This is a genomic window from Streptomyces sp. NPDC050508, from assembly GCF_040655155.1.
Taxonomy (GTDB): Bacteria; Actinomycetota; Actinomycetes; order Streptomycetales; family Streptomycetaceae; genus Streptomyces.
In genome coordinates, this window is sequence record NZ_JBFAJJ010000006.1 from 1 (window position 1) to 230686 (window position 230686).

The 230686-nt window shown below is 69.8% G+C and carries 196 protein-coding genes, 1 pseudogene and 1 riboswitch (1 of these 198 cut by a window edge); of the genes and pseudogenes, 65 read left to right on the top strand and 132 right to left on the bottom strand.

The window, feature by feature from the left end; genetic code table 11:
- Positions 1-316: 316 nt before the first annotated feature.
- From AB0I69_RS18315 to thyX, 3 genes are all read right to left on the bottom strand, one after another.
- Entirely contained in the window at positions 317-2002 is a 1686-nt protein-coding gene (locus AB0I69_RS18315; protein ID WP_363096665.1) for a ribonuclease J, read from the bottom strand.
- Between the two features lie 128 nt (positions 2003-2130).
- Complete coding sequence (gene dapA, locus AB0I69_RS18320; protein ID WP_363096666.1) at positions 2131-3030, bottom strand: 4-hydroxy-tetrahydrodipicolinate synthase; 900 nt, start codon at positions 3028-3030, stop codon at positions 2131-2133.
- A gap of 211 nt (positions 3031-3241) precedes the next feature.
- On the bottom strand, positions 3242-3982 hold the full coding sequence (thyX, locus tag AB0I69_RS18325) for an FAD-dependent thymidylate synthase (protein WP_363096667.1): 741 nt from the start codon (positions 3980-3982) through the stop codon (positions 3242-3244).
- 213 nt (positions 3983-4195) lie between these two features.
- Here thyX and AB0I69_RS18330 point away from each other — a divergent pair, with 213 nt between their 5' ends.
- Both AB0I69_RS18330 and AB0I69_RS18335 read left to right on the top strand, forming a co-directional pair.
- Positions 4196-4435 (top strand): hypothetical protein, encoded by a 240-nt coding sequence (locus AB0I69_RS18330; protein WP_363096668.1) that lies wholly within the window; start codon positions 4196-4198, stop codon positions 4433-4435.
- Between the two features lie 114 nt (positions 4436-4549).
- A complete protein-coding gene (locus AB0I69_RS18335) occupies positions 4550-5104 on the top strand; it encodes a hypothetical protein (RefSeq protein WP_363096669.1) in 555 nt (184 codons plus the stop codon).
- A 72-nt stretch (positions 5105-5176) separates the two neighbouring features.
- On the opposite strand, the gene AB0I69_RS18340 is transcribed toward AB0I69_RS18335, so the two are convergent.
- The 5 genes from AB0I69_RS18340 to rpsO form a co-directional block, all read right to left on the bottom strand.
- Entirely contained in the window at positions 5177-5629 is a 453-nt protein-coding gene (locus AB0I69_RS18340; protein WP_363096670.1) for a hypothetical protein, read from the bottom strand.
- A 1-nt stretch (position 5630) separates the two neighbouring features.
- Positions 5631-6383, bottom strand: a complete 753-nt coding sequence (gene dapB / locus AB0I69_RS18345) for a 4-hydroxy-tetrahydrodipicolinate reductase (protein ID WP_363096671.1) — start codon at positions 6381-6383, stop codon at positions 5631-5633.
- Between the two features lie 25 nt (positions 6384-6408).
- Complete coding sequence (locus AB0I69_RS18350) at positions 6409-7788, bottom strand: pitrilysin family protein (RefSeq protein WP_363096672.1); 1380 nt, start codon at positions 7786-7788, stop codon at positions 6409-6411.
- The gene (locus AB0I69_RS18355; protein WP_363096673.1) at positions 7785-10007 is read right to left on the bottom strand and encodes a polyribonucleotide nucleotidyltransferase; all 2223 of its coding nucleotides are present in this window, start codon (positions 10005-10007) and stop codon (positions 7785-7787) included. The genes AB0I69_RS18350 and AB0I69_RS18355 overlap by 4 nt, the downstream gene beginning before the upstream one ends.
- A 299-nt stretch (positions 10008-10306) precedes the next feature.
- On the bottom strand, positions 10307-10594 hold the full coding sequence (rpsO, locus tag AB0I69_RS18360) for a 30S ribosomal protein S15 (protein ID WP_019075416.1): 288 nt from the start codon (positions 10592-10594) through the stop codon (positions 10307-10309).
- A gap of 284 nt (positions 10595-10878) precedes the next feature.
- On the opposite strand from rpsO, the gene AB0I69_RS18365 reads away from it, so the two are divergent.
- Positions 10879-11175 (top strand): DUF397 domain-containing protein, encoded by a 297-nt coding sequence (locus AB0I69_RS18365; protein WP_363096674.1) that lies wholly within the window; start codon positions 10879-10881, stop codon positions 11173-11175.
- An 83-nt stretch (positions 11176-11258) separates the two neighbouring features.
- Here AB0I69_RS18365 and AB0I69_RS18370 read toward each other — a convergent pair whose 3' ends face one another.
- The gene (locus tag AB0I69_RS18370) at positions 11259-12782 is read right to left on the bottom strand and encodes a PQQ-binding-like beta-propeller repeat protein (RefSeq protein WP_363096675.1); all 1524 of its coding nucleotides are present in this window, start codon (positions 12780-12782) and stop codon (positions 11259-11261) included.
- Positions 12783-12898: 116 nt separating this feature from the next.
- Positions 12899-14401 (bottom strand): type VII secretion integral membrane protein EccD, encoded by a 1503-nt coding sequence (eccD, locus tag AB0I69_RS18375; protein ID WP_363096676.1) that lies wholly within the window; start codon positions 14399-14401, stop codon positions 12899-12901.
- A gap of 250 nt (positions 14402-14651) precedes the next feature.
- Here eccD and eccCa point away from each other — a divergent pair, with 250 nt between their 5' ends.
- The 8 genes from eccCa (at position 14652) to AB0I69_RS18415 (ending at position 27079) form a co-directional block, all read left to right on the top strand.
- A complete protein-coding gene (gene eccCa / locus AB0I69_RS18380; protein WP_363096677.1) occupies positions 14652-18617 on the top strand; it encodes a type VII secretion protein EccCa in 3966 nt (1321 codons plus the stop codon).
- An 80-nt stretch (positions 18618-18697) separates the two neighbouring features.
- Entirely contained in the window at positions 18698-19144 is a 447-nt protein-coding gene (locus AB0I69_RS18385) for a hypothetical protein (protein ID WP_363096678.1), read from the top strand.
- Positions 19144-21213, top strand: a complete 2070-nt coding sequence (locus tag AB0I69_RS18390; protein ID WP_363096679.1) for a DUF6571 family protein — start codon at positions 19144-19146, stop codon at positions 21211-21213. The genes AB0I69_RS18385 and AB0I69_RS18390 overlap by 1 nt, the downstream gene beginning before the upstream one ends.
- 47 nt (positions 21214-21260) lie before the next feature.
- A complete protein-coding gene (locus AB0I69_RS18395) occupies positions 21261-21776 on the top strand; it encodes a hypothetical protein (RefSeq protein ID WP_363096680.1) in 516 nt (171 codons plus the stop codon).
- A 341-nt stretch (positions 21777-22117) separates the two neighbouring features.
- Positions 22118-22576, top strand: a complete 459-nt coding sequence (locus AB0I69_RS18400) for a hypothetical protein (protein WP_363096681.1) — start codon at positions 22118-22120, stop codon at positions 22574-22576.
- Positions 22576-24753, top strand: a complete 2178-nt coding sequence (locus tag AB0I69_RS18405) for a hypothetical protein (protein ID WP_363096682.1) — start codon at positions 22576-22578, stop codon at positions 24751-24753. The genes AB0I69_RS18400 and AB0I69_RS18405 overlap by 1 nt, the downstream gene beginning before the upstream one ends.
- On the top strand, positions 24746-25405 hold the full coding sequence (locus AB0I69_RS18410) for a hypothetical protein (protein ID WP_363096683.1): 660 nt from the start codon (positions 24746-24748) through the stop codon (positions 25403-25405). The genes AB0I69_RS18405 and AB0I69_RS18410 overlap by 8 nt, the downstream gene beginning before the upstream one ends.
- Positions 25406-26566: 1161 nt before the next feature.
- Complete coding sequence (locus AB0I69_RS18415; protein WP_363096684.1) at positions 26567-27079, top strand: hypothetical protein; 513 nt, start codon at positions 26567-26569, stop codon at positions 27077-27079.
- 424 nt (positions 27080-27503) lie between these two features.
- Here the strand turns inward: AB0I69_RS18415 and AB0I69_RS18420 are convergent, their stop codons facing one another.
- The 7 genes from AB0I69_RS18420 to eccB all read right to left on the bottom strand — a co-directional run bounded on the left by AB0I69_RS18420 (position 27504) and on the right by eccB (position 35001).
- Positions 27504-27809, bottom strand: coding sequence for a WXG100 family type VII secretion target (locus tag AB0I69_RS18420; protein WP_019064779.1), 306 nt, complete (start codon positions 27807-27809; stop codon positions 27504-27506).
- 64 nt (positions 27810-27873) lie between these two features.
- The gene (locus tag AB0I69_RS18425; protein ID WP_019064778.1) at positions 27874-28212 is read right to left on the bottom strand and encodes a hypothetical protein; all 339 of its coding nucleotides are present in this window, start codon (positions 28210-28212) and stop codon (positions 27874-27876) included.
- Between the two features lie 96 nt (positions 28213-28308).
- Positions 28309-29499 carry a S8 family serine peptidase gene (locus tag AB0I69_RS18430; protein ID WP_363096685.1) on the bottom strand — a complete coding sequence of 397 codons (1191 nt, stop codon included), beginning with the start codon at positions 29497-29499 and terminating at the stop codon, positions 28309-28311.
- A 96-nt stretch (positions 29500-29595) separates the two neighbouring features.
- On the bottom strand, positions 29596-31296 hold the full coding sequence (locus AB0I69_RS18435) for a hypothetical protein (protein ID WP_363096686.1): 1701 nt from the start codon (positions 31294-31296) through the stop codon (positions 29596-29598).
- On the bottom strand, positions 31296-31757 hold the full coding sequence (locus AB0I69_RS18440; protein WP_363096687.1) for a hypothetical protein: 462 nt from the start codon (positions 31755-31757) through the stop codon (positions 31296-31298). Before AB0I69_RS18440 ends, AB0I69_RS18435 begins: the two co-directional genes overlap by 1 nt.
- Positions 31758-32202: 445 nt before the next feature.
- Entirely contained in the window at positions 32203-33468 is a 1266-nt protein-coding gene (gene mycP / locus AB0I69_RS18445) for a type VII secretion-associated serine protease mycosin (RefSeq protein WP_363096688.1), read from the bottom strand.
- Between the two features lie 12 nt (positions 33469-33480).
- Positions 33481-35001 carry a type VII secretion protein EccB gene (eccB, locus tag AB0I69_RS18450; RefSeq protein ID WP_363096689.1) on the bottom strand — a complete coding sequence of 507 codons (1521 nt, stop codon included), beginning with the start codon at positions 34999-35001 and terminating at the stop codon, positions 33481-33483.
- Between the two features lie 198 nt (positions 35002-35199).
- Here eccB and eccE point away from each other — a divergent pair, with 198 nt between their 5' ends.
- The 3 genes from eccE to AB0I69_RS18465 all read left to right on the top strand — a co-directional run bounded on the left by eccE (position 35200) and on the right by AB0I69_RS18465 (position 40406).
- Positions 35200-36534 carry a type VII secretion protein EccE gene (gene eccE / locus AB0I69_RS18455; protein WP_363096690.1) on the top strand — a complete coding sequence of 445 codons (1335 nt, stop codon included), beginning with the start codon at positions 35200-35202 and terminating at the stop codon, positions 36532-36534.
- Positions 36531-37247, top strand: a complete 717-nt coding sequence (locus tag AB0I69_RS18460; protein ID WP_363096691.1) for a hypothetical protein — start codon at positions 36531-36533, stop codon at positions 37245-37247. Before eccE ends, AB0I69_RS18460 begins: the two co-directional genes overlap by 4 nt.
- A gap of 324 nt (positions 37248-37571) precedes the next feature.
- Complete coding sequence (locus AB0I69_RS18465; RefSeq protein ID WP_363096692.1) at positions 37572-40406, top strand: SCO5717 family growth-regulating ATPase; 2835 nt, start codon at positions 37572-37574, stop codon at positions 40404-40406.
- Positions 40407-40494: 88 nt separating this feature from the next.
- Here AB0I69_RS18465 and AB0I69_RS18470 read toward each other — a convergent pair whose 3' ends face one another.
- The 9 genes from AB0I69_RS18470 to rimP all read right to left on the bottom strand — a co-directional run bounded on the left by AB0I69_RS18470 (position 40495) and on the right by rimP (position 52427).
- Positions 40495-41463: a bifunctional riboflavin kinase/FAD synthetase gene (locus AB0I69_RS18470; RefSeq protein WP_363096693.1), complete on the bottom strand. Its 969-nt coding sequence runs from the start codon at positions 41461-41463 to the stop codon at positions 40495-40497.
- Between the two features lie 139 nt (positions 41464-41602).
- Positions 41603-45121, bottom strand: a complete 3519-nt coding sequence (locus tag AB0I69_RS18475; protein ID WP_363096694.1) for a trypsin-like peptidase domain-containing protein — start codon at positions 45119-45121, stop codon at positions 41603-41605.
- 268 nt (positions 45122-45389) lie between these two features.
- A complete protein-coding gene (gene truB, locus AB0I69_RS18480) occupies positions 45390-46295 on the bottom strand; it encodes a tRNA pseudouridine(55) synthase TruB (protein ID WP_363096695.1) in 906 nt (301 codons plus the stop codon).
- Positions 46292-46741 (bottom strand): 30S ribosome-binding factor RbfA, encoded by a 450-nt coding sequence (rbfA, locus tag AB0I69_RS18485; RefSeq protein ID WP_363096696.1) that lies wholly within the window; start codon positions 46739-46741, stop codon positions 46292-46294. Before rbfA ends, truB begins: the two co-directional genes overlap by 4 nt.
- Before the next feature lie 38 nt (positions 46742-46779).
- Complete coding sequence (locus AB0I69_RS18490; RefSeq protein WP_019064765.1) at positions 46780-47073, bottom strand: DUF503 domain-containing protein; 294 nt, start codon at positions 47071-47073, stop codon at positions 46780-46782.
- A gap of 136 nt (positions 47074-47209) precedes the next feature.
- Positions 47210-50374 (bottom strand): translation initiation factor IF-2, encoded by a 3165-nt coding sequence (infB, locus tag AB0I69_RS18495; protein WP_363096697.1) that lies wholly within the window; start codon positions 50372-50374, stop codon positions 47210-47212.
- A gap of 146 nt (positions 50375-50520) precedes the next feature.
- The gene (locus AB0I69_RS18500; RefSeq protein WP_363096698.1) at positions 50521-50799 is read right to left on the bottom strand and encodes a YlxR family protein; all 279 of its coding nucleotides are present in this window, start codon (positions 50797-50799) and stop codon (positions 50521-50523) included.
- 90 nt (positions 50800-50889) lie between these two features.
- Positions 50890-51900 carry a transcription termination factor NusA gene (nusA, locus tag AB0I69_RS18505; RefSeq protein WP_363096699.1) on the bottom strand — a complete coding sequence of 337 codons (1011 nt, stop codon included), beginning with the start codon at positions 51898-51900 and terminating at the stop codon, positions 50890-50892.
- Between the two features lie 2 nt (positions 51901-51902).
- Positions 51903-52427: a ribosome maturation factor RimP gene (gene rimP, locus AB0I69_RS18510; protein WP_363096700.1), complete on the bottom strand. Its 525-nt coding sequence runs from the start codon at positions 52425-52427 to the stop codon at positions 51903-51905.
- A gap of 308 nt (positions 52428-52735) precedes the next feature.
- On the opposite strand from rimP, the gene AB0I69_RS18515 reads away from it, so the two are divergent.
- From AB0I69_RS18515 to AB0I69_RS18525, 3 genes are read left to right on the top strand one after another with little or no spacing between them, the layout of a single operon-like run.
- The gene (locus AB0I69_RS18515; RefSeq protein ID WP_363096701.1) at positions 52736-53266 is read left to right on the top strand and encodes a hypothetical protein; all 531 of its coding nucleotides are present in this window, start codon (positions 52736-52738) and stop codon (positions 53264-53266) included.
- The gene (locus tag AB0I69_RS18520) at positions 53263-53727 is read left to right on the top strand and encodes a ferritin-like domain-containing protein (RefSeq protein ID WP_363096702.1); all 465 of its coding nucleotides are present in this window, start codon (positions 53263-53265) and stop codon (positions 53725-53727) included. Before AB0I69_RS18515 ends, AB0I69_RS18520 begins: the two co-directional genes overlap by 4 nt.
- Positions 53728-53778: 51 nt before the next feature.
- On the top strand, positions 53779-54669 hold the full coding sequence (locus tag AB0I69_RS18525) for an aminoglycoside phosphotransferase family protein (protein WP_363096703.1): 891 nt from the start codon (positions 53779-53781) through the stop codon (positions 54667-54669).
- A 103-nt stretch (positions 54670-54772) separates the two neighbouring features.
- Here the strand turns inward: AB0I69_RS18525 and AB0I69_RS18530 are convergent, their stop codons facing one another.
- The 4 genes from AB0I69_RS18530 to AB0I69_RS18545 are packed head-to-tail and all read right to left on the bottom strand — an operon-like array spanning position 54773 to position 58876.
- Positions 54773-55987 carry an amidohydrolase family protein gene (locus tag AB0I69_RS18530; RefSeq protein ID WP_363096704.1) on the bottom strand — a complete coding sequence of 405 codons (1215 nt, stop codon included), beginning with the start codon at positions 55985-55987 and terminating at the stop codon, positions 54773-54775.
- Positions 55984-57432: a sodium:solute symporter family protein gene (locus AB0I69_RS18535; RefSeq protein WP_363096705.1), complete on the bottom strand. Its 1449-nt coding sequence runs from the start codon at positions 57430-57432 to the stop codon at positions 55984-55986. The genes AB0I69_RS18530 and AB0I69_RS18535 overlap by 4 nt, the downstream gene beginning before the upstream one ends.
- Positions 57429-57662 (bottom strand): hypothetical protein, encoded by a 234-nt coding sequence (locus tag AB0I69_RS18540; protein ID WP_363096706.1) that lies wholly within the window; start codon positions 57660-57662, stop codon positions 57429-57431. The genes AB0I69_RS18535 and AB0I69_RS18540 overlap by 4 nt, the downstream gene beginning before the upstream one ends.
- Positions 57662-58876, bottom strand: a complete 1215-nt coding sequence (locus AB0I69_RS18545; RefSeq protein ID WP_363096707.1) for a M20 family metallopeptidase — start codon at positions 58874-58876, stop codon at positions 57662-57664. The genes AB0I69_RS18540 and AB0I69_RS18545 overlap by 1 nt, the downstream gene beginning before the upstream one ends.
- A 180-nt stretch (positions 58877-59056) precedes the next feature.
- Here AB0I69_RS18545 and AB0I69_RS18550 point away from each other — a divergent pair, with 180 nt between their 5' ends.
- Positions 59057-60061 carry an Lrp/AsnC family transcriptional regulator gene (locus AB0I69_RS18550; protein WP_363096708.1) on the top strand — a complete coding sequence of 335 codons (1005 nt, stop codon included), beginning with the start codon at positions 59057-59059 and terminating at the stop codon, positions 60059-60061.
- Positions 60062-60151: 90 nt separating this feature from the next.
- Here AB0I69_RS18550 and AB0I69_RS18555 read toward each other — a convergent pair whose 3' ends face one another.
- From AB0I69_RS18555 to AB0I69_RS18570, 4 genes are read right to left on the bottom strand one after another with little or no spacing between them, the layout of a single operon-like run.
- The gene (locus AB0I69_RS18555) at positions 60152-60358 is read right to left on the bottom strand and encodes a ferredoxin (RefSeq protein ID WP_363096709.1); all 207 of its coding nucleotides are present in this window, start codon (positions 60356-60358) and stop codon (positions 60152-60154) included.
- Between the two features lie 2 nt (positions 60359-60360).
- The gene (locus AB0I69_RS18560) at positions 60361-61581 is read right to left on the bottom strand and encodes an NADH-ubiquinone oxidoreductase-F iron-sulfur binding region domain-containing protein (RefSeq protein ID WP_363096710.1); all 1221 of its coding nucleotides are present in this window, start codon (positions 61579-61581) and stop codon (positions 60361-60363) included.
- Positions 61578-62159: a ferric reductase-like transmembrane domain-containing protein gene (locus AB0I69_RS18565; RefSeq protein ID WP_363096711.1), complete on the bottom strand. Its 582-nt coding sequence runs from the start codon at positions 62157-62159 to the stop codon at positions 61578-61580. The genes AB0I69_RS18560 and AB0I69_RS18565 overlap by 4 nt, the downstream gene beginning before the upstream one ends.
- Positions 62156-63136: an FAD:protein FMN transferase gene (locus tag AB0I69_RS18570; protein WP_363096712.1), complete on the bottom strand. Its 981-nt coding sequence runs from the start codon at positions 63134-63136 to the stop codon at positions 62156-62158. Before AB0I69_RS18570 ends, AB0I69_RS18565 begins: the two co-directional genes overlap by 4 nt.
- 15 nt (positions 63137-63151) lie before the next feature.
- Between AB0I69_RS18570 and AB0I69_RS18575 the strand changes: the two genes are divergently transcribed.
- On the top strand, positions 63152-63562 hold the full coding sequence (locus tag AB0I69_RS18575; protein ID WP_363096713.1) for a hypothetical protein: 411 nt from the start codon (positions 63152-63154) through the stop codon (positions 63560-63562).
- An 82-nt stretch (positions 63563-63644) separates the two neighbouring features.
- On the opposite strand, the gene AB0I69_RS18580 is transcribed toward AB0I69_RS18575, so the two are convergent.
- From AB0I69_RS18580 to dxr, 6 genes are all read right to left on the bottom strand, one after another.
- The gene (locus AB0I69_RS18580; RefSeq protein ID WP_363096714.1) at positions 63645-65348 is read right to left on the bottom strand and encodes a proline--tRNA ligase; all 1704 of its coding nucleotides are present in this window, start codon (positions 65346-65348) and stop codon (positions 63645-63647) included.
- 73 nt (positions 65349-65421) lie between these two features.
- The gene (locus AB0I69_RS18585; protein WP_363096715.1) at positions 65422-65985 is read right to left on the bottom strand and encodes a GNAT family N-acetyltransferase; all 564 of its coding nucleotides are present in this window, start codon (positions 65983-65985) and stop codon (positions 65422-65424) included.
- 162 nt (positions 65986-66147) lie between these two features.
- Positions 66148-66996: a GNAT family N-acetyltransferase gene (locus tag AB0I69_RS18590; RefSeq protein ID WP_363096716.1), complete on the bottom strand. Its 849-nt coding sequence runs from the start codon at positions 66994-66996 to the stop codon at positions 66148-66150.
- Positions 66997-68153: 1157 nt separating this feature from the next.
- Complete coding sequence (gene ispG / locus AB0I69_RS18595; protein ID WP_363096717.1) at positions 68154-69311, bottom strand: flavodoxin-dependent (E)-4-hydroxy-3-methylbut-2-enyl-diphosphate synthase; 1158 nt, start codon at positions 69309-69311, stop codon at positions 68154-68156.
- Between the two features lie 168 nt (positions 69312-69479).
- A complete protein-coding gene (locus tag AB0I69_RS18600) occupies positions 69480-70772 on the bottom strand; it encodes a site-2 protease family protein (RefSeq protein ID WP_363097113.1) in 1293 nt (430 codons plus the stop codon).
- Positions 70773-70780: 8 nt separating this feature from the next.
- The gene (dxr, locus tag AB0I69_RS18605; RefSeq protein ID WP_363096718.1) at positions 70781-72049 is read right to left on the bottom strand and encodes a 1-deoxy-D-xylulose-5-phosphate reductoisomerase; all 1269 of its coding nucleotides are present in this window, start codon (positions 72047-72049) and stop codon (positions 70781-70783) included.
- Positions 72050-72237: 188 nt separating this feature from the next.
- On the opposite strand from dxr, the gene AB0I69_RS18610 reads away from it, so the two are divergent.
- Entirely contained in the window at positions 72238-72687 is a 450-nt protein-coding gene (locus AB0I69_RS18610; RefSeq protein ID WP_363096719.1) for a lamin tail domain-containing protein, read from the top strand.
- A gap of 7 nt (positions 72688-72694) precedes the next feature.
- On the opposite strand, the gene AB0I69_RS18615 is transcribed toward AB0I69_RS18610, so the two are convergent.
- Positions 72695-74626, bottom strand: a complete 1932-nt coding sequence (locus AB0I69_RS18615) for an acyl-CoA dehydrogenase family protein (RefSeq protein ID WP_363096720.1) — start codon at positions 74624-74626, stop codon at positions 72695-72697.
- A 111-nt stretch (positions 74627-74737) separates the two neighbouring features.
- Positions 74738-75547: an endo-1,4-beta-glucanase gene (locus tag AB0I69_RS18620; protein ID WP_363096721.1), complete on the bottom strand. Its 810-nt coding sequence runs from the start codon at positions 75545-75547 to the stop codon at positions 74738-74740.
- Positions 75548-75781: 234 nt separating this feature from the next.
- Between AB0I69_RS18620 and AB0I69_RS18625 the strand changes: the two genes are divergently transcribed.
- The 3 genes from AB0I69_RS18625 (at position 75782) to AB0I69_RS18635 (ending at position 80377) form a co-directional block, all read left to right on the top strand.
- Entirely contained in the window at positions 75782-76795 is a 1014-nt protein-coding gene (locus AB0I69_RS18625; RefSeq protein ID WP_363096722.1) for a LacI family DNA-binding transcriptional regulator, read from the top strand.
- 63 nt (positions 76796-76858) lie between these two features.
- Entirely contained in the window at positions 76859-78907 is a 2049-nt protein-coding gene (locus tag AB0I69_RS18630; protein ID WP_363096723.1) for a TIM-barrel domain-containing protein, read from the top strand.
- A 309-nt stretch (positions 78908-79216) separates the two neighbouring features.
- Positions 79217-80377: a sulfotransferase gene (locus tag AB0I69_RS18635; protein ID WP_363097114.1), complete on the top strand. Its 1161-nt coding sequence runs from the start codon at positions 79217-79219 to the stop codon at positions 80375-80377.
- A gap of 49 nt (positions 80378-80426) precedes the next feature.
- Here AB0I69_RS18635 and AB0I69_RS18640 read toward each other — a convergent pair whose 3' ends face one another.
- The 7 genes from AB0I69_RS18640 to AB0I69_RS18670 all read right to left on the bottom strand — a co-directional run bounded on the left by AB0I69_RS18640 (position 80427) and on the right by AB0I69_RS18670 (position 91342).
- Positions 80427-81140: a hypothetical protein gene (locus AB0I69_RS18640; protein WP_363096724.1), complete on the bottom strand. Its 714-nt coding sequence runs from the start codon at positions 81138-81140 to the stop codon at positions 80427-80429.
- A 36-nt stretch (positions 81141-81176) separates the two neighbouring features.
- The gene (locus AB0I69_RS18645) at positions 81177-83381 is read right to left on the bottom strand and encodes a glycoside hydrolase N-terminal domain-containing protein (protein ID WP_363096725.1); all 2205 of its coding nucleotides are present in this window, start codon (positions 83379-83381) and stop codon (positions 81177-81179) included.
- Positions 83378-85348 (bottom strand): beta-galactosidase, encoded by a 1971-nt coding sequence (locus tag AB0I69_RS18650; protein ID WP_363096726.1) that lies wholly within the window; start codon positions 85346-85348, stop codon positions 83378-83380. Before AB0I69_RS18650 ends, AB0I69_RS18645 begins: the two co-directional genes overlap by 4 nt.
- Complete coding sequence (locus AB0I69_RS18655) at positions 85348-87558, bottom strand: 1,4-beta-glucanase (protein ID WP_363096727.1); 2211 nt, start codon at positions 87556-87558, stop codon at positions 85348-85350. The genes AB0I69_RS18650 and AB0I69_RS18655 overlap by 1 nt, the downstream gene beginning before the upstream one ends.
- 98 nt (positions 87559-87656) lie before the next feature.
- A complete protein-coding gene (locus AB0I69_RS18660; RefSeq protein WP_363096728.1) occupies positions 87657-88592 on the bottom strand; it encodes a carbohydrate ABC transporter permease in 936 nt (311 codons plus the stop codon).
- Positions 88589-89623, bottom strand: coding sequence for an ABC transporter permease subunit (locus tag AB0I69_RS18665; protein WP_363096729.1), 1035 nt, complete (start codon positions 89621-89623; stop codon positions 88589-88591). Before AB0I69_RS18665 ends, AB0I69_RS18660 begins: the two co-directional genes overlap by 4 nt.
- 27 nt (positions 89624-89650) lie before the next feature.
- Positions 89651-91342, bottom strand: a complete 1692-nt coding sequence (locus AB0I69_RS18670; RefSeq protein WP_363096730.1) for an extracellular solute-binding protein — start codon at positions 91340-91342, stop codon at positions 89651-89653.
- Between the two features lie 292 nt (positions 91343-91634).
- Between AB0I69_RS18670 and AB0I69_RS18675 the strand changes: the two genes are divergently transcribed.
- Complete coding sequence (locus AB0I69_RS18675) at positions 91635-94472, top strand: glycoside hydrolase family 3 C-terminal domain-containing protein (protein ID WP_363096731.1); 2838 nt, start codon at positions 91635-91637, stop codon at positions 94470-94472.
- Positions 94473-94592: 120 nt separating this feature from the next.
- On the opposite strand, the gene AB0I69_RS18680 is transcribed toward AB0I69_RS18675, so the two are convergent.
- From AB0I69_RS18680 to AB0I69_RS18690, 3 genes are all read right to left on the bottom strand, one after another.
- Entirely contained in the window at positions 94593-96038 is a 1446-nt protein-coding gene (locus AB0I69_RS18680) for an aldehyde dehydrogenase family protein (protein ID WP_363097115.1), read from the bottom strand.
- A gap of 173 nt (positions 96039-96211) precedes the next feature.
- Positions 96212-97804, bottom strand: a complete 1593-nt coding sequence (locus AB0I69_RS18685) for a PucR family transcriptional regulator (protein WP_363096732.1) — start codon at positions 97802-97804, stop codon at positions 96212-96214.
- 146 nt (positions 97805-97950) lie between these two features.
- Positions 97951-100356, bottom strand: a complete 2406-nt coding sequence (locus tag AB0I69_RS18690; protein ID WP_363096733.1) for an ATP/GTP-binding protein — start codon at positions 100354-100356, stop codon at positions 97951-97953.
- 251 nt (positions 100357-100607) lie between these two features.
- On the opposite strand from AB0I69_RS18690, the gene gabT reads away from it, so the two are divergent.
- Positions 100608-101942, top strand: coding sequence for a 4-aminobutyrate--2-oxoglutarate transaminase (gene gabT, locus AB0I69_RS18695; RefSeq protein ID WP_363096734.1), 1335 nt, complete (start codon positions 100608-100610; stop codon positions 101940-101942).
- A 254-nt stretch (positions 101943-102196) separates the two neighbouring features.
- Positions 102197-103006 (top strand): phosphatase PAP2 family protein, encoded by an 810-nt coding sequence (locus tag AB0I69_RS18700; RefSeq protein ID WP_363096735.1) that lies wholly within the window; start codon positions 102197-102199, stop codon positions 103004-103006.
- On the opposite strand, the gene AB0I69_RS18705 is transcribed toward AB0I69_RS18700, so the two are convergent.
- From AB0I69_RS18705 to AB0I69_RS18740, 8 genes are all read right to left on the bottom strand, one after another.
- Positions 102994-104793: a glycoside hydrolase family 18 protein gene (locus tag AB0I69_RS18705; protein ID WP_363096736.1), complete on the bottom strand. Its 1800-nt coding sequence runs from the start codon at positions 104791-104793 to the stop codon at positions 102994-102996. The two genes, AB0I69_RS18700 and AB0I69_RS18705, sit on opposite strands and share 13 nt — an antisense overlap.
- A gap of 116 nt (positions 104794-104909) precedes the next feature.
- On the bottom strand, positions 104910-105365 hold the full coding sequence (locus AB0I69_RS18710) for a hypothetical protein (protein WP_363096737.1): 456 nt from the start codon (positions 105363-105365) through the stop codon (positions 104910-104912).
- Positions 105366-105495: 130 nt separating this feature from the next.
- Positions 105496-106896, bottom strand: coding sequence for an FAD-dependent oxidoreductase (locus AB0I69_RS18715; protein WP_363096738.1), 1401 nt, complete (start codon positions 106894-106896; stop codon positions 105496-105498).
- Between the two features lie 38 nt (positions 106897-106934).
- A complete protein-coding gene (locus AB0I69_RS18720; protein WP_363096739.1) occupies positions 106935-107741 on the bottom strand; it encodes an ABC transporter permease in 807 nt (268 codons plus the stop codon).
- Entirely contained in the window at positions 107741-108673 is a 933-nt protein-coding gene (locus AB0I69_RS18725) for an ABC transporter permease (protein ID WP_363096740.1), read from the bottom strand. Before AB0I69_RS18725 ends, AB0I69_RS18720 begins: the two co-directional genes overlap by 1 nt.
- On the bottom strand, positions 108670-109824 hold the full coding sequence (locus AB0I69_RS18730) for an ABC transporter ATP-binding protein (protein WP_363096741.1): 1155 nt from the start codon (positions 109822-109824) through the stop codon (positions 108670-108672). The genes AB0I69_RS18725 and AB0I69_RS18730 overlap by 4 nt, the downstream gene beginning before the upstream one ends.
- Positions 109825-109903: 79 nt before the next feature.
- On the bottom strand, positions 109904-111148 hold the full coding sequence (locus AB0I69_RS18735) for an extracellular solute-binding protein (protein ID WP_363096742.1): 1245 nt from the start codon (positions 111146-111148) through the stop codon (positions 109904-109906).
- Positions 111149-111263: 115 nt separating this feature from the next.
- Entirely contained in the window at positions 111264-112802 is a 1539-nt protein-coding gene (locus AB0I69_RS18740) for a gamma-aminobutyraldehyde dehydrogenase (protein ID WP_363096743.1), read from the bottom strand.
- A gap of 211 nt (positions 112803-113013) precedes the next feature.
- Here AB0I69_RS18740 and AB0I69_RS18745 point away from each other — a divergent pair, with 211 nt between their 5' ends.
- Positions 113014-113619: an NADAR family protein gene (locus AB0I69_RS18745; RefSeq protein ID WP_363096744.1), complete on the top strand. Its 606-nt coding sequence runs from the start codon at positions 113014-113016 to the stop codon at positions 113617-113619.
- Between the two features lie 161 nt (positions 113620-113780).
- Here the strand turns inward: AB0I69_RS18745 and AB0I69_RS18750 are convergent, their stop codons facing one another.
- Entirely contained in the window at positions 113781-114563 is a 783-nt protein-coding gene (locus AB0I69_RS18750; RefSeq protein WP_363096745.1) for a DUF4190 domain-containing protein, read from the bottom strand.
- Between the two features lie 374 nt (positions 114564-114937).
- On the opposite strand from AB0I69_RS18750, the pseudogene AB0I69_RS18755 reads away from it, so the two are divergent.
- The 4 genes and pseudogenes from AB0I69_RS18755 to AB0I69_RS18770 all read left to right on the top strand — a co-directional run bounded on the left by AB0I69_RS18755 (position 114938) and on the right by AB0I69_RS18770 (position 121581).
- Positions 114938-116064: pseudogene (locus AB0I69_RS18755) on the top strand (adenosine deaminase).
- A gap of 36 nt (positions 116065-116100) precedes the next feature.
- Positions 116101-116805, top strand: coding sequence for a glycerophosphodiester phosphodiesterase (locus AB0I69_RS18760; protein WP_363096746.1), 705 nt, complete (start codon positions 116101-116103; stop codon positions 116803-116805).
- Positions 116806-116917: 112 nt separating this feature from the next.
- On the top strand, positions 116918-120151 hold the full coding sequence (fxsT, locus tag AB0I69_RS18765; RefSeq protein ID WP_363096747.1) for an FxSxx-COOH system tetratricopeptide repeat protein: 3234 nt from the start codon (positions 116918-116920) through the stop codon (positions 120149-120151).
- A complete protein-coding gene (locus AB0I69_RS18770) occupies positions 120148-121581 on the top strand; it encodes a TIR domain-containing protein (protein ID WP_363096748.1) in 1434 nt (477 codons plus the stop codon). Before fxsT ends, AB0I69_RS18770 begins: the two co-directional genes overlap by 4 nt.
- Here AB0I69_RS18770 and AB0I69_RS18775 read toward each other — a convergent pair.
- Positions 121578-122228, bottom strand: a complete 651-nt coding sequence (locus AB0I69_RS18775; protein ID WP_363097116.1) for an NAD(P)-binding domain-containing protein — start codon at positions 122226-122228, stop codon at positions 121578-121580. The two genes, AB0I69_RS18770 and AB0I69_RS18775, sit on opposite strands and share 4 nt — an antisense overlap.
- A gap of 36 nt (positions 122229-122264) precedes the next feature.
- Between AB0I69_RS18775 and AB0I69_RS18780 the strand changes: the two genes are divergently transcribed.
- Complete coding sequence (locus AB0I69_RS18780; protein ID WP_363096749.1) at positions 122265-122657, top strand: helix-turn-helix domain-containing protein; 393 nt, start codon at positions 122265-122267, stop codon at positions 122655-122657.
- Here the strand turns inward: AB0I69_RS18780 and AB0I69_RS18785 are convergent.
- Both AB0I69_RS18785 and AB0I69_RS18790 read right to left on the bottom strand, forming a co-directional pair.
- Entirely contained in the window at positions 122654-124441 is a 1788-nt protein-coding gene (locus tag AB0I69_RS18785; protein WP_363096750.1) for a sigma-70 family RNA polymerase sigma factor, read from the bottom strand. The genes AB0I69_RS18780 and AB0I69_RS18785 overlap by 4 nt on opposite strands.
- A 19-nt stretch (positions 124442-124460) precedes the next feature.
- The gene (locus tag AB0I69_RS18790; RefSeq protein ID WP_363096751.1) at positions 124461-125750 is read right to left on the bottom strand and encodes an alginate lyase family protein; all 1290 of its coding nucleotides are present in this window, start codon (positions 125748-125750) and stop codon (positions 124461-124463) included.
- A 247-nt stretch (positions 125751-125997) separates the two neighbouring features.
- Between AB0I69_RS18790 and AB0I69_RS18795 the strand changes: the two genes are divergently transcribed.
- Positions 125998-127155 carry a serine hydrolase domain-containing protein gene (locus AB0I69_RS18795; protein WP_363096752.1) on the top strand — a complete coding sequence of 386 codons (1158 nt, stop codon included), beginning with the start codon at positions 125998-126000 and terminating at the stop codon, positions 127153-127155.
- Here AB0I69_RS18795 and AB0I69_RS18800 read toward each other — a convergent pair.
- The 7 genes from AB0I69_RS18800 to AB0I69_RS18830 form a co-directional block, all read right to left on the bottom strand.
- Positions 127148-127675, bottom strand: a complete 528-nt coding sequence (locus AB0I69_RS18800; protein WP_363096753.1) for a hypothetical protein — start codon at positions 127673-127675, stop codon at positions 127148-127150. The genes AB0I69_RS18795 and AB0I69_RS18800 overlap by 8 nt on opposite strands.
- A gap of 69 nt (positions 127676-127744) precedes the next feature.
- Positions 127745-129430, bottom strand: coding sequence for a carboxylesterase family protein (locus AB0I69_RS18805; protein ID WP_363096754.1), 1686 nt, complete (start codon positions 129428-129430; stop codon positions 127745-127747).
- Between the two features lie 83 nt (positions 129431-129513).
- Complete coding sequence (locus AB0I69_RS18810) at positions 129514-130044, bottom strand: hypothetical protein (RefSeq protein ID WP_363096755.1); 531 nt, start codon at positions 130042-130044, stop codon at positions 129514-129516.
- A complete protein-coding gene (locus tag AB0I69_RS18815; RefSeq protein ID WP_363096756.1) occupies positions 130028-130519 on the bottom strand; it encodes an RNA polymerase sigma factor in 492 nt (163 codons plus the stop codon). Before AB0I69_RS18815 ends, AB0I69_RS18810 begins: the two co-directional genes overlap by 17 nt.
- A 126-nt stretch (positions 130520-130645) precedes the next feature.
- Entirely contained in the window at positions 130646-131293 is a 648-nt protein-coding gene (locus tag AB0I69_RS18820; RefSeq protein WP_363096757.1) for a class F sortase, read from the bottom strand.
- Entirely contained in the window at positions 131290-131691 is a 402-nt protein-coding gene (locus AB0I69_RS18825; protein ID WP_363096758.1) for a sortase-dependent protein, read from the bottom strand. The genes AB0I69_RS18820 and AB0I69_RS18825 overlap by 4 nt, the downstream gene beginning before the upstream one ends.
- 351 nt (positions 131692-132042) lie before the next feature.
- Positions 132043-133110: an ABC transporter permease gene (locus AB0I69_RS18830; RefSeq protein ID WP_363096759.1), complete on the bottom strand. Its 1068-nt coding sequence runs from the start codon at positions 133108-133110 to the stop codon at positions 132043-132045.
- A gap of 78 nt (positions 133111-133188) precedes the next feature.
- Here AB0I69_RS18830 and AB0I69_RS18835 point away from each other — a divergent pair, with 78 nt between their 5' ends.
- Entirely contained in the window at positions 133189-133638 is a 450-nt protein-coding gene (locus AB0I69_RS18835; RefSeq protein WP_363096760.1) for a MarR family transcriptional regulator, read from the top strand.
- A 15-nt stretch (positions 133639-133653) separates the two neighbouring features.
- Here AB0I69_RS18835 and AB0I69_RS18840 read toward each other — a convergent pair whose 3' ends face one another.
- Positions 133654-134367 (bottom strand): GntR family transcriptional regulator, encoded by a 714-nt coding sequence (locus AB0I69_RS18840; protein WP_363096761.1) that lies wholly within the window; start codon positions 134365-134367, stop codon positions 133654-133656.
- Positions 134368-134468: 101 nt separating this feature from the next.
- Here AB0I69_RS18840 and manD point away from each other — a divergent pair, with 101 nt between their 5' ends.
- The 7 genes from manD to AB0I69_RS18875 all read left to right on the top strand — a co-directional run bounded on the left by manD (position 134469) and on the right by AB0I69_RS18875 (position 142050).
- The gene (manD, locus tag AB0I69_RS18845) at positions 134469-135677 is read left to right on the top strand and encodes a D-mannonate dehydratase ManD (RefSeq protein WP_363096762.1); all 1209 of its coding nucleotides are present in this window, start codon (positions 134469-134471) and stop codon (positions 135675-135677) included.
- Entirely contained in the window at positions 135674-137050 is a 1377-nt protein-coding gene (locus AB0I69_RS18850; RefSeq protein ID WP_363096763.1) for a mannitol dehydrogenase family protein, read from the top strand. The genes manD and AB0I69_RS18850 overlap by 4 nt, the downstream gene beginning before the upstream one ends.
- A 58-nt stretch (positions 137051-137108) precedes the next feature.
- Positions 137109-138455: an MFS transporter gene (locus AB0I69_RS18855; protein ID WP_363096764.1), complete on the top strand. Its 1347-nt coding sequence runs from the start codon at positions 137109-137111 to the stop codon at positions 138453-138455.
- A complete protein-coding gene (locus AB0I69_RS18860) occupies positions 138452-139513 on the top strand; it encodes an L-idonate 5-dehydrogenase (RefSeq protein ID WP_363096765.1) in 1062 nt (353 codons plus the stop codon). Before AB0I69_RS18855 ends, AB0I69_RS18860 begins: the two co-directional genes overlap by 4 nt.
- A 37-nt stretch (positions 139514-139550) precedes the next feature.
- Positions 139551-140588, top strand: coding sequence for a sugar kinase (locus AB0I69_RS18865; RefSeq protein ID WP_363096766.1), 1038 nt, complete (start codon positions 139551-139553; stop codon positions 140586-140588).
- 61 nt (positions 140589-140649) lie between these two features.
- A complete protein-coding gene (eda, locus tag AB0I69_RS18870; protein WP_363096767.1) occupies positions 140650-141285 on the top strand; it encodes a bifunctional 4-hydroxy-2-oxoglutarate aldolase/2-dehydro-3-deoxy-phosphogluconate aldolase in 636 nt (211 codons plus the stop codon).
- 171 nt (positions 141286-141456) lie between these two features.
- Complete coding sequence (locus tag AB0I69_RS18875) at positions 141457-142050, top strand: carboxymuconolactone decarboxylase family protein (RefSeq protein ID WP_363096768.1); 594 nt, start codon at positions 141457-141459, stop codon at positions 142048-142050.
- A 19-nt stretch (positions 142051-142069) separates the two neighbouring features.
- On the opposite strand, the gene AB0I69_RS18880 is transcribed toward AB0I69_RS18875, so the two are convergent.
- From AB0I69_RS18880 to AB0I69_RS18890, 3 genes are all read right to left on the bottom strand, one after another.
- Complete coding sequence (locus tag AB0I69_RS18880; RefSeq protein ID WP_363096769.1) at positions 142070-143572, bottom strand: carboxylesterase family protein; 1503 nt, start codon at positions 143570-143572, stop codon at positions 142070-142072.
- Between the two features lie 68 nt (positions 143573-143640).
- Positions 143641-145263 carry an amidohydrolase gene (locus AB0I69_RS18885; RefSeq protein WP_363096770.1) on the bottom strand — a complete coding sequence of 541 codons (1623 nt, stop codon included), beginning with the start codon at positions 145261-145263 and terminating at the stop codon, positions 143641-143643.
- 175 nt (positions 145264-145438) lie between these two features.
- A complete protein-coding gene (locus AB0I69_RS18890) occupies positions 145439-146419 on the bottom strand; it encodes an Lrp/AsnC family transcriptional regulator (protein WP_363096771.1) in 981 nt (326 codons plus the stop codon).
- Positions 146420-146580: 161 nt separating this feature from the next.
- Here AB0I69_RS18890 and AB0I69_RS18895 point away from each other — a divergent pair, with 161 nt between their 5' ends.
- Both AB0I69_RS18895 and AB0I69_RS18900 read left to right on the top strand, forming a co-directional pair.
- Positions 146581-147285: an alpha/beta hydrolase gene (locus tag AB0I69_RS18895; RefSeq protein WP_363096772.1), complete on the top strand. Its 705-nt coding sequence runs from the start codon at positions 146581-146583 to the stop codon at positions 147283-147285.
- 101 nt (positions 147286-147386) lie between these two features.
- Positions 147387-148232, top strand: coding sequence for an alpha/beta hydrolase (locus tag AB0I69_RS18900; RefSeq protein WP_363096773.1), 846 nt, complete (start codon positions 147387-147389; stop codon positions 148230-148232).
- Positions 148233-148235: 3 nt separating this feature from the next.
- On the opposite strand, the gene AB0I69_RS18905 is transcribed toward AB0I69_RS18900, so the two are convergent.
- Entirely contained in the window at positions 148236-149507 is a 1272-nt protein-coding gene (locus AB0I69_RS18905) for an ATP-binding protein (protein ID WP_363096774.1), read from the bottom strand.
- The gene (locus AB0I69_RS18910; protein WP_363096775.1) at positions 149504-150160 is read right to left on the bottom strand and encodes a response regulator transcription factor; all 657 of its coding nucleotides are present in this window, start codon (positions 150158-150160) and stop codon (positions 149504-149506) included. Before AB0I69_RS18910 ends, AB0I69_RS18905 begins: the two co-directional genes overlap by 4 nt.
- 125 nt (positions 150161-150285) lie before the next feature.
- Here AB0I69_RS18910 and AB0I69_RS18915 point away from each other — a divergent pair, with 125 nt between their 5' ends.
- Positions 150286-150840 carry a hypothetical protein gene (locus AB0I69_RS18915; RefSeq protein ID WP_363096776.1) on the top strand — a complete coding sequence of 185 codons (555 nt, stop codon included), beginning with the start codon at positions 150286-150288 and terminating at the stop codon, positions 150838-150840.
- Between the two features lie 74 nt (positions 150841-150914).
- Here AB0I69_RS18915 and AB0I69_RS18920 read toward each other — a convergent pair whose 3' ends face one another.
- Entirely contained in the window at positions 150915-152354 is a 1440-nt protein-coding gene (locus AB0I69_RS18920) for a gamma-aminobutyraldehyde dehydrogenase (RefSeq protein WP_363096777.1), read from the bottom strand.
- 165 nt (positions 152355-152519) lie between these two features.
- On the opposite strand from AB0I69_RS18920, the gene AB0I69_RS18925 reads away from it, so the two are divergent.
- The 7 genes from AB0I69_RS18925 (at position 152520) to AB0I69_RS18955 (ending at position 159130) form a co-directional block, all read left to right on the top strand.
- Positions 152520-153035 (top strand): Lrp/AsnC family transcriptional regulator, encoded by a 516-nt coding sequence (locus AB0I69_RS18925; RefSeq protein ID WP_363096778.1) that lies wholly within the window; start codon positions 152520-152522, stop codon positions 153033-153035.
- Entirely contained in the window at positions 153020-154399 is a 1380-nt protein-coding gene (locus tag AB0I69_RS18930) for an aspartate aminotransferase family protein (RefSeq protein ID WP_363096779.1), read from the top strand. Before AB0I69_RS18925 ends, AB0I69_RS18930 begins: the two co-directional genes overlap by 16 nt.
- Positions 154400-154605: 206 nt before the next feature.
- Positions 154606-155346: an ATP-binding cassette domain-containing protein gene (locus tag AB0I69_RS18935; protein ID WP_363096780.1), complete on the top strand. Its 741-nt coding sequence runs from the start codon at positions 154606-154608 to the stop codon at positions 155344-155346.
- The gene (locus tag AB0I69_RS18940; protein WP_363096781.1) at positions 155328-156668 is read left to right on the top strand and encodes a hypothetical protein; all 1341 of its coding nucleotides are present in this window, start codon (positions 155328-155330) and stop codon (positions 156666-156668) included. The genes AB0I69_RS18935 and AB0I69_RS18940 overlap by 19 nt, the downstream gene beginning before the upstream one ends.
- Before the next feature lie 63 nt (positions 156669-156731).
- Positions 156732-157139 (top strand): VOC family protein, encoded by a 408-nt coding sequence (locus AB0I69_RS18945; protein WP_363096782.1) that lies wholly within the window; start codon positions 156732-156734, stop codon positions 157137-157139.
- Between the two features lie 25 nt (positions 157140-157164).
- The gene (locus tag AB0I69_RS18950) at positions 157165-158286 is read left to right on the top strand and encodes an LOG family protein (RefSeq protein ID WP_363096783.1); all 1122 of its coding nucleotides are present in this window, start codon (positions 157165-157167) and stop codon (positions 158284-158286) included.
- Between the two features lie 160 nt (positions 158287-158446).
- Positions 158447-159130 (top strand): LAETG motif-containing sortase-dependent surface protein, encoded by a 684-nt coding sequence (locus AB0I69_RS18955; protein ID WP_363096784.1) that lies wholly within the window; start codon positions 158447-158449, stop codon positions 159128-159130.
- Between the two features lie 62 nt (positions 159131-159192).
- Here the strand turns inward: AB0I69_RS18955 and AB0I69_RS18960 are convergent, their stop codons facing one another.
- The 10 genes from AB0I69_RS18960 to rpsB form a co-directional block, all read right to left on the bottom strand.
- Positions 159193-159993, bottom strand: coding sequence for a maleylpyruvate isomerase family mycothiol-dependent enzyme (locus AB0I69_RS18960; RefSeq protein ID WP_363096785.1), 801 nt, complete (start codon positions 159991-159993; stop codon positions 159193-159195).
- Positions 159994-160017: 24 nt separating this feature from the next.
- Positions 160018-161049 (bottom strand): ABC transporter ATP-binding protein, encoded by a 1032-nt coding sequence (locus AB0I69_RS18965; protein ID WP_363096786.1) that lies wholly within the window; start codon positions 161047-161049, stop codon positions 160018-160020.
- Complete coding sequence (locus AB0I69_RS18970) at positions 161050-162651, bottom strand: iron ABC transporter permease (protein ID WP_363096787.1); 1602 nt, start codon at positions 162649-162651, stop codon at positions 161050-161052.
- Positions 162652-162698: 47 nt separating this feature from the next.
- Positions 162699-163778: a thiamine ABC transporter substrate-binding protein gene (locus AB0I69_RS18975; protein WP_363096788.1), complete on the bottom strand. Its 1080-nt coding sequence runs from the start codon at positions 163776-163778 to the stop codon at positions 162699-162701.
- Positions 163775-163881, bottom strand: a riboswitch (TPP riboswitch). It overlaps the preceding gene by 4 nt.
- 22 nt (positions 163882-163903) lie before the next feature.
- The gene (gene rlmN, locus AB0I69_RS18980; protein ID WP_266862729.1) at positions 163904-165010 is read right to left on the bottom strand and encodes a 23S rRNA (adenine(2503)-C(2))-methyltransferase RlmN; all 1107 of its coding nucleotides are present in this window, start codon (positions 165008-165010) and stop codon (positions 163904-163906) included.
- 92 nt (positions 165011-165102) lie between these two features.
- A complete protein-coding gene (locus AB0I69_RS18985) occupies positions 165103-166293 on the bottom strand; it encodes a phosphatidate cytidylyltransferase (RefSeq protein WP_363096789.1) in 1191 nt (396 codons plus the stop codon).
- On the bottom strand, positions 166293-166850 hold the full coding sequence (gene frr / locus AB0I69_RS18990) for a ribosome recycling factor (protein WP_019058716.1): 558 nt from the start codon (positions 166848-166850) through the stop codon (positions 166293-166295). The genes AB0I69_RS18985 and frr overlap by 1 nt, the downstream gene beginning before the upstream one ends.
- A 130-nt stretch (positions 166851-166980) precedes the next feature.
- Positions 166981-167739, bottom strand: a complete 759-nt coding sequence (gene pyrH, locus AB0I69_RS18995; RefSeq protein ID WP_317884252.1) for a UMP kinase — start codon at positions 167737-167739, stop codon at positions 166981-166983.
- A 204-nt stretch (positions 167740-167943) separates the two neighbouring features.
- A complete protein-coding gene (gene tsf / locus AB0I69_RS19000; protein WP_363096790.1) occupies positions 167944-168780 on the bottom strand; it encodes a translation elongation factor Ts in 837 nt (278 codons plus the stop codon).
- Positions 168781-168973: 193 nt separating this feature from the next.
- The gene (gene rpsB / locus AB0I69_RS19005; RefSeq protein ID WP_363096791.1) at positions 168974-169939 is read right to left on the bottom strand and encodes a 30S ribosomal protein S2; all 966 of its coding nucleotides are present in this window, start codon (positions 169937-169939) and stop codon (positions 168974-168976) included.
- Positions 169940-170222: 283 nt separating this feature from the next.
- Here rpsB and AB0I69_RS19010 point away from each other — a divergent pair, with 283 nt between their 5' ends.
- The gene (locus AB0I69_RS19010) at positions 170223-170804 is read left to right on the top strand and encodes a M23 family metallopeptidase (protein ID WP_363096792.1); all 582 of its coding nucleotides are present in this window, start codon (positions 170223-170225) and stop codon (positions 170802-170804) included.
- Positions 170805-170876: 72 nt separating this feature from the next.
- Here AB0I69_RS19010 and AB0I69_RS19015 read toward each other — a convergent pair whose 3' ends face one another.
- From AB0I69_RS19015 to proS, 18 genes are all read right to left on the bottom strand, one after another.
- A complete protein-coding gene (locus AB0I69_RS19015) occupies positions 170877-171434 on the bottom strand; it encodes a helix-turn-helix domain-containing protein (protein ID WP_363097117.1) in 558 nt (185 codons plus the stop codon).
- A 118-nt stretch (positions 171435-171552) separates the two neighbouring features.
- Positions 171553-172398, bottom strand: coding sequence for an RNA polymerase sigma factor WhiG (gene whiG, locus AB0I69_RS19020; protein ID WP_317884257.1), 846 nt, complete (start codon positions 172396-172398; stop codon positions 171553-171555).
- Positions 172399-172681: 283 nt separating this feature from the next.
- Positions 172682-173842 (bottom strand): DNA-processing protein DprA, encoded by a 1161-nt coding sequence (gene dprA, locus AB0I69_RS19025; protein ID WP_363096793.1) that lies wholly within the window; start codon positions 173840-173842, stop codon positions 172682-172684.
- A complete protein-coding gene (locus AB0I69_RS19030; RefSeq protein ID WP_363096794.1) occupies positions 173839-175464 on the bottom strand; it encodes a YifB family Mg chelatase-like AAA ATPase in 1626 nt (541 codons plus the stop codon). The genes dprA and AB0I69_RS19030 overlap by 4 nt, the downstream gene beginning before the upstream one ends.
- A gap of 1 nt (position 175465) precedes the next feature.
- Positions 175466-175828: a YraN family protein gene (locus AB0I69_RS19035; protein ID WP_363096795.1), complete on the bottom strand. Its 363-nt coding sequence runs from the start codon at positions 175826-175828 to the stop codon at positions 175466-175468.
- A 128-nt stretch (positions 175829-175956) separates the two neighbouring features.
- Positions 175957-176265, bottom strand: a complete 309-nt coding sequence (locus tag AB0I69_RS19040; protein WP_003965949.1) for a DUF2469 domain-containing protein — start codon at positions 176263-176265, stop codon at positions 175957-175959.
- Between the two features lie 56 nt (positions 176266-176321).
- Complete coding sequence (locus AB0I69_RS19045; RefSeq protein WP_363096796.1) at positions 176322-176855, bottom strand: NUDIX hydrolase; 534 nt, start codon at positions 176853-176855, stop codon at positions 176322-176324.
- Positions 176845-177624, bottom strand: a complete 780-nt coding sequence (gene lepB / locus AB0I69_RS19050; RefSeq protein ID WP_363096797.1) for a signal peptidase I — start codon at positions 177622-177624, stop codon at positions 176845-176847. The genes AB0I69_RS19045 and lepB (AB0I69_RS19050) overlap by 11 nt, the downstream gene beginning before the upstream one ends.
- A gap of 78 nt (positions 177625-177702) precedes the next feature.
- Positions 177703-178677, bottom strand: coding sequence for a signal peptidase I (lepB, locus tag AB0I69_RS19055; protein WP_363096798.1), 975 nt, complete (start codon positions 178675-178677; stop codon positions 177703-177705).
- Positions 178565-179677 (bottom strand): signal peptidase I, encoded by a 1113-nt coding sequence (lepB, locus tag AB0I69_RS19060; protein ID WP_363096799.1) that lies wholly within the window; start codon positions 179675-179677, stop codon positions 178565-178567. The genes lepB (AB0I69_RS19055) and lepB (AB0I69_RS19060) overlap by 113 nt, the downstream gene beginning before the upstream one ends.
- Complete coding sequence (gene lepB / locus AB0I69_RS19065; protein WP_363096800.1) at positions 179670-180386, bottom strand: signal peptidase I; 717 nt, start codon at positions 180384-180386, stop codon at positions 179670-179672. Before lepB (AB0I69_RS19065) ends, lepB (AB0I69_RS19060) begins: the two co-directional genes overlap by 8 nt.
- A 46-nt stretch (positions 180387-180432) precedes the next feature.
- The gene (rplS, locus tag AB0I69_RS19070; protein ID WP_148010680.1) at positions 180433-180783 is read right to left on the bottom strand and encodes a 50S ribosomal protein L19; all 351 of its coding nucleotides are present in this window, start codon (positions 180781-180783) and stop codon (positions 180433-180435) included.
- Between the two features lie 133 nt (positions 180784-180916).
- Positions 180917-181750, bottom strand: a complete 834-nt coding sequence (gene trmD, locus AB0I69_RS19075) for a tRNA (guanosine(37)-N1)-methyltransferase TrmD (protein ID WP_355922656.1) — start codon at positions 181748-181750, stop codon at positions 180917-180919.
- Positions 181750-182295, bottom strand: a complete 546-nt coding sequence (rimM, locus tag AB0I69_RS19080; RefSeq protein WP_363096801.1) for a ribosome maturation factor RimM — start codon at positions 182293-182295, stop codon at positions 181750-181752. The genes trmD and rimM overlap by 1 nt, the downstream gene beginning before the upstream one ends.
- A 105-nt stretch (positions 182296-182400) precedes the next feature.
- Positions 182401-182640, bottom strand: coding sequence for an RNA-binding protein (locus AB0I69_RS19085; protein ID WP_005479813.1), 240 nt, complete (start codon positions 182638-182640; stop codon positions 182401-182403).
- A 2-nt stretch (positions 182641-182642) separates the two neighbouring features.
- Positions 182643-183062: a 30S ribosomal protein S16 gene (gene rpsP / locus AB0I69_RS19090; protein WP_363096802.1), complete on the bottom strand. Its 420-nt coding sequence runs from the start codon at positions 183060-183062 to the stop codon at positions 182643-182645.
- Between the two features lie 277 nt (positions 183063-183339).
- Complete coding sequence (locus AB0I69_RS19095; RefSeq protein WP_019058697.1) at positions 183340-183936, bottom strand: hypothetical protein; 597 nt, start codon at positions 183934-183936, stop codon at positions 183340-183342.
- A gap of 261 nt (positions 183937-184197) precedes the next feature.
- Entirely contained in the window at positions 184198-185613 is a 1416-nt protein-coding gene (proS, locus tag AB0I69_RS19100; RefSeq protein ID WP_363096803.1) for a proline--tRNA ligase, read from the bottom strand.
- Positions 185614-185811: 198 nt separating this feature from the next.
- Here proS and AB0I69_RS19105 point away from each other — a divergent pair, with 198 nt between their 5' ends.
- Positions 185812-186669: an SAM-dependent methyltransferase gene (locus tag AB0I69_RS19105; RefSeq protein ID WP_363096804.1), complete on the top strand. Its 858-nt coding sequence runs from the start codon at positions 185812-185814 to the stop codon at positions 186667-186669.
- A 6-nt stretch (positions 186670-186675) separates the two neighbouring features.
- Here AB0I69_RS19105 and ftsH read toward each other — a convergent pair whose 3' ends face one another.
- From ftsH to AB0I69_RS19135, 6 genes are all read right to left on the bottom strand, one after another.
- A complete protein-coding gene (gene ftsH / locus AB0I69_RS19110) occupies positions 186676-188613 on the bottom strand; it encodes an ATP-dependent zinc metalloprotease FtsH (protein ID WP_363096805.1) in 1938 nt (645 codons plus the stop codon).
- Positions 188614-188736: 123 nt separating this feature from the next.
- Complete coding sequence (gene ffh / locus AB0I69_RS19115) at positions 188737-190293, bottom strand: signal recognition particle protein (RefSeq protein WP_363096806.1); 1557 nt, start codon at positions 190291-190293, stop codon at positions 188737-188739.
- A gap of 105 nt (positions 190294-190398) precedes the next feature.
- Positions 190399-192849 carry a [protein-PII] uridylyltransferase gene (locus tag AB0I69_RS19120; protein WP_363096807.1) on the bottom strand — a complete coding sequence of 817 codons (2451 nt, stop codon included), beginning with the start codon at positions 192847-192849 and terminating at the stop codon, positions 190399-190401.
- Between the two features lie 23 nt (positions 192850-192872).
- Positions 192873-193211 carry a P-II family nitrogen regulator gene (locus AB0I69_RS19125; RefSeq protein WP_006379495.1) on the bottom strand — a complete coding sequence of 113 codons (339 nt, stop codon included), beginning with the start codon at positions 193209-193211 and terminating at the stop codon, positions 192873-192875.
- On the bottom strand, positions 193208-194539 hold the full coding sequence (locus AB0I69_RS19130; RefSeq protein WP_363096808.1) for an ammonium transporter: 1332 nt from the start codon (positions 194537-194539) through the stop codon (positions 193208-193210). The genes AB0I69_RS19125 and AB0I69_RS19130 overlap by 4 nt, the downstream gene beginning before the upstream one ends.
- Before the next feature lie 531 nt (positions 194540-195070).
- Positions 195071-196555 carry a hypothetical protein gene (locus AB0I69_RS19135; protein ID WP_363096809.1) on the bottom strand — a complete coding sequence of 495 codons (1485 nt, stop codon included), beginning with the start codon at positions 196553-196555 and terminating at the stop codon, positions 195071-195073.
- 446 nt (positions 196556-197001) lie between these two features.
- Here AB0I69_RS19135 and AB0I69_RS19140 point away from each other — a divergent pair, with 446 nt between their 5' ends.
- Entirely contained in the window at positions 197002-197667 is a 666-nt protein-coding gene (locus AB0I69_RS19140) for a bifunctional DNA primase/polymerase (protein ID WP_363096810.1), read from the top strand.
- A gap of 155 nt (positions 197668-197822) precedes the next feature.
- On the opposite strand, the gene ftsY is transcribed toward AB0I69_RS19140, so the two are convergent.
- The gene (gene ftsY / locus AB0I69_RS19145; RefSeq protein ID WP_363096811.1) at positions 197823-199025 is read right to left on the bottom strand and encodes a signal recognition particle-docking protein FtsY; all 1203 of its coding nucleotides are present in this window, start codon (positions 199023-199025) and stop codon (positions 197823-197825) included.
- A gap of 199 nt (positions 199026-199224) precedes the next feature.
- On the opposite strand from ftsY, the gene AB0I69_RS19150 reads away from it, so the two are divergent.
- Both AB0I69_RS19150 and AB0I69_RS19155 read left to right on the top strand, forming a co-directional pair.
- A complete protein-coding gene (locus AB0I69_RS19150; RefSeq protein ID WP_363096812.1) occupies positions 199225-200196 on the top strand; it encodes an LLM class flavin-dependent oxidoreductase in 972 nt (323 codons plus the stop codon).
- A 70-nt stretch (positions 200197-200266) separates the two neighbouring features.
- Positions 200267-200626 (top strand): hypothetical protein, encoded by a 360-nt coding sequence (locus tag AB0I69_RS19155; protein WP_363096813.1) that lies wholly within the window; start codon positions 200267-200269, stop codon positions 200624-200626.
- Between the two features lie 73 nt (positions 200627-200699).
- Here AB0I69_RS19155 and AB0I69_RS19160 read toward each other — a convergent pair whose 3' ends face one another.
- The 4 genes from AB0I69_RS19160 to AB0I69_RS19175 form a co-directional block, all read right to left on the bottom strand.
- Positions 200700-202121: a sugar porter family MFS transporter gene (locus AB0I69_RS19160; RefSeq protein WP_363096814.1), complete on the bottom strand. Its 1422-nt coding sequence runs from the start codon at positions 202119-202121 to the stop codon at positions 200700-200702.
- A gap of 248 nt (positions 202122-202369) precedes the next feature.
- Positions 202370-205975 carry a chromosome segregation protein SMC gene (smc, locus tag AB0I69_RS19165; protein ID WP_363096815.1) on the bottom strand — a complete coding sequence of 1202 codons (3606 nt, stop codon included), beginning with the start codon at positions 205973-205975 and terminating at the stop codon, positions 202370-202372.
- 216 nt (positions 205976-206191) lie between these two features.
- Positions 206192-206392: a hypothetical protein gene (locus AB0I69_RS19170; RefSeq protein WP_033282668.1), complete on the bottom strand. Its 201-nt coding sequence runs from the start codon at positions 206390-206392 to the stop codon at positions 206192-206194.
- A 393-nt stretch (positions 206393-206785) separates the two neighbouring features.
- Positions 206786-207067 carry an acylphosphatase gene (locus AB0I69_RS19175; RefSeq protein WP_363096816.1) on the bottom strand — a complete coding sequence of 94 codons (282 nt, stop codon included), beginning with the start codon at positions 207065-207067 and terminating at the stop codon, positions 206786-206788.
- Between the two features lie 155 nt (positions 207068-207222).
- Here AB0I69_RS19175 and AB0I69_RS19180 point away from each other — a divergent pair, with 155 nt between their 5' ends.
- Both AB0I69_RS19180 and AB0I69_RS19185 read left to right on the top strand, forming a co-directional pair.
- Positions 207223-208476, top strand: coding sequence for a CAP domain-containing protein (locus AB0I69_RS19180; RefSeq protein ID WP_363096817.1), 1254 nt, complete (start codon positions 207223-207225; stop codon positions 208474-208476).
- Positions 208477-208565: 89 nt separating this feature from the next.
- The gene (locus tag AB0I69_RS19185) at positions 208566-208967 is read left to right on the top strand and encodes a helix-turn-helix domain-containing protein (RefSeq protein WP_363096818.1); all 402 of its coding nucleotides are present in this window, start codon (positions 208566-208568) and stop codon (positions 208965-208967) included.
- Here AB0I69_RS19185 and mutM read toward each other — a convergent pair.
- The 8 genes from mutM to recG all read right to left on the bottom strand — a co-directional run bounded on the left by mutM (position 208940) and on the right by recG (position 216271).
- A complete protein-coding gene (mutM, locus tag AB0I69_RS19190) occupies positions 208940-209800 on the bottom strand; it encodes a bifunctional DNA-formamidopyrimidine glycosylase/DNA-(apurinic or apyrimidinic site) lyase (protein WP_363096819.1) in 861 nt (286 codons plus the stop codon). The two genes, AB0I69_RS19185 and mutM, sit on opposite strands and share 28 nt — an antisense overlap.
- A gap of 78 nt (positions 209801-209878) precedes the next feature.
- The gene (rnc, locus tag AB0I69_RS19195; RefSeq protein WP_363096820.1) at positions 209879-210736 is read right to left on the bottom strand and encodes a ribonuclease III; all 858 of its coding nucleotides are present in this window, start codon (positions 210734-210736) and stop codon (positions 209879-209881) included.
- Positions 210737-210743: 7 nt separating this feature from the next.
- Positions 210744-210917, bottom strand: a complete 174-nt coding sequence (gene rpmF / locus AB0I69_RS19200) for a 50S ribosomal protein L32 (protein WP_015657589.1) — start codon at positions 210915-210917, stop codon at positions 210744-210746.
- A 2-nt stretch (positions 210918-210919) separates the two neighbouring features.
- Positions 210920-211573 carry a DUF177 domain-containing protein gene (locus AB0I69_RS19205; protein ID WP_363096821.1) on the bottom strand — a complete coding sequence of 218 codons (654 nt, stop codon included), beginning with the start codon at positions 211571-211573 and terminating at the stop codon, positions 210920-210922.
- A 134-nt stretch (positions 211574-211707) separates the two neighbouring features.
- Positions 211708-212790, bottom strand: coding sequence for an ATP synthase F0 subunit B (locus AB0I69_RS19210; protein WP_363096822.1), 1083 nt, complete (start codon positions 212788-212790; stop codon positions 211708-211710).
- 99 nt (positions 212791-212889) lie between these two features.
- Positions 212890-213369 (bottom strand): pantetheine-phosphate adenylyltransferase, encoded by a 480-nt coding sequence (coaD, locus tag AB0I69_RS19215; RefSeq protein ID WP_363097118.1) that lies wholly within the window; start codon positions 213367-213369, stop codon positions 212890-212892.
- Positions 213370-213395: 26 nt separating this feature from the next.
- Complete coding sequence (gene rsmD / locus AB0I69_RS19220; protein ID WP_363096823.1) at positions 213396-214019, bottom strand: 16S rRNA (guanine(966)-N(2))-methyltransferase RsmD; 624 nt, start codon at positions 214017-214019, stop codon at positions 213396-213398.
- Between the two features lie 44 nt (positions 214020-214063).
- The gene (gene recG / locus AB0I69_RS19225; protein ID WP_363096824.1) at positions 214064-216271 is read right to left on the bottom strand and encodes an ATP-dependent DNA helicase RecG; all 2208 of its coding nucleotides are present in this window, start codon (positions 216269-216271) and stop codon (positions 214064-214066) included.
- Between the two features lie 168 nt (positions 216272-216439).
- Between recG and AB0I69_RS19230 the strand changes: the two genes are divergently transcribed.
- Both AB0I69_RS19230 and AB0I69_RS19235 read left to right on the top strand, forming a co-directional pair.
- Entirely contained in the window at positions 216440-218266 is a 1827-nt protein-coding gene (locus AB0I69_RS19230; RefSeq protein WP_363096825.1) for an HSP90 family protein, read from the top strand.
- Positions 218266-221208, top strand: a complete 2943-nt coding sequence (locus AB0I69_RS19235; protein WP_363096826.1) for a tetratricopeptide repeat protein — start codon at positions 218266-218268, stop codon at positions 221206-221208. Before AB0I69_RS19230 ends, AB0I69_RS19235 begins: the two co-directional genes overlap by 1 nt.
- Positions 221209-221221: 13 nt before the next feature.
- Here AB0I69_RS19235 and AB0I69_RS19240 read toward each other — a convergent pair whose 3' ends face one another.
- Entirely contained in the window at positions 221222-222928 is a 1707-nt protein-coding gene (locus AB0I69_RS19240; protein WP_363097119.1) for a DAK2 domain-containing protein, read from the bottom strand.
- A 257-nt stretch (positions 222929-223185) separates the two neighbouring features.
- Here AB0I69_RS19240 and rpmB point away from each other — a divergent pair, with 257 nt between their 5' ends.
- On the top strand, positions 223186-223371 hold the full coding sequence (gene rpmB, locus AB0I69_RS19245; protein ID WP_004924906.1) for a 50S ribosomal protein L28: 186 nt from the start codon (positions 223186-223188) through the stop codon (positions 223369-223371).
- 82 nt (positions 223372-223453) lie between these two features.
- Here the strand turns inward: rpmB and thiD are convergent, their stop codons facing one another.
- Together thiD and AB0I69_RS19255 are read right to left on the bottom strand one after the other, a co-directional pair.
- Positions 223454-224248, bottom strand: a complete 795-nt coding sequence (gene thiD / locus AB0I69_RS19250) for a bifunctional hydroxymethylpyrimidine kinase/phosphomethylpyrimidine kinase (protein WP_363096827.1) — start codon at positions 224246-224248, stop codon at positions 223454-223456.
- Positions 224245-225210 (bottom strand): thiamine-phosphate kinase, encoded by a 966-nt coding sequence (locus AB0I69_RS19255; protein ID WP_363096828.1) that lies wholly within the window; start codon positions 225208-225210, stop codon positions 224245-224247. The genes thiD and AB0I69_RS19255 overlap by 4 nt, the downstream gene beginning before the upstream one ends.
- A gap of 203 nt (positions 225211-225413) precedes the next feature.
- Between AB0I69_RS19255 and AB0I69_RS19260 the strand changes: the two genes are divergently transcribed.
- Both AB0I69_RS19260 and AB0I69_RS19265 read left to right on the top strand, forming a co-directional pair.
- Positions 225414-225647, top strand: a complete 234-nt coding sequence (locus AB0I69_RS19260) for an Lrp/AsnC ligand binding domain-containing protein (RefSeq protein ID WP_003997603.1) — start codon at positions 225414-225416, stop codon at positions 225645-225647.
- A gap of 20 nt (positions 225648-225667) precedes the next feature.
- Positions 225668-226159, top strand: coding sequence for a DUF3515 domain-containing protein (locus AB0I69_RS19265; protein WP_363096829.1), 492 nt, complete (start codon positions 225668-225670; stop codon positions 226157-226159).
- Position 226160: 1 nt separating this feature from the next.
- On the opposite strand, the gene AB0I69_RS19270 is transcribed toward AB0I69_RS19265, so the two are convergent.
- The 3 genes from AB0I69_RS19270 to AB0I69_RS19280 form a co-directional block, all read right to left on the bottom strand.
- A complete protein-coding gene (locus AB0I69_RS19270; protein ID WP_363096830.1) occupies positions 226161-227318 on the bottom strand; it encodes a D-alanine--D-alanine ligase family protein in 1158 nt (385 codons plus the stop codon).
- 160 nt (positions 227319-227478) lie between these two features.
- Positions 227479-228489, bottom strand: a complete 1011-nt coding sequence (locus AB0I69_RS19275) for an NAD(P)H-dependent glycerol-3-phosphate dehydrogenase (protein WP_363096831.1) — start codon at positions 228487-228489, stop codon at positions 227479-227481.
- A complete protein-coding gene (locus tag AB0I69_RS19280; RefSeq protein WP_363096832.1) occupies positions 228486-229271 on the bottom strand; it encodes a lysophospholipid acyltransferase family protein in 786 nt (261 codons plus the stop codon). Before AB0I69_RS19280 ends, AB0I69_RS19275 begins: the two co-directional genes overlap by 4 nt.
- A gap of 144 nt (positions 229272-229415) precedes the next feature.
- On the opposite strand from AB0I69_RS19280, the gene cofC reads away from it, so the two are divergent.
- A complete protein-coding gene (gene cofC, locus AB0I69_RS19285; RefSeq protein ID WP_363096833.1) occupies positions 229416-230057 on the top strand; it encodes a 2-phospho-L-lactate guanylyltransferase in 642 nt (213 codons plus the stop codon).
- Positions 230058-230085: 28 nt separating this feature from the next.
- The gene (locus tag AB0I69_RS19290) at positions 230086-230289 is read left to right on the top strand and encodes a hypothetical protein (RefSeq protein WP_363096834.1); all 204 of its coding nucleotides are present in this window, start codon (positions 230086-230088) and stop codon (positions 230287-230289) included.
- Positions 230290-230375: 86 nt separating this feature from the next.
- Here AB0I69_RS19290 and AB0I69_RS19295 read toward each other — a convergent pair whose 3' ends face one another.
- On the bottom strand, positions 230376-230686 hold the final stretch of the coding sequence (locus AB0I69_RS19295) for an HU family DNA-binding protein (RefSeq protein ID WP_363096835.1). Its footprint extends 340 nt past the window's final position; only the last 311 of its 651 coding nucleotides appear in the window; the start codon falls outside the window, past its right edge — the gene reads right to left on this strand; the stop codon is at positions 230376-230378.

Sequence of the window (230686 nt, forward strand, 5' to 3'; positions counted from 1 at the left end):
TCCTTTGTACTCACCCTCTCGGGCTTTCCTCCGGGCTTTTCCCTTCGGTCTTGCGTTTCCGACTCTATCAGACCGTTTCCGGTCCCGATTTCCTCCGCGCTTTCCAGGTTTCCGCTTTCGCGTTTCCCTTTCCGGCGGTTCCGACTTTATCAGAAGTTCTGAGTCGGATTTTCCAGCCCTTCGGGAGTGGCTCCCGTACACGCGAAGTGTCCGGGTTCCCCCTCAGGCGGAGCCGTAAACGTACTGGAGCGGGCCGCCTCGATGCAAATCGAGGCGGCCCGCTCCAGGTTCACGCGTACGAGGGATCGTACGAGGGTCAGACCTCCACGACGACCGGGAGGATCATCGGCCTGCGCCGATAGTTGTCGGAGACCCACTTGCCGAGCGTGCGGCGGATCAGTTGCTGCAGCTGGTGGGGTTCCACCACGCCGTCCTGGGCCGAGCGTTCCAGGACCTCCGCGATCCTCGGGACCACGTCCACGAAGGCGGAGTCCTCGATGCCGGAGCCGCGGGCCTGGATGTGCGGGCCACCTGTGATCTTGCCGGTGGACGAGTCCACGACGACGAAGACCGAGATGATGCCCTCGTCGCCCAGGATCCTGCGGTCCTTCAGCGCGGGCTCGCCGACATCGCCGACCGAGAGGCCGTCGACGTACACGTAACCCGCCTGGACCTTGCCCGCGATCTTGGCCTTGCCCTCGATGAGGTCGACGACCACGCCGTCCTCGGCGATGACGATGCGGTCGTGCGGGACGCCGGTCATGGCGCCCAGCTCGGCGTTGGCCCGTAGGTGGCGCCATTCGCCGTGGACCGGCATCAGGTTCTTCGGCTTGCAGATGTTGTAGAAGTACAGCAGCTCGCCGGCCGAGGCGTGTCCGGAGACGTGGACCTTGGCGTTGCCCTTGTGGACGACGTTTGCGCCCCAGCGGGTGAGGCCGTTGATCACCCGGTAGACGGCGTTCTCGTTGCCCGGGATGAGCGACGACGCCAGGATCACCGTGTCGCCGGCGACGATGCGGATCTGGTGGTCGCGGTTGGCCATGCGGGACAGGGCGGCCATCGGCTCGCCCTGCGATCCCGTGCAGACCAGGACCACTTCGCTGTCCGGGAGATCGTCGAGCGTCTTGACGTCGACGACCAGGCCCGGCGGGACCTTGAGATAGCCGAGGTCCCGTGCGATGCCCATGTTCCGGACCATCGAGCGACCGACGAAGGCGACCCGGCGGCCGTACTCGTGCGCCGTGTCCAGGATCTGCTGGATGCGGTGGATGTGGCTGGCGAAGCTCGCCACGATGATCCGCTTGCGGGCGCTCCCGAAGACCTGACGCAGGACGTTCGAGATGTCGCGCTCGGGCGGGACGAAGCCCGGCACCTCGGCGTTCGTCGAGTCGGCGAGGAGCAGGTCGATGCCCTCCTCGCTCAGCCGTGCGAACGCGTGTAGATCTGTGAGACGACCATCCAGCGGGAGCTGGTCCATCTTGAAGTCGCCGGTGTGGACGACCATGCCCGCAGGGGTGCGGATGGCGACCGCGAGGGCGTCCGGGATCGAGTGGTTGACCGCGACGAACTCGCAGTCGAACGGGCCGATGCGCTCTCGGTGTCCTTCGGCCACTTCGAGCGTGTACGGGCGGATGCGGTGTTCCTGGAGCTTCGCCTCGATGAACGCGAGGGTCAGCTTGGAGCCGATCAGCGGGATGTCCGGCTTCTCTCGGAGGAGAAACGGGACTCCGCCGATGTGGTCCTCGTGGCCGTGCGTGAGGACGATGCCGTCGATGTCGTCGAGGCGATCCCTGATGGACGTGAAGTCCGGCAGGATCAGGTCGATTCCGGGCTGCTCCTCTTCGGGGAAGAGCACGCCGCAGTCGACGATGAGCAGACGGCCGCCGTATTCGAAGACCGTCATGTTTCGGCCGATTTCCCCGAGGCCGCCGAGTGGGGTGACCCTCAGGCCGCCTTCGGGGAGCTTGGGCGGCGGGGCGAGTTCAGGATGCGGATGACTCAAAAGACTCTCCTACCCATGCGCGCCACGTACCGGTGGGCACGTGGCGCGCATGACGTTCGTGCAAATGCAGTTATTGGGTGTGGGGTGCAGGCGCCGAAGCCCTGCGTATTGAGTTGTGAAGTCTGTTGTCAGAGCTGTACCCCGCCGGCGGCAAGATCGATCTTGAGCTGGGCGATCTCCTCGGGCGAGCACTCGACCATCGGTGAGCGCAGCGGTCCGGCGGGCAGTCCCTGGAGGGTGAGCGCGGCCTTGGTGGTCATGACGCCCTGGGTGCGGAACATGCCGGTGTAGACGGGGAGCAGCTTCTGGTGGATCTCGGTGGCCTTCTGGACGTCACCGGAGACGTACGCCTCCACCAGGGTGCGCAGCTCGGGTGTGACCACATGGCCGACGACCGAGACGAAGCCGACCGCGCCCACGGAGAGCAGCGGCAGGTTCAGCATGTCGTCGCCGGAGTACCAGGCCAGGCCGGTCCGGGCGATGGCCCAGCTGGCGCGGCCGAGGTCGCCCTTGGCGTCCTTGTTGGCGACGATCCTGGGGTGCTCGGCGAGCCTGACCAGGGTCTCGGTGCCGATCGGGACGCCGCTGCGGCCGGGGATGTCGTAGAGCATGACCGGCAGTTCGGCGGCGTCGGCGACGGCCTTGAAGTGCCGGTAGAGGCCCTCTTGCGGGGGCTTGTTGTAGTACGGGGTGACGACCAGCAGGCCGTGTGCGCCGGTGCGTTCGGCCGTGCGGGCGAGTTCGACGCTGTGGTGGGTGTCGTTCGTGCCGACGCCGGCGATGACGTGGGCGCGGTCGCCGACCGCTTCCAGTACGGCTCGTACGAGATCCGTTTTCTCCGCGTCGCTGGTGGTCGGGGACTCACCGGTGGTGCCGTTGATGATCAGGCCGTCGTTGCCTGCGTCCACCAGGTGGGTAGCGAGCCGCTGAGCGCCGTCGAGGTCGAGTGCGCCGTCCGCCGTGAAGGGCGTGACCATGGCGGTGAGGACCCGCCCGAAGGGGGTCTGCGGAGTGGAGGTCGGAGCCATGGGTAACACGCTACTCGCTGCTCAATGCGGGGTCTGCCCTAGGGGCAGGCGACAAGTCGTGACAAATATGGAGCCCGGCACTGCCTGCTCGGGGGTTCAAGCAGTGCCGGGTCCGTTTGATCAGGCTAGATGAACTTCTCTAAATGCCGCAATACGGACACTTCGCGCGGCCCATCCGTACATGTGTGCCCGATCGGCAAACAGAGGTGCGCTACGGGGCGACCCGGCCGTTGGCGTTGAAGGCGGAGTACGTGAGCGGCATGAGCTTGGCCCACTGCTCCTCCATCTTCTCGCCGACCATTTCGATCTCCCGCTGCGGGAAGGACGGGACCTTCGCCAGCTCGTGCTGGGTGCGCAGGCCGAGGAAGTGCATCAGCGAGCGCGCGTTGCACGTGGCGTACATCGAGGAGAAGAGGCCGACGGGGAGGACCGCGCGGGCGACCTCGCGGGCGACACCGGCGGCGAGCATCTCCTGGTACGCCTCGTACGACTGGCGGTACGAGTCCTCCATGGTGCGGCCGACCAGCTCCTGCTGGGCCTGGGTGCCCTCCACGAAGACGTACTTGCCCGGGCGGCCCTGCTGGACCAGCTTGCGGGACTCGCCGGGGACGTAGAAGACCGGCTGGAGCTCCCGGTACCTTCCCGATTCCTCGTTGTACGACCAGCCCACCCGGTGCCGCATGAACTCGCGGAAGACGAAGATCGGGGCGCTGATGAAGAAGGTCATCGAGTTGTGCTCGAAGGGGCTGCCGTGCCGGTCCCGCATCAGGTAGTTGATCAGGCCCTTGGAGCGCTCGGGGTCCTTGCCCATCTCGTCCAGGGACTGCTCGCCGATCGTCGAGACGCGGGCGGCGAAGAGCACGTCCGCGTCGGACGCGGTGTGCTTCACCAGCTCGACGGTGACGTCACTGCGGAAACTGGGCTTGAGGTCGTCGGCGGGAGTGTCGGTCACGGCTCGGAGGGTCCTTCCATCACGTCTCACGGGCGGCGCCCACTCTACGGCCCGGCACTGACATCGGGGCGTTCGGTGCCGTGCCGCGACATTCGTTGGCGAACTTCTGCGAATTCGGTGAAACGGGGCACCAATTGGGGCGTTCGCTCGTCTGTCTTGGTGAGAGCCACCCGTTCGATCCCGATTCGACCCCCGAGGGGAGAAGCACCACCGATGTTCAGTCGGCGCGAACCCGTCCCGTTCGCCTTCATCGCCGAGACCGACCGCTTCCGCAGCAATGTCACACCGCCGCCCCACGAGCGTGCGTCCGCCGGTCAGATAGCCGGGCGATGGCTCCTGGGTCTCACCATCGTCGCCGGAATCGTGGGCGCCCTGGTCCTCGGGATGCCGGCGCTGTCCCAGGACAACCTCTCGACACAGAACCAACAGTCCCAGGCCGCCGACAATCGCTGACCTGCCGCGCGAGTGACCTTGACTCATCCGGACCCCCAACGGTGGTGAGCCGGAACAGGGCCGGATAGCCTCACCGGGCACAGCCCACGCATGGATTCAGTGAGGACACCAGCCGTGCCCCTGCCCTTCCTTACGGCCGACCGCGCATTCGAGGCCGCGGACGAGCTCGCGCTGCCGTACGACGATCGCGACCGCTGGCGGCGCCCCTACCGGCCCGGGCCGTGGCGCGTGGCGGCGGCGGCGCTCGTGCTGCTGCTCGCGTCGTACGTGCTGTTCGCGGCGGTCATCATCGCGTTGACCGGCTCACCGTCCGAGGCCGGGGTGATCCTCGGCATCGCGGCGGTCGTCATCCTCTGTGCCCTGCGGCTGCTGCGCATGGGCGTGTGGGTGAGTGCGCGCGGGCTGCGCCGGGTGCGGTTCTTCTTCACCCTCACGGTGCGGTGGGACCGGGTCGTCGCCGTGCGCACGGTGCAGCAGCCGGTGCGCTGGCTCGGACTGCCGCGCACGGTGCAGGGGCAGGCGCTGGTCCTCGTACGGAAGGACCGTGCTCCGGACGACGTGGCCGCGCTGTTGACCACGCACGACATCGATTTCGTGGCGCGTTCCTCCGCCTTCGACCGTGCCGCCGATTCGGTCGAGGTGTGGTCCGACGAGTACCGGCGGAGCTGACCGGCCGACAGCCGTACGCCGAAGGGGCCGGTCCGCGGTGAGTGCGGGTCGGCCCCTTCGGCGTACGGGTGTTCAGGCCTGGACGGGTCTGCCGTCGTGCAGGGCGATCGCTCGCTGCATCGCCTTGCGGGCACGGGGGGTGTCGCGGGCGTCGTGGTAGGCGACGGCCAGGCGGAACCAACTGCGCCAGTCGTCCGGGGCGTCTTCCGTCTCCGCCTTGCGCTTGGCGAAGACCTCGTCGGCGGAGTCGCGGTCGATACGGCCGCCCGGGGTTCGCCTCAACTCGTCGACGGGCAGGCCGCCTTCGGCGTCGAGTTCGGCGGCGAGCTTGTTGGCGTTGCGGACGAACTGGGTGTTCTTCCAGAGGAACCAGATGCCGATCACCGGCAGGATCAGGACCGCGATCCCGAAGGTGACCGTGATGACCGTGCCCGACTGTATGAGCATGACGCCGCGGCTGCCGACCAGGACGAAGTAGAAGACCAGGACGGCGGCCGTGACGGCGTAGGTGAGTTTGGCGCGCATGTCAGCCCAGGTCCAGGAAGTGCTCCAGGCCGAAGGTGAGGCCCGGGGTCGTCACCACGCGCCGCGCGCCGAGCAGGATGCCCGGCATGAAGCTGCTGTGGTGGAGCGAATCGTGGCGGACGGTCAACGTCTCGCCCTCGCCGCCCAGGAGGACCTCCTGGTGGGCGAGCAGGCCGCGCAGGCGGACCGCGTGCACCGGGATGCCGTCGACGTTCGCACCGCGTGCCCCGTCCAGGGCCGTGGTCGTGGCGTCCGGCGCGGGGGCCGAGCCCGCCTTGGCCCGCGCCTCGGCGATGAGTTGAGCCGTGCGGGTGGCGGTGCCGCTGGGGGCGTCCACCTTGTTCGGGTGGTGCAGTTCGATGACCTCGACCGACTCGAAGTAGGGCGCGGCGATCTGCGCGAACTTCATGGTCAGTACGGCCCCGATGGAGAAGTTGGGCGCGATGAGGACGCCCGTCTGCGGGGAGGCGTCCAGCCAGCCGGTGAGCTGCGCGAGGCGTTCGTCGGTCCAGCCCGTCGTGCCGACGACCGCGTGGATGCCGTGCCGTACGCAGTAGTCGAGGTTGTCCATCACCGAGGCGGGGGTGGTCAGTTCGACCGCGACCTCGGCGCCGGACTCCGTGAGCGTCTCCAGTGAGTCGCCCCGGCCCAGGGCCGCCACCAGTTCCATGTCCTCGGCGGCCTCGACGGCTCGTACCGCCTCGGCGCCGATACGGCCCTTGGCGCCGAGGACCGCCACGCGCAGCTTGCTCATCGTTCTTGCTTCCTTACGACAGGTGTTAGGCGACGGCTTCGTGCAGACGGGCCGCCTGTTTGTCCTTGAGCGGGCCGATGACCGAGAGCGAGGGCCGCTGTCCCAGGATCTCGCGGGCGACCTCGCGGACCTCGTCCGGGGTGACCGACGCGATCCTGGCCAGCAGGTCGTCGACGGACATCTGCTCGCCCCAGCACAGCTCGCTCTTGCCGATGCGGTTCATCAGCGCGCCCGTGTCTTCGAGGCCCAGGACGGTGGAGCCCTGGAGCTGGCCGACGGCGCGGCCGATCTCGTCGTCGGACAGGCCGTGTTCGGCGACCTGGTCGAGTTCGTCGCGGCAGATCTTCAGCACGTCGTGGACCTGCGAGGGCCGGCAGCCGGCGTAGACGCCGAAGAGGCCGCAGTCGGCGAAGCCGGACGTGTACGAGTACACGCTGTAGGCCAGGCCGCGCTTCTCCCGGACCTCCTGGAAGAGGCGGGACGACATGCCGCCGCCGAGGGCCGTGTTGAGGACCCCCAGGGCCCAGCGGCGCTCGTCGGTGCGGGCCAGGCCCGGCATGCCGAGGACGACGTGCGCCTGCTCGGTCTTGCGGCCGATCAGCTCGACCTTGCCGGTGGAGCGGAGGGTGCGGCGGCCGTCGCGCGGGGCGATGGGTGCCGCTTCGGGGGTGCGGAAGGCGCCCGCCTTCTCGAAGGCCGCGCGGACCTGTCGTACGACCTTGTCGTGGTCGATGTTGCCCGCTGCCGCGACCACGAGGTGGGTCGGGTCGTAGTGCTTCTTGTAGAAGCGGCGGATGCGGTCCGCGGTGAGGGCGTTGACGGTGTCGACCGTGCCGAGGACCGGGCGGCCGAGGGGGTTGTCGCCGAACATCGTGCGCGCGAACAGGTCGTGCACACAGTCGCCCGGGTCGTCCTCCGTCATGGCGATCTCTTCGAGGATGGCGCCGCGCTCGACGTTGACGTCCTCCTCACGGATGAGGGAGCCGGTCAGCATGTCGCAGACGACGTCGATGGCGAGCGGCAGGTCGGTGTCGAGCACGCGCGCGTAGTAGCACGTGTACTCCTTCGCCGTGAACGCGTTCATCTCGCCGCCGACCGCGTCGATCGCGGAAGAGATGTCCAGCGCGCTGCGCTTGTGCGTGCCCTTGAAGAGGAGGTGCTCCAGGTAGTGCGTGGCGCCGTTCAGGGACGGTGTCTCGTCGCGGGAGCCCACGTGTGCCCAGATGCCGAAGGTCGCGGAGCGGACCGAGGGCAGCGTCTCGGTGACGATGCGCAAGCCGCCCGGGAGGGTGGTCTTACGGACCGTGCCGATGCCGTTGGTGCCCTGGATGAGGGTTTGGGTACGGGCGACGGCCCGCGCCTCCGAGGAGGTGCGGGCCGTCGTCGTGGAGCTGGTCGACGTCACTTGTCGTCGTCGTCCTTCTTGTCGTCCTCGGCGTTGTCTTCACCCTCGATGACGGGGATCAGGGAGAGCTTGCCGCGGGAGTCGATCTCGGCGATCTCGACCTGGACCTTCTGGCCCACGCCGACGACGTCCTCGACGTTCTCCACGCGCTTGCCGCCGGCGAGCTTGCGGATCTGCGAGATGTGCAGCAGACCGTCCTTGCCCGGGAGCAGCGACACGAACGCACCGAAGGTGGTGGTCTTGACGACCGTACCCAGGTAGCGCTCGCCGACCTCCGGCATGGTCGGGTTGGCGATGCCGTTGATCGTGGCGCGGGCGGCCTCGGCCTGCGAGCCGACCTGGGCACCGATGTAGATGGTGCCGTCGTCCTCGATCGTGATCTCGGCGCCGGTGTCCTCCTGGATCTGGTTGATCATCTTGCCCTTCGGGCCGATGACCTCGCCGATCTTGTCCACGGGGATCTTGACGGTGATGATCCGCGGGGCGTTCGGGGACATCTCGTCCGGCGTGTCGATCGCTTCCATCATCACGTCGAGGATGTGGAGGCGGGCGTCACGGGCCTGCTTGAGGGCGGCGGCCAGGACGGAGGCGGGGATGCCGTCCAGCTTGGTGTCGAGCTGGAGGGCGGTGACGAACTCCTTGGTGCCGGCGACCTTGAAGTCCATGTCGCCGAAGGCGTCCTCCGCACCGAGGATGTCGGTGAGGGCGACGTAGTGCGTCTCGCCGTTGATCTCCTGGGAGATCAGGCCCATGGCGATACCGGCGACGGGGGCCTTGAGGGGCACACCGGCGTTCAGCAGCGACATGGTGGAGGCGCAGACCGAGCCCATGGACGTCGAGCCGTTGGAGCCGAGGGCCTCGGACACCTGACGGATCGCGTAGGGGAACTCCTCGCGCGTCGGGAGGACCGGCACGATCGCGCGCTCGGCGAGCGCGCCGTGACCGATCTCGCGGCGCTTCGGGGAGCCGACGCGGCCGGTCTCGCCGACGGAGTACGGCGGGAAGTTGTAGTTGTGCATGTAGCGCTTGCGGGTCACCGGGGAGAGGGTGTCCAGCTGCTGCTCCATGCGGAGCATGTTGAGGGTGGTGACGCCCAGGATCTGGGTCTCGCCACGCTCGAACAGCGCGGAACCGTGCACGCGCGGGATGGCCTCGACCTCGGCGGCGAGGGTGCGGATGTCGGTGACACCGCGGCCGTCGATGCGGACCTTGTCCTTGATGACGCGCTCGCGCACCAGGGACTTGGTCAGCGAGCGGTAAGCACCGGAGATCTCCTTCTCGCGACCCTCGAACTGCGGGAGCAGCTTCTCGGCGGCGATCTCCTTGATGCGGTCCAGCTCGGCCTCGCGCTCCTGCTTGCCGGCGATGGTGAGCGCCTGGGAGAGCTCGCTCTTGACCGCAGCGGTCAGGGCCTCCAGGACATCGTCCTGGTAGTCGAGGAAGACCGGGAACTCGCCGGTCGGCTTGGCGGCCTTCGCGGCGAGGTCGGCCTGGGCCTTGCAGAGCACCTTGATGAAGGGCTTCGCGGCGTCCAGACCGGAGGCGACGACCTCCTCGGTCGGCGCCTCGGCGCCGCCCGCGACCAGCTGGATGGTCTTCTCGGTGGCCTCGGCCTCGACCATCATGATCGCGACGTCGCCGTCCTCCAGGACGCGACCGGCGACGACCATGTCGAAGACGGCGTCCTCAAGCTCGGTGTGCGTCGGGAACGCGACCCACTGGCCGTTGATCAGCGCGACGCGGACGCCGCCGATCGGGCCGGAGAAGGGCAGACCGGCCAGCTGCGTGGACGCGGAGGCGGCGTTGATCGCCACGACGTCGTACAGGTGGTCGGGGTTGAGGGCCATGATCGTGGCAACGACCTGGATCTCGTTGCGCAGGCCCTTCTTGAAGGACGGGCGCAGCGGGCGGTCGATCAGCCGACAGGTGAGGATGGCGTCCTCGGAGGGACGGCCCTCGCGGCGGAAGAAGCTGCCGGGGATCTTGCCGGCGGCGTACATCCGCTCCTCGACGTCCACCGTGAGGGGGAAGAAGTCGAGATTGTCCTTGGGCTTCTTGGACGCGGTGGTGGCCGACAGCACCATGGTGTCGTCGTCCAGGTACGCCACGGCGGAGCCGGCGGCCTGCCTGGCCAGCCTGCCCGTCTCGAAGCGGATGGTGCGGGTGCCGAAAGTACCGTTGTCAATGACGGCCTCGGCGTAGTGGGTCTCGTTCTCCACTAGCGTTTTCTCCGTTACTTGTCGTCTTTCGTCCCTCCCCGCCCGTGTGGCGGGGGGACGGTGGCGGAGAAGCGCTGTCTGGTGCGGGCCGGTCTTCGATCGAAGCACCCGGGGCTTTCCTGCCCGGGGGCCACTACCGAGGACCGGCGGCTGCGAGGCGCGCTTCTCCTCGTTCGTTGTCGTGCGTATTGCGTTGTGCTACCACACTACAAAGCGGCAGTGACACTCCGCACGTTTCCGCACGTACGGCAAAGGGAGCGGCTCCCGATCGTTTCGGGACCCGCTCCCCTCACGGCGTCTTACTTGGCGCCCGCCGCACCGCGGCGGATGCCCAGGCGGTCCACCAGCGCGCGGAAGCGCTGGATGTCCTTCTTGGCCAGGTACTGCAGCAGCCGGCGGCGCTGACCGACCAGGATCAGCAGACCACGACGGGAGTGGTGGTCGTGCTTGTGGGTCTTGAGGTGCTCGGTCAGGTCCGAGATACGGCGCGAGAGCATGGCGACCTGGACCTCGGGGGAGCCGGTGTCGCCCTCCTTCTGACCGAACTCGGTGATGAGCTGCTTCTTCGTAGCGGCGTCGAGCGACACGCGTACTCCTCGTAGTCTGAGATGTGCCACCGAGTGCCCCTGGTCCACTTCTCAGGGGAGCTTCCGTAACTCGGGAGGCGGGGATCCGCTGGGCGCTGCCTCCGGAGCGGTGAGCTCCAGGGGTGCGTACACAAACGGCCGCTACACAGCGTACCAGCCTGGGGGGATGCGTCGGTCCAGGTCCGCGAAGGCCTCCGACCGGCCGGGATACGGCCACTAGGGTGATCCGTATCTACGTGCAGACCGTAGATCACGTCGGTTCGTCGGGAAGGGGTCGCTTCGCCATGGCGGAGACGGAGCAGGAGATCAAGGCGCGCAAGGAGCGGGAGCGGGACGAGCTGTACGCCCTCGACATCTCGGGCGTCGAGTGGCGCAGCGCGCCGGGCACGGAGGAGCACGAGGAGCGCGTCGAGATCGCCGACCTGCCCGACGGGGCGGTGGCGATGCGCTCGTCGCTCGACCCGGAGACCGTGCTGCGGTACACGGAGGCGGAGTGGACGGCCTTCGTGCTGGGCGCTCGGGACGGCGAGTTCGATCTGGAGCCGGCTCCGGACAACGGGGGGCCGGGGGCGGACGCGTAGCGCCTTCGCGCGAGGGGGGTGGGGGTCGGCCGAGGGTTCGGCCGGCCCCCACCTCCGTCGCGTGCGTACGTGCGGGGCTGCGGCTACTTCACCGCCATGCTCTCGATGCCCAGGACGAGATAGACCCACTTGGGCTGACCGGCGGCGGGGCCCTCGGCCTTCTTGACGCCGAAGAAGATGCGCCCGTCCTGGACGACGATGTCGTTGTAGTCGGTCATCGTCATCAGGTCGGCCTCCTCCGGCAGGTCGAAGTAGAGGTACGGGGTCTCCTTGCCCGTCTCCGGATCCAGGCTGACGAGCCCCGAGGGCATGATGTGCTGGTCGGTCACGCGCACGGCCAGGAGCTTGTCGCCGCTCATCCGTACCGGATACAGGAGCGAGCCGGGGCCGGAGTCGAACTTCATGGTGGTTTTCCCTGTCGCCAGGTCGAAGCCGATGAGCCAGTTGGAGTTGACCAGCTCACCCGACTCCTTGCTGCGCAGGAAGACCTGGCCGTCGCCGACGGCGATGGTCGGGCAGTCGTCGATGGTGAGGTAGTCGTCGTACGAGCACTCGCCGACGTAGGTGCCGTTCTGGAGGCGGACCACGGCGCGGATCTTGCCCTTGGCGTCGAGGGAGAGCATCTCGGAGATGCCGATCTCGCCGGCCTGGACGGCCAGGACAGGCGGCTCGGCGGACGGGATGTCGAGGTCCCGGATCCCCTTCGCGGCGGAGTACGTCCACAGGACCTTGCCCGTCTCCGGGTCCACCTTGCGGGCCTTGTAAGTGGTGGCTTCCAGCGAGCCGAGAGGGGCGTCGTCGTGGTAGCACTCCTGGCGGATGAGCAGCGCACCTCCGCCGGCGGCGCCCATGTCCTGGCAGGAGCCGGTCGACGTCGTCTCCCACAGTCGCTCCCCCTTGTTCATGCTGTACGCGTCGGTGCCACCTCCCCAGGTCACCACGACCGTGCCGTGCGTCAGGGTCACGCTCGGAGTGTCCTCGTCGTCACCGCCCGTCGCGAGGCCCGTATCGTCCCCGAGCTTGGAATAGGGGAAGTCGGTCTCCCAGACCTCGCTGCCGTCGTCGAGGTCGAAGAAGGCCACGTGGTTGCAGTAGGCCCCGCCCCGGTCGTTGGCCCGGAACAGGACAGCCGTGCGGTTCTCGCCGTTCACATGGCGCGTGTAGCCGCAGATCGGGCCGTCGAGGGGGAGCTTCCACTTCTCGTCGCCCGGGACGGCGTCGGTGCCGATGCCCAGGCCGATGACGGTTTTGTTGATGCCCTTGGCGAGGATCTTGTCCGTGGCCCACATGCCGGGCATCTGGTACTCCTCGCCCGGGCTCAGGTCGTCCACCGAGAAGCGGAGGGCCATCTTTCCGGTGGTACTCGCGGGCTGTTTCTCGACGGTCTCGCGGACGTCGAGGCGGCGCTGGCTCGCCGCTGGGGCGTTGTCGGTCGTCGTCTCCGTCTTGTCGTCGCCTCCGGCCACCAGCAGGCCGGCAGTGCCCACGGCCGCGACGAGAACGATCGCCAGCAGTCCGAGCAGCCTGTTCCGGCGGCGCTTCTTGCGCTCGTCCTCCTCGGCGAGGGTGGACTGGGTGTACATGGAGGGAGGTGGGCCGAAGCTCACGCGGACGAATCCTTTCGTCGCCTGTTCGCGGGCATACGTCTGTTCACGGGCATACGTCTGCTTCTCGTCGGCTGTCCCCTACAAGAAGCTGTCCTCTACGAGAAGCAGACGCCGGGTCAGCTCGTCAGCGAGCGGACCGTCGCGTACACGTCGAAGACGGCGAGTGCCAGCGGCACCAGCGTCAGCAGGACGAAGCCCTCGGCGATCTCCAGGAAACGCCCCCAGAACGGGGTGAGACCACTGCGCGGGACGATCAGGCCGAGCGCGGTCACGAGCGCGGTGGCCGCCGCGATCGCCGCGACGAGCCAGACCGTACGGATGTCGAGGCCGCCGCGGTCGCCGCGGAGCGCCTCGTGGATCAGGGAGTTCGGCGGGTTGAGCGCGAGGCCCAGGCCGAGCAGCACGAGGGAGCCGAGTCCGGCGGCCAGGACGGGGGCGACCTGGGCGGTGTAGCGGAAGAGGTGGGCGCGCATCAGCAGCGCGACACCGGTCGCGAGGGCGAGCAGCTGGGCCCAGACGTCGTCGGAGAAACCGAGGACGGCCGTGGCGCCGACGGCGGTGACCGCGCAGCCGCCGACGAGACCGACGAGGAGTTCGTGGCCGCGGCGGGCCTGGGCGGCGACGCGCTTGGTGTCGACCGCCTCCTGGACTGCGGGCTCCGCGCCGTATGCGCTGCGCGGGGCGGTGTTCGGGGGGTCGAAACCGATCGGCAGGCGGGCGAAGCGCATCGAGAGGCCCGGTAGGAAGGCCAGCGCGCCGACCGCGACCGGGGCGCACAGGGCGGAGATCTCGGACGGCGTCCAGTGGGCCCGGATCGCGATGAACGCGACGATCAGGCCGACCGCGGACGCGAAGACGAGGGCGACGAACGGCGCGTCCCCGCCGGGCGAGCACAGGGTGAGGACGACGGCGGCCACCAGCACGGCCGCGCAGGCGAGGAGGAACTGCAGTTTGCCGATCCCCTGGCCGTCGGTGAGCGGCAGCAGGCCCGAGCCGGCCACCCCGATGTTGGGCAGAGCGCCGAGACCCAGCGCGATGGCGGAGGCCCGGTCGTCGTAGACCCGGGCGCGGACGCAGGCCAGGACGACCAGCAGGACGCCGACGACCGCGGCGAGGATGCCGGGCAGGCTGTTCATGTCGTGGCGCGGGTCGGCGGTCCAAGCGACGAAGGCGAGCAGGGTCGGCAGGACACCGCCGCCGACGAGGCCGGCGGCGCGGGTCAACTCGCCGCTCCACAGCGTGTGTTCGCGGGTCACCGCGGCCGAGACCGCCTCGGACACGTCGTCGAACACGGCCGGCGGCAGTGACTCGGAGAAGGGGCGCAGGGTGAGGAGTTCGCCGTCGAGAATGCGCTGGGCGGCGAACGTGCGGGAGCTGTCGAGGACGGTGCCGTCCCGGCGCACCAGGTGATAGCCGACCGGGGCGCCCTCGGCGGGGCTCTGCCGGGAGAGCCTGAGGATCTCCGGATAGATGTCGGCGACCGGGATGTCGTCGGGCAGTGCCACGTCGATCCGACTGTCGGGCGCGACGATCGTGACCCGGCAGAAACCAAGTCCCGGGCCGGTGCCGACAGGGGCTCCGGTACCGGGCCCGCCCGCCGCGGAGGCCGTGATGCTCACCTGCTGCTCCCCCTTGATGATGATTGCGCGTCTGCGTCGTGAAGGTGTCGCGCAGCACGTCCCGCAGACCTTCACATCGCGCGGAATGCCCTGTTTTTCCAGCCTGGTTGGCGTGTGCTCACGCGAACATCCGGCACCCTACCGCTCACCCGTCCCGCGCGAAGTCAGTAGGATCGCGCGGCGGCCTGCGTCCGCCTGACACGGGGTGGCGGACGGTAGTCCCGGGGCCGCGCAAGGGAATTGGTGAGCAGTGAGCCACATCGTCGTCAAGCGCCCGCCGCGCGCGCTGCCGTCCGAGGTGCCCACGGACGAGATCGTCCTGCAACCTCCGCCGGAGTTGCCCCGGGGGCATCAGGAGAGCGTCCTGATGCAGTTGCTGCCGACGCTCGGCATGGGCGGCTCGGTGGTGTTCTTCTTCACGAACGGACAGCCGTTCATGAAGATCATGGGCATGGTGATGATCGTCTCGACGGTGGCCATGTCCATCGCGATGGTGGTCCGCTTCCGCCGCGGCAACCAGGGTCAGCTGGCGGATCTGCGCACCGACTATCTGCGCTACCTGGCGCGGACCCGGCGGACCGCCCTGGACACCGCGCGGGCGCAGCGCGACGCGCAGTACTACCTCCACCCCTCCCCCGAGCAGCTCTGGGCGCTGGTCGCCGAGGGCAGCCGGGTGTGGGAACGGCGGCCGGGCGACGAGGACTTCGGCCAGGTGCGCATCGGCCTCGGCCGGCAGTCGCTCGCCACCGCACTCATCGCCCCGGAGACCGGCGGGGTCGACCAGCTGGAGCCGCTGACGGCGGGCGCCATGCAGCGCTTCCTCTCCGTCCACGGCACCCTCGACGACCTGCCGATGGCGGTGTCCCTGCGCGCCTTCTCCTACCTCACCATCAGCGGCGAAGCACAGTCCGTACGGTCCTCCGCCCGGGCCCTGGCCGGTTCGCTGGCCGCGCTGCACTCGCCCGAGGACCTGGTGATCGTGGTCGCGGCGGCCAGGGAGTCCCTGCCGCACTGGGAGTGGGCCAAGTGGCTGCCGCACGCGCAGGCGCCCGGTGCCACGGACGGCGCGGGCACCCGCCGGCTGATCGACAGCGACATCCGTGAGCTGGAGAACCTGATCTCCGCCCGGCTGACCGGCCGTCCGCGCTTCCACCCCGACGCGACACCGCTGCCGGACGAGCCGCACATCGTCGTCGTCCTCGACGGGGTCTCCCTACCCCCCGACTCGGTCCTGGCCAACCCCGAGGGCCTGCAGGGCGTGACGCTCGTCGACGTCGTCCCCGGCGAACCGGCCGCGGTCCGCGGCGAGCTCTCCATCGTCGTACAGCCGACGTCGCTGCATCTGGAGTCCGATCACGGAGAGGTCTACGAGGGGATGCCCGACGCCCTCTCGTACGAGTCCGCCGAGGCGCTCGCGCGGCAGTTGGCGCCGCTGCGGATGGCGTCCGGTGGGGACGACGACCAACCGCTGCTCGCCAACCTGGAGTTCACCGATCTGCTGAACCTCGGTGACGCGGCCTCCGTGGACACCAAGCGCACCTGGCGGACGCGTTCGCTGGCCGAGCGGCTGCGGGTGCCGATCGGGCTCGGCGAGGACGGCCGGCCCGTGATGCTCGACCTCAAGGAGGCCGCGCAGGAGGGCATGGGCCCGCACGGGCTGTGCGTGGGCGCCACCGGCTCCGGCAAGTCCGAGCTGCTGCGCACCCTGGTCCTCGGCCTCGCGGTCACCCACTCCTCGGAGACCCTGAACTTCGTCCTCGCGGACTTCAAGGGCGGCGCCACCTTCGCCGGCATGGCGCAGATGCCGCACGTGGCGGCCGTGATCACCAACCTCGCGGACGATCTGACGCTGGTCGACCGCATGGGCGACTCCATCCGCGGCGAGCTCAACCGCCGCCAGCAACTGCTGCGCGACGCGGGCAACTACGCCAACATCCACGACTACGAGAAGGCGCGCGCCGCGGGCGCCCCGCTGCAACCGATCCCCTCCCTGGTGCTGGTGATCGACGAGTTCAGCGAACTCCTCACCGCCAAGCCGGACTTCATCGAGATGTTCGTCCAGATCGGCCGGATCGGCCGCTCGCTCGGCGTGCATCTGCTGCTGGCCTCGCAGCGCCTGGAGGAGGGCCGGCTGCGCGGTCTGGAGACGTATCTGTCGTACCGCGTCGGTCTGCGCACCTTCTCGGCGGCCGAGTCGCGGGCCGCGCTGGGTGTGCCGGACGCCTATGAACTCCCGAACGTCCCCGGATCCGGCTTCCTGAAGTACGGCACGGACGAGATGGTGCGGTTCAAGGCCGCCTATGTGTCCGGGACTTACCGCTCGGACGCCCCGCAGGCGTCGTTCGGTGCCGGTCAACTGCCGGTCGACCGGCGGCCGGTGCTGTTCACGGCGGCCGAAGTGCCGGTGCAGTACACGGCGTTGCCGCAGCAGCGCACCGAGTCCCCGGACGTCGACGACGCACTCGCCGACACGGTGCTCGACGTCATCGTGCGCCGACTGGAGGCGCAGGGGCCCGCGGCCCACCAGGTGTGGCTGCCGCCGCTCGACAGCCCGCCCTCGCTGGACGGACTCCTGCCCGGCCTCACGGCGGTGCCGGGCCGCGGACTCACCCAGCCCGGCTACGAGGGCGCGGGCCGGCTGGTGGCCCCGGTCGGCCTGGTCGACAAGCCGTACGAGCAGCGTCGCGACCACCTGTGGCTCGACTTCTCGGGCGCGGCCGGCCATATGCAGATCGTCGGCGGCCCACAGTCCGGCAAGTCCACCCTCCTGCGCTCCCTGATCTGCGCCTTCGCCCTGACCCACACCCCGCACGAAGTCCAGTTCTACGGCCTCGACTTCGGCGGCGGCGGTCTGTCCTCGGTGGCCGGCCTGCCGCACGTGGGCGGCATCGGCTCCCGCCTCGACCCCGAGAAGGTCCGGCGCACGGTCTCCGAGGTGTACGGCGTGATGACGCGCCGCGAGGAGTACTTCCGCTCGGCGGGCATCCCGTCGATCGCGGAGTTCCGGTCCCGCCGGGCGCGCGGCCAGATCTCGGTCACGGACCAGCCCTGGGGCGATGTCTTCCTCGTCATCGACGGGTGGGGCAACTTCCGTGCGGACTATGAGGGGTTGGAGGCGGCGGTGCTGGACATCGCCGCGCGCGGCCTCGGCTTCGGCATCCACCTGGTGCTCACCGCGTCCCGGTCGATGGAGGTCCGCGCGAACCTCAAGGACCACCTGATGAACCGCCTCGAACTGCGGCTCGGCGACACGATGGACTCCGAGATCGACCGCAAGGTGGCGGTGAACGTCCCGACCGGCGTCCCCGGACGCGGTGTGTCGCCGCAGCGGCTGCACTTCATGGCGGCGGTGCCGCGCATCGACGGCCTGGTCTCGGACACGGACCTGGCCGACGCCACCCAGGCGTTGGCGACCGAGGTGTCCCGGCACTGGGAGGCGCCGGGCGCGCCCGAAGTACGGCTGCTGCCTCGCGAGTTGGCCGCCGCGCAGCTGCCGACGGGCGACCGTTTCCCGCAGCGCGGGGTCGCGTTCGCCATCGACGAGAACAATCTGGAGCCGGTCTTCGTCGACTTCGAGCAGGACCCGTTCTTCCTCGTGTTCGGCGAGAGCGAGTCGGGCAAGTCGAACCTGCTGCGGCTGCTGGTCAAGCAGTTGACGGAGCGGTACACCGGCGACGAGGCGAAGCTCTTCGTCATCGACAACCGGCGCTCCCTGCTGGACGCGACGCCCGCTTCACACCTCGCCGAGTACATCCCCATGTCGAACGCCATGGACCATCACATGGTCGCCCTGGCGGACCTGATGCAGCGCCGGACCCCGACGGCCGACGTGACGGCCCGGCAACTCCGCGAGCGGAGCTGGTGGCAGGGCCCGACGGTGTACGTCGTCGTGGACGACTACGACCTCGTCTCCACGTCCAGCGGCAACCCGCTGGGCAACCTCACGGAGATGCTGCCGTTCGCCCGTGACGTCGGCGTCCGCTTCATCATCGCCCGCTCCACGGCGGGCGCCGGACGCGCCGCGTACGAGCCGTTCATGCAGCGCATGCAGGAACTGGGCGCCCAGGGCGTCGTCCTGGCGGGCGACCCCGGCGAGGGCGATGTCCTGGGCGGGGTACGGCCTCGGCCGATGCCTGCGGGGCGGGGGGTGTTCGTGTCGCGGAAGCGGGGGAAGCCGTTGGTGCAGACGGGGTTGGTGCCGGAAGGGGAGTACTGAGGGTCGGCAGTACAAGGGCCGACAGGACTGGTCCCGTCCAACGGGCGGGGCCCACGGGGGCACGGGGAGGGGATCCACACGTGGCATGGGACGAGTGGGAACAGCTGAAGAGTCAGGCAGCGCAGAAGCAGTCCGCGCACATGCGGATCGATCAGCTTCCGCCGGACGGCGGCGGCAGCACACCGCAGGGTGATCTGACCGTCGACCACAAGGATCTGGCGGCGATCGGCGACCGGGCGTTCAAGCTCTGGGAGGACCTGGGCCAGTACGGCCGTGACGCCTCGCCGAGCAGCCAGACCGCGGCCTCGGATCTCACGACCCAGGGGTTCAGGCTCGGCGCGGCGGTGAACCACGTACAGCAGCGGTGGGAAGAGCAGCTCACGAGTCTGCTCGACGCGTGCGCCCATATCTCGAACCACATGGACTACACCAAGAAGGCGCACCAGGGCGACGAGTTCTACATATCCGGTCAGATCAGCAGTATCTCGACACTGGACAAGGGTTTCAGTGAAGGGACGGGGCACTGATGGACCTCGACACGCTCCGATTCGGGAACTTCGCTTCGCTCGGCACCGCCATAGACGACTGGTCCCGGGTGGTGAAACGCCTGGAAACCCTTGAGAAGGACGCGCGCGAAGGCCTCAAGGGGCTGGCCGACAAAGCCAATTGGTCCGGTGTCAACGCGACCGTCTCCCGCGAGTTCATCACCAAGACGGCCGGCGAGTTCACCGACGCCCACACCCAGGCGACGACGATCTACAACATTCTCAAGGACACCCACGACGAACTCGTCGGCTACCACGACCAATTGGTCGAGACGATCGCACGGGGCCTCAAGAAGAACCTCACCGTGATGGACACCGGCAAGGGCTCCTTCACCGTCACCATGAACATCCACCCCGACCGCGCCGCGAAGGGGACCACGGTTCCCGAGCACAGCCAACAGGACGTGGACGAACTGTGCGAGGACGTCAAACGCCTGCTCAGCAGGGCGACCCACAGCGACGACACCGCCTCCGACGCCCTGCTCGCCCTGGCGGACGAGGCCGAGTACGGCTTCTCCGGCGCGGCGTACAAGGACAGGGACTCCGCCGCGCAGGCGCTTGAGGACGCGGAGAAATACGCGAAGCTCATCAAGGAAAAAGGGGACTCCATGTCCCCTGAGGAATTCGACGATCTCAACCGGCAGCTCGCGGGATACAAGAACGATCCGCTCTTCCAGGAGAAGTTCGCCACCACACTGGGCCCGAAAGGCGTGCTGGACTTCTGGGCAGACCTCTCCGATCCCTCCGACGGAGGCGATCTCCAACGGGCCCGCCTGGACCAACTCGGCGATCTCCAGAAGAATCTCGGCCTCACCCTCGCCGGCGCGACGCGGTCGGACTCACCGGCCATGCGGCAGTGGGAGGACGGCATGGTCAACCTGGCGGACGACCGCATTCAGACCCGTGGGACGCAGGTCTACGGCTTCCAGCTCATGAGCAATCTCATGCGCGTGGGTGACTATGACGACACGTTTCTGGACAGGTACGGGAACGCTCTCGTCGCGACCGAGAAGAAGATGCAGCTTCCCGACCATTACTGGAACGGCAGCGGCGGCCCGCTCATGCCCAAGATGAATTTCATCGGCGAGGATTTCGGCCGGGACCCGATGACCGGTTTCATGACGGCCCTGTCGAACAGTCCCGATGCCGCGACCGCGTTCTTCAACGAGACCCAGCCCCAGGACAACGCGGAATGGGTTCTCAAAGACCGCCCCGCATTCGACGACACACCGCTGAACAGCCACGACGGAAACCAGTCACGCGAGGCCACCGGGAACGCACTCGTCGCCGCGGCCACCGGAGTCAACCCCAACGACCCTCATGCCGTTCCGGTGCAACACAGCGCCGAGAACCGGAGCGTCCTGGACCGGTCGTTGAAAATCATCTCCGGCACGGGCGACGACTTCGCCCCCGAGATGCGTGACGACATGGCGAAAGTGCTGGTGAACTACGGCGACGAGGTGCACAACACGGCGAGTTCGCTCGCGGACGATCCCAGCGACCCCCGCCAGCTCGACCGGCACCAGCTGCTGGAAGTGACGAAACAGGTGTCACGGGACCAGCACGCCTACGGAATCCTCAACGACGGCCTGAACAAGGAAATGGTCCGCGACATTTACACGGACCACCCCAGCGACCCCAAGGAGACCCTGCTCAGAGCCGGCCACACGGTGGGTTTTCTGGAGGAGGCCCGCTATCAGGCGTTGGCGACCGACAAGGACGATCCTTCGTGGCACGCCAAATGGCTCTACCACGGCTTCGGTGGCGCCGTGAATTTCATTCCGGTCGTCGGCGACGCGGCCCAGCGCGGTGTCGATGCCCTCGCGTATCAATGGCAGTTGGACGAGCAGGCCCGTATCGACGACGACAACGCACGCCAGAACGGCGAGGTGTTCACCGCACGGGAGAACCAGTTGCAGAAACTCAGCGACCTGTGGATCGACGCCAATCCGAACCACGGAAACAGCAACAGGTACACACTGACGTCCGAGATCAACGGTGCCGCTTTCGACGGCAACGCACGGGCTCAGGGACTGGCGGGCAATCAGTGATCACGGGTGCATCAGGACCTTCGGCGCGGCGGCACGCGGCCACTGCGGTGACGCTGCTTGTCCTTGTCCTGGCCACGGCCGGCTGCACGGACTCGGACGCACGTGCCTACGCCGTTCCGGACAAGGTCTGTGGGGTGGCCGTCAACTCGGATCTACTGTCGCCGTTCCTGCCGGACGGACAGAGGCTCACCCAGCGCGCGTACAACTCCGGGCAGGAGAGCCCGCGTTGCCGCCTGTCGGTGGACGGCAAGCTGGTCGTCTACCTGTCGGGCGACGTCGTCCCCGCGGAGACCGACCCCATCAAGGTCCAGGACCGGGCCCTGGTACGTCTCGGCAACCCCGCGTCCGTCGACATCGGTGACAGCGCAAGGGTGGCGGACAACGGAGCCATGGCGGTTGCCGCGTGCACGTACGAAGGCAGCCAGCGCAAGTTCGTCACGTTGGTGCAACTCCAGGAGAAGGTTCCCGCGAAGACCTCGCAGCGGCGGGATGCGTTGCGCTCGTTCCTGGGGTCCTATTTCCCGAAGGCGATGGCCAAGCAGGGGTGTGAGAAGGCGAGTTGAGCTGCGCTTGCGGATGAACGCGCGGTTGCCGTCGGCCGCGATTCCGTAGCCAGGCGATCCTGCGCGGTGTCAGGGACTTGGGGTGCTGTCACGCGTGGGACCGTGGCTCACGGGGTGAGGGACAGCTCGTAGGCCCAGGCTTCCTGGTCACGTCCGCCGCAGTGACTCGAATGGCCTGTGGAGGGGATGCGGAGGTTGGTCGTTCCCGTTTGGAATCGGTCAAGTGAAGCTGATCCATTGGTAAATTAAGAGATCGGTTCCGCCATGTCGAAGCACGCGAGGTAGCTCGCCGGCCTTCGTCAGGACGAGGGCAGAGCAGACCAACGGGGAGGGGGCCGCGCATGGCGTGGGACGAGTGGGAACAGCTGAAGTCCGAGGCGGCTCAGAAGCAGTCGGCGCGCATGCAACTCAACCAGCTCGCGCCCTCGGGAGGCGGCGGGGGCGGAGGGAAGAGCGCGTGGGGCGACCTCACTGTCAGCCAGAAGGACCTTGCCGCGGTCGGCTCGGCGGCACAGGACTTGTTCGACGACTTCGGGCAGTACAGCGACTACGCCCGTGTCGCCTCCATGGCTGCCGCCGGCGGACTCAAGGACGAAGGCTTCGCACTCGGTAGGGCTCTCGATCATGTCGCAGAGCGCTGGGTCGACCAGGTGCAGTCCCTGCTGGACGCCTGCGCGCACATCTCGAACCACCTGCGGTTCACCAAGAACCAGCACGCGGCCGACGAAAGCTACATCGCGGGCACTCTCAGCAGCATCTCCCTACTGGACAAGGGCTTCGACCACAGGACGGACCGCTGATGGACCTCGACGCTCTCCGCTTCGGTAATTTCTCGAAGCTCGGCGAGGCGATCACCGACTGGGAACAGATGACGACAAAGCTCGCGACCCTCAAGGAGGACGCGGAGCGCAACCTCAAGGGCAGGGCGGACAAAGCCAACTGGTCCGGCGTCAACGCCACTGTCACCCGCGAGTTCGTCGACAAGACTGCCACCGAGTTCGCCGACGCCCATACCCAGGCCGACTCCATCACGAAGATCCTCGCCGATACCCGTGGCGAACTCATCGGTTTCCGTACCCAGTTGAACGACGCGATCACGCGGGCCTCGCAGCAGAACCTCAGCGTGATCGACACCGGCGACGGCACGTTCACCGTCGTGGGGAACACCCGGGCCGACTGGGCGTCCGACCCCAGCGGAAAGTCCGGCGTGACAGATCAGGGAACGGTGGACGACTTCCGCAAGGAGATCCAAGGCATCCTGACCCAGGCGACGCAGAGCGACCAGAGCGCCGCGAAGGTTCTGAGGCTTCTTGTCGACGAGGCCAAGTACGGCTTCGCCGACGCCTCCTACGCGGACCGGGACGAGGCGGCAAAGGCCGTCGCGGCTGCGGAGAAACTGGCGAAGATGGCCAAGGACCCGGCCGACATGAGCCTCGACGACATCGCAGCCTTCAACCGCACGATGGAGAAATACCACGACGACTCCCTCTTCGCTGAACAGTTCGCGACCCGTCTGGGAGCCAAGGGGACGCTCCAGTTCTGGACCGAGATGGCCTCCTCTCACGCCGGCGCCAGGGGCTCCGAACTCAAGACGATGAAGGACCTGCAGACAAACCTGAGCCTCACCCTGGCCAGCGCGTCCTTCTCGGATTCGGATGCCATTCAGGATTGGAAGAAGGACCTCATCGCCGAGCGCAACACGAACTTCCGCGCCGCCGACTCGCCCAACCCTGTCGGCGCCCTGGGCTCTCAGGTCATCAGCAGCCTCATGGGCAAGGGCGAGTACGACACCGAGTTCCTCGACGACTACCGGGAGAAGCTGTTCAAGGCGGACAAGGCAGCAGGGGACGCCGGCACCCATGACCTGTGGGTCAAGGGGTACGACGCCGTGGATCTCGTCTTCGGCGACGGGAACGGCAGAGACCCACTGGAGGGGCTGTTTGACGGCCTCTCCCACAATCCCGAGGCGGCGGAGCACGCCTTCGAGTCCAAGTCGGATCTGGAGCACATGCTCGGCACCACCGGCTACACGGACCGAGGTGAGTCCCTCGGTCGTGCCCTGGAAGCCGCCGTCACGGGAGTTGCCGACGGTGACACCACCACCAAGGCACCGGGACACAGCGTGGCTCAAGTACAGATCATGGCGAACATCGTGGAGGCGGTGGCGCAGCCCGGCGGGGGCGCTGATCTCGTGAGCAAGGGCTTGGGGGACAGCTTCGGCGATATGGCGGCCTCTTATATGCCGGAGATCAGCCAGACGCTGGCCGGCCATGGCGCGGAATCCATCTTTCTTACTAACAGTGATGATCCTGACGGCCTAGGAAAGGTTCGAGATGTGGTGAGATTTATTTCCGCCGTATCCGCGGACCCATCGGGAAGAGCAGGTGTCATCCTCGGAGAGAGCATTTACACGAGCGGCCTCATCGAATCACACCTTGCGAACCCTCACTTGTTCGACGGCTCCCACACACAAGTCCTTCAAGATATCGGCAAGAATGCTGGAATCATCGAAGGTGTTGTTGCTCATTCTGTGGCTGACGGCGAAGTTCAAGCCGCTGTCGACGGCGAGAAGACGTACAACGACGCCTTGAAGGCAAAGGGCGACTTTGCCAAAACCTGGATTTCGGTCGGCATGACCTTCGTTCAGGTCCCCGAAGCATATGGAGGAGCGGCAATGGGGGCAGTGGTCGGAGGAGGTGTCGGAGCCATTGCCGGAGCGGCCGTTGATCGGTTGCTCCAAGGCCAGGAACTGAACGGCTCTCGCGACGAAGCCCTGTACCGCAGTGCCGGGGATTTGTATGACTCCCGAGATTCAGTCAGCCAACAGACCCAATGGGCGGCTGGAGAAACTATCGATCGGCACCGTCTCCAGCTTCCGAAGGACGGCACCAACAATCTGCTCCGCGACGCCGTGAATGAGGGCTGGGACGCCAGCAGCGAGTTCCTGAGCGGAACGAAGGATCGTCCGAATGGTTGAGAACAGGGCACCGAAGGAAACTAAGCATGGCGCGAAATGGTTTCTTTTCAGCCTGACAGCCCTCTGCCTTGCGAGTGTTTCCATCTGGTTCGGATACGTGCAGTTCTTCACTAAAGGACTCGAGCATCTTCCCTCCAAGTTGTGCGAGGGTGCCGTTGAACGAGACCTGGTCGTCCAAGTACTGCCGTCGGCGCGATCGGCGGCGGAGGGGGCCAAGCGTCAGAACTCGGGTGCCGATTTCACATTTTACTGCCACGTTGACACCAGCGGTGATTCTTCCATCTGGAGCGAGGCGCGGGTCCGCCCCGTTTCCGAGGTGGAGTGGATTGCAAGTTATCAGGGAAGCGGTGGCGACAACGGGATCATCCGCTCTTCGGCCGATGGCATACAGGCTGTGGCGCAGCTCGACACCGAACAGGCTGAGGTATACGTCCCCTGCACACCTCCCGCCGTACCTTCCTACAACTCCTCTGAGGATTACGCGGTTATCACCAGGGTGGAGGCCGCCGGAGAAGTCAAAGCAACTGGAACAGCGCTCCGACAGACCCTGACCGACATCGCCTACCAACTGGCCAAGCACGCCTACAAACTGGCCGAATGCCAAGGCACCCACGATTTTCCCCAGGAACTGCCACGCTACGGAGACCGTTGATGGATGGCGACGAGATACGGTCCCGCTTCGACGGCCGGGGCCGCGTCGAGCTCCGGCTCGATGCGTCAGCACTGCCTCGGGCCAAGGACATCGCCCACGCACTCGGGTACCGGCTGCTTTCGAGCGGGAGAATCTCCCGATGGGTTCACGTGCTCGTTTTCCAGCGCGACGACGACCCGCGGGCACGCCGCCGAGCCGAGCAGACCATCGAGCGGCTGCGTGCGGGCGGCCCGGTCCTGCCAGACGGGGAACTGCCTGCACCCCCGCCTCCACCTCCGGCACCGGCACCGCCTCTCACGCCCCGACAGCCGGAGCCCCGCCCCCGCCGGTCGCTGGAACCTCAGCCCCCTCCACCTGTAGGCCCGCCTGCTGTAGGCCTGCTTGGCCCCCGGATCCCTTCCCGGCCGCCGTACCCGCCGCCGCCTCCACCACCACCGTCCGCCACACCGGAATCCTCGGAAGATTCCAGTCCTGAGAGGCGGTCGTGACGCTATGAGGTCTGTGGCACGGTTCGCGGCGTTTGGCCGGGTCGTTGATCCAGACGGTCTGGCGTAACCCGGGTGGCCGGGGGCGCCGACCTACGCGTTCGGGATGGTGGGCGCATGCCTCGGCGAGAGTGGTGGCCCGCATGTACTTGGTGGTCTTGAACTGGGCCTCGCTGCAGGAGTTGTCGATGGAGACCTTCGACATCGAGCGTGATCGGGTCACCCCGAGATCGATCAGCAGCGTGTTCTGAACTGATACTCCCCGGGCCACTGCCATGTGCCCGGCCGTGAGAAGGAAGCCCGGCAAAGCCGACGACAGTACCGATCCCGATCGAGTTCGATTTGCCGGAAGACTGGCGAGCTGCGCCTCCGAATGAAGTCGGCGCGCTTGGCGGACCGTTCGTCGCAGTCCGCCTACCGTCGTCGGACGCTGACTTCGCAGCGAACATCACGATCGACGGGGAATGCTGGCCCGACATGGCGACGCTCCCCGAGATCACCGACGAGTCCGTGGCACCTATGGGTCGGGCGGTGACGTCCGTCATGGTGACCGCCCGCCGCGAAACCGGCTCCGTGGATGCTCCGCTCTTCACACGGGTTTTGGAGTTCTCAGCTGCAGTTTCTGAGACATTGGCGAGCTTTGCGACGACGACTGGATCGTTCATAGGTTGATCCCATGGGACTCTTCGACAAACTCACCGTTACACAGCACCCGCCCGACGGAGTTTCGCCAGTCCCGGGCGAGGAGTTGCGGGCGGCTCTGCTCGGCCTCAATCAGTCCGACGTTCCGTACGTCATCCGTTACGGTGGCGGGGAGCAATGCGACCTGGTGGCGGAGTGGCGGCTCACGGAGCCCGCCTGGCAGCAGGTTTTCGTCCAGTCCCAAATCACTCACGCCGTGCGGATCCGGATGCGACTCGTCAACGAGGACCACGAATTGCGCGCACTTGAGGAACAGTGGGAGGTCAGCCGGGTGGGGAGTCCGACCAGGCTCCAGGTGCCGCCGGAGTACACGCGCGGGCCGAGTCGAACAGTCAGCCGCGAGTGGACCCTCGGTCGTGGGCAGAACGGTGGCCTCGAAGCGACGGAGACCTTCCGTTTCGACAGTGCGGAACTGCGTTCTCCCCTACAGGACACCGTCCTGAAGTCGGGCTGGACCTGGCGGGGAGTGGTCTTCGGCAAGCTGTGAGTGCGGCGCTCACCCTTCTTCCGTCACCCCACGGCAGCCGGTGGTCATCGAAGTATGCAGGTCCCGGCGGTGTGACGATCGGCAAGAGGGCACTGCGTACCCGAAGCGGCTCCGGTTGACGGGCCGGCCTCGCCAAATCGCCCGGTCTGTCCAGAACTTCGATGTGCCTTCGGCCTACCACCGTCTGCACCACCGAGCCGCTCACCACCCAGCACGCCGCGCGCCACACGCCATTGCGATGTGCCCGAGCCTCAACCACGACAAGGCCCCTGACAGTAGGACAGGTCATCCGTGCGCCGCCCCCGCTTTGTGGGACTTCGAAGCCGTCTTCGGTTCACCGTGTGGAAAAGCTGCCCGGAACACGAACACCGGAGTGGGCACCTCCCGTGCGTGCCCACCCCGGTGTTGCTGTTGTCAGCCTGTCCTACTCGAAGAAGCTGGCGGCCTTCTTGTCGCCGCCGCGGTAGTCGCCGCCGGCCTGGTGCACCTTCTGCGTGATGGACAGCAGCGCCTGGTGAATGGCGGTGGTGTGGCCGTCCCACTCCCTCGACTTCCGGTTGAAGGACTCGTAGGCGTCACCGGCCCAGCCCTCGGCCGCGTCGTGGACGCCCTTCTTCAGCGCCGTGAGGTCGCTCTCCAACTGCTTGGCCAGATTGCCGAGTTCAGTGGCGAGCGCGTCCAGGGTGCCGTACTTGACGGCGAGATCCTGCATGTGCGGCGTGCCGGTCATGTTTCCTCATCTCCTTGACGATGTGAGAGGGACCTCGCGGTCCGGGGTGCGACGCTCGGGGCGGTCAGTAGAGGTTGAGCGCCGAGGTCTTCGCACCGGCGTCCACTTCGATGCTGGAGATCGTGGAGTGGAGTTCGTCCTCCAACTTGTCCTTGTCCTGCTTGGTGAGGTGAATTCCGTTCAGGAAGTCGTCGAGCATGCGGCCGATGCCGACCATGTGGTCGTTGATCTCGTGCTGCTTGGTCTTGAAGGCGTTGGCACCGTGGCCCGTCCAGTTCGCCTCGATCATGTCGATGCAGCCCTGGAGCTTCTGCAGGTGCTTCTTGACGTTGTCGTACCTGTCGATGACGTTCGTCTGGAGCTTTTGTACATGTGCGTCATCAAGCTTGCGGCCGTCAGCCATCTCGGCACTCCCTTTCGCGAGAGAGGTTGGTGTTTCTGGGACGCAACACCGAGTGGTGAAGCGCTGGTTGGTCGAGTGAGCCCGGTGTACGAGCCCTCATGCGCCTCGCCGCGAACGGGCCACCGCGAAGGCTCCACCGCCGAGCACGACTACGGCCGCTGCGGCGCCGAGTGCGATCCACAGTGTGGTGTTGCCGGACGAGTCGGAGGTCGATGCTGCGGCTGAAGTCTGGCCGCCTGAGGTGGGGTTGGGGGCTTTGGACGAGGTCGACGCGGAGGCGGAGGGCGAAGCGCCGGTGACGCCGGTTCCGTTCTCGAAGCTGAGCGGGTCGGTGCCGGGGGCACCCGGGTTGATGCTGCTGTTCTCCAACACCTTGCGGGGGCGGATCAGGCCGTAGCCGAGGTAGTTGCTCGGCTTGTTCTTCGGCCAGTCGCGGCCTGCGGTGTCGATGAGGGTGGCCAGGACCTGGTTGGCCGTCCAGGTGGGGTGGGCGGACCAGATCAGGGCGGCGGAGGCAGAGGCCAGGGCGGTCGCTGCGCTGGTACCACCGCTGACGCAGTACGACTTGAATGTCGCGTCGCACCACACCGGAACGTTGCGACCCGGGGCCGCCAGATCGACGTAGTTGCCGTGCTCCGAGAAGTCGGCTACCTTGCCGTCCTTGTCGGCTGCGGCTACGCCGACGACGTACGGATCTGCGGCCGGGTAGCCGATGAAGTTCTTGGTCTCAGCGTCGTTTCCCGTAGCGGCGAACATCAACTTGCCCTTGGATTGGGCGTACTTAACGGCCTTGGCCTCGTCCGGGTCAAGGATGTCGCCGCCGAACGACATGCTGATGATCTGGGCATCGCTGTCCGCGGCAGCCTTGATCGCATCGGCGGTCGAAGGCGTCTTCTTTACGTCGGTCTTGTTCTTCACGCCCTTGGTCAGCACCCGGTAGGGCACGACCTTCGCACCGGGCGCCAGGCCCTGCAGCCCGCCTCCGGCGCCAGTGCCGGCAATCATCTCCGCCATGGTGGTCCCGTGGCCCAGATAGTCGTTGGTGGCGTTGTACGAGACGACCTGATGCACCCCGTCCACGAGCACTTGACCCTTGAGGGATGGAGTGTCCGGGTTTACACCAGTGTCCAGCACAGCAACCTTGACGCCTTTGCCGGTGCTTACCTTCCACATCCCCTTCGCATCCATTAGGTCCAAGTACCACTGCTTCGACTGGACATCGGCGGCAACCGCGCTCGGAGCCAGCCCCGAAGACACAATGGCGAAAGCACCGAGTGCGGCACACACGGCCGACACTCGTCTTCCGGCACGTCCTTGGAGGAACGCGGTCGATCTGCCACGCGGGCTGGTCCCTGTCATGCTTCTGTTGATCCTCGCTCGTGGTCAGTCGGTCACAGGCGGCGTGCTGCGCCGCTGCACATCTTGCTCGCGCTCGCCCTCGCGGTCTTCTCGGTTCGTACTGCGTCGACTTCCTGCCGACCCTCTCGGAACCCCTGGTGCGCCTCCGGTGCCACCGGCGCCCCTGACAACGGAAGGTCGGCTCTTGGGAGTGCCGACCACCCCGTCTGAGTTGCCCACGGCGGGCCGACCTGACTGTCCCGAGCGCGCGCCCGGCGCGGATTTCGGCGCCCCGATGACCCCGCGCTGACCGATCTTGCCCGCAGGTGTACGGGAGTTGGAGTTGCCCTCGGCACCGACGACCGTGCCGCGAGGCACCTTGGGTCCGTTCGCTCCCGAGGCAGCACCTGTGGTGGGCTTTCCTCCGACAACGCCGTTGCCACGTGCTGCCCCTGTGGCAGTCGGCCCACCGGCCCGGCCGCCCGCCGGCCCGCCGACGGGGCGAGGTGTTCCGCCGGAGATGGCCCGACCGAGGGGTGATCTGCCTCCTGCCGCTGATTCACCACTCCGGATGCCCGACTGCCCTGTTGCGGCGGCACGCCCCATCGGGCCTGTGTTGCCACGCCCGCCGGTCGCACCACCGGGGTTGACCGCACGTCCCTGCGCCGAAATCGGGGATCTGCTCCCGGTCGCTCCGCCGAATCCCGAGGTGCGTCCCGTCGAGATGCCGAAAGCAGGAGGAACCGCGCCCGAGACCAAAGGCGGAATCGTCCCGCCATTGCCTCCGCCCGAAGCGGGCATCGACGGAGGCAGGTTGGTCGCCGGCTTCGTGATCTCCTGGGACGGCAGGGTGCCCACACCGTCGATCTTCGTACCGACATTCACGTCCGGGTGGGTACGTGAGTCATCCACGTGCCTGACCGTCGGAGTGGTGTCGACCGAAGTCGGATGGTCGGTCACCACGCTCGAAGCGTGATGGCGAGTCGTCAGATCCTGAGTACCGCCAAGGCTCTGGCTTTCTTGCGTTTTGCCGGGGTCAAGCCACGGATCCTTGGACGTCGGCTGCGGCCTGGGCACCCCCACATCCGGCATAGCCTGCAAAAACGTAGGCGGTTCCTGTGCCGCCAGCGTCTCCTCCGACACCGAGTAGAAGGACGACAACCGATTCATCTGGTTGATCGCCTCCTGTCGGTCCTTCTCGACCTTGATCGCCTCGGTGTACTCCCCGTTGCCCGAGACGCGCGCGGGCAGCGGAATGTCGCTGGGCGTCTGGCTGGTGTTGAAGCGGGTGTCGCGTGGCGGCATGGCGATGCGGACGGAGGCGAGGCCCGTGGCCGCGGCCGAGATCTGGGTACCGGCTACTTCCGCGAAGGACGCGAGGTTGACGGCGTAAGTGACGAGGTTGCTGCCCCAGTCGCGGAAGGCCTGACCGGAGTCGCCCTCCCAGTCGACGTTGTCGATGTGGCCGCTGAGTTCCTCGGCCGCGTCGTTGATGGCGTCGCGGGCGTCCCAGAGCGCCTTGCCCGCGTTCTCCAGGTGCTCCGGACTCGCGGTCTCGACCATGTCGATCATATCGTTGAGGCGGTGGTTCTCGAAGTCGGTCTTGCCGAAGAAACGGACATGGCCACCGAATATGCCGTTCATCGCATTCGACGCGATGTTGGCGGCATCGATGACACCGACCTGCTGGGCCACCTGCGTCAGTTCCGCCTCGTGCGGATTCGGCTGCTTCTGCTCGTCACCCATCAGTACCCGGCCTTGGCCTGCTTGTCGTCGGAACGCCCCTGCTCGGGCTTGCCGCTCTTCGCCGCCTCCGCGGCCTGCTGCTCCTGCAGCGCCTGGGCGTGCTCACGACTGAGCTGTGTCTGGATCTCCCAGAACCGGCGCCGCTGGTCCTCGTCGACGTTGTGGAAGTTGTTGTGCGCGGCGCTCACGGCGATCTGGAGCGCTTCGATCTGGAGGCCCAGGTTCTTGGACAGCGCGGTGAGACGCTCGTGGACCCGCTCGTACTGTGCGTGCAGGCCCTTGGCCTCGCCGAAACTTCCGGCACCGCCGAAGGAAGCCTGGGTGAGCTCGTGCGCTCCGACCTTGTGCGCGCTGCCCGGTGAGCTCTCGAAGTTCGAAAGCACCCCGTCCACACGCTTCTTGAACGTGCCGAGCGCTTCCAGGCTCGCCCTGAAGCCCCCTCCACCGTCAGCAGGAAGCATGACGCCTTCCCCTCCCCGTTTTTCGTCGCCCGCCCCCGGGCGACCGCACCCCGTGAGCGTTCCTCTCCGCAACGCAATCACTCTAGTCGCTTCCTGTGACAGTCCCAACTGCCTTATGCGACAGCTGTGCTACCACTCGACCAAGCTTCACCGCTCCTTCACGGCACGCTCTCGCGTCCACCTGGGCGGCTGCCGCCCCTTGACGCTACGTGACCTGCGGACCGGCGGCCTGAGTACGGCTACTCAGTCGTCGTACCTGCACACATGTGAGTGAGCATCATGGCGGGCGGAGGGGTGACGCGGAGCCGTCGTTGCTGCGTGGCCATTGCGAATGGCGTCGTCCGTTTCCGTCAACTTCCGCCGTCGGTCCGCTCCTTCGCAGGTCGCGGCCTCTTGACAGGCGGGCGGAGGGCGCGGCGGCGCCAGCCAGGGGGCTGGCCGGGCGTCAGTCCAGCCCCGCGACCCTCCGCGCCCGCTTGCGCGCGTCCCGGGTCGCCACCGCCGTACCGCCGAGTCCCGCCACCAGCACGGCCGCGCCCAGGGCGACGTAGGTCGCGAGGCGGGCGTCGTGTTCGTCGGGGGTTTCGCCGAGTTGGAGTTTCGCGGGGGACGGGGCCTGGGCCTTGGTGAGGCCGTCCTGGGGGTTGGGGGACTCGATCGGGTGATCGTCCTCGGTGAGCGCGCGGACCGGGTCGACGACGCCCCAGCCGACGAGGCGGTCGTGACCGGCGATGGTGCGCTCGGCGGTCTGCTCGATCTGGGCGACGACCTCGCGGGCGGTCCAGTCCGGGTGCTTCGCCTTGATCAACGCCGCGACGCCGGCAACGTACGGTGACGAGAAACTCGTACCGTTGTCGGAGCAGTGACCACCCTTGGGGACGGTGGAGATCATGTCGACGCCGGGTGCCGCCACACCGACGAAGTCGCCGGACTGGGAGAAGGACGCACGTTCGTTGTTGCGGTCGGAGGCCGCGACGGCGAGGACGCCAGAGAAGGACGCCGGGTACGTCTTCTTGACGTTGCCGCCCTGGCCGCCGTTGCCCGCCGACGCCACGACCACGATCTTCTTCGACAGGGCCGTGTCGATCGCCGACTCCAGGGAGGGGTCGGGCTTCACCGCGTTCGACGTGTCCTGCGAGATGTTGATGACGTCGGCCTTGGCCTGGATCGCGTAGTTCACCGCGTCCGTGAGCGTCTGCACCGTGCCGTGGCCGTCCGCGTCGTTCTGCTCGATCGGGATGATGGTCGCCTCGGGGGCCAGGCCTACGAAACCGGTGCCGCTGACCGGGCGGGCGGCGATGATGCCGGCGACCTTGGTGCCGTGTCCCACGGTGTCGGTCGTGCCGTTCTCGCTGCCCCGCGCGATCTTGTCGCCGTTGCTGTCCTTGAGGTTCTTCGGCAGGAAGTTACGGCCGCTCTTCACGTCCACCGCATGGGTGAGCTGGGGATTCTTCACGTCCACGCCGGTGTCGATGACCGCCACCCGTACGCCCTTGCCCTTGGACTGGCTCCACAGTTCGTCCAGGAGGACGCGTTGCAGGGCCCAAGGGCGGCCCGGGTACACCTTGTTGGGGAACGTGCACTGGTCCGAGAAGCCGTCGTCCGCCGCCGCAGGAGGCGCGAGCACGACCGTCGACACGGCCAGGGTCGCGGCTACGGCGGCCATCGCCGCCGTAGCGCGGAGGGGGCGGCGGGAAGTCGTGTACGGCATGCCCAACTCCCCCTACGAACCCTGCGGTTGACGTGCCGCCGCCGTCGACAGGCGGGGGCCCGTGGGCAGGAACTCCGACCAGGAGGCGGGGATCGGCGCCGGGTCGACATCGGCGTAGCCGAGGCGGACCTGGGCCTGCTCGGCCTCCTGCTGCTCCTGCTGGCGTTCCTTGGCCGTCGTACCGATGCCCGCGTCGTTCGTGGCGCTGTCGGCGTTGGACTGCAGGACGTAGCGCAGCCCCGTGTCGGTGACCAGGAAGACGGGGCCAGCCTTGGTCTCCTCGCCCTGGAACTGGCGGAAGAGCTGACCGGAGCCGGGCGTGACGTAGGCGCTGGTGGAGTCGGTGGGAAGCGGGGCGGGGAAGTCGGTGCCCGCCCAGGTCGTCAGGGTGGTGACGCCCTTGCCGTCCACCTTCTGCAGGACGTTGCAGATCGTGCTGCGGCTGCCGGACGTGTCCGAGGCCTCGTTGACGGCCGTGGGTTCCTTGGTGGGCCAGCGGTGCTCGGCGCCGAAGGTCCCCTCCGGGGTGATCGCGCCCGGGCTCACCGCGGTGGCGTGACCGGCCTGGCCGAGCAGGGCCAGATCCTTGCTGGACAGCAGGAGTTGGGCGACGAAGGCGGAGACCTGCGCGACCCTGCCAGGAAGCACTACGTAGTAGTGCTCCCCGCTGGCGTCGGACGCCTTGAGCACCATGCCCGCCCTGTTGGCCGACGAGTCCAGCTCGCCCGGGGCGCCGGCGGCCGTACCGGGTGTGGATCCGATGGACGGGAAGGCGATCGGGTCGCCCTGGTGCAGGGTGGCCAGCCACTCCTGGGAGACGCGCTCGGGGTCGCGGCCGGTGCCGACGACGGCGCGCAGCAGCAGCTCGTCGCTCTTGTCCACGCGGTACGCCGTGCCGCTCGCGTCCACCACGTAGCGGTTCTTGTCCGGGTCCACGACGTAGAGCAGCTCTCCGCCCCGCAACCGCTGCTTGCCCTCGGTCTTCTTCATGTCGCGCTCGGCGAGGACCAGCGCCGCCTTCTGGATGGAACCGCCGCCCGCGCTCGGGCGCTCGCAGACCGCCCAGCGCTTGTCGGCGCCCGCCTCGCTCGCCGAGGGAAGCCGGTCGGGGGCGTACGGGATGCCGACGGTGACACCGTGCGGGATCTTGCCGCCGTCGAGGACCGACTCGTCGACGGTGACGACCTCGCCCTGGCCGGGGTTGAGGAGCAGCTTCGCGGACGCCATGTTGAGGACGGGGTGCAGCTGGACCGAGTCACCGGTCTTCAGGACGACGTAGCGGGTGGTCGACTTGCTGGCGATGATCACCTTCGACTTGGGGGTGTCCCAGCCCTGGGGCGCGGTCGGTTTGAACATGCCCCAGGCGCCGAAGACCGCCATGACGACCACGCCCACGATGACTCCCGGCACCACTCCGCGCAGCGGTCGCGGTGCCCCCTCCTCCGAACCGTCCGGGGAGGACTGCACGAAGGACGCCAGCATGCGGCGCTTCGCGAAGGTGTAGGCGTTGAGCTGGTCCCGCCGAGATGCCATCTGTGTCTGTCTCTCCCCGTGTTCCGCCTGGGCAGCGCTCGGGAGTTCGACGTCCCCCGCCCATCGATGTCAGACCGGGCACCTACTATGCCTGGTATCTGCGGGGGCGTGTGGAGCGGGTAGGGTACCTGGACCTTCAGGGGCCCTATGTGGTGCTGAAACAGCAGTGAGTTGTGAGTAAAACGGGGGGATGGAGTGATGGCTTCCGGAACGCGGACACGGTCTCGTGACCGGTCGCGGACGAGGGGCTCCGAGGCGCCCGGGCCGGGGTCCGCGCAGCCGCCGTCCGGGGTGGGCGCATCGCCCCAGGGTCCGGGCGGACTTCATATCAGGACGCGCCGCGGACAGGGCGGGGCATTCCGGTTGCAACGGCTCGTTCTGCTGGAGCTCGCGGCGGCCGTCCTTCTCGTCGGCTGGGCGATCGCCCCGATGGCGATGGTGCCGGCGGGCGTCGTCGCCGTGGCGCTCGTGCTGCTCGCCTTCGTCCGGCGGCGTGGCCGCTCCCTGCCCGAATGGATGGGCACCGCGCGGGCGTTGCGGGCGCGGCAGAAGAGCGCCGCGAGCACGGAGACACCGCCGGGCACGGAGCCCGGTCTCGCACCGACTGTCGAGTGCGACCCGACCCTGCGGACCTACTCGTACGGCGGCCGGGACCGGCGTCCGATCGGGCTGATCGGGGACGGCACCTTCGTGACCGCCGTCGTGCAGGTCGAGGCCGATGTCACCGCGCTGCGGGCCGACCGGAGCCGGCATCCGCTGCCGCTCTCGCTGGTGCGGGACGCGCTCGAAGTGGACGGCATCCGGCTGGAGTCGGCGCAGCTCGTGCTGCACACCCAGCCCGCGCCCGCGCTGCACCTGCCCCAGCACTCGGTGGCCGTCACCAACTACGCGCCGCTGCAGGAGCAGACCGGCGCCCCGTCGGTGCGCATCACCTGGATCGCGCTGAAGCTCGACCCCGAGCAGTGCCTGGAGGCCGTGGCCGCCCGGGGAGGAGGGCTCACCGGAGCGCAGAAGTGCGTCGTGCGCGTCGCCGACCATCTCGCGAGCCGCCTCACAGGTGCCGGTTTCCGCACGACGATCCTGAACGAGGAGGAGCTGACCGCCGCCCTCGCCACCTCCGCCTGCGCGAACCCCCTGGTGACGGCCGAGGCCGGACGGACCGACACACGGGAGCGCCGGACCGAGGAGTCCAGCAGGAGCTGGCGCTGCGACAACCGCAGACACACGACGTACTGGATCCGCCGCTGGCCCCAACTGGGCGGTCACGGCCCGTCGTTGCCCCAGCTGATCGCCCTGCTCACGGCCACCCCGGCGCTCGCCACGACGTTCAGCCTCACGCTCGCGCGCGGGGAGCGCCAGGAGGTGTCGATGTGCGGGCACCTGCGGGTGACGGGCCGCAGCGACGACGAACTGGTCGCGGCGCGGCACGCGTTGGAGGGCGCGGCACGGCACACGGGCCTGGCCCTGGCCCGCCTCGACCGCGAGCAGCTCCCGGGTGTGCTCGCCACGCTGCCCCTCGGAGGTGCCCGATGACCGCGCTGACGATGCTGCGCAGCGGCCTCGGCCTGATCGGCCCCCGCCACGGACGGCATGTGCTCTCCCCCGAGCAGGTGGACGCGCTCGCGCTGCCCATCGGGGACGACGGCGTCGTGATCGGCGTCGACACCGAGGGACAGCCCGCGGTGCTGGGCCTCAACCGTCCCACTCCGTACGACGTCGTCCTCATCGGCGGTCTGTGGACCGCACAGGTCATCGCCCTCAGAGCGGCGGCGACCGGTGCGCGCGTCGCCGTGGAGACCGGCCGCCCGCAGGCCTGGATGCAGATGGTCCACGCCATGGGCGGCGGACAGAACGGCCTGGCGGTGTACGACGTGGGCCGTGTCCAACCACAGGGTGCCTCGGCGGGCACACCCGTGCTCGTGGTGCGGGACTGCGGTATGCGGCCACCGCGCGGGCGGGTGGTGTCCGGGCCCTGGCAGTCGGTGCTGACCCTGCTGCCGTATCTCAGTCCTGTCGCCCCTCGGCTCATACGGCAGGCGCGGCTCGTCGGGGTGCAGCGGATCTCGCCGGACGAGGCGACGGAGCTGGGCCGCGCCATGGCGCTCCCCCGGGCCGACGTCAACTCCCTGCCTACGCTCCCCGACGGCGTCACGCTCTGGTGCGGCGACCGCGACCGGCAGTACGTGATGACCCAGCCCACGGACGCCGAGGTCGGCCTGCTGGGCGTGGCCCGCCGGATGGACTGACGGTACGGCCATGGACCGACCGGACGATCGACGGCACCGACCGGGCGGATTGAACTGCCCCAGCTGTCCCATTTGGTCGATTTCCAGGGTGATTTGATCCACTATCGCCGGTCTCGGTCACGCGCGCGTGCACGAAGGGGTGGGCGGGCCTGCCGAGTCCACGGTTTTGGTGATTAGGCTGGGACTGGGCACGTCACGAGTATCCGCGAGCGGGTGGTGCGTCGCCCAGGGCCAGGGGCTCCAGGGGGACAACCCTGCGCATCGGATGTCACGCACGGTCGCCCCGGCACGGTATGAGGGTGCTCGACCACATCAGGAGGAATTGTGAGCAGCGATCGGGACGGGATCCGCGGGGGCTGGGCCACGCCCGGCGATGACCAGCCCGATGACGAGTCCGCCATCGAGATGACGGGCGAGTTCACGATCGACTACGCCCCGCCGGCCTGGTACACGCAGAACTCGCCGGGCGCGCCCGGGCAGGCCGCACAGCCGCCGACTCCGGTGAGCGGTACGGCCACCCCGCCTCCGCCGCCCCCGGTCGGACCTCCGACGCCGGTTCCGGGGCCGCCGGCCAACGCCGGTTTCCAGCCCGGCTGGGCACCCACGGCCGCCGTTCCCGACGAGGAGGACGCCGAGACGGGCGACCTCGTGAGCGGCGCGACGATGCGGATCTCCTCCGCCGCGCTGAAGCGGGAGATCGCGGAGCGACAGCCCACCGAGCCCGCCGCAGCTCCGGCCGAAGGTTCCGCGGAGAGTGCGGATGCCGGCGACGCGGAATCCGACGCCGGGGAGCGGGAGTTCGAGGCTGAGGTACCCGACGAGGTGCTTCCGGCCGACGGCGAAGCACCGGAGGACGGTGACACGGACGGCACCGACGACGCCGAGGTGACTGCTCAGGACGGGGCCGACACGGACTCCGCCGACGACGAGAGCACCGACGACGCCTCCGCGTCCGCGGCAACCCCTGACACAGCCCCCGACGCAGACCCCGCCTCCGACTCGGTCTCCGACGCGGAAGACGAGTCGAGCAGCGTCGACGGTACGACGCCCACGTCCGAGGGCGACGCTCCGCAGGAACTGGAGGACCTGGACGCCGACCCGGCCACGGGTTCCACGGGTGCCGCCGGTGACGGACAGGACGCTCCTCCGCCCGCGTGGACTCCCCCGCCGGCTCCGCAGAGCGGGGTCCCACCCCTGCCGCCCTCCTACCAGCCCGCCGCCCCGGCCCCGGCCGACCAGTGGCCCGCACAGCCCCAGCCCCAGCCCCAACCGCAGGCTCAGGCCCAGCAGACCCCGGCAGCGGATCCCGTGCCGCAGCAGCCCGTCGCGGCCCCGGCCCAGCCGCCGTTGCCGCCCCAGCAGCAGCCCCCGTTCCAGCAGCCACAGGCACCGCAGCCCGCACCGGCCGCCTGGGACGCCCCGCCCACACCGGCCGCCCCGACCCCGCAGGGCCCGCCGCCCGCGCCCTGGGCTAGCCAATCCGGTTACGCCTTCCCGCCGCCCGCACCTCCGGCCTCGGCCCCCGCGCCGAACCAACAGGGCGGCTACGGCTTCCCCCCGGCACCCGCACAGCAAGGCCAGCCGGCCACACCGCAGGCCCAGCCGTACCCGCCACAAGGCCAACAGGGCGGCTACGGCTTCCCACCGCACCCCGCACCACAGGGCCAGCCGGGCACCCCGCAAGGCGGGCCCACCACCGCGCCCCCCGCCCAGCCAGGCGGTTACGGCTTCCCGCCCGCACCCCCGCAGCAAGCCCGCCCGGATCTGCCCCCGCAGGCCCAGCCCGACGGGACGCAGCCGCCGCAATCGCCCCAGTCACAGGCTCAGCCCCAGCCCACGCACCCCCCGGTCGACCCCCGCACCGGTGCCGCCTGGCCGCAGCCCATACAGCACGACCAGCGGCAGCCGACCAACCCCGGTGCCGCGCCGCTGGGTTACACCGCGGCCGTGGAGCTGTCGTCCGACCGGCTGCTCAGCAACAAGAAGCAGAAGGCGAAGAGCGGTCGTCCCGGTGTCGCGCCCTCGCGCTTCAAGCTCGGCGGCAAGAAGGAAGAGGCCGAGCGGCAGCGGAAGTTGGAGCTGATCCGGACGCCGGTGCTGTCGTGCTACCGGATCGCGGTCATCAGTCTCAAGGGCGGTGTCGGCAAGACCACGACCACCACCGCGCTCGGCTCCACCCTCGCCACGGAGCGCCAGGACAAGATCCTCGCGATCGACGCCAACCCGGACGCCGGCACCCTCGGCCGCCGGGTCCGCCGCGAGACCGGCGCCACCATCCGCGACCTGGTCCAGGCGATCCCGTACCTCAACTCGTACATGGACATCCGCCGGTTCACGTCCCAGGCGGCCTCCGGTCTGGAGATCATCGCCAACGACGTCGACCCGGCCGTCTCGACCACCTTCAACGACGAGGACTACCGGCGCGCGCTCGACGTCCTCGGCAAGCAGTACCCGATCATCCTCACCGACTCCGGTACCGGTCTGCTCTACAGCGCCATGCGCGGTGTGCTCGACCTCGCCGACCAGCTCATCATCATCTCGACGCCGTCCGTGGACGGTGCGAGCAGTGCGAGTACGACACTGGACTGGCTGTCGGCACACGGGTACGCCGACCTCGTCTCGCGCTCGCTCACCGTCATCTCCGGTGTCCGCGAGACCGGCAAGACGATCAAGGTGGAGGACATCGTCAGCCACTTCGAGACGCGCTGCCGGGGTGTCGTGGTCGTGCCGTTCGACGAGCATCTCGCCGCCGGCGCCGAGGTCGACCTCGACATGATGCGCCCGAAGGTGCGGGAGTCGTACTTCAACCTGGCGGCACTGGTCGCCGAGGACTTCGTCCGCCACCAGCAGATGCACGGCCTGTGGACGAGCGACGGCAACCCGCCCCCCGTACTGGCCCCGCCGATGCCCGGCCAGCAGGGCTACCCGGCACCGCAGCCGTACCCAGGGCAGCCCGGCCAGTACCCGCAGCAACCCCATCCCGGGCAGCCGTACGGCCAGCAGCCCTACCCCCAGCAGGGTCAGCCCCCGGCGCAGCAGCCCGCGCCGCCCTACCCCCAGCACCCGGGGCAGCAGGCCCCGTCGTACCCGCAGCACCCCGGCCACGCCCAGCCCGGCCAGACTCCGCCCCCGCCGCCGCCCGCACCCCCGCAGCAGTAGGAGTAGTCAGCCGCAGGCAGACAAACACGAAGGGCGGCCGGTGCCCACAGGCACCGGCCGCCCTTCGGCGTCGTAGAAACGAGAATCGCTATCCGGCGTTGCCGGTGTCCCCGGCGTCTGCCGAGATCAGCTCGCGGCACCGCTTCACGTCCTCCGCGATCTGCTCCAGCAGCGCCTCCAGCGACTCGAACTTCGCCTGGCCGCGCACGAAGGCGAGGAAGTCGACGGCGACGTGCAGGCCGTACAGGTCGAGGCCGACGCGGTCGATGGCGTAGGCCTCCACCGTGCGCTCGGTGCCGTCGAACTGCGGGTTCGTGCCGACGGAGATCGCGGCCGGCATGGCCTCTCCCTCGACGTGGAGGTAACCGGCGTAGACGCCGTCCGCGGGGATCGCCGTGTGGGGCAGGGTCTCGACGTTCGCCGTCGGGAAGCCCATTTCGCGACCGCGCTGGGCGCCGCGCACCACGATCCCCTCCACCCGGTGCGGGCGGCCGAGGATCTCGCGGGCGCCCTCGACGTCGCCCTCGGCGACCAGGCGCCTGGTCAGTGTGGAGGAGAAGGGCTCGCCGCCGCCCGCCGCACCGCTCACGTAAAGATCCACCACCTCTACCTCGAAGTCGTATGTCCTGCCCTGCTCGATCAGGAAGGCCACATTGCCCGCGGCCTTGTGGCCGAAGCGGAAGTTGGGGCCCTCGACGACCGCTTTCGCGTGCAGCTTGTCCACCAGGACCTTGACCACGAAGTCGGCCGGGGACAGCTTCGAGAACTCCTTCGTGAACGGAAGGATCAGCGCCGCGTCCACACCCAGCTCGGCCATCAACTCGGCACGGCGGTGGTGCGGGGCCAGCAGCGGGGGGTGGCTGCCCGGGCGCACGACCTCGCTGGGGTGCGGGTCGAAGGTGACGACGACGGAGGGAACGCCCAGCTCACGGGCGCGTTCCACGGCATGCCGGATGATCAGCTGGTGCCCGCGGTGGACCCCGTCGTAGGAACCGATGGTGACGACGCTGCGCCCCCAGTCCTCGGGGATGTCCTCCAAGCCACGCCAGCGCTGCACTGTGACCGCTCCTCGTCGAACCCGTGTCCGTGTGTAGACCTGTGTTGTTGACCTCTTGCGCAGGTCTAAGGGTGCCATGCCGGGCGCGTCGGGCCCGCATCGGCATGGATGCTGTGACCGGGCGCACGTACCGAAGCCGCTACGCGGGAACCCCCACCCCGGCCAGGTTCTCGATCATGCGGCGTGTGCTGGGTCCGACGACCGCGGCCCAGTCCTGCGGGGTGTCGGCCAGCCAGCGGGCCATCAGGGCGGCGAAGCCGGGCACATGGCGGCCGAGGTCGACGAGCCCGCGGTCGAAACGGGTCGCGCCGGCGGGGGTGCGGACGAGCAGCAGGCCGGTGCGGTGGACGAGGCCGCGGATCTCGTCGTCGTCGCGCCGGGCCGCCGCGTGCAGCAGTGCGTCCAGTACGGCGGGGGCGTGCTCGTGCGCGAGCAGGAACTCCAGGAGTTCGCGGCGCAGGGGGCGGGAGGCGGGGGTGCCCGGGGCGGCCAGTACGGCCGCGAGGACCGTCCGCACCGGTTCCGGGCCGCCGTCCAGGAGACCGGTGACCAGCGGGAGGAGGACGGCACGGGCGGTGGGGCCGTGGTCGAGGCACCGGTCGACATAGACCCCGAGGTGCGCGGCCGTCTCCGGCCACCGTACGACGGTCTCGCGGACCAGGGCGGTGGCCCGGCGCACGAGGGCCGGGTCCGTGACGTCGGCGAGAGTCCGCACCGCCTCGCTCGCGTGCGGTCCGTGCAGGCGGGCGCGGAAGGCCTCCAGGACCGGTTCGGGGTCGGTGGTCAGGGCGGCGGCCAGCGCGCTCGGCGGGAACTGCGGGTCTCCGGACGCGAAGTACCGCAGCGCCTGCGGGAGATGGCGAGCGCGGGTATGCGGATCGCGGACGAGGAGGGCGAGCGCGCCGCCGTGCAGGGAGCGGTCGGCAGGGCGGGCGAGGAGGAACTGGGCGGCGTAGCGCAGGAGTTCACGGTCGGCCTCGGAGCGTAGGTGCGGTGCGGCCCGCAGTCCGTACGCCACCGCCGCCACCCGTCGGGCCGGCCGCTCGTCGTGCGCCCACCGGTCCACGGCCCGGCACACGGCCGACGGCTCCTCCTCGGCCAGTACGGCGAGGAGTTCGTCGGCCCGCCCGTGCGCACAGCCGACGAGCACCTCCGTCAGATCGTCCAGCGCCCGCCGCCGATGCGTGTGCAACAGCGCCTGCGCGGCCGTCGCCACGGTCGCGTGCGGGGTCGCGGGCAAGGGCCGCTCGTCGTCGAACCAGCGGGTGAGCAGCGGCTGTACGGCGGCGGGGTCGGCGGTGAGCAACTCGGCGGCGGTGTCCAGGAATCGGGGCCCGCTGTCCTGCGGGGCACCGTCGGCGAGCACGAGCCGGCGCAACAGCTCGAACCGCTCGGCCTCCGGCACGGCCAGCGCGGTCCAGAAGTCCGGTGCGAACTCCCTTGGTACGACCTCCTGTTGCTGCCGTCGGGCCACCAGCAGGTCGGCCAACTGCCGCAGCGCCCCGCGGTACGGCGTCGCGTCCGGCACCCGCAGCAGCACCTCGGCGAGCAGCCGCGCGGCCCACCAGGACTGCGGGTCGGCCTCCAGCGCGCCGACCAACTCCTCCAGCCGCCCGGCCAGTTGGCGGGAGCTGTGCTCGCGGGCGAGGAGCAGCAGGGCCTGTACGACGGGGCCGATGCGGTGACGTGGAACGGGCAGCGGGTGTCCGGCCCGTGGGGCGCGGGGGCGGTGGACCAGGGCGTGCAGGGCCCCGTCGAGGTCGAGGTGCATGCCCTGGATCCAGTCGGCCAACTCCTCGTGGGCGAAGCGGTATCCGGTGCCGGCCGGCACGAGGAGCCCCTCGGTGAGGACGGCGGACGCCCAGCCGGTACCGCCGCCGAGCCGCGCCGGTGCGGGGCCCCACGGGAACACGGCCTCGAACGCCTCCCGGTCCAACTCCCCCTGCCCCGGCCCGAGACTGCGCCTCGCGGCCTCGTGCACCTGCCCGGACACCTTGGCGGCGAGCCGCCGTACGGCAGTTCCGCGCAGGCCGTTCTCGGCGGCGAGACGGACGGCGACGCGCAGGCACATGAGGTCGAGGTAGGCCGAGAACACGTCGTTCCGGTCGAGCCGGGTGCCGGGTGCCGCGGGCAGCGCGGCAAGTACCTCGGAGAGGAGCCTGAGGGCGAGGGGGTGACGGGCGTCGGCTGCCGCGAGGGCGTCCTCCGGGACGCCGTAGGCTGCGCGGGCTCGGCGGGCTTCGTCCGGCCGCAGGTCGCCGAGGTGGACGCAGACCGGGAGTGCCGGACGGGTTGAAGAATGCGGACCGGCGTCATCAGGTCCGGGCGCCCCGGAAGTCGATCCGCCGTACAGCAACTCCCTTGGAAACCCCGCCCCTTCCCAGTACTCCGCCCGACACCCCACCACCAACCGCGCCCCGCTCTCCCGCAGCCACTCCCCCGTCCCCGCGGTCCACTCGGCCAGCCGGTGCGCGAGTACCGGCGGCATCTCCTCGGGCCCGTCGAGAAGCAGCAGCAAGGGCCGTCCGGCGTCGCGGGCGACGCGTGCCAGTCGCTCGGGGCCGACGTCGCCGAGGCCGCCGGGCCGGGCGACGGACGCGGCCAGGATGCGTGCCGCCCGCTCCACCGTCCTGCGCACCGCGTCCGCCACCGATGCGTCGCCGTCCCGCAGATCGGCGCCGCGCAGCCACAGCGTGGGAGCCGGCTGCGCACCTCCGTTGCGCCGGGCGGCGAGCGCCGCGAGTTCTGTCGTACGGCCGCTGCCCGGGGTGCCCACGAGGCCGAGTACGGCGGCCGGGCCCTCGACGAACGCGGCGAACTCCCGTGCCACCGAGGGCCGTTCGACGGGTTCCAGCACGCGGGAGCCGTCGGGGCCACGACCGGGACCGACGAATCCCGCGAGCGCGCCCGGCGGGCCGTCCGACCCCACCGAGGTGGCCGTCAGCTCCAGCACTCCGCCCAGATTGAGGTCGGCGCCGTACGCGGGCACGGTCACCGTGTTGCGTGCGAGGAGTTCACCCAACGGCCCCTCCCCGTGCGGCCGGAGGGGAACCGCGAACCCCGTGTCCCGTTGTCCGGACTGCAGCGCGGTGCCGAGGACGCCGACCACCGCGCCGGTCGCCGCGTCGAGGACCGGTCCCCCGGCCGCCCCGCCGCCGAGCCGCAGCGCGTCCCGCCCGGCCGTGCCGATCGCCAACTCCAGTGCGTCGTCGAGGAGATGGAAGCGGTCGGTGGCCGTGTACGTCACGGAGGTCGCGCCCAGGACCCGGGCCTCCCGCCAGCAGCCCGCGGCGATCCGCACGTACGTGCCGGTCCCGATCCGGTCCCGGACGGTGACGGGGAGCGGGTCGACGCCGAGGCCCTCGGTGCGGACGAGGGCCAGGTCCAGGGCGGGCAGTGGGGTCACCGCGTCGGCGGTCACGAGGCAGGTGCGGTCGCCGGCGGCGTGCAGCACGAGCCGGGGCAGTCCGTCGACGGCCTCGTGGCTGGTGATCACCGTGCCGTGGTGGTCGGCGACGAATCCGGTGCCGCGCGGGCGCCCGGCCAGGTCGCGGATGCGCACCAGCGCCTCGTCGCCCGGCGCGGGCGCGGCGGCCTCGGTGGCGCGCTCTTCCTGCGTGTGACGGCCGCCGTCCGTCCGCGGGCCCCGTCCCACCATGGTCGAACCTCCCCGCCGTACACATGTCCTGTGTTCGACGGTAGGCGGGGCGTGATCAGCGGGACAGATCGCGTGATGAACGCGCCCCCTTCCGCTCCCTCGGTTCACTCCGAGCGCCTGCCCGGACGGGTGAATAGACGCCGAGGGTTGGATACACCCTAGGGGTGGGGGAACCGAGGGGGGACCGTGGAGCGGCGGGAATGTGGACCCCGTGACCGCCGCTCCACGGGCGGGACTTGATCCCCCCGGGTCGTCTCCCGGAACTCGGTCAGGCGAAGACCGCGAGGCTCTTGGCCTTGCCCTTCTGTTCCTCCACGAGTGCCAGGAAGCGGCCCTCGGGGTCGAAGACGCCGACCGCGCCGACTCCCGTGTACTCCTCGGGAATCTCCAGCCGGACACCGTTGAGCAGCAGCTTCGCCCGCCTGCTGTCCACGGACCAGCGCGGGAACGCGGCCTCGGCGGCCTCGGCGATCGGCATCACGGTCAGCTCCTCCTGGAGCTGGTCCAGGGTCTTCGCCGCGTCCAGCTTGTACGGGCCGACGCGGGTGCGGCGCAGCGCGGTCAGGTGACCTCCTACGCCGAGGTCGGCGCCCAGGTCGCGGGCCAGGGCCCGGATGTAGGTGCCGGACGAGCAGACCACCGAGACCACCAGGTCCAGGACGGGGGTGCCGTCCTCGGCGACGGCGTCCCGGACGTCGTAGACCGCGAAGGAGGAGATGGTGACGGGGCGGGCGGGGATCTCGAAGTCCTCGCCGTCGCGGGCCCGTTTGTAGGAGCGCACGCCGTTGATCTTGATGGCGCTGACCTTGGACGGTACCTGCATGATCGCGCCGCTGAGCTTGGCGATCCCGGCGTCGACGGCTTCCCGGGTGACCTTCGAGGCGTCGGCCGACCCCGTGATCTCGCCCTCGGCGTCGTCGGTCAGGGTGCTCTGGCCCAGGCGGATCGTGCCCAGGTACTCCTTCTCGGTGAGGGCGAGATGCCCCAGGAGCTTTGTCGCTTTCTCAACACCGAGGACGAGTACGCCCGTCGCCATGGGGTCGAGGGTGCCTGCGTGCCCGACGCGGCGGGTGCGGGCGATGCCGCGCATCTTGGCGACCACGTCGTGCGAGGTGAAGCCCGACGGCTTGTCGACGATGACAAGGCCGTCGGGCGTCTGGGTTTTCTCGGTCATTCGGAGGCGTCGTCCTCGTCGTCCTCGCCGGGCTTCTTGTACGGGTCCGCGTCGCCCGCGTAGGCGGCGCCGGCCGAGACCTCGCGCACCTTCTCGTCGGACTGCCGGGCCTTGTCGAGGAGGTCCTCGATGGTCTTGGCGTTGTCCGGGAGGGCGTCCGCGACGAAGGTCAGGGTCGGCGTGAACTTCACACCGGCCGCGGCGCCCACGGCGGAGCGGAGGACGCCCCTGGCGCTCTCCAGACCGGCCGCCGCCTCGGCTCGCGCCTCGTCGTCGCCGTAGACCGTGTAGAAGACGGTCGCCTCCCGGAGGTCACCCGTGACGCGGGTGTCCGTGATGGTGACGTGGGTGCCGAGCCGCGGGTCCTTGATGCCGCGCTGCAGCTTCTGGGCCACCACCTCTCGGATGAGGTCCGCCAGCCTCTTGGCACGCGCGTTGTCGGCCACTGGTCCGTCTCCTTAGTAACTACTTCTTGCTGCTTGCTTCAGTCTTCGTCGCTGTGGAGCCTGCGTCGAACGGAGAGCAGTTCCACCTCGGGCCGCGCGGCGACGAGTCGCTCGCAGCGGTCCAGTACGTCGGTGAGGTGTCCCGTGTCCCCGGAGACCACCGCGAGCCCGATCTCGGCCCTGCGATGGAGGTCCTGACTGCCCGTCTCGGCCGCGCTCACCGCGTACTTGCGCTGGAGTTCGGCCACGATCGGACGGACGAGTGAGCGTTTCTCCTTCAGCGAGTGGACGTCGCCGAGGAGCAGGTCGAAGGACAGAGTCCCCACATACATGTGTGTCCGGATGTCCCGCCGGTTCGGGGTATGGGCGCCGGTCTTGGACGCCGATACAGGAACCGTACACGCAACGGCCGGGGCCGATCGACGGAAATTCTCTCCGCCGACCGGCCCCGATCGCGTGCTGTGTCGATCAGCCGCGAGGCTTCTCGCGCATCTCGTACGTCGCGATGACGTCGTCGACCTTGATGTCGTTGAAGTTGCCGAGGTTGATACCGCCCTCGAACCCTTCGCGGATCTCGGTGACGTCGTCCTTGAAGCGACGCAGACCGGAGATGTTGAGGCTCTCCGCGATGACCTTGCCGTCGCGGACGAGGCGCGCCTTGGTGTTGCGCTTGACCTCTCCGGAGCGGACCAGGACACCGGCGATGTTGCCCAGCTTGGACGACTTGAAGACCTCGCGGATCTCCGCCGTGCCGAGCTCGACCTCCTCGTACTCCGGCTTGAGCATGCCCTTCAGGGCCGCCTCGATCTCCTCGATGGCCTGGTAGATCACCGAGTAGTACCGGACGTCGACGCCCTCGCGCTCCGCCATCTGCGCCGCGCGGCCCGCAGCGCGGACGTTGAAGCCGATGACGATCGCGTCGGAGCCGGTCGCCAGGTCGATGTCCGACTCGGTGACCGCACCCACGCCGCGGTGCAGGACGCGGATGTCGACCTCTTCGCCGACGTCGAGCTGGAGCAGCGAGGACTCAAGGGCCTCCACCGAACCGGACGCGTCGCCCTTGATGATGAGGTTGAGTTCCTGCACCAGACCGGCCTTGAGGGCCTCGTCCAGGTTCTCCAGGGAGAACCGGACTCCACGCCGGGCGAAGTTGGCGTTGCGCTCGCGCGCCGCGCGCTTCTCGGCGATCTGACGTGCCGTGCGGTCCTCGTCGACAACCAGGAAGTTGTCGCCGGCGCCCGGGACGTTGGTCAGACCGAGGACGAGGACCGGGGTCGAGGGACCCGCCTCTTCCACGTTGTCGCCCTTGTCGTCGAGCATCGCGCGGACACGGCCGTAGGCGTCGCCGACCACCATGGTGTCGCCGACCCGCAGGGTGCCGCGCTGGACCAGGACGGTCGCGACGGCGCCGCGGCCACGGTCCAGGTGGGACTCGATCGCGATGCCCTGCGCGTCCTGCTCCGGGTTGGCCCGCAGGTCGAGCGAGGCGTCCGCGGTGAGGACCACGGCCTCCAGCAGGCTCTCGATGTTGAGGCCCTGCTTGGCGGAGATGTCGACGAACATCGTGTCGCCGCCGTACTCCTCGGCCACCAGACCGAACTCGGTGAGCTGACCGCGCACCTTGGTCGGGTCGGCGCCCTCGACGTCGATCTTGTTGACCGCGACCACGATCGGCACGTCGGCCGCCTTGGCGTGGTTCAACGCCTCGATCGTCTGGGGCATCACACCGTCGTTGGCCGCCACCACGAGGATCGCGATGTCGGTCGACTTGGCACCACGGGCACGCATGGCGGTGAACGCCTCGTGACCCGGGGTGTCGATGAAGGTGATGCGACGCTCTTCGCCGTTGACCTCGGTCGCGACCTGGTACGCACCGATGTGCTGCGTGATACCGCCGGCCTCGCCCGCGACGACGTTCGTCTTGCGGATGGTGTCCAGCAGTCGGGTCTTACCGTGGTCGACGTGACCCATGACGGTCACGACCGGCGGACGCGCGACGAGGAACTCCTCGCCACCCTCGTCCTCGCCGAACTCGATGTCGAAGGACTCCAGGAGCTCGCGGTCCTCCTCCTCCGGGCTGACGATCTCCAGGACGAAGTTCATCTCGTCCGCGAGGAGCTTCAGCGTCTCGTCGGAGACGGACTGCGTGGCAGTGACCATCTCGCCGAGGTTCATCATCACGCCGACGAGCGACGCCGGGTTGGCGTTGATCTTCTCGGCGAAGTCGGTGAGGGACGCACCGCGCGACAGACGGACGGACTGTCCGTTGCCACGAGGCAGCATCACACCGCCGACCGACGGGGCCTGCATGGCCTCGTACTCCTGGCGCCTCTGCCGCTTCGACTTGCGACCACGACGCGCGGGACCACCGGGACGACCGAAGGCGCCCTGTGTGCCACCACGGCCACCCGGACCACCGGGACGACCACCGAAGCCGGGACGGCCACCGCCACCACCGGCGGGAGCACCCGGACGGCCGGCGAAACCGCCGCCACCGCCACCGGGACCCGCGGGACGACCGGCGAAGCCGCCACCGCCGCCACCGGGACGACCGGCGAAGCCGCCGCCACCACCGGGACGACCAGCGCCGCCACCCGGACCACCGGGACGACCGCCGCCACCACCGGGACCACGGCCACCAGGACCGCCACCGGGACGGGGGCTACCCGCAGCGGGACGCTGCGGCATCATGCCGGGGTTCGGACGGTTGCCACCGGGGCCGCCGCCGGGACGCGGAGCGCCGCCCTGCGGGCGGGGCATGCCGCCCGGGGTCGGACGCGCGCCACCGGGAGCACCCGGACGGGCACCACCCGCAGCGCCCTGGGGACGGGGACCGCCCTGACCGGCACCCTGCGGACGCGGAGCGCCACCGGGAGCACCCGGACGGTCGGAGCCGCCGGGACGCGGGGCACCACCGGGACGGGGCGCCGAAGGGCGCGCCATGCCGGTGGAGCCACCGGAGGTGAACGGGTTGTTGCCCGGACGGGGACCGGCCGGACGAGCACCGGGACGCGCGCCCTGGCCGCTCGGACGCGGAGCGCCGGGACGGTCACTGCGCTCGGGACGGTCGCCACGACCCTGACCACCCTGGCCGGGACCGGCCGGACGGGCACCGCCCGGACGGGGAGCCTGGCTCGCCGGACGCGGGGCGCCCGGACGGGCGGCGGAACCGGCGCCGCCGGTGGAGGCAGGGGCGGCCGGAGCCGCCGGAGGCGCGGTGAACTCGGGAGTGGTCGGCGCCGGCGAGGCCGGACGCGGCGCGGGCCGCGGGCCCGGACGGGGACCACCGGCGGAGGCCGGTGCGGCGGGCGCGGCCGGGGCTGCGGGAGCCGCGGCGGCGCTCTCGGCGACGGCCGGCTTCGGGGCCGGCGGGCGCGGGGCGGCAGGACCCGGACGGGCACCCTGCGCCGGAGAGGGGGCACCCGGACGAGCCGGGGCAGCCTTGCGTGCGGGGGCGGGCTTACCGCCTCCGCTGCCCTGCTGGAGGGCGTCTGTCAGCTTGCGTACAACGGGCGCCTCGATCGTCGAGGACGCCGAACGGACGAATTCACCGAGTTCTTGGAGCTTGGCCATGACGACCTTGCTCTCCACCCCGAACTCCTTGGCGAGTTCGTATACCCGGACCTTAGCCACTTCGCTCCTTTTAGGTCCGGGTGCGTCCGGACCGTCGCTACTTCATGGGCGTACTCATCGCGTGCTCATCGAGTGCTCATCGCAATCTCGACCTACTTCCAACTCGCGGAATACCGGGCCGCACGGAGGTTCCGTACGACTCGCTCTTACGGTGTTGCCTGCTCGACGTAGAGGCGCAACGCCTTTGTGTCGAGCGCTCCCTGGGCACGCAGCGCCCGTGGGAACGCCCGGCGGCGTACCGCCAGGTCCAGACAGACCAGGGCGGGATGCAGATACGCACCCCGGCCGGGCAGCGTACCGCGATGATCGGGGACGCATTCGCCCTCGACCGCCACGATCCGCAGCAGTTCGCTCTTGGCCGCTCGCTCCCGGCACCCCACACAGGTGCGCTCAGGGCATGCGCGGGCTCGCGTCCGGCCAGACACTGCTAAGTCTACCTCCCCGCACCGACCTCACCCCTGTGGGGGAAAAATCGAACGGTTGTTGTCGTGATCTGAGCCACCTGCGGCTCAGAACTATTCCCCACTCCCGGAGGAGCCCTGCTCGGACGGCTGTTCGGTGTCCGGACGGATGTCGATCCGCCAGCCCGTCAGGCGGGCCGCAAGCCGGGCATTCTGCCCTTCCTTGCCGATCGCCAGGGACAGCTGGTAGTCCGGCACCGTCACGCGCGCGGAACGGGCCGCGAGGTCCACCACCTCGACCTTGGAGACCCGCGCCGGGGACAGCGCGTTGGCCACCATGTCGGCCGGGTCGTCCGACCAGTCGACGATGTCGATCTTCTCACCGTTCAGCTCGCCCATCACCGCGCGCACCCGGCCGCCCATGGGGCCGATGCAGGCGCCCTTGGCGTTCAGACCGCTGCGGGTGGAGCGGACGGCGATCTTCGTACGGTGGCCGGCCTCACGCGCGATGGCGGCGATCTCCACCGACCCGTCGGCGATCTCCGGGACCTCCATGGCGAACAGTTTCTTCACCAGATTGGGATGCGTACGGGAGAGCGTCACGGACGGGCCGCGCACACCCTTCGCCACCCGGACGACGTACGACCGAAGGCGCAGGCCGTGCGGGTACGTCTCGCCGGGGACCTGCTCCTGCACCGGCAGGATGGCCTCCAGCTTGCCGATGTCGACGAGCACGTTCTTCGGGTCGCGGCCCTGCTGGACCACTCCGGTGACGATGTCGCCCTCGCGGCCCGCGTACTCGCCGAGCGTCGCGTCGTCCTCCGCGTCGCGCAGCCGCTGCAGGATGACCTGCTTGGCGGTGGTGGCGGCGATACGGCCGAAGTCGGACGGGGTGTCGTCGAACTCGCGCGCCTCCTGCCCCTCCTCCAGGTCCTCGGGGTCCTCCTTCGCCCACACCGTCACGTGGCCGGTCTCCCGGTTGAGCTCCACGCGCGCGTGGTGGCGGCTCCCGTCGGTACGGCGGTAGGCGATGAGGAGGGCCGACTCGATCGCCTCGACCAACAGGCTGAAGGAGATCTCCTTCTCCCGTACCAAGCCCCGCAGGGCACTCATGTCGATGTCCACGGCTACGCCTCCTCTGCGTTCTCTTCGTTGTCTTCGATGTCGTCGTTCTTGCTCTTGCGGTTGAACTCGACCTGCACGCGGGCCTTGACGACATCCGCGAAGGCGAGCCGCTTGGCGGTGGGCTTGCGCCCCTTCACGCCGGGCACCTCCACGTCGATGCCGTCGTCGTCCACCTCGATGATCCGGGCGACCAGCTCACCGCTCTCGGCCAGCTGGAACTTCACCAGGCGGTCGGTGGCGCGTACGTAGTGACGGTGCTCCGTGAGCTCGCGCTCCGCGCCGGGGGTCCCGACTTCCAGGGTGTACTCGCCCGTGCCCATCGCGTCGGTCTCGTCGAGCTTCGCCGAGAGCGCGCGGCTCACATCGGCGATCTGGTCCAGATCCGCACCCGAGTCGGAATCGACGACCACGCGCAGCACCCGCTTGCGTCCGACCGAGTCCACTTCGACCTCTTCGAGATCGAGTCCCTGGGCACCGACGAGCGGTTCCAGCAGTTCTCGCAGCCTCTCGCTCTGGGTCGTGCTCATCCGGGTGACTCCTCGGCCGCGTGTGCTGTTGTGGGTAGGGCGCGTGTCTGCACAAAGGGTATCCGGTCCTGGGGTGTGTTGCCGTCCACGTGTGCCTCCGGCGGCGGACCGGGGCGCCTTCGAGCTCGGGTGGTTGCGGTGGTCAGGCGGGTGCGGGTCGGTGGGGGCTGATCGCGCCGTTCCCCGCGCCCCTTGGGTGGGTCCACGAGCCGGTGACATGAGTTGGGGGGATGCGCGGGTACCGTGATCACGGGCCGCGCCGCCCTTCTCGCCTTTTCGTTCGTACGAGCCCCTGAGGACGATCTGCCGTGCCGTTCCCCCCGCCCTCGCGCACCCTTCTGGGACCGCGCAGAAGGAGCCTGCTCGCCTCGGCCGCCGGAGCCGCCCTGCTGGTGGGCTGCTCCACCGACGGCGACGACTCCGAGAGCACGGGCGGCAGCCAGTCGGCCGCCGAACGCGCACGCGCGCGTGCGGCCACCGACAGCGAGGACCTGCTCCGGCGCTACGACGCGACACTCGCCGCCCACCCGACACTGGCGGAGCGCCTGAGCCCGCTGCGCGCGGACGTCGTACGGCATGTGACGGCCTTCGGGGGCAACGGTTCCACCCCTTCGGCCACCCCGTCCGCCACGGCCACCGCCTCGCCGTCGGCTTCGGCTTCGGCCGTACCCGCGAACGCGAACGACGCCCTGTCCGACCTGGCCGCGGCCGAGCGGAGCCTCGCCGACCGGCGGGCCAAGGCGCTGCTCGATCTGCCCGGTGAACTGGCCCGACTGCTGGCCTCGGTGGCCGCCGCGGGGGCCGCGCACGCTTATCTGCTGACGGAGGGTGCCAAGTGAGCGAGGAGAAGGCCGCGGAACTGACCGCGCTGCAGGCGGCGCTGGCCGCCGAGCACGCGGCGGTGTACGGCTACGGCGTGGTCGGCGGGCGCATCCGGGAGGGCCGGCGGACAGAGGCCAAAGCGGCCTACGACGCCCACCGCGCCCGGCGCGACGCGCTGGTGCACGAGGTACGGGACCTGGGTGGCAAGCCGGTGGCCGCGTCCGCCGCGTACGCGCTGCCGTTCCCGGTGCCGGACTCGGCTACGGCCGTACGGCTCGCCGCGGAGCTGGAGGAGCGGGTGGCCGGGGTCTACTCGGATCTGGTGCGGGCGTCGACGGGCGGGCTGCGTGGTACGGCCACGGAGGCGCTGCGGGAAGCGGCGGTCCGGGCGGTGCGCTGGCGCGGCGGGAGCGTACCCTTCCCTGGTCTCGCCGAGCGGGCCGCGACACCCACGGCCTCGGTGACACCCACGGCGTGATCCGCACGGGGACGCAGGACGGCAGGACCGTAGGAAGGGAACAACTCGCGCATGGCTTTCGAACCGCCGCAGCGTCTGGTGAGGGCGCTCGGTGAGACGGCACCGAGCGGTGACGACTGGTTGGAAAAGCTGCCCGAGGTGGCCCAACAGGCCGTTGATCTACGCGAGTTGACTGTGGAGCGGGTGCAGGTGCCGGGCGGGCGCAGCAGCCTGGTCGTGCTGGTGCGGCGGCCCGACGGGACCCCGGCGGTACTGAAGCTGGCCCCGCACCGGGCCCGCCCGGAGAGCGAGCGGGCCGCGCTCGCCCACTGGGGCGGGCGGGGCGCCGTAACGCTGATCGAGGCGTCGGCCGGTGAGGGTGTGCTGGTGCTGGAGCGGTTGCATCCGGACGTGTCGGTGCGGTCGCTGCCGGAGGCGAAGGCGTTGCTGGAGGCGGCGGGCACCTTGCGGCGGCTGTGGGTCGAGCCGCCCGGTGACCATGCGTTTGAGACCGTGGCCGAGCGGACGGGGCGGCAGGCGCGGGTGATGCGCGGCAGTGGACCGGAGGTCGCCTCGCTGGTCTCGGCCGCGTTGGAGGCTCGGGAGTCGTTGTTGGCTGCGCCGCCTGAGGTTCGGTTGCTGCACGGGACGTTTCGGCAGAGCAAGGTGTTGGCCGGGGATCGGGTGCCGTGGCTTGCCGTAGGGCCGGATCCGGTTGTTGGTGAGTGTGCGTTTGATCTGGCTCGGTTGGTTCGGGATCGGGTTGAGGATCTGATTGCCACGCCGTCGGGGGCTTCTACAACTCGGCGGCGAATTAAGCGACTTGCTGAGTCCTTGGATGTGGATCAGGAGCGGTTGCGGGGGTGGACGTTGTTCCGGGCGGTGGAGTCCGGAGTGCGGGCACTGCGCGTGGGGCGGCCTCGGGATGCTGAGTTGTTGCTGGAATTTGCCGGGTGGCTTTAGGTCGGTTCTTTGGCTGCGGGTGCGTTGTGGCTGGGCGCGCCCACGCGGCGGAGCCGCAAATCGATACAGCCCCGCGCCCCTAAAGGCACTTGGCACCGTTGCTTTATAGGGTCGCTCGGACTCCGTCCTTCCATACCTCCGCTATGTTGCCGGGCAGCGCCTTCAGGTCGTAGGCGTCGCCCTCCACCAGGACCAGGTCTGCTCTGTGGCCCGGTTCTACGGTGCCCAGGTCGTCGTAACCCAGTAGGCGCGCGGACGACGATGTGGTGGCCGCCAGCACCTCGGCCGGGGTCATGCCGCACGCCTCCATCAGGGGGAGTTCGTCGAGGTTGGTGCCGTGGGGGCCGATGCCGCTGTCTGTGCCCATGGCTATGCGGACGCCTGCTTCTGCGGCTCGGCGTACCGAGTCGGCGTGGGCCTCGGTTACCTCCTTGGCCTTGCGGACCATGGCGTCGGGGATCTGGACCCCGGCCTCGGCCGCTCGGATCACGGCCACGGGGGCGATCAGGGTGGGGACCAGCCAGGTGTCGTGTCGCAGCATGAGGTCGATTGCCTCGTCGTCCAGGTGGATGCCGTGTTCTATGGAGCGGACGCCTGCGCGGACCGCGTTCTTGATGCCCTCGGCGCCCTGGGCGTGAGCCATGACGTAGCGGCCCTGGGCTGTCGCCTCGGCCACGAGGATGTCGAGTTCCGCCGGGGTGAACTGGCTGTGCCGGGGGTCGTCTCGTGGGGAGAGGACGCCGCCGGTGGTGCACACCTTGAGGACCTCGGCTCCGGCGCGCAGCAGGGTGCGGGCGGTGCGACGCATTTCGTCCGGGCCGTCGGCTATCGCGGGTGGGCGGCCCGGGTGCGGTACGGCCAGGCCGGCGCACTGGCCCGAAGGCATCCAGTTGTCGCCGTGGCCGCCGGTCTGGCTGATCAGGCCGATGGAGATCTGGACGCGGGGGCCCGTCAACAGGCCGTCGTCGACTGCTTGTTTGACGCCCAGGTCGGCGCCCGCCGCGTCGCGGACCGTGGTGATGCCCGCTGCGAGGGTGCGGCGCAGGTTCACCGCCGCCTCGTAGAACTGGTACGAGAACGGCTTCTGCAACGCCCCCAGCAGGCCTATGCCGTTGAGTGTGAGGTGGACGTGGCAGTCGAACAGGCCCGGCAGCAACGTGCGTCCTGTGCAGTCGACTTGGGTGTCGCCGTCCAGGCCCGTTCCGACGTCGACTATGCGGCCTTCGGACACGACCACATCTGCGGGGGCCGGGTCCGCGCCGGTGCCGTCGAAGACCAGGCCGCCCGTGAAGACCGTACGGAGTGCGGAGTTGTTCATGCCGTCATCGCAACCTGCTTGTCGGGTTCGGGAGTTGTCCTGCGGGCCAGGAGGCGTTCCGCGGGCGCCGCGAGGGTCAGGACGATCAGGTTGGCGGCCAGGCCGATCAGGCCCACGTTGACGTGGCCCGCCAGGTCCTTGTTCCAGAACGTCAGCCAGATGACGGCCAGTTCGCCCACGAACAGGCCCGCCAGGACCGGGACCTTGCCCACCGGGCGGCGGGCCAGGAAGCCCAGGGCGATGGCGGGGGCGAGTTGGACGGTGCCGCTGTAGGTGAGCAGGAGCAGGTTGGCCAGCAGATCCGGGCGGAAGATCGCCAACAACAGTGACAGACCACAAGCCGCCACCACCGTGCCGTGGTTGATCCAGAACTGGGTGCGTTCGCCCTGTACGCGGGCGATGTTGCGGGCCACCAGTGAGGAGATGCCGATCAGGATGCCTGCCGCCGGGACCATCGCCGTCGCTATCGCCGCGATCACCACCAGGCCCGTCGCCCACGCGGGCAGGACCTGCTTGCTCAGGGTCAGCAGGATGCCGTTCGCCGAACTGCCCGGCTTGAGCACGAGGATGGCGGCGAAGCCGACGGTGATCGGCATCAGGAGGCAGAGTTCGTAGAGGGGCATCCAGGTGTAGTTGCGGCGCAGGACCTTGGGGTCGCGGGCGGACATCACGGCGGGCCAGGCGTGCGGGAGGCACATCAGGCCTACGCCGATCGCGCTGACCAACATGCTTGTGGTGAACCAGACTTGGTCGGCGGGGCCCGCGTGGATCGTCAGCATCTCGGGGTGCAGCTTGTCGATGCGGTGGAACATCGCGCTCACTCCGCCCGCGAAGTGGGAGGGGATGGCGACGAGAAGCACGCCCAGGACGATCAGCATGACGACGTCCTTGAAGTACGACGTCATCGCGACGCCGTGCAGCCCCGCCCACAGGACGAAGGCCACGACCAGCGCGCTGCCGATGATCATGCTGAGCGTGCCGGAGGACGAGTTGCCGGTGACCAGCTGGACGATCAGCCCCAGCCCGGTGATCTGGAGTTGGAGGTACGGGAGTACGAAGACGACGCCGAGGACGGCCGCGACCGTGCCGAGGAGTTTGCTGTCGTAGCGGTCCTCCAGGTAGTCGCCCTGGGTGAGGTAGCCGCGCTCCTTGCCGAGGGACCAGAGGCGCTTGGCGAGGAAGAACAGCACCATGTAGCCGATGGGGACGTACGGGAGGGCGTAGAGGGCCGCTACTCCGCCGCTGAACGCGAGGCCTGCCATGCCGAGGAAGGTGAAGGTGGTGAACACCTCGCCGGCCTGCAGGAACCACATGCTCACCGCGCCGAAGTTGCGTCCGCCGACGGCCCATTCGGACAGGTCGGCGGCGGGCTTGCGGCGGCCGGCGAAGCCGAGGACGCCGATCAGCACGATGCCGGTGAACGTCATGATGAGGATGGTCGTCACTGGTCGACTCCCTCGGCGATCGCGATGGTCTCCGTCAACTCGGTGGTCTCGCGCGCCATCAGACGCTCCGTCAGCAGCAGTGCGGGCGTGCACATCACGCACCAGGCCGCGCCCCACACGAGCATCCGGGGCAGGCCGAACCACAGCCCGTCGGTGTTGACGAACGGCAGGAACGGCATGAGGGCCAGTGCGAGCGCGGGCACGGCGGGGATCAGGTGGTAGGGGCGCACTACGCGGCCTCCTTGGAGAGACGGTCCAGTCGGCGGACGGCGAGTTCGGCGAGCAGGGCGGAGCCGTCGGAGACAACGCTGTCGTCGAAGGCGGCGAGCGGGGAGTGGTTGCCGGGCGCGGTCTCCGGGTGGCCGGTGGTGTCGGCGCCGAGGAAGACGAAGGCGCCCGGCACCCGGTCCAGGACCCGGGAGAAGTCCTCCGAGCCGGTGATCGGGTCGGCCAGCGGCGCGAAGCGCTCCTCGCCGAAGGCCTCGCGGACGGTGCCAGCGAGGAAGTCGTGCTCGGCGACGTGGTTGACCGTGACCGGGTACTCGGGGACGAAGTCGACCTCGGCGGTGAGGCCGTGGGCCGCCGCGATGTCCTCGCAGAGGCGTACGGCGATCTCGGCGGCGCGTTCGGCGGCGGCCGGGGTGAAGGTGCGTACGGTCGCCTCGAAGACGGCGTCGTCCGGGATGATGTTGCGCCGCGTGCCGGCGTGGAAGGTGCCGACAGTGACCACGACCGGGTCGAAGACGTCGAAGCGCCTGGTCACCATCGTCTGCAGCGCGGTGACCATCTCGCAGGCCACCGCTATCGGGTCCAGCGCGGCGTGCGGCCGCGAGCCGTGCCCGCCGGCTCCTACGACCCGTACGTGCAGGCCCGCCGAGGCCGCCATGAGCGTGCCGGGGCGGGAGCTGAAGACGCCGGTGGGGTACGACGACGAGCTGACGTGGAGCCCGTAGGCGGCGTCGACCGGGCGGCCCGCCGCCGCCAGGACGCCCTCTTCGACCATGTGCCCGGCGCCGTCCCAGCCCTCCTCCCCCGGCTGGAACATGAACACCACGTCCCCGGCGAGGAGTTCGCGCCGGTCGGCGAGCAGCCGGGCCGCGCCGACGAGGCCGGCGGTGTGCAGGTCGTGGCCGCAGGCGTGCATGGCGCCGTCGATGCGGGAGGTGAACTCCGCGCCGGTGCGCTCGGTGACCGGCAGACCGTCCATGTCTCCGCGCAGCAGTACGACGGGGCCGCCGGGCTCGGTTCCTCCGCCGCGCAGGACTGCCGTCACGGAGGACAGTGACGTGCCCGTGCTGATCTCCAGCGGCAGTCCGTCCAGCGCGGCCAGCACCTTCTCCTGCGTACGCGGCAGGTGCAGGCCGATCTCCGGTTCCTGGTGCAACGCCCGGCGCAGGACGGCCAGTTCGCCCTGGAGCTCGTGTGCGTCGTCTCTCAGAGTCATCCCGTTCCCCTCGTAGGTCACTCCCGCAACTCCAGGACGCTGCCCAGCCGGACGGGCGCTCGTGCGTCGGGCGCCGTACGGACCGCGCTTCTGGTCGGCAATGATGAGAGGGCGGTGCATTACTGCAGCGAATTTTGGAGAGATCCGCCGTACAACGGCCGCCAATCCGAGGAATCCGCCATGCTGTCCGAATCCGACCTCGCCCTGGTCAACGCGTTGCAGCTCCGGCCGCGCGCCCCCTGGTCACTGATCGGCAGAGCGCTGGGGGTCGGGCCGGTGACGGTCGCCCGGCACTGGGAGCGGCTGGTCGAGCGGCGGGAGGCGTGGCTGACTGCCTATCCGGGCGCGGCAGTCGGTGAACGGCTGGCGTTCGCGTTCGTGCAGGTGGACTGTGCGCCGGGCGAGGCGATGCGGGTGGCGCGGACGGTGGCCGGCGATGCGCAGTTGACTGCCGTCGACTATGTGGCGGGGCCCTGCGATCTGGTGCTGCATCTGGTGGCGGCGAGCCTGGAGGGGGTGTCTCGGTATGTCGTCGAACGGGTCTCGGGGCTGCGGGGGGTGGTGGGGACGCGGACGTTGGTGGCGCCGCGGATGTATGCGGAGGGGAGTCGGTGGCAGGTGCGGGCCATCTCGCGTGAGCAGCGGGGGTTGTTGATGGCCGCGGAGCCGTCGGCGTCACCGGGGATGTCGCCTCGGTTCGGGGAGTTGGATCGGGATCTGCTGCTGGCCCTTGGGGAGAACGCCCGTGCCTCGCATGCGGAGTTGGCTTCGCGGCTGGGGGTTGGGGCGAGTACCGTTCGGCGGCATTTGGGGGCGGCTCTTGCGGGTGGGGTGATTCGGTTGCGGTGTGAGATCGCGCGGTCTCTGTCGCCTGCGCCGGTGACGATGTTGTTGTGGTTGCGGGTGCCGCCGGATCAGTTGGAGCGGGCGGCTCGGACGCTCGGGCGGTTTCCTGAGGTGCGGATGTGTGCGGCGGTCAGCGGAGCGGCGAATTTGCTGGTCGGGGTGTGGTTGCGGTCTCCGGGGGATGCGGTGGGGTTGGAGAGCGAGATGGTGGCGAAGTTGTCCCGGTTGGAGATTGTTGATCGGGCGGTGACTTTGCGGCCGGTGAAGTTGGGTGGGTGTTTGTTGGATGAGCGGGGGCGGATTGAGGGGCGGGTGGCTATGGATTTTTGGGGCGGTTGAGCTCGGGGCCGTCCGTTGTGTTCGGAGTGCGGGTGCGTGGGGGCTGGTCGCGCAGTTCCCCGCGCCCCTTAAGGGGCGCTCCAGTTGGCGTTAGTTTCTAGTCGCCGTTAGTTTCAGGGCCAGGACCGGGCAGTCCGATGCTGCTCTGCGCGCCCGTTTCGCCGTGCGGGGCGGTATAGGCGCTCCGTCCACCAGGGGGTAGCCCCATTCGTCCAGGGTGATGTGGTCCGGGAGCAACTCGGCGCACAGGCCATGGCCCTGGCACGCCGTCCAGTCGATGTCGATTTTCTGGTCCATGGTCAGTGGGCCTCATTCGGGATGGGCAACAAAGGTGTCGAGTCGCTCGCGGTGCACAAACCCCTTGCGTGGGCGTCCAGTTCGGCCGCGAAGGTCGTGAGCGCGCTGCGGACCAGGCGGACCGTGCCGTCGGGGTGGTGGCAGGCGCCTCGGCCCTCTACCAGGCCGGACCAACGGGACACGTCCTGGCGGGTGTTGGCCTGGGGGCCGGGGGTTGCCAGGGTCTGGAAGGCGGAGGCCATGCGCGGGAGGCCGTTGAGGCAGGGGCCGCACTGGCCGGCCGACTGGAGGGCCAAGTAGCGCAGTACGCGGGCGGTTTCGGCCACTCCGCAGCGGTCGGCGGGGAGTGCTGCCAGGACGCCTGCTCCCAAGTCGCCTGCGTCGAGCGGGCGTTGGGCGGCTTCGGTGGCCGGGATCCAGGTGCCGTGATAGCCGCCGACCAGTACCGCGGACACTCCTTGCAGGGGGAGCAGTCGGCTCAGTGGCAGGCCGAACGGAGCTTCCACGACCCGGACTTCGCGGCCCGGCACATGCAGGGTGCACAGGGTGCTGCCCGGTTGGGCGGGCGTGCCGGCCGTGCGGAACCAGTCGGCGCCGTAGCGGGCGACCAGGGCGAGGTGGGCCAGGGTTTCCACGTTCTGGATGAGGGTGGGGGCTTTGCGCACTCCGCGTTCGCGGACCGGGGGGTGCTGGTGGCGGGGCAGCGGGGCGTTGCCCGAGACGTACTGCGCCAGCGCCGACGCCTGGCCCGACAGGAAGCGTTTGGGCAGGCGGACGACCTGTACGGGGAGCGGGTCGTTGCGTTGGGCCAGGGCCGACTCCAGGTAGGACGCGCCGTCCTCCACGGCCAGGTGCGCCTCCCCCGCGCCGACCGCCCGGGCCGCCAACTGCAGCCCGTCCAGGACCAGATGGGGTGAAAGGCGGAGCAGCGTCTTGTCCTTGCGGCTGGCCGGTTCGCCCTCTGCTCCGTTTGCTACGACTACCGGCGCGCGGCCCGCGCGGCGGCTCGCGTCGACCACCGCGACCAGCTTGCGGTACATCGGGAACGCGGCGCCTCCGCGCCCGGTGAGGCCGGATTCGGCGACGGTTCTCAGGAGAGCGTCGGGATCACCGTACGACAGTGGGCCGTAGCGCTGTTCGTGGGTGGAGAGGTCGGCCGCGGTACCGCCGGGGGCGAGGAGGCGGGGGGACATGTAGACGTCGGTGAAGGTCGTGGTGGTCATGAGCGGGCTCCTTCGGCTGTGCGGAGCAGGGCCGCGGGGGTGCGGTGGGACTCGCGGGCGGAGTGGGCCATGCGGATGCCGAAGGCGGCTACCACGGCGGCCACGCAGGACACGGTCAGCCAGGTCATCCAGTCGGTACCGGTGTCCGTGCCGATGCCGATGCCGTGGATCAGGGCGACCGGCCAGGAGGCGTACGCGAGCCAGTGGAGCGCCCGCCAGGTGCGGTGGCCGATGCGTTCCCTGAGGAGGCTGGTGATCAGGACCGCGAGCATCAGGTCCAGGGCGACCGTGCCGAGGCCGAGCCAGAGCGGCTGGTAGTCGGAGACGAAGGGGACGACCGCGTCGAGGACGGTGATGTTCACGTATCCGTCGATCACCGCCATCACTATGTGCAGGGCCAGGAAGGCGGTCGCGGAGAGGGAGAGGGTGCGGTGCAGGGTGACCGTGCCGAAGCGGGGCAGGCCGGGGAGCCGGGTGCGCAGGCGGACCGCGATGCCGAGCAGGACCACGACCGTGAACAGGACGAGGCAGACGGCGCCGGTGGCGCGGTTGGCGTACCAGAGGATCTCGGAGCTCATGCGGCGGTCCCCCGGGTCGCCGCCGGGGAGGTGGGCCAGCCGGGAGTCGTGACGACCGTGCCGTCCTGCGCCACCAGGCGTGCGGGGAGGCCCAGGCGCGTCAACCAGCGTTCCGCGCCCGCTCCCTTGACCAGGGACGCCGTGCTCGCCGCGTTGGCGTCGGCGCTCGTCGCCGCGGCGACCGAGACCGTGCGCCAGGGGCTGCGGACCGGGAGGCCGGTGCGCGGGTCGACGATGTGGTGCAGCTCGTGACCGCCCCGACGCCAGCGGCGGGCGGCCGTGCCCGAGGTGGCCAGGCCGCCGGAGCGCAGGCCGATCGTGGCGTACGTGCCGTGCGTGGGCATCTCGTCGACAGCGCCGGTGACGTCCTGGACGCGGATGTTCCAGCCGCCGGCCGGGGGCTCCCCCGCGACGGCCGTGTCGCCGCCGAGGCTCACCAGGACTCCGCAGCCTGCCACTTCGGCGAGCATCGCGGCGGCCTTGTCGGCGGCCCATGCCTTCGCCGTGGCGCCGAGGTCCAGCTGGATGCCGGTCGGGACGGTGACCGTGCCCGTCGTGCGGTCCAGGTCGATCATGCGCCAGCCCGGGGCGCGCTTCACCGTGAGCCGGATCGGGCGGTCGTCCTCTTGGACGAGGGTGAAGTCCCGGTCGTAGCCGATGGCGTTCATCGCCGAGCCGACCGTCGGGTCGACCGCGCCGTCCGTCGCCTCGGCAGCACGCAGCGCTACCGCCAACGCCTCGGCGAGCAGCGGGCTGACGGTGACCGGGCGGCCCAACGAGGCATCCAGCGCGGTCAGTTCGGAGTCGGCACGGAACCTGCTGCAGGCCGCGTCGACCTCGGCGAGGTGCCGGGCGAGGAGCAGGTTGCAGGAGTCCAGCAGGGCCGGGTCGGTGACGACCAGCCGGACGCTGGTCCCGAGGGCACGCCAGTCGGCGGCGGCCGTCGTGCGCGCGGGCACTGAAGTCGTTGTGCTCATCACGACGCTCCCGACGTGGAGTCGGTGGAGCTGCCGGACGAGGACGACACCCCGCTGGAGGACGCCTGGAGGTCCGAGGACGAAGAAGAAGAGGACGACGAGGACGACGAGGACGACGAGTTGTCCGAGGAGGAGCTGCTCGTCGAGTCGTCCGAGGAAGTTGAGGACGAGGACGTGGAGGACGAGGAAGACGACGACGAACCGGTGTCCGTGCTCGCCGTCGTGTCCGACTGCATCGTGCCGACCAGGGCGAACACCCCGGCAGCCGCCGCCAGCGTGACCGCTGCCGTGGCCGCCGCGATGCGCCGCTTGCCTCTGCGGACCGCCGTAGCGGCCCCACGCTCCTTGACTGTCATGACCGTTCCCCTCCGCAGTGACGCTCTGTCACTCACTACGGTCGGGGACCAGCCTGAGAGAAGTCTGTGAGGCGTCCATACGCCTCCCGAGAACTCTCTGAGAGGAATCTTAAATTGCTTGAGGCTTCAACAAGCCCACCGTTGACTGCCGCTTACGCGGTGAGGCGCGCGATCGCCTCGTCGACGGTCAGTTCCTCGCGCTCGCCGGTCCTGCGGTCCTTCAACTCCAGGACGCCCTCGGCGGAGCGGCGGCCCGCGACCAGGATCTTCGGTACGCCGATCAGCTCCGAGTCGGTGAACTTCACGCCCGGGGAGACGCCGGCGCGGTCGTCGACCAGGACGCGCAGGCCGGCCGCGCGCAGCTTCTCCGATACGTCCAGGGCGAGTTCGGTCTGGAGGGCCTTGCCCGCGGCTACGACATGAACGTCGGCCGGAGCGACCTCCGCGGGCCAGCACAGGCCCTTGTCGTCGGCGGTCTGCTCGGCGAGGGCGGCGACCGCGCGGGAGACACCGATGCCGTAGGAGCCCATGGTCACGCGGACCGGCTTGCCGTGCTGGCCGAGGACGTCGAGCTTGAGGGCGTCGGCGTACTTGCGGCCCAGCTGGAAGATGTGGCCGATCTCGATGGCACGGTCCAGCTTGAGGCCGGTGCCGCACTTGGGGCAGGGGTCGCCCTCCTGCACGACGACGACATCGACGTACTCGCCGACCTCGAAGTCACGGCCCGCCACGACGTTCTTGGCGTGCACGCCGTCCTTGTTGGCGCCGGTGATCCAGGAGGTGCCGGGGGCCACACGCGGGTCGGCGATGTACGTGACCTTCTCGCCCAGGCCCTGCGGACCGACGTAGCCACGCACCAGGTCGGGGCGGCCGGTGAAGTCCTCCGCCGTCACCAACTCGACTGCGGCGGGGGCGAAATGGGCCTCGACCTTGCCCAGGTCGACCTCGCGGTCGCCGGGCACTCCTACGGCCACGATCTCGCCGTCGACCTTCACGAGGAGGTTCTTCAGAGTGGCGGAGGCCTCGACGCCGAGGTGGGCGGCGAGGGTCTCGATGGTGGGGGTGTCGGGGGTCGGGATCTCTTCGAGCGCGGGCACGCCGGTGGCGTCCACGGGCTTCAACTCGTACGTGATCGCTTCGGTGTTGGCGGCGAAGTCGCAGTTCGGGCAGTCCGCGAAGGTGTCCTCGCCGGCCTCGGCGGGGGCCAGGAACTCCTCCGACTTCGAGCCGCCCATCGCGCCCGCGGTCGCGGCGCAGATGCGGTAGTCGAGGCCCAGGCGCGCGAACACCTTCTGGTAGGCCTCGCGATGCAGGGCGTACGACTTGGCGAGGCCCTCGTCCTCCGTGTCGAAGGAGTACGAGTCCTTCATCAGGAACTCGCGGCCACGGAGGATGCCGGCGCGGGGGCGGGCCTCGTCGCGGTACTTGTTCTGGATCTGGTAGAGGATGACCGGCAGGTCCTTGTAGGAGGACGCCTGGTCCTTCACGATCAACGTGAAGATCTCCTCGTGGGTCGGGCCGAGGAGGTAGTCGCCGCCCTTGCGGTCCTGGAGGCGGAACAGCTCGGGGCCGTACTCCTCCCAGCGGCCGGTCGCCTCGTACGGCTCGCGGGGCAGGATCGCGGGGAGCAGCACCTCCTGGGCGCCGATCGCGTCCATCTCCTCACGCACGATCCGCTCGACGTTCGAGAGGACCTTCTTGCCCAGGGGCAGCCAGCTCCAGATGCCGGCCGCGGTGCGGCGGACGTAGCCGGCGCGCACGAGCAGCTTGTGACTGAGGACCTCGGCGTCCGCCGGGTCGTCGCGCAGCGTCTTCGCCATCAACTGGGACATGCGCTGGACCGGTGCGTTCGCCATGGTTCCTGTACTCCTGCCGGGAAAGGGTGATGGCTAGGAGGTTAGCCGGGCGTGCTGTGCCGGTGGAAATCGGTTAGCGGCGGCGCAGCGGCAAGGGGGCACCCATCACGGCGTACGGCTTGGGGGCGCTCGGGAACAGGACCTGGCGGGCGAGGTCCTCGTAGCCGAGGGAGTGGTAGAGGCCCCGGGCCGGGCTGTCGGTGTCGATCGCGGAGAGGATCGAGCGGGGTTCGGCGGCGGCGTCCGTGATAGTGGTGATCAGGGAACGGCCGAGGCCGCGGTTCTGGTAGTGCGGGTGGACGTGCAGCTCGGTGATCACGAAGGAGTTGTCGAGCCAGGCGTCGTGGTCGCGGGCGCGGAGGTACGGCTCGACGACCGTGGACCACCAGTGGGTGCGGTTGTTGGGCATGCCGTAGACGAATCCGACCAGTCGGCCCTCGGTGGTGGCGCCCAGTGCTCGGGCGCCGGGGTAGGTCATGTGGCGCAGGACGATCTGTCTGCGTACGGCTACCTCGTCCGCGCCCAGTCCGAAGGCGATGGCCTGGACCGCGAGGGCCTCGTCCACGTGGATGAAGAGGTCCAGGGGGCCGATCACGACGTCTTCGGGGTGGCGGTGACCGTGACCGGGAAATCGCATGTGGGGAGAGTACAGGGGGGTGACGGTTGTCGTTCGAGTGCGGGCTGTATGTGGCTGGTCGCGGCTACGCGGCGGAGCTGCACATGTCACAGCCGCGCGCCCCTGAGAGCTTCTGCGGGCTTCTGCGGGCTTCTGCGGGCTTCTGCGGGCTTCTGCGGGCTTCTAGAACAGGACGCTCATGAACGCGCCGACCTCTTGGAAGCCGACCCTCAGGTACGCCCGTCGTGCCGGTGTATTGAAGTCGTTCACGTAGAGGCTGACCACGGGGGCCACGTCCGCCAGGGCGTAGCGCAGGACCGCTGCCATGCCGGGGGCCGCCACGCCCATCCCCCGGTACTCGGGGGCGACCCAGACGCCCTGGATCTGGCATGCCTTGGGCGTCGCGGCGCCGATCTCGGCCTTGAAGACGACCTTGCCGTAGTCGTCGAGGCGGGCGAACGAGCGGCCGGAGCCGACGAGTTCGGCCACCCGGGCCTGGTAGAGGAGGCCGCCGTCGCCGGCCAGCGGGGAGACGCCGACCTCCTCGGTGAACATGGCGACGCACGCCGGCATGATCGCCTCCATCTCGTCCTTGCGGATGCGACGGACGTAGGGATCGGGAGCGACGTCGGCGGACATGTGGTCGGTGACCATGAGGGGCTGGCGGGAACGGACCTCGCGGGCCGGGCCCCAGCTCGGTTCGAGGAGGCGCCACAGCAGGGCGGTGGCCTCGGCGGGGCCCACGATGGAGGAGCAGCGCCGGCCGGCCCGGCGGGCGCGGTCGGCGAAGGCGCGGACGGCTCTGGGGGTCGCGCAGATCGGGACGAGGTTGGCGCCCGCGTAGCAGAGGGACGTCAGCATGCCGTCCTCGTACCAGCCCCACATCTCGCCGCCGAGCCGCCACGGGTCCAGGCCCGCGACCTGCACCCGCGAGGTCACGAAGGCGTTCGTGACCGGCTCGCGGTCGAGCACGGCGAGCGCGGCGTCCAGGTCGCTCGGTTCGAGCACCCGAGAGGTGGTCTGGGTCAACACGTACGGGGCCTCACCCTGAGGGTCTGCTGATCTCCGCACTGTACCTGCGGAAGCTGAGCGGTGCTTTGTGTTGCCGCTTGCTTCTCAGTGGGGGTGGGGTAGGTCGCCGCCGTCTCTGGGGGCTGCCGCCCCCGGGCCCCCGCTTTCGGCCTGGACGGCCTCGTCCTCAAGCGCCGGACGGGCTGATTGTGTCGGCCTGTGCTGACAGGTGACGCCCAAGTCCCTGACCGGTGAAGCCCAAGACCCTGCCGGGTGAAGCCCAGGCGCCCGCCCTGGCCAGGGAAGCCCTGCCGCCTCAACAAACGGAACCCAAGACCACCTCATCAAGCAAAACCCCCAGACCTCGGCTGGCGAAGCGCTAAGGCCTCGACAAGCGAAGCGCTGAGTTCTCGGCAAGGGCAGCCCTGAGACCTCAGCAGGAGCAGCCCCACGGTCTGGACATGTGCAACCCCGACACCTCGGCATGTGAAGCCCCCCGACCCGACAAGTGCGGCCCCAAGACCTCGACAACCGAAGCCTCAGGGCCTCGACAGGTGCGGCCCCAAGACCCTAGCCCTAGCCCTAAGCGGACCCGGTGAAGTCGACTGCGGTTCGGTAGCGCCCCGAAGGGGCGCGGGGAACTGCGCGACCAGCCACGACGGTGCCGCAGTCGTTCGACGGCCTTCGCAGCACTTCCAGCGGAGCGCTTAGCAAGGGAAGCCCCAAAACCTCGACGAGCAAGACCCCAAGGCCTCGACTCATCGGCATGGCCAGCCTCAAGACCTTTCAGCGCGCCACAGACCTTTTCAGCCCGCCGTAGTCTTCGGCCCACGCCAGACCTCTTGACCCGCCACGGACCTTCAGCTGCCGCCAGACCTTGCAGCCCGCCACAAGTCCTCAGCTGACGCCAAGCCTCTTAGCCCGCCGCCGACCTTCAGCCCACGCCCGGGCCTCTCGACCCGCCACAGACCTTCAGCCCACGCCCAGACCTGCCGACCCGCCACAGACCTTCAGCCCACGCCCAGACCTTCAGCCCACGCCCAGACCTTCAGCCCACACCCGGGCCCTCAGCCCGACACAAACCTTCAACCCGCGTCAGACCCCTCGGTCCGCCACAGACCTCAGCCCGCGCCCAGCCCCTCAGCCCGCGCCAGACCTCTCAGCCCAGCCCAGACCCCTCAACCCGCGACCGACACCGAAGGCTCGCCGGAAGCGATGCCGTCCGCCTCCATCTGTTCGGCGATCTTCATCGCCTCCTCGATCAGGGTCTCTACGATCTTCGACTCGGGGACGGTCTTGATGACCTCGCCCTTGACGAAGATCTGGCCCTTGCCGTTGCCGGAGGCGACTCCGAGGTCGGCCTCGCGGGCCTCGCCGGGGCCGTTCACCACGCAGCCCATGACGGCCACGCGCAGCGGGACCTCCATGCCCTCCAGGCCCGCCGTGACCTCCTCGGCCAGCTTGTAGACGTCGACCTGGGCGCGGCCGCAGGAGGGGCAGGAGACGATCTCCAGGCGGCGGGGCTTGAGGTTCAGGGACTCCAGGATCTGGTTGCCTACCTTGACCTCCTCCACCGGCGGGGCCGAGAGCGAGACGCGGATCGTGTCGCCGATGCCCTGCGAGAGCAGCGCGCCGAAAGCCACCGCCGACTTGATCGTGCCCTGGAAGGCCGGGCCCGCCTCGGTGACGCCGAGGTGGAGCGGGTAGTCGCACTGGGCGGCGAGCTGGCGGTACGCCTCGACCATGACCACCGGGTCGTTGTGCTTGACCGAGATCTTGATGTCCCGGAAGCCGTGCTCCTCGAAGAGGGACGCCTCCCAGAGGGCGGACTCTGCGAGGGCCTCGGGGGTGGCCTTGCCGTACTTCTTCAGGAGTCGACTGTCCAGCGAGCCCGCGTTCACACCGATGCGGATCGGGGTGCCGTGGTCGTTCGCGGCCCGCGCGATCTCCTTGACCTTGTCGTCGAACTGCTTGATGTTGCCGGGGTTGACGCGAACCGCCGCGCAGCCCGCCTCGATCGCGGCGAAGACGTACTTCGGCTGGAAGTGGATGTCCGCGATCACCGGGATCTGGGACTTGCGGGCGATCGTCGCGAGGGCGTCCGCGTCGTCCTGCGTGGGACACGCCACGCGGACGATCTGGCAGCCGGACGCGGTCAGCTCGGCGATCTGCTGGAGCGTGGCGCCGATGTCCGACGTACGGGTGGTCGTCATGGACTGCACCGACACCGGCGCGTCGCCGCCGACCGCCACGGTGCCGACCTGGATCTGCCGGCTCTTGCGGCGCTCGGCGAGCCGGGTCGGAACGGACGGAATGCCGAGAGAAATCGCAGTCATCTGCTGTGCAACCCCAAGTCGTGGATCAAGGCCCCGGTCCCGGAACAGCGGGCTCCAGGCTTCGAGATTACGTCAACCGCACGGGCCCGAGCACATCCCGGCCCTAAACCCACTCAATGGAGAGCGGCCCGGCACAAGAGATGCCGGGCCGCCGCGAACCAGGGGTGACTAGGAGATTTTCACCGGGTTAACCACGTCCGCCACCAACACCAACAAGGTGAAGCAGACGAAGATCCCCGCCACCACATAAGCCACCGGCATCAGCTTCGCCACGTCGAACGGGCCCGGGTCCGGGCGCTTGAGCACCTTCGCCAGGTTCCGCCGCAGCGCCTCCCACAGTGCGCCCGCGACATGCCCGCCGTCGAGCGGGAGCAGCGGGAGCATGTTGAAGAGGAAGAGGGAGAGGTTGAAGCCTGCCACCAGCATCAGGGCCATGGCCAACTGCTGGGTGGGCGGGATGTCGAGCGTGAAGATCTCGCCGCCCACGCGGGCCGCGCCGACCACGCCCATCGGGGAGTCGGCCTGGCGGGGGGCGCCGTCGAAGGCCGCGTTCCACAGGGCCGGGATCTTGCCGGGGAGGGCCGCGATGGAGTCGACGGCCTCGCCCATGCGGTCTCCCATCCAGGTGACCGACTCGCCGAAGTTCTGGCGGACGATGCCGGTGGCCGCGCTGAAGCCGAGGAAGCCGGCGGTGACGTACTGGCCCTGGACGATCTGGCCGCTGGAGTCCTTCTTGGCGACCTGGTTCGAGGCGATCTTCGCGTGGAGGGTGAGGGCCTGGCCCTTGCGCTCCACGACGATCGGGACCGTCTTGCCGGGGGTGGCGCGGATCAGGTCGGAGAGCTTGTTCCAGTCCGTGGTCTTGACGCCGTTGAAGCTGACGATCTTGTCGCCGGCCTTCAGGCCCGCTGCCGCCGCCGGGGAGGCCGGGTCGGACTTCTTGCAGGTGTCGCGGTTCTGGCTCTGCGCGATGACGCACTCGGAGACCGAGCTGACCGTGTTGGTCTGCTGCGAGATGCCGAAGCCCATCAGGACGGTGAGGAAGAGCGCCACCGCCAGGATCAGGTTCATGAAGGGGCCCGCGAACATCACGATGACCCGTTTCCAGGGCTTGCGTGTGTAGAACAGGCGGGACTCGTCGCCGGGCTCCAGCTCCTCGAAGGCCGCCGAGCGGGCGTCCTCGATCATGCTGCGCCAGGGCGAGGTGGAGCGGGACTCGATCCTGCCGTCGGGGCCGGGCGGGAACATGCCGATCATGCGGATGTAGCCGCCGAACGGGATGGCCTTGAAGCCGTACTCGGTGTCGCCCTTCCGCTTGGACCAGATGGTCGGGCCGAAGCCGACCATGTACTGGGGCACCCGGATGCCGAAGAGCTTCGCCGTGGACAGATGCCCCAGCTCGTGCCAGGCGATCGAGACCAGCAGGCCGACCGCGAAGACGACTATGCCGAGGATCATCATCAGGGCTGTCATGCACGGGCCTCCGCGTTCGCCGTGGTCGTCTGCGCTGTCAGTTCGCGGGCCCGGGCGCGTGCCCAGGTCTCCGCTTCGAGGACGTCGGACACGGTAAGCGAGGTTCCCGTGGCCGGTGTCCCGTGTTCCTCGACCACTCGTGTCACCGTCTCCATGATTCCGTTGAACGGCAGCGCGCCCGCGCGGAACGCCTCCACGCACTCCTCGTTGGCCGCATTGAACACCGCCGGAGCCGTGCCCGCGAGCTGTCCCACATGCCGGGCGAGGCCGACCGACGGAAACGCGTCGGTGTCCAGCGGGAAGAACTCCCACGTCGACGCCTTGCTCCAGTCGAACGCGGGCGCCGCGTCGGGGACCCGCTCGGGCCAGCCGAGCCCGATGGCGATCGGCCCGCGCATGTCGGGGGGCGTCGCCTGGGCGAGTGTCGAACCGTCCGTGAATTCCACCATCGAGTGGACATACGACTGCGGGTGCACGACCACCTCAATGCGATCGAAGGGAATGTCGTACAGCAGGTGCGCCTCGATCACCTCCAGACCCTTGTTCACCAGGGTCGCGGAGTTGATCGTGATCACCGGGCCCATCGCCCAGGTGGGGTGCGCGAGTGCCTCTTCTACGGTCACTCGCGCGAGGTCCGCCTTCGTACGGCCGCGGAACGGGCCGCCGGACGCGGTGACGACGAGCTTGCGGACATCGGCGCGGGTACCGGCCGCGAGGGCCTGGAAGAGCGCCGCGTGCTCGGAGTCCACGGGGATGATCTGGCCCGGCTTGGCGAGCGCCTTCACCAGCGGGCCGCCGACGATGAGCGACTCCTTGTTGGCGAGCGCGAGGACGCGGCCCGCCTCCAGGGCGGCGAGGGTGGGCGCGAGGCCGATGGATCCGGTGATGCCGTTCAGCACGGTGTGGCACTCGGAGGCGGCCAACCGCGTGGCCGCGTCCGGTCCGGCGAGGATCTCGGGGAGCGGCTCGCCCGCGCCGTACTGCGCCGCGAGCGCTTCGCGCAGTGCCGGTACGACGTCCTCGCGGGCGACCGCCACGGTGTGCACCCCGAGCCGGTGGGCCTGTTCGGCGAGGAGGGCGACCCGGCCGCCGTTGGCGGAGAGCGCGGTGACCCGGAAGCGGTCCGGGTTGCGCAGCACGAGGTCGATGGCCTGGGTGCCGATGGACCCGGTGGACCCGAGGATCACCAGGGCCCTGGGACCGTCGCCCACGACGGGGTCGTAGACGAGATGTGGGTCGGCGAGGGGTGCTGGGCTGTCGCTCATCCCTCCATTGTTGCCGCAACGGGTGGCCAGGTGGACAGCGGTTCCCTCGGGCGGGTGGCTTATCAGCTCTCGTCGGTGATTGAAGGGAAATCCCCCTTTGTGAATACGGCGTGAAGGTCTTGTGATAACACTTCAGTCCTGCGCCGGTGGACGACCGGCCAGTGGACGACATCCTGGGGGGATTCTCCATGCGGATACGCGCTGCCCTGCCCGCGCTCGCGGGCGCCGCGATACTCACCGGCACCCTGCTCAGCACCCCGGCCGAGGCCGCCGGCGGGGTCACGATCTACCACGTCTGGTTCGACAGCCCGGGCTCGGACAACCGGTCCAACACGAGCCTGAACGGCGAGTGGGTACAGATCAAGAACACCAGCCGGTCGGCGATCTCGCTCAAGGGCTGGATCCTGAAGGACGTCTCGAACCACCGGTACACCTTCAAGAACATCAAGATCGGCGCCGGCAAGTACATCAAGGTGCACACCGGCAAGGGCACGGACACCGCGTCGAACACGTACCAGGGCCGCGCCGCCTATGTCTGGAACAACACCAGCGACACGGCGACGCTGACGAGAGCGACCGGCAGCAAGGTGGACACCTGCTCCTGGACGACGCGGGATCCGAGCGACAAGTACTGCTGATACAGGGTCAGTTGACGGGGCGGTGCAGGTTCTCCGCCTTGGACGGGCCCGGGGTGGTGTCAGCGATCCAGGGTCCGTCGCCCGACGGGTCGACGATGCCCTCCTCCAGCCATGTGTAGGCGCCGCCCATGACGCCCTTGACCACCTTGCGGTCGAGGTCGTCGGTGTTGGTCCACAGGCGGCCGAAGAGTTCCTCGACGCGGATGCGGGACTGTTCGCAGAAGGCGTCGGCGAGTTGGTAGGCCTCGCGGCCGTGATCGCCCTGGGTGCGCAGGAGTTCGGCCCGTACGCAGACCGCGCTCATCGCGAAGAGTTCCGCGCCGATGTCGACGATCCGGCCGAGGAAGCCCTGCTTGGTCTCCATGCGGCCCTGCCAGCGGGACATGGCGTAGAAGGTGGAGCGGGCGAGTTTGCGGGCGCCGCGTTCGACGTAGCGAAGGTGCCGGGAGAGGTCGACGTCGTGGCGGAACTCGCCGTAGGTGCGCGGGAGTTGGCCGGTGCCCGCGACCAGCTTCGGGAGCCACTTGGCGTAGAAGACGCCCGCGTTGGCGCCCGCTTTCGCCTTGTCCTGGAGGGACTTGTCGGGGTCGATGAGGTCGCCGGCGACCTTGAGGTGGGCGTCGACGGCCTCGCGGGCGATGAGGAGGTGCATGATCTCCGTCGAGCCCTCGAAGATGCGGTTGATGCGGAGGTCGCGCAGGACCTGTTCGGCGGGGACCGCTCGCTCGCCGCGGGCCGCGAGGGACTCGGCCGTCTCGAAGCCTCGGCCGCCGCGGATCTGGACCAGTTCGTCGGCCATGAGCCAGCCCATCTCGGAGGAGAAGAGCTTGGCGAGCGCGCCCTCGATGCGGATGTCGTTGCGGTCCTCGTCGGCCATCTGCGAGGACAGGTCGAGTACGGCCTCCAGGGCGAAGGTCGTCGCCGCGATGAAGGAGATCTTCGCGCCCACCGCCTCGTGCTCGGCGATCGGCCTGCCCCACTGCTCACGCGCCGCCGACCACTCGCGGGCGATCTTCAGGCACCACTTGCCGGCCGCGACGCAGGACGCGGGGAGGGAGAGGCGGCCGGTGTTGAGGGTGGTGAGGGCGATCTTCAGGCCCGCGCCCTCGGGGCCGATGCGGTTGGCCGCCGGGACCCGGACCTGGTGGAAGCGGGTGACTCCGTTCTCGATGCCGCGCAGGCCCATGAAGGCGTTGCGGTTCTCGACGGTGATGCCGGGCGAGTCGGTCTCCACGACGAACGCGGTGATGCCGCCCTTGTGGCCCTCGCTCTTCGGCACCCGGGCCATCACGACCAGGAGGTCGGCGACCACGCCGTTGGTGGTCCAGAGCTTTACCCCGTCGAGGACGTACGCGTCCCCGTCCGGTACCGCGCTGGTCGCGAGGCGTGCGGGGTCGGAGCCGACGTCCGGTTCGGTGAGCAGGAAGGCGCTGATGTCGGTGCGGGCGCAGCGGGGCAGGAACTCCGCCTTCTGCTCGTCCGTGCCGAACAGCTTCAGCGGCTGCGGTACGCCGATCGACTGGTGGGCGGAGAGGAGGACGCCGACCGCGGGGCAGGCGGAGCCCGCCAGCGCCAGCGCCTTGTTGTAGTACACCTGGGTGAGGCCGAGGCCGCCGTACTTGGTGTCGATCTTCATGCCGAGGGCGCCGATCTCCTTGAGGCCGCTGATGACCTCGTCGGGGATGCGGGCCTCGCGTTCGATGAGGGCGGCGTCGATCCGGGTCTCGCAGAAGTCGCGCAGCTTGGCGAGGAACTCCTCGCCGCGCTGGACGTCGTCGTCCGGCGGGAGCGGGTGGGGGTGGATCAGGTCGAGGCGGAAGCGGCCGAGGAACAGTTCCTTGGCGAAGCTGGGCTTGCGCCAGTCCTGTTCCCGGGCCGCTTCCGCCACCTGCCGGGCTTCTCGCTCGGTGACGGTGGGTTTGCTGGATGGAGCGGACATGAGGCTCACCTCGCCGCGAATCGGGCCCTCGGACCATGGCGGTTACCGACGGGTGCTACCCGTTCGTATGTACCCGATCCACCGCGAAGCGGCCACCCTTCGCGCGTCCGTTCAGCCGATGTCGACGGAGTACGCCTTTGTGTCAAGTCGCCCCGAGCCCTTGAAGACCTCGGTGCCGGACTCGATGCCGGAGACGTACTTGTCGTTGCTGAGCAGCTTGCGCCGGACCAGGGCCTGGGTGAAGTCGTCGATGTTCAGGCTCGCCTTGGCGGTGTTGGCGGCGCGGACGAAGGAGTACACGTTCCAGCCGATGTCGCCCTGGTAGATGTCCCACATGGCGCCGTCGAGGCTGACGCTGCCGTACTTGGTGCCGAGCGGGCCGGCGCCGCCCTGCCGGTTGAGCCAGATCATGATCTCGTCGGTGGGCTGGTCGGCCCAGTCGGCGGTGTTCTTGGAGTGCAGCCACAGGTCGTACGCGACGTCGAGCGTGCCGGGGCTGGAGCTGAGCGCGAAGTCCCAGGTTGTCTTCACCGGCTTGCGGTCACCGACCCGGATCGGCAGTCCGGTGGTCGCCTTGTCGACCTTCCAGCCCCAGTGCCAGCCGAGAACGGTGCTCGCGTACGTCTTCACATCGGCGTCGGTGCCCTTGGCGTTGTTGGCCCAGCTGAAGGACGTACCCCACGAAATGGTGGACCCCGACCGGGAGTTGTCCCACACGCACTGGCTGCCGGTGGCCTTGTCGCGTCCCCACTGGTTGTTGTTCACGTAGTACTTGCCGAGCGTGACGGTGTCGTCGGCCGTGCACTTCCTGCTCGACTCACCCGCCTGGGCGACGGTGACACCGGCGACGGCCGTGAGGGCGACCGAGACGGCGGCCAGCACCTTCGCCTTCTTCGAGAGGCGGGGTCTGCGGTGTTGCATCAGGGGTCCTTCCGGGGGACGGTTCGTCTACGACCTCTCAGTGGCCGCCGACCCGCCCGGAGGTTGCCTCACCGGCGCGGACAATCTCACCGAGTCCCGTCTGTCGAGAAAGTGTCGAAGCGCTTCGACAACCTATGGACACCCACACCGCCTGAAGCTAATGTCGAACCACCCTCACTCGCCCTTGTCAGCAACGCGCACTGTCGAAGCGCTTCACAAAGCTTGGAGAGCTGGATGGTCACCCTCGCCGAGGTCGCCCAGCACGCCGGAGTCTCGGCGAGCACGGTGAGCTATGTCCTCAGCGGCAAGCGGTCCATCTCCGGAGCCACCCGGCAGCGGGTCGAGCAGAGCATCCGCGAGCTGGGCTACCACCCGAACGCGGGCGCCCGCGCCCTGGCCAGCAGTCGGTCGAACATCATCGCGCTGATGGTGCCGCTGCGCACGGACATGTACGTGCCGGTGATGATGGAGATCGCCATCGCCGTGGCGACCACCGCCCGCCTGCACGGCTACGACGTGCTGCTGCTCACCGGCGAGGAGGGTCCCGACGCGGTGCGCCGGGTCACCGGCAGCGGGCTCGCCGACGCGATGATCCTGATGGACGTCGAACTCGACGACGAGCGGCTGCCGTTGCTGCGCGGCACCGACCAACCCTCCGTACTGATCGGCCTCCCCGCCGACACCACCGGACTGACCTGCGTCGACCTCGACTTCGGGGCGACCGGCGCGCTGTGCGTCGAGCACCTCGCCAAGCTCGGCCACCACGACATCGCTGTCATCGGCGAGGCCCCCGGGGTCTACGAGCGGCACACCGGTTTCGCCGAACGCACCCTCGACGGACTCCGGTCCCGGGCCCGGGAGTTGGGCCTGCGGGTGCTGCACCGGCCGTGCGAGGGCGGGTACGACGCGATGACGACGACCCTGGCCCGGATCTTCGACGAGCGCCCCGGCACCACGGGCTTCGTCGTGCAGAACGAGTCGGCGGTCGAGCCGCTGCTCGCGCTGCTGCGCCAGCAGGGCCGGGCCGTGCCGGAGGACGTGTCGGTGGTCGCGGTCTGCCCCGACCAGGTCGCCACCCAGGCCTCGGTGCGGCTGACGTCCGTCGCCATCCCCGCGCAGGAGATGGGCCGTTACGCCGTGGAGCACCTGGTGGCCAAGCTCGACGGCCGCGGCAGCGACGAAGTCGTGCTGATCGCACCGGAGTTGACGATGCGGGCGAGTACGGGACCGGCGCCGTCGGCTTCTTGACCAGCCACGCTCCACGTGTTTGTGCGGTTACCCCCTGTCTGCTTTCCTCCAGGAGCACTCCTCGTGAATCAGCCTGCCGAAATCCAGTCCGAGGTCAGCCTCGCGCAGTCCTCCCCCACCATCGGAACGTTCCGTGAGAGGGACGGCGCGCTGGAGTGGAGCGGACGCCAGGAGACCGTACGGATCGAGCCCTGGGGTCCGGACGCGGTCCGGGTACGGACCCGGCTCGGCGGACCGGTCCTCGACGGGCTCCCCGGTGCTCTTCTCGACGAACCCCCCGCCGCGGACGGCTCGATCAAGATCGGCGACGGTGAAGCACAGCTGACCGTGGGCGAGTTGACCGTCCACGTCGACGCCGAGGGCCTGATCCGCTTCCTGCGCACCGAGGACTCCAGCGAGCTCCTCGCCGAGGCCCGCGCCCACTTCTGGTGGCCCGGCTCGCGCCTGTACACGGCGGTCGGCAACGGCCACCACCGTCTGGAGCAGCGCTTCGCCGCGTACGAGGACGAGAAGCTGTACGGCCTCGGCCAGCACCAGCACGGGCGGTTGGACCAGAAGGGGCTGGTCCTCGACCTGGTGCAGCGCAACGCCGAGGTCGGGATCCCGGTGCTGGTCTCCAGCCGCGGCTACACCCTGCTGTGGAACAACCCGGCGATCGGCCGCGTGGAGCTGGCCGGCAACGGCACGCGCTGGGTGGCCGACTCGGCCCGGCAGATCGACTACTGGATCACCGCGGGCGCCCCGGCCGACGGCCAGCGCCGCTACAGCGCGGTGACGGGCCGTACGCCGATGCTCCCCAAGTGGGCGGCGGGCTTCTGGCAGTGCAAGCTGCGCTATCGCACCCAGGCCGAACTCCTCGCCGTGGCAAGGGAGTACAAGCGCCGCGAACTCCCGCTCTCGGCGATCGTCTGCGACTTCTTCCACTGGACGCACCTGGGCGACTGGAAGTTCGACCCGGCCGAGTGGCCCGACCCGGCGGCGATGGTCCGCGAACTGGACGAGCTGGGCGTGAAGTTGGTGGTGAGTGTCTGGCCCTCCGTCTCCCCGCTCAGCGAGAACCACTCGGTGCTGGAACAGCGCGGCTATCTGATCGGCACCCAGTACGGCCCCATGGCGCACGCCGACTGGCCGGACAAGGGGGTCGCGTCGACGGTCCAGGTGGCCTTCTACGACGCGACGAACCCCGAGGCGCGCGAGTTCCTGTGGTCGAAGATCCGCGACAACTACCTTGTGCCGTACGGCATTACGGCGTTCTGGCTGGACGCCTGCGAGCCCGAGCTGAAGCCGGGCTTCCAGGAGAACCTGCGCTACTGGGCGGGTCCGGGCCTGGAGGTCGGCAACATCTACCCGGCGGAGAACTCCCGCACTTTCTCCGAGGGGTTGCGCGCCGAAGGCATCGGTGACGACGAGATCATCACCCTCAACCGCTCGGCGTGGGCGGGCAGTCAGCGGCACGGCGCCGCGCTCTGGTCGGGTGACATCGGCACCGACTTCCCGACCCTGCGCCGCCAGATCGCCGCGGGCCTCAACACCGCGCTGTCCGGCATCCCTTGGTGGAACACGGACATCGGCGGCTTCCACGGCGGCGACCCGGACGACCCGGCGTACCAGGAGGTCATGGTCCGCTGGTTCCAGTTCGGCGCGCTGTCCCCGCTGATGCGCCTGCACGGCTTCCGCGACCCGGGCATGCCGCTGAGCCCCGACATGACGGGCGGCCCCAACGAGGTCTGGTCGTACGGCGATCGGGCCCTGCCGATCCTGGAGAAGTACCTGCGGCTGCGCGAGCGCCTGAAGCCGTACGTCCTGGACGTGATGCGCGCCGCGCACGAGGAGGGGCTGCCGGTGATGCGGCCGCTGTTCCTGGAGTTCCCCGGGGACCCGGCAACCTGGTCGGTCGACGACGCGTACCTCTTCGGCCCGGACCTGCTGGTCGCGCCGGTACTGACGGCGGGGGCCACGGCACGTACGGCGTATCTCCCGGCCGGCGCGTGGTGGACGGACGCGTGGACGGGTGAGACGTACGAGGGCGGCACGGCGGTCACGGTCGACGCCCCGCTGGACCGGATTCCGCTGTTCCTGCGGGACGGGGCGACGTTGCCGGTGGCGGAGTAGCGGTGGGGGCCCGGCCCGACCGGGGTTCGTATGCGAGATGAAGGGCGGCGGAAGCCGCGTCACCGACACGGTTCCCGACTGCTTGAACCCCGCGGCGGGGGTCCTCGCGCTGGTCGCCGCGGGCCGTGCGGGCACCGCGCTCCACAGAGCGGAGCGGCCCGGCGCCCGCTCGACAGGACCGGAGTTACTTACCGGTTAACCTCTCAACTCACAGGCATCGCAGGGCAGTTGGACAGGGTAGGTCGTACCCCTCCCCATCCCCTGCGAAAGGAACACACTGCCGTGTTCTCCGGTCCTCCGGCCCGTACCATGGCCAATCTGCTGCTCCGGCCGGGCTTCCGCTCCCGCCGTACGCCCGACGTCGTCTTCGACCGTCTGCTCGCGGACGCCGGGCAGGCGGAGGACGATCAGCGGTTCAACGACGAATTCCGGTTCCTGCTGCGATGTTGGGCGGGAGCCGAGAACCTCACCCCGGTCGGCTGGCTGTCGGCACGCGGGCACATCGGCCGGCATCTCACCAACCGGGCCCGCGTCCGGCGGCTGCTCGCCGAGCACCCCGACATCGCCGAAGAGCCCATCGACAGACCGGTGTTCGTGGTGGGCCTGCCGCGCACCGCCACCACGCTCACCCACGGTGTGCTGTCCCTGTCGGACGAGCACCGGTGCCCGCTGCTCTGGGAGTTACTCACACCCGAGCTCGAACTCGGCCCCGAGCAGCGGGAGAAGGCGATCACTTCCGCACGCCGACTGGTCGGTGGCATCGATCTGTTCACCCCGCGCTTCCGCGACATCCACGGCCTGCGCCCCGAGGGCCCGGAGGAATGCACGTTCGCGCTCCCGCACACCGTGATGCCCCTGTCCCAGGCCAGTATCCCGGAATACCTGGCCTGGCACGACGCCCGGGACTTCGTCCCCGACTACCGTCACCTCAAACAGGTCTACCAGGTCCTCCAGTACGGCCGCCCGCGCCGCCGTTGGGTGCTGAAGTCCCCGTTGCACCTGGAGAATCTGGAGGCTCTGCACGCCGTCTTCCCCGACGCCACGATCGTGTGGACGCACCGCGACCCGGCCACCGTCGTGGCCTCGTTCTGCAGTCTGGTCGAACACGGCATGACCGTCAGCACCAGCCCCCTCGACCTGCACGCCATCGGCGCCACCTGGCTGGAACTGCTGAGCCGCTCCGCGTCCCGTGGCCTCGCGGCCCGTGCCGCCGTCCCCCGTGACGCCCTGGTGGACGTGCCCTACTCCTGGCTCGGCACCGACCCGGCCGCGGGCGCCCCCAAGCTCTACTCGGCCGTCGGCGCCCGCTGGACCGACGCCGACGCGGCCCGTCTCCCCCGGATCGCCGCCCGCCCCAAGGGCACCCGACCCCACCAGTACGACCTGGCCCGCTACGGCCTCACGCGCGCCGACGTCGAGTCGGCCTTCGCGGACTACAACGCCCTGCGCGCCGAGGTCGACCGGGCGTGACCGAACGGGCCGGCCCCCGCGGAAGGCGAGGACCGGCCCGTTCGACCGATCAACTACTCGTGACGCTCTCGCTGTTGGTGGTGAAGTTCAGGCCGCCGGACGAGGACGTGATCTCGAAGCCGAACTGCAGGTCTCCGATGGTCACGTTGCCGAACCAGCCCTTGGTGTCCTTGATCCACTTGAGGATCGGCAGGATGTCGACCGTGCCGGAGGTCGAGTTGGAGGTGCGCAGGAACGAGAACACGTCGTTGCTGCCGTTGTTGCCCTTGTAGACGGTCCAGGTCGAACCGCCCAGCGTGAGGGTGCCCTGCGAGGTGCCGAGGGCGCCGACGGCTCCGGTCTTGTTGACCCAGAGCATGATCTCGTAGTCGTAGTTGGTGTCCCAGATGTCGTACGACGTGTTGTACGCGCCGGACGACGGCACCGTGACGTTGTAGCTGCTGGTGAGCGAACCCAGCGAGGTGATCGACTTGTTGATCACCTTCTTGGCGTTGGGGTAGGACTTGATGCCGCTGGTGTTGGGGTGGTTGGCGTTGACGCCCCAGTTGGTACCGGAGTTGGCCCAGATGCACTGGCTGCCGGCGCCGGAGCCCCAGATGTTGTTGTAGAGCGTGTAGCCGTTCAGGGTAGTGGTGCCCCACTGGTCGCAGGAGCTCCAGACGGCGGCGGAGGCCGGGGCCGAGGCAAGTGCGACGGTGGCGCCGAGCGCGAGTGCGGGGGCGAGAACGGCCGTAAGTGCGCGGCCCAGCTTGCGTGTTGCCATGGTGTCCCTTCCATGGGTGGGGGGAGGTGCGAGTGGTTACCGCGCCCCCAGGGTGAGGACGCGGTCTTCTCCGGCGACGAGGTCGAGCGGCTCCGTGTCGGAGGAAGTCCGGAGTTCGACGCGGTGAGTGCGGGAGGGGCGGACGACCGCTGTGGCGGAGTGGGGTGTCCAGCTCAGGTCGACCTCCGCCCCGAACCTCGTGCGTACGCCGGTGAGTTGACCGTGCGGATACGCCGCCGACAGCGCGGGCAGCAGCACCAGCCGGTCCGGGGTCGACTGCACGAGCGACTCGACGAGCACGCCGGGCAGGGTGTGCGCGGCGTCCGCGTTGTAGACGTCCCGGCTCGGGTAGTGCGCGCTCATCAGCGAGGTGTGGAAGAAGTCGCCGTCGAGGACCTGGCCGAGGGCGTGTGCGACGCGTTCGCCGTCGCGGAGGCGGGCGGCGACGAGCGCGTGGTGGAGGTGTCCGTGCGCGGAGTCGTTCTCGGCGCCCCGGAGTTGGAGCGCGCGGTGCGCGGCTGCGGCCAGCTGCGGGGTGTCGTACGGGTTGATCTCGTCGAGGGGCCAGACACCGTAGAGGTGACTGAGGTGGCGGTGGTCGTAGGTGTCGTCGAGGCCCGGCCACGCCCATTCGGCGAGGGCACCGTCGGCGTTGACGCGGTGCGGGGGGAGCCGGTCGGCGAGGGCGCGCCAGCGGCGGGCGTCCGGGGTGCCCGGGTGGTACGCGGCGGCTGTGTGGAGGGCGTGCCGGGCGGCGGAGAGGTCCATCGCCGCGTTGATGGCACCCCAACTGGCGTTCGCGGGACGGTTCTCGGGCGAGTAGGAGGGGACGACGACCAGGTTCCCTTCCGGGTCGCTGCGGCTGAGGAAGTCCTCGTAGAACAGGGCGACTTCGGCCAGTGCGGCGGCGGTGCGCGGGTCGCGTACGCCGCGTGTCTCGTCGTGATCGACGAGCGGCTTCAGCAGCCAGTCCGCTCCCGCGGTCCACAGGTGCAGCGGGTACTCACGGCTGAAGTGGTACGACAGTCCGGACTCGCCGTCGGTGTGCGCGGGGGCGACGACACCCCGGGCGCCGAAGACGGCACGGGCGTTCTCCCGCCAGTCACCGAGCTGACGCTGAATCAGGGAGGCGAGGGCGCCCGTGACTTCGGGCAGGGCGACGCTCGCGGCGGAGGCGGTCTGGAGATTGAGGTTCGCGTCATTGGTGAACGCCCCGGACCAGGCCGTGTTCCAGTCACCGGTCCACAGTCCCGTGAGGCGGGGTGGGAGCAGGCCGCTGGAGGAAAGGAGGTGATAGCGGCCGGCGGCGAAGAGCCGTTCGAGGAGGGCGGGGCTGTGCGGCCGCTTCAGCAACTCGGTGCCCGGGAGGGCACGTTCGGCTTCATCGGCATGGAGATCGAGGGTGACGCGAGCGTAGGCCGCGCGGTGGAGGGCGAGATGGCGGTCGCGGAGGGCGTCGTAGGGCTGCTGCCCGTCGGCGAGCAGCTCCCTCAGCGCGCGGGTCTCTTCTACGACGTCCAGCTCGCCGGCGTGGCGCCGGACTCGGGTGAGGAGGAGGACGCCGGTGGCCCCGACGACACGAACTCCCGGTGAGGTGAGCCGTGTTGCGCCACAGGTGACCACCGCCAGGGTGACTCCGGTGTACGCGCGGTCGCTGTCGGGGTAGCGGACCCGAAGGGTGAGGACGGCGCCGTCGGGGGTGAGGAGGGTGCCGTGATCGATACCCAACCCGGCGGGGGCGCCCGGGAGTTGGTGATCCTGGGCGAGATCGAGGGTGAGTTCGGGGGCCGTGACGTACTGGACGATCACGTCGTCCGCTCGGGAGACGAAGACACGGCTGCGCCAGTCGTCACAGCGGGCGTCGACCTCACCGGTGGTGAAGTCGACGGAGCGGCGGTAGTCGCGTGACTCGCCGGACGGCCTTCGTAGCCGTAGCTGGAAGGCCGGGTGGAAGGGCTGGACCCACTGGAGCGGGCGGTCGTCCGTGAACTCCTCGGCAGCGGTGAGGTCACCGGCGAGCAACCTGGCCTGGAGGGCGGGGAGTTCGGCGGCGAGGTGTGGAGGCCGGGCGTGTTCGGCGCCGTTCGGGCGGACGAGGGTGTGGTGGCTGACGATGACGCGATCGTCGTTCGGATCGCCGAACACGAGGGTGCCGTGGTGACCGTTGCCGCTGAGGTAGGCGTCCTCCCAGCGGGTGGCGGGGAGGGGTTCCCAGGTGGTGTGCGCCGGACGGCCGGTCATGGTCGCAGCACCGCCGCACCGTAACGACCGAGGGTGACCTCGCCCTCGACGGTCTCGCCGGTGAGCAAGTCACGGTGAGTGCCGGGGACTTCGAAGGTGACCGGTTCACGGCCGTGATGGAGCAGGAACAGCAACTCCCCGCGGCGTACGGCCTCGACACCCAACGGAAGCCCGGCGAGCACCGGCCGGACCCCCGCGTCGGTGGCGACACGGGCGAGCAGCGCGCGCAGCGCGTGGGGTTCCGGGAGCGTCGAGACGTACCAGGACCTGCCCCTGCGCAGGACGGCGGGGAGGCCGTCCAACTCCCCGCCCTTGTATGGAATTACCTCGTCGACGATGTCGTCACCGGGTTCGATCTCCTCCGACCAGAGCGTGCCGCGGAAGCCCTCGCACTCGACGGTCTCGCCCGCGTCCAGCGGCCACCACTCGTGCAGCGTGCGGATGCCGAAGAGTTCGCGGAGGCGAGAGTCCATGCCGCCGGGCCGTACCCGGTCGTCCGCGTCCGCTGTGCCGGTCAGGAAGCCGGAGACGAGGGTGCCGCCGCCGCGTACGTACGCGAGGAGGTTGTCGATCGCGGCGTCCGTGAGGAGGTAGAGCTGCGGGAGGACCACCAACTTGTACGCGGACAGGTCGTGTTCGGGGTGGGCGAAGTCGGTGGTGAGGTGGGACTCCCAGAGGGCGCGGTGCCAGGCGCGGACCACCTCGGGGTGGTCGACCTGGGTGGAGAGGCGGCCGTCCTGTGCGCCCGCCCACCAGGCGTGCCAGTCGTGCAGGATCGCGATGTCGGCGGTGATGTGAGTGTCCGTCACCTCACCTCCGATGCGCGCCAGTTCGGCGCCCAGCTGCTTGACCTCCTGGAACGTGCGGCCCCGCTCCCCCGCGTGGCTGAGCATCCCGGAGTGGAACTTCTCCGCGCCCTGCCGGGATTGACGCCACTGGAAGTAGCAGACGGCGTCGGCGCCGCGCGCCACGGCCTGGAGGGACCAGAGGCGGTTGAGGCCGCGCGGCTTCGGGTGGTTCACGCCGCGCCAGTTGACCGCTCCGGCCGCCTGCTCCATGAGCATCCAGGGGCCGCGCGCCTGCGAACGGGTCAAGTCCTGTACGAGGGCGGCGCTTTGGGCGCCGAGAGGATCGCGCGGATCGGGATACAGGTCGACCGAGACGACATCCTCCTCCTCGGACCAGCGCCACCCGTCCTGCCCCACCCACAACGGCATGAAGTTGGTGGTGACCGGGATGTGCGGGGTGTGCCGGCGGACGATGTCCCGCTCGGCGGTGTAGCACTCCAGGAGCATGTCGGAGGTGAAGCGCGAGAAGTCCAGCGCGTGGGTGGGGTTGTTGAGGTAGTGGGCATGGCGCGGGGGCAGGACGCCGTCCCAGGTGTCGTAGCCCTGGCTCCAGAACGCCGTGCCCCAGGCCGAGTTGAGGGCTTCGAGCGTCCCGTACTTCGTGCGCAGCCAGCGGTGGAAGGCGACGGCGGCCTCGTCGCCGTAGTCGTAGGTGCAGTACTCGTTGTTGATGTGCCACATCGTGAGGGCGGGGTGGCCGCCGTAACGGGCGGCCAGGGCCTCGGTGATGGCGGCTGCGTGGCTGCGGTAGACGGCGCTGGAGTGCGAGAAGTGCTGCCGTCCGCCCCACCATTCGATACGGCCGTCCGCGTCGCGGGGCAGGGTCTCCGGGTGGAGGCGGCCGAGCCAAGGGGGCGGGGAGGAGGTGGGGGTGGCAAGGACGACGCCGATGCCACTGCCGTGCATCAGGTCCATCAGCCGGTCGAGCCAGCCGAACTCCCTTGCGCCCGGCTCGGGTTCGAGCCTGGCCCAGGAGAAGACACCGAGGGTGACGGAGTTGACGCCGGCGTCCTTCATCAGCCGGACGTCCTCGTGCCAGGTCTCCTCGGGCCACTGCTCGGGGTTGTAGTCGCCGCCGAAGAGGATGCGACCGCGGGTGGTGTCACTGAGCCGGGGCATCAGATCTGCTCTCCGTACTGGATGCCACGCCCGTTGGTGGCGAGGTACACCCGGCCGTGAACGCGCGGGTCACCGGCGATGGCCTGCCCGGTCCAACCCCACTGGTGCTGGTCGTCGTTGATGCGCACCCAGGTCTTCGCCTCGTCGTCGGAGCGGTAGACGGCGGTGATGGTCTCGGTCGAGCCGACCTGGTAGACCGCCGGGTAGTCGGCGCCGGGGGCGGGTCTGCCGAAGCCGAGGGTGTACGAAGCCCAGCAACTGGCGACCTTGGCGAAGCTCACGCCCCCGTCGACGGACCGGTAGAGCCCGTTCCACTTGACGCTCAACCACAGGTCACCGGACCTGCCGGGCGCTGCGGCGAGCTGGAACTGACTGTCCCCCGCGGGCAGCCCGCTCGCACGCGCAGTGAACGAGACGCCACTGTCAGTGCTGGCGTATAGCGTTCCTGTGTCGGTGTCGTATGCGTAGAAGAGCGTCGGGTCGGCCGGGTCGGCGACCGGCGTGGCGCCCTTCGGGAAGGAGGAGACCTCGGACCAGGTCGTGCCGTTGTCCGCCGAGCGGTGGGCTGCGTACTTCGTGCCGTCCCAGTGCACGAAGGACCACAGCAGCGTACTGCCGTCGGCGCTGGTGGCGATCGGCCCCGGCGAGTCGTGGGCGAGGGAGGGCTGGGCAGCGAAGGGCGCCCAGGTCCGGCCGCCGTCGCCCGAGTACGCGCCGTTGCCGTTGTCGCCCCAGCCCGTGCGGACGACGTACGACGGCCTGGCCGCGGCCTGCGCGATTCCCGTCGCCGACCCGAACACGGGGTTCGTCGCCATGCCGCGCGACGGAGACGCCGTGAGCCGCTCGTGGTACATCACGCCGATGTCCCGCGAGGCGCTGATCAGGTGCGCCTCCCCGACCGGGGGCGAGATCAGCTGGATCACGGACGTCTCCTCCAGGCCACGGATCCGCGGCGCCCAGTGGGTGAGGTCACGGGTGCCGTAGAGGGTGGCGCCGGTGCCGTAGACGACGTGCTTCGAGTCGTACGGGTCGACGGCCACGACCTGGATCCACCAGCCGAACTTCGGCTGGTCCGCACCCCACTTGAGGAAAGGAGTCTCGGACACGTCGAAGACGGCGGCGTCCTTGAGGGACGTCCAGGTACGGCCGCCGTCGGTGGTCCGGTACAGGGTGTCGACGGCCGCCCAGCGGTTGTTGGTGGAGACGACGACGGTGCCGGCACGACGGGCGTCGACGGCGACTCCGCCGTAGCCGAAGGTGTCGGTGGACCCGTCGGCCGTGGTGCCCCCCGGCACGACCGGCGTGACATCCGTCCAAGTCCCGCTCACGACAGCCAACTTGTGCACGCTGCCGGTGGACTGGCCGTTGGGCCCGGGGGCGTCGGCGTACGTCACGTACAGCTCGCGGGCGCGGGCGTCGTACGCGGCGCGGATCGGGACCTTGGCGGAGGTGCCGGTGGGCTGCGCGGGGACGGCCGTCCAGGTGGTGCCGTCGATGGTGCGGTAGAGGTTGACGGCGCTCACGGTCCCGTCGCCGTCGCCCCACCCGGCGTAGACGGCACGGCCGACGGCGACGAGGAAGGTGACGCCCTGCCCGGAGGCGTTCGCGGTCGCCGGGAACCCGGTCGCTGCTACCCAACTTCCGCCCCGGTCGGTGGACTTGAGCAACCCGTCGTGCCGGGTGCCGAGCCACAGGGTGTCACTGTCACGCGGGTCGACGAGCAGCCGTTCCCCTGCCCCGCGCCCGTCCTCGTTGCCGCCCAGCTTCACGCCGAGGTCGGTACGGGTCCAGGTCGCGCCGCGGTCCTCGGAGCGGAGGACCGCACCGTTGCCGGCCCAGGACTGGGCGTATGTGCCGACGGCGAGGTACAGCCGTTCCGGATGCGCGGGGTCGACGGCGAGCGCCTCCACACCGAGCAAGTTCCAGTCGTCCCACCCGAGTTGGTCGGTGAGGGGGGTCCAGCGGGCGGTCCGGTCGTCCCAGCGGTAGGCGCCACCGATGTCGGTACGGGCGTAGGCGAGGCCGCGGACGGAGGGGTGGAACAACACACCCGTGACGAATCCAGTGCCTCCAATTACGGCATTGCGCCAGCGGTAGGAGGGGGCGTCCGCCGCATGCGCTTTCGCGGCGAGGCCGGGCACGGTGGTGAGCGCGGCGCCAGCCGCAGCCCCGGCAAGAACGGCCCGGCGGCTCAGTCGGGACGCAAGCATGCACATACCTCGCTGTATGAGATGGGGTAAGGAGAGATGCTTAAGGGGCGCGGGGAACTGCGCGACCAGCCACAACGCACTCGCAGAAAACTACGAACTCATCCCTTGACGGCGCCCGTAAGCATCCCCTTCTTGAAATGCCGCTGCACAAACGGCGAAAGCACAGCCACCGGCAACAACGCCATCACCATGACCGCCATCTGCACGGCAAGCCCGGACAACTCCCCCGTCTTGATCGCCTGCCCGAGCCCCACCGGAGCCTCCTGCTTCTGCACCAACTGGATCATGACGTTCTGCAACGGCATCATGTCCTGGTCGTTGAGATACAGAGACGCGTTGAACCAGGCGCTCCAATACCCCACGGCGTAGAACAGCGTGATGACAGCCAGCACCGCACGGGACAACGGCATCACGATCTGCCACAGAATGCGGAAGTCACCGGCACCGTCGATCCGCGCGCTGTCGACGAGTTCCTGCGAGATCCCCATGAAGAACCCGCGCAGTACAAGGATGTTGAAGACGCTGAGCGCGCTGGGCAGGATCAACGCGAGATAGCTGTCGGTCAGGCCGAGCGACTGGACGAGCAAATACGTCGGAATGAGCCCGGCGCTGAAGAACATCGTGGCGAGCATCATCATCAGAATCCACCGGTGCCCCAGCGACCCGATGCGTGAGAGGCCGTACGCACACAGCACGGACACCGCCATCGAGAACGCCGTACCGACGACGGTGATGAGGATGCTGATGACCGCCGCGCGGGTGACCTGGCCGCCACTGAGGAGTTCCTTGTAGGCGATGAAGGTGATGCCCTTGGGCACCATGACCAGGCCGCCGGCCTGGTCGATGGTCTTGCGTGAGGAGAGGCTGGTGACGAGGACGATCCACAGCGGGAAGAGGATGGCGAGGCAGGCGAGCGTGAGGACGAGTCCCTTGCCGGCGAGGCCGACCTTGCCGGGTTCCTCCTCCCAGGTCGGCCGAGGTGGCGCGGCCCACCTGCTCGGCTGCCGCACAGGCTTGTCGATGACGGCGGTCACTTCTTGTACACCCCCTGCTCGCCCATGAGGTGGGCCACTTTGTTCGCGGCGAGGACCAGGCCGAGGCTGATCACGCCCTTGACGAGTCCGGCGGCGGCCGCGTAGCCGAAGTCCTGGTTGCGGACGCCGTTCCACCAGACGAAGGTGTCGAGGACCTCCGCCGCTCCCGGCCCCACGGCGTCGCGTTGGAGCAGGATCTGTTCGAAACCGACCGTCAGCGCATCACCCACGCGCAGGACGAGCAACAGCGCGATCACCGGTCGTAGCGCGGGCAGCGTGACGTGCCACATGCGGCGCCAGCGCCCGGCGCCGTCCATCGCGGCGGCCTCGTACAGGTCGGGGCTGACGGACGACAGCGCGGCGAGGAAGACGATGATCCCCCAGCCGGCGTCCTTCCACACGCTCTGCGCGGTGATGAGGAACTTGAACGTGTTGGGGTCGGTCATGACGTCGATGCCGTCGAAGCCGTGTTGCCGCAGGAGTTGCGAGAACAGCCCTGCCCCGCCCAGCAGTTGCTGGAAGACGGCGATGACCAGCACCCAGGAGAAGAAGTGCGGGAGGTAGAGGATCGCCTGTGAGAGCGCCCGGACCCGGGGCCTGACCACGCTGTTGATGAGCAGTGCGAGCAGGATCGGGATCGGGAAGAACAGGATCAGCTGGAGGAAGAACAGGACGAGTGTGTTCTGTACGGCGCTCCAGAAGGCGGAGTCCGCGAAGATCTGCTGGAAGTTCTCCAGGCCGACCCAGGGGCTGTGCAGCATCGAGATGATGCCGTTGTCGCTGACGTAGGGGTCGTAGTCCTCGAAGGCGACGATGTTGCCGAGGATCGGCAGGTAGTTGAAGACCAGGATGAGCAGGACGGCCGGCAGGGTCATCAGGAGCAGGACGCGGTCGCGTCTGAACCTGAGCCGCAGGCTCACCTTCCCGCCGGGACGTTTCTGCCGGGTGCCGGTGGCGCCGCCGGACGCCACCGGGGTCTTCCCCGTCGTGTCGGCCTCGGTCCTGCTCCGAGGCACCGTGCTGTGGGACACGGCCGTTCTCCTTGCCTCGGTACCCGGTCAGCTCGTCGCGGTGCCGTTGTCGTCGAGCAACTTCTGGTACCAGGCGCGGAGTTGGTCGCCGCCCTTGCTCTTCCAGTCGGAGACGGCCTGCTGCATGTCGCTGATCTTCTTGCGGCCTCGGGTGATGTCGTCTTCCAACTGCTCGAAGTCGTTGCCGAGGTTGGTGTAGCGGGAGGGCTCGGTGATCATCTGTCCGTAGAAGCTGGACTTCTTGGTGAAGGCGCCCATCCGCTGCTGCCACTCGACCTGCGCCTTGGCGACCTCGGGGAAGTCGGGGTGCGCGATGGTCGCGGCGGGGCTCGCGACCATGACGTAGGCGTTGATGACCTCGTTGTTGCCCTGGTCGGTCTTGGTCGGCACACCGTCCTTGACCGTGTAATGGGTGCCTTCGACGCCGTAGTTGGTGAGCATGTACTCCTTCGTGCCGTACGGCGCGGCGGTCACGTTGGCGACGGCCAGCACGTCACGGATCACGGACTCGGAGGCCTTCTTGCTGATGAAGGCGAAGATGCCGGCGGGCTGTTCGGCCCAGAGGTTCGGGGCGCCGCCGTCGTGGCCGAAGATGTCCATGCCCCAGATCTTGTAGGCCGGGTTCTGGGTGGCCTGTTCGGCGGTGCGGCTCCACCACTGCGAGATGTTGTTGGCGTAGATGAGGAACTCGCCGGCCGCGAACTTGGGGCCCGGGTCGGTGGCCGCGCTCTTGCCCAACTTGGCGTCCGGGTGGACGTATCCGGCGGCGAAGAGCTTGCGGGTCCACTCCAGCGCTTCGAGGTACTCCTGGGTCTCGATGCGGTTGATCAGCTTGCCGTCGACGACGTTCCATTCGAGCGGCTTCTCGCTGCCCGAGAGCACGCCGAAGGACTGGAAGGCGGTCCACTTCATGTCGAGGCAGGCCCACCGCTTGGCCTTGGCGTTGGTGATCTCCTTGCACAGCGCCGTGAACTCGTCGGCGGAGGTGGGGACTTCGTACCCCTCCTTGTCGAAGATGTCCTTGCGGTACAGGGGCACGATGCCGGTGACGTACGGGGACGGCTGCGGCAGACCGCGCAACTTGCCGCCGAAGACGGAGCGTTGCCAGGCGTCCGTCGGGATCGCCGCAAGGTTCGGGTACTGCTTGATCGCGTCCCCGGAGAGGTAGGGGCCGAGGTCGGCGAACTTGCTGATGATGGCGCTGGGTATCTTGCCGCCCATGTTCCAGCCCGGGACGACCACGACATCGGGGATGTCGCTGGAGGCGAGGACCGCGCCGAGCTTCTGGTCGTAGGTGTTGCCGTCCTGGTTCTGCCACTCGACGTCGACACCGATCAGGGCGTTCATCGCCTTGTAGTAGGCGTTGTCGCTCTTCGGCGGGGAGCCCCAGAACGGCGACATGACGGAGACCTTGCCGCCCTTGCCGAGCTTCTTCGGCACCGAGGTCTTCAGGGTGGCGAGGTCGAGCTTGCTGGTGAAGCCGAGCGCGGAGCCGTTCTTCGCCGGGATGTCGGGGCTGACCACGTTGCTGGCCGCGTACGCCGGCAGCAGCTTCTTGACGCCCTTGCCCTCCGAACTGCCCCCGCCCGAGCCGCTGTCCGAGGCCCCGCAGGCGGAGAGCAGCGGTACCCCTCCCGCCACCGCTGCGGCGGCGACCGCCGTGGAGGCGAGGAAGCTTCTCCGGCTGGGAGCGGAGGCGGCGGAGGCGTTCGGCGTCATTGCGTCAACCCTTCATGGCGCACCAGGACACCCGGCGGTGGAGCCGTCGGCTGCGGTGTCTTGAGTGGAACAGAGCACTTAGTCGAAGCGCTTCGATGTTGCTGCGAGGTTAAGTGAACACCCAAGGGTGCACAAGGGTCGCTCCCAAGATTCCTCCGAGGTGTGAGGGGTGACCTGTCCTTATGCGCTGCTTGAAATAACGGTGAAGGTCTCTTGACACCCACCCCTGCGTCGAATCAGCATCGAAGCGCTTCGAAAGAGCCGCGCCGCTCCATCCCAGGGGGAACCCCACGTGACCGCACAAACGCCGCCTACGCCGCCTTTCCGCGATCCGCAACTGCCGTTCGCGAAGCGCATCGACGATCTGCTGTCCCGGCTCACCCTCGACGAGAAGATCGGATTTCTGCACCAGTTCGCGCCCGCCGTGGAGCGCCTCGGCGTCGCCGCGTTCCGCACCGGCCAGGAGGCCCTGCACGGCGTCGCGTGGATGGGCCCGGCGACGGTCTTCCCGCAGGCGGTGGGCCTGGGCGCGACCTGGAACGAGGATCTCGTACGGCGGGTCGGCGACGCGGTGTCCAAGGAGACCCGCGCGATGCGCGCCCGCGACGACCGCGTCGGCCTCAACGTGTGGTCCCCGACGGTGAACCTGCTGCGCCACCCGCTGTGGGGCCGTAACGAGGAGGGCTACTCGGAGGACCCGAAGCTGACCTCGGCCATCGCCACCGCGTACACGCGCGGCCTGCGCGGCGACCACCCCACGTACTGGCGCACCGCGCCCGTCCTCAAGCACTGGCTGGCGCACAACAACGAGACGGGCCGCGACGTCTCGTCGTCCTCCGTCCGTCCGCGCGTGCTGCACGAGTACGACCTGCGCGCGTTCCGCGAGACCGTCGAGGCGGGTGCGGTGGCGGGCGTGATGCCCGCGTACAACCTGGTCAACGGCCGCCCCAACCACGTCTCGCCATACCTCCGCGAGCACCTGCGCACCTGGACCGACGAGGACCTGCTGGTCTGCTCGGACGCGGGCGCGCCCTCCAACCTGGTCGATTCCGAGCACTACTTCGACACGCACGAGGAGGCCACCGCGGCCTCGCTGCTGTCCGGCGTGGACAGCTTCACCGATCACGGCACGGACAGCTCGAAGATCGTGGCGCGGGTCCAAGGCGCCTTGAAGCAGGGCCTGTTGACGGAGGCGGACATCGACACGGCGGTCCGCCGTCAGCTCTCGGTGCGGTTCCGGCTCGGCGAGTTCGACCCGGCGCACGACCCGCACGCCGACATCCGGGACTTCGACACCCCGGCCCACCGGGCCCTCGCCCAGGAGGCCGCCGAGCAAGCAGTCGTCCTCCTCAAGAACGACGACGACCTGTTGCCCCTCGCCCACGACACGCGCCTCGCCGTCGTCGGACTGCTCGCCGACGAGTGCAAACTCGACTGGTACAGCGGCACGTTGATCCACCGGTCCACTCCGCTGGAGGGCCTGTACGAGCGGTTCGGCGCCGAGCGCGTCGAGTTCGCGGAGGGCGTGGACCGGGTCAAGCTGCGCACCGCCCAAGGCACCTTCCTGCACGTGCCGTTGACGGAGGTGACCGACGAAGTGCGCGGCGCCGAGGGCGCGTTGGACCCGGCGCTCCTCGCGGGCCGCACCGACCTCCCGCCGCTCACCACCGACCCCACCGGCACGGAACTCGCGCTCGTCGACTGGGGCGAGGGCGTCCTCACCCTCCGCGCCCCGGACGGCCGTTACCTCTCGGTCGCCGACGACGGCTACGTCCGCGCCTCCGCCGACCAGCCCGGAGGCTGGGTCGTCCAGGAGACATTCCGCCTGGAACCCCACGAGAACGGTCACCTCCTGCTGCACATCGGTACGGGTCGCCACGTCTCTGTCGCCGCCGACGGCGTGAAGGTTGCCGAGGAAGGCGGGGAAATCTTCGAGTTGGTGGTCGCCGAGCGCGGTGAGGACGCGGTGGCCCGGGCCGCGGAGGCGGCGGACGTGGTGCTCGTCGTCGCGGGCAACGACCCGCACATCAACGGCCGTGAGACCGAGGACCGTACGACACTCCAACTCCCCGCCCACCAGCGGCGCCTGCTGCGCGCGGCCCGCGCCGCGAACCCGAACACGGCGCTGGTGTTGGTCTCCGCGTACCCGTACGCGGTCGACCCCGCCGGCCTCCGCACGATCCTGTGGACCGCCCACGGCGGCCAGGCGGCGGGCACCGCCCTGGCCCGGGTCCTCGCCGGCGACGTCTCCCCGGCGGGCCGTCTTCCCCAGACCTGGTACGCCGACGACACCGACCTGCCCGGCCTCCTCGACTACGACGTGATCGGCGGCCGGCAGACGTACCTCTACTTCGAGGGCACCCCGCTGTTCCCGTTCGGGCACGGCCTGTCGTACGCGTCCTTCGACTACGACGACCTGACGGCCCGGCTCGAACTCGGTGCGGTGCACGTGCAGTTCACGGTCACCAACACGGGCGACACGACAGCCGACGAGGTCGCGCAGCTGTACACACGCGCCGCTGACCCGTCGGTCCCCCGCCCGCGCCGCGAACTGACCGCACACCGCCGCGTGACACTCGCCCCGGGCGAACGGACGGAACTCTCTTTCCAAGTCCCGCTGTCCGCCTTCGAGTTCTGGGACGTGGCACGGGGCGGCCGACGCCTCGAACCGGGCGCCTACGACCTCCTCGTCGGCGCCTCCAGCGAGGACATCCGCCTGCGTACGACGGTGCCGCTCGACGGCGAGCCCGCCGCACCCCGCGCCGTCCTCCGACACGGGCTGGACGCGGCCGACTTCGACGAGCAGTCGGGCGGCGAGATCGTCGACCGCACGAAGTCGGCGGGCGACGCGGTGACCCCAGTGGGCGGCGGCACGGCCGAACTGGTCTACCGGCACTGCGACTTCGGCGCCGGTGTCACGGAGGTGACCGTGGAGGTCGCGGGCGAGGGAGTCGTGGAACTCTCCCTGGACGGCGGCCCGGCACTCGCCGAACTCGCCCTGCCCGCACCGGCATCGGGCCCGTACGACTACCTCTCCCTGGGCGCCGGGATCGTCGCCGAGGGCGTGCACGACGTGCACCTCAGGCTGCGTGGGCCCCTGCGGCTCGCGCACGTCGGCTTCTCCGGCTGAGGGTCCGGAAGCAGGTCGACGAGAAGGGGCCCGGCACCGGAAGGCATCGGTGCCGGGCCCCTTCGGGGAGGCTATATGAAAATGGATCCCATTAGCTAGAGCTGTTGGGTGAGAGGACGGTCAGAGCGCGAGCCCCGTGAGCACCAGCACCCGCTCGTAGGTGTAGTCGTCCATCGCGAACTTGACGCCCTCGCGGCCGACACCGGACTGCTTGGCACCGCCGTACGGCATCTGGTCGGCACGGTAGGACGGGACGTCGCCGATCACGACACCGCCGACCTCAAGGGCACGGTGGGCGCGGAAGGCGACCTGCACGTCGTGGGTGAACACTCCTGCCTGGAGGCCGTACTTGGAGTCGTTGGCGGCGGCGAAGGCGGCGGCCTCGCCGTCCACCTTCGTCACGGTCAGCACCGGTCCGAAGACCTCCTCGCAGGAAATCGTCGTGTCGGCCGGTACGTCCGTCAGCACGGTCGGCACGTACGAGGCGCCGTCACGCTTGCCGCCGGTGAGGAGGGTCGCGCCGGCGTCGACGGCCTCCTGGACCCACGCCTCGACGCGCTGCGCGGCGGCCTCGCTGACCAGCGGCCCGACGTCGGTCTTGGCATCGCTCGGGTCGCCGGTGACCTGGGCCTCGACGGCGGCGACTATGCGCGGGAGCAGCCGGTCGTAGACGGCGGCGTCCGCGATGACCCGCTGCACGGAGATGCAGGACTGGCCGCCCTGGTAGTTGGAGAAGGTGGCGATGCGGGTCGCGGCCCAGTCGAGGTCGGCGTCGGAGGCGTAGTCCCCGAGGACGACGGCCGCGCCGTTCCCGCCCAGCTCCAGGGTGCAGTGCTTGCGCGGCACCGAGTCCATGATCGCGTAGCCGACCTTCTCGGAACCGGTGAAGGAGATGACCGGCAGGCGCTCGTCCTGGACGAGGGCGGGCATGTGGTCGTTGGCGACCGGCAGGATGCTCCACGAACCGGCGGGCAGTTCGGACTCGGCGAGCAGGTCGCCGATGATCAGGCCGGAGAGCGGGGTGGCCGGGGCCGGCTTGAGGATGATCGGCACGCCGGCCGCTATCGCGGGGGCGATCTTGTGGGCGCAGAGGTTCAGCGGGAAGTTGAAGGGCGCGATGCCGAGGACGGCACCCTTCGGGAAGCGCCGGGTGAGGGCGAGCCGGCCCTGGCCGCCGGCGTCGGTGTCGAGGCGCTGGGCCTCGCCGCCATTGAAGCGCCGGGCCTCCTCCGCGGCGAACCGGAACACGGACACGGCACGGCCGACCTCACCACGCGCCCACTTGATCGGCTTGCCGTTCTCTGCGGAGATGAGCTGCGCGATCTCCTCGGTGCGCTCGACGAGACGCCGGCTGACGTGGTCGAGGGCGGCGGCGCGGACGTGGGCGGGGGTCGCGGCGAACTCGTCCCGTACGGCGTACGCGGCGGCCACCGCCTCCTCGACCTGGGCGTCGGTCGGCACGCTGACCTTGCCGACGAGGCGTCCGTCCCACGGTGAGGTGACGTCGAAGGTGTCCTCGCCGGTGGCCTGGCGGCCGGCGAGCCAGAAGGCGTGGGTGACTGCCACAGTTTCGTTGGGCATTGCGTGTGCCGGCCCTTCCGCGTTGGGGGTGCTTGTTCTCGGTGGTACTCAGTGCTGCTCGGTGCTTCTCGGTCAACGGTAGGTGCGGGGACGCGGGGGTGCGTTTGTCCGGGGCGTAGCAGTGCCGGGCCGGGACACTCCAGTTCGGCAGATGCCGCCTACTCCGCCTCGGCCGTCGCCTTCAGCGCGAGCCACAACTCCATCCGTACGTCCGGATCGTCCAGGGACCGCCCGAGGATCTCCTCGACCCGCCGCATCCGGTACCGCAGGGTGTGCCGGTGCACCCCGAGGTCCGCCGCCGCCGCGTCCCACTGCCCGTGCCGGGACAGCCACGCCCGCAGCGAGGCGACCAGATCCCCGCGCCCGGTGGCATCGTGCTCGGACAGCGGCCGTAGCAACCCGTCCGCGAAGGCGCGCACCGCGTCGTCGGCGAGCAGCGGCAGCACGGACCCGGCGGCCAGCTGCTCGTGCTCCACGAACACCCGCCCGCGCCGCCGGGCCACCGACAACGCCTGCTCGGCCTGTTTATAGGCCGCCGCCGCGGCGGCGGGCCCGGCGGGCGCCGAGAGCCCCACGACCAGTTCGGCCTCGTCACCGCCACCACCGCTCCCGCCCTGTTCCCGCCCGCTCGCGGCCCGCTCGGTCTCCAGTCCCGCCGCGTACTCCCCGCACGCCGTGACCGCCGCGCCTCCGTCGAGGGCCAGCACCACCAGCCGTTCGGGACCTTCCGGTACGACGAGGACGGCCTCCCCGGAGCGCGCGGCGGCCGACTCCACGACCTCGGCGAGCCCGTCCAAGGGGTCACCGTCCGCCGACTCCCCCACGATGATCCGGAACGGCGCGTCGAGAAGCCCGCCGTACAGCTCTCCGGCGACCGCCCGAGCGTGGTCCGGCTGCCCGGCGAGCAGCAGCCGCAGCACCGCCGCGCCGATCCGCTGCTCGGCGGCTTGGAGGGACCGCGAGCGTTCCGTGGTGAGGGTCAGGAGCGCGATGGCCGAATGTACGGCGTACCGCTCCGCCGTACCGAGCGCGGCGGCCGTACCCACCGCGAGGGCGGCCCGGGGCCGTCGTCCGGTGCCGAGGGAGTGCAGCTCGACCCGGTCCTCGTTGTCCGGCCCGCCGACCACGGACGAGGCCGGCGCGGGCCGGTCCCGCAGCCGCTCCACGTCCGCCGTGAGCCGGGCGGCCCGGCGGCCCGCCCACTCCGGTGCGGCGGCGACGACGGCGCCGGACGCGTCGTAGAGCGCGGCCCACCCGTCGACCTGTGCGGCGAGCGCGGCGAGCAGTCCCTCGGGGCCGTCGGTGAGTGCCTGCCTGGTGAGCTCGCGCTGCGCGGCGAAGCCGGCGGTGACGGAACGGTACTGGTCGGCGGCGATCGCCGCGGAGACGGCCTTGCTGATCGCGATGAAGGGGGTGCGCCGGGGTACTTCGAGGAGCGGCAGCCCCTCTTCCTCGGCAGTGTCGACCAGCACCGCGGGAATCTCGTCGTAGTTGACCCCGACGGCGAACCCGAGCCCGACGACCCCCGCCCCCACCAGCCGCTTCACATACCGCCGCATGGCCTTCGCGTCCTCCGCGTCCAGCTTCAACGCGGTGGTCAGCAGCAGTTCCCCGCCCTCCATGTACGGCACCGGGTCCGCCAGCTCACTGACATGCGCCCACCGGACGGGCACGTCCAGCCGGTCCTCGCCGGCGCGCACGGTGAGCTTGAGCGCGGAGTGGTGGACGAGGGAGGCGAGCGTGGGGGGCATGGTGCCTTCAGGTCGGAGACGATCCGTAGAGGAAGAGCAAGGAAGATCAGGCGCGAGCGATCATGACGATCTTTTGGCCGCCGCGTATGAACGACCTCTCCCGATTCTGCCTCACCGTACGGTCACCACGCCCCCGTATGTCCGGTTCAGAGCCCCGGCCCCCGCAGATCCACCAGCAACGGCGGCGCGTGCTCCCCCTTCACACTGGTCAGCGACAACACCGCGTGGCCGGCCGGGACACCGTGCGCGAGTTCGGACGCGGACCAGCGTTCGCGCTCCACCTGGCGGACGGTGACCGCTTCCGTGGTCACGGCCTTGCCGGTGATCAGCTTGCGGAGGGCGTGGATGGCCCGGGTCATGGGCTGGTCGGCAAAGACGGTGTGCTTGGCGACATCCGTGGTCTCCACCCACTCGGTGCCCCATGCCTGCGCGAACCGGCTGCCGTCCCAGGTGGTGACGCCCGCCAGGGCCATGCGGCAGCCGACCGCGCCGTACAACGGGCCGTGCAGGTTCTCGGGCACGTCGCCGACGGTGCGCAGCGCGAGGACGACACCCGCGTCCTCGGAACGCAGCCTCTGGATCCGGCGCAGCGACTCGGTGGTCACCGTGCCGGTGGCGTCGTCGAGGACCAGGCAGGCGAAATGCCCGCGCTTCCGGCCGCGCGCCACTGCGGCGAACTGGGCGAGGATCAGCCGGGTGAGCAGCCTGGCCGCCTCTTCGTGCCCATGCTCGGGCAGGTCGATACGGACGCGCAGCGGATGATGGGCGACGGCTCGCAGCGAGAACGGTCGTACGGCCGTGCCCTGCGCGCCGAAGAAGTCGGCGAACGTCGGGCGGTCGAGCAGTGCGAGCCGGTCGGCAAGCGCCTGGCCCGGGTCGTTGCCGGCGTCGGGGTGGCGGGTACGGGCGTCGAGTTCGCGGCGCATGACGGCATGTTCGTCGCCGGTGAGGGCCGCCCGCAGCTCCGCCAGGTTCCGCGGCTCGCCTTCCAGGAGTTCACGCAGCACGGGCAGCGTGGGGAACCTGCCGTAAGCGGCCCGGTACGGCCCGAGGAGCTGGGCCAGGACGGTGGCGGCGCGCTGGGTGCCGACCGTGTCGAGGTCACCGGTCAGGGCCTCGGCAAGCAGGGCGGCGGCCTCGTCGGGGTCGTCGGACTCGGCGTACGGGTCGAGATCGTGGACGGAGGCCGGGTCCCCGATACGGACGACCACGTCGAACGCGTCGTCCGGGCCCAGCTGCGCACCTGCCTCGCACACCACGACGACGGCGCAACGGCCGGTGAGTGCCTGCAAGGCGAGGTTCTCGACCAACGGCCGCACCACGTGCCGAGTCTTGCCGGAACCGGAAGGGCCGACGACAAGCAGCGAGGTTGCCAGGGTGTCCGGGCCGAGCGCGGTGCCGGCGCCGCGGTAGGCGAGCGGGGTGCGCTCCCCCGGAACCCAGGTCCCGATCCGCACCTGACCGGCGAGCAGGTCGTGCCGCGCGGTGCGGCCGGGCAGGTCACGGGAGCCCGAGGGGTGCGTCCACGCACCGCCCGCGGTGCGCAGCACGGTCTGGGTGAAGGATGCGAGGTCGCCGGTCCGTCGGGCCCGCTTCCAGGCCTGCTCGACGCGCGCGCAGTCCACGTCGTTCATCCGCCCCGCCTGCACCGCGGCGGTGAGGATGTCGGCGGCCTCGAACTGCCCCGCCTCCCGCAGCTCGGGCCAGTGCGCCCGTGACCCGGCGGCCGGTGCCTGCTCGGCGACGGCCGTCGGAGCGGCGGTGCCGCCCGCGCCGTACCGCTCCCGGACGAGCGGCAGCCAGCCGCCGATACGGGCGAACGGCCAGACCAGCAGCACGCCGATGACCACGTAGAGCAGGTTGCCCATCAGCGGCGTGGAGATGAAGTCGTAGCCGCCCGGGAAAAGGTCGATGAGGTGGTACAGCGGACCGGCCACCGGAAGCGCGTTCCAGCCGACGGCAGAGGGGAAAGCGCTCGGGATCACGACCAGGTTCACGGCGACCACGGCACCCAGCAGGGCAAGCAGCGCCCGGGCCGGCTGCGCGCGGCGGGTGACCAGGTGCCGGATGATCTCCGGCCAGCTCCCCAGGCGTGCCATGCCGTAGACCAGGATGGCGAAAAACACGCCGTCGGCGACCGCCACGGCCTCGACGCCCTTTCCCTTGGGCGTCGTGGTGCCGGCCCACCACCAGTCGTTCGGTGTGAGCACCCTCAGCAGTGCCCATTGGTAGGGGATGCTGCCGTGCTTCCACAGCGACCACAGCACCATGCCCACGACGAGCGGGACGACGACGCCGACGATGGTGATCGGTGACAGCCGGTCCGTCTTCCGCTCCGGCTTGGGCACGCGGTATCCGAATCGCCAGATACCGGGTCCCGCGGCGGGCCGGGGCTCGTCCAGCCAGTCGGCCACAGCGGGGCCGACCGCGCTCGGTGCGTGTGCCGGCCTCGGCGGTACGGCGCGTTCCCCCGGCGTGTCCACCGGCCCCGCCGGACGCGGCACAGGATTCGCATGCGTACCCCGCGCGTCCCGCGTCCCGTCGCTGTCCATCGTCCTCGCCCTCGCCCCTTGACCAGCCGTTCCGTACACCGTCAGCGAGTCAATCTAACGCGCCCACAAGGGGAGTTCACCGCTTACACGGCCGGACCGCCACACTCCCCCGACCGGGCCGCCATGTCCACCACGGACAAGCCGACCGGGCGACACCGCCCACATGGAGCATGCCCACCCCCGGTCACCCGCCCTAGCCTGCGAGAAAGGAAGAAAGAAGAAAAGCGTCCGCACCACCCCAGGAGCCCCTCATGACCGCACTTCCGCAGGAGCGCCGCGTCGTCACCGCCATCCCCGGCCCGAAGTCGCAGGAGCTGCAGGCCCGCCGTATCGCCGCGGTCGCCGCCGGTGTGGGCTCCGTGCTGCCCGTGTTCACCGCGCGCGCGGGCGGCGGGATCATCGAGGACGTCGACGGGAACCGGCTCATCGACTTCGGTTCCGGCATCGCCGTGACCTCCGTCGGCGCCTCCGCCGAGGCCGTCGTACGCCGTGCCTCCGCGCAGCTCGCCGACTTCACCCACACCTGTTTCATGGTCACGCCGTACGAGGGGTACGTGGAGGTCGCGGAGGCGCTGGCCGAGCTGACCCCGGGTGACCACGCGAAGAAGTCCGCGCTGTTCAACTCCGGCGCCGAGGCCGTCGAGAACGCAGTCAAGATCGCGCGGGCCTACACCAAGCGGCAGGCCGTCGTCGTGTTCGACCACGGGTACCACGGCCGGACCAACCTGACGATGGCGCTGACCTCGAAGAACATGCCGTACAAGAACGGCTTCGGGCCGTTCGCGCCCGAGGTGTACCGCGTCCCGGTCGCTTATGGCTACCGTTGGCCGACCGGTCCGGACAACGCCGGTGCCGAGGCCTCCGCGCAGGCCATCGACATGATCAACAAGCAGATCGGCGCCGACAACGTCGCCGCGATCATCATCGAGCCGGTCCTCGGCGAGGGCGGCTTCATCGAGCCGGCGAAGGGCTTCCTGCCGGCGCTGAGCGAGTTCGCCAAGGCCAACGGCATCGTGTTCGTCGCCGACGAGATCCAGTCCGGGTTCTGCCGTACCGGGCAGTGGTTCGCGTGTGAGGACGAGGGTGTCGTCCCGGATCTCATCACGACCGCGAAGGGGATCGCGGGCGGGCTGCCGCTCGCCGCCGTGACCGGGCGCGCCGAGATCATGGACGCCGCGCACGCCGGGGGGCTGGGTGGTACCTACGGCGGCAACCCGGTCGCCTGTGCCGGTGCGCTCGGGGCGATCGAGACCATGAAGGAGCTGGACCTCAACGCCAAGGCCAAGAACATCGAGGCCGTGATGAAGGTCCGGCTCGGGGCCATGGCGGAGAAGTTCGACATCATCGGCGACGTGCGCGGGCGCGGCGCGATGATCGCCATCGAGCTCGTCAAGGACCGTACGACCAAGGAGCCGAACCCGGAGGCGACCGCCGCGCTCGCCAAGGCCTGCCACCAGGAGGGGCTGCTGGTCCTGACCTGTGGCACCTACGGCAACGTGCTCCGCTTCCTGCCCCCGCTGGTCATCGGGGACGACCTGCTGAGCGAGGGGCTCGACATCATCGAGCAGGCGTTCGCACGTATCTGAGCCACTCCGAGCCATGCACTCCCGCGCACCCCTGCCACATGCAACTCGCAGCTCCCACACAGGAGTTGGGACCCTTGCGCCCCACCAGCCCCAACACTTTCATCCACCATGGATCCGGGGCCGGGGCGGCGGGCGTCAGGCCGTGTGAAGAAGGTGTGCGGGGTGCATGACGGGACCCGATTCCGCCTGTCTTCCCTCGTGTCACTGCCGTAGGTTCTTTCCAGATGAGAGATACACCCCGCCCACAGGGGACTGTGGGCGATTTCAGGCCGGGGCCTCCCCAGCTTCGACCTGGTCGTGCCCTCGCGCACACAACAGGAGCCTCTGGCTCCGAATCTCCTCACCGATCGGACAGTCGCCCGCCCCAAACCCCCCGGGGCGGCCGGCCATCCGATCCGGACGGCCGGCCTGGAGCTACCCCCCCTGCTCCAGGTCGGCCGACCTCCTTTTTCTGGCTGCTTCCCGCCCTTCCCGCGCTGCTCTTCGCGCTGATCACCTGGCAGATCACAGCCGACGGCCCCCTCCGCCGCCTGGACACCCGCCTCAGCCGCGCGCTCGTCCACCCGGACCGGGCCTCCGAACTCCTCGCCGACCTCGGCAACATCCAGGTCGCGGTCCCGGTTCTCGTCGTAGCTCTCGTCTACGTCGCCTGGCGCGGCCGTGCCACAGGTATCGACCGCTGGTGGCTGCCACCCCTCGCGGCGGCCGTGCTGATGGCCCTCGTACCGGCGATCGTCGTCCCCCTGAAGGAACTGATCGCCCGCGGCGGCACCCCGGCGGTCCCGCCCGGCACCGGCTACTACCCCTCCGGCCACACGGCCACCGCGATGATCGCGTACGGCTCCGCGACCCTGGTTCTCCTCCCTCGGCTCCGGACGTCGTACGCCCGCCGCGGAGCCGTCATCCTCTGCGCGCTGCTCGTGGCCGGCGTCAGCTTCGGGCTGGTCCGCCGGGGCTACCACTGGCCACTGGACGTCGTGGCCAGTTGGTGCCTCGGGACCGTGCTGCTCACTTCACTGCGGCTCTTCCTCGGCCGCTTTCGAAACGACCCTCAGCCGAAGTAGCCGTCGAAGGTCTTCTGGAACTCCCAGTTCGAGTACCGGTCCCAGTTGATCGACCAGGTCATCAGTCCGCGCAGGGCGGGCCAGGTCCCGTGGGTCGTGTACGAGCCGCAACTCACCTTCTTCGTCAGGCAGTCCAGGGTCTTGGTGACCTCGGCGGGGGCGACGTAGCCGTTGCCCGCGTTGACCGACGCCGGCATGCCGATGGCGATCTGGTCGGGGCGCAGGGCCGGGAACATGTTGGTGGTGTCGCCCGCGACCGGGAAGCCCGTGAGCAGCATGTCCGTCATCGCGATGTGGAAGTCGGCGCCGCCCATGGTGTGGTACTGGTTGTCGAGGCCCATGATCGGGCCCGAGTTGTAGTCCTGGACGTGGAGCAGGGTGAGGTCGTCGCGCAGGGCGTAGATGACAGGCAGATACGCGCCGCACCTCGGGTCCTGGCCGCCGAACTTGCCGGTGCCGTAGAACTGGTAGCCCATCTGCACGAAGAACGTCTCGGGCGCCATGCTCAGCACGAACTTCGCGCCGTACTTGGCCTTCAGGGTCTTCAGGGCCGCGATCAGGTTGACCACCACGGGAGTTGTGGGGCTCTTGAAGTTCGTGTCGCTCGCGTCGAGCGAGAGGGAGTGGCCCTCGAAGTCGATGTCGAGGCCGTCGAGGCCGTAGGTGTCGATGATGTTGGAGACCGAGGAGACGAAGGTGTCCCTGGCTGCCGTCGTGGTCAGTTGGACCTGGCCGTTGGCGCCGCCGATGGAGATGAGGACCTTCTTGCCCGCCGCCTGCTTGGCCTTGACGGCCGCCTTGAAGTCGGCGTCGCTCTCGACGTTCGCGCACTCGCTGACCGGGCAGCGGTTGAAGCGGATGTCGCCCGAAGTGGCGGAAGTCGGCTCGCCGAAGGCCAGGTCGATGACGTCCCAGCTGTCGGGGACGTCGGCCAGGCGCGTGTAGCCGGAGCCGTTGGCGAAGCTCGCGTGGAGGTAGCCGACGAGGGCGTGGGTCGGCAGGCCGGAGGTGGGGCCCGAGCCGGTGGAGGTCGTCGCGGTGACCGCCGTCGACTTCGCGGACTCGCCCGCGTCGTTCACCGCGGTGACCTGGAAGCTGTACGCCGTCGCCGCCGACAGGCCGCTCACGGTGGCCGAAGTGCCGCTCGCCGTCTGGACTTTCACCCCGTCACGGTAGACCGCGTAGCTCGTCGCGCCGGTGACGGCGGACCAGGAGAGCGCGACGGAGGACGACGTCACGGTGCCTACGGCCAGGCCTGTCGGGGTGCTTGGCGGTTGGCCCACGTCGACTGCCGGGCCGGTGAGGGAGATGTCGTCGGCGTAGTAGGCGCCGGTGGCGTACCAGCCGTGCGTGTAGATCGTGACCTTCGTGGTGGACGGGCCGGTGCGGAAGCTCGTCGTCAACTGCTGCCAGTCGGGGGCCGATTGGGTCCACGTGGAGACGTCGGTGGTGCCGGTGCCGCTCGCGCCGAGGTAGACGTAGCTGCCACGGACGTAACCGGCGAGCGAGTAGGTGGAGTCCGGTTTCACGGTCACCGTCTGCGCGCACTGGGCGTAGTCGTTGCCGACCGGGGTCGCCTGCAACGCCGAACTGCCGCCGTGCACGGGCGACTTGACCGTCGTACCGCTGTTCGCGGTACAGGACCAGCTGTCGAGGCCGGACTCGAAGCCTCCGTTCTTCGCCAGGTCCGCGTCGGCCGCACGGGCGGCCGACGAGAGCGCGGTGATGCCGGACACGGCCAGGGCCACGGTCGCGAACACGGCAAGTACAGGTCTGGAGCGGTCCACAAGTGCCTCCGGGCATGGGGGATTTGGAGGGGTGGAGCGCGCCCAATTTGGTCCAGACCAATTCGCTTGTCAAGACCTCCGATACCCGGAGCCTCGCATGTCGGGACTTCTGTCGGCTACCCGTCCTCCCCTTCCGTGGCCAGCCCCGCCGCCGCCTCGTGCATGGCGAGTTCGAGGAGTGCGGGATCGGTGAGCGTGCCGGAGCCGTCCGGCGGTACCAGCCAGCGGACTCCGCCGGTCGACCGGCCGGGGTACGGCACGACGATCCAGGTGCCGAGTCCGGCCGAGCGGATCCCGGTGCCGAGCCAGCGGGCGGCGGTGCCGGGCGGTACCAGGAAACCCATCCGTGCGTCGCCGAAGTCGACGAGTACCGGGCCCAGTTGATCGATGACCCGGGTGAGCACATCGAGCGTGGGATAGCCGAGCTCACCCGGCAGGATGAGTACGTCCCAGGCCTTGCCGGCGGGCAGCAGCGCAACCCCGAGGGGGTTGCGCTCCCATTCCCAGCGGCAGGCCTCCGGATCCGGAGCTACGGATGCGAGCCACTCGACGGCCGTCTTCGCCCCAGTCATGAGGAGACCTCCCTTTCTCATGTCGACGCTGGTCGCGTCACAGGAGAGAGGGAGGTCTCCGGCCGGCATTACGCGGGTTCCGGCACCCCGATGAAGTGATCCAGATCACACCCCGCCCATGAGGTGGGGCTCAGCTGTCGAAGCCGAGGCCCAGCTTGTCCATCGTCTTCAGCCACAGGTTGCGCCGGCCGCCGTGGTCGTCCGCGCGGGCCAGCGACCACTTGGTGAGCGCGATGCCGGTCCAGGCGAAGGGTTCGGGCGGGAAGGGCAGCGGCTTCTTGCGGACCATCTCCAGTTCCGTGCGCTCGGTGCGCTCCCCCGCGAGCAGGTCCAGCATCACGTCCGCGCCGAAGCGGGTCGCGCCGACACCGAGTCCGGTGAAGCCCGCCGCGTACGCGACCTTGCCCTGGTGGGCGGTGCCGAAGAACGCCGAGAAGCGCGAACAGGTGTCGATCGCGCCGCCCCACGCGTGCGAGAAGTTGAGGCCCTCCAGCTGCGGGAAGCAGGTGAAGAAGTGCTCGGCGAGCTTGGCGTACGTCTCCGGCCGGTCGTCGTACTCGGCGCGCACCCGGCCGCCGTACGGGTAGATCGCGTCGTAACCGCCCCACAGGATGCGGTTGTCGGCGGAGAGGCGGAAGTAGTGGAACTGGTTCGCCGAATCGCCCAGGCCCTGGCGGTTCTTCCAGCCGATCGACGCCAGCTGGTCGGCGGAGAGCGGTTCGGTCATCAGTGCGTAGTCGTAGACCGGGACGGTGTACGAGCGCACCCGCTTGACCAGGTTCGGGAAGATGTTGGTGCCGAGTGCGACCCGGCGGGCGCTTACCGAGCCGTAGGGGGTGCGTACGGCCATGCCGGCGCCGTGCGGTTTGAGGGCGAGGGCGGGGGTGTGTTCGTAGACGCGGACGCCGAGTTGGAGGCAGGCGCGCTTCAACCCCCAGGCCAGCTTTGCCGGGTTGAGCATCGCGACGCCCCGGCTGTCGTACAGGCCGGCCAGGAAGGTCGGCGAGTCGACCTGTTCACGGACCGCTTCCGCGTCCAGGAACTCGGTGCCGTCGGCGAGGCCCTTGCTCTCCAACTCGACGTACCAGTCGTGGAGTTCCTCGGCCTGGTGCGGTGCGGTGGCGACGTCGATCTCACCGGTGCGCTCGAACTCGCAGTCCAGGGAGTAGCGGGCGACCGCGCTCTCGATCTCGTCGAGGTTGCGGGCGCCCAGCTCCTCCAGTTTGCGGATCTCGTCGGGCCAGCGGGTGAGGCCGTTGGACAGCCCGTGGGTGAGCGAGGCGGCGCAGAAACCGCCGTTGCGGCCCGAGGCGGCCCAGCCCACCTCGCGGCCCTCCACCAGCACCACGTCCCTCTCCGGCTCACGCTCCTTGGCGATGAGCGCGGTCCACAGTCCGCTGTAACCGCCGCCGACGACCAGCAGATCGCAGGTCTCGGCGCCGGTGAGCGCGGGCTCGGGGTGGGGCTTGCCGGGGTCGTCCAGCCAGAAGGACACCGGCTGCACGTCGGCGAGCGAGCGGGCTGGATTCATCGCTATCACGTCTTTCGGATACGGCGTTTCCGCTGGGTTCAGCGGCGTGCTGTACGGGCTCGGCCGAGAACCTGCGAGAGTGCGATGACCGCCATGGTCACCAGCAGCATCATCGAACCGATCACGTCGATCTGCGCGGGATAGGCGCGCTGTACGGAGCCCCAGATGTACATGGGGAAGGTCTCCCGCTGCCCCGCGGTGAACGCGGTGATGATGTAGTCGTCCACCGAGAGGGCGAAGGACAGCAGGGCGGCGGCGGCGATGCCCGGGGCGACGAGCGGCAGGGTGACCTTCATGAAGGTCTGCGTCGGAGTCGCGTAGAGGTCCTGCGCGGCGCGCTCCAGCGTCGGGTCCATGCCCGCGAGCCGGGACTTCACCGTCACCACCACATAGCTGAGGCAGAACATGATGTGCGCGATGGTGATGGTCCAGAAGCCGAGCGAGCCGGGGCCGATGGTGTTGAAGAACAGCGCGGTCAGGGTGGCGCCCATGACCACTTCGGGGGCCGCCATCGGCAGGAACAGCAGGCCGTTGATGCCGGAGCGGGCGCGGAAGCGGTGCCGGACCATCGCGAACGCGATCATCGTGCCGAGGATCGTGGAGACCACGGTGGCGACGAGGCCGATCTCCACCGACAGGCTCAGGCTCTGGCACATGTCGTTGCTGGCGCAGGGGTTCTTCCACGCGTCGAGGGAGAACTGCTCCCAGGTGTAGTTGAACCTGCCGACCGGCTTGTTGAACGACATCCACAGGATGATCGCGTTGGGCGCGAGCATGAAGACGAAGACCAGGACGGTCACGGCCGCCAGGAGGTGCTCGCGGATCCAGGTGAGGGTTCTCGTCATCAGATCAGGTCCTCCGTACCGGCCTTGCGGATGTAGATCATCACCAGGATCAGCGTGCCGACCATGAGGACCACGGAGATCGCGGAGCCGACCGGGTAGCCCGAGGACTGCCGCAGGAAGAGGTTCTCGATCTTCTGGCCGACGACGCCGGTGTTGGGGTTGCCCAGGAGCTGGGCGTTGATGTAGTCACCGACCGCCGGGATGAAGGTGAGCAGGGTGCCGCCGACCACGCCGGGCATGGACAGCGGCAGGGTGACGCGCCGCCAGGTGGTGTACGGGCTGCAGTACAGGTCGCTGCCGGCCTCGTGCAGACGCGGGTCGATCTTCTCCAGCGAGGTGTACAGCGGGAGGATCATGAACGGCAGGAAGTTGTAGACCATCCCGCACACCACGGCGGCCGGGCTGGCCAGGACGTGGTCGCCGACCGTCCAGCCGAGGGACGACGTCACCTTGAGGACGTGCAGGTCCCTGAGGGTGCTGGTGACCGGCCCGTTGTCGGCCAGGATCGTCTTCCAGGCGATCGTACGGATCAGGAAGCTCGTGAAGGACGGCACGATCACCAGTGCCATCAGCAGGGTCTTCCACCTGCCGCCCTTGAAGGCGATGAAGTACGCCACCGGGTAACCGAGGGCCAGGCAGAGGATCGTGCAGAGCACCGAGTACAGCAGCGAGTGGCCGTACTGCGGCAGGTAGTCCGAGATGGCGCTCGCGTAGTTGCCCCAGTGCCAGGTGAGCTTGTAGCCCTCGTCGGCGCTGCCGGTCTGCACGGAGGCGCCGACCGAGGTGAGGATCGGCACGAGGAAGAAGGCGACCAGCCAGAGCAGTCCGGGCAGCAGGAGCAGCCAGGGCGTGAGGGTGGCGCGGCGGTCGGGCCGGTCCGGGCCGCCTTTCGACGGGGGCGCGGCGGGTGGCGCGCTCAGGGTCGTGGTCATGCGGCGCTCTCCTCGTCCACGTCGGCGCCCGCCTCGATGTCCTGGGTGCCGTCGAGGCCGAAGCCCTGGCTGGGGTCCCAGTGGACGACGACCTCGGTGCCGGGGCGCTGGATCTCGCGGCCGGTGTTCTGCTCGAAGACGGAGATCTCCTCGCCGGACGGCAGCTTGACCAGGTACTGCGTGGACACGCCGATGAACGAAGCGTCGATGACCACACCGCCCGTGAGCCGGTTGGCACCCTCGGGGACGTCCGCCTCGGCCACGACGATCTGCACCTTCTCGGGGCGCACACCGAGGATGACCGGGCCGGAGGTCGGCCGACATCGGCTGGCGAGGACCGTGAGCTTCTGGCCGTGCGCCGTCACCTCGACCGTGTCGCCGCTGGTCCCGGCGATCGTGCCGGGGATCAGGTTGGACTGGCCGAGGAAGTTGGCGACGAACGTGGTGCCGGGGTTCTCGTACAGCTCCTCGGGGCTGCCCATCTGCTCGATGCGGCCCTGGTTCATCACCGCGATGGTGTCGGCCATGGTCATGGCCTCCTCCTGGTCGTGGGTGACGTGCACGAACGTCAGGCCGACCTCCAGCTGGATGCGCTTGAGCTCGATCTGCATCTGGCGGCGCAGTTTGAGGTCGAGGGCGCCGAGCGGCTCGTCCAGGAGCAGCACCTGGGGCTCGTTGATGAGGGCGCGGGCCAGCGCGATGCGCTGCTGCTGGCCGCCGGAGAGCTGGGTGGGTTTGCGGCGCGCGAGGTGGCCGAGTTCGACGAGGTCGAGCATCGACTCGACCTGCTTCTTCACGTCCTTGACGCCACGCCGGCGCAGGCCGAAGGCGACGTTCTCGAAGATGTCGAGGTGCGGGAAGAGTGCGTAGTTCTGGAAGACGGTGTTGACCGGGCGCCGGTAGGGCCTGCGGCCGGTGACGTCCTCGTCGCCGAGGAAGATCTTCCCCGCGCTGGGCGCCTCCAGGCCGGAGACCATCCGCAGGGTGGTGGTCTTCCCGCAGCCGGAGGCACCGAGCAGAGCGAAGAAGGAGCCCTGGGGGATGGTGAGTTCGAGGTTGTCGACCGCGGTGAAGGATCCGAACCGCTTGGTCAGACCGGCCAGGCGGAGGTCCCCGCCCTCGCTGCGGCCGGCCACGTCTTGGGTGCTCATCCGAGCCTCTCCTTCGCTGTGCTTCTCGTCGCTGATGCGCTGTGGTGGTCCGTACGGCGCGTGGTCCGTACGGTGCGTGCTACTGACCCGTGACCTGCTGGAACCGGCTGACGTAGTCGTCCAGTCGGGAGAGTTCGAGGGACATGAAGCCGTACGACTTCTTGCGCATCGCGTCGGTGGGGACGATCAGGGGGATCTCGACGGCGTCCGGGTCGATCTTCTTCAGTTCGTCGACGGCGCCGCTGACGCTGGGGACGTACTCGATCCAGTCGTCGAGGGTGGCGGCCACGGTGGGCTGGAGGTAGTAGTTGATCAACAGCTCGGCGTTCTTCTTGTGCCGCGCGTAGTTGGGGATGACGAGGTTGTCCGACCAGGCGACCAGGCCCTCCCGCGGCAGGTCCACGGTGACCAGGTTCTTCTTGCCGAGCTGGGCCACGTCGCCCGAGTAGGCCATGGTGACGGCGGTGTTGCCCTGCTGGAAGTCGCTCAGGTAGTCGTTGCCGGTGAAGGACCGGAACTGGCCGGTGTTCTTGGCCTTCCGCACGTAGTCCAGGGCTTCGTTGAACTGCGCCTCGGTGAACTTCGAGGGGTTGTGGCCGATCGCGAGCAGCGCGGCGCCGATGGTGTCCTCCATCTCGGAGAACATCGCCACCTTGCCCTTGAGGTCGGAGCGCGTGAACAGGTCGGCCCACGAGGTGATCGGCTTCTTCACCAGGTTGCTGTTGTACGCGATGGTCGTGTAGCCGTACGCCCACGGCACGGAGAAGAGGCGGCCCGGGTCCTCGCTGGAGCGCAGGACGTCCGGGAGCATGTTCTTGTGGTTGGGGATGTTCGCCAGGTCGAGCTTCTGGATGTAGTTGTACTTGCGGTACTTGGGGAGCATGTAGTCGCTGACAACCATGAGGTCGTAGCCGGTGTCGACGCCCTTGACCAGTGACGGGTCGATCTTGGTGTACCAGTCGTTGTTGTCGTTGACGACCTCCAGGTACTTGACCGAGATGCCGGTCTGCTTCTCGAAGGCGTCGAGGGTGGGCCGCTTGTTCGGGTCCTTGTCGTCCACGTCGATGTACGCGGGCCAGTTCGCCCAGACCAGCTTCTTCTCGGTGTCCGAGTAGTCCCGGCCGGCCCGGCCGACCTTCACCTTGTCACTGGCGGAGGCGGCTCCCGGCACTCCGCAGCCCGACAGGGCGGCGGCACCGGACACGGCGAGGCCCCCGGCGACCGCGCCGCGCAGCAGCTGCCGACGGCTCAGGGCGGCGGCGGTGGAGGCGAGGCGGGTGCGGTTGATGAAGCGCGCGGGGTCGAACGAGCTGGAGTCGGTCACCGATCCGGCCTTTCTCTGACTCAAGGGAGACTGGGCGGGTGGCCGCGGGTCGTGCGGCCGGTTCACACCCGGCGATAGCCGACTGTGTTGATGTCCGGCTACCGCCGGGCGGCGGCTACGGTCGGTCCCCGAAGATCGTGCGGTGCCAGTCCTTCCGGGCGACCGCGGTGTTGTCGAACATGACGTGCTTGATCTGCGTGTACTCCTCGAACGAGTAGGCGGACATGTCCTTGCCGAAGCCGGACGCCTTGTATCCGCCGTGGGGCATCTCGCTGATGATCGGGATGTGGTCGTTGATCCACACACAACCGGCCTTGATCTCGCGGGTCGCGCGATTGGCCCGGTACACGTCCCGGCTCCACGCAGACGCCGCGAGGCCGTACGGGGTGTCGTTGGCGAGCGCGATGCCTTCGTCGTCGCTGTCGAAGGGGAGCACTACGAGAACAGGACCGAAGAGCTCCGACTGCACGATCTCGCTGTCCTGGGCGGCGTCCGCGACCAGCGTGGGCCGATAGTAGGCCCCGTTCTTGAGATCTCCCTGAGGAGCCTCGCCGCCGGTCACCACGCGCGCGTAGCCACGCGCCCGGTCGACGAAGGCGGCGACGCGGTCTCGCTGGACGTGCGAGATCAGCGGCCCGAGGTCGGTGCCCGGGGCGAAGGGATCGCCGACCCGGACGCTCGCCATGAGGGCGGCCGTCTTCTGGACGAACGCGTCGTAGAGGGGCCGCTGCACGTACGCGCGCGTGGCGGCCGTGCAGTCCTGCCCGGTGTTGATGAGCGACCCGGCGACGGCGCCGTTGACGGCGGCTTCGAGATCGGCGTCGTCGAAGACCACGAAGGGTGCCTTGCCGCCGAGCTCCAGGTGGATGCGCTTGACGGTGGCGGTCGCGATCTCGGCGACGCGCTTGCCGACGGCGGTGGACCCGGTGAAGGAGGTCATGGCCACGTCGGGATGCCCGACAAGATGCTCACCGGCTTCCTTCCCCGTGCCGGTGATGATGTTGATGACACCGTCCGGGATACCGGCCTCGGTGGCGGCCTGCGCGAACATCAACGAGGTGAGCGGGGTCAGCTCGGCGGGCTTCAGCACGATCGTGTTGCCCGCGGCGATCGCCGGGAGGATCTTCCAGGCGGCCATCTGGAGGGGATAGTTCCAGGGCGCGATGGAGCCGACGACACCGATGGGTTCACGGCGTACGTACGACGTGTGGTCGCCGGAGTACTCACCGGCGGACTGCCCCTGCAGATGCCGTGCGGCGCCGGCGAAGAAAGCCGTGTTGTCGATGGTCCCCGGGACGTCGAACTCGCGGGTCAGCTTGAGGGGCTTGCCGCACTGGAGGGACTCGGCGCGGGCGAAATCGTCCGCGCGCTCGGCGAGCACGGCGGCGAAGCGGTGCAGTGCGTCGGAGCGCTCGCCGGGCGTGGCGCCCGACCAGCCCGGGAAGGCGGCGCGGGCGGCGGCCACGGCCGCGTCCACGTCCGCCGTGCCGGCCAGCTCGTACGTGTACACGTCCTCGCCGGTGGCCGGGTCGACGACGGCATGGGTACGGCCCGAGGTGCCCTTGGTCAGGCGGCCCGCGATGAACTGCGCACCGTCCGCGAAGTACTCCTGTGCGGGGAATCGTTCCGGGGTGACGCTGCCCGGGTTGTGCATGTCGCTCTCCTCCGCCTTCGCCCCGCTTCGTCCGCTGGCGGGTGGCGTAGCTCCAGCTCGATTTGAATGCCGATCCTGACAGAGCAAAGGGACTCCAACAAGTGATTCCGTTGTTGCCTTTTGGTTACGCGACGGAATCTGTCGACCAGGTGTCGAGTCCGTATGGAAAAGGGGGGACGGAGTGTCAGTGGTGCCTGCAAGACTCGCGTGCATGGAAAAGATCACGGGGAAGCTCGCGGGAGAGGTCGCGCGAAAGATCGGTTCACAGGAAGCCCTGATCAGGGAAGTGCGCGCGGGGACCAGGGTCAAGTACCTGCACTTCTGGGGCCACCGGCCACGCCCGGACGGTCGCGTGAGCGCGAGCTGTCTGAGCCAGTGGTGGCCGTCGCCGTTTTCCGTGGCCGGGGTGACGTATGCGACCGCCGAGCACTGGATGATGGCGGGCAAGGCACGGCTGTTCGGCGACACGGAGGCGCTCGCGCGGGTGCTGGCGGCGGGGCATCCGTCTCAGGCCAAGAAGGCGGGGCGGCTGGTGCGGGGCTTCGACGAGGAGATCTGGGCGCGGGAGCGGTTCGGGATCGTCGTCGAGGGGAGCGTCCACAAGTTCGCGGCGGGTGGGGGTGTCGGTGCGGATGTGGAGCTGCGGGACTTTCTGCTGGGTACCGGTGAGCGGGTGTTGGTGGAGGCGAGTCCCGTTGACCGGGTGTGGGGTATCGGTCTGACTGCGGATGATCCGGCGGCGGAGGATCCCGAGCGCTGGCGGGGGCCGAATCTGCTGGGGTTCGCGTTGATGGAGGCGCGGGAGCGGTTGCGCTGAGCGCTCCGCTTGAAGTGCCGGGAGGTGTCGTCTAACGGCTGCGGCAGCGTCGTGGCTGGTCGCGCAGTTCCCCGCGCCCCTTTGGGGCGCTGGTGATCTGCGGTAGACATCGCCCGGCCCGCTTAGGGGGTGGGTGGCGGAGCCGCAGGGGTGAGCGGGGGTCAGCCCTGTGGCAGGAGCGGTGCCGACAGGCTGGGGGCCGAGTTGTAGACCGGGTCGGAGTCCGTGGTGTCGTCGTTCCGGTGCTGGAAGGCGAAGGCGATGCCCACGATCAGCGCGACGATCGTGGCGATGCCCAGGACGGTGCCGATGATGCCCGTGACCAGACCCGCCTGGGCCTGACCGCGGTTCGTGGCCTGACCCTGGTCGGCCCGCTTCTTGCCCTTGACGCCGAGGATCACCGCGGTGACACCGAGGACGAGGGAGACGATGCCGTAGAAGCAGAAGAGACAGCAGGACAGGATGCCCAGCACCATCGCCGCGGTGCCCATGTTGTTCTGCGGGGCCATCGGCATGCCGGGCCAGCCGTAGCCCTGCGGGTAGGCGGGGTAGCCGTATCCGCCGGGTGCGTTCGGGGCGCCGTAAGGGGGAGCGCCGTAGCTGGGGAGGCCGGGGGGTGTGCCGGGCGGACCGTAGCCGGGGGCGCCGGGCGGAGTGCCGGGTGCGGCGGGGCCGGGCGGGGTGAAGCCGTCGGCCGGCATGGATGTCACGGTGGCCTGGTTGTGCACCGACTGCGACTGCGACGGAGGCTGCTGGGCCACGGGTGGCTGGTCCTGTGGGTACGGCTGCGGTGCGGGGGCGGGTGGCTGGTCCTGCGGAGAAACCCACTGCCCGGGCGCGGGCGGCTCGGCCCCCTTCTCCAGGGACGTCCTGCTCTCCGGCGGCGCCCACGGGTCGCGATCCGCTGCTCCCGCACTGCCGTCCGGCTGTGTCTGGTCCCCCACGGCCCCGTCCCCCTCGGTCGATCGTCCGACCGACCATGCTAAAGCGTCCACCTGCCCACTCCGCCACATGGGCTGCCCTTCGATGACGCCTACGGCACGCATGCCGCGGGCACCGTCGACTGGTACCGCCCGCACCACTTGTCCCGACTGGAACGGACACGGGCTCCAGCTCCGGCCACGGGCACCGGCACCGGGCACGGCTTGGGGGCACCAGCACCAGCACGGATCAGGGACGACGGCGCTGCCGCAGGCACCAGCTGCGGTCCGCTCGATATCGCCCGCAGAACTACAGGTCCCGCCGGACACCACCGACCACCCCACCCCTCCCCAGACCGCCCCCACCCGTCCCGGCCTACGATGATCCGGAGTCATCGATCAGCCGATCACCCGCGTCCCGCCGGCATGGCACGGGACGCCGTTCCGGGGAGGAACCTTGTCCGACCACAGCGCCGCACCCGCCGCCGGTCAGGCCCGCGACCTGCATGCCTTCATCGCCGGGCTGCCCAAGGCCGAGCTGCATGTCCACCATGTCGGCTCCGCCTCCCCGCGGATCGTCTCGGAGCTGGCCGCCCGGCACTCCGACTCCAAGGTGCCCACCGACCCCGAGGCCCTGGTCGACTACTTCAGCTTCACGGACTTCGCGCACTTCATCGACGTGTACCTGTCCGTCGTGGATCTGATCCGCACGCCGGAGGACGTACGGCTGCTGACGTACGAAGTCGCCCGGGACATGGCCCGGCAGCAGGTGCGGTACGCCGAGTTGACCATCACGCCGTACTCGTCGACCCGGCGCGGGATCGACGCGCGGGCCTTCATGGACGCGATCGAGGACGCCCGCAAGGCGGCCGAGGCGGAGTTCGGGACCGTACTGCGGTGGTGCTTCGACATTCCCGGTGAGGCCGGACTCGTATCCGCCGAGGAGACCGTGCGGCTCGCCACCGACGACCGGCTGCGGCCCGAGGGGCTGGTGTCGTTCGGGCTCGGCGGGCCCGAGATCGGGGTGCCCCGGCCGCAGTTCAAGCCGTACTTCGACCAGGCCATCGCCGCCGGCCTGCACTCCGTGCCGCACGCCGGTGAGGCGACCGGCCCCGAGACGGTCTGGGACGCCCTGAACGACCTGCGCGCCGAGCGCATCGGGCACGGCACCAGTTCCGCCCAGGACCCCAAGCTGCTCGCCCATCTCGCGGAGCACGGCATCGCGCTGGAGGTCTGCCCGACCTCCAACATCGCCACCCGCGTGGTCCGCACGCTGGACGAGCACCCCATCAAGGAGTTCGTCGGCGCCGGGGTCCTCGTCACGATCAACTCCGACGACCCGCCGATGTTCGGCACCGACCTCAACAACGAGTACGCGGTCGCCGCCCGCCTCCTCGACCTCGACGAACGCGGTGTCGCCGACCTCGCGAAGAACGCCGTGACAGCCTCCTTCCTGGATGCCGCCGGCAAGGCCCGTATCAACGACGAGATCGACACGTACACCTCGGCGTGGCTCGCACCCTGATACCCGTAACTCCCTGTCCCCCAGCACAATGGGCTCATGCAGAACGTGACCGCCGTGGGCCATCGCGGCGACCCCTACCGCGTCCGTGAGAACACCACCGACTCGCTGCGTTCCGCGCTCGAACAGGGCGCGGACGCCGTCGAGATCGACGTACGGCTGACCCGTGACGGCGTGCCCGTGCTGCTGCACGACGAGACACTGAAGCGGCTGTGGGAACTGGACCGGCCGCTCAAGTCGCTGTCGGCGGACGAGGTGCGCGGGCTCACGGACGGTGGGGTGCCGACGCTGGTGGAGGCGCTGGCCGCGACCGAGGGCGGCCGGGTCATGGTCGACCTGCCCGGCGCCGCCGACCCGCGGGCGGTGCGTCGGATCGTGGACGTGATCCGCGAGTGCGGGGCGGAGGACCGGGTGTACTACTGCGCGGGCGCCGACGTGATGCTCGCGGTGCGCGCCGCCGACCCCGCCGCCGAGATCGCCATGACCTGGACCTCGCTCGCACCACCGCGGCCCACGCTGCTCGACGCGGTACGGCCGCGCTGGCTCAACTACCGCTTCACGCTGATGGACCGGGACCTCACCGCGCACATCCACCGGGACGGTTATCTGGTGTCGGTGTGGACCCCGGACACCCGCCGCTCGATGCGCCGCCTCCTCGACATGGGCGTCGACTCGATCACCACCAATCGCGTCGACGTGCTGTGCGCCCTGCCTGCGGACCGCCAACAGGGGCCTGCGAACTGAGGGTTGCGAGCAGAGTCGTGCCTTCGCCTTTCCTCCGAAGGGGAGTTCGCGGGAGTTCCTTCGTCCTAAGGTCATGTCTGATGGCAGGGGCCGGAGTGCGGGACGGGCGGCAATGACCGAAGGCGACGACAGTCAGCATGTGTTCATCAGCTACGCGGGGCCGGACCGGGCTTGGGCGGAGTGGGTGGCCTGGCATTTGACGGAGGCCGGGTGGTCGGTGGAACTGGACGTCTGGAACTGGGCGGCCGGCGACAACTTCGTGACGAAGATGCAGAACGCGCTCGCTCAAGGGCAGATGGTGGCGCTGTTCTCCGCCGCGTACTTCGATGCCGACCGGTTCACGGCAGCGGAGTGGACGGCCGTGCTCGCGGCCAGGGGAAAGCTGGTGCCGCTCCGCATCGACACGGCCGCCGTACCTGCGATACTGCGGCCCTTCCTCACCGCCTCTCTCGCGGGACTGGACGAGGCCGAGGCGCGTGAGACCTTGCTGAGGGCGGTTGCGGGGCCTCTGGCGCCCACGCGGCCCCCTGTATTTCCCGGGCCGGCACCTGATCGGCCCTCGGGACCCGAGCTGCCCAGGCAATTGCCCCGGGTGTGGAATCTGCCGCGTCGCAACCCCGACTTCACCGGGCGGGACGACCTGCTGACATCGTTGCGGACGGCTCTGACGGCCGAGCGGCGCGGTGCCGTGCGGGTGCTTCTCGGGCACGGAGGTGTGGGCAAGACGCAACTGGCCGTCGAGTACGCGCACCGGTTCGCCTCGGAGTACGAGTTGGTCTGGTGGGTGCGGGCGGAGGAACCCGCACTCATTCCCGGCCAACTGGCGGCGCTGGCCGTCAAGACCGGTGCGGCCGAGAAGGGCACCCCTGTCCGGGAGGCGCTGGACGCGCTCGCGGAGGAGTTGCGCGTCCGGGAACGGTGGCTGCTGGTGTTCGACGACGCCTCGGATCCGGAGACGTTGCACGAATACCTGCCGGAGGGTGCCGGACATGTGCTGATCACATCCCGGGATCCGTCCTGGCAGGACGGGGCCGCACCTGTGGACGTGAGCGCCTTCACGCGCGCGGAGTCGATCGCGTTGCTCCGGGCTCGTATCGATGGCCTGCCCCTGGACGACGCCGACAGGCTGGCAGACAGGTTGGGGGACCTGCCCCTCGCCTTGGCGCAGGCCGTGGGGGTGCTCGGCAGCGGGGTAACCGCCGCACGGTATCTGTACCTGCTCCAGAGGAACACCGAGACGTTCCGGAAGCACAGCCCTTCAGGCGGCTACCCGAAGGCGTTGGGGGCGACCGTCCAGTTGGCCATGTCGCGTCTGGAGGACGACGGTCACCCGGCTGCTACGGCTCTGCTGCGTGCGTGTGCCCTGCTGGCTCCCGAGCCGTTTCCCCTGTACGCCTGCACCCACCTCAGTGGTCTTGATGTGCCGCTGTTGGAGGGATTTCTGGACGATCGCCCGCAGGTCCTCGGCGTCCTGGCCCGATTCGGGCTGGCCCGGATCCAGGACGGTTCCGTGCAGGTGCACCCCCTCACGCAGGCGGCGATCCGTGCGCAGATGACCCGCGAGGAGCTCGCTGACGCCGCGCACACGGCCGAAGCGCTACTGATCGCCGCCACTCCCGGTGACGCCGCGGACCCGGCGACCGAACAGGCCTGGTCTGCCGTCGTACCCCATCTGCTTGCCATGGAACCCGCCGACCTCTCCACCAGGTACGGTCGTCTCGTGGTACGCGAGGCCTGCCGGTACCTCATGGAGCGCGGCCAGGTCCGCACCGCCCTGCCACGGCTCAAAGAACTCTTCGAAGTCTGGAGCGAACAGCTCGGCCCCGACCACATCGACTCCCTGTGGACCGCCGACTACCTGGCCCGTGCCTGCGGTGAGGTCGGTGAGCGCATCCGGGCCCGCTGGCTGGCCGAAGACACACTGTCCAGGCGGCGGCGAGTGCTGGGCGAGGACCACCCCGACACCTTGGACAGCGCCTCGAACCTGGCCGGTCAACTGGGAGAGGCGGGCGAGGTCGCGGCGGCGCGGGAGCTGAACGAGGACACGCTGGCCCGGCTGCGCAAGGTGCTGGGCGAGGACCACCCCAGGACGCTCGCCGGAGCGATGGGCCTGGTCGAGAACCTGACGGCGCTGAATGAGTGGCAAGCGGCACGTGCGCTGGGCGAGGAGGTGCTCGTACGGCGCCGCCGAGTACTCGGCGACGACCACCCCGACACGCTGACCTCGGCCGCCCGGCTCGTGGAGGTACTGACCACTCTGGGTGAGTGGGACGCGGCACGTGCGCTGGGCGAGGAGGTGCTCGTACGGCGCCGCCGGGTACTCGGCGACGACCACCCCCACACGCTCGCCTCCGCAGCCCGGCTCGTGGAGGTACTGGCCGCCCTCGGTACGGACGCGACCACCCGGACGCTGGAATCCCTGAGCGACAGCGCGGGGATTGCCTGGAGCCGGCGTGCGAGAGCGTCCGCCGTACGGGCCGAGCACGCGCCGCATGACACTCGCCCCGGCTCGGACTGCGGCGATGTCGCGGTGAAGGACGGGCCCGGCGTCGCTCCGATCCCCTATCCGTCCGGAGCCGCGGTCGACCGGTCGAGGGTGTTCATCAGCGCCGCCCCGTCCGACCGTTCCTGGGCGGACTGGGTGGACTGGGAACTGACCGGATGGGGTCACGACGTCCGCAGGGGCGCCGAGCAGGCGGACCCGGCAAGGTCGTATGCGCTCCAGGTCGAGGACGCGCTCCGGCATGTCGACGTGGTCATCGCGCTCGTCTCGCCGCGGTATCTGGCGTCGCCGTCGTGGACGGCGTCCGGCTGGTCGTCCGACGAGGTGTCGGCCGCCACCGCACGCAGTCGCTTCGCACCGCTCCTGGTGGAGCCGGTCGAGCCCGGTCTGCTGCCCGAGACCCTGCGCGAAGCGATGACGCCGGCCCTCCAGAGCCTGGACGCGGAAGCTGCCCGCGAGATCCTGCAGTACGTCTTACGCCGTCCCCGGCAGGTGAACCACGAGCCGGCCTACCCCGGCGCCGCCCCGGGAGCCTCCGGGCGGGCCGCCGTCCTGCAGAGCCAACTGGTCGGCACGCTCGCGGGATCACCGATCCTGGCCGATCCCGCAAGCCGCAGGCTGTGGACCGGGTTGATCAGCGAGCTCATTCCGGCGAAGGTGGAGTTCGCCGACTACCCCACGGTGCTGACCCATCTCACGGGTGTGGTGCGTGTGTGCCGGGCAACGCCCGGAGCGCTGCCGGCCCTGGTCAACGCACTGGAGATACTGGAACCCGAGTACCTCGGACTGGAGGAGGCCCGTCGGCTGGCCGAGGAGATCGAGCGTTTGCGGGAACGCCGATGACGGGGCCGGTGCCGCCGGGCCGGGGCCGCCTTTCCCCCGCCGCCGCCGCGAACGGCCAGGAGGACGACGCCTGTTGGTACTTCCTCAGCTACTCGGAGGACAGGGAATTCCGAGGTCAGGTGGAGCGATTCCACCACAACCTCGAATCCGAGGTCCGCGGCCTCCTGGGAGACACCCCCGGCGGCGGTTTCATGGACGCGGTGGACATCGAGCCGGGCGAGCGGTGGCGGCCCCTCATCTGGAACACCGCGCGCAGGACCGCGTGCATGATCGCCCTCTATTCGCCCCGTTACTTCGGCAGTGACTGGTGCGGACGGGAATGGGCCGTCTTCGTCGACCGTATGCGCCGCCACGTGCGCCAGGGCGGAAGAGCCCGCCACCTGATCATCCTGATCTGGCGCCGCGGCCGGACGCCATGGCCCGAGGGCGCGGACGAATTCCAGCACCTCACCTGGAAGTTCGGCAGTATGTACGAGGAACGCGGGCTGTTCCACGTGGTCCCCGAGGAGGGCCCGCCCGACAGGGAATACCGGGACATCGTCTACGAAGTGGCCCAGAAGGTCGCCGACGCTGTACTGGACCCGGAGATCCCGCCCATCTCCGCCGAGGACGCCCAAGCCGTCGCGCCCCTCTTCGGCAGACGCGCGCTCCGGACCGTCGACATCGTCGTCAGCTACGCGGACACCGAATCCGACACCGCATGGGGGCACTGGATGATGTCCCAACTCCGGGCCGCGGGCTACACAGTCGACCCGCACGTTCTCTCGCCGGACAGTGGTGACACCGTTCATGTCATACGGAACTCGCTGCGGCGCGCCCGAAAAGTGATCGTCGCTCTGTCCGAGCACTACCTCACCACCGGCGACCTGACCGACACCGTCCTGGACGAGGCGCTCTCCGACGAGTCGTCCGACTGGCAGCGGCTCTTCCCGGTGGTAGTCCTCCCCGGCCCACGGCAGGTGCTCCCCGACAGGATCCAGGAGTTCTGCGACGTCCACATCGGCGGAGCGGACGAAGCAGCCGCCAGGGAGACCCTCCTCAGGGTCGCCGCCGCCCCGTCCCGGGAGACCCGGCGACAACCCGCCTATCCAGGTCAGCCCGACACGGCCGCCCAGCCCGCCTATCCGGGCGGGAGCATGCCGGCGGTGCGCGACCTGGTGGATGAGCTGCGGAAAGCGAACTCGGTGCGGCAGCCGTCGGTCCGTGGCGTCTGGCTTGCCGAGACCGGGCTCGACCTGAGCTCTCTGAACCTGTCATTCCCGCTGCGGCCGTTGCTCTTCGAAATCGCCCGGATCTGCCGGCACCAGACCGGCGGCTACCAACGTCTCGCCGACGCTCTGGAGATCCTCGAACCGCACTCCCCGGCGTCGCGCGCGGTACGGGGCGTGGTAACGCGGATGGCCCTGCCACCGGTGGCGCCCGCGTCCTAGCCCCGCGCACGGCCACCCGAGAACTCCGGCGGCGGCGCGATCGCCTGCGCGTCCACGCCCTCCCCCACCCACAGCCGGATCAACAGCGCGGCCGTCGCCTCCAGCAACCCCGCGCCCTGGTTCAACTCCCCTGCCGCGAACGGCTCACAGCCCACGTCCCGTACCAACTGCCCTACGACCGCGAGGGCTTCCTCGTCGTCTCCGCTGAGTGGAACGCCCAGTGGGCGGCCGTCGAAGACCGGTGGGGTCAGGCGCCATACGTCCTCGTGGCAGAGGTTGAACGCCTTGACGACGTGGGCCTCGGGACCAGCGGCGGCGGCGAGTTGTTCGGCGGCGGAGGGGCTGCCCGCGGTGAGGAGGCGGAAGCCTTCGCCTACGGGGTTCGTGCAGTCGATCAACACCCGGCTGTTCAGGGGGAGTTGCCGGGCCACTTCCACGGCCGCGGTCCAGGGCAGTGCCATCAGTACGGCGTCGGTGCCGAAGTCGGCGGCCTCGCGGAGGTTGCCGGATACGCCTCCCCGCAGCCGCGCCAGCGCCTCCGCCCGCCCCAAGTCCCGCCCGCCGAACAGCACTTCATGGCCGGTTCGGATCCACTGTGTGCCCAGTGCGTCCGCCATGCCGCCGGTGCCGAGAATTCCTATCCGCATCTGCATGCCACGACAGTAGGAAGCCGCTCGGGCACCATGTGGTGCGTGACCTCAGACTCGACGGACTCGATGTTCCTCGCCGACTGCCGGGCCCGGCTCGCCTTCGATCTGTTGGGCAACACCTGGAACTGTGTGGTGCTGTGGGCCCTGCGGCACGGCCCGCGGCGGCCGGGTGAGTTGCGTGGGCGGATCGGTGGGATCAGTCAGAAGGTGTTGACCGAGACGCTGCGGCGGCTGGAGTTCAACGGGCTTGTGGCGCGGCGGTCGTACGGTGGTTCGCCGCCGCGTGTGGAGTACGAACTCACCGCTCTTGGACGGACGTTGCTCGATCCGATCGATGCCTTCGGGGCCTGGGCCTTCGAGCACGGTGACGAGGTCATGGCCGCGCAGGACAATTACAGCGGGGACAACTACACCCGGGACAGCTAGACCCTGGAGCGCTGAGCCACCGTCGCCGGGTCGGTCGGGGTGGTGCGGGTGACGTACTGGGGTATCGGGGTGTTGTCCTTGCCCGTGTCGCGGGTCAGGCCGTAGCGGGTCGCGCCCTGGGTGGGGCCGGTGGTGATGTCGTTCTCCACGGCGTCCCAGGTGGTGGGGAAGACGTTCAGGCCGTAGTCGGCGCCGCGTTCGTTGACGGTGAGGGTGACGCTTCCGTCGACGTAGAAGTACTCGTTCTGCCACATCTGTTGGGTGCCGGTGGGCAGGACGTCGTAGCCGGTGGTGGAGTTGCCCATGCCGGTGGCGGTGGTGTCGGTGGTGCTGACCGGGTCGTCCATGCGGCGGCCGCCGCCCGAGGCCACGTGGAAGAGCTTGCCCTTCAGGGCGGTCCAACTCGGCATGACCAGGGCGCCGTTGCGGTACTGCGGTGAGATCTGCCAGCGGACGAGGACGTAACCCTGGCCGCTGAGCGTCACGTTGTCCCCGCGGTGGTTCATGGTCGCGTGCGCGCCGCCGGTGCTGGTCACGCCGGACGCGGGGCGGTGCGGGAGGGCGGCGGGCGGGGTGTTCGGGGCCGGGGCCCGGTCGACGGCGTCGACGACCGAACCGTAGAGGCCGGTGGGCGTCTTGGAGGGGGAAGGGGACGGCGACGGGGACGCACTCGTCGGAGCGGCCGACGGCGGGCGGGACGCGCTCGCCGACGCCGTGGGGGTGAGGGCCCTCGGGGGCGGGTCGTTCGGGGCCCGGGTGACGACGTACACGCCGCCCGCGGCGATCGTCGCGCCCGCCGTCACGGCGACGGCGGGCTTGGTCAGCAGCCCCAGAAGCTTGGCCGACCAGCCCGCGGGCGCACCGGCCGAACCGGCGGCTCCCGCCGAACCCGCAAGTCCCGAAGCACCCGCCGAGCCCACGGAACCCGCCGCACCGGTGGAACCGGCCGCGAAGGCCGCCCCCGCCACCCCCGTCGCGGCCGCCGCCGTCTTCGCCCCGAACGCCAGCGACAGCGTGAAGCCGATCGGGAGTGGTACGAGTGCGATGCCGACGAGCAGGCGTTCCGCCGGTACGACGGACTCGCGGGGGTCGCCGCAGTAGGCGCAGCCGCGCAGGTGGCGGGCGACGCGTTTGCGCCAGACCGAGTCGCGGCGGCCGTCCCAGCGGGCGGTGAGGTCACGGAGGTCGGGGCAGGCGCCGTCGAGGGCGCGGACGATGCCTCGGGCGGTCTCCAGGCGTTCCTTCATACGTTGGACCCGTACCGCCGCGTGCTGACGGCTGATGCCCACCGCGGACGCCAGTTCGCGTCGGGTGAGTTTGCCCGCGACCTCCAGCCACCACAGGGAGAGGAGTTGGCGGTCCTCGTCGTCGAGCCAGCGCACCGCCTCCGCGACCTCGCGCCGCTGGCCCTCCAACTGGAGCCGTAGGACGGTCAGTTCGGCGAAGTCGGCGGCGTCTCCCGGGAGTCCGTCCGGGAGTTGGTCGGGGGATTTACGGCGGCGGGCCCGGTCCCGGATCTGCCGCATGGCTATCGCGACCAGCCAGGACCGGAAGCTGTCGGGGTCGCGGAGTGAGCCGAGGTGGTCGACGGCGCGCAGCATCGTCTCCTGGACCACGTCGTCCACGTCGGCGTGGCCGTTCAGGGCGCGGCCGACCACGTTGTAGACCAACGGCAGCCAGCCCGCGACCAGTTCGTTCAGTGCCCGCCGGTCACCGGCCTGCGCCGCCGCGATGGTGGAGTGCCACTGCCGCCCGTCCACGTCGCTCCCCGCCCTCCCCGGCATCACCCGATACCGCCCGAAGTCACTTGCTGTACAGCAGCGTCCCGAAGCCGAGTTGGTCGAAACCGCCGCTGTTCGGGCCGTAGTCGCCGCCACCGCCCTCCGCACGCACCTTCTCAGCCATGAGGGTGATGAACGGGGTGGAGAGGCGTCGTCGGCGGGCGTAGTGGTTGTGCAGAATCTCCCAAACCGGGCGAACGGCACCCCGGGCTATGTCGGAGATCACAGGCTGTTCCAGGTACCGGCCGTTGCCCTGGCCGCTGCGCCAGCCGTACGTCGTGAAGGGCACCGTCGCGCCGAGGTTGTACTTGGCGACGTACTCGGCGGCCTTCATGAACCGGTTGTCGAGGTAGCCGTAGAGGTCGATGTCCTGGTTCCAGGCCATCTCGCAGATCGCGCCCATGAGGCCCATGCCCATCATGGTGTGGCCCTGGTCGCGGCCGCTCTCCTGCCACTGGGCGAGGTTCTGGCCGCTGTAGACGAAGGGGATGGCGTTCTTGAACGAGCCGTTGCCCGCACCGGACTTCATGTAGGTGACCGCGCGCTGGAAGGTGGCGCGGTCGTCGCACAGGATGCCGGTCGCCATGAGGGAGGCGACGTTGCACAGGTCCCAGTTCGCCCAGTAGTTGGTGATGTTGGCGGTGTTGTGGTTGGTCAGGAAGTCGATGTTCATCGGCTTGAAGACCGTGCGCATCATCTTCTTGAAGCGGGCGAACTCGAAGTGCGGGTGATCGCGGACGAGTTCGGCGGCGTTCGCGAACTGGTAGCCGTAGATGCCGGAGGCCAGGAAGCGGTCGGCGTTGCCGTTGAGCGTGGTGAGGGTGGCCGACCAGGCGTTGAGGATGGCAACCGCGGTGTCGCCGTTGGCCTTTGTGCCGGCGATCTGCCAGCGCAGGGCGTTCTGGTAGGCGGCGTGGATGTCGTTGTACAGGGTGACGTAGTTCTGGCCGGTGCCGCCGCGGATGACTGTGGCCTGCGGGCGGGGCTGCCACGTGCCGGCGGAGTGCCGGTTGTCGGTGAGCCGCGTCCAGCCCTTCAGCCAGGGGTCCTTGCGGGCGGCGACACGGACCTTGGCGCGGTGCAGGTCACCGGCGTTGTGCAGCATGCCCGGGTGTACGAGGACCTGCGGCCGGGCGGTGGCGGTGCCGATGGCGGTGGCCGTGCCGGTCTGCGCGGCGTCCGCCCCTCCCCCGGAGAACGCGGCGATACCGCCGCCGACGACTCCCGCCGCCGCGACTCCGCCGCCGATGGTGAAGAGGCCCCGGCGGGTGAGGCGGTGCTTGTTGGTGGGCTTGCGTGCGCTGGTGGCCATGTGGGTGGCTCCGGTGCGTGAGGAGACTGGGGACGCAGAAGGAGACGGAGTGAAGGCCTCCGCGATAACAGTTTTTGCGGTGCCGAGTTGGATCCCCGTAGGGGGCATCCCCCACAAACCCCTTGTTCTGTACGGCAGTTGGTCCGGGCTGCACCAGGGGTGGCGCCCTCCTCGCCGACGATCCGCGTACGGCCGCGGAGGACCGAGGCTGATCACCGACAGCCACCGGAGACCTCAGGAGCAGCCGATGCGCCCCCGCCGTCGCACCACCGTCCTCACCGCCTCCCTCGTACTCGCCCTCGCGGCAGGGCCGTTGGCCGCACCCGCGTTCGCCGCGTCCCCGTCCCCGTCGACCACCACCCGACAGACGGCCGCACCGGATGCCGAAGCGCTGCGCGCGGCGCTCGCCGGGCTCCCGGACTCCGACGCGACGGCGGCTCTCGTACGGGTGGGAGGCACCGACGGGACCTGGCGGGGCAGCGCCGGTGTGCACGATCTGGCGAGCGGTGCCGCCGCCGATCCCGACGCCCGTTTCCGGGCCGGTTCGACGACGAAGGTCGTGACCGCGGCGACCGTGCTGCGGCTAGCGGCGCAGGGGAGGGTCGACCTGGACACACCGGTCCAGCGCTATCTGCCGGGGCTCCTCACCAAGGTCTTCGAGCCCATCTCCGTACGGCAGTTGCTGAACCACACCAGTGGCATCCAGGCCGGTGACGGTTTCGGGGACGCCTTCGAGGACCAGTACGCGCACCGCTTCGACACGCTCACGCCAAGGCAGGTGGTGGCGTCGGCGGTGGCGAAGGGGCCCGAGTTCCGGCCGGGCGAGCGGCAGGACTACCTCAACATCAACTACACGATCCTCGGCCTGCTGATCGAGAAGGTGACGGGACACTCGTACGCCTCGGAGGCCACCCGGCTCGTCCTGCGCCCGGCGGGCATGCGGGACACGTACTTCCCCGGCACCGACCCGCGCATCCTCGGCCCGCACAACCACGGCTACCAGACCGTCCAACAGTCCGACGGGACAACGAAGTTCGTGGACGTCACCGACTGGAACCAGGCGGACCGGTGGGCGGCCGGCGACATGATCTCGACGACCGCCGACCTGGAACGGCTGATCACGGCGCTGTTCCGGGGCCGGATCGTGCCGGGGCCGCAGCTGAAGGAGATGTTCACCGTCCCGACGGGAATCGAGGGCGCCAGCTACAGCGCCGGGCTCCAGCGGTTCGAGTACGGCGGGAAGGTGTACTGGCTCAAGTCGGGTGCGCGGTACGGCTACAGCGCGGTCGTCGTTGCCACCCGCGATCTGTCCCGCACCCTCGTCTACTCGGTCGACTCGACGGACGCGAAGGGCGAGTCGATGAACGCGGTCGCCATGCGGATCGCGCTGGCCGCGCTCAAGTAGCCAGGGCGGGGGCGGGAGTTGCCACGGTTGTCGCCGCCTCCAGGAGCTTGATCTTCTTCCGTACGACGTACAGCGGGACCATCCCGATCACCCCGAACGACATGTCGATCACCGTCCACCAGAAGGGGATCCCGCGAATCTGCCCGCAGATGAGGGCGAGCGGGATGATCCCGGCGCAGGCGATCATCCCGACCTCGACGACCCAGATGTTGCGGACCGGGTCGCGGTAGGGGCCGTAGAAGGCGACCGCGATGACGAGGTGCGCGAAGGCCAGCCAGTCCGTGCCGTAGAGGAGGAAGGGGTAATCGGTGTCGGCGGTGTCGAGTCCCTGTCGCACCTGCACGATCCAGTCCATCAGGGTGGGCAGGTAGTGCGGTACGGACAGGGACCTCAACACGTCCTCGGTCCAGCGGAGTTCGTGGACCAGCGGGAAGGCGGTGGCGCCGCTGAGCACCAGACAGACGACGAACAGGACCAGCCAGGCGCGGATGCCCTTCAGGAGGGCGGCTCTGTCGCTCATGGCGGCAGCTTACGCCGAGAATTGAACGTGTTCAAAACAATGCCGCAAGCTGTTGCCCGGCAGGTGTCGTCACGACGACCCCAGGCTCTGCCAGAAGTCCAGGTCGTGTTCCTGGGCGAAGTCGCGGGTGGACTTGGAGCAGGCCGCCGGGGGTTCGTTGCCCGACGGGGCGGTGTCGCAGGCCTTCAGGGACATCAACTCACCTGTCCTGGTGCTGTACTTCGGCCAGTTCGGGGTGCCGGAGCCGTTCGGGTCGCCGGTCGTGGTGAAGCGGTCCCAGAAGGTGATGATCTGCCGGGACAGCTCCAGTTGGTCGTCGTCGTAGGGCAACGTCTGGCCGAGGTAGTCCCAGAGGTAGCCGAGGTCGTCGACGTGGATGGCTCCGCCGAAGGGGAAGTCCCTTGCCGTGGCGCTCTGTTGCTGGAGGCGGTAGATCGACGTGAAGTGCGGGGTGTCGCTCTCGGCGAACTCGTAGGCGTACGTCGGCACCCACTTCGACAGCCGTGCCATCAGCTGCTGTCGGTCGTAGGAGGTGGAGCCGTTCTGGACGGCGGTCCAGGCCTGGCCCGGGGTGGGGTAGGCGGTGAGCGGGTACTCGGCGAGGACCTTGGCCGCGCCTGTTCCGTAGGCCGACTTGACGGCCTGGGTGTACTGGTCGGCGGTCATGGGTGTGCCGAGGTAGTCGTAGGTCTGGAAGGTGAACAGGCCGCGTTCGCTGTTGGTCTGGCCGAGCATGACGGGGACCTTGGTGAAGTTTCCGGTCTGTACGGCCGTCGCCGGGTCGGTCGGGAAGGCGGTGCCGCCGAGGGACGGGCGGACCGGGGCCTTCAGTTGGGCGGCGACGATCGCGGCGACCGGTTCGGCGCGCAGGCAGGCGAGGACGTCGGAGGCGGTGGCGCAGCCGATCTCCTTGACGAAGGCCTGGCTCTGCGTCTCGCCCGCCGCCGCCGTCTGGAGGGCGCAGCCGCCGCTCATGATGACCGCCCGGGCGAACAGGCCCTTGGCGGTGGGCGAGGCGAGCTGGTCGCAGACCGAACTGCCGCCCGCGGACTGGCCGGCGATGGTGACGTTCCCGGCGTCGCCGCCGAAGTGGCCGATGTTGGACCGTACCCAACGCAGTGCCGTCTGCTGGTCCAACAGGCCGTAGGTTCCGGCGCCGTTGGCGTTCTCGGCGCGCAGCTCGGGGAGATTCAGGTAACCGAGCGGGCCCAGGCGGTAGTTGACGGTGACGACGATCGCGCCGGTCTGCTGGACGAACTTGCGCGGGTTGGTGTCCTGGCCGGCGCCGCCGGAGAAACCGCCGCCGTGGATCCACACGACGACCGGGGCGTCGGCCCTGCTCGCCTGCGCACTCCCCTGTGGTGCATAGACGTTGAGGTCGAGGCAGTCCTCGGTGGTGATCGCCTTCTCGTAGCCGGGGTCCCAGCCGGAGCCCTGGGCACAGCGGTCGCCGAAGCGGGAGGCGTCGCGGATGCCGCTCCAGGCGGAGGCAGGTCGGGGGGCCGTCCAGCGGTCGGCGGCGGTGGGGGTGGCGGCGTAGGGGATGCCGAGCCATTCGTCGTATCCGGTCTGGGCATGGCCCCTGACCTTGCCGGTGGCGGTGGCCACCACCAGCGACGAGCGTTCCGAACTCCCTTGTGCGGGAGCGGACTTCAGTGCGTGGACGGCGATCGGGGACAGTAACCCGAGGCCGAGCACGCTCACGGTTGCCAGGGCGGTGCGGACTCTGCTGCGGAGTGTGGTCGTCCTTCCCATGACCCACTTGTGTAACGTCCCGGCAATATTGTCGGCAAGATGCACGACAGGATTGGCTGCAATTGCCCCTGCGGGCGCGGGAGTTACCGCGAGTGCGTCTGTACGGCCGAGGGCTCGACGGAGTGCGCGGTCGACGAGGACGAGGCGGGCGCCGATCCAGGTGCCGAGGCGGATGCCGATGCCGAAGCGGATGTCGTCGGGGCCCTGGACGGTTCCGCGGTGGGGACGGGCGTGCGGCTCGGGTACCGGGAGTTGTCGCGGGAATCCGTGCTCGCGGTCGGGCTGGGTGCCCTTGTCGCGGACGGGCTGGGCGGGGTCGTAGGACTGCTGCTCGCGGGGGGTGGGGCGAGCGGGACCGTGGGGGTCGTGGGTGCGTCGTGGCCGGCCGGGCGGAACGGGAGGGCGGCGAGGACTATCACCGCGCAGGTCGCGCCGGCGCCGAGTGCCGCGCGGAGCAGGCGGCGGCGGTTCGCGCCGCGGCGGATCGCCTCGTAGCGGCCGGCGGGCGGGCCGAGGTACTCGGAGGAGGAGGGCCGCAGGATGACCGTGAGGGGGTCGTCGAGGGTGAGGTCGGCCTCCCGTCCCTCGTCTTCCTCGTCAAAGTGTGTGGTCAAGGCTTCTCCCCAGGTGGGCACGGAGCAGTTCGCGGGCCGCGTGGAGGTCGGCCTTGATGGTTCCTTCCTTGCGCCCGGTCAGCACGGACACCTCCCGGATCGGCATGTCAGCGTAGTAGTGCAGGAGGATCGGGACGCGCAGTCGTTCCGGCAGCGACTGGACGAGCAGTCGTACGGACGGGTCGGTCTGTTCGGTCGGCGGACGTACCGCCTCCTCGGTGGTGACACGGCGCACGGCCCGGCGTTCGCGCTCCAGTTTGCGCCAGTGGTCCCGGACGAGGTTGGCCGCGGTGACGTAGAGGAAACCGCGGGGTTCCGCCACGTTCGTCCAGCGGGCCCAGAGCCGGGTGAACGCCTCGGAGGCGATCTCGTGGGCCGTCTCGTCGTCGTCGACGAGACGGCGGCACCAGCCGGCGAGGCGCGGGTAGACGGCGGCGAACAGTTCGGACGCTGCCCTCTCGCGGGACCGTTTCAACGCTCTCCATGGTCGTGACGTGGTGCGTGCGCCTGTGCGGGCGCTCGTGGGGGAAGAGCCCGGGCCGACGGCGTACGTTCCATCGGCCCGGGCACAGAAGGTACTCAGGCGGTACTCGGGTGACGCTCAGGGGCTCGCGGAGGTCAGTGCCGCGAAGACGATCACGTTGTCGAGGTATCCCGTACCGGTACGGGTTCCGCCGCAGGTGATGAGCCGCAGTTCGGGGTGGTCCGTGTTCCCGTACACCTCGTCCGACGGGAAGTCGGCCTTGGCGACCGTCCGTACGGTGGTGACGGTGAACGTGGCCGTCGTGCCGTTCTCCAGGCCCGCCTCGATCCGGTCCCCCTTGTGCAGCCGCGCGAGGTGGCGGAAGACCCCGTCCCCGTACGCCCCGACGGTCACATGCCCGAGGATCACCGACGGCCCGGTCTGGCCCGGCGTCGGCGAGTACCGGTACCAGCCCGCCCGGTCGTGCGCCGCGATCGGCGGCACCTGCACGGTGCCGTCCGCGGCCAGCCCCAGCTTCATGACCGGGGTGTCGACCCCGATGGCCGGGACGCGCAGGGTGACCGGGGCGGACCGCGCGAGGGCGTGCGCCTTCTCGACGCCGGTCCGCGCGGACGGCTGCCCGGCGGGTGTCGAACTCCCCTGCGTTGAACTCCCCTGCTGCGCAGCGGAGTTCGCGGCCCGGTCGGTCCCGTGGCCACCGCCGCAGCCGGCGAGCAACGATGCCGTCGCCGCGGTGACGAAGGCCCGCCTGGAGAGCGAGGTCATGCCCCGGTCGCCCTCCGACGCCGTACGACGACGAAGGCACCGCCACCGACGACCACCGCGGCGGCTCCCCCGCCGATCAGCCCGGTCGACAGGTCGTCGGACGACTTCGACACCGGTACGACACCGGTGTCCGGGGCGCCGCTGGGGACGGTGGAGACCTGACCCCGGCCCTGGCTCGGCGCGACGGTCGGTTCGGCGCTGGGCGCGGCGCTCGCGCTGCGGGTGGGCTCGGCGGTGGGGGCCGGCGTCGGCGCCCTGGTGCCGCTCGGCGCCGCGGACGGCGCGGCGGTCGCGGCCCTGCTGGGGGACGCGGATGCCCCGTGGGCGAACGCGGGCACGGTGCTCGCCAGTACGGCGCCGCACGCAAGTGCCATGGCGCTGAGGACAGTTCGGCGCATGAATCGCTCTCTCTCGTCGGCCGGCCCGCCAGGTCCGCCGGTGGTTCACCGGCGGGGCGGGTCACGGATCGAGCGGAGAGACGAGGCAGGGGGAGGGTGGGTTGTAAAGAGCGGGCAAAGTCGTTGGTTGAGTGTCGGGGGGCGTCGATGCCTGGTGCTGAGAGGTGCGGGGCAGGTCCCGGAGCGGGCCGCGGTTGCCCGCCTCTCCGCCACCGGCGGGCTCACCATCGGCGGCCCGGCCCGGCCGGGGGCGGGGCGGGTGCGGAAGGCGCGCGGCCGGTGTCGCGGACAGGCCGAGGGCTCGGGATCGGCCCCGGAGGGGCCTGCGGTCGCCCGCCTCCGACGCCGACGTCAGCCCGCCGCTGCCTCCGACTCCCGTACCACCGCCCGGCTTCCCCTGCGGTACACGTCCTTGAGGTAGAGGACGAGGGCGGCGCCGAGTACCCACACCGGGAGGATCACCAGGGCGCGGGTCAGGCCGTCGTTCTGGAAGCGGGACAGGCCCTGCATCGCGCGGACGCCGACGCCGACCGGCAGGATCTCGGAGAGTGGGCGCAGCCAGCCGGGCAGGTAGGCCGCCGGCATGATGCCGCCGCTGCTGCTGTTGCCGAGGATCAGCAGGAGGATCGAGGCGAGGCTGACGCCGGCCGAGCCGAACAGCCGTAGCAGCACCATGGTCGTGCCGCCGACCGCGGCGCCCATCAGCGCGATGACGGCGACGAGGGGCAGGAAGGAGCCGGGCAGCGCGCCGAAGCCGGTACTGCCGGCGATGAGGGCGATCAGCAGCCCGCCGACGATTCCGAACGTCGCCAGGCTGGCCATCCGCCAGCGGTACTGGAGGCGGGGCGCGAGCTGGTAGGACGTCATACCGAAGAGGTAGCCCGCGAGGACCAGGCCGAAGGCGGCGTAGAAGACGGAGAGGCCACGGGTGTCCCCCGCCGCTGCCGGGGCCACGTCCTCGACGGCGAGTTCATGGTGCTCCGCGTGGGCGACGGAGCCGAAGGCGGTGGTCACGGTGGCGGTGACGGCGGCCCCGTTGGCGCTGCCGTAGAGCAGCTTTCCGTCGCCGAGGTAGGCCGCGTAGACCTTCCTGTCCTGTACGGCGTCGCGGGCGGCGGACTCGTCGGGGTAGGTCTCGACGGTGAAGCCGCCCGGGGCGACGCGCTCCAGGCCCTGGCTCAACCGGGCCTGCGCCGTGCCTATCTCCGTGGTGCCCACGTGGAGTTGGTGCGGGCGCGGGGCGTGGAAGGCGGCGAGGTAGACGCTGACGAACACGGTGCCGATCAGCAGCACCACGGCTACGGGGAGCAGGACGGCGCGCAGGTTTCCGGGGCCGGGCGGCGGATGGGCCACGTCCAGCGCGTGCTTGTGCGGCTGTCGGGCGGTGCCGGTGGCTCGGGGAGCGACTTGCTGGGACATCGGGACGGTCCTAGATTAGAAGGCAACTGATAATATTTGTACATCACAATCAGCTGCCTTACAAAAGAGGTCCACTCCGTGAAGCATCCCGACCGCCGTACCGGCTATGTGGCCTGGCAGATCGGCCAGATCATGGCGGCCCGGATGGAGCGCGCCCTGCGCCCGCTCCGGCTGACCCTCGCCCAGCACAGGGCCCTGATGCAGGCCGTCCTCGACCCGGGGGTCTCCAGCGCGACCGCGGCGCGCAGGGCGGCGATCACCCCGCAGTCGATGGGCACGGCGGTCAACGGGCTGGTCGAGCGCGGAATGCTGGAGCGGCGCACCACCCCCGGCGACCGGCGTACCCAACGCCTGCACGCCACGGAGTCCGGCGTACGGCTAGCGGCGGAGGCCGCGGAGACGGTGGACGCCGCTCACGCCGAGGCACTTCAGGCGCTGACGCCGGCGGAGCAGGAGCAGACGCACGCGCTGCTGCTCAAGTTGCTGGCGTCGCTGAATCCTTCGGCTCTGGAGGGAGACCTTTCCTGAAGTGCCGGACCGGCGCTACTCCCACACCACCACGTTGCGCCGCACCGGCACCGTCGCCGGGCCGCTGGCGAACAGTTCCGGTGAATGGGCGCGGATGCGCTCGATGTCACTGAAGACGGCCCGCAGGTGGGTGCGCATGGCGGCGCGGGCGAGCGGGACGTCTCCGGCGACGACCGCGTCGTAGATCTCGCGGTGCTGGAGGGCGAACACGGCCGGGGACACGTTCTCGTGGAGGCCGAGGCGCCGGGCCCGGTCCAGGTGGCCCTTGGCGGCGGCGACGTTGGTCCAGACGTTGCCGTGGCCGCTCAGGCGCATCAGGCCCTGGTGGAAGGCCTCGTCCAGGGCGAAGAACTCCTCCAGGTCCAGGTCCGCGCGCTGCTGGCGGGCCAGGTTGGCGCGGAGTTCGCCGTCGACCTCGGGGTCGAGTTCGGCGGGCAGGTCGTCCAGCGAGGCGAGTTCCACGGCCTCCCGCAGGAACTGCGCGTCGGCGACCTGCCCCGGGTCGACCCGGGAGACGAACGAGCCGATCTTAGGGAAGACCTGCACGAGTCCCTCCTGGGACAGCAGGATCAGGCTCTCCCGCACCGGGGTCCGGCTCACGCCGAGGGACGCCGCGAGTTCGTTCTCCGACAGGGCGGCGCCCGGGGCGAGTTCGAGGGTCAGGACCATCTGACGCAGTTTCAGATAGATCGCGCGCCGACTGGTGCGGTCCCGGTTCGAGTGAGCCATGCGGCCATCGTATCCGTGACGCGACCATTGCCACTTCGCGACACATGCTTGTATACAAGTACTGACCGACCAATCACGCACCCCTTGAAGGAGGGCCACCCGTGAGCAGGATCGAGCGCGTCGAGGTGTTCGTCGCCTCCCCCGGGCGCACGTTCGTCACGCTGCGCGTCACCACGGACGACGGGGTGACGGGCCTCGGTGACGCCACGCTCAACGGCCGTGAACTGGCCGTGGCGAGCTATCTGCGCGATCACGTCGCACCCCTGCTGATCGGCAGGGATCCCGCCCGCATCGAGGACATGTGGCAGTACCTCTACCGGGGCGCGTACTGGCGGCGCGGGCCCGTCACCATGACGGCGATCGCCGCCGTCGACACCGCACTGTGGGACATCAAGGGGAAGACCGCGGGCCTGCCCGTCTACCAACTGCTCGGCGGACGCTCCCGCGACGGCGTCATGGTCTACTCGCACGCCAGCGGCACCGACGTACCGTCCCTCCTCGACGACGTCGAGCGCTATCTGGAGCTGGGCTACAAGGCGGTCCGGGCACAGGCCGCGGTGCCCGGCGTCGGCGGCACCTACGGCGTCCGCAGGGGCAAGGTCTACGAACCCGCCGCGAGCGAGCTGCCCGACGAGCAACCCTGGGACACCGAGGCCTACTTGGGGTTCGCGCCCACCTATCTCGCAGCCGTCCGGGAACGCTTCGGGTTCGGCTTCCACCTCCTCCACGACGTCCATCACCGGCTCACCCCGATCGAGGCGGCCCGCTTCGGCAAGAGCGTCGAGGAGTGCCGGCTGTTCTGGATGGAGGATCCGACCCCGGCCGAGAACCAGGAGGCGTTCCGGCTCATCCGGCAGCACACCACGACGCCCATCGCGGTCGGCGAGGTGATGAACTCGATCTGGGACGTCCAGCACCTCATCACCGAGCAGCTCATCGACTACGTCCGCACCACCGTCGTCCACGCGGGCGGCATCACCCACCTGCGGCGGATCTTCGACCTCGCCGCGCTGTACCAGGTGCGGACCGGTTCGCACGGCGCGACCGACCTCTCCCCCGTCAGCATGGCGGCGGCCGTGCACCTCGACATCAGCGTGCCGAACTTCGGCATCCAGGAGCACATGGGGCATCCCGACGAGACGGCCGAGGTGTTCCGCACGGGTGTCACGTTCGCCGACGGGATGCTCCATCCGTCGGAGGAGCCGGGCCTCGGCGTCGAGTACGACGAGAAGGCGGCGGAGCGCCACCCCTACCAACAGCGGTATCTTCCGGTCGCGCGGCGCCTCGACGGGTCGGTGCACGACTGGTGAGCGCGCGACTGAACCGTACGACGCCGCTCCCCCCGCAGGCGCGGCCCGCGGTCGACCCCGCCGAACTGCGCACCCGCGTCGTCCACTTCGGGCTCGGCGCCTTCCACCGGGCCCACCAGGCGGTCTACACCGAGGAGGCGGCCGCCCGCTCCGGTGAGCCCTGGGGCATCACGGCGGTCGCGCCCAGGTCGGCGCGGACCGTACGCGCGCTGCGGGAGCAGGACTTCCTGTACTCGCTCACCGAGCGCCGTCCGGAGGGGCCCCGCACCCGGGTCGTGGGTGCGGTGCTCGACGCGCTGGCCATGGGGCCGGACGCCAAGGCGGTCACCGCCCTGCTCGCCGACCCCGAGGTGACGGTGGTGACGCTCACCGTGACCGAGAAGGGCTACCAACGCCTCGCGTCCACGGGTGGGTTGGACACGGCAGCCGTCGCCGCCGACCTCGCGGCGGACCCCGACGGACCGCTCACCACCGTGATCGGCGCGCTGGCCGCGGGGCTGGCGGCACGAATACGGGCGGGCGGCGCACCGATCAGCGTCCTGTCCTGCGACAACATGGCGGACAACGGCGCCGTGTTGGGCCGGGTCGTACGGGAGTTCGTCGACGCCTCCAGCTGGCCCGACCGGCGCCGGATCGGGGACCGGATCGCCGAGACCGTCCGCTTTCCCGCGACGGTGGTCGACCGGATCGTGCCCGCCACGAGCGACGCCGACCGGGTCGCCGCCACAGCCGCTCTCGGGGTACGCGACGAGCTCCCCGTGACGGCCGAGCCGTACCGGCAGTGGATCCTGGAGGACTCCTTCGCCGCCGCCCGGCCACCCTGGGAGCTGGAAGGCGCCCTGTTCGTCAAGGATGTGACGCCGTATCAGCTCACCAAGCTGCGGCTGCTGAACGGCTCCCACTCCGCGCTCGCGCACCTGGGGACGGCCGCCGGACACACCACGATCGCCGACACCATGGCCGCCGACTGGGGCGAGCGTCTCGTCCGTGCGCTGTGCGCGGAGGTCGCCCCCACGCTCCCGGCGGGCGGTCCCGATCCGGGCGCGTACGCCGACGATCTCGTCGTACGGTTCCGCAATCCCGCGATGCACCACCTGCTGCGGCAGATCGGCTCCGACGGATCGCTGAAGATCACGGAGCGCTGGCTGCCCGCCCTGCGCACGCTGCGCGCGCGGGGCACGAGCACCCCGGTACTCGAACTCGCCCTCGCCGCCTGGGTGTTCAGCACCCGCCCAGCCGGCACCGATCCCGTCGAGACGGTCCGCACGCTGCTGCGTGTCCTCGGCGCGCCGGACCTGGCCGACGACGACGCGCTCACCGGCGCGGTCGCCGCCCGGCTGCCCGCGCTCCGCGCCGGCCGCATCGAGTTCTGAGCCCGCCGTCCCCCGTCCCCGTCCCCGCGCTCAACTCGGCACACGAACAACGGAGTTCATGATGCAGGACAGCACCGCTCTCACGGCACAGTCGCATCCGGCACAACGAACGACCCGCGATCTCACGAAGGCAGCCGTCTCGGGCTGGCTCGGCACGGCCATGGAGTTCATGGACTTCCAGCTGTACTCACTGGCCGCGGCGATCGTCTTCAACAAGATCTTCTTCCCGGACGTCAGCCCCGCCATCGGCCTGATCGCCGCGATGGCCACCTACGGCGTCGGCTACGTCGCCCGCCTCGCCGGGGCGATCTACTTCGGCCGGATGGGCGACCGGATCGGCCGCAAGAAGGTCCTCGTCATCACCATCCTCCTGATGGGCGCGTCCACCACCCTCATCGGCGCCCTGCCCACCTACGCCACGATCGGCATCCTCGCGCCGAGCCTGCTCGTCCTGCTGCGCCTGGTGCAGGGTTTCGGCGCCGGTGCCGAGATCGCCGGGGCGACCGTGCTGCTCGCCGAGTACGCCCCCGTGCGCAGGCGCGGCCTGGTCGCCTCGCTGGTGTCGCTCGGCACGAACTCCGGGACGCTCGCCGCCTCCGGTCTGTGGGCGATCCTCCTCGGCGTGCTCAGCGAGGACCAACTCCTGTCCTGGGGCTGGCGGTTGCCCTTCCTGCTGAGCTTCGCCCTCATGCTCTTCGCGGTCTGGCTGCGGCGCGGCCTCAAGGAGAGCCCGGTCTTCGAGGAACGCCCCGCTGTCGTCGACGAGCACCGGGGCAGCGTCCTCGCGGCGGGCATCCGTCAGCGCAAGGGCAGGGCGTTCTTCCTCGCGCTGGGCCTGCGCCTCGGCCAGGCGGGCAACTCCGGGCTGATCCAGACGTTCCTCGTCGGCTACATCGCCACCAACCTCGCGGTCGGCCGCTCCGTCCCCACGGACGCGATCGTCTACGGCTCCCTGCTCGGCTTCGCCACCGTGCCGGCCGTGGGCCTGCTCGGCGACCGCTACGGACGGCGCCCGGTCTACATGGCGTTCTCCCTCCTCACGGTCGCCCTCGCCTTCCCGGTGATGTTCCTCGTCGCGTCCGGTTCCCCTGCCGCGGTCATGCTCGGCATGGTGCTCGGCCTGAACGTCGGCGTCCTCGGCCTGTTCTCGCTGGAGAGCGTGACGATGGCCGAACTCTTCGGCTCCCGCACCCGGTTCACGCAGCTCGCGCTGGCCAAGGAGATCGGCGGCATCCTCACCACCGCGATCGGCCCGGTCCTCGCGGCCTCGCTCACCGCCGTCACCGGCAGTTGGTGGCCCATCGCGGTGATGCTCGTCGTCTACTCGCTCATCACCTTCGTCAGCGCGTTCCTGGCACCCGAGACACGCGGACGCGACCTGGTCCGACTGGAGGACGCCGTATGAGCAGTTGCCGTATGAGGGCGGTCGTGGTGCACGGCCCCGGAGACGTCCGCATCGACGAACGGGCCCGGCCGGTACCGGGCGCCGGTGAGGTACTGCTCGCCCTGGAGTGGGGCGGGATCTGCGGATCCGACATCGCGTACTGGAAGAACGGCGCGTCCGGCACCGCCTCGCTCGCCCACCCGCTGGTGCTCGGGCACGAGGTCGCGGGCCGGATCGCGGTGCTCGGCGACGGGGTCACCGGCCTGGAGGAGGGACAGCAAGTCACCGTCCACCCGGCGCAGTTGGTCGGCGACGGCATCCTGCCGGACCGGATCGCCGGCCGCACCAACCTCTACCCGCACATCCGCTACTTCGGCTCGGCGGCCTTCGACCCGCACACCGACGGCGGGTTCAGCGAATACCGTACGGTCCCCGCGGCCCAGATCCGCCCGCTGCCGGACGGCGTCGACACCCAACAGGGCGCCCTGGCCGAGCCGTTGGCGGTCGCCCTGCACGCCGTGGGCCGGGTTCCCGCGCTGCGCGGCCGGACCGTCCTGGTCAACGGGGCAGGCCCGATCGGCTCGTTGGTGGTCGCCGCCGCGCAACACGGCGGGGCGGGCACCGTGATCGCCGCGGACCTGTCCGCCTCCTCCCTCGCCGTGGCCCGCGCGATGGGCGCCGACGAGACCCGCGACCTCTCACGCGGCGAGCCCCTGCCCCAGGACGTGGACGTCGTCTTCGAGGCCTCCGGCGCCCCCTCGGCCCTCGGCCCGGTCCTACGGTCCACCGCTCGCGGCGGCACCCTCGTCCAGGTCGGCAACCTGCCCGGTACGGCGGTGTCCGCCGCCCTCGGTGACCTGGTGACCCGCGAGATCACCTGGATCGGCTCCTACCGCTTCGTCGAGGAGATCGACGAAGCGCTGCGCGCGCTGCGGGACGGGTTGGACGTGACGCCGGTGATCACTCATCGCTTCCCGCTGGAACGGGCGGAGGAGGCGTTGGCCGTCGCCGCGGACCCGGGCAGCGGGAGCAGCAAGGTGATGCTGCGACTGGCCGGCCCGTCTGCCACCAGTACGTGACCACAGGTCGTCCTCTCACAAGAACCTGGAGATTCCCGTGCCCTTGCCGCCCCCGCCCCGTACGGGCGACCGACCGGAGCAGGTGGCCGACGTCGTGTGCGTCGGCGAGACGATGGTCGTCCTCAGCCCGCCGGACGGCCGCCCGCTCGCCGAACAGCCGTCGCTCACGATGGCCGTCGGCGGTGCCGAGTCCAACGTCGCCTGCGGTCTGGCCGGTCTCGGTCACCGGGTCGCCTGGCTGAGCCGCCTCGGCGACGATCCGTTCGCGCGTCGCATCCTGGCCGAACTCACCGCGCGTGGCGTGGACGTGACGGGCGTCGAGACCGACCCGGCGCGCCCGACAGGGGTGTACTTCAAGGACCCGACCCCGGACCCGGACAGCACCCGTACCCATACCCGTACCCACTACTACCGGAGCGGATCGGCCGCGTCCGCGATGGGACCGGACCTCGTGACCCGGCTGCCCGCGCTGCGCCGCGCCCGTCTCGTGCACCTGTCGGGCGTCGCTGCGGCGGTCTCCGACAGCTGCGCCGGGCTGCTGGAGGCGATACTCGTCGACCGCGCCCTCGGCCGGGGCGACGATGCGCCGCTGGTCTCCTTCGACGTCAACCACCGCCCCGCGCTGTGGCCGGACGGCACCTCGGACGCGGCGAAGAGCCTGCTGACCCTCGCCCGCGCCGCCGACATCGTGTTCGTCGGACGGGACGAGGCCGAAGCGCTGTGGGGCACCGCCCGCCCGGACGACACAGCGGCGCTGCTCGCTCCCGCGCCGCTGATCGTCGTCAAGGACGCCGAACACGGAGCGACCTCCTACGCCGACGGCGCCCGTACGTTCGTCCCCGCGCTGCCCACCCGGGTGGTCGAACCCGTGGGCGCGGGCGACGCGTTCGCCGCCGGCTACCTGGCCGGAGTACTGGAGAACCGCGACGAACGCGCCCGGCTGCGCCTCGGCCACCTGGCAGCCTCCGCGGCCCTGCGGACGAGGGACGACGTCCCTACGATGCCGCCGCGCGCGGAGACCGATCGTCAACTCGCCCTGGACGACGCGTCCTGGTCCAGGACGGCACCCCGATAACCAGCCGACAAGCCCGCACCCACCCCCCATCCATCCATCCACGACTGAAGGAACACCGCCCATGACCACCGACTTCCTCGCCCGGCTGTCGAAGGATCGCGTGATCGCCGTGGTCCGGGCACCGGAGATACCCGACGCCGCGGCGCTGTGCGAGGCGTTGCGAGCGGGCGGCATCCACTGGATCGAGTTCACCCGCACCACCCCCTCACTCGCCACACACCTGCGCCAGGCGGTGGCCGACGGCCGGGACGGCATCGGCGCCGGCACGGTGATGACCGCCGACCAGGCCGAGGAGCTGATCGAGGCGGGGGCCCAGTACCTCGTCACCCCCGGCTGCCGCCCGGGCGTGGCGAAGGCGGCAGCGGCGGCCGGGGTGCCCGTCGTCATGGGCGCCCTGTCTCCGACGGAGGTCGGGCTGGCACTGGACCTCGGCGCGGACGCGGTGAAGATCTTCCCCGCGCGCGCGTTCGGCCCCCGGCACTTCCGCGACCTGGCCGGCCCTTTCCCCGACGTGCCGCTGGTGGCGTCGGGCGGCGTCGACGCGGACAACGCGGCCGGTTTCCTCACGGCCGGGGCACGGGCGGTGTGCGCCGGTTCGGAGGTCGTACCGCCCGGGGTCGTGGCGGCCGGGGACTGGGCCGAGATCACGCGCCGCGCACGCGTGTTCAGCGACGCGGTACGGGCGGTGCCGGTGTAGCTGCACAGCCGTACAGACCCAGGTGGCCGTTTTTCCGGCCGTTCTCGATCTACCGCTATTGGCGTAGGTGCGGGGACCTCTGTGGACGGGGGCGGCTGAGCGGCGTATCACAGGAGGGACGCGGCGTCGTGAACGGGCGGCCCGGTGGATCTGGCAGGGGGGCGAGGTCCGATGGCCTTCATACGTGCGGTGCCCGTGGAAGCGGCGGACGCTGCGGTGACCGAGATCTATGACGGGGACCGGGCGTCCTGGGGGTACGTTCCCAACTTCACGAAGACGTTCGCGCATCGTCCTGACGTCTACCGTGCCTGGCAGCAGCTCAACGCGACGATCAAGTCGTCCATGGACCTGCGCCGGTACGAACTGGCGACGGTCGCGGCGGCCAGCGCCCTGCGGTCCAGCTACTGCACGCTGGCGCACGGGCGGATGCTCGCCGAGCAGGTCATGGATGCCGAGAGCGTGATCCAGTTCCTCACGGACCGCAAGACCGCACCGCTGGACGCCGCTGAGCGCGCGGTGGTGGCCTTCGCCGAGAAGGTGGCGTTGGCGGCCGACCAGATGACACAGGGGGACGTCGACGAACTGCGGGCACAGGGTCTGGACGACGAGGAGATCTTCGACGTGGCGCTCGCCGCCGGGGCACGCTGCTTCTTCTCCAAGGTCCTCGATGCCACGGGTACGGAACCCGACGCGGCGTTCCAGGACCTGGAGCCGGGGCTGCGCGAGGCGCTCACGGTGGGGCGTCCCATCGAGGCCAGGCCGTAGGACGCCTGGCACTGGGAAGTCAGAGCTCTCGCGGGTTCTCGGTGGGTGCGCTGACGGTGTCGAATCGCATCGTCGTGGGCCTGTCCTCGGTGTAGCGCTCCCACTTGGGCAGTTGGGCGTGGTTGGGGTCTCCGGTGCGGATGAAGGAGACCCAGGCCTGGTGCATCGCCGCGGACACGCCGTCCCGGGCCGGTGATGCGATGCCCTCGACCAGGGGTGCGTGGGACCAGTTGTCGAAGTTGTCGAACACGAACGGCAGGTCCAGGCCGTGCGGGGCGGCCAGTCGGCCGTCGAACGCGGGGGTCGGGTAGTCGAAGCGGTACGCCCACACCGGTCGCCCGCGGGCGGCCCGCGTCTCGGCCACCTCGATGGCCGGCGCGACGATCCTTTCGTCGGTAAGCAGGTCCATGAGGACCTGTTGGGGCGTCGCACCCGGGCGCCGGGCCTCGTAGGCGGCGTAGACCTCGGCGGCCCTGTCGCCGAAGGACTCGGCCGCGCGGGCCAGTACCTGCTCCCGGGTCGCGTCGACGTACATCGGGAGGACAGCCAGGAGGTTGGCCTCCTCCCTGGTCCACCCGATCAGGATGTCGATGTCGAGTGCGGCTCCGTCGAGGACCAGTTCCACCGCATCGCGGGCCATGGTCACGCCGTCGAGCACCGGTTTGATCGGCACCGGCAAGTAGCCCCACTTGTTGGAGCGTTCGAACAGCTCTGGCCACGCCTCGATCAGGCGGGTCCAGGGGACCTGGCGCAGTTCGTCGAGGTCCTTGACGCCGACGATGTCCAGATACGAGGCGGTGATCCGCTGGGATTCGGTGCGGTTCGGGAGCGTGAAACCGAAGGGTGTGCTTTGCAGGATGGCGCGGTGGAAGAGGGTGTTGGCCTGCGGGTGCCCGGCGAGCGCGACCGCGGAGTAGGCGCCGCCGGACTGTCCGCCGATGGTGATGTTGTCGGGGTCTCCGCCGAAGGCCGCGATGTTGTCCCGGACCCATTGCAGGGCCACGATGTGGTCGGTGAGCCAGTAGTTGCCGGGTTCCGTGTCCGAACCGCCGTGCTCGGCCCCGAAATAGAGGAAACCCAGCGCTCCGAGCCGGTAGTTGATCGTCACCACGACTAGGTCCCCGTCGCGGGCGAAGGTGTCGCCGGCGTAGAAGGGCTCGTTGGCGGATCCCGCGACGAACCCGCCGCCGTGGATCCAGATCAGGACCGGCCGCGCGGCGCTGTCGGCAGCCGGTGTCCAGACGTTGAGGGTCAGACAGTCCTCGTCGAAGGGCGGGAAGACATGAGCGCCGAAGATCGGGTCTCCGCCTTCCGCATAGGGCTGGGGTGCGCTCGGCCCGGCAACTGTGGCGTCCAGGACACCGGCCCATCCCGGGTGGGGCTGAGCGGGGCGCCAGCGGAGGTCGCCGACCGGGGGCGCGGCGAAGGGCACGCCCTTGAAGACGGCGAGCCCGTCCTGGTGTGCGCCTCGCACCAGGCCGTTTGTCGTGGCGACCTGAATGCCTGCTGTCGAGTCATTCATGATGCTTCCCTTCTCGGTCCTTCTCGGTGTGCTTCGTGCCGATGCGCCGACTGTCGGAGGAGCCGAGGTCAGCCGGTGGACTTCGGGCCGTGCACGAGACGGCCGCCCAGCAGGGTGTGCGTGGGGTTCAGGTCGCGTCGGGCGTCGCTCGGGCAGTGGGCGGGGTCCCGGTCCCAGATGGTGAGGTCGGCGAGACGGCCGGGCGTGAGCGTGCCGCGCAGGTCCTGATCGCCGCACAGGCGGGCGGCGTTGACGGTGTGCAGGGCGACGGCCTCGTCGTAGGCGATGGCGTGCTCGGGTCCCTGGACACCGATGACGGTCTGACGGGTGGTCATGCCCCAGACGGAGCGCATGGCGCCGAACTGCCCTACGGGGAAGTCAGATCCGGCGGTGATCTGCGCGCCCTGGTCGAGCCAGCCCCGGGCGGGAAAGAGCGCGGCGACCCGTTCCGGGCCCCAGTACTCCCGCTCGACCTCGGCGGTGTCGTGCAGCAGTGGCTGCTGGATGGTGACGGGGATGCCCAACTCGACGGCGCGGGCGCGCTGTTCGGGGCCGGCCAGGCCACCGTGTTCCATGACGAGAGTGCCGGCGGGCAGTCCGGGGTTGCGGGCGAGGACGCGTTCGTAGACGTCGAGGAGGATGCGTACGGCGCGGTCGCCGTAGGCGTGGGTGCCGACTCGCCAGCCGCGGCGGACCACGGCCTCGACCGCCTCGGCCAGCGCGTCGGGCTCCCAGGTCAGCATGCCGGAGAAGGCGTGGTCGCAGGCGTAGGGCTCTTCCGTGGCTCCGGCCTCCAGCCCGCCGTCGAGGCCGAACTTCACGCCCCACACCCGCAGCCACGGGTCGGCGTTGTAGCGCCAGTCCTCCATGGTGTCGAGGAGGTCCTCGATCTCGGCCGTGCTGGTCCGGCCGAACGCCGAGATCAGTGCGCGTACCCGGGTGCTGAGCGCCCCTGCCTCACGGGCGGCCAGCAGGGTCGCGTAGTGCTCGGGGAAGACCATGCAGTCGCGGACGGTACCGATGCCGGTGGCGGCGTACTGGCCACTGGCGATGCGCAGCCCGTCGATCTGCCGGGCCTGGTCCTCCGCGGGGACGAGGCGCTCCACCAGCCCCATGGCGTTGTCGATCAGCCGGCCGTTGAGCCGGCCGTCGGCGTCGCGGCCGATGACGCCGCCCGGCGGTACGGGGGTGTCCTCGGTGATGCCCGCCAGGCGCAGCGCGTAGCTGTTGACGACGTCGTTGTGGCCGCCGCGCTTGACCAGGACCGGGTGGCGGTCGGTGGCCTGGTCCAGCTCGGCGGCGGTGGGCATCCGCCGCTCCGCCAGGTTGAGTTCCTGCCAGTTGGTGGTGGTGCGGATCCACTCGCCCTCGGGGGTCGCCTTCGCCCGTTGCCGGATCAGATCCAGGAACTCGGGGATGTCGTGGGCCTGGTGGACCGGGACGTCGTGCGCGCTGAATCCGGCGAAGATCAGATGGGTGTGGGTGTCGTCGAAGGCCGGCAGCACCGTGGCCCCGGGCAGATCGTGGACCGTGGTGCGCCCGGTCACCCAGTCATCGAGGCCGTGCGGGTCGGGCGACAGGGCGACGATACGGTCCCCGCGCACCGCCAGCGCCCGCTGGGGAGGCTGCCCCGGCAGCAGCGTGTGCACCGCCGCGGCCCGGATCAGTAGATCGGCACCGTGATCAGTCATGTCCATCTCCCGTTCTCAACGCGTCCGTCCCTCAGCCTTCGCGGCTTCGCGAGAACACCGTCATACGGGCCTTCTGCCGACCTGCACATGTCCAGCGGTACAGGACGCAGGAAACATGTCACGGAAGCGCCCTGTCATGCAGATCATGGGACACGGCCTGGATACGGCCGATCGATCATCCACCGCCCGTTTTCGACGGTGTGGCCCGGCGGATGAGGCCGGTGCGTTTGGCGGTCGCGAGCAGCGGGGTGATCTCGACGGCGACGATCTGATCCAGGGTGCCGATGGTGGTGGTGAGGAAGGTGTAGAGGGCGTCGAGGTCGGTTGCGGCAAGGGTGATCAGCAGGTTGGCGGGTCCGGTCGTGGCCGCGGTGAACCGGACTTGGGGGTGGGCGCTGAGAGTCTGAGCGGTCTCCTGGAGTGCGCCGGGCTGCACGGTGATCCACAGCAGGGCTTCGGCGTGGATGCCGAGCAGGGCGAGATCCACCTCGGTGGCCAGGCGTACGACGAGGCCGCTTACCAGTGCGTCGAGGCGTCGGCGGGCGGTGAGGGCGGTGGTGCCGGCGCGGTGGGCGAGGTCGGTGTAGGTGGCGCGACTGTCCTCGGTCAGGGCTGTGATCAGTGCGGTGTCCAGGGCGAGTGGGGCGGGCGGGGCGACGAGCGGGGCGGGGGCGAGGCGGGCGGACTCCTCCGGGGTGAGCAGGCCGGCGGTCCAGCGGAACGCGTTGGGGAAGACGCGCAGCAGGGTCTGGGCGGTCCAGGAGTTCACCGCGTCTGTGGCGGGCAGGTCGCGCAGGAGAAGCGTGTTGCGGGCCTCGGGTCCGTCGAGGAAGAAGACGGCGGAGATCTCGTCGCCTCCGCCGAGGATGTCGACCCAGATGGTGTCGCTGCGGTGGGCGAGGGCGTCGGCCACGTGCCGGATCTTGTTGGGACGGCAGTGGATGCGCAGCGAGATGGGGATGACGCCGGGGATGTGGGTGGGGTTGCGGACCACGGTGGCACGCAGAGTCCCGTCGGCGTACAGGGGAGCGACCCGGCGTACGACAGTGCGCTCCGACAGTTCCAGGCAGTGGGCGACCTCGCGCCAGGAGGCACGGGGCGACGCGAGCAGGACAGCCACGATGCGGCGGTCCGTTTCATCGAGTTCATGTCGCATGATCTGCATCGTATGGCTCAGCTGTGTCGGTTTTCCTGTGTCCGACCTCCCTATGTGTGTGCGGACCTGACGGAAGCCCGTAAGACAGTGCTGTCGTCAGGGCTGTGGGAATGCCGGGCGACCTCATCCGTTCGATGACATTCGATGACACAGGAGAAGTGATGAGCGAGAACCCGCAACCCAAGAACATCGTCCTCGTCCACGGGGGCTTCGTGGACGGCTCCGGGTGGCAGGGCGTCCACACCATCCTGAGCAGGCAGGGATACCGCGTCAGTGTCGTGCAGAACCCGACGCTCTCCCTCGGGGGCGACGTCGCGGCCACCCACCAGCTCCTTGATGCCCTGGACGGCCCGGCGCTCCTGGTCGGCCACTCCTACGGCGGCGCCGTGATCACCGAGGCCGGCAACCACGAGAAGGTCGCGGGCCTCGTCTACATCACCGCTTTCGCCCCTGACAAGGGCGAGTCGGTGGGCACCCTCATCGCCGACCCCGCGCCCGGGGACCCGGTGCCGCCCATCCTGCCGCCCCGGGACGGCTTCCTGTTCCTGGACCGCGACAAGTTCGCCGCCTCGTTCGCCGCGGATGTGCCCGAGGAGCTGGCGGCGTTCATGGCCGACTCGCAGGTTCCCTGGGGCCTCGCCGCGCTGGGTGGCGTGGTCACCGAAGCGGCCTGGCGGACCAAGCCGTCCTGGTACCTGGTCGCGACCGACGACCGCATGATCCCGCCGACGGCCCAGCGCGCCATGTCCGAGCGCGCCGGCGCCACCGTCACCGAGACACCGGGCAGCCACGCCGTCTACGTGTCCGAACCCACCGCTGTGGCGGCCGTCATCCACGAGGCGGCTCAGACACTCTCCGGCCGATAGGAGACGTGGCACACACCCGAAGGACGCCGTCCTTGCATAGCAGTTCAGCGGCGAAGTCTCCGTCTCACCCTTTCCCCCAACCCCCGTGCGTGAGGAGTCCCATGAGTACCGAAGTTCCCCGCCGCAAGGTGCTGGCCGCCGGAGCGGCGCTGGCCGGGTCGGCGGCCCTGACAGCCGGCTCAGAAGGAACGGCCGCCGCAGCGACGGCCACCCATGACAAGGAGAAGTCGAAGGTGAAGCCGACGATCGTCCTCGTTCACGGCGGCTACGCCGATTCGTCCTGCTGGAACGCCACCATCAAGGAGTTGCAGCACAAGGGCTACACCACGATCGCCGGGTCGAACCCGCTGCGCGGCATCCCGACCGACGCCCCCTACATCGCGAGCCTGCTCGACTCCGTCACCGGACCCGTCGTCCTGGTCGCCCACTCCATGGGCGGAACCGTCATCACGAACGCCGCCGCCGGAAAGACCAACGTCAAGGCGCTGGTCTACGTCGCCGCGTTCGTACCCGACATCGGCGAGACGCAGGGCGAACTCATCACCAAGTACCCCGGCAGCGAGGTCGGACCGGTCAGCGTCCCGGTCCCGTACACGAAGGCCGACGGCACCACCGGAACCGACCTCTACCTCAGCAAGGACGGCCAAGCCGCCTTCGCCGCCGACATACCCACCGCCGACTTCAACATCCTCCAGGCCACACAACGGCCGTTCGACGCCGACTCATTCACCTACCCGACCACAGCCGCGGCCTGGAAGACGATCCCGGTGTGGGGACTCGTCGCCGGCCAGGACAAGGCCATCCCCCCGGCCTGCGAACGCTGGATGTACCACCGCGCGAACGCCCGCAAGATCGTCGAAGTCCCGGGCTCCTCCCACGTCGTGATGATCAGTCACCCCAGGATCGTCGCCGAACTCATCATCGACGCCGCCAAGTCGGTCGGCTGACACTCACGACAAACGCCCCGGTCCACCAGGTCCACCACCACGGACCGGGGCACTCTCCCCGGCGGGCACCGGGGACAGCGGCAGGCCGTACCCCGGCAGGCTCACCTCCACCACCAGCCCGCCCTGCGGACGCGTCCGCGCCCACACCCGACCCCCATGCGCGGCCACGACCGCCGCGACAATGGACATACCGAGACCCAGCCCGTCCCGCTTTCCGACCCGCTCCGCGCCCAGCCGCCTGAACGGCTCGAAAAGCCCCGCCGCCTGGTCGACCGTGATCACCGGCCCACTGTTCTCGATCCGCAGACCGGGCCGGCCCGACGCATCGAGCCCCGTCCAGACACTCACCCAACTCCCGTCTCCCGACGGGAGGTTGTGCCGTACGGCGTTGTCGGTCAGGTTGACGACCAGCCGCTCGATGAGCTGCGGATCGCCGAGCACGGGAGCGGATTCGAGCCGGACCTCGACACGCGGGGCCGCGTCCGGCAAGCGCGCATCGGACGAGCTCCCATCGGCCAGGTCCACTTCGGACAGCCGGTCCCGTACGACCGCCGCGAGATCGACGCACTCCCTCGCCTCCAGCCCCCGTTGACTGCGCGCCAGCGTCAACAGCGCGTCGATCAGCCGTTCCTGCTCCTGCCCAGCCGCCCGGACCCGCGCCAGCGCCGCACGCAGGACCTGCGCGGAGGCGTCCGGATCGGCGAGGGTGACATCCACGATCGCCTGCTGGAGCGTGAGCGGGGTGCGCAGTTCGTGCGAGGCGTTGGCGACGAACTGCCGCTGCGCCTCGAACGCGCCCTCCAGCCGGGCCAGTACGGCATCGAAGGTGTCCGCCATCGCCTTCAACTCGTCGTCCGGGCCCGGCATCGCGAGCCGCGCGTGCAGGTTGTCGGCGGAGATACGGCGGGCGGAGGCCGTCATCGTGCGCAGCGGCGACAGCACCCGGCCGGCCATCAGCCAGCCCAGCGCGAGCGAGGCCACGGTCATCAGCGCGAGCGCGATGACGGCGTAGACGACGAGTTGGTGCAACTGGTCGCTGCGGGCGGCCTGGACGACGGCGGTGAGGGTCGGTGCGTTCACGGCGGGCACACCGCCGACCAGTCGGGTGCTCTCCCCTGAGGTGGCGGACACACCCCCGGTGGTCTGCGCGAGCAGGTACACGAAGGTCAGCAGGAGCGCGCCGGCCGCCACGAACAGCGCGCTGTAGAGGAGGGTGAGGCGCCAGCGGACGGTGCGCGGCCCGTGCAGCCGCCGCAGCAGAACCCGTGCCCTCATCGGATGCGGTACCCGGCCCGGTCCACCGTCTCCACCAACGGCGGCTCCCCCAGCTTGCGGCGCAGTCTGCTGACGGTCACCTTCACGGTCTGGCTGAACGGATCGGCGGCTTCGTCCCATGCCCGCTCCAGGAGTTCCTCGGTGGACACGACCGTTCCCTGCGCGCCGAGAAGGAGTTCGAGTACGGCGAACTCCTTGGGGCTGAGCGGCAGTTGGCAACCGGCCCGGGTGGCCTCCCGGCGCGCCGGGTCGAGCCGGAGTTCCCCGCGCACCAGGACCGGCGGCAGCGCGGGCTGCGCCCTGCGCGCCAACGCCCTTATGCGGGCGACGAGTTCGGTGAACGCGAACGGCTTGGGCAGATAGTCGTCCGCGCCGAGCCCGAGCCCCGCGACCCGGTCGGCCACGGTCCCGGACGCGGTGAGCATCAGCACCCGCGCCCGGCTGTCCCCGGCGGCGAGCGTCCGGCACACCTGGTCGCCGTGGACGCCGGGCAGATCGCGGTCGAGTACGACGACGTCGTAGCCGTTGATCTCCGCCCGCTCCAGGGCCGTAGGGCCGTCGAACGCGAGGTCGACCGCCATGCCCTCGCGGCGCAGTCCCGCCGCCACGGTCTCGGCGAGTTCTTCGTGGTCCTCGACCACCAGCACACGCATGGCCGTCAGTGTGGCGGGCGGGCGGTTACACGGATATAAGGGCGGCCGTTCCCGTGGCGTAACCGGTCGGGCGGTTGTGTGGGTCCCGTCCCCGCACCACCCGCAGACCATCAGCAGGAGGAACCATGCGCGCTCTGGCGACCAGGCCGCAGCGGCTCGCCCTCGGGATCGCCGTACTGTCGGCCGCCGCACTCGGCACGACGGCGGCGCAGGCGTCCGGCACGACAACCACCGTGCCGCATACGACCGTTGCCTCCGGCTCCGGCGTGACCACGGCGAAGGGCACGGACGGCAAACACTTCACGTCTCCCCGGCCCGTTGCCTTCGCGGTCGCCTACCACCCGACCTCGCACGCGCCGGGCGATCTCAACACCGCGAACGGCCGCTTCGCCCGCTGCATGCGCGGGCAGGGGCAGACCGTCTTCCCCGGCTTCCACGCGGCCAGGGACTCGGCGGGGCACGTCACCCTTCAAGTGAAGGTCGCCAAGGGGGACTTCGACCCGACGACGGTCGGCTACAAGAAGGCCGTCGCCACCTGTGGACCCGTACTGGAGAAGGCCGGTATCGCCTTCCCGGACCCGGCCGACCTGCCGCCGCTGCCGACCCCCGGCAAGCCGGGCAAGCCCGGGAAGCTCACCTCCGAACTGCCCTCCCTCACCCGCGCCTTCGAGCACGCCTGACCATCCGGAGGGGGAACAGCGCGGCCCCGGACGGTGAACTCCCGTCCGGGGCCGCGCACTTGTGCTGGGAACAGCTACGCGTCGAGCGACGTCATGACGTGCTTGATGCGGGTGTAGTCCTCGAAGCCGTAGGCCGAGAGGTCCTTGCCGTAGCCCGACTTCTTGAAGCCGCCGTGGGGCATCTCCGCGACCAGCGGGATGTGGGTGTTGATCCACACGCAGCCGAAGTCCAGCGCCTTCGACAGCCGCATCGCCCGCGCGTGGTCCTTCGTCCACACCGACGAGGCGAGGGCGTAGTCGACACCGTTGGCCCACTCGATGGCCTGGGCCTCGTCCGTGAAGGACTGGACGGTGATGACGGGGCCGAAGACCTCGTTCTGGATGATCTCGTCGTCCTGCTTGAGGCCCGAGACGACGGTCGGGGCGTAGAAGTAGCCGACCTCACCGACCCGTTGGCCGCCCGCCTCCACCTTCGCGTGCGCGGGCAGCCGCTCGATGAACCCGGTCACCTGCTTGAGCTGGTTGGGGTTGTTGAGGGGGCCGTAGAGCACGTCCTCGTCGTCCGGCTGCCCGGTCTTCGTCTCGGCGGCGGCCTTGGCGAGCGCGGCCACGAACTCGTCGTGGATGCCCTCCTGGACGAGCACGCGCGTGGCCGCCGTGCAGTCCTGGCCGGCGTTGAAGAAGCCCGCGACCGAGATGTCCTCGACGGCCTTGGCGATGTCGGTGTCCTCGAAGACGACGACGGGGGCCTTGCCGCCCAGCTCCAGGTGGACCCGCTTGAGGTCCTTGGACGCGGACTCGGCGACCGACATGCCGGCGCGCACGGAGCCGGTGATGGAGGCCATCGCCGGGGTGTGGTGCTCGACCATCAGGCGGCCGGTGTCGCGGTCGCCGGTGACGACGTTGAAGACGCCCTTGGGCAGGATCGAGCCGAGGATCTCGGCGATCAGGACGGTGGAGGCGGGGGTGGTGTCCGACGGCTTCAGGACGACCGTGTTGCCCGCGGCCAGCGCCGGGGCGAACTTCCACACCGCCATCATCATCGGGTAGTTCCAGGGCGCGACCTGCGCGCAGACGCCGATCGGCTCGCGCCGGATGATGGAGGTCATGCCCTCCATGTACTCGCCCGCGCTGCGCCCCTCCAGCATCCGGGCGGCACCCGCGAAGAAGCGGACCTGGTCGACCATCGGCGGGACCTCCTCCGACCGGGTCAGCCCGATCGGCTTGCCGGTGTTCTCCACCTCCGCCGCGATCAGTTCCTCGGCCCGCTCCTCGAACGCGTCCGCGATCTTCAGCAGGGCCCGCTGCCGCGCCGCGGGAGTCTCGTCCCGCCAGGCCGGGAAGGCCGCCGCGGCAGCCGCCATCGCGGCGTCCACGTCCGCCGCCCCGGACAGCGGCGCGGTCGCGTACGCCTCACCCGTCGCGGGATTGACCACCTCGGTGGTCCGTCCGTCGGCGGCGTCCCGGAACTCACCGTCGATGTAGTTGCGCAGACGACGCAGTTCGGTGCTCACTGCCGGCCCTCCAAGTTCAGGTGTCCAATCACTGAGACACCCACCCTAATCGCCCGGCCCACGTTTTCAACACCCCCGAGCGCGTCAATGCTGCGAAATCCGCAAGTCTTGACCACGTAGACAACGAATTTCATCGAAGCGGCCTTGCGGAACTGTCGAGACGTCGTGCACAGTGAAGCCGTGGCCAGTCGCAGCGCAGAACCCAGGGACTCCCGCGAGTCCAGGAACGGCACTCCTCACCTGGATTCCGTCTCCCTCGCCATCATCGAACAGCTCCAGGAGGACGGCCGCCGGCCGTACGCCGCGATCGGCAAGGCCGTCGGCCTCTCCGAGGCGGCCGTGCGCCAGCGCGTCCAGAAGCTGCTCGACCAGGGCGTCATGCAGATCGTCGCCGTCACGGACCCGCTCACCGTGGGCTTCCGCAGACAGGCGATGGTCGGCGTCACCGTCGAGGGCGATGTCGAGAGCGTGGCGGACGCGCTGACGGCCATGCCGGAAGTGGAGTACGTGGTGATGACCGCGGGCTCGTACGACCTCCTCGCCGAGATCGTCTGCGAGGACGACGACCACCTGCTGGACGTCATCAACAAACGCATCCGGGCGCTGCCCGCCGTGCGCTCCACCGAGAGCTTCGTTTATCTGAAGCTCAAGAAGCAGACCTACATGTGGGGAACCCGATAACCGTGAGCAAGGACCTCAGCCGCACCGCGTACGACCACCTGTGGATGCACTTCACCCGCATGTCCTCGTACGAGAACGCGCCCGTTCCCACGATCGTCCGTGGTGAGGGCACCTACATCTACGACGACAAGGGCAAGCGCTACCTCGACGGTCTCGCGGGTCTGTTCGTGGTCCAGGCCGGTCACGGCCGCGCCGAGCTGGCCGAGACCGCCGCCAAGCAGGCGCAGGAGCTGGCGTTCTTCCCCATCTGGTCGTACGCCCACCCGAAGGCCGTAGAACTTGCGGAGCGTCTCGCCCACTACGCGCCGGGCGACCTGAACAAGGTCTTCTTCACCACCGGTGGCGGCGAGGCCGTCGAGACCGCCTGGAAGCTCGCCAAGCAGTACTTCAAGCTCCAGGGCAAGCACACCAAGTACAAGGTCATCTCGCGCGCGGTCGCCTACCACGGCACCCCGCAGGGCGCCCTGTCCATCACCGGACTCCCGGCGCTGAAGGCCCCGTTCGAGCCGCTGGTCCCGGGCGCGCACAAGGTCCCGAACACCAACATCTACCGGGCCCCGCTCTTCGGCGACGACCCGGAGGCCTACGGCCGCTGGGCCGCCGACCAGATCGAGCAGGAGATCCTCTTCGAGGGCCCGGAGACCGTCGCCGCGGTCTTCCTGGAGCCGGTGCAGAACGCCGGCGGCTGCTTCCCGCCCCCACCCGGCTACTTCCAGCGCGTGCGCGAGATCTGCGACCAGTACGACGTACTCCTGGTCTCCGACGAGGTCATCTGCGCCTTCGGCCGCCTGGGCACGATGTTCGGCTGCGACAAGTTCGGCTACGTCCCGGACATGATCACCTGCGCCAAGGGCATGACCTCGGGCTACTCCCCGATCGGCGCCTGCATCATCTCCGACCGCCTGGCCGAGCCGTTCTACAAGGGCGACAACACCTTCCTGCACGGCTACACCTTCGGCGGTCACCCGGTCTCCGCGGCGGTCGGCCTCGCCAACCTCGACATCTTCGAGCGCGAGGGCCTGAACCAGCACGTCCTCGACAACGAGGCCAACTTCCTGCAGACCCTGCAGAAGCTGCACGACCTCCCGATCGTCGGCGACGTCCGCGGCAACGGCTTCTTCTACGGCATCGAGCTCGTGAAGGACAAGGCCACCAAGGAGACCTTCACGGACGAGGAGTCGGAGCGCGTGCTCTACGGCTTCGTCTCCAAGAAGCTCTTCGAGTACGGCCTGTACTGCCGCGCCGACGACCGCGGTGACCCGGTCATCCAGCTGTCGCCGCCGCTGATCTCCGACCAGTCGACCTTCGACGAGATCGAGGGCATCGTCCGCCAGGTGCTGACGGAGGCCTGGACCAAGCTCTGATCGTCCGTAGGTTCCGATCTTCCTTCTGGATGATCAACACCGGCCCCGGCGCCGCCGTTCGAGTGAGAAACGGCGGCCCGGGGCCGTGTGCTGTCCGGGCTCCCGCCGACCGCTCCTTAGCGTGCCAGTGACCGATCGGCCCCCTCTTCGTTCCCCCGGACGGGGGATGCGACACGGGAAAACGGATCTGAACGAGGTGTACGCGCATGGTGGCCCCGCCGGACAACGACGTGCTCTGGGCACGTGCCCTGCACTTCCAGCACCACGACGGCACGCCCGCACTCGGCGGTGTCTCGCTCGGCGTCCGGGAGGGCGAGATCCTCGCCGTCATGGGCCCGCGCGGCAGCGGCAAGACGACCCTGCTGCGCTGCCTCTCCGGTCTGCAGCGCCCGAGCCGGGGCGAGGTCTGGTTCAACAGCGTGCCCGTGCACACCATGGGCCCGCTCACCCGGGAACGGCTGCGCCGCGACCGCTTCGGCTGGATCGACCCGGCGCCCGTGCTCGTCCCGGAGCTGAACGTCTGGGAGAACGCGGCCCTCCCCCTGATGCTGCGCGGCACCAGCCGCCGCCGTGCCAAGACCGCCGCCCTGGAGTGGCTGGACCGCCTGGACATCGGCGACCACGCCCGCAAACGCCCGCACGAACTGCGCCAGGCGGAGCGCCAGCGCGTCTCGATCGCCCGCGCGCTGGCCCCGGCGCCGACGGTCCTGTTCGCCGACGAGCCGACGGCCCCGCTGTACCGCGCGGACCGCGCCCAGGTCCTGCGCACGCTCACGACGGCCGCCCGCTCGCACGGCATCACGGTCGTCCTCGCGACCCACGAGGCGGAGACCGCGGCCCTCGCGGACCGCACGGTGTCGCTCCTCGACGGACGCCGTGTGAACACGGTTCACCTTCCCCCCGTCACTGAGACGGAAGGCCGGGCCGCGTGCTCGCTCTCCGTCTGACCCGCGGCTCGCACCCCGCCGTCCAACTGCGCCGCCTGCTCGTCGCGGTGGCCTCGGCGGGCACGGGCTTTCTCCTCCTCTGCACCCTCGGCTACGCGATGGGCCACCCCGACTCCCCCGCCGCCGCGGCCCTCCGCCTCGCCTGGTGCGCGACCCCGATCGCCGCCACCGTGTACTTCGCGGTGGCCGTCGCCCGCACCGACCCGGCGACGAAACCCCGCCCCGGCCTCTCCGCGATCGGCCTCGGCCCCGGCCGCCTGATGGCGATCTCGGCGACCACGACCGCGCTGGCCTGCACCCTCGGCTCCATGCTGGCCCTGCTCTTCTTCCTCCACCTCCGCGGCGACCTCACGGGCATGCCCTTCGACGGAGCGGCGGCGGAGTTCCTCGCCTCGAACCAGCCCCTGCCCCTACCCGCCGCGTTGACCCTGCTGTCCCTCGTCCCGCTGATCGCCTCCCTGGCCGTGGCACTCGTCCTACGGCCCCGGGACATCCGCCCCGCCTCCGAGAAGGGCCCGGCAAGGTCGTACGGCCGCTTCGGGGCGTACGGCCGCTCGGGCGCGCAGGAGACCTTCGGGACGTACGGCCGTTTCGGCGCGCGTCTGCGCGGCGACGGCCGCCGTGGCGCGCCGGAGGACGGCACCGCCGAACAGCCCGAGCCCGCCCCCGTCCCCGCACCCGCCGCCGACCCGTCCCGCCCCGCGGCCCCCCGTGAGGCGCCCCGAGGCCTCCCCTGGGGTGTCGCGGTGCTGGCCGCCGGGCTCGCCGTGGAGGCGTACGCGAGCCGGGCGAAGGACGGCGGCGGGCTGTCCCTGCCCGGCGGGATCGCGGACGGGCCCGCGAGTGTGCTGGTCGGCTGGGTACTGACGGCGATCGGCCTGGCGCTGGCCGGGCCCGGGCTCACGCATCTCTGCGGGCGGCTGCTGCAGTCCGTCAGCCCGGGTGCCCTGCGCCTGCTGGCCGGGCGGGTCCTGATGGAGGAGGCGACCCGGATCGGGCGCCCGCTGGGCGTGGTCTGCGCGGTGGCCTCCGGTGGCTTCGCGATGACCGCGCTCTACGACGCGGACGCCCCGTCCTTCGGTCCCCTGACCACCCTCGGCGGGCTCCTGGTCACCGGCTGCACGGTGGCGACGCTGCTGACCGCCGCCCTGGAGGCCAAGCACGCCCGCGCCGACACCACGGCCGCGCTGCTGCGCCTCGGCGCCCCCGCCACCATGCTGCGCAGCGCCGCCGCCCTCCGCGCGGGCGCGCTGCTCGCCCTGTTCCTCCCGCTGACCCTGTTCGTGGCCGAGCTGGCGGCTCTGCCGCTGGCCGGCCGATGAGTTTCGCGCCGGCCACCGGTCTACCCACCGAATAGCACGCACGCCCGATGGGAGAGGCCCCGCATGTACCAGCAGATGATCTTCGTGAACCTGGCCGTGAACGACGTCGACGCGTCGAGGAAGTTCTTCACCGAGCTCGGTTACTCGATCAACCCCCAGTTCAGCTCCGACGACAACACCTGCGTCGTGATCAGCGACACGATCATCGTGATGCTCCTCAACAAGAAGCGCTACAGCGACTTCACGAAGAAGGAGATCGCCGACTCGGCCGGGACCAGCGAGGTACTGCTGTGTCTCAGCGCCGAGAGCCGCGAGAAGGTCGACGAGCTGGTGAACAAGGCGGTCGCGGCGGGCGGTACCGCCAACGACGACATCAACGACCAGGGATTCATGTACGGCCGCTCCTTCGAGGACCTCGACAGCCACTCCTGGGAGATCGTGTGGATGGACCCGGCGGCCGTCCAGAGCTGACCAACTCGGTGCCTAGCATGGGCTGGTGCAGACGAGCCCGGCCCATGCGGCCCACCACGACGAACGCGAGATCGAGACGGTCGAGGACTTCGACGCGACCGTCTCGTCCCGCGGCACTCTCGCCGGATACCGCGTCCAGGGCGTCGATCTGACGGACCGTACAAGGGAGTTGCTCACCACGGACGCCTCGGGCGCCGTCTTCCTCGGCTGCCCGATGCGCGACGAGGCGGCGGCGAAGATCCGAGCCGACGGCGCCCTGGTCTTCCCGCCCGTCCCACATCTCCCCTTCGACCCCTACCGCGGCCGTCTCTACACGCCGGACGACCTGTTCGCCTCGCTCGACAAGGGGTACGAGCACACTCCGGACGCGCTCGCGTACGCCTGGTTCCAGCAGACCAAGGCCGACGGTGACGTCTACGCCTCGATGCTGCGCGCCGTCCACGACGACTCCATCTCCGACGCCCTCGACGAACTCCTGCGCGGCGCACGGGTGGTGGGCGTCATGGGCGGCCACGCGATGGCCCGCGGGACGGAGGCCTACGGCGGTGCCGCGCGGCTGGGCCGTGAGCTGAGCCGCGCCGGGTACACGGTGGCGACGGGCGGCGGACCGGGCGCGATGGAAGCGGCGAACCTGGGCGCGTACGCGGCGCCGTACGACGACGCCATGCTGGAGGAGGCATGCGAACTCCTCGCCTCCTCCCCGTCGTTCAGCCCCTCCATCACCGACTGGGCGCAGCGCGCCTTCGAGGTCCGCACCCGCTGGCCGAAAGGCAACCACTCGATCGGCATCCCGACCTGGTTCTACGGCCATGAGCCGCCGAACGCCTTCGCCTCGCACATCGCCAAGTACTTCGCCAACGCCACCCGCGAGGACGGCCTGTTGGCCCGCTCGAACGCGGGTGTGGTGTTTCTGCCGGGCGCGGCCGGGACCGTACAGGAGATCTTCGACAACGCGACGCCGAACTACTACGAGTCGCGCGGCGAGCCCACGCCGATGGTGCTCGTGAACCGGGAGCACTGGACGGAACGCCTGCCGACGTGGCCGCTGCTGCGTGCACTTGCCCGGGAACGGCCAATGGAGGCCCGTATCGCCCTCGTTGACCGGATCGAGGAGGCTCCGGAGGCACTGAAACGTCTCGAAGGTTAAAGTGCGAGTAAAGGCAACTGCTGTACGCCGCATATGCATTGACACTGCTTACGCAGCACTTATAGACCAGTGAGACTCCTGGGGGCAGTGGTGCCTCACCTCCTTGCCGCTCCATCTCCCCCTAAACCCCCCGCAGTTGCACATCCCGCGAAGGGCAAACGTGTCCATATCTCGACGTTCCGTACGCATCCTCGGTGTCGCGTCCGCCTCGGCCGCACTCGCACTCGGATTCGCGGGCAACGCGCTCGCCTGCAGCATCGGCGAGTTCTCCGCCGAAGCCACCTGTGACGGCGCCAACGGTGTCATCACCGTCACCGACAAGGACGCCTCGGCCACTGCGGCCACCGTCACGGTGTTCCTGGAGAACAACGGCGCTGACGCCAAGCAGGTCGGCGAGGCCCAGACTGTCAAGGGCTCGAAAGAAGGAGTCACCATCTCCTTCTCCGAGGACTGGCAGCCGAACGCCGTCTACCGCGTTCACGTCACGGCCACCAACGGCCTCAGCAAGAACATCTCGCCGAACCTGACCACCCCGTCCAAGGCCTGCGCGACGGAGTCGCCCACCCCGACCCCGACGGAGGCTTCCCCGACGCCGTCGGAGACCGCTTCGACTCCGGCCGAGTCCGACACCCCGACCCCGTCGGCCTCGGAGAGCAGCAGCACCGCCCCCGCTACGACGACGGACAACGCGCCGTCTCCCGCGGCCGGTGACTCGAACCTCGCCGAGACCGGTGCCAACTCCAACACCGGCATGATCGCCGGTATCGCGGGCGCGTTCGTCGTCGTGGGCGGCGGAGCCGTCTACTTCGGCATGCGCCGCCGCGGTGCGGCCAACAGCCGCTGATCCACCCGCTGTTGCTGTTGTGGCCCGTCCGGTTCGTGGGGACGGGCCACACACATGTCATGTCACCCGAAGGACGTCTTCTCCAGCCAGAACTCCAGCAGCTCCCGGTCGCCGAGAATCTCCAACTCCTCGCTGTCCAGCGGCAGTCGGCGGTAGAAGGCGAGCAGGACGTCGGTGAGCGTGCCGCGCAGGGCGACGGTCGCCTTCTCGTGTCCCCGGTGCCAGGCGAGCCCGTCCTCGGCCAGCTCGATGATCCACTCGGCGTTCACCCCTGCCGGATCGTCGGTGGCGTGCAGGTGGATGCTGCGACGCCCTGAACTACGCAGTTCCGCCGCGTCCTTGTCACCCTCCACCCGCTGCGCCCACACGAGGATCTCCAGCCACTCGTCGATCGCGTCGGCGGCCACCTCGGGCGCGACCTCGTAGGGCAGCCCGGCGGCGAGAGTGGCGTCCGCGCGGTGCACGGTGATCTCGTGGGCCATACGGCGGGCCCAGAAGCCGGAGTTGAGGTCCCCGGCCCACGCCCACACCCCGGTGTCGGGCCCGGCCTCCCGCAGCGTGTCGACGACCATCCGGCCGGTCTCCGCGAGCCAGTCGTCCAGCGCATCCGCGTCCCCCTCGGCCTCGGGACCGCCGTGGAGCGGGATCTCCTCGTCCGGGATGTTCTCCTGCGCCCGCGTGCGCACCAGCAGCTCCACCCAGCGCAGGGCGCCGCCCGTGTGCCGTACGAGCTGCTCCAGCGTCCAGTCCGGGCAGGTCGGCACAGTGACCGCCAGATCCGCCCCGGAGGTCACCACGGCTCTCAGCTGCCCGACCTGCAGGGCGATTTCGTCGCAGTAGCGCTCATGTGCGAGTGACGTCATGCCGCGCACCCTACGAGGGCACGGTCAGCCGAGCACGACAATTTCGGCCGCGTCGAACTCCACCCCGACCGCGTCCCCGACCTCCGGCGCCTCCCGCAGCGCGCAGGCCGCCTCAAGACGCGGCGCGTCCTCCGGTTGGAGTTGTACGGCGACATGGGTGCCCCTGAAGGTGCGGGCGGCGACCGTGCAGCGCAGGCCCTCGTCGGCGGGCAACAGGCGTACGCCTGCGGGGCGTACGAGAAGTGTGCGGGTGCCCTCGGGGGCGCCCTCGGGGACCGGTACCTTGCCCCAGGGGGTGTCCGCGGCCTCTCCGGTGACCGTGGCCTCGACCACGTTGTCGAAACCGAGGAAACGGGCCACGAACTCGTCGGCGGGATGCTGCCAGACCTGAAGTGGCGTACCGGACTGGGCGATCCGCCCGTCCCGCATCACCACGACCCGGTCGGCCAGCGCGAACGCCTCGCCCTGGTCGTGCGTGACCGCGAGCACGGTCGTGCCCAACGCACCGAAGAGTTCCCGGAGTTCGACGACCAGCCGCTCCCGCAGCGACCGGTCGAGCTGACCGAGCGGTTCGTCGAGCATGAGGAGACGGGGGCGGGGCGCCAATGCCCGGGCGAGCGCCACGCGTTGCTGCTCACCGCCGGACAGCCCGGCTACGGCCCGGCGGGCGGCACCCGGCAGGCCCACGAGGTCCAGCAACTCGCCGACCTGCGCGGCCTGTTGCCCCTTCGACGCCCCGTGCATACGCAGCCCGAAGGCGACGTTGCCGGCCACGTCCCGCTGCGGGAACAACTGGTGGTCCTGGAACATCAGACCCACCCCCCGCTTGTGCGCGGGCACGCCCGACTGGTCCCGGTCGTCGAGCAACACCCGCCCGGAATCCAGGGGTTGGAGCCCGGCCACGGCCCGCAGCAGCGTCGACTTGCCGCTGCCGCTGGGCCCGAGCACACACACGATCTCGTGCTCGGCGACCCCGAGATCGACGGCGTCCAGCACCGGGCGCCCGCCGAACCGTACGGTCGCGCCCGCAAGGCTGAGCAGCATGTTCGGCGGCATCTAGAACTCCCCCGTCCGGTCCGTGCGCAGCCTCTCAAGGACCAGCAGAGCCACCGCGCACACCACCATCAGAATCGTCGAAAGGGCCATCGCCTGGCCGTAGTTGAGATCACCGGGCCGGGACAGCAGCCGGGCCACCGCGACCGGCAGGGTCGGGTTGTCGGGCCGCGCGATGAACACGGTCGCGCCGAACTCCCCCAGCGACACCGCGAACGCGAACCCGGCGGCGATCAGCAACGCCCGCCGTACGAGCGGCAGATCGACCTCCCGCCACACCCGCCACGGCGACGCCCCGAGCACGGCCGCCGTCTCCCGGAGCCGCCCGTCCACGGCCCGCAGCACGGGCAGCATGGTCCGTACGACGAAGGGGACACCGACCAGCGCCTGCGCGAGCGGCACCAGGATCCATGAACTCCGCAGATCCACCGGGGGTTTGTCGAGCGAGATCAGGAACCCGAAGCCGACCGTCACCGCCGACACCCCGAGCGGCAGCATCAACAGCGCGTCGAAGCCCCGCACCAGCCGCCCGGCGTCGCGCCGGGTCAGGGCCGCGGCGGCGAGACCGCCGATCACCACGGCGATGGCGGTGGCGGCGACGGCGTACTCCAGCGAGTTGCCGATCGCGGCGATCGGCGGGACCAGGAAGGTGCCGCCGTCGTCGTGGGTCAGCGCCCGGTAGTAGCCGAAGTCCCGTGAGTCCAGGGACCGTTGGACCAGCACGGCGAGCGGCAGCACAAGCAGGAGGAGGACGGAGCCGAGGACCCCGGCCAGCAGGGTCCACTGGCCGGCCCCGCGCGGGCGCCGTGCGGTCACCGACGGGTCCACGAGCCGTAGGGCCGTCTCCCGGCGTCGTACCGTCCAGGCGTGGACGGCGAGGATCGCGCCCACCGCGACGAACTGGACGATCGTCAGCACGGCCGCCGTGGACAGGTCGAAGACCTCCGAAGTCTGGCGGTAGATCTCCACTTCGAGGGTCGAGAAGGTCGGGCCGCCGAGGATCTGCACCACGCCGAAGGAGGTGAACGTGAAGAGGAAGACCATCAGCGCGGCGGCGGCCACGGCGGGCCCGAGCGCGGGCAGCGTCACCTTCCGCCAGGCCCGGAGCCGGGAGGCGCCGAGCATCCGCGCGGCCTCCTCCTGACGCGGGTCGAGCTGTGCCCAGAGGCCGCCCACCGTCCGTACGACGACCGCGTAGTTGAAGAAGACGTGCGCGAGCAGGATGGCCCACACGGTCGTGTCCAGCCGTACGCCCCACAGGTCGTCGAGGAGTCCGCCCCGGCCGACGAGCGCGAGGAAGGCCGTACCGACGACGACCGTGGGCAGCACGAAGGGGACCGTCACGACGGCCCGCAGGACATGCCTGCCCGGGAAGTCGAAGCGCGCGAAGACGTACGCGCCGGGGAGCGCGATCAGCAGCGTGAGCGCCGTGGAGGCGAGCGCCTGCCAGGTGGTGAACCACAGGACGTGCCGGATGTCGGACTGCGCCAACACGTCCCAGATGCGGCCCAACTGCCAGGCGCCGTCGACCTTGAGGCCGCGCGCGACGATCGCGGCGACGGGGTAGGCGAAGAACACCGCGAAGAACGCGACGGGCACGGCCATGAGCCCGAGCCGCGTCGCGCTCCCCCTCCGGGAGGACCTCCGCGGGGCTACTTCAGTACGAGCGAGGTCCACGACTTGACCCACTGGTCCCGGTCGGCGGCGATCTTTGCGGGGGCCATGGTCTCGGGGTCCGAGGCCTGGCGACCGTACTTCACGAACTCCTGCGGCACCTGGGCGCCTTCGCGCACCGGGTAGACGAACATGTTGAGCGGCATGTCGTCCTGGAACTCCTTGGTGAGCAGGAAGTCGAGGAACGCCTTGCCGCCCTTGGTGTTCTTGGCGTTGCTGAGCAACCCCGCGTACTCGGTCTGCCGGAAGCAGGTGCCGTACGACACCCCGGTCGGCGCGGTGGTCGGCTTCGGGTCGCCGTAGATGACCTCGGCGGGCGGCGAGGAGGCGTACGAGACGACGAGGGGCCGGTCGCCGCCCGCCTTCTTGCCGCCGGCCGAACCGGAGAACTCCTGGTCGTAGGCCTGCTCCCAACCGTCGACGACCTTCACGCCGTTGGCCTTGAGCTTCTTCCAGTAGGCCTGCCAGCCGTCGTCCCCGAACTGCGCGGCACTGCCGAGCAGGAAGCCGAGGCCGGGCGAGGAGGTGGCGGCGTTCTCGGTGACGAGGAGGTTCTTGTACTCGGGCTTGACCAGGTCGGCGAAGGAGGCGGGCGGGGTCAGCTTGTGCTTGCTGAAGTACGCCTTGTCGTAGTTGACGCAGATGTCGCCGGTGTCGATGGGCGTGACCCGGTGCTTGGTCTGGTCGACGCGGTACTCCGGCTTGACGAGCGCGGAGCCCTTCGCGTCGTAGGACTGGAAGAGGCCGTTGTCGAGCGCGCGGGAGAGCAGGGTGTTGTCGACGCCGAAGAAGACGTCGCCCTGGGGGTTGTCCTTGGTCAGGATCGCCTTGTTGACGGCCTGGCCGGCGTCGCCGTCCTTGAGGACCTTGACGGTGTAGCCGGACTGCTTCTCGAAGTCCTTGAGGACGCTCTTCGAGACGGCCCACGAGTCGTGGCTGACGAGGGTGACGGTCTTGTCGGATCCGGAGCCGCCGCTCCCGTCCGACCCCGACCCGCACGCGGAGAGCGTGACCAGGCCGAGGCCGACGAGGACAGCACAGTACTTCTTGGCGTTCATGGTGATGACCGAACTTCCTACCCAGAATGACCTGGGCGAGGTTCAGAGGGTCTGCGGCCCGATTGCCGCACTCTCAGCGCTGCGCGCTCCCCTGTCGGATATGAAAATGTACGTACGGGCAGAGATTACCGCTCGGTGGCCGCGAGCTGGCCACACGCTCCGTCGATCTCCTGGCCACGGGTGTCCCGGACGGTCACCGGCACCCCATGGGCCGCGATGGCCTCGACGAACGCCTTCTCGTCCTCGGGACGGGAGGCGGTCCACTTCGAGCCCGGCGTCGGGTTCAGCGGGATCAGGTTGACGTGCACGGGCTTGCCCTTGAGGAGCCGGCCGAGCCGGTCACCGCGCCACGCCTGGTCGTTGATGTCGCGGATCAGCGCGTACTCGATGGACAGCCGCCGCCCGGACTTCGCGGCGTACTCCCAGCCCGCGTCAAGAACCTCGCGCACCTTCCAGCGGGTGTTCACGGGGACCAGGGTGTCGCGCAGGTCGTCGTCAGGGGCGTGCAGCGAGATCGCGAGCCGGCACTTGAAGCCCTCGTCGGAGAACCGGTGGATCGCCGGCACCAGTCCGACCGTCGAGACGGTGATCCCGCGCTGCGAGAGGCCGAGGCCGTCGGGCTCGGGGTCGGTGAGGGCGCGGATGGACTGGACGACCCGCTTGTAGTTGGCGAGGGGCTCGCCCATGCCCATGAAGACGATGTTGGAGAGCCGGGCGGGCCCACCAGGAATCTCGCCGTCCCTCAACGCCCGCATGCCGTCCACGATCTGGTGCACGATCTCACCGGTGGACAGGTTCCGGTCCAGCCCGGCCTGCCCGGTGGCGCAGAACGGGCAGTTCATGCCGCACCCCGCCTGGGAGCTGATGCACATGGTCACCCGGTCCGGGTACCGCATCAGCACGGACTCGACGAGCGTCCCGTCGAACAGCCGCCACAGGGTCTTGCGGGTGGTGTCCTGGTCGGTCGACAGATGCCGTACGACGGTCATCAGCTCAGGAAGCAGCGCCTCCTGCAGCTTGGCGCGCGAACCGGCGGGGATGTCGGTCCACTCCGCCGGGTCGTGCGCGAACCGCGCGAAGTAGTGCTGCGAGAGCTGCTTGGCGCGAAACGGCTTCTCCCCGATCGCGGCGACGGCTTCCTTGCGCTCGGCGGGCGTGAGGTCGGCGAGGTGCCGCGGGGGCTTCTGGGCTCCGCGGGGGGCGACGAATGTGAGTTCTCCGGGCTTAGGCATGGCCCTACCAGTGTCGCAGACATACGAAGAGGGACTCGCCGCCCTGTGGACAACGAGCCCCTCACACACAAAACCGCAGGTCGGACCGCGTTTCAGCCGGACCCGACGAACAGAACCAACAACAGCCACACCACCGGAGCGGTCGGCAGCAAAGAGTCGAGCCGGTCCATGATGCCGCCGTGGCCCGGCAGCAGCGTGCCCATGTCCTTGATGCCCAGGTCGCGCTTGATCATGGACTCGCCGAGGTCACCCAGCGTCGCGCTGGCCGCGACCGCGAGGCCCAGGACGAGACCCTGCCACCAGCTGCCGTCGTCGATCAGGAACTGCATGCACAGCGCGCCCGCCACCATCGCGAAGGACACCGCCCCGAACAGGCCCTCGCGGGTCTTTCCGGGGCTGATGCGTGGGGCGAGCTTGTGCGTGCCGAAGCGCCAGCCGATGGCGTACGCCCCAGTGTCGCTGACCACGGTCAGCAGCAGAAACGTCAGGACCCGCCAGGCGCCGTCGTCGGCGGTCAGCATCATGGCGACGAACGTGGCCAGGAACGGCACGTAGAACGCCGCGAAGACGCCCGCCGTGACGTCCTTCAGGTAGCCCTCGGGCGGCTCCGTCATCCGCCATACGAGGACGGCGAGCGCCGTGAGCGCCATGGCGACCCAGGCACCCTCGGGGCCCCGGACGTACCCGGCGACGACCATCGCCGCACCGCCGACCGCCAGGGGCACGAGGGGCGCCTTGATGCCCTTGCGCTCCTGCAGCCGGGAGGTGAGCTCCCACAGCCCGACCACAACGGCGACCGCTATCACTCCCACGAACGCGGCCTTCACCACGAAGAGGGACGCGACGATCACCACGGCGAGCCCGACGCCGACCCCTATGGCCGCACCCAGGTCCCGGCCCGCGCTCTTCTTCTGCGGGGCGGGCGCCGGTGGCGGGGCGTCGGGCATGGGCTCCGGATTCTGCGGCACCGCCCCGTAGGGCTGCGCCGGCGGCATGTCGGTCGGCTGCGTCCGCGGGTCGTATGGCTGCGACTGCCGTACGTCGTACGGCGGTTGCTGCGTCTCGTCGCGGAACAAGGGGCCGCTCAGCCGAGCGGCCCCCCGGTCGTCATCCTGGTGTCCGCCGTATGCGGGCTCGTCGGGCACGATGGGCATGGGGCGAGTCTGCTGCGCCTCAGGCGCATCGTACGTGGGACCCGCCGGGGCAGCCCCCTGGACAGGCCCCTGGTCGGACGGCCCCCAGTACCCGGCTTGTGGCGGTGCCCCCCAGGAAGAGTCGTTCATCAGACCTCTAGCAGCTCCGCTTCCTTGTGCTTGAGGAGTTCGTCCACCTGGGCGACGTACTTCGCCGTGGTGTCGTCGAGCTCCTTCTCCGCACGACGGACCTCGTCCTCGCCGGACTCCTTGTCCTTGACGAGCTTGTCCAGGGCGTCCTTGGCCTTGCGGCGGACGGCGCGGATGGACACCTTGGAGTCCTCGGCCTTGGTCCGGGCGACCTTGATGTAGTCCTTGCGGCGCTCCTCGGTCAGCTCGGGGAACGTCACTCGGATGATGTTGCCGTCGTTGCTGGGATTGACGCCCAGGTCCGAGTCGCGGATCGCCTGCTCGATGTTCCGCAGCGCGGTCTTGTCGAACGGGGTCACCACGGCCATCCGCGGCTCCGGCACGGAGAACGAAGCCAGCTGGTTGATCGGTGTCAGTGCGCCGTAGTAGTCGGCCACGATCTTGTTGAACATCGCCGGGTGCGCACGGCCGGTGCGGATCGCGGCGAAGTCCTCCTTGGCGACCACGACGGCCTTCTCCATCTTCTCCTCGGCTTCGAGGAGGGTCTCTTCGATCACCACTTGCTCCTGCGTGTCTTGAGTAGGCCCGGCTGCTGTGCTGTGTCGGCGTCGGCGGCCGGCTGCGTCGCGTCTTCTTCCTGCACGGTTCCCGACCGGCAGGACATTGTCCATCCCCCGGTCAGGGTCATCAGCCCTGGCTGCCTTGGTCACCCACAAGCGTGCCGATCTTCTCACCCTTGACGGCGCGGGCGATATTGCCCTCCGCCAGAAGCTCGAAGACCAGGATCGGAAGCTTGTTGTCGCGGCACAGGGTGATGGCGGTCATGTCGGCGACCTTGAGGTCCTGGGTGATGACCTCGCCGTAGCTGAGCGCATCGAACTTGACGGCCTCGGAGTTCGTCTTCGGGTCGGAGTCGTAGACCCCGTCCACTCCGTTCTTGCCCATCAGCAGCGCCTCGGCGTTGATCTCCAGGGCGCGCTGTGCGGCGGTGGTGTCGGTCGAGAAGTACGGCATGCCCATACCGGCGCCGAAGATGACCACGCGGCCCTTCTCCAGGTGCCGCACGGCGCGCAGCGGGATGTACGGCTCGGCGACCTGGCCCATGGTGATGGCGGTCTGGACGCGGCTGTCGATGCCCTCCTTCTCCAGGAAGTCCTGGAGGGCAAGGCAGTTCATCACCGTGCCGAGCATGCCCATGTAGTCGGAGCGGGCCCGGTCCATGCCGCGCTGCTGGAGTTCGGCGCCGCGGAAGAAGTTGCCGCCGCCGATGACGACGGCGACCTCCGCGCCGTCCCGTACGACGGCCGCGATCTCGCGGGCGATCTTGTGCACCACGTCGGGGTCGACGCCCAGGCCACCGCCTCCGGAGAAGGCCTCTCCGGACAGCTTCAACATGAACCGGCCGCGTACCTTGCCGTCGTCGGTCTTCTGGGGCTTGGTGGTCATGACGTTCTCGCCTCTTTTACGTGGTCGCACATACGAAGAAGGCCACTGCCGGTGGGGTGTCGTTCGCATCCCATGCTCGGCAATGGCCTCCTCGTCAGATCTGCTGTCGTCCGCCACGCGCGCGTGCGCGACGGCGTACCGGGCCGACTGCTGACGACCCTAGCGGGATTCCGCGGGGCGTCGTGCGTCGATCGCGGTACGGACTCAGATGCCGACCTTGATGCGCGTGAAGCGCTTCAGGGTGACACCCGCCTCGTCCAGAACCTTCTGGACGGACTTCTTGGGGTCGAGCGCGTACGGCTGACCGAGCAGCGTCGCGTCCTTGAAGAAGCCGTTGACGCGACCCTCGACGATCTTGGAGATCGCGGCCTCGGGCTTGCCCTCGGCGCGGGTGGTCTCCTCGGCGATACGACGCTCGGACTCGACGACCTCGGCCGGCACGTCGTCCTTGGCCAGGTACTTCGGCGCGAAGGCGGCGATGTGCTGGGCGACACCGCGGGCGACCTCGGCGTTCGGCTTGTCCAGCTCGACGAGGACACCGATCTGCGGCGGCAGGTCGGGCATCGTGCGGTGCATGTACGCGGAGACGTAACCGTCGGCGTACTGGGCGAAGCGGTCCAGGACGATCTTCTCGCCCAGGTTCGCGTTGGCCTCGTCGACGAACGCCTGAACGGTCTTGCCGGGCTCGATCTCGGAGGCGAGGAGCGCCTCGATGTCGGCCGGGGCGCTCGCGGCGACGTGCTGGGCGACCTGGTTGGCGACGGCCTGGAACTTCTCGCCCTTGGCGACGAAGTCCGTCTCGCACTTCAGCTCGACCAGGACACCGGAGGTGTTGTCGTCGGCGATGACGGAGACCACAGCGCCGTTCTCGGCGGAGCGGCCCTCGCGCTTGGCGACGCCCTTCTGGCCCTTGATACGGAGCGCCTCGACGGCCTTCTCGACGTTGCCGTCGGCCTCGTCGAGCGCCTTCTTGCAGTCCATCATGCCTGCGCCGGTGAGCTCGCGGAGCTTCTTGACGTCGGCGGCGGTGTAGTTCGCCATGATCTGTGAATCTCTTCTCGGAGTTCGAAGTCTCGAAGTCGGCGGCGGCCGCGGACAGCGCGGGCTTCCGCCAAAGATCTACGGGCTACGAAGATCTAGGGGCTGTGGATGAACGGCGGGTGGCGCGGTCCGCACCACCCGCCGTCCTTCTGCCAGCCCTTTGGCCCGGAAGGTCAGGCCGTTGGCCGGAGGATCAGGCCTGCTCGGCCTCGGCGGCCGGAGCAGCCTCGACCTCGACCTCGACCTCGACCTCGAGCTCGGCGGCGGGGGCCTCGACGACCTCGGCAGCGACCGGAGCCTCGTCGGCCTGCTCGGCGTCGGCGACCTTCTCCGTCTCGGCGGAGGTCTGCACCTCGGCCTCGGCGGCGGGGGCCTCGTCGGCCTTCTTCTCGCCTTCGAGCAGGTCGCGCTCCCACGCGGCGAGCGGCTCGCCGGCGGCCTTGTCACCCTTGGCCTCGGCGGCGACACCGGAGCGGCTGATGAGGCCCTCGGCGACGGCGTCGGCGATCACGCGGGTGAGCAGGGTGACGGAGCGGATCGCGTCGTCGTTGCCCGGGATCTTGTAGTCGACCTCGTCGGGGTCGCAGTTCGTGTCGAGGATGGCGACGACCGGGATGTTGAGCTTCCGGGCCTCACCGACCGCGATGTGCTCCTTCTTGGTGTCCACGATCCAGACGGCGCTGGGAACCTTGGACATCTCGCGGATACCACCGAGGGTCTTCTCCAGCTTGGCCTTCTCGCGCGAGAGCACGAGAAGCTCCTTCTTGGTGAGACCGGACGCGGCGACGTCCTCGAAGTCGATCTGCTCAAGCTCCTTGAGGCGCTGCAGACGCTTGTAGACGGTGGAGAAGTTGGTGAGCATGCCGCCCAGCCAGCGCTGGTTGACGTAGGGCATGCCGACGCGGGTGGCCTGCTCGGCGATGGCCTCCTGCGCCTGCTTCTTCGTGCCGACGAACATGACCGTGCCGCCGTGGGCGACGGTCTCCTTGACGAACTCGTAGGCGCGGTCGATGTACGACAGCGACTGGAGCAGGTCGATGATGTAGATGCCGTTGCGCTCCGTGAAGATGAAGCGCTTCATCTTCGGGTTCCAACGACGGGTCTGGTGACCGAAGTGGACGCCGCTTTCCAGCAGCTCCCGCATCGTGACGACGGCCATGGCCGTTCTCCTTGATTTTCTCGGTTGTGCCGCGAGCACCGGGACGGCACTCGCGCCTGACGCCCACGTGCGCGTGCCCAGAGGACCGAGGAGCGCTGACACCGGTTTTTCGTCTGCTCGACGGAGGACCAGATGTCGGGGCGTGCGAAGTCGACCCGGTGACCCGGATCGCCAAAGGAAGTGTACGGGACCCGCGAGGTACCGGGTGACGCCGTTGTCCACAGCCGGCCGGTGGTCCACAGTTCCCGGCCATGATCGGCGCGGGTACGGCACGGTTTGTGCCATGCGGATGCGACGAGACGACCGAACTGCACGTACTGGCCTCGCCTTACTACTGGCCCTCCTCTTGACCTTGCTGACCTGTACGGCCCGAGCGAACGACAGCCCTCCCCCGGCACCCGGGATCCCCGTCCCCTCCGTACCGGCGATCGCACGCACCTGGCCGGTCGGCTCACACCCCCTGGTCCTACGAGGCTGGGAACCCCCGGCAACGCTCTACGCCCGGGGCCACCGAGGCGTGGACCTGGCAACCCCGCCCGGCGCTCAGGTACGAGCGGTGGCGGCAGGCCGGGTGTCCTTCGCGGGCCGGGTGGCGGGCCGAGGGGTGGTCGCGGTGGAACTGACCGGGACGGACCTCCGCACGACCTACGAACCGGTGGCCGCGTCCGTGAAGAAGGGCGACGAGGTGAAGCCGGGCGAGGTGGTGGGGACGGTGGAGATCACCGGCTCCCACTGCTCGACTTCGTGCGTGCACTGGGGCCTACTGAGAGGGGAGATGTACTTGGACCCGCTGGAGCTATTGCCGCCATGGCTACTGAACAGAGGGCCGTCCCGCTTGTTGCCGGTACTAGGAGCGCCCCTTTAGAGGCGCGGGGCTGTATCGATTTGCGGCTCCGCCGCGGGGCGCGACCAGCCCCCACCGACCCGCAGCAGACACTCAGCCCTGCACACCCCTCAAAGCCATACTCACCGCAGCCTCAGTAATCACCGAGGGATCCTCCGCGGCACCCAACTCAATCCGCCGCACAGCCGCATCAACAACCCCTTGCAGCAACATCGCCGCCAACCGAGGTTCCCCGTGCCCCATATCCCCGAGCGCAGAGACGATCATCGCCACCAACCCCCCATGCGCGGCACGGATCTTCTCCCGAGCCCCCGCATCCAACTCACTCGCGGAGATGGCAACCACAGCCCGATGCCGCCGGTCCCCTACCAACGCCAGCTGCTGCCGTACGTACGCCTCGACCTTGCCCTCCGCCGAGTCCGCCCGCCGCATCGCCGCCGACACATCCGCCGCCCACACGGGAAAGTCGACCTCGCACAGCTCCTCGACGACAGCGGCCCGAGAGCGGAAGTACTCGTACACGGACGACCGCGCGAGCCCCGTCCGCTCGGCCAGGGCCGGGAACGTCAGCGCCTCCGTCCCGCCCTCGGACAGCAGGGAACGAGCCGCGTCCAGCAGGGCGGCTCGCTGCATCGACCGGTGCTCGGCCACGGAGGCCGCTCGAATCCTTGGCACGTCAACCACTCTACGGACGGTCCACCCCCGGCGGGAGTGGCTCAGGCCATGCAGGCACGATTCTGCGAGGTCAGAAAGGCCGCACGGCTTTCGCTCAACGGCCGAAACTCGCCAGCTTGGCGCGCAGCTGCAGCACGGACTTGGTGTGGATCTGGCTGACCCGGCTCTCGGTCACTCCGAGCACGTTGCCGATCTCGGCGAGGGTGAGGCCCTCGTAGTAGTACAGCGTGACGACGGTCTTCTCCCGCTCGGGCAACGTGTTGATCGCCCGCGCCAGGAACCTCCGCAGCTCCCGGCCTTCGGCCACCTCCACCGGGTTGTCGGCGGCGGTGTCCTCCAGGGTGTCCATCAGGCTGAGCCGGTCGCCGCCCTCACCGCCGGCGTGCAGCAGCTCCTCCAGCGCCACCACGTTGGCCAGCGACAACTGGCTGAAGACGGCGTGGAGTTCCTCCACCGCGATGCCCATCTCGGCGGCCACCTCGCCCTCGCTGGGGGTGCGTCTGAGCCGCGCCTCCAGCGTGGCGTACGCCCGCTCCACGTTCCGCGCCTTCTGCCGCACCGAACGCGGGATCCAGTCCAGCGCGCGCAGTTCGTCGATCATCGCGCCCCGGATGCGGGTGATCGCATACGTCTCGAACTTGATCTCCCGCTCGATGTCGAACTTCTCGATCGCGTCGATCAGTCCGAACACCCCCGACGACACGAAGTCCGCCTGTTCCACATTGGGCGGCAGCCCGACGCTCACCCGTCCCGCGACGTACTTCACGAGCGGCGAGTAGTGCAGGATCAGCTGCTCGCGCAGCCGCTCGTCGCCCGTCGTCTTGTACGACCGCCACAGCTCGTCGAGCGTCGAGGGAGCGGGCGGCCGGACGCTGCCACCGTCACGGGCGGCTGGGGGGATCGCCGCCGCCCGGTCGGACCCGGAGGTGTGCTGGGGCATTCGTCGCCTTGTGCCGTTCTGCCGTGAAGTGGGGTTGCCTGGGTGAGCTGTCGGAGTGATGGGGAGTTACCGGTCTGTCTGCCGGTCTGTGCCGGAATCCCCGTGAGCGTAGCGTGACTGGAGTGTCGCGGTGTGCGAAGGGCGGGGCTCGGACCGGGCACGGACGGGTTCGACGAGGTGCCGGAACAGGTCACTCCGATCGCTCTGCGTGATCATCGGAATGCGCCAACTGCGGGAATTCCCAAGGGTGTCGGGGTTCCCCCGGACGGCCGAACACGCTCGGTCAGCGGCGCCCCCGACCGGGCCGGACCGAGATCATCGCCTGGCGTGTCAACTTCCAGCCGTCGCCGTGTCGTTCGACGTAACCAAGTGCTCGGAGTTCGTACAGTCTCGCGACCGCGTCGTCCTCCGTGGTCTGCGCACCGCGCGCGATCTCCCGCGGCGGGGCCGCCCTGTTGCCGGGCAGTGCGGCGAGGATGCGCCGGGCGGCCGGTTCCAACAGGTCGCGCGGGAGCACCGGTCCGCGTCGGTCCGGGGCCAGTTCGCCCATGCCGCCGACCAGTTCGACGACTTCGGCGGCGTCGGTGACCAGCACCGCGTCCCCGCGCAGGAGTTCGTGCACACCGGCGGACAGTCCGCTGGTGGCCGGGCCGGGTACCCCTATCGTGTGGCGTCCCAGCCGCTGCGCGGCCCGAGCGGTGACGAGGGACCCGCTCCGATAGGCGGCCTCGACGACCACGGTGCCCCTGGTGAGCGCGGCGATCACCCTGTTCCGGAGGATGAATCTGCTCGGTGTCGGATGTTCCCCGGGCGCCAACTCGCCCACCACCAACCCTTGTTCGGCGATCCTGCTGATCAACTGGGTGTGGCCGCGCGGGTAGGGCCGGTCGACGCCGCAGGCGAGCACGGCGACGGTGGCACCATCCGCGCCGAGGGCGCCGCGATGTGCGGCACCGTCGACTCCGTAGGCGCCGCCGGACACGACCACCCAGCCGTCCTCCGCGAGGCCGGCGGCGAGGGTGGCCGCCATGTGCGCGCCGTACTCGGTGCAGGCGCGGGCGCCGACGACGGCGACCGACTTGAGCGCCCACACCCGCAGGTTGGGCAGCCCGCGCACCCACAGCCCGACGGGCCGCGCGTCCCCGAGATCGTCGAGCTGGGCGGGCCACTCGACGTCACCGGGACACACGAACCGCACGCCGGCGTCCTGCGCGACGGCCAGGTCCCGGTCGGGCTCGACCAGTCCGGCCCGTGCGCACAGCCCGGCCCACCGCTTGTCGGTCACCCCGGTGAGCTGTGGACCTCCGTTCCGCAGTCGCCGGGCCACTTCCACGGCCCCTAGCTCCCGGATCCACCGGCCGGCGACCTCGTCGCCGGGTTCGACGACCCGGGCGAGGAAGACGCGGGCGAGGAACTCGTCGCCGGCGTCCTCGTTCGCGGTCATGCCAGTGCCCCGATGGACATCGGCGCGCCTCGTGCGACACCCGTGCGCAGTTGCAGGGCCAGGGCCACGTCCAGCTCGTCGGGCCGGTCGTGACCCTTGAGGTCCGCGACCGTCCAGGCCACACGCAGGACCCGGTCGATCCCGCGCGCGGTCAACGCGCCCCGCTCCAGGCTGCGTTCGGCCTCGTCCATCGCCCCGCGCACAGCGTGCCAGCGGCTGCGCAGTTCACGGCCGGGTACCTCGCTGTTGGTGCGCCACGGGGTATCCGCGAGGCGTGCCGCCGCCCGCTCCCGCGCCGCCCTCACCCGGTCCGCGACCGCCGCGGTGGTCTCTCCTCGCGCACCGCGCACGCTGAGCTGGTCCCGCGTGACGCGGTCCACCGTGACCCGCAGATCCACCCGGTCGAGCAGTGGGCCGGAGATCCGGGCCTGATAGCGGCGGATCAATGAGGACGGGCACTCACAGAAGTCGTCCTTCTGTGAGTAGCGGCCACAGGGGCACGGATTTGCGGCGAGCACCATCTGGAACCTCGCCGGGAACCGCACCACACCCGCACTACGGGCGATCACCACGTACCCCGACTCCAGTGGCTGCCGCAGCGCGTCGAGGGCCTGGCTGCTGAACTCCGGAGTTTCGTCGAGGAAGAGAATTCCCCGGTGCGACAGGGAGACGGCTCCGGGCCTCGCCATGTGGGGTCCGCCCCCGACGAGGGACTGCATCGTGGCCGAGTGGTGCGGGGCGCAGTAGGGGGCGACATCGATCAGGGGTTTGCCCGGAGGCAACAGGCCCGCCACCGAGTGGACCGCCGTGACCTCCAGCGAGTCCTGCCGGCTGAGCGGGGGCAGGATCGCGGGCAGCCGCTCCGCCAGCATGGTCTTGCCCGCACCCGGCGGCCCCTCAAGGAAGAGGTGGTGTCCGCCAGCCGCGGAGATCTCCGCCGCCGTGCGCGCCGCGTACTGCCCGACGACATCGGCGAGGTCATGACCGAGGTCATGATGTGCCGCCCCCACGCTGTGCATGCCCGTGGCCGCCCCGGTGCCCGGCACGCGCAGGCCGGCGAGGAGCGGATCGGGTCGGCCCAGGTCGTCCGGTTCCTCGTCGGGGACGGGCTCGTCCGCGAGTACGGCGATCAGTTGTCGCAGGCTGCGGACGCCGAGCACGGACACCCCGGGCACGAGGGACGCCTCGGCGGCTGCGCACTCCGGCACCACCACCTGCTCATAGCCCGCGTCCGCCGCCGCCAGCACCGCCGGGAGGATGCCCCGGACCGGGCGGACCCTCCCGTCGAGTCCCAGTTCTCCGATCATCACGATGTCGGCGAGCACCCGGGGATCGATCCGTTCGGCCGCGCCGAGTACCGCCGCCGCGACGGCCAGATCGAAGCCGCTGCCGCTCTTCGGTACGGACGCCGGGCTCAGACCCACCGTCAGTTTCTTCTGCGGCCACGCGGCTCCCGAGTTGACGACCGCGGCGCGCACCCGGTCCTTGCTCTCCGTCAGGCTCTTGTCGGGCAGCCCCACCAGCGTGAACGCGGCGACGCCCGGTTCGAGGTCGGCCTGGACCTCGACCACCACACCCTCGACGCCCACCAGCGCCACCGAACACGTACGAGCGAACCCCATCTCAGACCACCCCCCGAGCGTGCTCGACCACGGGCCCGCCGCGTCGGGGCACGACGACGCCCACCAGGTCGATACGGACCCCTCCCGGCGGGGCTCCGCCGTGGACGTGGATCCACCGCGCGGCGAGCCCGCGTAGGCGCTCCGCCTTGTCGGGGGTCACGGCGGCCATCGGGTGCTCGAAGGCACCGGCCCGCCGTGTCTTGACCTCGCAGACCACCAGGACGTCGCCGTCCCGCGCCACGATGTCGATCTCGCCGGTCCTGCCACAGCGCCAGTTGCGCTCCAGGACCGTCATTCCGGCCGCGACCAGCCGTCGTGCGGCCACCGTCTCGCCGTACTTGCCGAGTGCACTGCGTGCGTTCATGTCGGCACCACCTCCGGCACCAACCGTCACGCAGAACGGTCCACCAAGTGGATCTTGGTGGACCGTTCACCGATTGTGGATATCTCCGTCACCCGCACGAGCGACATTCACCCCGCGGGTACTCGCCGTCACCCGCCCGGCAGCTCCAGATCGCTCTTGTTCAGCTCCTCGATGTTCACGTCCTTGAACGTGAGCACACGCACCTGCTTCACGAAGCGAGCCGGTCGATACATGTCCCACACCCAGGCGTCCGCCATGGACACCTCGAAGAACACCTCGCCCTGGACCGAGTGCACCTGCATCTCGTAGTCGTTGGTGAGGTAGAAGCGCCGCTCGGTCTCGATCACGTATTTGAACAGACCGACGACATCGCGGTACTCCCGGTAGAGCTTCAGCTCCATCTCGGTCTCGTACTTTTCGAGGTCCTCGGCGCTCATGGCATGTTCCCCTTCACCCGTGCGATCCCACCATTGTGCGCCAGTCCCGTAAGCCCCTAGACGATTTCGGTGTCCAGGGTCACGGGCCCGGCCGGGGGACCTTCGTCGAGCAGCCTGCGGAGCAGCTCGGCGAGTCTGGTCGGATACACCGTCTCATGCGCCCGGTCCAGTTCCCGGCACGTCCACCAACGTGCTCCGGAGACGCTGCGTCGCTCCAGCTCGGTGAGGGCCGTGGCGCCGGGCACTCCTTCGGCCGTAGCAGCCGTCCTGGCCAGGTAGTACCACTCGTCCTGGTCCCAGCGGCGGCCCGCGAACGGGAAGGAGCATGTCCGTGTCCACAGGACCGGGCCGAGTTCGACCTGGGTGATGCCGGTCTCCTCCGCGAGTTCCCGTAGGGCGGCCTCCTCGTGGGTCTCGTCGCCCTCCAGGCCGCCGCCGGGGGTGAACCACCAGTCGTCGGCCGGATCGTCCGGTTCGTGGCCGTGGAGCAGCAGGATGCGGTCCTGCGGGTCGAGCAGGATGACCCGGGCGACCTTGCGCAGGCCGCCCTCGTAGGAGTCCTGGCCCTCCTCGGTGACCTCAGCGGGCACCGGCGGGCTCCGTCCGGGTACGGGCGCGACGGCCGCCCGCCAGCTTGGCGACGGGGCCGTAGGCACCTCCACCGAGGACGAGGACCATGCCCGCGACGATCAAGGCGACGATCACGCGCAGGGGGCCGGGCTGGGAGAGGCCGCCGAGTTCCGCGAAGCCGGTGGGGCGCTCCAGCATGCCCTTCATGGGCCAGACGACGGCGTCCACGCGGGCGTTCACGGCGCTGCTCGCGACGGTGCCGCCGGCCACGTCCGTGAGGTGGGCGCTGGAGTCCAGGGAGCCCTGGCGTTCGTCGCCGAGCAGGAACAGGCGGCCCTTGGGGACCTTCACCGTCGGGATCGTCTTGTCCTCGACCGCGCCGCCCTTGAGGTAGCCCTCGTCGATCTGCTTGCCGTTGACGACCAGCTTGCCGTTGGTGCAGCAGGAGACGGTGTCCCCGCCGACCGCGACGACGCGCTTGACCACGGGCGCGTTCGTCACCCAGGTCTTGTCGGTGAAGACGACGACGTCGCCCCGGCGCACCTTGCTGCCGTCGATGCGCTGCGCCAGCACCCGGTCGCCCATGTCGATGGTCGGCGTCATGGAGCTGGTGGGCACCGTGTACGGCCGGTAGACCACCGCTCCCCAGCCGAATCCGCCGAGGAACAGCACAAGGCCCAGTGCGACGGCCAGCCCGGACAACCGCTGTCCGGTCCGGCTGCCCACCGGGCCCTTGCCTGTGCCGCCGCCTGTGCGCGGGGCCGTACGTGTTGCGCTCTCGCCACCCATGAGTCCGCACCCTACCCGGCGGTACCGAGGGTGGTCAGCCCTTCCTCCGGGACCAAGGTCACAAGCTCTACAAGGCCTTTACTCGTCCTTGCCCGACCGCTTGCGGCGCCACAGGACCAACGGCAGGACTCCGACGAGGGCGAGGCCCTGCGGTGCGGCCGTCAGCAGGCGGGAGGCCGAGGCCTGCGTGTTGATGCCGGTCTGGTCGAAGGTGTCCGGGATCGGCAGCGTGCCCCAGCGGTTGATGGGCCAGGCCTTGACGATCGCGCGGCCGACGACCTCCTTCACCGGGACCATGCCGTGGTACTTGTCGGACTGGTTGTAGCGCGAGTCCCGCGAGTTCTGCCGGTGGTCGCCCATCACCCAGATGTCACCCTTGGGGACCTTGACGGTGAACTGACCGCCCTGGTCGTCGTTGGTGCACGGGGTGTTGCCGGGGTAGACGTACGGCTCGTTCAACGCCTTGCCGTTGACCGTCAGCGGGCCGGTGCCGCTGCAGGAGACCGTGTCCCCGCCGACGCCGATGACCCGCTTGATCAGGTCCCGCTCCTGGGCCGACGGCATCAGGCCGATCCAACTCAGCACCTTCTGCAGGGCGTTCGGGTCGGCCGTGGGCTCGCCGTCCAGCCAGTGGCCCGGGTCGTGGAAGACGACGACCTCACCGCGCTCGGGCTCGGAACCGAACCACGGGGTGAGCTTGTCGACCAGGACACGGTCACCCTGCTGGAGGGTGTTCTGCATCGAGTCGGAGGGAATCGAGAACGCCTGCACCAGGAACGTCTTGATCAGCAGCGCGAGGACGAGCGCGATGACGATCAGGATCGGCAGCTCCTTCCAGAAGGAACGCTGCTTCTTCACCTGGGGGGTCGAGTCACCCGGCCCCGCTTCCTCGGTCCGGGTCGCGTCACCCGGCGCCGTACCGTCCTCGTCGACTCCCGAGTCACTCCCGGAGGTCACGGCGCTGTCCGCGGCCGGGACGGGTGCTTCCACGGGACGTTCGTGGTGCTCCTCGCCGTCGTGTCCGGACCGTGCGCCAACCGCCACATCCCCCACGCCAACTCCTCACTCCGTGCCGCCGCCTGCGCCATCCTCGGCGCAGGCCCACCACTCCCATAACGAGCGGGAGTTCCGCAGGGCTCGGGAGTTGGACCGATCCGTTCGGATCGACCGGGGCAACCCTATGCGACAGTTCGGGAGCGGCGGTCGTCCCCGCCACCGAGTTGGAAACCGATGCGAAGGTTTTAGGTTCGTTCAGGCTGGTCCAGTGGCCCATGGGCCAGGCGATGACCTTGGCCCGCCCCACCACCAGGCTCAGCGGAACCGTGCCGCCGTAGCTGGTGTTCTGGTGGGCCCGGGAGTCCGCCGAGTTGCCGCGGTGGTCGCCCATCACCCACAGCCGGCCCTTGGGGACGGTGATGTCGAACGCTGTTTCGGACGGTGCGTTCCCGGGATACAGGTAGTCGCCCTCGGTCAGGGGAACGCCGTTGACGGTCACCCGCCCTTGCGCGTCACAGCACTTGACGTGGTCGCCGCCGACGCCGATGACCCGCTTGATGAGGTCCTTCTCGTTGTCGGACGGCAACAGGCCGATGAACTGGAGGCCTTCCTTGACCTGCTTGACGACGACGGGGTCGTTCTTCTTGGTGGTCTCCTCGTCCCCCAGCCAGCCGCCCGGGTCATGGAAGACGACGACGTCACCGCGCTTGGGCTCGGAGCCGAACCAGGGGGTGAACTTGTCGACCAGGACGCGGTCGCCGATGCGGATCGTCTGCTCCATGGAGCCCGACGGGATCACGAACGCCTGGACGAGGAAGGTCTTCAGGACGAGGGCGATGAGGACGGCGACACCGACCAGGAGGGGTATCTCCCGGACCGCGCCGCGCCTGCGCCGCCGCTTGACCTTGCGCTGCAGCTTGCGCCGCTCGGCCCGGCTGCGGCCGGCGCCCCCTGCCGGCGCCAGGGCGCCCGCGCGCCGGAAGCCGGTGGGCAGCAGGTTCTCGTTCCCGAAGGAGCCGCCCGGCGTCGCGCCGCGTGGCCTTCCGCGGTTACCCATGGGCGCCGTCCGCGGCGGGGACACGTCCGTAGGCGCCGGGCCGGACGAGGTGGGTCCAGTGCCCGGCGGGCCAGACGATCCAGTCGGCTCGTCCGATGACGTCACCAACAGGAATCATGCCTCCGCCCGGATCGCCCAGGTGATCCCGGGAGTCGCTTGAGTCGCCTCGGTGGTCACCGAGGACGAAGAGAGTGCCCTGGGGCACGACCACGTCGAAAGGCACGGCGGACGGGGTGTCTCCGGGGTACAGGAACGCCGTCTCGTCGACCGACCGCCCGTTCACCTGGAGCCTCCCCTCCTCGTCGCAGCAGACCACGTGGTCTCCCCCCACACCCACAACGCGCTTGATGTAGTCGGCGTCCCCGAAATAGCCGGTGCCGTCGAACACGACGATGTCGCCGCGCCGCGGATGAGCACCGAAACGGTACGCCAACTTATTTACGAGAACGCGGTCGCCGATCCTCAATCCGGATTCCATGGATCCGCTGGGAATTTGGAATGGCTGCAGCAAGAACGTGTTGAGCAGCAGCAGAAACACCAGACAGACCAGGGCAGTCAGGGTGATCCGGCCGCCGGGCAGCCACTCGGCGACACGCGACACCAACGCGAAACGCGACCGTTCCTCCGGGCCCCCTTCGTCCGAGGTGTCCTCGGAGTCGGAAGGGCGGGAGGAGCGGTCGCGCTCCGTGTGCTGTGCTTCGGTGTCCATCGGGGCCAGATGTTATCCGGCCGAGATGTGAACTCCCCGATCGCGATCAGTTGTCGCGCTTCTCCTTGATCTTCGCGGCCTTGCCGCGCAGGTCACGGAGGTAGTACAGCTTCGCGCGACGGACGTCACCACGGGTCACGAGCTCGATCTTCTCGACGATCGGGGTGTGCACCGGGAAGGTGCGCTCGACGCCGACGGAGAACGAGACCTTGCGGACCGTGAAGGTCTCGCGGACACCGGCGCCCTGGCGACGGATGACTACGCCCTTGAACTGCTGCACACGGGAGCGGTTGCCCTCGATGACGCGGACGTGGACGTTGACGGTGTCACCCGGGCGGAAGGCCGGGATGTCGGTGCGCAGCGAGGCGCTGTCGACGGTGTCGAGCAGGTGGGACATTTCGTCTGCTTTCTTCATCGATGCCACAGGTCACCGACGGGAGATAGGTGTTCTGAAGGATGCTGTCCGTGTCGGGGCGGGCGTCGTGTCCCCCTGTGGCAGGGGCGCACGCCGGACGACGCACAACAGCGACCTATTCTTCCACGCCGTCCGGCCTGCGCCAAAATCGGCCGTACGGCTCCCCCGCCGGGTCCGGCGCCCAGCCCAGGATCGACAGCATCTCGCGGTCCTTCTTGTCGAAGGCCTTGGGCTCGCAGCGCTCGATCAGGTCGGGCCGGTGGGCGGCCGTGCGCTTCAGGGCCTCGTCGCGCCGCCAGCGGGCGATCTTGCCGTGGTGGCCGCTGAGCAGCACGTCCGGGATCTCCCGGCCGCGCCACTGGGGCGGCTTGGTGTAGATCGGCCCCTCCAGGAGGTTGGCCATGGCCCCGGGCGCGAAGGAGTCGTCGCGGTGGGACTCGGCGTTGCCCAGGACGCCCGGCAGCAGCCGCGCCACGGCCTCCGTGACGACCAGGACGGCCGCCTCGCCGCCGGCGAGCACATAGTCGCCGATGGACACCTCGTAGACGGGCATCCGGGTCGCGTACTCGTCGATGACCCGCCGGTCGATGCCCTCGTAGCGGGCGGGCGTGAAGACCAGCCAGGGCCGCTCGGAGAGCTCTACGGCGAGTTCCTGGGTGAAGGGCCGGCCGCTGGGCGTGGGCACGATGAGCGCCGGCGCACCGGAGCCCGTCTCGTAGCCGTCGGCCAGGACCGAGTCCAGGGCGTCGCCCCAGGGCTCGGTCTTCATGACCATGCCGGGGCCGCCGCCGTAGGGGGTGTCGTCGACCGTGTTGTGGCGGTCGTACGTCCAGGAGCGCAGATCATGCACGTGCACATTCAGCTGTCCACGCGCGCGTGCCTTGCCGACGAGGGAGACGTTCAGCGGTTCGAGGTACTCGGGGAAGATCGTGACGACGTCGAGCCGCATTACGCCTCCTCCTCCCTGGAGGACACGATTTCCGCCTGGTCGTCGATCAGCCCGGGCGGCGGGTCGATGACCGCGCGCTGCTCCTCCAGGTCGATCTCCGTGACGATCGACTCGACGAACGGGATCATCACCTCGCTGCCATCGGGCCGCTCCACGATGAAGAGGTCCTGGGAGGGCAGGTGCGAGATCTCGGTGATCCGGCCGACCTCCACGCCGTCCTTGGTGACCACGTCCAGATCCATGAGCTGGTGGTCGTAGTACTCGTCCTCTTCCTCCGGCAGCTCCTCCGGGTCGATCTCGGCGATCAGGAGGGTGTTACGCAGGGCCTCGGCGCCGGTGCGGTCGCTCACGCCCTCGAAGCGCAAGAGGAGACGGCCGCTGTGGACACGGCCCGCCTCGATGGTCAGGGGGCCGGTGGAGGCGGGTTCGGTGGCCAGGACGGCTCCGGGGGCGAGCCTGAGCTCCGGCTCGTCGGTGCGTACCTCGACGGTGACCTCGCCCTTGATGCCGTGGGCGCGGCCGATGCGAGCGACTACCAGCTGCACTGTGCTTGATCTCCTGTAGTACGACGACGGGCCGGGGACGGCCCGCAGGCCCTCCCCGGCCCGAGCCGGTTTGCGATAGACGTCAGTGGATGTGATCCACGAACGTCAGCGGACGTGGTCCACGTCGACAAGGTCGACGCGGACACCTCGGCCGCCGATGGCGCCCACGACGGTGCGCAGAGCGCGAGCGGTGCGGCCGTTGCGACCGATCACCTTGCCGAGGTCGTCGGGGTGTACCCGGACCTCCAGCACGCGTCCACGACGCAGGTCGCGCGAGGCGACCTGCACATCGTCAGGGTTGTCGACGATGCCCTTCACGAGGTGCTCAAGGGCCTCCTCGAGCATGCTCAGGCCTCGGTCGACTCGGACTCGGCCGCAGCCTCGTCCTTCTTCTCAGCCTTCTTCTTCTGGGTGATCGCCTCACCCTTGCTCGCGTCGTCGCCACCGAGGGCGTCGAACACCGGACGCGCGGCCTTCGGCGCGGCCACGAGCAGCGGAGCCGGGGCCGGCAGGCCCTTGAACTTCTGCCAGTCGCCGGTGAGCTTCAGGATGGCGAGCACGGGCTCGGTCGGCTGCGCGCCGACACTCAGCCAGTACTGCGCGCGGTCCGTGTCGACCTCGATGCGCGAGGGGTTCTGCACCGGGTGGTACAGACCGATCTCCTCGATGGCCCGGCCATCACGGCGGGTACGGGAGTCGGCGACGACGATGCGGTAGTGAGGCGAACGGATCTTGCCCAGACGCTTCAGCTTGATCTTGACTGCCACGGGAGTGGGTTCTCCTGGTTTTGACGTGGTTGGGCACGGCGAGATGGCCGCGTGGGGTTGCGGTACCCGAGTGCCCGATGGACGCGTCAGCCGGAGGCGAGAGGGTTCCTGTGCGGCTGTCGAGTACAGCTAGCCATTGTGCCACACCCTGGCGGTCCGCTCGACCGGGGAGCATGCCCCCGGTCGCGCGGAAGCGACACCCGGCGCCGGGAGGTGACCGGCGCGGGTGTGCGCAACCCCGACCTGCGGGATGCGGCTGCCACGAGCAGCCGCATCCTCAGGCCGCGCCCACGACCTCCGGGATGCGGAAGGGCTTGCCGCAGCCCCCGCACACGATCGGCGCCTGGGCCAGCACCGACGGGACGACCCGTACGTTACGACCGCAGTCGCACACCGCCTTGACGCGGACGCCGCCACCGGACGAGCCGTGACGGGCGGCCGGGCCGCGGAAGGTGCGCGAGGTGTCGGCGGAGGTGGCGACGGTGTGGGCCTTCAACGCGCGCTGGAGGCGCTCGATGGTCGGCCGGTAGCGCCGCTTGGCCTCGGGGTTGAGCTGGACCAGCGAGAAGCCGCTGCTGGGATGCGGTTCGTCGGGGTGGTCCAGGCCCAGCTCCTCGGCGATCGCGAGGAATCTGCGGTTGTGGTAGCGGCCGGCACGGGACGTGTCGCGCACGCCGCGCGAAGCGGCGATGCCATGGACTGCCTCATGGAGCAGTCGCTCGAAGGAGAGCTCGTGTCCGCATGCGGACGACGACTCTCCGATCAGGGACTCGGGCGCGGCCAGATCGGGCAGTTCGGGGTGGTACCGCTGAATGTCGGCCCACGCCTCTGCCAGCTCTGCGGCGAGAACAGGTGGTGTCTGTGTCGTGCTCACGTAATGACAACGAGCCGGAGTGCCCCTGTGTTCCGATTCCGGGGCATCCCAAATAATTTGCACGTACCCGTCAGTTGCCGCTGATGCGTCCTGACGAGGGCGGGTGCGCTGATCTGCGGAGAAGCCTCACAGCTCATACCAAGCTGGTGCGTAGTCCTACGTACGACCCCGCGCGTAGACGCTGTCCGCGCGCCGGGGGAGCTGTACTCCGCCGTTGCGCAAGGGGCGTTTCGGTCGCTCTCCCGCCGGAAGGGCGCTACATCAGTAAGCGCGCGCGACGACCGCGACGTTACCGGGTGCCTTGTCGGCGTCCGGTACCGACCCGTCCTCGGCGACCAGACACCGTACGGTCACCGCGTGCTCGGCCAACTCGGCCTCGCCTTCTTCGCCGAGGGTCGCCCACGGGATGCGCGCCCAGCCGCCGGCGGTGGCGGCCTCGACGGCCTCCGCGATCGTCGACACCTCGGAGGTACGGGACTCGCGCCGCTCGCGGGACTGCCTCAGCAGCAGCGCCTGATCCTCCTCCAGGACTACGGGAAGCAGCTCTACGAGGGAGTCGATCGCCACCGGCTCCTTGCCTCCCGGGATCCGGCGGGCCAGCATCGCGGTGCCGTTCTCCAGGTCACGGGGTCCGACCTCGATCCGTACGGGCACGCCCTTCAGCTCCCAGTCGACGGCCCGGCGCCCGAAGGGGATGTCCGTGCGGACGTCGACCCGGACGCGCACGCCCGCCGCCTTCAGCCGGTCCCCGATCTCGCGGACCTTGGCCAGAACCGCCTCGTCGCCCTTGATCGCGAGGACGACGGCCTGGATGTGGGCGAGCCGCGGCGGCACCCGGAGTCCGTCGTCGTCGCCGTGCATCATCACCAGGGCGCCGATCATGCGCGTGGTGGAGCCCCATGAGGTCTGCCAGACGAGTTCCTGCTTGCCCTCCTTGGACAGGTACTGGGTGTGGAAGGCCTTGGCGAAGTTCTGGCCCAGCTCGTGACTGGTCGCCATCTGCAGCGCCTTGCCGTCGCCCATCATCCCTTCCAGGGTGAGGGTGTTGATCGCGCCCGCGAACCGCTCCTTGACCGTCTTGCGGCCCGGTACGACGTCCATCGCGAGGACGTTGACCATGAAGTCCTCGTAGACCTGACGGTGGATGTGCGCGGCGAAGTCGCGCGCCTCCTCGTAGGTCGCGTGCGCCGTGTGGCCCTCCTGCCAGAGGAACTCACTCGTACGGAGGAAGAGGCGGGGCCGCAGCTCCCAACGGACCACGTTCGCCCACTGGTTGATCAGCAGGGGCAGGTCGCGGTAGCTCTGCACCCACTTCGAGAAGTACTCGTTGATGATCATCTCGGAGGTGGGCCGGACGACCGCAGGCTCCTCCAGCTCCTTGCCGCCGCCGTGGGTGACCACGGCCAACTCGGGCGCGAAGCCCTCGACATGGTCCGCCTCGCGGGCGAGGTAGGACTGCGGGATCAGCAGCGGGAAGTACGCGTTCTCGGTGCCCGTGTCCTTGATGCGGGCGTCCATCTCGGCCTGCATCCGCTCCCAGAGGCCGTACCCGTACGGTCGGATGACCATGGAGCCGCGCACCGGGCCGTTGTCGGCCAGCTCGGCCTTGCTGATCAGATCCTGGTACCAGCGGGGGAAGTCTTCCGCCCGCGGCGTGAGTACGGGTGCCTTGGCCATGGCGAGATCGTACGGGGCCGCGTTGCCGTCATGTGAATTCTTTTCACTCCCACAGAGAAGCCACAAGCCGGACCCCACAACCCCTGGACGCCGTCGCGAGTGCGGAGTTTGCTGGCATACGGGGGAAGTGCGGGCGCACATCACGGGGGCCTCGGAAACGGGCACGGCCACAACTCTCGGCGGATTGGGGCGCTTTCCATGACACCTACGCTCGTGCGGCAGTACCTGCCTCATGCGGGGCCCGCGCCCCGCGTGGACCTGGGTGCACGCGCGCGTGACTGGTCCGAGATCCAGGAGCGGATGCTGGTGCCGCTCCACGAAGCCGTCTACGAGCGACTGGAGGTGGGGTCCGGCACCCGGCTGCTCGGCCTCGGCTGCGGTTCAGGGCTGGCTCTGTTGATGGCGGCCTCCAGAGGCGCGGCCGTCACCGGTGTCGAAGGCTCCTCCCCCGAACGACTGGCCCTCGCCCGGGAGCGCCTGCTGCCGGACGCATGGGCTCCACGCGCGCGTGCGCGCACCCGGCTCGTCCACGGCTCACCTCGCGACGCGGCCGACGCGGAGACGCCCGCGTACACCCTGGTGACCGCCTTCGAGCCGATCGGGTGTCTCGCGGGCGACTCGGAGGGACTCGGCGAGTTACTCGCGTCCGCAACGCCACTGGCCGGGCACGGGACACCCGTGGTGCTGGCCGCCTGGGGTCCGCCGGAGCGCTGTGCCACGTCGTCCGTGCTGCGGGTGGCCACCAGGCTCGCGGATCCGCTGCGCAGCGCGGGCAGTTGGCGCCCGGCTCTGCGCGACGACCTGGAGGAGGTCGCCCAGCGCGCGGGCCTCAGGCCGGACGGCTCCGGGCGGGTGTCGTGCCCCTTCGGGTACGCCGACGTCGAGAGCGCCGTACGAGGGCTGCTGTCGACGGGGCTCTTCGACGCGGCGATCAGCGCGACCGATCAGGTGCAGGTGGACAAGGAGTTGGCGGAGGCCTTGCATCCGTATCAGCGGCGGGACGGGACGGTGTGGATGCCGAACGTGTTCCGGTATCTGATCGCGCGTACGACCTGAGGATGACTACGGCTCTTCCTTGAAGAGGCGGGTGACGCCCGCGATGCGGTACGCGTCCGTCTCCTCCAGCGTCTCGTTCTCCAGGAGGGCCTCGGCCAGCGAGTCCAACTGGCCGCGGTGGTCGCGGAGTTTGCGGAGTGCCTCGTCGTAGCACTCGTCGACGATGCGGCGCATCTCGTGGTCGATCACGTCCAGGGTCTGCGGTGCCGCCGAGAGGCCGTAGGCCTGCTGGGCGTCGCTGGGGAGGGCGGAGAGGCGGCCGACGCGCTCGCTCATGCCCCAGCGGGCGACCATGCCGCGCGCGATGTTGGTGACCTGTTCGAGGTCGTTCTCGGCGCCGGTGGTGATCACTCCGTAGACGACCTGTTCCGCGGCCATGCCACCGAGGGCGCCGATGATCCGGCCGCGCAGGTACTCCTCGGTGTACGCGTACTTGTCCGCGTCCGGCGTCGAGAGCGTGACGCCGAGGGCCCTCCCGCGCGGGACGATGGTGATCTTGCGGACCGGGTCGGCGCCGGGCTGGAGCATGCCGAGGAGGGCGTGGCCGCTCTCGTGGTAGGCGGTGCGGCGGCGTTCCTCCTCGGGCATCACCAGCGGGCGTTCGGCGCCCAGTTGGACCTTCTCCAGGGCTTCCGAGAGGTCGGACTGGGTGACCTCGCTCTGCTTGCGCTTGACGGCGAGGAGGGCGGCCTCGTTGGCGAGGTTGGCGAGTTCGGCGCCGGTCATGCCCGGGGTCGTACGGGCGACCTGGGCGAGGTTCACGCCCTCCGCGAGCGGGATCTCGCGGGTGTGGATCTCCAGGATCGCCTCGCGGCCACCCCGGTCGGGCGGCGAGACCACGACCACCCGGTCGAAGCGGCCGGGGCGGGTCAGGGCCGGGTCGAGGACGTCGGCGCGGTTGGTGGCCGCGATGACGATGACGCCCTCGGAGCCGGAGAAGCCGTCCATCTCGGTGAGGATCTGGTTCAGGGTCTGTTCGCGCTCGTCGTGACCGCCCATGCCGCTGCCGCCGCCGCGGGCCCGGCCGATGGTGTCGATCTCGTCGATGAAGATGATGGAGGGCGCCACCTTGCGGGCCTCCGCGAACAGTTCACGCACGCGTGAGGCACCGACACCGACGATCATCTCGATGAACTCGGAGGCCGAGGCCGAGAAGAACGGCACCCCCGCCTCCCCCGCGACCGCCCGCGCGAGCAGCGTCTTGCCGGTGCCGGGCGGGCCCGAGAGCAGCACGCCCCGGGGCATCTTGGCGCCCATCTTGCGGTAGGCGTCCGGGTTCTTGAGGAAGTCGACGACGTCGTTCAGCTCGCCCTCGACCTCGTCGATGCCGGCGACGTCCTCGAACGTCGTGCGCTGCTTGCCCGGCTCCAGCTCGACCGGTTTCGGCGGTGCCTTGCGGCCGAGCATGCCGCCCGCGCCGCCGAGCCCCGAGCTCATCCGCCGCGCGATGAAGAGCCACAGGACGACCAGGAGCACCATCGGGGCCAGCGAGATCAGCAGATTGGCCAGAAAACTACGGTGCTGGACGACCGGCTCCGCCGTGACGGTGACGTTGTGCTTGGTCAGGTCCTCCCAGAGCTGGTCGTCCGCGAAGGTCGGCCGCTCGGTGTCGAACTTGGTGTACTTGCCGTCGCCGTCCGGGTTGTCCTGGCTCTTCTTGAGCTGGCCCTGGATCGCGTTGCCCTTGGCGTAGATCTTGGTGACGTTGCCCGCGTCGACCTGCTTGCTGAACTCCGTGTACGAGATCGTCGGCTCGTTGCCCTCGTTGAAGAAGGACAGGATGAGGTTCGCGATCAGGTAGACGACCAGCGCGGTGAGGATCAGGCTCCACCAGCCGCCGCGCATCTTCTTCCCGCCCGGCGACGGCTTCGGGGGCTCGTCCGGGGTGCCCTCGGTACGCCAGGGCTGGTCGGTCGACTTGCGCGGCGGCGCGGGGTTGGTCATATCGGCAAGTTACGACACGGGCCAGGCGTCGGCACGCCCAGCACGCGCCGAGGACGCCCTTCCGGAGAGGGGCGCCCTCGGCGACGTAGAAGACGGGTTGTCAGCCCATGAACCTTCTCAAGCTCAGCCCATGAACTTCTTGAACTCGTCCGGCAGCTCGAAGTCCTGGGCGCCCTGCTCGGGCAGTCCGAACGCGTTGCCGCCCTGAGCCGCACCCGCCTCGCGGCGCTGGGCCTCTTCCAGTTCCTGCTGCTTGCGCTTCATCGGGTTGCCGGAGCGCTGCTTGCCCTTGGCCTGCTTGGGCTGCTTCTTGGTGCGGCCGGGGCCGCCGCCCATGCCCGGCATCCCCGGCATGCCGGGCATCCCACCGCCCTGCGCCATGCGGGACATCATCTTGCGGGCCTCGAAGAACCGCTCGACCAGGCCCTTCACGGCGCTGACCTCGACGCCGGAGCCCTTGGCGATACGGGCGCGGCGCGAGCCGTTGATGATGGTCGGCTCGGCGCGCTCGGCCGGGGTCATCGACTTGATGATCGCGGCCGTGCGGTCGACGTCGCGCTCGTCCAGGTTGTTGATCTGGTCCTTGATCTGGCCCATGCCGGGGAGCATGCCGAGCAGCTTGCTGATGCTGCCCATCTTCCTGACCTGTTCCATCTGGGACAGGAAGTCGTCGAGGGTGAAGTCCTGGCCCTTCTTGGACGCCAGCTTGGAGGCCATCTTCTCGGCCTCTTCTTGGCTGAACGTCTTCTCCGCCTGCTCGATCAGGGTGAGCAGGTCACCCATGTCGAGGATGCGGGAGGCCATCCGGTCCGGGTGGAAGGCGTCGAAGTCGTCGAGCTTCTCGCCGTTCGACGCGAACATGATCGGCTTGCCGGTGACCGAGGCGATCGACAGGGCCGCACCACCGCGGGCGTCGCCGTCGAGCTTGGAGAGCACCACGCCGTCGAAGCCGACGCCGTCGCGGAAGGCCTCGGCGGTGTTGACCGCGTCCTGACCGATCATCGCGTCGACGACGAACAGGATCTCGTCCGGGCTGACCGCGTCGCGGATGTCCGCGGCCTGCTGCATCAGTTCCTGGTCGATGCCCAGGCGGCCCGCGGTGTCCACGATCACGATGTCGTGGACCTTGGTCTTCGCGAACTCGATGGAGTCCTTGGCGACCTTGACCGGGTCCCCGACGCCGTTGCCCGGCTCGGGCGCGTAGACCGCGACACCGGCGCGCTCGGCGACGACGCTGAGCTGGTTCACGGCGTTCGGGCGCTGGAGGTCGGCGGCGACGAGCAGCGGCGAGTGCCCCTGGTCCTTGAGCCACTTGCCGAGCTTGCCGGCGAGGGTCGTCTTACCGGCACCCTGGAGACCCGCGAGCATGATCACGGTCGGCGGGTTCTTGGCGAAGCGCAGGCGCCGGGTCTCGCCGCCGAGGATCGTGACGAGTTCCTCGTTGACGATCTTCACGACCTGCTGGGCCGGGTTGTTCAGCGCCCTGTTGAGGTCGGCGCCGAGAGCACGCTCCTTGACGTTCTTGATGAACGTGCGGACGACGGGCAGGGCCACGTCCGCTTCGAGGAGGGCGATACGGATCTCGCGCGCGGTGGCGTCGATGTCCGCCTCGCTCAGACGCCCCTTGCCACGCAAATTCTTGAAGGTCGCTGAGAGGCGGTCGGAGAGAGTATCGAACACGGCGGCGTCGGTCCTCGGAGTCGGGGGCAGTGTGAGCGTCTTCCAGGGTATCCGGCCGCGCAAGCGAATCGTCCCCGCCCGCGGGGTCGGAAAGCCGGGGCGGGCTCACGCCCGCAACGTCTCCTCCAGCTTCCGTGCCGCCGCGGCCGCCTCGTCCGTCGGCAGGGGTACGCCCTCGGGGGTCGTCACGTAGAAGGCGTCCACCGCGTTCGAGCCCAGGGTCGACACGTGCATGCTCCGGACCCGTACCCCCACGTCGTCCAGGGCTCGTCCGATGCGGTGCAGCAGCCCGGGGGCGTCGTGCGCGCGCACCTCGATGACCGTGGCGTGCCGGGAAGCGGCCGGGGCCACCGTCACACGGGCCGCCGGTGCCACGACACCCCGGCGGCGCGGATACGCGGCGTCGCGCTCGGCGAGGCGGCCCGCGATGTCCAAGGATCCGTCCAGGGCCCGTACGAGATCGGCGCGCAGCCGGGCGGCCTGGGGCAGGGAGCCGTACTCGGCGGCGACCCGCCAGTTCAGCAGGAGCACCGAGCCCTCTACGCCGTCGGGCAGGTCCAGGGCGCGCAGTTCCGCCGTACGGACCGTCAGGCGGTGCATCGCCAGGACGCCGGCCACCGCGGGGAGGACGCCCGGCTGGTCGGGGACGGCGATCAGGAGTTCCACGCCGAGGGGTTCGGGGTCGCCGGCGGGCTCGCCCTCGGACGGGGGTTCGGTCTGGGCCCGGAGCGCGAGCACCGGACCGCCCGTCGCTACAGCCTCGATCGCGAGCCGTTCCTGCTCGGCGGTGGCCGCACCTGCCTCGGGCTCCTCGGGGGCGTCCCCGGTGAGGACCGCGGCGACCCGCTTCACCAGGTCGGTGACGAGGGAGGCCCGCCAGGAGGACCAGGCGGCCGGTCCTGTGGCCAGCGCGTCCGCCTCGGTCAGGGCGTGCAGCAGTTCCAGGGTGCTGGTCGTACCGACCGCCTCCGCGACCGAACGGACCGTCGCCGGGTCCTCCAGGTCACGCCGGGTGGCGGTGTCGATGAGCAGCAGGTGGTGGCGTACGAGCGTGGCGAGTACGGCGACTTCCGCGCGGTCGAAACCGATGCGGGCGGCCACGTCCTTGGCGATGATCTCGCCGGCCACGGAGTGGTCGCCGGGCCAGCCCTTGCCGATGTCGTGCAGCAGCGCGGCGACCAGGAGCAGGTCGGGGCGGCTGACGCGGCGGGCGAACTCCGAGGCGCGGACGGCGGTTTCGATGAGGTGCCGGTCGACGGTCCAGATGTGCACGGCGTTGCGCTGCGGGCGGCAGCGCACCCGCTCCCAGTCGGGGAGGAGGCGGGTGATCAGTCCCTCGGCCTCCAGCGCCTCCCACACGTCGACGGTGGGCTGCCCGGAGCCGAGCAGCGTGACGAGCTGTTCGCGCGCCTCGGCGGGCCAGGGCGTGGGCAACGGGCGCGCGGTGGTCGCCATGCGCCGTACGGCGTGCAGGGAGAGCGGAAGACCGGCCTGTGCGGCGGCAGCGGCGGCGCGCAGCGGGAGGACCGGGTCGCGCTCGGGGCGCGCGGCGCGGGCGAGCACCACCTCACCGTCCTGTTCCACGACCCCTTCGGCCAGCGGTGAGCGCTCGGCGGCGGGTTTGGCGCCCCCGCCGAGCATGGCCCGCAGCCTCGGCCGCACGGCACGGGACCGCAGCACACGCCCCACTTCACGCCAGGTGACGTCACTGGCGTACGACACGACGCGTGCCGCTTCGTAGACCTGCCGCAGCAGGGTGTCCGCGTCGAGGAGGCCCAGCTCGGCGGCGACCTGGTCCTGCTCCTGGAGCGCGAGCCGGTCGGTCGCGCGGCCGGTGGTGAGGTGCAGGGCGTCGCGGACGTCGAGGAGGCGGCGGCGGGCGTCGGCGAGGCCCTCGCGCGGGGCGTCGGCGAGCCAGGAGGCCGCTACGGCGCGCAGCGCGGTGGCGTCGCGGAGGCCGCCGCGGGCCTCCTTGAGGTCGGGTTCGAGGAGGTACTGCAACTCGCCCTGGCGCTCGGCGCGTTCGGCGCAGAGTTCCTGGAGTTCGGGGAGGCGTTTGGGTGCCTGGTTGCGCCAGTCGGCGAGGACGGCCGTGCGCAGTCCGGCGGTCAGGCCGAGGTCGCCGGCGAGGTGGCGGGCGTCGAGGAGGCCGAGCTGGACCTTGAGGTCCTCGCCGGCGGTCTTGCGGGCCTCTGACGGGGTGCGGACGGAGTGGTCGAGGGCGAGGCCGAGGTCCCAGACCGGGTACCAGATGCGGTCGGCGAGCGCGGCGACCGCGCCGGAGTCGCTGCCGTCGTGCAGGAGGAGCAGGTCGAGGTCGCTGCGCGGGGAGAGCTCGCCGCGGCCGTAGCCGCCGACCGCGACCAGGGAGACGCCCTTGAGTGCTTCGTTGCCGGCGGTGAAGAGGCCGGACAGCCACTCGTCGGTCAGTTCGGCGAGGGCGGCACGGCGCGGCGGCCCGGACCGCACCCCCTCAGTGAGGAGGCGCAGCCGGGCCGCCGCGTAGCCACTGGGTCCGGAGTCCTCTGCATCCTTGCGCACGTCCGTACTCGACACCCAGCGACTCCTGTTCGTTTCTTTTAGAGCGCGTCCGGTCCGCGCTCGCCGGTCCGGACCCGGACGGCCGTCTCGACCGGGAGGGACCAGACCTTGCCGTCACCGATCTTGCCGGTGCGGGCGGCCTTGACGATGACGTCGATCAGGCCTTCGGCGTCGTCGTCCTCGGCCAGCACCTCGATGCGGATCTTGGGGACCAGGTCGACCGTGTACTCGGCGCCCCGGTATACCTCGGTGTGTCCCCGCTGACGACCGTAGCCGCTCGCCTCGGTGACCGTCAGACCGTGGACCCCGAAGGCCTGCAGGGCTTCCTTGATCTCGTCGAGCCGGTGGGGCTTCACGACGGCGGTGATGAGCTTCATGCGTCCACCTTCTTCGTCTCCGGGGCGGCGAGAGCGGAGCTGCCGATGCCACCGCCGGCGCCGCTGAAGTCGTATGCGGTCTCGGCGTGCTCGGCCTGGTCGATGCCGGCGACCTCTTCGTCCTCGGTGACCCGCATACCGATGGTCTTGTCGATGAGGAAGGCGAGGACCGCGGAGGCGACCAGGGAGTAGCCGAGGACCGCGCCGACACCGGCGAACTGCTTCCACAGCTGGGTGAAGGAGTGGTCGCCGTAGAAGACGCCGGTCGCGGCGGACTGGCCCTTGCCGGTGGCGAAGAAGCCGATGAGCAGGGAGCCGAGGATACCGCCGACCATGTGGACGCCGACGACGTCGAGGGAGTCGTCGATGTTGAACCTGTACTTCAGGCCGACGGCCGCGGCACAGCCGACACCGGCGATGGCGCCGACGGCGATAGCGCCGAGCGGGGAGACCGCACCACCGGACGGGGTGATGGCGACCAGACCGGCGACGGCACCCGAGGCCGCGCCCAGCGTGGTGAACGCGCCGTGGCGGATCTTCTCGTAGGCGAGCCAGGCGAGCATGGCGGCGGCGGTGGCGACCTGGGTGTTGACGAACATCAGCGCGCCGACGCCGTCGTCGTTGCCGAGCCACGAACCGGCGTTGAAGCCGAACCAGCCGAACCACAGCAGACCGCAGCCGAGCATGACCAGCGGAAGGCTGTGCGGACGCATGGGGTCACGCTTGAAGCCGACACGCTTGCCGATGACCAGGATGACGCCGAGGGCGCCGGCACCGGCGTTGATGTGGACCGCGGTACCACCGGCGAAGTCGATCACACCGAGCTTGAAGGCCCAGCCGTCGGCGCCCCATACCCAGTGGGCGACCGGGACGTAGACGACCGTGAGCCACAGGGCGACGAAGAGCGCCCAGGCCGAGAACTTGACGCGGTCGGCGATCGCACCGCTTATCAGGGCCGGCGTGATGACCGCGAACATCATCTGGAAGACCATGAACACGAAGATCGGGATGGTGTAGCCGGGCCAGAGGTCCGTCAGGCCGACGTCGCTCATTCCCAGCCAGTGGGAGTCGTAGCCGATGAAGCCGTTGCTCGAACCGAAGGCGAGCGAGAAGCCGTAGAGAACCCACAGGATGGTGACGATCCCGATGCTGATGAAACTCATCATCAGCATGTTCAGGGTGCTCTTGACGCGGACCATGCCTCCGTAGAAGAAGGCGAGTCCCGGTGTCATGAGCAGCACCAGGGCAGAACAGATCAGCATGAAGCCTGTGTTCGCGGAGGACAGTTTGGGTGCCTCAGCGGCAAGCGTGATGGCGGCTGATGCCATCGGCGTCTCCTCGTCGGTTGTACGGCCCCGTGCGGGCGAAGCCTGTATGCGGTCCGGTCAAGGCGGGGGGTCCGGTTATGCGCCATGAGATTGGCGTAGCGCGGTTTCCGTCGAAGCCCCTCGATGTTTCACCGGAGTGACGAAGGCGCCGCGTGTGTTACGCGTCGATGAACCGCCGGATCTCCGGCCGCGCGATCGTTATCGTGGCGCAACCTTCCCCGACGGTACGAAACCGGCCGCGGGCGGCCTTCCGCTGACCTGGCACGGGACGCCGGGTCCGGCGGTCCGGGAGGGGCGGTCGCCGCCGGGGCATGGGGTTCGGACCACTTCGACGGTCCTCCGCGACTCGGCCGCGAGCCGCTCGGCGCGGTCGACGATTCCGGCCGGACCGCCGACGCCGCGGACCACCGCGCGGACGGCCTTTCGAATACGACATGTGGAACCGGCCGCGGTCGGCCTTCCGATGACCTGGCATGGGGGAGCCGAGTCGGGCGGTTCGGGAAGGCCGGCCGCGGCCGGGGCTTGGGGTGCTCAGACCGCTTCGGCGGTCTCCGGGAGCTCGATCGCGAGGCGCTCGGTGAGGTCGACGACCTCGGCGAGATCGCCGAAGTCCCGGACCGCCGTGTCGACGGTCTTTCGGATACGAGTGTTGACGCGCTCGGAGCGCACCTTCTTGGCGACGGTCATCGCCTCCGTCGCCAGCACCGCGCTCTGCTCCGGCTCCCGCTGCAGAAGGTGCACGGTGGCCATTCCGATGAGATTGAGTGCGTACGACCGCTGGTGCTCGTCGTCCTTGGAGAAGAGGTCCACCGCCCGCTGCATGACGGGCTCGGCCAGCGAGGCGTAGGCGGGGCTGCGGCCGGCGACGTAGGCGAGGTCGCGATAGGAGTGCGAGTTCTCGCCGTACAGCTCGGCCTCGGAGAAGAAACGGATCCAGTCCGGGTCCGGGTCGTCCCAGTCGTGTACGTCCCCGAAGGTGTCCTCGGCCATCCGGACCGCCCGCTTGCACTTGCCGGGCTGGCCCATGTTGGCGTAGGCGCGGGCCTCCATCGCATACAGCATCGACTGGGTCCGCGGGCTCGCGCAGTCCCGGCTGCCGTACTGCGCGAGGTGGATCAGCTCCAGCGCGTCGTCGGGCCGGCCGAGGTGGATCATCTGGCGGCTCATGCTGGAGAGGACGTACGACCCGAGCGGCTTGTCGCCCGCCTCCTTGGCGGCGTGCAGGGCGAGGACGAAGTACTTCTGCGCGGTGGGCTGCAGGCCCACGTCGTACGACATCCAGCCCGCCAGCTCGGCGAGTTCGGCGGCGACCTTGAACAACGTGCGGTTGGTGGCCTCGGGTTGGGGCTCCTGGAGCAGGTCGGTCACCTCGTGCAGCTGCCCTACGACCGCCTTGCGGCGCAGACCGCCGCCGCACTGGGCGTCCCACTTGCGGAACATCTCCGTGGTGGACTCCAGCAGCTCCAACTCCGGCGGGGAGAGCCGCCCCTGATGCCGGGAGGCGCTCGCGGGCTCGGGCTCCGGCAGGTGGGCCGCGGGGCCGGGGACGAGCCAGCGCTGCATGGGTTCGATGAGCGTCGGTCCCGCGGACAGGGCCAGCGAGGTCCCGAGGAAGCCGCGCCGCGCCAGCATGAGGTCGCTGCGCGAGAACTCGCTGAGCAGGGCCACCGTCTGCGGGGCCGTCCAGGGCAGGTCGACGCCGGACACGGACGGCGCCTGGCGGGCCGCGCGCAGGCCCAGGTCCTCGACCGAGACGACACACCCGAAGCGCTCGGAGAACAGCTCCGAGAGGATCCTCGGGATCGGCTCGCGCGGGTTCTCGCCGTCCAGCCAGCGGCGCACGCGCGAGGTGTCCGTCGAGATGTGGTTGGCCCCCAACTGCCGTGCCCTGCGGTTCACTTGACGCGCCAGCTCACCCTTGGACCAGCCGCTGCGCACGAACCACGAGCCGAGCAGCTCATTGGGGCGCTTGTCCGTACTGGTCGCGGTCGTCCCGCTTCCGCCGTTGCCGCCCACTGGAACGCCCCCATCCCTGGAACCACTTGTCGCCGCTGTGCGCCAAGCCCTATCAGAATGCCGGTAAATACGGCTTCCCGTCCCGCACTTGTCACCCTTCGAACGAGATGACGAGTTGCCTCCGGCATACCCACAAGCGCATGTGCCCCGAGGACTTGTGCACTCAAAGTAATCCTACGATCACCCGTCCAGCCACGGCGATCCTGGAAACGCCACCATTCGCCACCCCTTCGAATGAACCTACGGTTGCCCGCACACGATTCACTTGACATAGGACGGCCGGAAGTGGGCGGAGCGGTGCACGCAGGGGCGCGCACCGTCGAGCACACCACCCGGACCGCTCCCGGGCGCTGCCTGGACCATGCGGCGCGGGGCAGGCGTGAACACAGAGTGACGTTCCGCATCCGTCTCGTAACCACCGGTGCGCCGGACCCGTTGGAGGGGGCATGGGCTTCACGATCGGCAGCAGTCGGAGTATCCGCGACATCCGGTCCGGCACGCGCCGCCGCGGCCGTTCCTCGGAGTGCACGGCCGTGGCCGAGTTCACCGGGCTGTGGGGCTGGGACGTGGTCGCGGGCGCGCGGGCCGCGGGCGGCGCGTGCTCCTGCGGCGACACCAAGTGCCCCACGCCGGGCGCGCATCCGCTGACCTTCGCGCCAGAGGTACGGGCGGGCGCCACCCTCGACGAAGTGACCGAGGCCTGGGCCGAGTTGCCCGGCGCCTCGATCATGCTGCCGGTGGGGCGCGCGTTCGACGTGATCGAGGTGGCCGAGCCCGCCGGTCGCCGCGCGCTGGCCCGCCTGGAGCGGATGGGCCTCCCGCTCGGCCCGGTCGCGGCGACCCCCGACCACCGCGCCCACTTCTTCGTCGCCCCCGGCGCCACCGCCGAACTCCCCTCACTCCTCTACCGCATGGGCTGGGACGACCCCACCTCCCTCGACCTCCGCGGCCTGGGCCCCGGCACCCACATCACCGCCCCACCCTCCGACCGAGGCGGCCTGGGCCCGGTCCGCTGGCTCCGCTCCCCCGCCCTCGACTCGGCGACAAAGCCACCGGCGGCACGACTGTTGCTGGGCACGCTGGCGTACGTGGCACACAGGTCGCGCGCATAGGTCGTAAACGACGAAGTGCCCTTCTCCAACTACGAGTTGGAGAAGGGCACTTCTCTGAAGGGGGCTGACTACAGCGCGCCCCAAAGGGGCGCGGGGAACTGCGCGACCAGCCCCCACCGACCCGCAGCCAAAAAACCGCCCACCCCGCGGAGCGCTCAGTCCCCGATAAGGGCGTCAACAAACGCCTCCGGTTCAAAGGGCGCCAAATCATCCGCACCCTCACCAAGCCCGATCAGCTTCACCGGCACACCCAGCTCCCGCTGCACGGCGACCACGATGCCGCCCTTGGCCGTCCCGTCCAGCTTGGTCAGAACAATGCCGGTGATGTCGACGACCTCGGCAAAGACGCGAGCCTGCACCAGCCCGTTCTGCCCGGTCGTGGCGTCGAGCACCAGCAGCACCTCGTCGAGCGGCGCATGCTTCTCCACGACCCGCTTCACCTTGCCGAGCTCGTCCATGAGACCGGTCTTGGTGTGCAGCCGCCCGGCCGTGTCGATGAGGACGACGTCGACGCCCATCTCCTTGCCCTCCTTCACCGCGTCGAACGCGACGGAGGCGGGGTCCCCGGCCTCGGGCCCGCGCACGGTGTGGGCACCGACCCGCTCGCCCCAGGTCTGGAGCTGATCCGCGGCGGCGGCCCGGAAGGTGTCGGCGGCGCCGAGGACGACGGTCCGCCCGTCGGCCACGAGGACGCGGGCGAGCTTGCCGGTGGTGGTGGTCTTGCCGGTGCCGTTGACCCCGACGACCATCACGATGCCGGGCTTGCGGTCCTCGGGCTCGGTCTTCACCGCGCGGTCGACGTCGGTGCCGACCAGCTTGAGCAGTTCCTCGCGGAGCAGTGTGCGCAGCTCCTGCGGGGTTCGGGTGCCGAGCACCTTCACGCGTGCGCGCAGCCCGTCGACCAGTTCCTGGGTGGGGGCCACGCCGACGTCGGCGGTGAGGAGGGTCTCCTCGATCTCCTCCCAGGTGTCCTCGTCGAGGTGCTCGCGCGACAGGAGCGTGAGCAGCCCCTGGCCGAGCGCGCTCTGCGAGCGGGAGAGCCGGGACCGCAGCCGGACGAGCCGTCCGGCGGTCGGCTCGGGAACATCCAGCTCGGGGACATCCAGTACGGGGGGTTCCTCGACGGCGACCGGGGCCGAGCCGTCCGGAAGATCCACCTCCTCTATCGTCCGGCGCGCTTCGTCGCGCGGCGTCTCGGCCTCGTCGCCGACGTGCGGCTCGGCCGGCGGGGCGGTGATGTCGGGCACGGAGGTGGGCGGCGGGGGCAGCGGCTTCTTGCGCCGGCTGCCGACGACGAGCCCGCCGAGCGCACCGAGCACGACCACGGCGATGACTACAGCAAGGATGACGGTTTCCATAACCCACCCAGTATCAGCCATGGGTCTCGCCGGGGCCCAGCGCGGGCGCGGCCGGGGCGTCGGCGCCACGCATCCCACACACCCCACGCGGCCGGGACGACCGTAGCCATGGCGATGGCCATCTGGACGTAGTCACGACCATGGCCATCTGATGCACCGTCAGCTACCGTCCCCCACCACACACGAAGGGGGACCTCCCATGCCCGTCTCGGTCGTACGCTTCAACCTCGTCGAACCCGGCGCGACCCCCGCCTCGCTGAGCGCCCGCTACCGGGCCGCCCTGGAGATGGCCGCGTACGCCGACGACCGCGGGATCACCACCGTCCAGACGGAGGAGCACCACGGCGTCGCCAACAACTGGCTGCCGTCGCCCTTCGCCTTCGCGGGCGCGGTGTTCGGCGCGACCCGGCACATCGCGGTGACCGTCTCGGCGGTCATCGGCCCGCTGCACGACCCGCTGCGGCTGGCCGAGGACATCGCCGTACTCGATCTGCTGAGCGGCGGCCGGCTGGTGACCGTGGCCGGGATCGGCTACCGGCCCGAGGAGTACGCCCAGTTCGACGTGGACTGGAAGCGCCGGGGCAGGCTCCAGGACGAGCTGCTGGAGACGGTCCTGAAGGCGTGGTCCGGCGAGGAGTTCGAGTACCGGGGCCGTACGGTACGGGTCACCCCGCGCCCCTTCTCCGACCCGCACCCCCTGCTCCTGGTCGGCGGCTCCTCCAAGGCCGCTGCCCGCCGGGCCGCGCGCCTGGGCCTGCCGTTCTTCCCCAGCGCGCACCTGCCCGACCTGGAGGCGTACTACAAGGACCGGCTCGTCGAGTACGGCACCGAGGGCTGGACCATGATGCCGGGCGCGGAGACCCCGCTGCTGCACATCGCCGAGGACCCGGACCGGGCGTGGGCCGAGTACGGGGCGCACTTCCTGCACGAGGCACGGACGTACGCGTCCTGGCAGTCCGGGGACATCCGCTCGGCGGTGAAGTCGGGGGCCACGACCGTGGCCGAGCTGCGCGCGGAGGGCGTCTACCGCATCCTCACGCCGGACGAGTGCGTGGCGCTGGGGCTCGACAACCTCGTACTGCATCCGCTGTCGGGCGGGATGCCGGTGGACGAGGGGTGGCGCAGCCTGCGTCTGTTCGCGGAGCAGGTGCTGCCGCGGCTCGGGGAGTGACCCCGATTCGGAGGGTGACCTTTACCCGCAACCGGTGGACCGGCCGGTCGACCGGTGGTCCACTGCGGTCATGACCTTGGCTGTGGATGTGTTCCTGCGTGACGCGGACGGCCAGTGGAACGTGCTCGACGTTCCGGAGGGGTGCAACGACTCGGCCGGGTTCGAGAACTGGCGCGAGACCGTGTGGGGTTCGGCGCCCGTGCGCGCGCTGGGCTGCGTGTACCTTCCCGTGCTGGCCTCCAGCGACCTGTACGTCGAGGCCTCGGACGTGCCGGAATTCCTGCGCGAGCTCGGGCTGCTGCGGGCGCATCTGGAAGCTGTCGCCGCGGCGGTCGGCGAGCGGCCCGACCTGGTCGAGAGCCGCCTGGACAACATCGAGGCCGCCGCTCTCCGGGCCCGGGAGATCGGCGGCGGTGTCCTCATCTGGTGACTGAGAGGTGGTTTCGGGGAGACGGGCGGCGGGGGATGGAGCCCGTCTCCCCGAGCTTGCGGGGAGGGCCCGGTCAGCCCATCTCCTCCAGCTTCTTGCCCTTCGTCTCCTTCACGAACTTCAGGACGAACGGGATGGAGAGCGCGGCGAAGACCGTGTAGATCACGTAGGTCGCGGAGAGGTTCCAGTCGGCCAGTGACGGGAAGCTCGCGGTGATGGCCCAGTTGGCGATCCACTGCGCGGAGGCGGCGACGCCCAGGGCAGCGGCGCGGATCCGGTTCGGGAACATCTCGCCGAGGAAGACCCAGACCACGACACCCCAGGACAGGGCGAAGAAGAGGACGAACACGTGGGCCGCGACCAGCGCGGTCCAGCCCTGCGCGGAGGGCAGCTTGCCGTCGACGAGGTGGTAGGAGAAGGCCCAGGCCTCCAGCGCGAGACCGACGACCATGCCGACCGAGCCGATGAGGGCCAGCGGCTTACGGCCGATACGGTCCACGAAGATCATGGCGATCACGGTGCCGATGATGTTCACGATCGACGTCGTGAAGGAGTAGAAGAACGACTGCGTGGGGTCGACGCCGACGGACTGCCACAGCGTCGAGGAGTAGTAGAACGCGACGTTGATGCCGACGAGCTGCTGGAAGGCCGAGAGGCCGATGCCGACCCAGACGATCGGCTTGAAGAAGAAGCCGCCACCGCCGAGCAGGTCCTTGAAGGTCGACTTGTGCTCGCTCTTCATCGCGTGCTCGATCTCGGCGACCCGGGCGTCCAGGTCGACGTCGTCGCCCTCGACCTCACGCAGCACGTCGTGCGCGCGGCTCAGCTTGCCCGCGGAGATCAGGAAGCGCGGGGACTCGGGGATCGCGAAGGAGAGCAGGCCGTAGAGGACGGCCGGGACCACCATGACGCCGAGCATGACCTGCCAGGCTTCCAGGCCCATGAGCTTGCCGCGCTGGTCGCCGCCGGCGGCGTTCAGCAGGCCCCAGTTGACCAGCTGCGAGATCGCGATACCGATGACGATCGCGGCCTGCTGGAAGGCGCCGAGCCGGCCACGGTAGGCGGGCGGGGAGACCTCGGCGATGTAGGCGGGGCCGATGACGGAGGCCATACCGATGGCGAACCCGCCGATGACCCGCCAGAAGGCGAGGTCCCAGAGCGCGAAGGGCAGCGCCGAACCCACGGCGCTGATGGTGAACAGCACGGCGGAGATCTGCATACAGCGGATACGGCCGATGCGGTCGGCGATGCGGCCGGCGGTCGCGGCGCCGATGGCACAGCCGATCAGGGCGATCGCGATGACCTGGGCGAGGGCCGCGGAGCCTACGTCGTAGCGGCTGCGGATCGCCTCGACGGCGCCGTTGATCACGGAACTGTCGTAGCCGAAGAGGAAGCCGCCCATCGCGGCCGCCGCCGCGATGAAGATGACGTGCCCGAGATGTTCGGGATGAGCCGTCCCGGCTCCTGACTGAGGTGCCTGCGCAGTGCTGGTCACGTGTAACTCCTCGGGCCACCGGCAACGCCGCCGGTGTGGGGGGCGACCCTTCCAGTGGCTCACAGCTTTCAGCCGCCCACCACTTGAAGGTAAGAACAACGTTGCAGAGACTATTCCTTCAAGTTTCGAAGTCAATAGTCGGGTAGCTGTGAAGTTGAGGGCACAGAGAGGCGGAGTTGTGTTCAAGAATTGAAGGCTTCAAGAAGTGCAGGTAGAGACCGGTGTAGCCAGCACGTACCGCCGCCCGACTAGCGCAGTCGCTGCGAGATGACCTTCGACACACCGTCGCCCTGCATGGAGACGCCGTACAACGCGTCGGCGACCTCCATCGTGCGCTTCTGGTGGGTGATCACGATCAGCTGCGAGGCCTCCTGCAGCTCCTGCATGATCCGGATCAGCCGCTGCAGGTTGGTGTCGTCGAGCGCCGCCTCGACCTCGTCCATCACGTAGAACGGGCTGGGCCGCGCCTTGAAGATCGACACGAGCAGCGCTACGGCGGTCAGCGAGCGCTCCCCACCGGAGAGCAGGGAGAGCCGCTTGACCTTCTTGCCCGGCGGACGGGCTTCGACATCCACACCCGTGGTGAGCATGTTGTCGGGATCGGTCAGGATCAGCCGCCCCTCGCCACCCGGGAACAGCCGGCTGAAGACGCCCTCGAACTGCAGGGCCGTGTCCCGGTACGCCTCGGTGAAGACCTGCTCGACGCGCTCGTCGACCTCCTTCACCACTTGAAGCAGGTCGGCGCGGGTCTTCTTCAGGTCCTCCAACTGCTCACTGAGGAACTTGTGCCGCTCCTCCAGCGCCGCGAACTCCTCCAGCGCGAGCGGGTTCACCTTGCCCAGCTGCTGGTACGCCCGTTCGGCCGACTTGAGCCGCTTCTCCTGCTCGGCGCGGTGGAACGTACGGGGCTGGTTGCGCGGGTCCTCCGGGTCGTCCGGCAGCACCTCGCCCTCGGCGGCGAGCGAGGGCGGGACGAGCTGATGCGGCCCGTACTCCTCGACGAGCCCCGCCGGCTCCACCCCCAGCTCCTCAAGCGCCTTGGTCTCCAACTGCTCGATCCGCATCCGCTTCTCGGCACCGAGCACCTCACCGCGGTGCACCGAGTCGGTCAGCTTGTCGAGCTCGCCCTTCAGGTCGCGCCCCTGATTCCGGGCGGCGGCCAACTCCTGCTCACGGCGCGCCTTGGCGGCATCGGCGGCGGTGCGCTCCTCGTCGGCGCGGGCGAGGGACACCTCGACGTGCGCGAGCAACTGCCGCGCCCCGAAGGCAACGGCCTCCGCCACACCGGCCTCATGCCGCAACCGCGCGAGCCGCTGCTCGGCCCGCGCCCGCGCCTCACGCTCCGCTCGGGCTCCCCGGTCCAGCGAATCGGCCCGCCCGGCAAGCCCCTTGACCCGCTCCTCATGCGTACGGACCTGAAGCCGCGCCTCCATCTCGGTCTGCCGCGCATTGGCCCCGTCGGCGGCGAGCCGGTCCCGCACGGAGGTATCAGGCTCCTCCTCGACCGGCATCTCCTCAGCCACAGCCAGCCGTTCGGCCAGCACTTCAGCCTCTTCTACGGCCTTGTCGAGCGCGTCCTGTGCCCGTGCGGCGGCAGCGGTCGACCGCTCGGCCTCACCAGCGGCGCCCCGCGCCTGCCCGGCGAGCCGTCCCAACTGCTGCGCTACGGCCGACTTCTCGCGCTCGGCTGCCCGGCGCCGCTCCCCCAACTCCTCGACCAGCGCGGCACATTCCTTGCGCCGCTCGGTTGCGGCCTGCTGTGCGTCGGCCAACTCCTCGCAGCGGACGGCCAGTTCTTCCAGCTCCGCGGCGGCTTCGTCTACGGAGGCCTGGACTTCGAGGAGGCTGGGGGCGCCTGCGGAGCCGCCGTGGGCGAAGTGGGCGCCGAGGAGGTCGCCTTCGGCGGTGACCGCGGTCAACTCTGGGTGTGTGTATACGAGTTGCTCGGCGGCTTCGAGGGTGTCGACTACGACGTAGTTCTGGAGGAGTCTGCGGACTGCGGGCATGAGGTCGGCGGGGGCGCGGACCAGATCTGCCGCGTAAGGTCGTTGGGCGTCTGCGGGTTCGTTGTGGCTGGTCGCGCCGTTCCCCGCGCCCCTTTGGGGCGCCTCAGTGGGCGGCGTTGAATGGTCAGGGCCTCCTGCCAGCAGCAGCGCCGCCCTGCCGCCATCCTGCTTGCGCAGCAAGCGGATCGCGTCCGCCGCCGAGGACGGTGTCGTCACCGCGATCGCGTCCGCCGCCGCGCCGAAGGCTGCCGCCAGGGCGACCTCGTGGCCCGGGGTCACCGTCAGCAGTTCCGCCGCCGGGCCCAGGATTCCGGTGAGGCGGTCGCGGGCGCCCAGCAGTATCCCGGTGCCGTCCTTCCGCCGTAGGCCCAACGCCAGCGCGTCGCGGCGGGCCTGGGTGGCGGCACGTTGGCGTTCTGCCGCTGTGGACGCCTCTCGGGCAGCTGCCTGGGCGGCTTCCGCCTCTGACAGCGCGGCCCGGGCCACCTCGTGCCGTTCGGAGAGCTCCGCGTCGCCTGCGTCCAGGCCGTCCACCTCGGCCTGGAGTGTCTCGTACTCCTCCTGCGCGGTGACCGCCCGTTCCTGGGCCTCGTCGCGGGCGGAGGCGAGGCGGTCGATCTCGGCCTGGGCGGAGGCGGCGCGTGAACGGGCCGCGTTGACCTGGCCGTTGAGCCGGGCGAGGCCCTCACGGCGGTCGGCGATGGAACGGGCGACGTCCTTCAACCGCCGTTCCTCGGCGGTGAGTTCACGCTCCAGCTCGGAGCGGTGGGCGACCGTGTCCTCCAGGGCGTGCTCGGCCGCCTCCAGGGCCGCTTCCAACTCGGCTTCCTGTTCGCGGATGCGGGCGGCCTCGCGCTCCATGTCCTCGGGGTCGCGCCCACGCCGTTCCTCGGGCGGCGCCGATGTCGCGCTCTTCACCCGGGCGTCGGCCAGCGAGATCGTGCCGCGTACCCGCTCGGCCAGCTGGGACAGCTCGTACCAGGTCTGCTGGGCGCGCTGGAGGCGCGGCGTGAGCTGCCGTACCTCGTCCTCCAGGAGGCCCTCGCGCTGGAGCGCCTTGCGCAGCTCCAGTTCGGCGGCTTCCTTGCGCCCCTTGAGCGCGGCCTCGTCGGCGATCTCGGTGTTCAGCGCCTGGCGCAGTCGTACGAGATCGTCGGCCAGCAGGCGGAGGCGGGCGTCGCGGAGGTCGGCCTGGATGACGGCAGCGCGGCGGGCGACCGCGGCCTGGCGGCCGAGGGGCTTGAGCTGGCGGCGGAGTTCGTCCGTCAGGTCCTGCACGCGCGCGAGGTTGGCCTGCATCGCGTCCAGTTTGCGGAGCGCCTTCTCCTTGCGCTTGCGGTGCTTGAGGACTCCGGCCGCCTCCTCGATGAAGGCGCGGCGGCCCATGGGGTCGGCGTGGAGTACGGAGTCGAGCTGGCCCTGGCCGACGATGACGTGCATCTCGCGGCCGATGCCGGAGTCGGAGAGGAGTTCCTGGATGTCGAGGAGGCGACACGTGTCGCCGTTGATCTGGTACTCGCTGCCGCCGTTGCGGAACATGATCCGCGTGATGGTGACCTCGGCGTACTCGATGGGCAGTGCCCCGTCGGAGTTGTCGATGGTCAGGGACACCTCGGCGCGGCCCAGCGGGGGGCGGCCGGTGGTGCCGGCGAAGATGACGTCCTCCATCTTGCCGCCGCGCAGCGACTTGGCGCCCTGTTCGCCCATGACCCAGCTGAGCGCGTCCACGACGTTGGACTTGCCCGAGCCGTTCGGGCCGACGACGCACGTGATCCCCGGCTCGAACCGGAGCGTGGTCGCCGAGGCGAACGACTTGAACCCCCGCAGGGTCAGGGCCTTGAGGTGCACGCCGCTGGACTCTACCTTCCGCCGGTTGCTCTCTCCATGAACGTCCGGTTCCCCGCGGTTTCGCCCTTGAACGTGCAGGGCACACCAAACGTTAAAGAGGGTGGAGGCATGCGGGGGAAAGAAAGAAGGGACGCCGAAGCGTCCCTTGCAAACTCTGACAACTTAGCGGTTGATACGGGCCGCCCAACCACTGCTTGTCATGATGCGGTGCAGTGATCAGGTGAGCGCGGGCTCCGCCTGGCGTGCGTCGAGCTCAAGAAGCGAATCGTGAGTTGCGGCAGCCGTCAGCGCGTCGTTCTCGTCCTGGATCCGAACGAGCTCTGATTCCAGGTCCTGGACGCGTTGCTGGAGCCGTCGCATCTCGGCGAGGAGTCGCGGGTCAGAGCCGCCGACGTAACCGAGAAGCGCCTTTGCCATGATGGATGGTCCTCCACACTGAGTGACCGACCGAAGCGGTGTGGGTCGTGAGGGAATCGCACCCGCGATGCTTGACATACTTGAGGGTTGCTCTGCTGTTCTTCCATGCCAAACAGCTAAGGTGCGCGGGGTTTTCAGCGTCTCACCAAAATGTTTGACGGTCAACACGATCACGCCCCGTATTGGCGGGCAACCCGGGGGCACGCGGCCCGGACGGGGCGGCGCTGCGACTCCTGCGGGGCCTCTCACACTACGGCGATCATCTTTAGGTGCGGAGCCTGCCAGAGCGAGCCGTTCTTGGCAACCACCAGGTCATTTCTGCTGTGGGCAGCTGCCGGTGGCATGTCCCTCCGCTTCCGCCAGGGCCGCTTTACACCCTTTCGCAGAATGTGCTCAGCGGATCGCGAAGCCGTCGTAGCCGCCGCGCGGTGTGTCCCAGATCTCGGTGACGCCATCCACGCGCCCGGGCGTGTCGTGCCCCTGGAGCCAGCCGAGGAGTCCTTCGCAGCCCTCACGCGACCCCTCCGCGACCACTTGCACGCGTCCGTCGCCCAAATTGAGAGCAAAACCACTCAGGCCCCCGATCTCCAGAGCCTTGGCACGGGTAAACCACCGAAAACCCACACCTTGCACACGCCCTCGCACCCAGGCGACCATCCGCACATCCTCGCTCATGGCTGCAACCTAACCGGCCAAAACCTCTCTGGGCACTTGCTCCCCTCGCGCCATGCGGTACCGTCCGCCCCAATGAATCTCATATGAAACTCACTCGATCGAGTGAGCTGGGTCACCGCACGGACGAGTTGACCGCAAGGACGAAAGGCAAGGACATGGGACGCCACCGACGCTCCGCCGCCGGCCGCGCCGCCACGAGCCGCGCCACGGGGGTCACAGAGACGCACGGCTCATACACGAGCGGCTACGACCCGCATGACTCGTACGACTGGAACGACCGATCTGACTGGAACGACCGCTCCGACTGGAACCCGGCCGACGGCTCGACGATCGGCATGGCGCCCTATCTGCACCCGGACGGTCCCGCAGAGTTCCACCCGAATCACCAGGCTCACGCGAACCACCAGGTCCGCGAGGTCCACACGAACCACGAAGTTCCGCCGAAGAGCGAAGCCCGTCTGAGGGCCGAGACCCGTCTGAAGGCCGACACCCGCTTGAAGAGCGAGGCCTACCTCTTCGCCACCGAGGAGGACTACGCCGTGGTCTTCCCCGAAGCGGCTGGTGCCTCCTCCCGGGGCGACGGCTCACGCCCGGGCCGTGGACGCCGTCGTAAGCGCAAGAGCGTGACGCCGGTCAAGACGGGCCTGATCGGTGTCTCCGCCGCGGTCGCCATCGGCACGGTGGCGGTCGCCACGGGCGCGATGCCCGGGCTGAACAACTACAAGCTCGGCGGTGGCGGCGGCTCGGACAAGGTGCAGGCCGCCGGCTCACCGTCCAACTCGGCGACCGAGCAGGGTGGCACCTCCGGCAGCGCGGAGTCCCGCGACGACGGCTCGTCCACGAGCCGTGACGCGAACCGTGCGGCCTCCCCGTCGGCGGCTCCGACCAAGTCCGCCACCGCGCCCGCCACGAAGGCCCCGGCAAAGAAGCCGGCGGCCACCCCGACCGAGAAGCCGACCACGACTCCCTCGGCGAAGCCCACCACTCCGACGCCCACGCAGTCCGCCGCCGCACCGGTGACGGTCTCCGCGGAGGCCGCCGCCGAGGCCGAGGTGCTCAAGCTCGTGAACGAGCAGCGGGCGCTCGTCGGCTGCAGCCCGGTGGCCGCCAACAGCTCGTTGACCGAACTGGCCGAGAACTTCAGCACGCAGATGGCCACCGAGGACTTCTTCGACCACACCGACCCCAGCGGGGCCACCCCGTGGGACCGGGCGGAGAAGCTCGGCATCACCAATCTCGGCGGCGAGAACATCGCCCGCGGCCAAGCCGACGCGGCCGCGGTCATGGACGCCTGGATGAACAGCGCCGGCCACAAGGCCAACATCCTGAACTGCGACTTCAAGACCCTGGGCGTGGGTGTGCACTTCGGCACCGGCGGCCCCTGGTGGACGCAGGACTTCGGGTACTAGTCCGAAGCCGTACGACACCGACAGAGGGAGCGCTAACCACTGGTTAGTGCTCCCTTTTGGTTAGCGCTGCGTTCGCGTACTGTTGAGAAATGGACACGACCCAGGAGCGTACGGAGGAGCAGAACTTCCCGTACAGCGTCTTCGCGAAGGCCTGCCCCTCCCGGGGCACCCTGGAGCACATCACGGGCCGCTGGGGCGGACTCACCGTGTGCGCGCTGCACGAGGGCTCGCTGCGCTTCAACGAGCTGCGGCGCCGCGTCGACGGCGTCAGCGAGAAGATGCTCTCGCAGACCCTGCACGCCCTGGAGCGCGACGGCCTGGTGCACCGCGAGGCCCAGCCGACCAACCCGCCCCGCGTGGACTACGAGTTGACCCCGCTCGGACGCGGAGTCGCCGAACGGCTGATGGGCCTCGTCGACTTCGTGGAGTCCCGCATGGACGACGTCCTCGCGGCCCGCACGCGCTACGACGAGACGCGCGGCGGCCTCTGACACTTCGGGCAGAAGTAGCTCGACCGGTTCATCCACGCCCGGCGGCTCATCGGCGTACCGCAGCGCCGGCACGGCAGGCCCTCGCGGCCGTAGGCGTCGAGCGAGCGGTCGAAGTAGCCCGACTCGCCGTTCACGTTGACGTACAGGCTGTCGAAGCTGGTGCCGCCCACGGCGAGGGCCGCGTTCATCACGTCCCGTGCGTGGCCCAGGAGTTCGGCGGTGCGCGGGCGGGTGAAGGTCGCGGTCGGGCGTTCGTAGTGGACGCGGGCCCGCCAAAGGGCCTCGTCCGCATAGATGTTGCCGACTCCACTGATCAACGACTGGTCGAGCAGGGCCCGTTTGATGGTCGTCCGCTTGCGGCGCAGGGCCTGGTGGAACAACTCGTCGTCGAACAAAGGGTCCAGGGGGTCACGGGCGATGTGCGCGATGACGTCCGGCAGCCCGTCCGGGGTGTTGTCGTGCAACGACAGCCCACCGAAGGTGCGTTGGTCGACGAAGCGGAGTTCCGTGTCGAGGGTGTCGGCGAACCGGACCCGGATGCGCAGGTGCTTCTCGTCGGGCAACTCGTGCGGCTGGACCAGGAGTTGACCACTCATCCCGAGGTGGGCGAGGACCGACTGGTGGGTGTCCTCCAGCGGCAGCCACAGGTACTTGCCGCGCCTGCTCGGGGTGCCGATGCGATGCCCCTTGAGGCGGTGCGCGAAGTCGTCGCCGCCGGCGACATGACGCCGTACCGCGCGCGGATGCAGCACCTCGGCCTCGGCGACGGTGCGCTGGGCGACCCACCGCTCCAGACCTCGCCGGACGACCTCGACCTCGGGCAACTCGGGCATGACATCCCCTGTGGCAACGGGTGAATGAGCCGAGCGCCCGTCCCACGCGGGGACGGGCGCTCGGGTCGCGCTGTTCGGTCAGGCGGACGCCGACGACGTGTCGGCGCTCTCCTCGGCAGGCTGCTCAGCGGCCTCGGCGGCGGTCTCGACGGCCTGTTGTTCGGCCGTCTCCTTCGCCTTCTCGGCGCGCTCGTCCGCGTCGGCCCGGATGGACCGCCAGGCGGACTCGGCGGCCTGCTGCTCCGCCTCCTTCTTGCTGCGGCCGGTGCCGGTGCCGTACGAGACGCCTCCGACGCGGGCGGCAGCAGTGAAGGTCTTCTCGTGATCGGGGCCGGTCTCCGTGACCAGGTACTCGGGGACACCGAGCCCCTCGGTCGCGGTGAGCTCCTGGAGACTGGTCTTCCAGTCCAGGCCGGCACCGAGGTTCGAGGACTTCTCGATGAGCGGGTCGAACAGGCGGTGCACCAGTTCGGAGGCCGCGTCGAGGCCCTGGTCGAGATAGACCGCGCCGATCACCGCTTCAAGGGTGTCGGCGAGGATGGACGCCTTGTCCCGGCCTCCCGTGCCCTCTTCACCACGGCCGAGCCGGATGAAGGAGCCGAGTTCCAGGCCGCGACCGACCTCCGCCAACGCACGAGAGTTGACCACCGCGGCCCGCAGCTTGGCCAGTTGGCCTTCGGGCAGGTCGGGGTGGGTCGTGTACAGCGTGTCCGTGACGACGAGGCCGAGCACGGAGTCCCCGAGGAACTCCAGCCGCTCGTTCGTCGGCAGACCGCCGTTCTCGTACGCGTACGAACGGTGGGTCAGCGCACGCACCAGAAGGGCGGACTCAAGGTGATACCCGAGCCGCCCTTCCAACAGCGTGTGAGACGAGGCCGTGTCCGCCTGTTTCTTGGCGACTGAGTCCGCCTTGACGTCAGACATGGAGCCTCTCACCAGCCGCTCAGACCTCGAGGACCTGGCGCTTGTTGTACGTGCCGCAAGACGGGCACGCGATGTGCTGCTGCTTGGGCTCGTGGCAGCGCTCGCACGCAACCAGAGGGGTGACCGCAGCCTTCCACTGCGACCGGCGGTGGCGCGTGTTGCTGCGCGACATCTTCCGCTTCGGAACAGCCACGGCTACTTCTCCTGCTTCTCGTTGGCGCGCGCCGGTCGGGGCGCTTCGCCACTGATCTCGTCCTTCTCGCCGTCTTCGAGTGAACCGGCGAGTCCCTGCAGTGCCGCCCAACGGATGTCGACGGCTTCGTGGTGGTGGTCCGGGTCGTCCGTGAGCCGCGCTCCGCACTCGGAGCACAGGCCCAGACAGTCGTCCTGGCACACCGGCTGCATCGGCAGTGCGAGCACCACCGCATCGCGCAGCACGGGTTCGAGGTCGAACAGGCCGTCCTCGATGAAGAGCCTGTCCTCGTCTTCCTCGGCGTCGTCGACCGGCTCCGCTTTGGGGCGGCCCCGGTCGTCGGCGTCAGGGTACGAGAACATCTCCTGGAATTCCGCTTCGAGCGGCAGCTCTAGCGGCTCCAGACACCTTACGCACTCCCCCTTGGCCAGTGCACGGGCGGTGCCTGTGACAAGCACCCCTTCCATGACCGACTCAAGGCGGAGGTCGAGCTTCAACGGGGCGCCTTCCGGCACTCCGATGACTCCCTGGATCCCGAGATCCTTGGGAGCGTCGATCGAACGGTTCAGGCGCTGCAGCGCACCAGGACGCCGACCCAGCTCGTGAGTGTCGAACACGAGAGGGTTGCGGTGGTCGAGGCGGGCGTTCAGAGCCATCCCTGTCTTTCGGTCTGCTGAGCTCAGGAGGACGCTGCCCTTCGGTGCTTCCGGGCAGCGTTGATCGCGGACGTACACGCGACCGAAGAACCAGGATACTGGACCTTTCGCTCACGGCCCAATCCGGTGGTTCCTTACAGGCCTCGACCCTGCTCGTACGCCCGCAGCTGCTCGGCGCTGATCATGCCGGTGTCGAAGAGGCTGGTCTCGTCGAGGGCGTAGCCCTGCTGAGCCTGTTGCGCCTGCTGGTCGAGCTGGGCCTGTTGCATCTGGTTCGGGTCGTACACGGGCTGCTGGCCGGTGTCGTAGCCCTGATAGGCGTAGGGGTCCGCCTGCTGGTACCCGTAGGGGTCCTGCTGCTGGGGCTGGACGTACCCCTGCTGCTGGTAGCCGTACGGATCCTGCTGCTGGGCGGTCTGCTGGTAGTCGTAGGCCGCCTGCGGGGCGTAGTCCTGCTGCTCGGGCTGGAGCGGGGTGTTCGAGACCGGGGTGTCCGTGACGGTCGCGAGGTCGGCGAGGTAGTCGGCGTCGCTGGTGTGCTGGACCTGGTTGCCGTCCTCATCGAGGGAGAGGGCGCCGAGATCGTCGCTGGCGAGCCGGCCGTGCAGCTTCTGGCGGCCCTTTCCTACGGCCTCCAGGGTCTTGGCGAGGACCGCCTCGAAGGCGCCGAGCTTGACGTCCACGTACGCGTCGGCGTCGCGGCGCAGGGTCTCCGGGTCGTGGCTGCGCTCGGGGGCGTCCTCGTCCTCGTAGCCCTGGTCGTCGATGCCCGGGCCGGTGCCGAGCAGCTTCTCGCGGCCCCGGCCGACCGAGCCGAGGGTCTTGGTGAGGACGACCTCGAAGTTCGCGAGCTTGGAGTCGACGTAGTCGTCGGCCTCCGCGCGGACCTCCTCGGCCTCCTGGCGGGCCTCGGCGAGGATGCGGTCCGCCTCGTTCTGCGAGCGGCGGGCGACCTCGGTGTCGGAGATCAGGGAGCCGCGTTCGGCGTGCGCGGTCTGGATGATCCGCTCGGCCTCCTGACGGGCCTGCTCGACCATCTCGTGCCGGCCACCGATCAGCTCCTGCGCCTCCGCCAGCGAGTCCGGCAGCGCCGAACGCACCTCTTCGAGCAGCGTGAGCAGCTCGGCGCGGTTGACCACGCACGAGGCCGACATGGGCATGGACCGGGCGCTGGAGACCGAGGCGACGATCTCGTCGAGCTTCTTCTGCACGTCCACCGTGTGCTCGCCACTCTCTACCGACGTGTTGGAGACGGACGGATCGACTGTACGACCACTCCCGTCCCGCCGGACACCGGGTGACGCACTGTCAGTCCCTCAGGCCTTGCCGATCCGGCCCTTGAGCGCGTCCAGGACCACCGGCGGCACCAGGTGGGAGATGTCGCCGCCCCACTGCGCGACCTCCTTGACCAGCGAGGAGGAGAGGAAACTGTAGGTGGGGCTGGTCGGGATGAACAACGTTTCGACGCCCGAGAGCCCGTTGTTCATCTGGGCCATCTGCAGTTCGTAGTCGAAGTCGCTGACCGCGCGCAGGCCCTTGACGATGGCGGGGATGTCGCGCTGTTTGCAGAAGTCGACGAGCAGGCCGTGGTAGGCCTCGACCTGGACGTTGCCGAACTCGGCGGTGACCTCGCCGATCAGGTCGATCCGTTCGTCGACGGTGAACAGGCCCTTCTTCGACTGGTTGATCATCACCACGACGTGCACGACGTCGTAGAGCCTGGAGGCACGGGCGATGATGTCGAGGTGTCCATTGGTGATGGGGTCGAACGACCCCGGACAAACGGCGCGGCGCAACTGAGTTCCCTCGCTCTCCGGTCCGGTCATCGTGCGTCTTCGCACGTAGAGGCGGCGCGACCGTACCAAAAGGTCCCCTCGCCGTAGCGACGGGCCCGGATCGCTTCGAAGCCGTCCGGCCACCCGAATTCGCCGCCTCTGGTGCTGCGCTCCACGGTGACGAGCGCGTCCGGCGCGAGCCAGCCCCCCGACCGGAGTGTGAGGAGAATCTCCCGAAGATCGTGATCTGGGACAACGTACGGCGGGTCGAGGAAGACGATGTCGTACGGGTCTGTCGGCGCCGGTGCCTGGACGACCTGTTCGGCTTTGCCCGCCCTGACCTCGGCGCCGGGGAGGCCGACGTTCTTGACGTTCTCCTTGATGACGCGGGCGGCCTTCGCGTCGGCCTCGACGAGGAGGGTGTGGCTCGCGCCGCGGGAGAGGGCTTCGAGGCCGATGGCGCCCGAGCCCGCGTAGAGGTCGAGGACTCGTTCGCCGTTCAGGGGGGCGCCGAGGAGGGACTGCCAGGTGGAGAAGAGGCCTTCGCGTGCGCGGTCGGAGGTGGGGCGGGTGCCGGTGCCTGGCGGGACGGCTAGTCGACGTCCGCCGGCTTCGCCGGCGATCACGCGGGTCATCTTGGATCCTTGGTGGTGGGCGGCTTCAGGTTTCATTGTGGCTGGTCGCGCAGTTCCCCGCGCCCCTGGGTGGGGCAGCCTCAGCCCTTTTCCAAGTACTGCTCCCTTTCCTCGTCCAAGAGGGCGTCCAAGGCCGTACGCAGGCCGGGAAGTCCCGTCAGCTCCGGATCGGTCGCCACCACCGCCGTCGCCTCCTCCCTCGCCTCCGCGATGATCTCCTCGTCCTCGATGACCGACAGCACCCGCAGGGAGGTGCGGGCGCCGGACTGGGCCTGGCCCAGCACGTCACCCTCCCTCCGCTGCTCCAGGTCAATGCGGGAGAGTTCGAAGCCATCGAGTGTGGACGCGACGGAGTTGAGGCGCTGACGGGCCGGGCTCGCCTCGGGCATCTCGGTGACCAGGAGGCAGAGGCCCGCCGCGGAGCCTCGGCCCACTCGGCCGCGCAGCTGGTGGAGTTGGGAGACGCCGAAGCGGTCGGCGTCCATGATGACCATGGCTGTGGCGTTGGGCACGTTGACGCCGACCTCGATGACCGTGGTGGCGACCAGGACGTCGGTGTCACCGGCGGCGAAGCGGCGCATCACCGCGTCCTTGTCGTCGGGGTGCATCCGGCCGTGCAGCACCTCGATCTTCAGCCCCTGGAGGGGGCCCTTGGCGAGCTGGGCGGCCACGTCGAGGACAGCGAGCGGGGGGCGCTTCTCGGCCTCGTCCTCGGGGGACTTCTTCTTGCCGGCCTTCTTGGGGTCGTCGTCCTCGTCGCCGATGCGTGGGCAGACGACGTACGCCTGGTGGCCGTTGCTCACCTCCTCGCGGACGCGCTCCCAGGCGCGGGCCAGGAAGTGTGGCTTGTCAGCGGCGGGGACGACATGGCTGGCGATGGGTGAGCGGCCGGCCGGGAGCTGGTCGAGGACGGAGGTCTCCAGGTCGCCGAAGACCGTCATGGCGACCGTGCGCGGGATGGGGGTGGCGGTCATGACGAGGAGGTGCGGGGGTTGTTTGCCCTTGCCGCGCAGGGCGTCGCGCTGTTCGACGCCGAAGCGGTGCTGTTCGTCGACCACGACCAGGCCCAGGTCGTGGAACTGGACCTTGTCCTCGATCAACGCGTGCGTGCCGATCACGATCCCGGCCTCGCCTGTGACGAGATCGAGAAGCGCCTGACGGCGGGCGGCCGTCCCCATCGAGCCGGTGAGCAGCGTGACCTTGGTGGCCCGCTCGGCTCCGCCCAGCATTCCGCCCTCGGCCAGCTCCCCCATCATCTCGGTGATGGACCGGTGGTGCTGCTGAGCGAGCACTTCGGTGGGCGCGAGCATCGCGGCCTGGCCGCCCGCGTCGACGACCGCGAGCATGGCGCGGAGGGCGACCATGGTTTTCCCCGATCCGACTTCCCCTTGCAGCAGCCTGTGCATCGGATGCTCAGTAGCCAAGTCGTCGAAGATCTCCTTGGAGACCTTCACCTGGCCGTCCGTGAGGGTGAAGGGGAGGCGGTCGTCGAAGGCGGTGAGCAGGCCGTCGGGGGACGGTTTGCGGGCTACCGCCGGGAGTTGGGCGTCGGCGTGGCGGCGGCGGGCGAGGGCCACCTGGAGGACGAAGGCCTCGTCCCACTTGAGGCGGTCGCGGGCGGCTGCGATGTCCGCCTTGGTGTGGGGGCGGTGGATCTTGAGGAGGGCCTCGGGGAGGGAGACCAGGCCGCGGCCCTCGCGGAGAGAGTCCGGGAGGGGGTCGACGGCCTCCTGGGCGCTGGGCAGTGCCGTCTGGAGGGCCTTGCCGATCTTCCAGGACTCCAGTTTGGCGGTGGCGGGGTAGATGGGGATCAGGGTGCCCGCCCAGGTCTCGACCGTTTCCTCGGCGTCGCCCTTCAGCAACTCGTATGCCGGATGCGCGAGTTGCAGGCGGCGGTTGAAGACGGAGACCTTGCCGGCGAACATCGCGCGCGTGCCCGGCAGCAGTTCCTTGTGGGGTTTGTGAACTCCCGAGCCGAAGAAGACGAGTTGGAGCCGGCCGCTGCCGTCCGTGATCGTGACTTCGAGGCGCTGGCCCTTGCCCCGGGGGGCCTTGCTGGACGCGAAGGTGTGCAGGCGGGCGTCGGCGACCTGGGCGACCACGGTGACGTGCTCGTCCATCGGCAGCTCGGCGAGGTGCGTGAGCTGGCCACGCTCCTCGTATCGGCGCGGGTAGTGGTGCAGGAGGTCGCCCACTGTGTGCAGGCCGAGATGCTCGGCCATCACCTTCGCGGTGGCGGGGCCGAGCACCTTTTTCAGGGGTTCTTCCAGTGCGGGCACGAGATCCATTGCACACCACGCCACTGACAATGCCGTATACGTCTTGTGAAACCCCTGGTCAGGTGGGTCGTTCGGGCTCTAGGATGGCGCGCTCCGGCCATCCCCCGCGGTCACCGCCTCACAGGGACCGCCCGACCCCGCGCCGTTCGCACCTCCCCCCACCTCGGCGCTGCGACGATGGACTCCCAGACCTCACAGTCATCCCAGGCATCCCAGTCACCTCACACGTTCCAGGTCGACCTGCGCGGTTTGGTGGACCTGCTCTCCCATCACCTCTACTCCAGCCCCAAGGTCTATCTCCGCGAGCTGCTGCAGAACGCCGTGGACGCGATCACCGCCCGCCGGGCCGAGCAGCCCGACTCCCCTGCCCTGGTGCGGCTCTACGCCGACGGGGGCACCCTGCGCGTCGAGGACTCCGGCGTCGGGCTCACCGAGGCGGACGTGCACAACCTCCTCGCGACCATCGGCCGTAGCTCCAAGCGGGCCGACGGGATCCAGGAGGTCCGCTCCGAGTTCCTGGGCCAGTTCGGCATCGGGCTGCTGGCCTGTTTCGTGGTCGCCGAGCGGATCCGGGTCGTCAGCCGTAGCGCCCGTACGCCCGACGCGCCGCCCGTGGAGTGGACGGCGACCGACGACGGGTCGTACACCGTGCGGACCCTGCCCGACACCGAGCATCCCGAACCGGGCACCACCGTGCACCTGGTGGCGCGTGCCGGGGCCGGTGAGTGGCTCACCAAGGAGCGGGTCCTCGCGCTGGCGCGGGACTTCGGGGCGCTGCTGCCGTACGACGTGCGGGTGGACGGCGAGGCGGTCACCGACCTGCCCGCCCCCTGGGACCGGTCGTACCCGAGTCCCAGCACCCGGAGAGTGGCGCTGGCCCGGCACTGTCACGAGCTGTTCGGGTTCACGCCGTTGGACTCGATCGAGCTGTCCGTGCCGCTCGCCGGGATCCGGGGGGTGGCCTATGTGCTGCCGTCGGCGGTGAGCCCGGCGCAGCGTGCCACGCATCGGGTGCATCTCAAGGGCATGTTGCTGACCGAGCGGGCCGAACAGCTGCTGCCCGACTGGGCGTTCTTCGTGCGCTGTGTGCTCGACACGGACAGTCTGCGGCCCACGGCCTCGCGCGAGTCGCTGTACGAGGACGAGACGCTGGCCGCCGTACGGGAGGCGCTCGGGGAAAGGATTCGCTCCTGGCTGACCGGGCTCGCGGCGGGTGATCCGGAGCGGCTGGCCGCGTTCCTGTCGGTGCACCACCTGGGGGTGAAGTCCCTGGCGCGGCACGACAAGGAGATGCTGCGCACGATGCTGCCGTGGCTCCCCTTCGAGACGACCGACGGACGGGTGTCCCTGGAGGAGTTCGCGCAGCGCCACCCGGTGGTGCACTTCACGCGGACCGTGGAGGAGTACCGGCAGGTCGCCCCGATCGCGTCCGCGCAGGGCATCGGAGTGATCAACGGCGGTTACACCTACGACGGCGAGCTGGTCGAGGCGCTGCCGTCGGTGCGCCCGGGGACGGTGGTCGCCGAGTTGGACTCGGACACCGTGACCGCGCACCTGGACTCGGTGGACCCGGCCGAGGAGCTGGCGTTGGCGGACTTCCTGGCCGCTGCGCGGGCCAAGTTGGACCCCCTGGGCTGCGATGTCGTCCTACGGGCCTTCCATCCGCTGTCGGTGCCCGCGCTGCACCTGGACGACCGGTCCGCCCGGCACGAGCAGGCCCGCGCGGAGGCCGAGGAGCAGGCCGACGACCTGTGGGCGGGCATCCTGGGCTCGCTGCGGGGCAGCGCGCCACGCGCGCGTCTCGTGCTCAACCACCTCAACCCGCTGATCCGGCGGATCAGTTCGCTGAGGGACCGGGACCTGATCGGGACGGCCACCGAGTCGCTCTACGGGCAGGCACTCCTGATGGCGCAGCGACCACTGCGTCCCGCCGACTCGGCACTGCTGAACCGGGCGTTCATCGGCCTCCTGGAATGGGCCACACACGGGGAGAACGACCACTGATGACAGGGATCACGAACTTCGACGCGCTGCGCCGGGCGATGGCGGAGAACTCCGAGGAGCCGGAGGGACCGGCCCGCAACGCGCGCGCGGAGCAACTGCTCGTCGAGGCCGAGAAGTTGGAGATCCCCCTCGCGGTGATCGAGGCGCTCGGACACCAGCTGAAGGTCTACAACTACAGCTCCGAGAAGGACAAGATGTTCGTCCCCTTCGCGCGACTGCTGCGCATGTGGGACGAACGGCCCGAGGACTTCGACGAGTACGAGGTCCACTCGCTGCACTGGGTCTTCAAGTGGATGTCGTCCGGCATGCTCGGGCAGCCGCACATCCCGCTCGCGTCGATCGAGAAGTGGCTCGGCGAGATGGAGCACCGTTACCGGCTGGCCGGGCACTCCGAACGGGCGGTGCGCAGCGCCGAGTTCAGCGTCGCCGCGCACGTCGGGGACCTGGCGCGGGCCGAGCGGGCGTACACGGCGTGGCTGGCCGCCGACCGGGACACCATGGCCGACTGCCACGCGTGCGAGCTGCACAGCCAGGGCGAGTGGCAGGTGAAGCGGGGCCAGGACGCGGAGGCGCTGGAGCGGTGGGGGCCGGTGCTGGAGGGCGAGTTCACCTGCGCCCACGAACCGCACACCGTCCTCGCGTCCTCCCTGGCCCCGCTGCTGCGCCTGGGGCGGGCCGACGAGGCGCGCGCCCATCACCTTCGGGGTTTCCGTCTCGTACGGCCCATGGAGAGCATGCGGGGCGCGTACGCGGACCATGTGGAGTTCTGCGCGCTGAGCGGCAACGAGGCGCGCGGTCTGGAGCTGCTCGCCGAGCGTCCGGCGTACTTCACGGACTCCGGGAATCCGGGCAGCGGGCTGGACTTCCTGTCCGTGGTGGCGCTGCTGATGGACCGGCTGACCGAGCTGGGGCTCGGCGAGCAGCAGGTGCCCGGGCCGGCCGGCCGTGAGTGGACGGCACGCGAACTCGCCGTCCACGCGCGCGCGGAGGTCCTCGCCCTGACCGCCCGCTTCGACGCGCGCAACGGCACGACGTACGTCGGCGACCGGGCACGCGCGCGTATGGATCAGCTCCCCCTGGTGGAGCGGCTGCCCTTGGGGGTGCGTTCGGCGGGCCGGCCGGTCGCGGCACCGGTGCCGAACACCACACCTGAACCCGCCCCGGAGAAGGACCTCTCCGAACTGCTCACGGAGGCGCGGCGGCTGTCGGACACGCTGCAACCGCACGCCGTGGAGGCCTGGTTGGCGGTCGCCCGCGCCGCCGAGGGCGTCGAGCTTGCCGCCCTGGACCGCGCCGAGATCGCCGACCACCAGGCGATGGACCGGGGCCCCGAGGGCATCGCCCTCTTCGAGCGCGCCGCCGAGCTGTACACCGAGGCGGGCGACCCCGGGGAGGCGCTGGCGGCACGCGCGCGTGGAGCGTACGTACGCGCGCTCACGGGCGAGGTCGACGAGGCGCTCGCGGCAGTCGCCGAGCCGTACGACGGGGTGCTCGCGCTGTACGCCGAGGACGCCACGGGCGTACGGCAGGCGGCGGCCGTGCTGATGAGCCGGGCTCGCATCCTGATGCGGGGTGTGCACGACGACCCGTCGGGCGACTCCCCCGACAGCGAGGTCCTGGCCGCCGCCGAGGCCGCCGTCCGCGAGGTGCTGGCCCTGGTCGACGGGCAGCCCCTCCCAAGTGGCGTGGCCGATGTGCGGCTGGCCGCGCGAGGTGCCGAGGGGCAGGCGATGCTGGCCGAGCTCGCGGTGCGGGGCGGGGACGTGGAGACGGCCGTACGGCTGTTCGCGAAGGCCTCGACGGCGTTCGTGGGCGCGGGGCTGCCGTGGTTCGCGGTGGAGTACGAGGCCCGGTCGGCCGGGCTCGCCCATCACCTCGGTGACATCGCGGAGGCGGAACGGGCGCTGCGGGCCGCCTTGGAGCACGGCGGGCCGTATCTGGAGGCCCCTGGGCGGGCCCAGCTGCATCTTCAGCTCGCCGAGGTGCTCGGCGGCCGGGGCCGGTCCGAGGAGGCGGCGGAACATGCCCTGGAGGCCGCGCACTGGTCCGACGAGGCGGGCGAGGGCCCGACGCTGGGCGCCTGGGCGCGGCACCAGCTCGGCGGCTTCCTGCTGCGCCAGGGCCGGTGGGCCGAGGCCGCGGAGGTGCTGGAGTCGGCGCTGCCCGACCTGACCGAGGAAACGCACGGCGACGGCGCGGTCGTACAGACGAAGTGGTGGCTCGGGGACTGTCTGAGCGAGCTGGGCGAGCACCGGGCGGCGGCCGAACGGCGGTTGCAGGCGGCCGAGATCGCCCGACACTGGCCCGAGCAGCACGACCACGCGACGCTGGCCCACCTCGCCGCCGAGTCCCTGGGCCACGCGGGACTGCACACCGAGGCGGACCAGGCGTACACGCGCGCGGGCGACCTGTGGCGTTCCCTCGGGAACGTGCACGGGCTCGTCCGCTCGCTGCGCGCCCGCGCGTGGCTGGCGCTGCGCTCGGACGGAGGCCTGGACGGCGCACGGGAGTTGATGGGAGGCGCGGTCGAGGAGTGCGAGGCGGCGCTGCTCGTGACGGACGACGAGGAGGCGCGGCAGCGGCTCACCGGTGAACTCGGCCACACGCACCGCCAGTTCGGCGAGCTGCTGGCCCGTTCCGTCGCCGAGGAGGCCGAGGACACCGCGATCCAGGCCGCGTTCGAGGACGCCCTGACGGAGACGGCCAAGGCGGTCACCGTCTTCGCCGCCCTCGGGGAGGGCGCCGTGCACACCCGCACCGGCGCCGAACTCGCCGCGGGCTGGCTGGAGGCCGACCTCAGCCGTCCCGCGGACGCGGCGGCACGCGCGCGTGGCGTGCTGAAGGCCTACGAGGGTGCCGACGACGGCGACGAGACGGTACGGGCCCGTCGCGCCGAGGCGGAGCAGCTCCTCCAGCTGATGGAGGAACAGACCGAGAAGTAGGGGTGGTTGGGGCCTACTCCACGCCGATGAGCAGCAGGGCGCCCTGCCGGCCGCCCCGGTACACCACCGTGTCGACCGCGAGATACGACTCGCGGACGTGGATCTCCAGGATGTCGGCGACGCTCACGGGGGCCTCGTCGCCGAGGACGAGCGTGACCAGTTCGCCGCCGGCCGCGAGCATGCGGTCGAGGACGGCCCGGGCGGTGGCCGTGACATCGGCGCCGATCACCGCCACGTCGCCGTCGACGAGGCCCAGGACGTCCCCGGCCTGGCAGATGCCGGCCATGGTCCAGGACTGGCGTTCCGCGACGGCGACCTCGGCGTAGCGGGTCGCGCCCGCTGCCGAGGTCATCGCGACGACGTCCTCGTCGAAGCGGCGCTCGGGTTCGTGCACGGCGAGCGCGGCGATGCCCTGGACCGCGGAGCGCGTCGGGATCAGCGCGACCCGGATGCCCTCGGCACGGGCCTGCTCGGCCGCTGCCGCTGCGGTGTGGCGCAGGTCCGCGTCATTCGGCAGCAGCACCACCTCACGCGCGTGTGCCCGCCGTACGGCCGCGACCAACTCCCCGCTGGCAGGCGGCTCCCCGGGGCGCGCGAGCACGGTGGTCGCGCCGGCCTCGCCGTAGAGCCCCGCCAGCCCCTCGCCGGGCACCACGGCGACGACGGCCCGCTGGGCACGCTCCCGGGGCGGTCGTTCGGCACCGGTGGTGTGGACGTCACCGAGCCCGAAGTGCGTGATCCGGATGCGGTACGGCCGTCCGGCCTCGACGCCCGCCTCCACGGCGGCGCCCGCGTCGTCCACGTGCACATGGACGTTCCACAGACCGTCGCCGCCGACCACGACGAGCGAGTCGCCGAGGGCGTCCAGCCGCCGGCGCAACCGCGTCACGGCGGTGTCGTCGGCCTCCAGGAGGTAGATCACCTCGAAGGCGGGGCCGCCCTCCTGGGGTGCCTCCGGGCCGTCCTCGCACAGGACGACGTCGGTGACATCGATGGCATCAGGAGCACCGGAAACCAAAACGGCCTCCACGCGTGCGTGCACCCCCGAAAACGCGAAGACCGGTGCCTCCCCGGTGAACGTCGCCACCAGCGCGGCCAGCACCGCCACCAGCCCCCGCCCGCCCGCGTCGACCACTCCCGCCCGCTCCAGGACGGCCAGCTGCCCCGGGGTCGCGGCCAGCGCCGCGCACGCTCCGTCGTAGGCGGCCCGCGCCACGGTCCCGCAGTCGCCCTCGGCCTCGTCGGCGGCGTCGGCCGCCGCGGAGGCGACCGAGAGGACCGTGCCCTCGACCGGGTGGGCGACGGCCTGCCGGGCGGAGTCGGCCGCGTGCCGCAGCGCGAGCCGCAGCCCCTCCCCGTCCGTGTGAGCCGTCTCACCGTCGGCGGCGAGCACCTGGGCCATGCCGCGCAGCAGCTGCGCGAGGATCGTCCCGGAGTTGCCGCGCGCCCCTATGAGCGCCCCGTGGGCCATCGCGCGGACGGCGTCGGCCAGCGGCGGCTTCTGCTCGGTCAGGGTGCCGTGTCCGGCGAACACCGCCTCGACCGCGGCGACGGCCGACTCCACGGTCAGGTAGAGGTTGGTGCCGGTGTCCCCGTCGGCCACCGGATACACGTTGATCGCGTCGATCTCCTCGCGCGCACGCCCCAGCGTCTGCAGCGCGAGACCGCACCAGGTACGCACCGCGAGAGCATCGAAGAATGTCTGCGGCACCTGCGGCACCTGCGCCTCCTTGAGCTGCTGGACTGGCACGCAGCGTAGACCCCGGAGCGGGTCGGGCCCGAGGAGGGCCGGAGCGGGCCCCCGACCAGGCATGGTAGTTTCGTTGTACTGGCGCGGTCGTTGTATGCTGCTCCGGTTGCCCGATCCCGATCGGGCCATCCCCCCTGGCAGCGCCACTCAGATCTTACGATCTCGATTCCGGCATGCCGGGATCATCCGTAAGTGCATCTGTGCATCTGAAGTCTTTGGAGTGACCCGTGGCTGCCAACTGCGACGTCTGCGGCAAGGGGCCGGGCTTCGGCAACAACATCTCGCACTCGCACCGCCGTACACCGCGTCGCTGGAACCCGAACATCCAGCGCGTTCGTACCGTGGTCGGCGGGACGCCGAAGCGCGTGAACGCTTGCACCTCGTGCATCAAGGCCGGCAAGGTCTCGCGCTGACGTACTGCTAGCGCGCGGCCACTGCTGGTTCGCTGCATCGAGCCGGTCCACCTCGTGTGGGCCGGCTTTTTGCCGTGCCCTCTCAGGAATCGCCGCGCTGCAAAGCCCACCCGTGATCCACCGGCCCGATCCCCCCGCCTAGCGCGAACCCCGCCGCGATGGCCCCGGTGACGTACTCCTTCGCCGCCGTCACCGCCTCCGGCACCGACTCCCCCTTGGCGAGCTGCGAGGCGATCGCCGAAGCGAGCGTGCAACCGGTCCCGTGGGTGTGCCGGTTGTCGTGCCGGGGTGCGCGCAGCCAGTATTCCTCCGAACCGTCGGTCAGCAGATCCACCGCGTCACCCGGCAGATGACCCCCCTTGATCAACACCCAACGCGGCCCGTACGACAGCACGGCCGCCGCGGCCTCCCGCAACTGCCCCTCCGTCTCGACCCGTACGCCGGTCAGCTGAGCCACCTCGTCGAGGTTCGGCGTCGCCACGGTCGCCACCGGCAGCAGCTTCGTCCGTACGGCGTCCAGTGCGGAGGCCGCCAGCAGCGAGTCCCCGTGCTTCGAGATGCCCACCGGGTCGACGACCGCCGGGGCGTCCGTGTCGCCGATCAACCCCGCGACCGTCTCTACGAGTTCGGCCGACGCGAGCATCCCGGTCTTCACGGCCTGTACGCCGATGTCGTCGACGACGCTGCGGTACTGGGCGCGCACCGCCTCCGCCGGAAGCTCCCAAGCGCCTTGCACACCGAGGGAGTTCTGCGCGGTGACCGCCGTGACGACGCTCATGCCGTGCACGCCGAGCGCGAGCATCGTCTTCAAGTCGGCCTGGATTCCGGCCCCTCCGCCGGAGTCGGAGCCGGCCACCGTCAGTACAAGAGGCTTCACGACTCGATGTCCCCGAAGTGGTCCCAGCCGCCCTTGCTGGTCCACGGCGCCCCGTCCACCGTCACCTGGGGCAGCGCCGACGGGTTGAGGACCTCGCCGATCACCTTCCAGCGGGCCGGCAGTTTCACGTCCGGTGCGAAGGTCGCCACGATCGCGTGGTCCTCTCCCCCGGTGAGCACCCACTGGATGGGGTCGACGCCGACGGCCTGCCCGATGTCGTGCATCTGGGTCGGGATGTCGACGGCGCCCGACCGGATGTCGATCCGGACCTTGCTGGCCTCCGCGATGTGCCCGAGGTCGGCGATCAGCCCGTCGCTGACGTCGCACATCGAGGTCGCGCCGAGCCCGGCCGCCGCCGGACCCGCGTGATACGGCGGCTCGGGGCGCCGGTGCGCCTCCACGAACGCGCGCGGCGAGCGGAAGCCCCGCGACAGCACCGCGTACCCGGCCGCGGACCAGCCCAGCCAGCCGGTCACCGCGACCACGTCACCGGGCTGCGCGCCGCCCCGGGTGACCGGCTCGCGGCCCCGCAGATCGCCGAGCGCGGTGATCGACACCATGATCGTGTCGCCTCGTACGACATCGCCGCCGACCACCGAGGCGCCCGCGACCTGGCACTCGTCGCGCAGGCCGTCCATCAGCTCCATGGGCCAGGTGACCGGGAGTTCGGCCGGCACGACGAGACCGAGGAGCAGTGCGGTCGGTACGGCGCCCATGGCGGCGATGTCCGCGAGGTTCTGCGCGGCGGCCTTGCGTCCGACGTCGTAGGCGGTGGACCAGTCACGGCGGAAGTGCCGCCCCTCCAGCAGGATGTCGGTGCTCGCCACGACCCTGCGGTCGGGCGCGGCGACGACCGCGGCGTCGTCGCCGGGGCCGACCCGGACCGCGGGGGTGGTGGTGAGCCGGGAAGTGAGCTCCCTGATGAGCCCGAACTCCCCCAACTCACCGACGGTGCCCTTCATCGTTCGTCCTCTTCTCGTGACGGCAGCGCCCGGTCGCGAGCCGTCGGTGTGCTCGGTACGGTCGAGGTGACCGTCAACTTCAGTCGTGCCCGCACCCCGGCACGGGGGTCCGGCGCTCCGCGGGTCTCCCCGCGGCGAGCGGCGACGCGATACCGTGGCGTTCCTTTTCCCCACATGATCCTCGTGGCCGCCCTGGAGGTTCCGTGGTACAGGCGTACATCCTGATCCAGACGGAGGTCGGCAAAGCGTCGACCGTCGCCGAGACGATCAGCAAGATTCCTGGAGTGATCCAGGCCGAGGACGTGACAGGACCGTACGACGTGATCGTGCGGGCCCAGGCCGACACGGTCGACGATCTCGGCCGCATGGTGGTCGCCAAGGTCCAGCAAGTGGACGGCATCACCCGCACCCTGACCTGCCCGGTGGTGCATCTGTAGCCCCCGTCTACCCTTGGCCGGTGAACTCTCTCCGTCACCGGCACCCTTCTGTCCTCGGGCTGCCCGTGCTCGCCCTGCTGATCACCGCTGCGGGCTGCTCCTCAGCAGACGACAGCGCGTCGGCGGCGGTTCCCTCACCGGGCGCGAAGGTCACCGGGCTGTGCCGGAATCTGAACAAGGTGCTGCCGTCCGAGGTCGACGGCCAGGGCCGCCGCGATCCCGAGCCCGCGTCCGCGCTGACCGCGGGCTGGGGGAACGCGGCGATCATACTGCGCTGCGGTGTCGTCAGACCCGCGAAGATGAACGACCCGGAGGCCGACGGCGTCGAGGTGAACGGCGTCGGCTGGCTCCTCCAGAAGGAGGACGACGGCTCCTTCCGCTTCACCACGACGCTGCGCAGGGCCTACGTCGAGGTGACCATCCCGAAGGACCGCACCGGAGACGGCATGGCGCCCCTGGTCGACCTGGCGAAGGCCGTCAAGAAGGCGATCCCCGCAGGGATCGCCGACTAGTTCAGCGCAGTCCGGTCGAGCGGCGCAGCGCCGCCTGCACCAGCAGGTCGACCAGCTCCACGTAGGAGACGCCGCTGGCCTGCCACATCTGCGGGTACATGGAGATCGGCGTGAAGCCGGGCATCGTGTTGATCTCGTTGATGACGAACTCGCCGTCTTCAGTAAGGAAGAAGTCCGCCCGCACGAGCCCCTCGCAGGAGGCCGCGTCGAAGGCGTCCACCGCGAGCCGCTGGACCTCGGCGGTCTCCTCCGGCGTCAGCGGGGCGGGCACGATACCGGGGGTCGAGTCGATGTACTTCGCCTCGAAGTCGTAGTACGCGTGCTCCTGGGGCGGCGGGATCTCGGCCGGCACGCTCGCGCGCGGCCCGTCCTCGAACTCCAGGACCCCGCACTCGATCTCGCGGCCACGCAGCGCGGCCTCCACGAGGATCTTCGGGTCGTGCCGCTGGGCCTCCGCGATCGCCTCGTCGAGGCCGGCCAGGTCGTCGACCTTGGTGATGCCGATCGACGAACCCGCGCGCGCGGGCTTCACGAACAGCGGCCAGCCCTGCTCTCCCGCGAAGTCGATGATCTTCTTGCGGGCGGCGGACTCGTCCCGCTCCCACTCGCGCGGCCGGATCACCACGTAGGGGCCCACCTTGAGGCCGAACGAGGTGAACACCCGCTTCATGTACTCCTTGTCCTGGCCGACGGCCGAGGCGAGCACACCCGCGCCCACGTACGGCACACCGGACAGCTCCAGGAGTCCCTGCAGGGTGCCGTCCTCGCCGTAGGGGCCGTGCAGGACGGGGAAGACGACGTCGACCTCGCCGAGGGCCTTGGGCACGGATCCCGGTTCGCTGACGACGACTTCACGGTTTCCGGGGTCGAGCGGGAGCAGCACGCCGCCCTCGCTCGACTCGGCGAGTTCCTCGACGTCGGGCGTACGGCGGTCGGTGATCGCCATCCGCTCCGGGGCGTCGGCGGTGAGGGCCCAGCGGCCTTCGCGGGTGATGCCGATCGGCAGGACGTCGTACTTGGTCCGGTCGATGGCCCCGAGGACGGCGCCGGCGGTGACCACGGAGATCCCGTGTTCGGAGCTGCGGCCGCCGAACACGACGGCCACACGCGGCTTGCGAGGCGGCTGCTCAGGGTTCTGGGAGAGGTTCTCGGTGCTCATATCGCGATGAGAGTACCCGGTGGTAGCGCTTTGAGTCAGCGTCCGTTGACGGCAGGCGGTTCGTGCAGCGCCCCGTAAGGGGCGCGGGGAACTGCGCGAGAAGCCACGACGGCGCAGCAGTGATCCGACGGCACAAGGCACCCCCCACCCAGCAGAGCGCTCATCGGCGTTCCGGCTTGGCGCTGCGCGACATGAGCTCCTTGACGGCGACCACCGGCGACTTCCCCTCGTGCACGATCTCGAACACCGTCTCGGTGATCGGCATATCGACATCGTGCCTGCGGGCCAAGTCCAGCACGGACTCACATGACTTGACCCCCTCCGCGGTCTGCTTCGTGACCGCGATGGTCTCCTGGAGGGTCATGCCCTTGCCGAGGTTCGTGCCGAAGGTGTGGTTGCGCGACAGCGGCGAGGAGCAGGTCGCCACCAGGTCGCCCAGGCCCGCGAGCCCGGAGAACGTGAGCGGATCCGCACCCATCGCGAGCCCGAGCCGGGTCGTCTCGACGAGACCGCGCGTGATGAGCGAGCCCTTGGCGTTGTCCCCGAGCCCCATGCCGTCGGCGATGCCGACGGCGAGCCCGATCACGTTCTTCACCGCGCCGCCGAGCTCGCAGCCCACGACGTCGGTGATGGTGTACGGCCTGAAGTACGGCGTGTGGCAAGCGGCTTGGAGCCGGCGGGCCACGGCCTCGTCGGTGCAGGCGACCACCGCGGCGGCCGGCATCCGGGAGGCGATCTCCCGTGCGAGGTTGGGCCCGGAGACCACGGCGATACGGTCCCGGCCGACCTTGGCGACGTCCTCGATGACCTCGCTCATCCGCATGACGGAGCCGAGCTCGACACCCTTCATGAGCGAGACGAGGACCGTGTCGGGCGCCAACAGGGGTGCCCAGTCGGCCAAGTTGGCGCGCAGCGTCTGCGAAGGGACCGACAGGACGGTGAAGTCGGCGTCGGCGGCGGCCTCGGCGGCGTCGGTGGTGGCCCGCAGGTTCTCCGGGAGTTCGACACCGGGGAAGTAATCGGGGTTCGTACGCGTGGAGTTGATGGCCTCCACGACTTCCGCACGACGTCCCCACAGCGTGACCTCGCACCCCGCGTCGGCGAGCACCATGCCGAAAGCCGTGCCCCACGAACCGGCGCTGAATACAGCCGCCTTGACCGGCTTGCTCACGTGCCCTGCCCCTCTTCCTGTTCGACCTTCGCCTCGACCTGCTCTGTCTCCCGGGCGGTCCTGCGCCGCTGCTCGATCCGCTCGCGGCGCGGGTCGTAGGGCGTCTCGGGCGCCTTCGCGCCACGGATGTCCTCCAACAGGCGGGTCACGTCGGCCATGATGACCTCGGTCGCCTCCTTCAGGAGATCCGGGGTCATGTCCTTGCCGTAGAAACGCGTGAGGTCCACCGGCGGGCCCGCGAGCACATGGTGGGTCTTGCGCGGAAAGACGTGGAGCTTCTTGGCGTACGGCGGCAGCAACTCGTTGGCGCCCCACTGCGCTACGGGAATCACCGGGCACTGCGTCTGCAGGGCCACGCGCGCGGCACCGGTCTTGCCGGTCATGGGCCACTGGTCGGGGTCCCGGGTGATGGTGCCCTCTGGATAGAAGGCGACGCATTCACCGCGCTCCACGGCGTCGATCGCGGCGCGGAAGGCGCTCAGCGCATCGGTGGTCTCGCGGTAGACGGGGATCTGTCCGGTACCGCGCATCGCGGCGCCGATGAATCCCTTCCGGAATAGCCCGCTCTTCGCCAGGAATCGCGGAACGCGCCCGGTGTTGTACTGAAAGTGAGCGTAGGCGAAGGGGTCCACGTGCGAATTGTGGTTCACCGCGGTGATAAATCCGCCCTCGGCCGGAATGTGCTCCATTCCGCGCCAGTCCCGGTTGATCAGAACCACCAGCGGTGGTTTGCAGAGGACCGCAGCGAAGCGGTACCAGAACCCGATTCTGCGGCGGGGCACGCGAACACCTTCCTCTAGGACCTGGGGTGCCGCACAAGTGTCGCCCCAGGCCGTCGGTCTGTCGAGAACACCGTACGCCCCGCCACCGACACCGCCAGGGGCGCCGGGTGACAATGGCCGCGACAAGAGAGGGACGGAACGCTCGTGCAGTGGACCTTGGTCATACCCCTGAAGTCTCTGGCGCGAGCCAAGAGCAGGCTCTCGGACACGGCCGGCGACGGGCTGCGCCCCGGCCTCGCCCTCGCCTTCGCCCAGGACACCGTGGCAGCCGTGCTGGCCTGCCCGGCGGTCCGCGATGTGGCGGTCGTCACGGACGACGCCCTGGCCGGGCGGGAGCTCGCCGCGCTGGGCGCCCGTATCGTCGCCGACGAACCGGGAGACGGCCTGAACGCCGCTCTGCGGCACGGGGCGACGGTCGTGCGGGTTTCCCGCCCCGAAAGCGCGGTGGCGGCGTTGAACGCCGATCTGCCGGCCCTGCGCCCCGCGGAATTGGCCCGGGTCCTGGAGGCGGCAGCTGAATTCCCGCGCGCTTTTCTCCCGGACGCGGCCGCAATCGGCACCACCTTGCTCACCGCACGAGAGGGCCGGGAATTGCGTCCCGCATTCGGCACGGATTCCCGCGCCCGCCATCGCGCCTCCGGGGCGAGGGAACTCACCCTGGACGCGGTGGATTCCGTACGACAGGACGTGGACACCGGTGAGGATCTGCGGGCCGCACTGGCCCTCGGGGTGGGGCCGCGCACGGCGGCAGCGGCGGCGGGGCTGCTGATTCCGGGACAGCCGTAGACAGTGGCCGGGCAGTAGGCTGCGCCCCATGCAGGCGACCGCTTACACCTACGACGCCGGGACACGCACCGGCAGTGTGCTGCTCGACGACGGGACCCCGGTGTCCTTCGGCGCCGCCGCGTTCGACGCGGGCGGGCTGCGGCTGCTCAGGCCGGGACAGCGGGTGCGGATCGAGACCGCGGGACCGAAGGACGCGCCGAGCATCACGCTCGTGACGCTGCAGACCTTCTGAACGCCCGTCCACGGGCGGTGAATACGCCGCGGGCCGGACTCCCAGAGGGAGTCCGGCCCGGCGCGTGAGTGCCCTGCGCCCCGTGACTAGCGGGTGGCGGTGGCCTTCTTGGCGGTGGTCTTGCGCGCCGTCGACTTCTTGGCGGGGGCCTTCTTGGCCGTCGCCTTCTTGGCCGGGGCCTTCTTCGCCGCGGCCTTCTTGGCGGTACCGGTGGCCTTCTTGGCCGCCGTCTTCTTCGCCGTCGCCGTGGTCTTCTTGGCGGTCGCCTTCTTGGCGACGGTCTTCTTGGCGGTGGCCGTCTTGGCCGCCGTCTTCTTCGCCACGGTCTTCTTCGCCACGGCCGTCGCCTTCTTGGCGGTGGTCTTCTTGGCCACGGCCTTCTTGACCGTCGCCGAAG

Bases quoted from the DNA above. Each gene is read 5' to 3' on its own strand.
- dapA (WP_363096666.1), bottom strand. From the start codon at position 3,030: ATGGCTCCGACCTCCACTCCGCAGACCCCCTTCGGGCGGGTCCTCACC.
- AB0I69_RS18330 (WP_363096668.1), top strand. From the start codon at position 4,196: ATGTTCAGTCGGCGCGAACCCGTCCCGTTCGCCTTCATCGCCGAGACC.
- AB0I69_RS18340 (WP_363096670.1), bottom strand. From the start codon at position 5,629: ATGCGCGCCAAACTCACCTACGCCGTCACGGCCGCCGTCCTGGTCTTC.
- dapB (WP_363096671.1), bottom strand. From the start codon at position 6,383: ATGAGCAAGCTGCGCGTGGCGGTCCTCGGCGCCAAGGGCCGTATCGGC.
- AB0I69_RS18365 (WP_363096674.1), top strand. From the start codon at position 10,879: ATGGCGGAGACGGAGCAGGAGATCAAGGCGCGCAAGGAGCGGGAGCGG.
- AB0I69_RS18390 (WP_363096679.1), top strand. From the start codon at position 19,144: ATGGACCTCGACACGCTCCGATTCGGGAACTTCGCTTCGCTCGGCACC.
- AB0I69_RS18400 (WP_363096681.1), top strand. From the start codon at position 22,118: ATGGCGTGGGACGAGTGGGAACAGCTGAAGTCCGAGGCGGCTCAGAAG.
- AB0I69_RS18405 (WP_363096682.1), top strand. From the start codon at position 22,576: ATGGACCTCGACGCTCTCCGCTTCGGTAATTTCTCGAAGCTCGGCGAG.
- AB0I69_RS18410 (WP_363096683.1), top strand. From the start codon at position 24,746: ATGGTTGAGAACAGGGCACCGAAGGAAACTAAGCATGGCGCGAAATGG.
- AB0I69_RS18415 (WP_363096684.1), top strand. From the start codon at position 26,567: ATGGGACTCTTCGACAAACTCACCGTTACACAGCACCCGCCCGACGGA.
- AB0I69_RS18420 (WP_019064779.1), bottom strand. From the start codon at position 27,809: ATGACCGGCACGCCGCACATGCAGGATCTCGCCGTCAAGTACGGCACC.
- AB0I69_RS18425 (WP_019064778.1), bottom strand. From the start codon at position 28,212: ATGGCTGACGGCCGCAAGCTTGATGACGCACATGTACAAAAGCTCCAG.
- AB0I69_RS18435 (WP_363096686.1), bottom strand. From the start codon at position 31,296: ATGGGTGACGAGCAGAAGCAGCCGAATCCGCACGAGGCGGAACTGACG.
- AB0I69_RS18440 (WP_363096687.1), bottom strand. From the start codon at position 31,757: ATGCTTCCTGCTGACGGTGGAGGGGGCTTCAGGGCGAGCCTGGAAGCG.
- mycP (WP_363096688.1), bottom strand. From the start codon at position 33,468: ATGCCGTACACGACTTCCCGCCGCCCCCTCCGCGCTACGGCGGCGATG.
- eccB (WP_363096689.1), bottom strand. From the start codon at position 35,001: ATGGCATCTCGGCGGGACCAGCTCAACGCCTACACCTTCGCGAAGCGC.
- eccE (WP_363096690.1), top strand. From the start codon at position 35,200: ATGGCTTCCGGAACGCGGACACGGTCTCGTGACCGGTCGCGGACGAGG.
- AB0I69_RS18460 (WP_363096691.1), top strand. From the start codon at position 36,531: ATGACCGCGCTGACGATGCTGCGCAGCGGCCTCGGCCTGATCGGCCCC.
- AB0I69_RS18475 (WP_363096694.1), bottom strand. From the start codon at position 45,121: ATGGTGGGACGGGGCCCGCGGACGGACGGCGGCCGTCACACGCAGGAA.
- truB (WP_363096695.1), bottom strand. From the start codon at position 46,295: ATGACCGAGAAAACCCAGACGCCCGACGGCCTTGTCATCGTCGACAAG.
- AB0I69_RS18490 (WP_019064765.1), bottom strand. From the start codon at position 47,073: ATGTATGTGGGGACTCTGTCCTTCGACCTGCTCCTCGGCGACGTCCAC.
- rimP (WP_363096700.1), bottom strand. From the start codon at position 52,427: ATGAGCACGACCCAGAGCGAGAGGCTGCGAGAACTGCTGGAACCGCTC.
- AB0I69_RS18525 (WP_363096703.1), top strand. From the start codon at position 53,779: ATGGCTTTCGAACCGCCGCAGCGTCTGGTGAGGGCGCTCGGTGAGACG.
- AB0I69_RS18530 (WP_363096704.1), bottom strand. From the start codon at position 55,987: ATGAACAACTCCGCACTCCGTACGGTCTTCACGGGCGGCCTGGTCTTC.
- AB0I69_RS18545 (WP_363096707.1), bottom strand. From the start codon at position 58,876: ATGACTCTGAGAGACGACGCACACGAGCTCCAGGGCGAACTGGCCGTC.
- AB0I69_RS18550 (WP_363096708.1), top strand. From the start codon at position 59,057: ATGCTGTCCGAATCCGACCTCGCCCTGGTCAACGCGTTGCAGCTCCGG.
- AB0I69_RS18555 (WP_363096709.1), bottom strand. From the start codon at position 60,358: ATGGACCAGAAAATCGACATCGACTGGACGGCGTGCCAGGGCCATGGC.
- AB0I69_RS18560 (WP_363096710.1), bottom strand. From the start codon at position 61,581: ATGACCACCACGACCTTCACCGACGTCTACATGTCCCCCCGCCTCCTC.
- AB0I69_RS18565 (WP_363096711.1), bottom strand. From the start codon at position 62,159: ATGAGCTCCGAGATCCTCTGGTACGCCAACCGCGCCACCGGCGCCGTC.
- AB0I69_RS18570 (WP_363096712.1), bottom strand. From the start codon at position 63,136: ATGAGCACAACGACTTCAGTGCCCGCGCGCACGACGGCCGCCGCCGAC.
- AB0I69_RS18580 (WP_363096714.1), bottom strand. From the start codon at position 65,348: ATGGCGAACGCACCGGTCCAGCGCATGTCCCAGTTGATGGCGAAGACG.
- AB0I69_RS18585 (WP_363096715.1), bottom strand. From the start codon at position 65,985: ATGCGATTTCCCGGTCACGGTCACCGCCACCCCGAAGACGTCGTGATC.
- ispG (WP_363096717.1), bottom strand. From the start codon at position 69,311: ATGACTGCGATTTCTCTCGGCATTCCGTCCGTTCCGACCCGGCTCGCC.
- AB0I69_RS18600 (WP_363097113.1), bottom strand. From the start codon at position 70,772: ATGATGATCCTCGGCATAGTCGTCTTCGCGGTCGGCCTGCTGGTCTCG.
- dxr (WP_363096718.1), bottom strand. From the start codon at position 72,049: ATGAGCGACAGCCCAGCACCCCTCGCCGACCCACATCTCGTCTACGAC.
- AB0I69_RS18610 (WP_363096719.1), top strand. From the start codon at position 72,238: ATGCGGATACGCGCTGCCCTGCCCGCGCTCGCGGGCGCCGCGATACTC.
- AB0I69_RS18615 (WP_363096720.1), bottom strand. From the start codon at position 74,626: ATGTCCGCTCCATCCAGCAAACCCACCGTCACCGAGCGAGAAGCCCGG.
- AB0I69_RS18620 (WP_363096721.1), bottom strand. From the start codon at position 75,547: ATGCAACACCGCAGACCCCGCCTCTCGAAGAAGGCGAAGGTGCTGGCC.
- AB0I69_RS18625 (WP_363096722.1), top strand. From the start codon at position 75,782: ATGGTCACCCTCGCCGAGGTCGCCCAGCACGCCGGAGTCTCGGCGAGC.
- AB0I69_RS18635 (WP_363097114.1), top strand. From the start codon at position 79,217: ATGGCCAATCTGCTGCTCCGGCCGGGCTTCCGCTCCCGCCGTACGCCC.
- AB0I69_RS18640 (WP_363096724.1), bottom strand. From the start codon at position 81,140: ATGGCAACACGCAAGCTGGGCCGCGCACTTACGGCCGTTCTCGCCCCC.
- AB0I69_RS18645 (WP_363096725.1), bottom strand. From the start codon at position 83,381: ATGACCGGCCGTCCGGCGCACACCACCTGGGAACCCCTCCCCGCCACC.
- AB0I69_RS18650 (WP_363096726.1), bottom strand. From the start codon at position 85,348: ATGCCCCGGCTCAGTGACACCACCCGCGGTCGCATCCTCTTCGGCGGC.
- AB0I69_RS18655 (WP_363096727.1), bottom strand. From the start codon at position 87,558: ATGCTTGCGTCCCGACTGAGCCGCCGGGCCGTTCTTGCCGGGGCTGCG.
- AB0I69_RS18670 (WP_363096730.1), bottom strand. From the start codon at position 91,342: ATGACGCCGAACGCCTCCGCCGCCTCCGCTCCCAGCCGGAGAAGCTTC.
- AB0I69_RS18685 (WP_363096732.1), bottom strand. From the start codon at position 97,804: ATGCCCCCCACGCTCGCCTCCCTCGTCCACCACTCCGCGCTCAAGCTC.
- AB0I69_RS18690 (WP_363096733.1), bottom strand. From the start codon at position 100,356: ATGGACAGCGACGGGACGCGGGACGCGCGGGGTACGCATGCGAATCCT.
- gabT (WP_363096734.1), top strand. From the start codon at position 100,608: ATGACCGCACTTCCGCAGGAGCGCCGCGTCGTCACCGCCATCCCCGGC.
- AB0I69_RS18710 (WP_363096737.1), bottom strand. From the start codon at position 105,365: ATGACTGGGGCGAAGACGGCCGTCGAGTGGCTCGCATCCGTAGCTCCG.
- AB0I69_RS18715 (WP_363096738.1), bottom strand. From the start codon at position 106,896: ATGAATCCAGCCCGCTCGCTCGCCGACGTGCAGCCGGTGTCCTTCTGG.
- AB0I69_RS18720 (WP_363096739.1), bottom strand. From the start codon at position 107,741: ATGACGAGAACCCTCACCTGGATCCGCGAGCACCTCCTGGCGGCCGTG.
- AB0I69_RS18725 (WP_363096740.1), bottom strand. From the start codon at position 108,673: ATGACCACGACCCTGAGCGCGCCACCCGCCGCGCCCCCGTCGAAAGGC.
- AB0I69_RS18730 (WP_363096741.1), bottom strand. From the start codon at position 109,824: ATGAGCACCCAAGACGTGGCCGGCCGCAGCGAGGGCGGGGACCTCCGC.
- AB0I69_RS18740 (WP_363096743.1), bottom strand. From the start codon at position 112,802: ATGCACAACCCGGGCAGCGTCACCCCGGAACGATTCCCCGCACAGGAG.
- AB0I69_RS18745 (WP_363096744.1), top strand. From the start codon at position 113,014: ATGGAAAAGATCACGGGGAAGCTCGCGGGAGAGGTCGCGCGAAAGATC.
- AB0I69_RS18760 (WP_363096746.1), top strand. From the start codon at position 116,101: ATGCAGAACGTGACCGCCGTGGGCCATCGCGGCGACCCCTACCGCGTC.
- fxsT (WP_363096747.1), top strand. From the start codon at position 116,918: ATGACCGAAGGCGACGACAGTCAGCATGTGTTCATCAGCTACGCGGGG.
- AB0I69_RS18770 (WP_363096748.1), top strand. From the start codon at position 120,148: ATGACGGGGCCGGTGCCGCCGGGCCGGGGCCGCCTTTCCCCCGCCGCC.
- AB0I69_RS18775 (WP_363097116.1), bottom strand. From the start codon at position 122,228: ATGCGGATAGGAATTCTCGGCACCGGCGGCATGGCGGACGCACTGGGC.
- AB0I69_RS18780 (WP_363096749.1), top strand. From the start codon at position 122,265: ATGTGGTGCGTGACCTCAGACTCGACGGACTCGATGTTCCTCGCCGAC.
- AB0I69_RS18785 (WP_363096750.1), bottom strand. From the start codon at position 124,441: ATGCCGGGGAGGGCGGGGAGCGACGTGGACGGGCGGCAGTGGCACTCC.
- AB0I69_RS18790 (WP_363096751.1), bottom strand. From the start codon at position 125,750: ATGGCCACCAGCGCACGCAAGCCCACCAACAAGCACCGCCTCACCCGC.
- AB0I69_RS18795 (WP_363096752.1), top strand. From the start codon at position 125,998: ATGCGCCCCCGCCGTCGCACCACCGTCCTCACCGCCTCCCTCGTACTC.
- AB0I69_RS18800 (WP_363096753.1), bottom strand. From the start codon at position 127,675: ATGAGCGACAGAGCCGCCCTCCTGAAGGGCATCCGCGCCTGGCTGGTC.
- AB0I69_RS18805 (WP_363096754.1), bottom strand. From the start codon at position 129,430: ATGGGAAGGACGACCACACTCCGCAGCAGAGTCCGCACCGCCCTGGCA.
- AB0I69_RS18820 (WP_363096757.1), bottom strand. From the start codon at position 131,293: ATGACCTCGCTCTCCAGGCGGGCCTTCGTCACCGCGGCGACGGCATCG.
- AB0I69_RS18825 (WP_363096758.1), bottom strand. From the start codon at position 131,691: ATGCGCCGAACTGTCCTCAGCGCCATGGCACTTGCGTGCGGCGCCGTA.
- AB0I69_RS18830 (WP_363096759.1), bottom strand. From the start codon at position 133,110: ATGTCCCAGCAAGTCGCTCCCCGAGCCACCGGCACCGCCCGACAGCCG.
- AB0I69_RS18840 (WP_363096761.1), bottom strand. From the start codon at position 134,367: ATGGCTCACTCGAACCGGGACCGCACCAGTCGGCGCGCGATCTATCTG.
- AB0I69_RS18855 (WP_363096764.1), top strand. From the start codon at position 137,109: ATGATGCAGGACAGCACCGCTCTCACGGCACAGTCGCATCCGGCACAA.
- AB0I69_RS18860 (WP_363096765.1), top strand. From the start codon at position 138,452: ATGAGCAGTTGCCGTATGAGGGCGGTCGTGGTGCACGGCCCCGGAGAC.
- eda (WP_363096767.1), top strand. From the start codon at position 140,650: ATGACCACCGACTTCCTCGCCCGGCTGTCGAAGGATCGCGTGATCGCC.
- AB0I69_RS18875 (WP_363096768.1), top strand. From the start codon at position 141,457: ATGGCCTTCATACGTGCGGTGCCCGTGGAAGCGGCGGACGCTGCGGTG.
- AB0I69_RS18880 (WP_363096769.1), bottom strand. From the start codon at position 143,572: ATGAATGACTCGACAGCAGGCATTCAGGTCGCCACGACAAACGGCCTG.
- AB0I69_RS18885 (WP_363096770.1), bottom strand. From the start codon at position 145,263: ATGACTGATCACGGTGCCGATCTACTGATCCGGGCCGCGGCGGTGCAC.
- AB0I69_RS18890 (WP_363096771.1), bottom strand. From the start codon at position 146,419: ATGCGACATGAACTCGATGAAACGGACCGCCGCATCGTGGCTGTCCTG.
- AB0I69_RS18895 (WP_363096772.1), top strand. From the start codon at position 146,581: ATGAGCGAGAACCCGCAACCCAAGAACATCGTCCTCGTCCACGGGGGC.
- AB0I69_RS18900 (WP_363096773.1), top strand. From the start codon at position 147,387: ATGAGTACCGAAGTTCCCCGCCGCAAGGTGCTGGCCGCCGGAGCGGCG.
- AB0I69_RS18905 (WP_363096774.1), bottom strand. From the start codon at position 149,507: ATGAGGGCACGGGTTCTGCTGCGGCGGCTGCACGGGCCGCGCACCGTC.
- AB0I69_RS18910 (WP_363096775.1), bottom strand. From the start codon at position 150,160: ATGCGTGTGCTGGTGGTCGAGGACCACGAAGAACTCGCCGAGACCGTG.
- AB0I69_RS18915 (WP_363096776.1), top strand. From the start codon at position 150,286: ATGCGCGCTCTGGCGACCAGGCCGCAGCGGCTCGCCCTCGGGATCGCC.
- AB0I69_RS18935 (WP_363096780.1), top strand. From the start codon at position 154,606: ATGGTGGCCCCGCCGGACAACGACGTGCTCTGGGCACGTGCCCTGCAC.
- AB0I69_RS18945 (WP_363096782.1), top strand. From the start codon at position 156,732: ATGTACCAGCAGATGATCTTCGTGAACCTGGCCGTGAACGACGTCGAC.
- AB0I69_RS18960 (WP_363096785.1), bottom strand. From the start codon at position 159,993: ATGACGTCACTCGCACATGAGCGCTACTGCGACGAAATCGCCCTGCAG.
- AB0I69_RS18965 (WP_363096786.1), bottom strand. From the start codon at position 161,049: ATGCCGCCGAACATGCTGCTCAGCCTTGCGGGCGCGACCGTACGGTTC.
- AB0I69_RS18970 (WP_363096787.1), bottom strand. From the start codon at position 162,651: ATGGCCGTGCCCGTCGCGTTCTTCGCGGTGTTCTTCGCCTACCCCGTC.
- AB0I69_RS18975 (WP_363096788.1), bottom strand. From the start codon at position 163,778: ATGAACGCCAAGAAGTACTGTGCTGTCCTCGTCGGCCTCGGCCTGGTC.
- rlmN (WP_266862729.1), bottom strand. From the start codon at position 165,010: ATGCCTAAGCCCGGAGAACTCACATTCGTCGCCCCCCGCGGAGCCCAG.
- AB0I69_RS18985 (WP_363096789.1), bottom strand. From the start codon at position 166,293: ATGAACGACTCTTCCTGGGGGGCACCGCCACAAGCCGGGTACTGGGGG.
- pyrH (WP_317884252.1), bottom strand. From the start codon at position 167,739: ATGACCACCAAGCCCCAGAAGACCGACGACGGCAAGGTACGCGGCCGG.
- tsf (WP_363096790.1), bottom strand. From the start codon at position 168,780: ATGGCGAACTACACCGCCGCCGACGTCAAGAAGCTCCGCGAGCTCACC.
- rpsB (WP_363096791.1), bottom strand. From the start codon at position 169,939: ATGGCCGTCGTCACGATGCGGGAGCTGCTGGAAAGCGGCGTCCACTTC.
- AB0I69_RS19010 (WP_363096792.1), top strand. From the start codon at position 170,223: ATGCGGATGCGACGAGACGACCGAACTGCACGTACTGGCCTCGCCTTA.
- whiG (WP_317884257.1), bottom strand. From the start codon at position 172,398: ATGCCCCAGCACACCTCCGGGTCCGACCGGGCGGCGGCGATCCCCCCA.
- dprA (WP_363096793.1), bottom strand. From the start codon at position 173,842: ATGACCGCGAACGAGGACGCCGGCGACGAGTTCCTCGCCCGCGTCTTC.
- AB0I69_RS19030 (WP_363096794.1), bottom strand. From the start codon at position 175,464: ATGGGGTTCGCTCGTACGTGTTCGGTGGCGCTGGTGGGCGTCGAGGGT.
- AB0I69_RS19035 (WP_363096795.1), bottom strand. From the start codon at position 175,828: ATGAACGCACGCAGTGCACTCGGCAAGTACGGCGAGACGGTGGCCGCA.
- AB0I69_RS19040 (WP_003965949.1), bottom strand. From the start codon at position 176,265: ATGAGCGCCGAGGACCTCGAAAAGTACGAGACCGAGATGGAGCTGAAG.
- lepB (WP_363096797.1), bottom strand. From the start codon at position 177,624: ATGGGTGGCGAGAGCGCAACACGTACGGCCCCGCGCACAGGCGGCGGC.
- lepB (WP_363096799.1), bottom strand. From the start codon at position 179,677: ATGGGTAACCGCGGAAGGCCACGCGGCGCGACGCCGGGCGGCTCCTTC.
- lepB (WP_363096800.1), bottom strand. From the start codon at position 180,386: ATGGACACCGAAGCACAGCACACGGAGCGCGACCGCTCCTCCCGCCCT.
- rplS (WP_148010680.1), bottom strand. From the start codon at position 180,783: ATGTCCCACCTGCTCGACACCGTCGACAGCGCCTCGCTGCGCACCGAC.
- trmD (WP_355922656.1), bottom strand. From the start codon at position 181,750: ATGCGGCTCGACGTCGTCACGATCTTCCCCGAGTACCTCGAACCGCTG.
- AB0I69_RS19085 (WP_005479813.1), bottom strand. From the start codon at position 182,640: ATGCTCGAGGAGGCCCTTGAGCACCTCGTGAAGGGCATCGTCGACAAC.
- proS (WP_363096803.1), bottom strand. From the start codon at position 185,613: ATGGCCAAGGCACCCGTACTCACGCCGCGGGCGGAAGACTTCCCCCGC.
- AB0I69_RS19105 (WP_363096804.1), top strand. From the start codon at position 185,812: ATGACACCTACGCTCGTGCGGCAGTACCTGCCTCATGCGGGGCCCGCG.
- ftsH (WP_363096805.1), bottom strand. From the start codon at position 188,613: ATGACCAACCCCGCGCCGCCGCGCAAGTCGACCGACCAGCCCTGGCGT.
- AB0I69_RS19125 (WP_006379495.1), bottom strand. From the start codon at position 193,211: ATGAAGCTCATCACCGCCGTCGTGAAGCCCCACCGGCTCGACGAGATC.
- AB0I69_RS19130 (WP_363096808.1), bottom strand. From the start codon at position 194,539: ATGGCATCAGCCGCCATCACGCTTGCCGCTGAGGCACCCAAACTGTCC.
- AB0I69_RS19140 (WP_363096810.1), top strand. From the start codon at position 197,002: ATGGGCTTCACGATCGGCAGCAGTCGGAGTATCCGCGACATCCGGTCC.
- ftsY (WP_363096811.1), bottom strand. From the start codon at position 199,025: ATGGAAACCGTCATCCTTGCTGTAGTCATCGCCGTGGTCGTGCTCGGT.
- AB0I69_RS19150 (WP_363096812.1), top strand. From the start codon at position 199,225: ATGCCCGTCTCGGTCGTACGCTTCAACCTCGTCGAACCCGGCGCGACC.
- AB0I69_RS19155 (WP_363096813.1), top strand. From the start codon at position 200,267: ATGACCTTGGCTGTGGATGTGTTCCTGCGTGACGCGGACGGCCAGTGG.
- AB0I69_RS19170 (WP_033282668.1), bottom strand. From the start codon at position 206,392: ATGGCAAAGGCGCTTCTCGGTTACGTCGGCGGCTCTGACCCGCGACTC.
- AB0I69_RS19175 (WP_363096816.1), bottom strand. From the start codon at position 207,067: ATGAGCGAGGATGTGCGGATGGTCGCCTGGGTGCGAGGGCGTGTGCAA.
- AB0I69_RS19180 (WP_363096817.1), top strand. From the start codon at position 207,223: ATGGGACGCCACCGACGCTCCGCCGCCGGCCGCGCCGCCACGAGCCGC.
- AB0I69_RS19185 (WP_363096818.1), top strand. From the start codon at position 208,566: ATGGACACGACCCAGGAGCGTACGGAGGAGCAGAACTTCCCGTACAGC.
- mutM (WP_363096819.1), bottom strand. From the start codon at position 209,800: ATGCCCGAGTTGCCCGAGGTCGAGGTCGTCCGGCGAGGTCTGGAGCGG.
- AB0I69_RS19205 (WP_363096821.1), bottom strand. From the start codon at position 211,573: ATGGCTCTGAACGCCCGCCTCGACCACCGCAACCCTCTCGTGTTCGAC.
- rsmD (WP_363096823.1), bottom strand. From the start codon at position 214,019: ATGAAACCTGAAGCCGCCCACCACCAAGGATCCAAGATGACCCGCGTG.
- recG (WP_363096824.1), bottom strand. From the start codon at position 216,271: ATGGATCTCGTGCCCGCACTGGAAGAACCCCTGAAAAAGGTGCTCGGC.
- AB0I69_RS19230 (WP_363096825.1), top strand. From the start codon at position 216,440: ATGGACTCCCAGACCTCACAGTCATCCCAGGCATCCCAGTCACCTCAC.
- AB0I69_RS19235 (WP_363096826.1), top strand. From the start codon at position 218,266: ATGACAGGGATCACGAACTTCGACGCGCTGCGCCGGGCGATGGCGGAG.
- AB0I69_RS19255 (WP_363096828.1), bottom strand. From the start codon at position 225,210: ATGAAGGGCACCGTCGGTGAGTTGGGGGAGTTCGGGCTCATCAGGGAG.
- AB0I69_RS19270 (WP_363096830.1), bottom strand. From the start codon at position 227,318: ATGAGCACCGAGAACCTCTCCCAGAACCCTGAGCAGCCGCCTCGCAAG.
- AB0I69_RS19290 (WP_363096834.1), top strand. From the start codon at position 230,086: ATGCAGGCGACCGCTTACACCTACGACGCCGGGACACGCACCGGCAGT.